198 protein-coding genes, 9 tRNA genes, 1 rRNA gene and 3 pseudogenes (1 of these 211 only partly in view) are annotated in these 225,573 nt (G+C 68.9%); 100 read left to right on the forward strand and 111 right to left on the reverse strand.

Translation table 11 applies throughout. The features are described 5' to 3' along the window. The first annotated feature begins 94 nt into the window (after window positions 1-94). From rrf to B378_RS0100030, 6 genes are all read left to right on the forward strand, one after another. A 5S ribosomal RNA gene (rrf, locus tag B378_RS0100005) occupies window positions 95-216 on the forward strand. Window positions 217-346: 130 nt separating this feature from the next. Next, window positions 347-422 (forward strand) — tRNA-Cys (locus B378_RS0100010). A gap of 104 nt (window positions 423-526) precedes the next feature. After that, window positions 527-1,351 (forward strand): hypothetical protein, encoded by an 825-nt coding sequence (locus B378_RS0100015; protein WP_026046094.1) that lies wholly within the window; start codon window positions 527-529, stop codon window positions 1,349-1,351. Between the two features lie 76 nt (window positions 1,352-1,427). After that, the gene (locus tag B378_RS0100020; protein ID WP_026046095.1) at window positions 1,428-1,634 is read left to right on the forward strand and encodes a hypothetical protein; all 207 of its coding nucleotides are present in this window, start codon (window positions 1,428-1,430) and stop codon (window positions 1,632-1,634) included. 124 nt (window positions 1,635-1,758) lie between these two features. Further along, window positions 1,759-2,373 (forward strand): VOC family protein, encoded by a 615-nt coding sequence (locus tag B378_RS0100025; protein WP_017341796.1) that lies wholly within the window; start codon window positions 1,759-1,761, stop codon window positions 2,371-2,373. A 1-nt stretch (window position 2,374) separates the two neighbouring features. Then, a complete protein-coding gene (locus B378_RS0100030; protein ID WP_017341797.1) occupies window positions 2,375-3,070 on the forward strand; it encodes an alpha/beta hydrolase in 696 nt (231 codons plus the stop codon). A gap of 25 nt (window positions 3,071-3,095) precedes the next feature. Here B378_RS0100030 and B378_RS0100035 read toward each other — a convergent pair whose 3' ends face one another. The 5 genes from B378_RS0100035 to B378_RS0100055 form a co-directional block, all read right to left on the reverse strand. Further along, window positions 3,096-3,809: a hypothetical protein gene (locus tag B378_RS0100035; RefSeq protein ID WP_017341798.1), complete on the reverse strand. Its 714-nt coding sequence runs from the start codon at window positions 3,807-3,809 to the stop codon at window positions 3,096-3,098. 79 nt (window positions 3,810-3,888) lie between these two features. Then, window positions 3,889-5,973 carry a SpoVR family protein gene (locus B378_RS0100040; protein WP_017341799.1) on the reverse strand — a complete coding sequence of 695 codons (2,085 nt, stop codon included), beginning with the start codon at window positions 5,971-5,973 and terminating at the stop codon, window positions 3,889-3,891. Further along, on the reverse strand, window positions 5,970-7,355 hold the full coding sequence (locus tag B378_RS0100045) for a DUF444 family protein (RefSeq protein WP_017341800.1): 1,386 nt from the start codon (window positions 7,353-7,355) through the stop codon (window positions 5,970-5,972). Before B378_RS0100045 ends, B378_RS0100040 begins: the two co-directional genes overlap by 4 nt. Continuing rightward, on the reverse strand, window positions 7,346-9,778 hold the full coding sequence (locus B378_RS0100050) for a serine/threonine protein kinase (RefSeq protein WP_017341801.1): 2,433 nt from the start codon (window positions 9,776-9,778) through the stop codon (window positions 7,346-7,348). The genes B378_RS0100045 and B378_RS0100050 overlap by 10 nt, the downstream gene beginning before the upstream one ends. Window position 9,779: 1 nt before the next feature. Further along, the gene (locus tag B378_RS0100055) at window positions 9,780-11,852 is read right to left on the reverse strand and encodes a PrkA family serine protein kinase (RefSeq protein ID WP_017341802.1); all 2,073 of its coding nucleotides are present in this window, start codon (window positions 11,850-11,852) and stop codon (window positions 9,780-9,782) included. Window positions 11,853-12,285: 433 nt separating this feature from the next. On the opposite strand from B378_RS0100055, the gene B378_RS0100060 reads away from it, so the two are divergent. Continuing rightward, the gene (locus B378_RS0100060) at window positions 12,286-13,032 is read left to right on the forward strand and encodes a DUF1028 domain-containing protein (RefSeq protein WP_017341803.1); all 747 of its coding nucleotides are present in this window, start codon (window positions 12,286-12,288) and stop codon (window positions 13,030-13,032) included. A gap of 10 nt (window positions 13,033-13,042) precedes the next feature. Here B378_RS0100060 and B378_RS0100065 read toward each other — a convergent pair whose 3' ends face one another. Together B378_RS0100065 and B378_RS0100070 are read right to left on the reverse strand one after the other, a co-directional pair. Beyond that, the gene (locus B378_RS0100065) at window positions 13,043-13,894 is read right to left on the reverse strand and encodes an endonuclease/exonuclease/phosphatase family protein (RefSeq protein ID WP_017341804.1); all 852 of its coding nucleotides are present in this window, start codon (window positions 13,892-13,894) and stop codon (window positions 13,043-13,045) included. Between the two features lie 492 nt (window positions 13,895-14,386). Next, window positions 14,387-14,869, reverse strand: a complete 483-nt coding sequence (locus B378_RS0100070; RefSeq protein WP_017341805.1) for an RNA-binding protein — start codon at window positions 14,867-14,869, stop codon at window positions 14,387-14,389. 145 nt (window positions 14,870-15,014) lie between these two features. Between B378_RS0100070 and B378_RS0100075 the strand changes: the two genes are divergently transcribed. The 3 genes from B378_RS0100075 to B378_RS0100085 all read left to right on the forward strand — a co-directional run bounded on the left by B378_RS0100075 (window position 15,015) and on the right by B378_RS0100085 (window position 16,558). After that, on the forward strand, window positions 15,015-15,629 hold the full coding sequence (locus B378_RS0100075) for a 2Fe-2S iron-sulfur cluster-binding protein (protein ID WP_017341806.1): 615 nt from the start codon (window positions 15,015-15,017) through the stop codon (window positions 15,627-15,629). A 90-nt stretch (window positions 15,630-15,719) separates the two neighbouring features. Continuing rightward, window positions 15,720-16,058 (forward strand): hypothetical protein, encoded by a 339-nt coding sequence (locus B378_RS0100080; protein ID WP_017341807.1) that lies wholly within the window; start codon window positions 15,720-15,722, stop codon window positions 16,056-16,058. 164 nt (window positions 16,059-16,222) lie between these two features. Next, a complete protein-coding gene (locus B378_RS0100085) occupies window positions 16,223-16,558 on the forward strand; it encodes a NifU family protein (protein WP_004599172.1) in 336 nt (111 codons plus the stop codon). A gap of 60 nt (window positions 16,559-16,618) precedes the next feature. Here the strand turns inward: B378_RS0100085 and B378_RS0100090 are convergent, their stop codons facing one another. The 4 genes from B378_RS0100090 to B378_RS0100105 form a co-directional block, all read right to left on the reverse strand. Then, window positions 16,619-17,767: a glutamate-cysteine ligase family protein gene (locus B378_RS0100090; protein ID WP_044965269.1), complete on the reverse strand. Its 1,149-nt coding sequence runs from the start codon at window positions 17,765-17,767 to the stop codon at window positions 16,619-16,621. 307 nt (window positions 17,768-18,074) lie between these two features. Further along, the gene (locus B378_RS0100095) at window positions 18,075-21,893 is read right to left on the reverse strand and encodes a glycoside hydrolase family 97 catalytic domain-containing protein (protein ID WP_017341809.1); all 3,819 of its coding nucleotides are present in this window, start codon (window positions 21,891-21,893) and stop codon (window positions 18,075-18,077) included. A gap of 183 nt (window positions 21,894-22,076) precedes the next feature. Next, window positions 22,077-23,531, reverse strand: a complete 1,455-nt coding sequence (locus tag B378_RS0100100; RefSeq protein ID WP_017341810.1) for a DUF402 domain-containing protein — start codon at window positions 23,529-23,531, stop codon at window positions 22,077-22,079. A gap of 2 nt (window positions 23,532-23,533) precedes the next feature. Beyond that, window positions 23,534-23,926 (reverse strand): hypothetical protein, encoded by a 393-nt coding sequence (locus B378_RS0100105; RefSeq protein ID WP_017341811.1) that lies wholly within the window; start codon window positions 23,924-23,926, stop codon window positions 23,534-23,536. Window positions 23,927-24,046: 120 nt separating this feature from the next. Between B378_RS0100105 and B378_RS0100110 the strand changes: the two genes are divergently transcribed. After that, window positions 24,047-25,057 carry a PrsW family intramembrane metalloprotease gene (locus tag B378_RS0100110; RefSeq protein WP_017341812.1) on the forward strand — a complete coding sequence of 337 codons (1,011 nt, stop codon included), beginning with the start codon at window positions 24,047-24,049 and terminating at the stop codon, window positions 25,055-25,057. 33 nt (window positions 25,058-25,090) lie between these two features. On the opposite strand, the gene B378_RS0100115 is transcribed toward B378_RS0100110, so the two are convergent. The 4 genes from B378_RS0100115 to B378_RS0100130 all read right to left on the reverse strand — a co-directional run bounded on the left by B378_RS0100115 (window position 25,091) and on the right by B378_RS0100130 (window position 28,403). Continuing rightward, window positions 25,091-26,068, reverse strand: coding sequence for an ROK family protein (locus tag B378_RS0100115; protein ID WP_017341813.1), 978 nt, complete (start codon window positions 26,066-26,068; stop codon window positions 25,091-25,093). A 90-nt stretch (window positions 26,069-26,158) separates the two neighbouring features. Then, window positions 26,159-26,617 (reverse strand): universal stress protein, encoded by a 459-nt coding sequence (locus B378_RS0100120; protein WP_017341814.1) that lies wholly within the window; start codon window positions 26,615-26,617, stop codon window positions 26,159-26,161. A gap of 182 nt (window positions 26,618-26,799) precedes the next feature. Further along, window positions 26,800-27,183, reverse strand: a complete 384-nt coding sequence (locus tag B378_RS0100125) for a DUF5611 family protein (RefSeq protein ID WP_017341815.1) — start codon at window positions 27,181-27,183, stop codon at window positions 26,800-26,802. Window positions 27,184-27,272: 89 nt separating this feature from the next. Continuing rightward, window positions 27,273-28,403: a hypothetical protein gene (locus tag B378_RS0100130; protein WP_017341816.1), complete on the reverse strand. Its 1,131-nt coding sequence runs from the start codon at window positions 28,401-28,403 to the stop codon at window positions 27,273-27,275. Between the two features lie 159 nt (window positions 28,404-28,562). On the opposite strand from B378_RS0100130, the gene B378_RS0100135 reads away from it, so the two are divergent. After that, window positions 28,563-28,877, forward strand: coding sequence for a 2Fe-2S iron-sulfur cluster-binding protein (locus B378_RS0100135; RefSeq protein WP_017341817.1), 315 nt, complete (start codon window positions 28,563-28,565; stop codon window positions 28,875-28,877). 184 nt (window positions 28,878-29,061) lie between these two features. On the opposite strand, the gene B378_RS0100140 is transcribed toward B378_RS0100135, so the two are convergent. Further along, window positions 29,062-29,256 carry a cold-shock protein gene (locus B378_RS0100140; RefSeq protein ID WP_004599158.1) on the reverse strand — a complete coding sequence of 65 codons (195 nt, stop codon included), beginning with the start codon at window positions 29,254-29,256 and terminating at the stop codon, window positions 29,062-29,064. Between the two features lie 185 nt (window positions 29,257-29,441). Between B378_RS0100140 and B378_RS0100145 the strand changes: the two genes are divergently transcribed. The 5 genes from B378_RS0100145 to B378_RS0100165 all read left to right on the forward strand — a co-directional run bounded on the left by B378_RS0100145 (window position 29,442) and on the right by B378_RS0100165 (window position 31,746). After that, window positions 29,442-30,038 (forward strand): hypothetical protein, encoded by a 597-nt coding sequence (locus tag B378_RS0100145; RefSeq protein ID WP_026046096.1) that lies wholly within the window; start codon window positions 29,442-29,444, stop codon window positions 30,036-30,038. Continuing rightward, window positions 30,035-30,202, forward strand: a complete 168-nt coding sequence (locus tag B378_RS16925) for a hypothetical protein (RefSeq protein ID WP_017341819.1) — start codon at window positions 30,035-30,037, stop codon at window positions 30,200-30,202. Before B378_RS0100145 ends, B378_RS16925 begins: the two co-directional genes overlap by 4 nt. Window positions 30,203-30,311: 109 nt before the next feature. Next, entirely contained in the window at window positions 30,312-30,602 is a 291-nt protein-coding gene (locus B378_RS0100155; protein ID WP_017341820.1) for a zinc ribbon domain-containing protein, read from the forward strand. A 95-nt stretch (window positions 30,603-30,697) separates the two neighbouring features. Further along, window positions 30,698-31,237 (forward strand): winged helix-turn-helix domain-containing protein, encoded by a 540-nt coding sequence (locus tag B378_RS16930; protein WP_017341821.1) that lies wholly within the window; start codon window positions 30,698-30,700, stop codon window positions 31,235-31,237. Beyond that, complete coding sequence (locus B378_RS0100165; protein WP_017341822.1) at window positions 31,237-31,746, forward strand: hypothetical protein; 510 nt, start codon at window positions 31,237-31,239, stop codon at window positions 31,744-31,746. The genes B378_RS16930 and B378_RS0100165 overlap by 1 nt, the downstream gene beginning before the upstream one ends. A gap of 531 nt (window positions 31,747-32,277) precedes the next feature. On the opposite strand, the gene B378_RS0100170 is transcribed toward B378_RS0100165, so the two are convergent. Beyond that, a tRNA-Phe gene (locus B378_RS0100170) sits at window positions 32,278-32,351 on the reverse strand. 199 nt (window positions 32,352-32,550) lie between these two features. Between B378_RS0100170 and B378_RS0100175 the strand changes: the two genes are divergently transcribed. Together B378_RS0100175 and B378_RS0100180 are read left to right on the forward strand one after the other, a co-directional pair. Next, window positions 32,551-33,168 (forward strand): carbonic anhydrase, encoded by a 618-nt coding sequence (locus B378_RS0100175; protein WP_017341823.1) that lies wholly within the window; start codon window positions 32,551-32,553, stop codon window positions 33,166-33,168. 123 nt (window positions 33,169-33,291) lie between these two features. Further along, window positions 33,292-34,488 carry a DNA cytosine methyltransferase gene (locus tag B378_RS0100180; RefSeq protein WP_026046097.1) on the forward strand — a complete coding sequence of 399 codons (1,197 nt, stop codon included), beginning with the start codon at window positions 33,292-33,294 and terminating at the stop codon, window positions 34,486-34,488. A 533-nt stretch (window positions 34,489-35,021) separates the two neighbouring features. Here B378_RS0100180 and B378_RS0100185 read toward each other — a convergent pair. From B378_RS0100185 to B378_RS0100210, 6 genes are all read right to left on the reverse strand, one after another. After that, a tRNA-Pro gene (locus B378_RS0100185) sits at window positions 35,022-35,092 on the reverse strand. 62 nt (window positions 35,093-35,154) lie between these two features. Next, window positions 35,155-37,209: a DEAD/DEAH box helicase gene (locus B378_RS0100190; protein WP_017341825.1), complete on the reverse strand. Its 2,055-nt coding sequence runs from the start codon at window positions 37,207-37,209 to the stop codon at window positions 35,155-35,157. A gap of 140 nt (window positions 37,210-37,349) precedes the next feature. Continuing rightward, on the reverse strand, window positions 37,350-37,880 hold the full coding sequence (locus B378_RS0100195) for a 50S ribosomal protein L16 (RefSeq protein ID WP_017341826.1): 531 nt from the start codon (window positions 37,878-37,880) through the stop codon (window positions 37,350-37,352). Between the two features lie 130 nt (window positions 37,881-38,010). After that, window positions 38,011-38,775 carry an endonuclease NucS gene (nucS, locus tag B378_RS0100200; protein WP_017341827.1) on the reverse strand — a complete coding sequence of 255 codons (765 nt, stop codon included), beginning with the start codon at window positions 38,773-38,775 and terminating at the stop codon, window positions 38,011-38,013. 54 nt (window positions 38,776-38,829) lie between these two features. Beyond that, window positions 38,830-38,979 carry a hypothetical protein gene (locus B378_RS16935; RefSeq protein WP_017341828.1) on the reverse strand — a complete coding sequence of 50 codons (150 nt, stop codon included), beginning with the start codon at window positions 38,977-38,979 and terminating at the stop codon, window positions 38,830-38,832. A gap of 56 nt (window positions 38,980-39,035) precedes the next feature. Continuing rightward, a complete protein-coding gene (locus B378_RS0100210; protein ID WP_017341829.1) occupies window positions 39,036-39,245 on the reverse strand; it encodes an antitoxin VapB family protein in 210 nt (69 codons plus the stop codon). Between the two features lie 465 nt (window positions 39,246-39,710). On the opposite strand from B378_RS0100210, the gene B378_RS16545 reads away from it, so the two are divergent. Together B378_RS16545 and B378_RS0100215 are read left to right on the forward strand one after the other, a co-directional pair. After that, the gene (locus tag B378_RS16545; RefSeq protein ID WP_121596018.1) at window positions 39,711-39,851 is read left to right on the forward strand and encodes a DUF2080 family transposase-associated protein; all 141 of its coding nucleotides are present in this window, start codon (window positions 39,711-39,713) and stop codon (window positions 39,849-39,851) included. 3 nt (window positions 39,852-39,854) lie between these two features. Then, a complete protein-coding gene (locus B378_RS0100215; protein WP_017341830.1) occupies window positions 39,855-41,117 on the forward strand; it encodes an RNA-guided endonuclease TnpB family protein in 1,263 nt (420 codons plus the stop codon). Window position 41,118: 1 nt separating this feature from the next. Here the strand turns inward: B378_RS0100215 and B378_RS0100220 are convergent, their stop codons facing one another. The 3 genes from B378_RS0100220 to B378_RS0100230 form a co-directional block, all read right to left on the reverse strand. Beyond that, a complete protein-coding gene (locus B378_RS0100220) occupies window positions 41,119-42,408 on the reverse strand; it encodes an adenosylhomocysteinase (protein ID WP_017341831.1) in 1,290 nt (429 codons plus the stop codon). A gap of 123 nt (window positions 42,409-42,531) precedes the next feature. Beyond that, window positions 42,532-43,926 carry a hypothetical protein gene (locus B378_RS0100225; protein WP_026046098.1) on the reverse strand — a complete coding sequence of 465 codons (1,395 nt, stop codon included), beginning with the start codon at window positions 43,924-43,926 and terminating at the stop codon, window positions 42,532-42,534. Between the two features lie 672 nt (window positions 43,927-44,598). Beyond that, window positions 44,599-45,918: an amidohydrolase gene (locus tag B378_RS0100230; protein WP_017341833.1), complete on the reverse strand. Its 1,320-nt coding sequence runs from the start codon at window positions 45,916-45,918 to the stop codon at window positions 44,599-44,601. Window positions 45,919-46,096: 178 nt separating this feature from the next. On the opposite strand from B378_RS0100230, the gene B378_RS0100235 reads away from it, so the two are divergent. From B378_RS0100235 to B378_RS0100245, 3 genes are all read left to right on the forward strand, one after another. Beyond that, window positions 46,097-47,284 (forward strand): LEA type 2 family protein, encoded by a 1,188-nt coding sequence (locus tag B378_RS0100235; protein ID WP_017341834.1) that lies wholly within the window; start codon window positions 46,097-46,099, stop codon window positions 47,282-47,284. A gap of 79 nt (window positions 47,285-47,363) precedes the next feature. Further along, on the forward strand, window positions 47,364-47,762 hold the full coding sequence (locus B378_RS0100240) for a dihydroneopterin aldolase family protein (RefSeq protein ID WP_017341835.1): 399 nt from the start codon (window positions 47,364-47,366) through the stop codon (window positions 47,760-47,762). A 69-nt stretch (window positions 47,763-47,831) separates the two neighbouring features. Then, complete coding sequence (locus tag B378_RS0100245) at window positions 47,832-48,329, forward strand: hypothetical protein (protein ID WP_017341836.1); 498 nt, start codon at window positions 47,832-47,834, stop codon at window positions 48,327-48,329. A gap of 62 nt (window positions 48,330-48,391) precedes the next feature. On the opposite strand, the gene B378_RS0100250 is transcribed toward B378_RS0100245, so the two are convergent. The 6 genes from B378_RS0100250 to B378_RS0100275 form a co-directional block, all read right to left on the reverse strand. Beyond that, a complete protein-coding gene (locus B378_RS0100250) occupies window positions 48,392-49,756 on the reverse strand; it encodes an oligopeptide/dipeptide ABC transporter ATP-binding protein (RefSeq protein WP_017341837.1) in 1,365 nt (454 codons plus the stop codon). Then, the gene (locus B378_RS0100255; RefSeq protein WP_017341838.1) at window positions 49,753-50,874 is read right to left on the reverse strand and encodes an ABC transporter ATP-binding protein; all 1,122 of its coding nucleotides are present in this window, start codon (window positions 50,872-50,874) and stop codon (window positions 49,753-49,755) included. Before B378_RS0100255 ends, B378_RS0100250 begins: the two co-directional genes overlap by 4 nt. Before the next feature lies 1 nt (window position 50,875). Beyond that, on the reverse strand, window positions 50,876-51,862 hold the full coding sequence (locus B378_RS0100260) for an ABC transporter permease (RefSeq protein ID WP_017341839.1): 987 nt from the start codon (window positions 51,860-51,862) through the stop codon (window positions 50,876-50,878). Continuing rightward, window positions 51,862-52,857, reverse strand: coding sequence for an ABC transporter permease (locus B378_RS0100265; protein WP_256364735.1), 996 nt, complete (start codon window positions 52,855-52,857; stop codon window positions 51,862-51,864). Before B378_RS0100265 ends, B378_RS0100260 begins: the two co-directional genes overlap by 1 nt. Window positions 52,858-53,064: 207 nt before the next feature. Then, complete coding sequence (locus tag B378_RS0100270) at window positions 53,065-54,720, reverse strand: ABC transporter substrate-binding protein (RefSeq protein ID WP_026046099.1); 1,656 nt, start codon at window positions 54,718-54,720, stop codon at window positions 53,065-53,067. A gap of 309 nt (window positions 54,721-55,029) precedes the next feature. Next, window positions 55,030-56,685: a GTPBP1 family GTP-binding protein gene (locus B378_RS0100275; RefSeq protein ID WP_017341842.1), complete on the reverse strand. Its 1,656-nt coding sequence runs from the start codon at window positions 56,683-56,685 to the stop codon at window positions 55,030-55,032. 128 nt (window positions 56,686-56,813) lie between these two features. Here B378_RS0100275 and B378_RS0100280 point away from each other — a divergent pair, with 128 nt between their 5' ends. Both B378_RS0100280 and B378_RS0100285 read left to right on the forward strand, forming a co-directional pair. Next, window positions 56,814-57,659: a DUF6293 family protein gene (locus B378_RS0100280; protein ID WP_017341843.1), complete on the forward strand. Its 846-nt coding sequence runs from the start codon at window positions 56,814-56,816 to the stop codon at window positions 57,657-57,659. 517 nt (window positions 57,660-58,176) lie between these two features. Continuing rightward, window positions 58,177-59,481, forward strand: coding sequence for an RNA-guided endonuclease TnpB family protein (locus tag B378_RS0100285; protein WP_017341844.1), 1,305 nt, complete (start codon window positions 58,177-58,179; stop codon window positions 59,479-59,481). Here B378_RS0100285 and B378_RS0100290 read toward each other — a convergent pair. Beyond that, window positions 59,464-60,489: a transcription initiation factor IIB family protein gene (locus tag B378_RS0100290; RefSeq protein ID WP_017341845.1), complete on the reverse strand. Its 1,026-nt coding sequence runs from the start codon at window positions 60,487-60,489 to the stop codon at window positions 59,464-59,466. The genes B378_RS0100285 and B378_RS0100290 overlap by 18 nt on opposite strands. Before the next feature lie 163 nt (window positions 60,490-60,652). On the opposite strand from B378_RS0100290, the gene B378_RS0100295 reads away from it, so the two are divergent. Then, window positions 60,653-61,174, forward strand: coding sequence for a hypothetical protein (locus B378_RS0100295; protein WP_017341846.1), 522 nt, complete (start codon window positions 60,653-60,655; stop codon window positions 61,172-61,174). A 23-nt stretch (window positions 61,175-61,197) separates the two neighbouring features. Here the strand turns inward: B378_RS0100295 and B378_RS0100300 are convergent, their stop codons facing one another. Together B378_RS0100300 and B378_RS17495 are read right to left on the reverse strand one after the other, a co-directional pair. After that, the gene (locus tag B378_RS0100300; RefSeq protein WP_017341847.1) at window positions 61,198-62,037 is read right to left on the reverse strand and encodes a hypothetical protein; all 840 of its coding nucleotides are present in this window, start codon (window positions 62,035-62,037) and stop codon (window positions 61,198-61,200) included. A 187-nt stretch (window positions 62,038-62,224) separates the two neighbouring features. After that, window positions 62,225-62,361: pseudogene (locus B378_RS17495) on the reverse strand (transcription initiation factor IIB family protein); the annotation flags it as partial. 629 nt (window positions 62,362-62,990) lie between these two features. On the opposite strand from B378_RS17495, the gene B378_RS16550 reads away from it, so the two are divergent. Beyond that, the gene (locus tag B378_RS16550; RefSeq protein ID WP_155118147.1) at window positions 62,991-63,785 is read left to right on the forward strand and encodes a hypothetical protein; all 795 of its coding nucleotides are present in this window, start codon (window positions 62,991-62,993) and stop codon (window positions 63,783-63,785) included. Between the two features lie 132 nt (window positions 63,786-63,917). Here B378_RS16550 and B378_RS0100315 read toward each other — a convergent pair whose 3' ends face one another. Then, window positions 63,918-64,349 carry an HIT family protein gene (locus B378_RS0100315; RefSeq protein WP_017341849.1) on the reverse strand — a complete coding sequence of 144 codons (432 nt, stop codon included), beginning with the start codon at window positions 64,347-64,349 and terminating at the stop codon, window positions 63,918-63,920. A 138-nt stretch (window positions 64,350-64,487) separates the two neighbouring features. Between B378_RS0100315 and B378_RS0100320 the strand changes: the two genes are divergently transcribed. The 4 genes from B378_RS0100320 (at window position 64,488) to B378_RS0100335 (ending at window position 68,948) form a co-directional block, all read left to right on the forward strand. Further along, window positions 64,488-64,790, forward strand: coding sequence for a hypothetical protein (locus B378_RS0100320; protein ID WP_017341850.1), 303 nt, complete (start codon window positions 64,488-64,490; stop codon window positions 64,788-64,790). An 82-nt stretch (window positions 64,791-64,872) separates the two neighbouring features. Then, entirely contained in the window at window positions 64,873-66,063 is a 1,191-nt protein-coding gene (locus tag B378_RS0100325; protein WP_017341851.1) for a hypothetical protein, read from the forward strand. A gap of 111 nt (window positions 66,064-66,174) precedes the next feature. Next, complete coding sequence (locus B378_RS0100330) at window positions 66,175-68,085, forward strand: ABC transporter substrate-binding protein (protein WP_017341852.1); 1,911 nt, start codon at window positions 66,175-66,177, stop codon at window positions 68,083-68,085. Then, window positions 68,082-68,948 carry a phosphatase PAP2 family protein gene (locus tag B378_RS0100335; protein ID WP_017341853.1) on the forward strand — a complete coding sequence of 289 codons (867 nt, stop codon included), beginning with the start codon at window positions 68,082-68,084 and terminating at the stop codon, window positions 68,946-68,948. The genes B378_RS0100330 and B378_RS0100335 overlap by 4 nt, the downstream gene beginning before the upstream one ends. Before the next feature lie 24 nt (window positions 68,949-68,972). Here the strand turns inward: B378_RS0100335 and B378_RS0100340 are convergent, their stop codons facing one another. Further along, on the reverse strand, window positions 68,973-69,632 hold the full coding sequence (locus B378_RS0100340) for a DsbA family protein (protein WP_017341854.1): 660 nt from the start codon (window positions 69,630-69,632) through the stop codon (window positions 68,973-68,975). A 123-nt stretch (window positions 69,633-69,755) separates the two neighbouring features. Between B378_RS0100340 and thiD the strand changes: the two genes are divergently transcribed. Continuing rightward, window positions 69,756-70,604, forward strand: a complete 849-nt coding sequence (gene thiD, locus B378_RS0100345) for a bifunctional hydroxymethylpyrimidine kinase/phosphomethylpyrimidine kinase (RefSeq protein WP_017341855.1) — start codon at window positions 69,756-69,758, stop codon at window positions 70,602-70,604. Window positions 70,605-71,042: 438 nt separating this feature from the next. Here the strand turns inward: thiD and B378_RS0100350 are convergent, their stop codons facing one another. The 9 genes from B378_RS0100350 to B378_RS0100390 all read right to left on the reverse strand — a co-directional run bounded on the left by B378_RS0100350 (window position 71,043) and on the right by B378_RS0100390 (window position 80,889). Next, complete coding sequence (locus tag B378_RS0100350; RefSeq protein ID WP_017341856.1) at window positions 71,043-71,840, reverse strand: ZIP family metal transporter; 798 nt, start codon at window positions 71,838-71,840, stop codon at window positions 71,043-71,045. A 91-nt stretch (window positions 71,841-71,931) separates the two neighbouring features. Further along, a complete protein-coding gene (locus tag B378_RS16555) occupies window positions 71,932-72,090 on the reverse strand; it encodes a hypothetical protein (RefSeq protein WP_017341857.1) in 159 nt (52 codons plus the stop codon). Next, on the reverse strand, window positions 72,087-72,779 hold the full coding sequence (locus tag B378_RS0100360) for a hypothetical protein (RefSeq protein WP_017341858.1): 693 nt from the start codon (window positions 72,777-72,779) through the stop codon (window positions 72,087-72,089). The genes B378_RS16555 and B378_RS0100360 overlap by 4 nt, the downstream gene beginning before the upstream one ends. Then, window positions 72,779-73,819, reverse strand: coding sequence for a signal peptidase I (locus tag B378_RS0100365; protein WP_017341859.1), 1,041 nt, complete (start codon window positions 73,817-73,819; stop codon window positions 72,779-72,781). Before B378_RS0100365 ends, B378_RS0100360 begins: the two co-directional genes overlap by 1 nt. Further along, window positions 73,819-75,066 (reverse strand): hypothetical protein, encoded by a 1,248-nt coding sequence (locus tag B378_RS0100370; protein WP_017341860.1) that lies wholly within the window; start codon window positions 75,064-75,066, stop codon window positions 73,819-73,821. The genes B378_RS0100365 and B378_RS0100370 overlap by 1 nt, the downstream gene beginning before the upstream one ends. Further along, window positions 75,063-75,851, reverse strand: coding sequence for a hypothetical protein (locus B378_RS0100375; RefSeq protein WP_017341861.1), 789 nt, complete (start codon window positions 75,849-75,851; stop codon window positions 75,063-75,065). Before B378_RS0100375 ends, B378_RS0100370 begins: the two co-directional genes overlap by 4 nt. Window positions 75,852-76,067: 216 nt before the next feature. Beyond that, window positions 76,068-77,777, reverse strand: a complete 1,710-nt coding sequence (locus B378_RS0100380) for a SipW-dependent-type signal peptide-containing protein (protein ID WP_017341862.1) — start codon at window positions 77,775-77,777, stop codon at window positions 76,068-76,070. A gap of 148 nt (window positions 77,778-77,925) precedes the next feature. Further along, the gene (locus B378_RS0100385) at window positions 77,926-79,251 is read right to left on the reverse strand and encodes a choice-of-anchor W domain-containing protein (RefSeq protein ID WP_017341863.1); all 1,326 of its coding nucleotides are present in this window, start codon (window positions 79,249-79,251) and stop codon (window positions 77,926-77,928) included. Window positions 79,252-79,371: 120 nt separating this feature from the next. Next, window positions 79,372-80,889, reverse strand: a complete 1,518-nt coding sequence (locus tag B378_RS0100390; RefSeq protein WP_026046101.1) for a VWA domain-containing protein — start codon at window positions 80,887-80,889, stop codon at window positions 79,372-79,374. Window positions 80,890-81,283: 394 nt separating this feature from the next. On the opposite strand from B378_RS0100390, the gene B378_RS0100395 reads away from it, so the two are divergent. Next, window positions 81,284-81,814 carry a hypothetical protein gene (locus B378_RS0100395; RefSeq protein WP_017341865.1) on the forward strand — a complete coding sequence of 177 codons (531 nt, stop codon included), beginning with the start codon at window positions 81,284-81,286 and terminating at the stop codon, window positions 81,812-81,814. Between the two features lie 64 nt (window positions 81,815-81,878). Here the strand turns inward: B378_RS0100395 and B378_RS0100400 are convergent, their stop codons facing one another. Next, window positions 81,879-82,775 carry a hypothetical protein gene (locus B378_RS0100400; protein ID WP_017341866.1) on the reverse strand — a complete coding sequence of 299 codons (897 nt, stop codon included), beginning with the start codon at window positions 82,773-82,775 and terminating at the stop codon, window positions 81,879-81,881. A gap of 313 nt (window positions 82,776-83,088) precedes the next feature. Here B378_RS0100400 and B378_RS0100405 point away from each other — a divergent pair, with 313 nt between their 5' ends. The 4 genes from B378_RS0100405 (at window position 83,089) to azf (ending at window position 87,908) form a co-directional block, all read left to right on the forward strand. Then, a complete protein-coding gene (locus B378_RS0100405; protein ID WP_017341867.1) occupies window positions 83,089-83,643 on the forward strand; it encodes a hypothetical protein in 555 nt (184 codons plus the stop codon). A gap of 58 nt (window positions 83,644-83,701) precedes the next feature. Next, on the forward strand, window positions 83,702-86,458 hold the full coding sequence (mutS, locus tag B378_RS0100410; RefSeq protein WP_017341868.1) for a DNA mismatch repair protein MutS: 2,757 nt from the start codon (window positions 83,702-83,704) through the stop codon (window positions 86,456-86,458). Between the two features lie 75 nt (window positions 86,459-86,533). Beyond that, a complete protein-coding gene (gene sepF, locus B378_RS0100415) occupies window positions 86,534-86,884 on the forward strand; it encodes a cell division protein SepF (RefSeq protein WP_017341869.1) in 351 nt (116 codons plus the stop codon). 121 nt (window positions 86,885-87,005) lie between these two features. Continuing rightward, window positions 87,006-87,908 (forward strand): NAD-dependent glucose-6-phosphate dehydrogenase Azf, encoded by a 903-nt coding sequence (azf, locus tag B378_RS0100420; RefSeq protein ID WP_017341870.1) that lies wholly within the window; start codon window positions 87,006-87,008, stop codon window positions 87,906-87,908. Between the two features lie 41 nt (window positions 87,909-87,949). Here the strand turns inward: azf and B378_RS0100425 are convergent, their stop codons facing one another. Together B378_RS0100425 and B378_RS17205 are read right to left on the reverse strand one after the other, a co-directional pair. Next, on the reverse strand, window positions 87,950-88,615 hold the full coding sequence (locus B378_RS0100425; protein ID WP_017341871.1) for a DUF309 domain-containing protein: 666 nt from the start codon (window positions 88,613-88,615) through the stop codon (window positions 87,950-87,952). 132 nt (window positions 88,616-88,747) lie between these two features. Then, window positions 88,748-89,035, reverse strand: a complete 288-nt coding sequence (locus tag B378_RS17205) for a hypothetical protein (protein WP_237738301.1) — start codon at window positions 89,033-89,035, stop codon at window positions 88,748-88,750. Window positions 89,036-89,496: 461 nt separating this feature from the next. On the opposite strand from B378_RS17205, the gene B378_RS0100435 reads away from it, so the two are divergent. Next, window positions 89,497-91,332: a cation:proton antiporter gene (locus B378_RS0100435; protein ID WP_017341873.1), complete on the forward strand. Its 1,836-nt coding sequence runs from the start codon at window positions 89,497-89,499 to the stop codon at window positions 91,330-91,332. A 786-nt stretch (window positions 91,333-92,118) separates the two neighbouring features. Here B378_RS0100435 and B378_RS0100440 read toward each other — a convergent pair. Beyond that, window positions 92,119-92,191 (reverse strand) — tRNA-Arg (locus tag B378_RS0100440). A 286-nt stretch (window positions 92,192-92,477) separates the two neighbouring features. Here B378_RS0100440 and B378_RS0100445 point away from each other — a divergent pair. The 3 genes from B378_RS0100445 to B378_RS0100455 all read left to right on the forward strand — a co-directional run bounded on the left by B378_RS0100445 (window position 92,478) and on the right by B378_RS0100455 (window position 95,517). Next, window positions 92,478-93,983 carry a single-stranded DNA binding protein gene (locus B378_RS0100445; protein WP_017341874.1) on the forward strand — a complete coding sequence of 502 codons (1,506 nt, stop codon included), beginning with the start codon at window positions 92,478-92,480 and terminating at the stop codon, window positions 93,981-93,983. A 97-nt stretch (window positions 93,984-94,080) separates the two neighbouring features. Beyond that, window positions 94,081-94,512, forward strand: a complete 432-nt coding sequence (locus B378_RS0100450) for a histone family protein (protein WP_004599099.1) — start codon at window positions 94,081-94,083, stop codon at window positions 94,510-94,512. Further along, window positions 94,513-95,517: a histone deacetylase gene (locus B378_RS0100455; RefSeq protein ID WP_017341875.1), complete on the forward strand. Its 1,005-nt coding sequence runs from the start codon at window positions 94,513-94,515 to the stop codon at window positions 95,515-95,517. Window positions 95,518-96,271: 754 nt separating this feature from the next. Here B378_RS0100455 and B378_RS0100460 read toward each other — a convergent pair. From B378_RS0100460 to B378_RS0100480, 5 genes are all read right to left on the reverse strand, one after another. Beyond that, a tRNA-Asp gene (locus B378_RS0100460) sits at window positions 96,272-96,344 on the reverse strand. 29 nt (window positions 96,345-96,373) lie between these two features. Then, a tRNA-Asp gene (locus tag B378_RS0100465) sits at window positions 96,374-96,446 on the reverse strand. Between the two features lie 29 nt (window positions 96,447-96,475). Then, window positions 96,476-96,548: transfer RNA gene (locus B378_RS0100470), tRNA-Asp, on the reverse strand. A 29-nt stretch (window positions 96,549-96,577) separates the two neighbouring features. Beyond that, a tRNA-Asp gene (locus B378_RS0100475) sits at window positions 96,578-96,650 on the reverse strand. A 29-nt stretch (window positions 96,651-96,679) separates the two neighbouring features. Next, a tRNA-Asp gene (locus B378_RS0100480) sits at window positions 96,680-96,752 on the reverse strand. Window positions 96,753-97,028: 276 nt separating this feature from the next. Between B378_RS0100480 and B378_RS0100485 the strand changes: the two genes are divergently transcribed. The 9 genes from B378_RS0100485 to B378_RS0100525 all read left to right on the forward strand — a co-directional run bounded on the left by B378_RS0100485 (window position 97,029) and on the right by B378_RS0100525 (window position 108,825). After that, window positions 97,029-97,259 carry a DNA-directed RNA polymerase subunit H gene (locus tag B378_RS0100485; protein ID WP_004599097.1) on the forward strand — a complete coding sequence of 77 codons (231 nt, stop codon included), beginning with the start codon at window positions 97,029-97,031 and terminating at the stop codon, window positions 97,257-97,259. Beyond that, window positions 97,256-98,821, forward strand: coding sequence for a DNA-directed RNA polymerase subunit B'' (locus B378_RS0100490; protein WP_026046103.1), 1,566 nt, complete (start codon window positions 97,256-97,258; stop codon window positions 98,819-98,821). Before B378_RS0100485 ends, B378_RS0100490 begins: the two co-directional genes overlap by 4 nt. Before the next feature lie 2 nt (window positions 98,822-98,823). Then, window positions 98,824-100,653: a DNA-directed RNA polymerase subunit B gene (gene rpoB, locus B378_RS0100495; RefSeq protein ID WP_017341877.1), complete on the forward strand. Its 1,830-nt coding sequence runs from the start codon at window positions 98,824-98,826 to the stop codon at window positions 100,651-100,653. After that, the gene (locus B378_RS0100500) at window positions 100,654-103,587 is read left to right on the forward strand and encodes a DNA-directed RNA polymerase subunit A' (RefSeq protein ID WP_192812418.1); all 2,934 of its coding nucleotides are present in this window, start codon (window positions 100,654-100,656) and stop codon (window positions 103,585-103,587) included. A gap of 22 nt (window positions 103,588-103,609) precedes the next feature. Continuing rightward, entirely contained in the window at window positions 103,610-106,264 is a 2,655-nt protein-coding gene (locus B378_RS16030; protein ID WP_237738303.1) for a DNA-directed RNA polymerase subunit A'', read from the forward strand. Continuing rightward, window positions 106,264-106,683, forward strand: coding sequence for a NusA-like transcription termination signal-binding factor (locus B378_RS0100510; RefSeq protein ID WP_017341880.1), 420 nt, complete (start codon window positions 106,264-106,266; stop codon window positions 106,681-106,683). The genes B378_RS16030 and B378_RS0100510 overlap by 1 nt, the downstream gene beginning before the upstream one ends. Window positions 106,684-106,728: 45 nt before the next feature. Further along, window positions 106,729-107,541, forward strand: a complete 813-nt coding sequence (locus B378_RS0100515) for a hypothetical protein (RefSeq protein WP_017341881.1) — start codon at window positions 106,729-106,731, stop codon at window positions 107,539-107,541. A gap of 205 nt (window positions 107,542-107,746) precedes the next feature. After that, window positions 107,747-108,175 carry a 30S ribosomal protein S12 gene (locus tag B378_RS0100520; RefSeq protein WP_004599087.1) on the forward strand — a complete coding sequence of 143 codons (429 nt, stop codon included), beginning with the start codon at window positions 107,747-107,749 and terminating at the stop codon, window positions 108,173-108,175. Beyond that, window positions 108,172-108,825, forward strand: coding sequence for a 30S ribosomal protein S7 (locus tag B378_RS0100525; protein WP_017341882.1), 654 nt, complete (start codon window positions 108,172-108,174; stop codon window positions 108,823-108,825). The genes B378_RS0100520 and B378_RS0100525 overlap by 4 nt, the downstream gene beginning before the upstream one ends. 709 nt (window positions 108,826-109,534) lie before the next feature. Here the strand turns inward: B378_RS0100525 and B378_RS0100530 are convergent. Beyond that, window positions 109,535-111,520 (reverse strand): aconitate hydratase, encoded by a 1,986-nt coding sequence (locus tag B378_RS0100530; protein ID WP_017341883.1) that lies wholly within the window; start codon window positions 111,518-111,520, stop codon window positions 109,535-109,537. Between the two features lie 275 nt (window positions 111,521-111,795). Between B378_RS0100530 and B378_RS0100535 the strand changes: the two genes are divergently transcribed. Further along, the gene (locus B378_RS0100535; protein ID WP_017341884.1) at window positions 111,796-112,269 is read left to right on the forward strand and encodes a deoxyuridine 5'-triphosphate nucleotidohydrolase; all 474 of its coding nucleotides are present in this window, start codon (window positions 111,796-111,798) and stop codon (window positions 112,267-112,269) included. 372 nt (window positions 112,270-112,641) lie between these two features. Here B378_RS0100535 and B378_RS0100540 read toward each other — a convergent pair whose 3' ends face one another. The 3 genes from B378_RS0100540 to B378_RS0100550 form a co-directional block, all read right to left on the reverse strand. Beyond that, window positions 112,642-114,006, reverse strand: coding sequence for an LLM class flavin-dependent oxidoreductase (locus tag B378_RS0100540; RefSeq protein ID WP_017341885.1), 1,365 nt, complete (start codon window positions 114,004-114,006; stop codon window positions 112,642-112,644). A 122-nt stretch (window positions 114,007-114,128) separates the two neighbouring features. Beyond that, a complete protein-coding gene (locus B378_RS0100545) occupies window positions 114,129-114,536 on the reverse strand; it encodes a cyclic nucleotide-binding/CBS domain-containing protein (RefSeq protein WP_017341886.1) in 408 nt (135 codons plus the stop codon). A gap of 34 nt (window positions 114,537-114,570) precedes the next feature. Next, a complete protein-coding gene (locus B378_RS0100550) occupies window positions 114,571-115,527 on the reverse strand; it encodes a DUF5787 family protein (protein ID WP_017341887.1) in 957 nt (318 codons plus the stop codon). 123 nt (window positions 115,528-115,650) lie between these two features. Between B378_RS0100550 and B378_RS0100555 the strand changes: the two genes are divergently transcribed. The 3 genes from B378_RS0100555 to B378_RS0100565 all read left to right on the forward strand — a co-directional run bounded on the left by B378_RS0100555 (window position 115,651) and on the right by B378_RS0100565 (window position 117,602). Next, entirely contained in the window at window positions 115,651-116,034 is a 384-nt protein-coding gene (locus tag B378_RS0100555) for a hypothetical protein (RefSeq protein WP_017341888.1), read from the forward strand. Continuing rightward, on the forward strand, window positions 116,031-116,693 hold the full coding sequence (locus B378_RS0100560) for an NUDIX hydrolase (RefSeq protein ID WP_017341889.1): 663 nt from the start codon (window positions 116,031-116,033) through the stop codon (window positions 116,691-116,693). Before B378_RS0100555 ends, B378_RS0100560 begins: the two co-directional genes overlap by 4 nt. Before the next feature lie 69 nt (window positions 116,694-116,762). Next, window positions 116,763-117,602, forward strand: a complete 840-nt coding sequence (locus B378_RS0100565) for an NAD+ synthase (protein ID WP_017341890.1) — start codon at window positions 116,763-116,765, stop codon at window positions 117,600-117,602. 476 nt (window positions 117,603-118,078) lie between these two features. Here B378_RS0100565 and B378_RS0100570 read toward each other — a convergent pair whose 3' ends face one another. Then, window positions 118,079-119,200 carry an anthranilate phosphoribosyltransferase gene (locus B378_RS0100570; RefSeq protein WP_017341891.1) on the reverse strand — a complete coding sequence of 374 codons (1,122 nt, stop codon included), beginning with the start codon at window positions 119,198-119,200 and terminating at the stop codon, window positions 118,079-118,081. 315 nt (window positions 119,201-119,515) lie between these two features. Between B378_RS0100570 and B378_RS16940 the strand changes: the two genes are divergently transcribed. Next, window positions 119,516-119,674: a hypothetical protein gene (locus B378_RS16940; RefSeq protein WP_017341892.1), complete on the forward strand. Its 159-nt coding sequence runs from the start codon at window positions 119,516-119,518 to the stop codon at window positions 119,672-119,674. Window positions 119,675-119,763: 89 nt separating this feature from the next. Continuing rightward, window positions 119,764-120,843 carry an Lrp/AsnC family transcriptional regulator gene (locus B378_RS0100580; RefSeq protein ID WP_017341893.1) on the forward strand — a complete coding sequence of 360 codons (1,080 nt, stop codon included), beginning with the start codon at window positions 119,764-119,766 and terminating at the stop codon, window positions 120,841-120,843. 45 nt (window positions 120,844-120,888) lie between these two features. Here the strand turns inward: B378_RS0100580 and B378_RS0100585 are convergent, their stop codons facing one another. Continuing rightward, complete coding sequence (locus B378_RS0100585) at window positions 120,889-121,668, reverse strand: bacteriorhodopsin (protein WP_004598622.1); 780 nt, start codon at window positions 121,666-121,668, stop codon at window positions 120,889-120,891. A gap of 1 nt (window position 121,669) precedes the next feature. Next, window positions 121,670-123,361, reverse strand: coding sequence for a methyl-accepting chemotaxis protein (locus tag B378_RS0100590; RefSeq protein WP_017341894.1), 1,692 nt, complete (start codon window positions 123,359-123,361; stop codon window positions 121,670-121,672). A gap of 207 nt (window positions 123,362-123,568) precedes the next feature. Here B378_RS0100590 and B378_RS15625 point away from each other — a divergent pair. The 5 genes and pseudogenes from B378_RS15625 to B378_RS0100615 form a co-directional block, all read left to right on the forward strand. Then, window positions 123,569-123,880: pseudogene (locus B378_RS15625) on the forward strand (aldo/keto reductase); the annotation flags it as partial. Between the two features lie 126 nt (window positions 123,881-124,006). Next, entirely contained in the window at window positions 124,007-125,263 is a 1,257-nt protein-coding gene (locus B378_RS0100600) for an RNA-guided endonuclease TnpB family protein (protein ID WP_017341896.1), read from the forward strand. Beyond that, window positions 125,250-125,783: pseudogene (locus B378_RS15630) on the forward strand (aldo/keto reductase); the annotation flags it as partial. The gene B378_RS0100600 and the pseudogene B378_RS15630, both read left to right, overlap by 14 nt. Window positions 125,784-125,856: 73 nt before the next feature. Then, window positions 125,857-126,054, forward strand: coding sequence for a hypothetical protein (locus tag B378_RS0100610; protein WP_017341898.1), 198 nt, complete (start codon window positions 125,857-125,859; stop codon window positions 126,052-126,054). Between the two features lie 158 nt (window positions 126,055-126,212). Continuing rightward, window positions 126,213-126,632, forward strand: coding sequence for a DUF5790 family protein (locus tag B378_RS0100615; RefSeq protein ID WP_017341899.1), 420 nt, complete (start codon window positions 126,213-126,215; stop codon window positions 126,630-126,632). 20 nt (window positions 126,633-126,652) lie between these two features. Here B378_RS0100615 and B378_RS0100620 read toward each other — a convergent pair whose 3' ends face one another. Next, window positions 126,653-127,411, reverse strand: coding sequence for a creatininase family protein (locus tag B378_RS0100620; protein ID WP_017341900.1), 759 nt, complete (start codon window positions 127,409-127,411; stop codon window positions 126,653-126,655). Between the two features lie 133 nt (window positions 127,412-127,544). On the opposite strand from B378_RS0100620, the gene B378_RS0100625 reads away from it, so the two are divergent. Further along, window positions 127,545-127,856 carry a hypothetical protein gene (locus B378_RS0100625; protein ID WP_017341901.1) on the forward strand — a complete coding sequence of 104 codons (312 nt, stop codon included), beginning with the start codon at window positions 127,545-127,547 and terminating at the stop codon, window positions 127,854-127,856. A gap of 47 nt (window positions 127,857-127,903) precedes the next feature. On the opposite strand, the gene B378_RS0100630 is transcribed toward B378_RS0100625, so the two are convergent. Both B378_RS0100630 and B378_RS0100635 read right to left on the reverse strand, forming a co-directional pair. After that, complete coding sequence (locus B378_RS0100630) at window positions 127,904-129,847, reverse strand: ABC transporter ATP-binding protein (protein WP_017341902.1); 1,944 nt, start codon at window positions 129,845-129,847, stop codon at window positions 127,904-127,906. 246 nt (window positions 129,848-130,093) lie between these two features. Beyond that, window positions 130,094-130,372, reverse strand: a complete 279-nt coding sequence (locus B378_RS0100635) for a hypothetical protein (RefSeq protein ID WP_017341903.1) — start codon at window positions 130,370-130,372, stop codon at window positions 130,094-130,096. A gap of 117 nt (window positions 130,373-130,489) precedes the next feature. Here B378_RS0100635 and rnz point away from each other — a divergent pair, with 117 nt between their 5' ends. From rnz to B378_RS0100700, 13 genes are all read left to right on the forward strand, one after another. Then, window positions 130,490-131,419: a ribonuclease Z gene (gene rnz, locus B378_RS0100640; RefSeq protein ID WP_017341904.1), complete on the forward strand. Its 930-nt coding sequence runs from the start codon at window positions 130,490-130,492 to the stop codon at window positions 131,417-131,419. Between the two features lie 948 nt (window positions 131,420-132,367). Beyond that, window positions 132,368-133,294: a replication factor A gene (locus tag B378_RS0100645; protein WP_008366516.1), complete on the forward strand. Its 927-nt coding sequence runs from the start codon at window positions 132,368-132,370 to the stop codon at window positions 133,292-133,294. A 1-nt stretch (window position 133,295) separates the two neighbouring features. Then, entirely contained in the window at window positions 133,296-133,961 is a 666-nt protein-coding gene (locus tag B378_RS0100650; protein ID WP_008366514.1) for an RPA family protein, read from the forward strand. A 189-nt stretch (window positions 133,962-134,150) separates the two neighbouring features. Continuing rightward, the gene (locus B378_RS0100655) at window positions 134,151-134,555 is read left to right on the forward strand and encodes a CopG family transcriptional regulator (RefSeq protein WP_017341905.1); all 405 of its coding nucleotides are present in this window, start codon (window positions 134,151-134,153) and stop codon (window positions 134,553-134,555) included. A gap of 354 nt (window positions 134,556-134,909) precedes the next feature. Next, on the forward strand, window positions 134,910-136,013 hold the full coding sequence (pdhA, locus tag B378_RS0100660; RefSeq protein WP_026046105.1) for a pyruvate dehydrogenase (acetyl-transferring) E1 component subunit alpha: 1,104 nt from the start codon (window positions 134,910-134,912) through the stop codon (window positions 136,011-136,013). After that, window positions 136,014-137,000, forward strand: a complete 987-nt coding sequence (locus B378_RS0100665) for an alpha-ketoacid dehydrogenase subunit beta (RefSeq protein ID WP_017341907.1) — start codon at window positions 136,014-136,016, stop codon at window positions 136,998-137,000. It begins immediately after the preceding gene. Between the two features lie 45 nt (window positions 137,001-137,045). Further along, window positions 137,046-138,692, forward strand: coding sequence for a 2-oxo acid dehydrogenase subunit E2 (locus tag B378_RS0100670; protein WP_017341908.1), 1,647 nt, complete (start codon window positions 137,046-137,048; stop codon window positions 138,690-138,692). Then, on the forward strand, window positions 138,692-140,119 hold the full coding sequence (lpdA, locus tag B378_RS0100675; RefSeq protein ID WP_017341909.1) for a dihydrolipoyl dehydrogenase: 1,428 nt from the start codon (window positions 138,692-138,694) through the stop codon (window positions 140,117-140,119). The genes B378_RS0100670 and lpdA overlap by 1 nt, the downstream gene beginning before the upstream one ends. A gap of 341 nt (window positions 140,120-140,460) precedes the next feature. Then, window positions 140,461-142,590, forward strand: coding sequence for a catalase/peroxidase HPI (gene katG, locus B378_RS0100680; RefSeq protein WP_017341910.1), 2,130 nt, complete (start codon window positions 140,461-140,463; stop codon window positions 142,588-142,590). 319 nt (window positions 142,591-142,909) lie between these two features. Further along, the gene (locus B378_RS0100685) at window positions 142,910-143,239 is read left to right on the forward strand and encodes a DUF5783 family protein (protein WP_017341911.1); all 330 of its coding nucleotides are present in this window, start codon (window positions 142,910-142,912) and stop codon (window positions 143,237-143,239) included. Window positions 143,240-143,318: 79 nt separating this feature from the next. Further along, a complete protein-coding gene (locus B378_RS0100690; protein WP_004598656.1) occupies window positions 143,319-143,708 on the forward strand; it encodes a NifU family protein in 390 nt (129 codons plus the stop codon). Between the two features lie 236 nt (window positions 143,709-143,944). After that, on the forward strand, window positions 143,945-144,364 hold the full coding sequence (locus B378_RS0100695) for a PPC domain-containing DNA-binding protein (protein ID WP_017341912.1): 420 nt from the start codon (window positions 143,945-143,947) through the stop codon (window positions 144,362-144,364). Window positions 144,365-144,404: 40 nt separating this feature from the next. Continuing rightward, window positions 144,405-148,502: a DNA-directed DNA polymerase II large subunit gene (locus tag B378_RS0100700; protein ID WP_017341913.1), complete on the forward strand. Its 4,098-nt coding sequence runs from the start codon at window positions 144,405-144,407 to the stop codon at window positions 148,500-148,502. A gap of 390 nt (window positions 148,503-148,892) precedes the next feature. Here the strand turns inward: B378_RS0100700 and B378_RS0100705 are convergent, their stop codons facing one another. Then, on the reverse strand, window positions 148,893-149,537 hold the full coding sequence (locus B378_RS0100705; RefSeq protein ID WP_017341914.1) for a bifunctional 4-hydroxy-2-oxoglutarate aldolase/2-dehydro-3-deoxy-phosphogluconate aldolase: 645 nt from the start codon (window positions 149,535-149,537) through the stop codon (window positions 148,893-148,895). Between the two features lie 253 nt (window positions 149,538-149,790). Between B378_RS0100705 and B378_RS0100710 the strand changes: the two genes are divergently transcribed. Further along, window positions 149,791-151,980 (forward strand): elongation factor EF-2, encoded by a 2,190-nt coding sequence (locus B378_RS0100710; RefSeq protein ID WP_017341915.1) that lies wholly within the window; start codon window positions 149,791-149,793, stop codon window positions 151,978-151,980. A gap of 78 nt (window positions 151,981-152,058) precedes the next feature. Here B378_RS0100710 and B378_RS0100715 read toward each other — a convergent pair whose 3' ends face one another. After that, the gene (locus B378_RS0100715) at window positions 152,059-152,547 is read right to left on the reverse strand and encodes a DUF3592 domain-containing protein (RefSeq protein WP_017341916.1); all 489 of its coding nucleotides are present in this window, start codon (window positions 152,545-152,547) and stop codon (window positions 152,059-152,061) included. A gap of 410 nt (window positions 152,548-152,957) precedes the next feature. On the opposite strand from B378_RS0100715, the gene B378_RS0100720 reads away from it, so the two are divergent. From B378_RS0100720 to rpsJ, 4 genes are all read left to right on the forward strand, one after another. After that, the gene (locus B378_RS0100720; protein WP_017341917.1) at window positions 152,958-153,584 is read left to right on the forward strand and encodes an amino acid-binding protein; all 627 of its coding nucleotides are present in this window, start codon (window positions 152,958-152,960) and stop codon (window positions 153,582-153,584) included. Beyond that, window positions 153,581-154,588 (forward strand): homoserine dehydrogenase, encoded by a 1,008-nt coding sequence (locus B378_RS0100725; RefSeq protein ID WP_017341918.1) that lies wholly within the window; start codon window positions 153,581-153,583, stop codon window positions 154,586-154,588. The genes B378_RS0100720 and B378_RS0100725 overlap by 4 nt, the downstream gene beginning before the upstream one ends. Before the next feature lie 221 nt (window positions 154,589-154,809). Next, window positions 154,810-156,075, forward strand: a complete 1,266-nt coding sequence (gene tuf, locus B378_RS0100730; RefSeq protein ID WP_017341919.1) for a translation elongation factor EF-1 subunit alpha — start codon at window positions 154,810-154,812, stop codon at window positions 156,073-156,075. Window positions 156,076-156,078: 3 nt separating this feature from the next. Next, complete coding sequence (rpsJ, locus tag B378_RS0100735) at window positions 156,079-156,387, forward strand: 30S ribosomal protein S10 (RefSeq protein WP_004048854.1); 309 nt, start codon at window positions 156,079-156,081, stop codon at window positions 156,385-156,387. Window positions 156,388-156,482: 95 nt separating this feature from the next. Here the strand turns inward: rpsJ and B378_RS0100740 are convergent, their stop codons facing one another. Together B378_RS0100740 and B378_RS0100745 are read right to left on the reverse strand one after the other, a co-directional pair. Beyond that, window positions 156,483-157,043 carry a rhomboid family intramembrane serine protease gene (locus B378_RS0100740; RefSeq protein WP_017341920.1) on the reverse strand — a complete coding sequence of 187 codons (561 nt, stop codon included), beginning with the start codon at window positions 157,041-157,043 and terminating at the stop codon, window positions 156,483-156,485. A 70-nt stretch (window positions 157,044-157,113) separates the two neighbouring features. Then, window positions 157,114-157,416, reverse strand: coding sequence for a hypothetical protein (locus B378_RS0100745; protein WP_017341921.1), 303 nt, complete (start codon window positions 157,414-157,416; stop codon window positions 157,114-157,116). A gap of 119 nt (window positions 157,417-157,535) precedes the next feature. Between B378_RS0100745 and B378_RS0100750 the strand changes: the two genes are divergently transcribed. From B378_RS0100750 to B378_RS0100765, 4 genes are read left to right on the forward strand one after another with little or no spacing between them, the layout of a single operon-like run. Then, window positions 157,536-158,690, forward strand: coding sequence for a lysylphosphatidylglycerol synthase transmembrane domain-containing protein (locus B378_RS0100750; protein ID WP_017341922.1), 1,155 nt, complete (start codon window positions 157,536-157,538; stop codon window positions 158,688-158,690). A gap of 30 nt (window positions 158,691-158,720) precedes the next feature. Then, entirely contained in the window at window positions 158,721-159,902 is a 1,182-nt protein-coding gene (locus B378_RS0100755; protein WP_017341923.1) for a hypothetical protein, read from the forward strand. A 39-nt stretch (window positions 159,903-159,941) separates the two neighbouring features. After that, window positions 159,942-161,099, forward strand: a complete 1,158-nt coding sequence (locus B378_RS0100760; RefSeq protein ID WP_017341924.1) for an extracellular solute-binding protein — start codon at window positions 159,942-159,944, stop codon at window positions 161,097-161,099. Between the two features lie 49 nt (window positions 161,100-161,148). After that, window positions 161,149-163,464, forward strand: a complete 2,316-nt coding sequence (locus B378_RS0100765) for a glycosyltransferase family 39 protein (RefSeq protein WP_017341925.1) — start codon at window positions 161,149-161,151, stop codon at window positions 163,462-163,464. On the opposite strand, the gene B378_RS16040 is transcribed toward B378_RS0100765, so the two are convergent. The 4 genes from B378_RS16040 to B378_RS0100780 all read right to left on the reverse strand — a co-directional run bounded on the left by B378_RS16040 (window position 163,461) and on the right by B378_RS0100780 (window position 167,219). Beyond that, on the reverse strand, window positions 163,461-163,658 hold the full coding sequence (locus B378_RS16040) for a hypothetical protein (RefSeq protein WP_082224186.1): 198 nt from the start codon (window positions 163,656-163,658) through the stop codon (window positions 163,461-163,463). The genes B378_RS0100765 and B378_RS16040 overlap by 4 nt on opposite strands. 361 nt (window positions 163,659-164,019) lie before the next feature. Further along, entirely contained in the window at window positions 164,020-164,673 is a 654-nt protein-coding gene (locus B378_RS0100770; RefSeq protein ID WP_237738304.1) for a dolichyl-phosphate hexose transferase, read from the reverse strand. Window positions 164,674-165,000: 327 nt separating this feature from the next. Continuing rightward, window positions 165,001-166,650, reverse strand: a complete 1,650-nt coding sequence (locus B378_RS0100775; protein WP_017341927.1) for a GMC family oxidoreductase — start codon at window positions 166,648-166,650, stop codon at window positions 165,001-165,003. Next, window positions 166,647-167,219 (reverse strand): gluconate 2-dehydrogenase subunit 3 family protein, encoded by a 573-nt coding sequence (locus B378_RS0100780; RefSeq protein ID WP_017341928.1) that lies wholly within the window; start codon window positions 167,217-167,219, stop codon window positions 166,647-166,649. The genes B378_RS0100775 and B378_RS0100780 overlap by 4 nt, the downstream gene beginning before the upstream one ends. A gap of 116 nt (window positions 167,220-167,335) precedes the next feature. Here B378_RS0100780 and B378_RS0100785 point away from each other — a divergent pair, with 116 nt between their 5' ends. Further along, a complete protein-coding gene (locus B378_RS0100785; protein ID WP_017341929.1) occupies window positions 167,336-168,946 on the forward strand; it encodes an iron ABC transporter permease in 1,611 nt (536 codons plus the stop codon). Window positions 168,947-169,023: 77 nt separating this feature from the next. Here B378_RS0100785 and B378_RS0100790 read toward each other — a convergent pair whose 3' ends face one another. Together B378_RS0100790 and B378_RS16945 are read right to left on the reverse strand one after the other, a co-directional pair. Further along, window positions 169,024-170,082, reverse strand: coding sequence for a sulfite exporter TauE/SafE family protein (locus tag B378_RS0100790; RefSeq protein WP_004598677.1), 1,059 nt, complete (start codon window positions 170,080-170,082; stop codon window positions 169,024-169,026). Beyond that, on the reverse strand, window positions 170,072-170,236 hold the full coding sequence (locus B378_RS16945; protein WP_017341930.1) for a hypothetical protein: 165 nt from the start codon (window positions 170,234-170,236) through the stop codon (window positions 170,072-170,074). The genes B378_RS0100790 and B378_RS16945 overlap by 11 nt, the downstream gene beginning before the upstream one ends. Window positions 170,237-170,520: 284 nt before the next feature. Here B378_RS16945 and B378_RS0100800 point away from each other — a divergent pair, with 284 nt between their 5' ends. Then, entirely contained in the window at window positions 170,521-171,372 is an 852-nt protein-coding gene (locus tag B378_RS0100800; RefSeq protein ID WP_017341931.1) for a universal stress protein, read from the forward strand. Window positions 171,373-172,062: 690 nt separating this feature from the next. Here B378_RS0100800 and B378_RS0100805 read toward each other — a convergent pair. The 4 genes from B378_RS0100805 to B378_RS0100820 form a co-directional block, all read right to left on the reverse strand. After that, on the reverse strand, window positions 172,063-173,238 hold the full coding sequence (locus B378_RS0100805) for an inorganic phosphate transporter (RefSeq protein ID WP_017341932.1): 1,176 nt from the start codon (window positions 173,236-173,238) through the stop codon (window positions 172,063-172,065). 12 nt (window positions 173,239-173,250) lie between these two features. Next, a complete protein-coding gene (locus B378_RS0100810) occupies window positions 173,251-173,712 on the reverse strand; it encodes a YeeE/YedE family protein (RefSeq protein ID WP_026046106.1) in 462 nt (153 codons plus the stop codon). A gap of 130 nt (window positions 173,713-173,842) precedes the next feature. Beyond that, the gene (locus B378_RS0100815; RefSeq protein ID WP_017341934.1) at window positions 173,843-174,400 is read right to left on the reverse strand and encodes a YeeE/YedE family protein; all 558 of its coding nucleotides are present in this window, start codon (window positions 174,398-174,400) and stop codon (window positions 173,843-173,845) included. An 8-nt stretch (window positions 174,401-174,408) separates the two neighbouring features. Next, window positions 174,409-175,602: an MBL fold metallo-hydrolase gene (locus B378_RS0100820; protein WP_017341935.1), complete on the reverse strand. Its 1,194-nt coding sequence runs from the start codon at window positions 175,600-175,602 to the stop codon at window positions 174,409-174,411. A 248-nt stretch (window positions 175,603-175,850) separates the two neighbouring features. Between B378_RS0100820 and B378_RS0100825 the strand changes: the two genes are divergently transcribed. Then, window positions 175,851-176,096, forward strand: coding sequence for a sulfurtransferase TusA family protein (locus B378_RS0100825; protein ID WP_026046107.1), 246 nt, complete (start codon window positions 175,851-175,853; stop codon window positions 176,094-176,096). Between the two features lie 2 nt (window positions 176,097-176,098). After that, window positions 176,099-176,716 carry a DsrE/DsrF/DrsH-like family protein gene (locus B378_RS0100830; protein WP_017341937.1) on the forward strand — a complete coding sequence of 206 codons (618 nt, stop codon included), beginning with the start codon at window positions 176,099-176,101 and terminating at the stop codon, window positions 176,714-176,716. A gap of 67 nt (window positions 176,717-176,783) precedes the next feature. On the opposite strand, the gene B378_RS0100835 is transcribed toward B378_RS0100830, so the two are convergent. From B378_RS0100835 to B378_RS0100860, 7 genes are all read right to left on the reverse strand, one after another. Continuing rightward, entirely contained in the window at window positions 176,784-177,404 is a 621-nt protein-coding gene (locus tag B378_RS0100835) for a DUF1641 domain-containing protein (RefSeq protein ID WP_017341938.1), read from the reverse strand. Window positions 177,405-177,406: 2 nt separating this feature from the next. Further along, window positions 177,407-178,552, reverse strand: a complete 1,146-nt coding sequence (locus B378_RS0100840) for an NAD(P)/FAD-dependent oxidoreductase (RefSeq protein ID WP_017341939.1) — start codon at window positions 178,550-178,552, stop codon at window positions 177,407-177,409. Continuing rightward, on the reverse strand, window positions 178,549-178,785 hold the full coding sequence (locus B378_RS0100845; RefSeq protein WP_017341940.1) for a sulfurtransferase TusA family protein: 237 nt from the start codon (window positions 178,783-178,785) through the stop codon (window positions 178,549-178,551). Before B378_RS0100845 ends, B378_RS0100840 begins: the two co-directional genes overlap by 4 nt. A 127-nt stretch (window positions 178,786-178,912) precedes the next feature. Further along, window positions 178,913-179,506, reverse strand: coding sequence for a class I SAM-dependent methyltransferase (locus tag B378_RS0100850; RefSeq protein WP_017341941.1), 594 nt, complete (start codon window positions 179,504-179,506; stop codon window positions 178,913-178,915). A 2-nt stretch (window positions 179,507-179,508) separates the two neighbouring features. Next, entirely contained in the window at window positions 179,509-179,640 is a 132-nt protein-coding gene (locus B378_RS17370) for a hypothetical protein (RefSeq protein ID WP_256364736.1), read from the reverse strand. An 87-nt stretch (window positions 179,641-179,727) separates the two neighbouring features. Continuing rightward, on the reverse strand, window positions 179,728-181,014 hold the full coding sequence (locus B378_RS0100855) for a M20 family metallopeptidase (RefSeq protein WP_017341942.1): 1,287 nt from the start codon (window positions 181,012-181,014) through the stop codon (window positions 179,728-179,730). Window positions 181,015-181,096: 82 nt separating this feature from the next. Then, entirely contained in the window at window positions 181,097-181,516 is a 420-nt protein-coding gene (locus B378_RS0100860; protein ID WP_017341943.1) for a helix-turn-helix domain-containing protein, read from the reverse strand. Between the two features lie 160 nt (window positions 181,517-181,676). Here B378_RS0100860 and B378_RS0100865 point away from each other — a divergent pair, with 160 nt between their 5' ends. Together B378_RS0100865 and B378_RS0100870 are read left to right on the forward strand one after the other, a co-directional pair. Beyond that, on the forward strand, window positions 181,677-182,117 hold the full coding sequence (locus tag B378_RS0100865; protein WP_017341944.1) for a DUF302 domain-containing protein: 441 nt from the start codon (window positions 181,677-181,679) through the stop codon (window positions 182,115-182,117). Between the two features lie 66 nt (window positions 182,118-182,183). Beyond that, the gene (locus B378_RS0100870; protein ID WP_017341945.1) at window positions 182,184-183,119 is read left to right on the forward strand and encodes an NAD-dependent epimerase/dehydratase family protein; all 936 of its coding nucleotides are present in this window, start codon (window positions 182,184-182,186) and stop codon (window positions 183,117-183,119) included. Between the two features lie 223 nt (window positions 183,120-183,342). Here the strand turns inward: B378_RS0100870 and B378_RS16560 are convergent, their stop codons facing one another. Then, window positions 183,343-184,392, reverse strand: a complete 1,050-nt coding sequence (locus B378_RS16560; protein WP_155118149.1) for a hypothetical protein — start codon at window positions 184,390-184,392, stop codon at window positions 183,343-183,345. Window positions 184,393-184,943: 551 nt separating this feature from the next. Here B378_RS16560 and argS point away from each other — a divergent pair. Together argS and prf1 are read left to right on the forward strand one after the other, a co-directional pair. Further along, on the forward strand, window positions 184,944-186,752 hold the full coding sequence (gene argS, locus B378_RS0100875) for an arginine--tRNA ligase (protein ID WP_017341946.1): 1,809 nt from the start codon (window positions 184,944-184,946) through the stop codon (window positions 186,750-186,752). A 491-nt stretch (window positions 186,753-187,243) separates the two neighbouring features. Then, window positions 187,244-188,494, forward strand: coding sequence for a peptide chain release factor aRF-1 (prf1, locus tag B378_RS0100880; RefSeq protein ID WP_017341947.1), 1,251 nt, complete (start codon window positions 187,244-187,246; stop codon window positions 188,492-188,494). 35 nt (window positions 188,495-188,529) lie between these two features. Here the strand turns inward: prf1 and B378_RS0100885 are convergent, their stop codons facing one another. From B378_RS0100885 to B378_RS0100910, 6 genes are all read right to left on the reverse strand, one after another. After that, the gene (locus B378_RS0100885; RefSeq protein ID WP_004598696.1) at window positions 188,530-188,973 is read right to left on the reverse strand and encodes a metal-dependent transcriptional regulator; all 444 of its coding nucleotides are present in this window, start codon (window positions 188,971-188,973) and stop codon (window positions 188,530-188,532) included. A 43-nt stretch (window positions 188,974-189,016) separates the two neighbouring features. Beyond that, entirely contained in the window at window positions 189,017-189,502 is a 486-nt protein-coding gene (locus B378_RS0100890; protein WP_026046109.1) for a ferritin family protein, read from the reverse strand. 134 nt (window positions 189,503-189,636) lie between these two features. Continuing rightward, window positions 189,637-190,851 carry a Fe-S cluster assembly protein SufD gene (gene sufD / locus B378_RS0100895; protein WP_017341949.1) on the reverse strand — a complete coding sequence of 405 codons (1,215 nt, stop codon included), beginning with the start codon at window positions 190,849-190,851 and terminating at the stop codon, window positions 189,637-189,639. Window position 190,852: 1 nt separating this feature from the next. Then, window positions 190,853-192,283 (reverse strand): Fe-S cluster assembly protein SufB, encoded by a 1,431-nt coding sequence (gene sufB / locus B378_RS0100900; protein WP_004598699.1) that lies wholly within the window; start codon window positions 192,281-192,283, stop codon window positions 190,853-190,855. A 52-nt stretch (window positions 192,284-192,335) separates the two neighbouring features. Next, complete coding sequence (locus B378_RS0100905) at window positions 192,336-193,262, reverse strand: ABC transporter ATP-binding protein (protein ID WP_026046110.1); 927 nt, start codon at window positions 193,260-193,262, stop codon at window positions 192,336-192,338. Window positions 193,263-193,408: 146 nt separating this feature from the next. After that, a complete protein-coding gene (locus tag B378_RS0100910; protein WP_017341951.1) occupies window positions 193,409-198,589 on the reverse strand; it encodes an intein-containing DNA polymerase II in 5,181 nt (1,726 codons plus the stop codon). Window positions 198,590-198,691: 102 nt separating this feature from the next. Here B378_RS0100910 and B378_RS16950 point away from each other — a divergent pair, with 102 nt between their 5' ends. The 3 genes from B378_RS16950 to B378_RS0100925 all read left to right on the forward strand — a co-directional run bounded on the left by B378_RS16950 (window position 198,692) and on the right by B378_RS0100925 (window position 199,913). After that, complete coding sequence (locus B378_RS16950; protein WP_004599863.1) at window positions 198,692-198,865, forward strand: hypothetical protein; 174 nt, start codon at window positions 198,692-198,694, stop codon at window positions 198,863-198,865. A 110-nt stretch (window positions 198,866-198,975) separates the two neighbouring features. After that, window positions 198,976-199,425: a hypothetical protein gene (locus B378_RS0100920; protein WP_017341952.1), complete on the forward strand. Its 450-nt coding sequence runs from the start codon at window positions 198,976-198,978 to the stop codon at window positions 199,423-199,425. Window positions 199,426-199,451: 26 nt separating this feature from the next. Next, window positions 199,452-199,913 (forward strand): hypothetical protein, encoded by a 462-nt coding sequence (locus B378_RS0100925; protein ID WP_017341953.1) that lies wholly within the window; start codon window positions 199,452-199,454, stop codon window positions 199,911-199,913. Window positions 199,914-200,349: 436 nt separating this feature from the next. Here B378_RS0100925 and rad50 read toward each other — a convergent pair whose 3' ends face one another. The 4 genes from rad50 to B378_RS0100945 all read right to left on the reverse strand — a co-directional run bounded on the left by rad50 (window position 200,350) and on the right by B378_RS0100945 (window position 205,240). After that, window positions 200,350-203,043 carry a DNA double-strand break repair ATPase Rad50 gene (gene rad50, locus B378_RS0100930; RefSeq protein WP_017341954.1) on the reverse strand — a complete coding sequence of 898 codons (2,694 nt, stop codon included), beginning with the start codon at window positions 203,041-203,043 and terminating at the stop codon, window positions 200,350-200,352. Then, a complete protein-coding gene (gene mre11, locus B378_RS0100935) occupies window positions 203,040-204,473 on the reverse strand; it encodes a DNA double-strand break repair protein Mre11 (protein ID WP_017341955.1) in 1,434 nt (477 codons plus the stop codon). Before mre11 ends, rad50 begins: the two co-directional genes overlap by 4 nt. Beyond that, entirely contained in the window at window positions 204,470-204,883 is a 414-nt protein-coding gene (locus B378_RS0100940; protein ID WP_017341956.1) for a hypothetical protein, read from the reverse strand. The genes mre11 and B378_RS0100940 overlap by 4 nt, the downstream gene beginning before the upstream one ends. A 93-nt stretch (window positions 204,884-204,976) precedes the next feature. Further along, window positions 204,977-205,240, reverse strand: a complete 264-nt coding sequence (locus B378_RS0100945; RefSeq protein WP_004598708.1) for a helix-turn-helix domain-containing protein — start codon at window positions 205,238-205,240, stop codon at window positions 204,977-204,979. Between the two features lie 193 nt (window positions 205,241-205,433). On the opposite strand from B378_RS0100945, the gene B378_RS0100950 reads away from it, so the two are divergent. Further along, window positions 205,434-206,651 (forward strand): proteasome-activating nucleotidase, encoded by a 1,218-nt coding sequence (locus B378_RS0100950; RefSeq protein ID WP_007995214.1) that lies wholly within the window; start codon window positions 205,434-205,436, stop codon window positions 206,649-206,651. A gap of 283 nt (window positions 206,652-206,934) precedes the next feature. Here B378_RS0100950 and B378_RS0100955 read toward each other — a convergent pair whose 3' ends face one another. The 11 genes from B378_RS0100955 to B378_RS0101005 form a co-directional block, all read right to left on the reverse strand. Continuing rightward, on the reverse strand, window positions 206,935-208,110 hold the full coding sequence (locus B378_RS0100955; RefSeq protein WP_017341957.1) for a bifunctional oligoribonuclease/PAP phosphatase NrnA: 1,176 nt from the start codon (window positions 208,108-208,110) through the stop codon (window positions 206,935-206,937). 123 nt (window positions 208,111-208,233) lie between these two features. Further along, window positions 208,234-209,136: an NAD-dependent epimerase/dehydratase family protein gene (locus B378_RS0100960; RefSeq protein WP_017341958.1), complete on the reverse strand. Its 903-nt coding sequence runs from the start codon at window positions 209,134-209,136 to the stop codon at window positions 208,234-208,236. Next, complete coding sequence (locus B378_RS0100965) at window positions 209,133-209,588, reverse strand: DUF5791 family protein (protein WP_017341959.1); 456 nt, start codon at window positions 209,586-209,588, stop codon at window positions 209,133-209,135. The genes B378_RS0100960 and B378_RS0100965 overlap by 4 nt, the downstream gene beginning before the upstream one ends. Before the next feature lie 59 nt (window positions 209,589-209,647). Beyond that, window positions 209,648-212,887 (reverse strand): hypothetical protein, encoded by a 3,240-nt coding sequence (locus B378_RS0100970; protein WP_017341960.1) that lies wholly within the window; start codon window positions 212,885-212,887, stop codon window positions 209,648-209,650. After that, complete coding sequence (locus tag B378_RS0100975) at window positions 212,881-213,477, reverse strand: hypothetical protein (protein WP_017341961.1); 597 nt, start codon at window positions 213,475-213,477, stop codon at window positions 212,881-212,883. The genes B378_RS0100970 and B378_RS0100975 overlap by 7 nt, the downstream gene beginning before the upstream one ends. Beyond that, window positions 213,468-213,926, reverse strand: a complete 459-nt coding sequence (locus tag B378_RS0100980) for a hypothetical protein (RefSeq protein WP_017341962.1) — start codon at window positions 213,924-213,926, stop codon at window positions 213,468-213,470. The genes B378_RS0100975 and B378_RS0100980 overlap by 10 nt, the downstream gene beginning before the upstream one ends. Before the next feature lie 21 nt (window positions 213,927-213,947). Further along, window positions 213,948-214,448 (reverse strand): hypothetical protein, encoded by a 501-nt coding sequence (locus B378_RS0100985; protein ID WP_017341963.1) that lies wholly within the window; start codon window positions 214,446-214,448, stop codon window positions 213,948-213,950. Between the two features lie 84 nt (window positions 214,449-214,532). Beyond that, entirely contained in the window at window positions 214,533-216,365 is a 1,833-nt protein-coding gene (locus B378_RS0100990; RefSeq protein WP_017341964.1) for a hypothetical protein, read from the reverse strand. After that, complete coding sequence (locus B378_RS0100995; protein ID WP_017341965.1) at window positions 216,362-218,320, reverse strand: ATPase, T2SS/T4P/T4SS family; 1,959 nt, start codon at window positions 218,318-218,320, stop codon at window positions 216,362-216,364. Before B378_RS0100995 ends, B378_RS0100990 begins: the two co-directional genes overlap by 4 nt. Before the next feature lie 107 nt (window positions 218,321-218,427). Next, a complete protein-coding gene (locus tag B378_RS0101000) occupies window positions 218,428-218,892 on the reverse strand; it encodes a hypothetical protein (protein ID WP_026046111.1) in 465 nt (154 codons plus the stop codon). A gap of 7 nt (window positions 218,893-218,899) precedes the next feature. After that, window positions 218,900-219,583 (reverse strand): hypothetical protein, encoded by a 684-nt coding sequence (locus B378_RS0101005; RefSeq protein ID WP_017341967.1) that lies wholly within the window; start codon window positions 219,581-219,583, stop codon window positions 218,900-218,902. A 74-nt stretch (window positions 219,584-219,657) separates the two neighbouring features. Between B378_RS0101005 and B378_RS0101010 the strand changes: the two genes are divergently transcribed. Both B378_RS0101010 and B378_RS0101015 read left to right on the forward strand, forming a co-directional pair. Then, window positions 219,658-220,737, forward strand: coding sequence for a tubulin/FtsZ family protein (locus B378_RS0101010; protein ID WP_017341968.1), 1,080 nt, complete (start codon window positions 219,658-219,660; stop codon window positions 220,735-220,737). A 90-nt stretch (window positions 220,738-220,827) separates the two neighbouring features. Next, entirely contained in the window at window positions 220,828-221,526 is a 699-nt protein-coding gene (locus B378_RS0101015; RefSeq protein ID WP_017341969.1) for a phosphoglycerol geranylgeranyltransferase, read from the forward strand. Between the two features lie 29 nt (window positions 221,527-221,555). Here the strand turns inward: B378_RS0101015 and B378_RS0101020 are convergent, their stop codons facing one another. Continuing rightward, window positions 221,556-222,749 (reverse strand): MFS transporter, encoded by a 1,194-nt coding sequence (locus B378_RS0101020; protein ID WP_017341970.1) that lies wholly within the window; start codon window positions 222,747-222,749, stop codon window positions 221,556-221,558. Between the two features lie 501 nt (window positions 222,750-223,250). Further along, window positions 223,251-223,910, reverse strand: a complete 660-nt coding sequence (locus tag B378_RS0101025) for a riboflavin synthase (RefSeq protein ID WP_017341971.1) — start codon at window positions 223,908-223,910, stop codon at window positions 223,251-223,253. A gap of 118 nt (window positions 223,911-224,028) precedes the next feature. Here B378_RS0101025 and B378_RS0101030 point away from each other — a divergent pair, with 118 nt between their 5' ends. Further along, a complete protein-coding gene (locus B378_RS0101030; protein WP_017341972.1) occupies window positions 224,029-224,349 on the forward strand; it encodes a hypothetical protein in 321 nt (106 codons plus the stop codon). 40 nt (window positions 224,350-224,389) lie between these two features. Here B378_RS0101030 and B378_RS0101035 read toward each other — a convergent pair whose 3' ends face one another. Continuing rightward, window positions 224,390-225,573: the 3' portion of a Xaa-Pro peptidase family protein gene (locus tag B378_RS0101035; protein ID WP_017341973.1), read on the reverse strand. Its footprint extends 136 nt past the window's final position; the window shows 1,184 of its 1,320 coding nt (coding positions 137-1,320); its start codon lies off the right edge, out of view — the gene reads right to left on this strand; the stop codon is at window positions 224,390-224,392.

Here is a 225,573-nt window from a genome sequence, read left to right on the forward strand (position 1 = left end):
CGCACGTATACACGGTTGGTATCGAACCAGACCGACACAGGCGTCTCGCTGTAGAGGCTACAGCGAGTCTCGGTTCAACTCCGAGAGTCGGCATAAAGGCGGCCAGAGCGGTGGGGAAACACCCGTACCCATTCCGAACACGGAAGTTAAGCCCACCAGCGTATCGTGAAGTACTGGAGTGAGCGATCCTCTGGGAACCACGAGTCGCCGCCTGCCCACTCATACGGGACCCATCCCACCAAGCCCACGGACGTTGTGTCCGTGGGCTTTTTTCATATCCAGCGAGCCACCGCGCTCGCATCCGACCGCTAAACTTAAACGCTCGACAGCGGTACCTTCGCTTGGCGCCAAGGTGGCAGAGTCTGGTCAGACGCAGCGGCCTGCAGAGCCGCCCAACGCCGGTTCAAATCCGGCCCTTGGCTTTCGACTTTTTCGAGACGGACCGGCCGATCGGTCCCACGAACTGACCCGCTTAGTAACCGTTAAACACCGGGTGACCCATGCGTGAACTATGCAACGACGCGCTGTGGCCGTGTTTGTCGCGCTGTTCCTCGCCGTCGCGGGCGTGGCGGGTGCGCTGACCGCGACGGCCGAGACTCCGGAGATAGCGCTCGAAAACCCGGAAGTCGACGCCTCAGTGAACGACTCGATCGATGTCGGCGGCGAGACGTACGTCATGGCCGCCATCTCTGAAAGCGAGAACGACGATGGCCAGACGGTCATCTCGGGCACGCTCGAACGCGAGTTCACGGCGGAGACATCCGAAACGTGGGCGAACGAGTCGACCGTCTCGGTCGACGACCGCGAGTGGCGCGTCGAGATCGCCGGGGAGAACGCCAGCGAGTTCACGCTCGTCGAGGTGCTCGACCGGCAGGCGATCCTCGAGGCCGACGACGATGCGGAAAACGAGACGGTCACCCTCGAGGACGGCGAGTATGTCGCGGTGACCGACGAGAACGGCGATCGGACGCTGGTGCCCGTCGACGAGTACTTCCCCGCGCCCGAAGAGCGGTCGTACGCGACGGGCGAGACGCTCGAGTACGACGGGCAGACGGTCACAATCGACGACGTGACGGCCGACGGGGCCGTCCTCGTGTGGGAGACCACCGAGACGGAGACGGTCGAGCTCGCCCAGCAGTCGACGGTGACGATCGGAGACACGGAGTACGTCGCGCACTTCCCCGACGCGTCGACGCTTCGGATGTCGACCGACATCGAGGCGTACGAGGCGCAGGTCACCGAGATAGAACGGTTCAACCAGTACAACAGCGGTCTCTCGCGCGTCCTCGTCCTCTCGGTCCTGTCGTCGATCATGCTCGCCGGGATGGCGTTCATCCCGTCGCGGTACTGACCGCCGACCGGCGTTTTCATTCGGGTCCGCTCCGTTCAACCGACAGTCACTACCTGTCGGGACCGCTACCGAGACCATGAGTTCGGCAATGGAGAAGGTGCGACAGCTCGCACCCCACTGGGCGGTGATGTTCGTCGCTATGTTCGCCGCGCTGGCGGTCGTCGAGCGCGTCCTCGGCGGGCTCGGGCTCGCGGCGTCGCTGCTGATCGTCTTGGCTATCGCCGTCGCGTATCCCGTCGTCGTTCGGGCGCTCGGCGTCGCCCCGCCCGTCTGGCAGCGGTGACGGCGGTCCCGAGGGGAGTCCGATGGCTACCTCCTCGGAGGAAGTCGGCCGGATAACACCGGTGTCAGCCGGTCACCGTCCCGTCCCTCTCGCTTTTATACGCCTCGGTCGCCTTTCGATCGGTATGAGCGACGAGAAGCCGGCTCCGGTCACGTCGGAGCTCCCGGACGCACCGTTCCACACCAGCGGCACCGATCACATCACGGTCTGGGGGAGCAACGAGGAGGACACGCTCGCCTTCTACCGCGACCTGCTCGGGATGCCGCTCGTGTTGCGCCAGCCGAACCTCGACGACCCCTCGCAGACGCACCTCTTCTTCGACACCGGCGACGGCCGGATTCTCACGGTGTTCGTGAGCGACGAGCGGGCGTCCGCGCGCGGTCAGCGCGTCAACACGGGCGCCGTCCACCACCTGTGTTTCAGCGTCGAGCCCGACGAGTACGAGGATATCATGGCGGCGCTTGAGGAGGCGGGCAAGGGGTACAACGTGTTCGACCGCGGCATCTTCCACTCGATTTACACCCAGGACAACAACGGGCTCGTCATCGAGCTGTCGGCCGACAAGTACGAGATCCCCGACGACCGGAAGGGCGAGGTGCTCGCGACCGCGCAGCGCCTCCGCGAGGAGGACGGCGCCGACTTCGCGCAGGACCGCCACATGGAGGGGGCCCTCGAGGAGCTCGGACTCCCGGTGAACAAACACGACCTGCCCGACGCCGACGCCGGCGTGGGGGTCTGAGATGACCGGCAGCGCTCCGGACCCGAACGCCGGCGACGACCCCCACGGCGACGAGCCGCTGGTCACGGCCGGGACGCCGCTCGCCGACGCCGACGCGGCGCTCGTACTCATTCACGGCCGCGGCGCGACCGCTCGGAGCGTCGTCGACCTGGGTGAACAGTTGGCCGGCGACCGCGACGTCGCGCTGTTGGCGCCTGCCGCGGCCGGCAACACCTGGTATCCGAACTCCTTCCTCGCCCCGGTCGAAGACAACGAGCCGGGTCGGAGTTCCGGCCTCCGGGCGGTCGGCGCCGCGGTCGACCGCGCGGTCGACGCCGGGATCGCCCGTGAGCGCGTCCTCGTCGGCGGCTTCTCGCAGGGCGCCTGCCTCGCGAGCGAGTTCGTCGCCCGCAATCCGACCCGCTACGGCGGGCTCGCCGTCTTCAGCGGCGGGCTGATCGGCGAGACGGTCGCCGTCGACGACTACCTCTCGGACGGCGACGCGGCGGACGGGGACGGCCCGCTCGCCGGCACTCCCGCGTTCCTCGGCTGCAGCGACGTCGACCCGCACATCCCCGAGGAGCGGGTCCACGAGACGACCGAGGTGCTGGAGGCGCTCGGCGCCGACGTCGACGAGCGGATCTACGAGGGGATGGGCCACGGGATCAACGACGACGAGGTCGCGGCGGTGTCGGAGCTGATCGCGTCGCTCCCGTAGCCGCGCTCCGTTTCTCGAATGCCTGTCACGACACCGCGGCGATCGACAGTCGCAGCGTCGCCAGCGCGGCGGCCCCGAGGACTCCGCCGAGTGCGGCCGACGCGGCCGTGAGTCCCCCCGTCAGCGTCGCCAGCGTCGCCGGGATCACGACCGCGAGGACGAGGAGGACCACCGCGGCGCTCCCCGTCACCATCGGGTCGAGGCGCCGCACGCGCTCCCCGAGTGCGGACGGCGCGTCGGACGCGCCGGCGCGTTCGCCCGCCACGGTCGCGGGTTCGGCCCGCTCCCCGCCGCTCGCGCCGCTCGCAGCGTCGGAGTCCCGCTCCCCGGCCGACCGCCGCCCGGTCACGATCCGCCAGCGGCCGTTCTCGCTGCGCGCGCGGGCGAACTCCCCGGCGATCAGGTCGGCGGCGCCCGGCGGGTAGCCGAGCCCGCGGACTAACGCGAGGAAGTCGCTCTCGTCGTACCGGCCCGCGGTCGGCCAGCGGTAGCGGTCGCGCAGGCGCTCGCCGGTCGGGAGCGCGTAGGCGACGCGGACCAGGTCACCGTCGCGCTCCCAGTCTACCACCTGGACCCTGACGGTGCCGTCCGCGGCCGAGTGCCGGTCCAGCAGGTACAGCTCGGTCGCGTCGTCGATCGCGGTCGGGTCCCGGTCCGCGAACGCGAGCGGCGTCCCCTCCGGGAGCGGGCGCGATCCGTCGGCGCCGCGCTCGGCGGCCTCCGTCTCCGGAGCGTCCATGTCCGTCCTTGTCGCCCGCCGGCCATAAGTGTCGGTCCGAAGGCCGGAGCGGCGAATATCGGGGCCGCCCGCGGCCGCCTCACGCCAGCCAGTCGTCGGGCTTCGTGTCGTAGTCGACGTCGTCGGCCGCGATCCGGGATTCGGTCTCGGCGTCGAGGTCGTGTTCCGTCACCTCGCCGCCGTCGTACTGGAGCCGCACGCCGACCTCGGTGCCCTCCGGCTCCTCGCCGCGCCGCTTGGCGCGCCGGACCTCGCCGTCGTCGTACTCGACGCGGATCGTCGCGAGATTCACCGGGCGGCCCCACAGCTCGAATACGCGCTTCAGGGTCGCCTTCGCGCGCTCCTCGTCGAGCGCGACGCCGTTGTACCGGTGGCCCAAGAGGAGCTCCCCCCGGTTCCGGAAGTTCCCGTCCAACACGACGATCGTTGGCTTCCCGAAGTTCGTGAATCGGAGGAGCAGCTTCTTCCGCACGTCGTCGGCGTCGACGCTGGCGACGCGGTGCTCCTCGGCGGCGCGGCTGTACTCGTAGGTGAAGTAGTTCCCCTCGCGGACGAACTCGTCCGTGAGGAACGCGTCGACGAACGTCACGTCGTTGTGGCTCTCGCGCACCTCGAACATGCGCTCCCAGCCGGCCGTGCGGTCGACGTCCGCGACGGCCTCCGCGACCGTCTCGTACCGGTCCACGTCGAACAGGTACCGGGCCTGCTCTTCGAGCGCCTCCCGGGAGACGTTCCGGAGCGCGCCCCTGTGTTCCGGACGCGAGAGGACGTAGTGTCGCTCCGCGAGTCCCTCGCGGGTGAGCAGCTTCCACGGGTAGCGCTCGACGTCCATCTCGTCGCCGTCGCCGCCCGTCTCGCCCTCACCGGGACCGCTGCCGGAGCCGTCCCGAGCGGAGAGCGCCCGGTCGACCGCTTCGGCGTCCACGCGAGAGTCGCCGGCGGCGGCCAGATCGGCGAGCTCGTCGAGCGTCGCCGGACCGGCGCCCGCGATCGCCGGGTGCGGTTCGAGCAGGGCCGCGACCTCGTCGAGGTCGACCCGCGAGTGGAAGTTCTCGGCGGTCACCCCCTCGACGCGGAGCAGCTTGTCGGTTACCTCTCGGCGGGCGGCCCGCAGCTCCACGTGCGTCCACAGCTCGAAGCCGAGCTTGTACGGGTTGAGCCCGGGCGAGCCGAGCACCCGGGACATGTGGTCGGCGTACGTGAGGAACTCGTCGGGCCCGGCGAACCCCTCGCCGCCCATCATCACCGACTCCCAGTACGTCGCCCACCCCTCGTTCATCACCTTCGTCTGCTTCTGCCCGGCGAAGTAGTACGCCTCCTCGCGGATCGCGTCGATGACGGTCGTCTCCCAGGGCTCGCGGTCGACCGCCTTCCCGCTCTCGGGGTCGTACCGCTTCCCGTGGTCGCGCAGGAACGCGAGCACGTCCGGCCGCGGCTCCTCGGGCTCGACGCCCTCGCCTCTCGCTTCGAGCCACTCGTCGTCGAACACGTCGCGGCGCACCTCCTCGGAGAGGTCGAGGTCGTCGATCCGGGCTTCGATCGCCGCCAGCGGGTCCTCGTCGCCGTCGCTCACGTCCGCGGCGACGCCCGGGTCCTCCACGGAGCGGGCGGCGTCGACCGGGCTGTGCTGGTCGATCGTGTCTTCGAGGGCGCTCACGGCGTCGATCAGCCGCTCCACCTCGTCGCGGTCGACGTCCGTCCGATTCGCGATCGCCGCGATCCGGTCGGCGTTGCGCTCCAACCGCGCCGCCGCGTTCGGGCCGTCCTCGCCGCGGTCGGCGTACAGCCCGAACCACTCGTTGTTCGCGAAGAAGTCGGCGTGCGCCTCCACGTGGGTGATGACGGCCTTCTGGTCGGCCGCCGAGTTCGACTCCTGGAGGAACGCGTGCGCCGGGTCGTCGTTGTTGACGATCTCGAACGCCTTCCCCAGCCCGTGACGGTCCAACTTCGACTGCCGCTCGTAGTTCATCCCCCACCGCCAGTGCGGGTACCGCCGCTGGAACCCGCCGTAGGCGATCAGCTCGTTCATCTGGTCGTGGTCGACGATCCAGTACCGCACCGGGTACGGCGCCAACCCGAGCCGCTCGGCCAGCTCGCGGGCCTCGCGGGCCGGCTCGTCGAGCGACTCGGCCTCGCGTTTCGCCTCGACGCGGTCGTCTCTCATCGGCCGCCACCTCCGTCGGTCCGGCCGCGGGCGGCCCCGCCCGCGTCCCCGGCGCCGTCGCCCGACGACTCGGTGCTGAGGATCTCGTAGATGGCGTCCGTCACGTCGTCCGGCTCCGAGACGCGCGCGACGGCCACGTCGTCGGCGTCGCCGAACGCGGCCTCGACCTCGTCGGCGTGGCGGGCGTTCGCCGCGCCGTCGCCGGGCTGGGTCTCGACGTACGCGTGGAGGTTGGCGTCGATCGACTCCATCTTCGGGATCACGCGCTCGGTGGTGTCGCTGCCGGCGTTCTCGGAGTCGCCCGCGGCGAACACGTACCGGTTCCACTCGCTGTACGGGTACTCCTCGAGGATCTCCTCGACGAGGTCGTACGCGCTGGAGATGCGGGTGCCGCCCCCGGACTGAATCCCGAAGAACTCCTCGCGGTCGACCTCCCACGCCTCCGCGTCGTGGACGACGTACCGGAACTCGGCGGCGTCGTACTTCCCGGTCAGGTACCAGTCCATCGGGGTGAACACGCGCTCGACGAGTTCGCGCTTCGTCTCGCGCATCGAGCCGGAGGCGTCGCGGACGTTGACGACGACGACGTTGCGCTCGCGCTTCTCGATCACCTCCGGGTGGCGGAACCGCTCGTCCTCCCGGCGGAACGGGACGCTGTCGAGCCCGTCGCGTCGGATCCGGTGGCTCACGGGCTCGCGGTCGACGCCGTCGTCGAGCGCGTCGAAGCTCTCCCAGCGGTCGAGCGCCGCGACCGGTTCGCCGCGCTCGTCTTCGAGCGTCGCGGCCGCGTCGGCGATCCACGCCCGGGAGACGGGGATCCCCTCGCCGCGCGCCCACGCGAACACGTCGTCGACGTCGGCGCCGTCGACGAACAGCCCCTCGCGGACGTACTCCCCGTCGAAGTCGGTCGCGAGGTGCCGCTTCAGTCCGCGCTTGAAGAACTCGTCGACGTCGAGGGTGCCGCGCGGCCCGGAGCGAGCGGTGTCGGTGAAGTCGCCCTCCACCTCCTCGACCACCCGCTTCCCCTTCGGTTCGAGGTCGAGCCCGAGCGCCTCGTCGAGCTCGCGGGCGAACTCCTCGGGGTCCATCTCGTAGTACTCGTGGTCGCCGCCCTCCTCGCCCGGGTCGCCCTCCTCGTCGCCATCGCCCGGCTCTGGCTCGACCGGCTGGCCGGGCTGGGGCTGGCCGTCGCCGCCCTGCCCCACGCCGCCGGCCGACCGCTGGTCGTACTCGAAGGCGGGGAGGTCGACCACCTTCACCGGAATCTTGACCCGGTCGGCGTCGGAGCCGCCGAGGTCGCCGTGGCTGATGAACTCCGCGAGGTCCTCCCGACGGCTCTCGCCCACCTCGCGGAACCGCTCGCGGTCCTCCGTCAGTCCCACGGGTCACCACCCCCGTTCCGGTCGGCGTCGTCCGGCCCCTCGTCGCCGGCGCGGCCGGCGTCGACGTCGGGCCACTCCTCGCGCACGTCCACCATCACCGCCCGACTCGTCAGCTCCGCCGACGCGCGGCTGTAGCCGCGCTCGCGGAGCCGCTCGACCGTCTCGGCCTTCACGCGCTCCGTCTCTGTGTCGGTCGGCGGGTCGGCCCACGCGGCGGGGTCGAGGTCGGGGAACCGCCGCTTCACGTCTTCCAGGTCGTTCGCGTCGATCACCGCCTTCAGCTCCGGCACCTCTGCGAGGTCGACGTCGTCGACGCTGAACTCCTCGCCGCGGTTGCGCCACGCGTACCGCGTGAGTCCGCGGATCACCCGCTCGCGCCGGAAGCGCTCGACGTCGCGGGTCGGGTCGGTCCCGCGGTAGTCGCTCTCGTCGAACCGCCCGAGCGTCTCCGTCTCGAACACCTTCATCGCGAGCGGGTCCGGCGCCTCGTCGGCGCGCTCGCGGTCGGTCGGGTCGTCCTCGTCCCACGCGTACACGTGTTCGACGTACTCCGCGACGGTCTCCGTCGAGACGGTCTCCTCGGCGAGTATCGCGTCGATCACGTCCTCGCGCTGGCGCTCGCGGACCCGCTCGGCGACCGGTCCGCGGCGCCCCTCGAACTCCGCGGCCTCGGCCCGCGAGAAGACCGGCGCGTCGGCGAGCCCGTCCGCCATCGCGTCGAGCACGTCCGTCGGGGTGACGACGTGCTCGACGGGGAGGTCGGGATGGCTGCGGTCGGCCGTCGTCGCGAGCAGGTCGGCGACCGCGTCGCGGGCGTAGGTGACCGGGATCCCGTTACGGCCGTCCCCCGCGGCGAGGGTGACGTCGTCGACGGTGACCGCGTCGTCGCCGCGCCGGACCTCGCCCGTCTCGTACAGCTCCGCCGTCTCGATCAGGTCGAGGTCGCCCGGCGAGTCGTCGGCGTCGAGCCGCGTGACGACCGCGTACAGCGCGGCGGCCCCGACCGCGTGGGGCGCGATCTCGCGCTCGACGGCCGCGCCGTCCGACTCCCGGACCTCGATCGACAGCGGCGCCGCGCCGGGGTCGGCGCGCGCGCCCGCCGCGTCGTCGCCGCTGTCGCCCCCCGCGATGGCGCCCGCTCCGACCGTCGCGTCGTCCGCGTCGCCCGCCCCCTCCACCGCCGTCGCGCCGGCGATCTCTCTGCGGAGGAGCCGCGCCTCCAGCCGGCGGTTCGTGAGGTAGCGGAACTCGTGTTTCGAGAGCCGGCGCTTCAGCGCCTTCAGCGGGTCGGCGTCGCCGCGCTCGGCGTGCCGGTCTAACTCCGCGTCGAGGTCTGGATTCGAAATGACGATCAGCTGGGTGTCAAGGTCCATCCCGATCCCCTTGTCTAACTTCACCCGCCGCTCGTCGGGGACGTTGAGCAGCCGCCGGAGCAGGTCCGCGTGCTGGCTCGCGTCCTCGACGACCGTAGCGACGCCGTTCCCCTGCGAGAGCACGCCGTCGTAGCTGAACGCCTGCGGGTTCTTCCGGCCGCGCGAGTCGAGCTCGCGCAGCATGCCGCCCATCCACGAGCCGACGAGCCGCTCTTTCGGCGTCCCGTCGTCCTCGGCGTGGAGGACCCCCACTCCCTGGCCGACGTCGACCACGTAGCTGGTCACCCGGAGGTGGTCCCGGTCGGTGATCGCCGAGAAGAGGTCGCGGCGCCCGCGCTCGCGGTAGGCCGACTCCAGGTGGTCGTACGCCTCGCGGCTGAACGGATCCAGCTCCACGTCGGCGGCGATCGGGTAGGCGTCGCCGCCGACCGCGTCGGCGATCGACTCCCTGACCCCCGCGGGGAACACCGACAGCGGATGCGACTGGACCGGACTGCGGTACCACTCCCCGGCGTCGCCGCCGTCGCCGTACGAGAGCGACGCCGCGCCCGCGCCGCCGCCCCCGCCGACGCCGGCCCCGGCACCCGTGACGTTCCACTCGACGGTGTACCGCCGGCCGGCGTCCGTCTTCGAGAACGCGCGGAGCCCGTTGATTAGGCACCGCTTGAACTCCGATTTCCCCGTCGCGGTCGGCCCGTCGACCCAGACTATCGTCTCGTCGCCGCCCCGCCCGGTCGCGGCTGCGCGGAGGTCGTCGACGAACCCGTTGAGCGCGCGGGTGTTGCCGAGGACGGCGTGTTCGCCGTCGTTCGCCGGGTCGTCGAAGAAGCGGTACCGGTCGAGCGTCTCGCCGCGCTCGTGGACCTCGCGGGTTCCGAACGACTCGACGGCCGCGAGGACGTACCCCGCGCCGGAGGCGGCCGCGGTCGGGTTCTCCAACACGCGGTCGACGTACGAGGCGAGGCTCATCGGCGGGTCGTACGCCCCCCGGAGCGCCTCGTCGGCCGCGTCGAGGAACCCCTCGCCGTCCGATCGGGTGCGGTCGCTCATCTCAGCCACCGTCCTCGATCTCCGAACGCGCGACCGCCGCGCCCGCGTACTCCAACACCTCGGCGGCGCCGTCCTCGGAGTAGCCGCGGTCGACCAATGCCGAAACCCACGCGCTCCGGTCCTCGTCGTCGAGGTCGGTCGCGGACACCAGCGCCGAGAAGTTGATGTTGTGCTTCTTGTCCTCCCACAGCTTCCGTTCGAGGGCGCGGCGGAGCCGGTCGTTCTCCCGCGGGTCGAAGCCGCGCCCCTCGCGGGCGCGCCGGGAGACCCAGTTCGACACCTCCTGTCGGAAGTCGTCCTTCCGGTCGGAGGGGACGTCGAGCTGCTCTTCGACGGCGCGTAAGAACGTCTCGTCCGGCTCCGTCTCCCGCCCGGTCAGCTCGTCGTCGACGGTGTCGTCGTCGATGTACGCCATCACGTGGTCCATGTACTTCTCGCCCTGGCGGCGGAGCTCGTCGACGTCGTACGCTAACGCGTGGCGCACGTCCTCGATGGCGCGCTCGCGGTACTCCTCGCGGACGCGGTCGAGCAGGCGCTCGTAGCGGTCGAGGTCCTCGGCCGCGATCGAGCCGTGGCCACCGAGGTTCGCCTCGAAGTGGTCGAAGACGGACAGCGGCGAGAGGTACCCCCGCTCGCGGTGGGTGGCGTCCATGATCGCCTCCGCGATCTCGTCGCCGACGAACCGCGCGGAGATGCCGTCCATCCCCTCGCCGACGTCGGCGGACTCGGCGGCGTCCTCGCGGAGCTTCCGCCGGTCGATCTCCTCGTCTTCTAACTCCCCGTTGTACGCCTTCGCCTTCTCCACGAGCGTCACCGTCTCGTCGGTCGGCTCCTCCAAGCGGGTGAGCACGCCGAAGAGCCCGGCCATCTCCAAGGCGTGGGGCTCGACGTGGACGTTGGGCACGTCGGCGTTGGCGAGCATCTTCTCGTAGATCTTCGCCTCGCTCTCGTACTCTAACACGTACGGGTAGTCGATCCGCTTGGTGCGGTCGTTGAACGCCTCCATCTTCTCGTCGCCGGTCTTCTCGCGGTACTCCGGCATGTTCGTCCGGCCGACGATCACCTGGTCGATGTCGATACGCGGGTTGTTCTTCGGCTTGATCGTCGACTCCTGGGAGGCGTGGAGGAAGTCGTAGAGGAACTCCCGCTGGAGCTTCAACAGCTCCTCGCCGGAGAACAGCCCCCGGTTCGCGTTGCAGAACGCGCCGGCGTAGTCGAACGCGCGCGGGTCGGACTCGCCGTAGACGGCGAGCTTCGCGTAGTTGACGTCGCCGGTGAGTTCCGTTTCGTCCTGGTTCTTCTTGTCTTTCGGCTCGAACGTCTCGATACACTCCCGGCGGTTCTCGTCGGCGACCAGCCGGACGACCTCAACGTGCTCGTCGAGGACGCGCTCCAAGTCGTCGTCGTAGTGCGCGAGCAGCTCGTTCAGGTAGAACTCCGAGGCCGGATCGGGGTGCTGGTCGTTCCGGAGGGTGTAGGGGGCATCGAGCCGTTCGTTGAGGTCGTCGACCACCGCCTGTCGCTGCGGCTTCGGGAGGAGGACGAGCGGGTCCTGGCTCATCGGCGAGCGGACCGCGTCGTCGTCGGGGTCCTGATCGTCGATCACCGAACAGAGGTCGACCCATCGGAAGGTGTACATGCGGCCGGCGTCCTCGCGGGTGTACGCCTCGAAGTACCGTCGGACGAGCCAGTCGAAGTGGGACTTGCCGGAGCCGACCGGCCCCAAGAGGAGCTTGATCCGTTTTTCGGGGCCGAGCCCGCGGGCCCCGGACTTCACCTTGTTGACGAACTCGTGGATCGCCTCGTGTACCTCGCGGCCGTAGAAGACGTTCTCGCCGTCGTGGAGCGGGTCCTCGGCGGCGAGCGCGTACTCGACGACGCCGCGTTCCTCGTCGTAGCGCGTCCCGTAGTGGTCGAACATGTCCGCGACGCGCTGGTGCGCGTTCCGCGCGATTTCGGGGTCGTCGTACAGCGCGTCGAGGTACCAGTCGAACGAGCGCGCGGCTCTGAGGTCGTCGGGGACCGCCGTCCGGTACTCCTCGCTGAGCCGTTCGAGCGTGTGTTGGTCTGCCATCGTATCACGTTCGCTCGGACGGCGGGGTCGGCGTCGCCGGCGCGGGTCGCGCCGCACGGAGCTGTCGCTCTCCGTGCGCGTGTCGGCAGCTCGTCGACCCCCGAGCGGCGCGTCGTCGGGGTGCGCGTCGGTGCCGGTGAACGCCTCGCCCGTATCCGAGGCTATATATGTGAGAGGGATTGCCACGGATAAGTATGTCGCCTGTTCACACCCCACTCGATCCGTTCGGTACCGTCGCAGTCCCCGGATTCGCCCCGATCGGTGACGGTCCGTCGGCCGGTTTTATCCGGGGTTCGTGAGATCCACGGCGGGCGTGGGTCCCCGCGAATCGCTCGCGCGCGCCGGCCGTTTCACTCCGCCGCTCCCCCGCCCGAGAACCGGAAAGCTCGCCCCCGGAACCCACCCTTTTGCGGGACGCCGACCCAGTGGACGTGTGACGTTCAGCATCTGCGTTCGCGAGCGGTACACCGACGAAGACGGCGGCGACCAGGTCCGGTTCGGCGTGGGGGTGACCACCCGGCTGCCCGGCGTCGGCACGCTGTGTCCCTTCGCGTCGTCCGACGGCGCGGTGGCGACCCAGTCGCTCGTCAACGTCGAGTTGGGTCGGAAGGGGATCGAGTACCTCGGCGACGGGCTCGCGGTCGACGACGCCTTGGAGGCCCTGTTGAACGCCGACGAGGGGAGCGCCCAGCGCCAGCTCCACGGCGTCGACGCCGACGGGACGTTCGCGTTCTCCGGCGACGAGTGTAACGACTGGTATGGCCACCGCGAGGGACAGAACTACACCGTCGCGGGCAATCTCCTGACCGGCGAGGACGTGATCGAGGACACCGCGGCCGCCTACGAGTCCGACGCCCACGGCGACGCGCCGCTCGCCGAGCGACTGATCGACGCCCTCGCGGCCGGGCACGCAGCGGGCGGCGACAAACGGGAAGACCTCGAAGTCCAGTCCGCGGCGCTGCTCGTGCGTAACACGGAGGAGGACGCGGACGACCCGTACTACAACGACCTCCGGGTCGACGCGAGCGAGACGCCGGTGGCCGACCTCCGCGAGACGTACGAGACCGCGAAACGCGGCTACGAGACGATCTTGGAGAAGTACGCCGAGGAGGAGGACGGCGGGGACGACAGCGGCGAGGCCGCCGAGGGCGACGAGGGGACGGACGCCGACACGGAGTAACGACCTTTCCCTACATCGACAGCCGCGCGAGGATCGGCAGATGGTCGGACGGGTACCGGCCGCGGTCGTCCCGGTCCGCGAGTGTCGCAAACGCGTCGACCGCCATATCGGGCGAGACGAGCGCGTGGTCGATCCGGCGGCCGTCGATGAGGCGAGCGAAGTCGGTGAGGCTCGTCTCCGGGCCGTGCCGGAGGTCGGCGGCGGCAGCGGCGTCGCGGAGCGAGCGGGCGTCGTCGGCCGGCGTCGCGGAGTCTTTCTCGTCTCGTTTCGGGTCGTCGCCGACGAGGACCCGGTGCGGCTCCGACCCCGGCGTGCAGTTGAGGTCGCCGACGAGGACGACCGGGAGCGTCTCGTCGGAGTCGCCGCTGATCCCGTTCGCCGCCGCTATCTCCGGCACCCGCTCGCGGAGCAGGCGGGCGGACTTGCGTCGCGCGTGCGCGCTGACGTGGTCGAAGTGCGTGTTGACGACGAGGAGTCTCGCGTCGCCGTCGCGGGCGCGCACTCGGGCCCACGTCGCGATCCGCGGGTGCGAGGCGTCCCAGCCGGTCGAGGGCTCTCCCGGGGTCTCCGAGAGCCAGAACGTGTCGCTGTCGACGATCTCCCAGCGCTCGCTCCGGACCGCGATCGGGCACCCCTCGCCCTCGCCGCCGGCCTCGCGGCCGCGCCCGACGAACTCGTACGCCGGGAGCCGCTCGCGGAGGTCCTCGCGCTGCTCGGGGAGCGGCTCCTGGAACGCGGCGACGTCGGGGCGGTGGAACCGGACGAGTCGCGCGACGGCGTCGCGGCGGTCGTGCCAGGCGTCGTGGTGGTCGCCGCGGTTGGCGTAGCGGACGTTGTAGCTGAGCACCCGGATCCCGGTCATTACCTCTGGGGTCGCGGGCGAGGCGATTAAAAGGCGCGGAGGGATCACGCGTTCGCTCGGGTCGTCATCGGTGGGTGTGCTGTCGATTATTTATAATTGAGTGCGTTCGGATCAGCGGCGAACACCCCCGAAGCCCCGGCCGCTCGGCGATACGTGACCGATACCGTTCCCAAGAACCGCCTCGAAGCCCCGACCACGAGGTCCGAAAACCGCTCCGAAGCCCCAGCCGGGAAGCGGCCGTACGCTCGCTGCGCTCCTCGCTCGTTCGCTTCGCTCACTCCCTGTGGTGCTTACATCGCCTACGGCCGCTTCCCGGCTGCCCCTTCGAGTCCCACCCCGCACCGCACGGCACCTCACGCCTCCCCAGCCTCGTCAGTCGCCTTCGCTCCGCTCAGGCGACTAACTCCCTCGCGCGGTGCTGCTCGGCCGCGAAGCGGCCTCGCAGGCACGCGCCACCGCGGTTCTATTTATAAATAGCGCCGCCGCCTGCGCTCAGACCGAGAACTCGTAGAGGTCGTCGCCGACGTGGTGGATCGACTCGACCACCTTCCCGCTGTCGCCGACCATCTCGTCGCCGTCGACCATCGCCCGGCCCACCGCCAGCACCTTCCCGTGGGTCTCCTCGGCGACGACGACGAGGTCGCCCTCGCGGATCGCTTCGTCGGCCTCGACGATCCCCGGGCGCATCACGTCGGCGCCGTCCGAGACGAAGGAGATCGCGCCGGCGTCGACCGTGACGACCCCCGTCTCCGGCTCGTAGTCGTTCGCGCCCCGAACCGTGAGGAACGGCTCGTCGTCGTCGACGTAGAAGACGGCGGGGTCGCCGTCGACTAAGACGAGCTCGTAGCCGGCGTCGACGAACTCGACGAACTCGAAGGTGTCCCCGTCGATGTCGACCCCGAGGTGGTCGGCGACCGCCTCTTGGATCGCCGTGATCTCGTCGCTCCGGAGGTGGTGCCGGGATTTCACTTCCATGCGCGTCCCGTCGACCGCTCGGCCGATAAATGGACCGCTCCGCGGCGTGGGCGCGGGCGATCGCGCCGTGGTTTCGGCCTCACGCCGGTCTCGTCCGGTTGGACCGATCAAAACGGTCTTAATCCACCTCTCCATATCCCCTCGTATGCTCAACCCACTGGCGATCGTGTTCGCGGCGATCGTGAACCCGCCCGCGATCGTGCTCGCGGCGATCGCGACGCTGCTCATGGTCCTCGTCACCTCGGTGCGAGGGACGGGGTGGGAACCCACGACCGACATCTCGGACGAAGTCCTCGAACACCGCGCGTCCGCGGTCCCCGAGACGGAGTTCCCGGAGCCGGGCAACCGCGCGGTCGGCGGCGGTGGCGGCGGCGGCGCCATCCCGGCCGGCGGCGCCGAGGGCGAGGAGGGCGAGCTCGAGGAGGGCGGCACCGGAAGCTCTGGCCCCGGTGACATCCCCGAAGACGAGGTGGAGTACTTCGAGGTCGAGTTCGTCAAGCAGGGCGAGACGGTCGAGCTCTCCAACGACCAGCCCATCCTCGAACAGGGCGAAGACGAGGGGTGGGACCTCCCGTACGCCTGTCGGCAGGGCCAGTGTGTCTCCTGTGCCGGCCAAATCACGGACGGCCCCTCGGAGGACTTCGTCGAGCACGACAACCAGCAGATGCTCGAGGAGGCCGAGATCGACGACGGCTACACGCTCACCTGCGTCGCCTACCCCCGCGACTCCTTCAGCATCGAGACGGGCGAGGCGCCGTAGCGCCGGTCGCGCGTCCGCGCCCTCGCTCCCGTCTTCTCTCACCGCGTTCGCTCGCGACACCCTTTTTCGCGTCTCGTCCCAACCCATCGTATGTCCGTCACCACGGCGCTCGTCGCCGGCGGCGGGGGCGTCGCCGTCGCGCTGATCGCCGCGGCCGTCTACCGCGACGCGGTCCGCGTCGGCGTCGACCTCGGTTCGCCGGCGGCCTGGGCCGCGCTGGTCGTCTGCACCGGCGGCGCGAGCCTCGTCACGCTGGTCCTCGTCCCCGACGCGCCCCTGCCCGGCGTCCTCGTGTTGACCGCGCTCGGCCCCCTGCTGTACCTGCTCGAACGCGACGACTCGATGAACGGCGACGACGCGGCCGACCCCACCCGGCTCCCGAGCCAGTCCGGCGAGTCGGCGGACTCGGGCGACGACCCGGACCGGTAGTCGCTCGACGCCGGCGACCGGAATCGACGGCGGACGCTCCCGCCGACAGATCGCGGCCCCACTTGGCGCCGTTCCGTCTCATCGACGATGACACAGTTCCTTTCGCCGCGCTCGAAAGCTCCTAAACCGCAACTTTCCATACCGTCGGCGCTGTACTGGAGGTAATGAGCGACGAGAGCGACGAAAGCCTCGCGGACCGGGTAGAGCAGTGGATGGTCGGGCAGATGCCGATCATCCAGATGCACGGCGGCACGAGCGTCGTGCGCGAGGCGGACCCCGAGACCGGCGAGGTCGTCGTCGAGCTCGGCGGCACCTGCTCCGGCTGCGGCATCTCGAACATCACCGCCGACAACATCCGCCGCGACCTCATCATGGACTTCGAGGAGGTCGACAACGTCACCGTGCGGACCGCCTCCTCCGGCGACAACGGCGCCTCCACCGTCGAGGGCGGCCGCGGCGGCGAACTCAAACACGAGACCGAGTCCGCGAACCACTTCTGAGCGCGACTTATCCGGGTCTCTCCGCGTGACGCTCGGCGGCGCGGGCGCGAGTCTCTCGCCTCAGTCCCCGCTCACCGCTTGTCGACGACCGATGTCGCGTTTTAACCGGTCCGCGTAGTCGATCCGCGTCTCCCTCGCTTCCGCCGCCGAGAGCGCCCCGGCCCCTCGTAGCTCCGCCGAGAGCGGGTCGTACGCGTCCACGTCGAACCCCATCCGACCGAGGTACGACCGCACCGCCTCCGAGTCGAGCCCGTCGCGGACGGCGGCCTCGACGTGCTCTTCGACCGCGTCGAACGACGGAAGCACGACCGCGTCGTCCGTCACACGCCCCGTGTCGCCCTCGATCCGTACCTCCGTTCTCACGCCGCGGTCGACGGCCTCGACGAGGTCGTCCGCCAGCCGAACGACCTGGCTCGGGAGCGCGGTGTCCGGCGACCGCCACTCGACCGTCGAGAACGCCGCCCGGAGCTTGACGGGGACCCACACCGCGCCCTCCGGGATGAAACAGCCCTCGACCGTCTCCCGGTCGCAGCCGGACGCGATCGCTTCGGTGACGAAGGCCTCGTACCGCCGTTCGAGCCGCCTCGCCCACTCCTCGGTATCTTCGAGATACGGCCACAGTTTCCCCTGCTTCGGGAGGTGCTCGTACGCGAGCCGCCTGTACAGCACCGATCGGGCGCTGGCGGCGAGCGGCTCCCGTTCGAAGTACGGCGAGGAGCTGACGAGCGCCAACGCCGGGTCGAGCGCGGTGAGGGTGTTCAGCTGGTCGACCGCATGCCCCGGCCGCTGTTCGATGTGAACGTGCGTGCCGGCGCAGTGTCGGACGTACTCGAAGCGGTCTCCGACCACGCGGTCTTGGATCCGCGTCCGCTCGCTCTCTCGGTCGGCGATCTCGCCGTCGTGGATCGGCGTCGCCAGCGGGACGAGCCCCTTGTCGAGCTCGTCGGCCCGTCGCAGGACCCGGCCGACGCGGTCGAACAGCTCCTCGCGGAGCTCCGCCGTCGACTCGCACGGCGTCGTCTTGATCTCGAGGAGCGGGCTGACGAACTCGCGCTCGACCCCGGGAGACGCGTCGACGAGCCCGCGGGGATCGGTGAGCCGCCCGTCGTCGTCGATCACCCAGTACTCGACCTCGACGCTGCGTCGCGTCGGGCCGGTCCCGCCCGTCGATCCGCGCCCCGACCCGTCCGCCTCGGCCGCGTCGCTCACGGCTCGCCGGCCGGACCGTCGTCTCCCTCCCACTCGTCCGATCGCAAGTGTGTGATATTAACTAGCACGCCATCGAATCATCACTGTGCTGTAATAACGTTTGTGCCAATATCACCGGAAAAATGGTGATATATGTTTGGCTCCGATTAAGAATACGTGAATTAAGCGCACAAACAGCTGGCATACTCTCTTTTTGAACCAGTTTTATCTATTCGTGCCAAACCTCCCGATCCGCGGAAAAAGCGGACGAGCGCGTTCCGGTGAGAGCGACGCTTCCGGCTCTCTCGGCTCACCCCGCCCTGACCGCCTACAGCGACGTGAACGGCAGCGTTGCGAGCGTGTCGGCGTCGTAGGCGAGCGCCTCGGCCTGCGAGGTTCCCTCCGGCGTGATCATGTCGATCACCCGAGGCGCGTTGCCGGCCGCGCCCTCTTTGGCACCACCGAAGACGAACCCGCCGGCCTCGACCTGTACGTCGCGGAACGCGCCGAAGTTCGCCGAGCCAACGACCGGGAGGACCTCCCAGTCGGCGATGTCTGTCCCGCCGAGCGCCGTCTTCGGAATCGAGACGACGGCGACGTTCGATTCGAGGTCGGCGAACCGGGTCACCGAGCCGAGCCCGGTGCCCTCGTCGTCGACGACGGTCCCGCCGCCGAAGCCGTCGGAGCTAACCCGGTACTGCCACGGGTCGTCGAACTCGGCGGTGACGCTCAGGTCACCGAGCTCGGTCGTCCGCCCGCCGTCGCCGTCGGGATCGCGCAGGTAGACGACGAAGTACTGGGGCGAGAACGTCCCGCCGAACCCTCTGTACAGGTTCTCGACGCCGAAGGCGAACCGGTACTCCTCGTCGGTCTCCAACACGCGGAACGAGCGCAGGTCGAACGCGCCGTCCTGAAACGCGCCGTCCGTGGGATAGACGTACTCGCCGGGTCCGTCGTCGTCGCCCGCGGGATCGCTCAGCTGCCCCACGAGGTCACCGGGCGCGACCGTGACGGTTTCGGAGCCGAGTTCGGTCCCGCCGTCGGCCTCGCGGACGACGACGTCGAAGGTACCGATCCGCGCAGTGCTGAAGCCGAGTTCCACCGTCTCGTCCGTCGCGTTCGGCGGGAGTCGGACGGTGTCGCGCGAGACGACCTCGCCGTCCAAGACGACCTCGACCGTCGTCGCGCCGACGAAGGCGGCGTCGTTCGAGCCGGTCGCGGTGATGAACGACTCGCCGAGGTCGGCCTCGTCGGCAATCGACACCGAGATCGTCTGCTCCGGGCGCTCGTACTCGGGGAGACGGTTGATCTCGCGGCCCCGCGCCGGACGCAGTTTCACTGCCGTCCCGCCGCTCGGCGCGAGCGACGCGAGCAGCGTGGTCGACGGGTCGACCACCGCCTCGTCGATGCGGACGCCGGTCGGGTCGAGGTCGACGCCGGCCCCGACCGCGTCCGAGTAGATCTCCGCGACGTACTTCGGGCCGTTTCGGCCGTTTCCGGAGTTGCCTCTGCCGTTTCCGTTGCCGTTCCCCTTCCCGCCCGAATTACCGGGCGCGAGGAAGTCGAGCGGCACGTCGACCGCGCGGCCGTCGTCGTCGGTCATGACGCCGACGTACCACTCGTCGCCGTGCCGGCGGGCGATCGCGAGGTAGTCGCCGATCGCGGCGCCGACGACGCGCGTCTCGTCCCAGCCGGCGGCCGGGACCGACTCGATGAAGCCGAACTCCGGCTCGGCGTCGAAGTTCTCCTTTTCCGGCGTGTACCCCTCGTACTCGGCCGGGACCGGCGACGGCTCGCCCGACTCGGTGACGGCGACGGTGTTGAGATTGAAGCCGCCGACGTCGCCGCTGAATCCGTCGTCGCCCTGCGCGTAGTCGAGCTCGATCGCGACCTCGTTGTCGCCCGCGTCGAACTCGACCTCGGTCGTGAACACCTGCCAGTCGTCCCAGTAGTCGGTGAAGTCAGGCTCGATGGTTCGGCGCTCGTCGTTGACGCGGAGCGTCGCCCGCGGGGTGCCGGCGTCGATCACGCGGCCCGTGTTCTCCTCCGCGTCGCTCGCGTAGCGCAGGTGGAGGTCGTACGTCCCGGCGCTCGGCACGTCCTCAACCGTGAACGACACCGACGAGCCGCTGGGCGCGCGGTTGGGGTCGACGGCGACGAAGTTGGTGCCGAACGCGTCCCGGTAGGAGTCGTCAGTGACGAGCCCGTCGAGCTCGCCGGCAGCGGCCTGGAGCGCCTCGCCGACCGCGAACGTCTCGTCGATGTACCCCTCGATCCGGTCGGCCGCCATCTGGAGGCCGCTGAGGTACGTCGGGTACATCGCGAGCTGCTTGGCGCGGGTCGTCTGGATCTGGTCGCCGCGCTCGTCGTTGAACGTGATGTCGAAGATCCCTGGCTGGTAGCTCACCGGGCCGGCGAGGTTCCGGGTGAACGGCAGCGTGACGTGGTGGTCGCGGCCGACGTTCGATCCGAGCTGCCCGAACCCGTCGTACTCCTGCGCCTTCACGACCTCCCGGTTCGCTACGTTCGGGTAAGTTCGGATCTCGCCGGTCGGCTTGATCCCCTCGTGGATCTCCAGCTGCTGGCGGTTCGCGGCCGCCTCGCGGATCACGCGCCGGTGGTGGTTCACCGCGAGCTGGTTGTGGTGATTGTGGGTCGCCACGGTGCCGTCGCCCTCGATGCCGAGCCCTCTGTCGGCGACGTAGCCGTTCTTGATCGAGTTGATGCCGACGTCGTCGTAGCCCGCGAAGGCGTCGCCGTCGAGGACCGCGTCCTCGTAGTTCGGGATGTTGCCGGCGGTCTCGTTGTGGGCCGTCATCTCGACGGGCTCCGGCAGCGAGGCGCCGAAGTCGGTCACTTCCCGCACGTCGAAGTCGGGGTAGGAGTCATCGACGCCGAACTCCAGCCCGGAGCCGTCCCCGGGATACGTGTCCCACCCCTCGTTCCACCCCTCGACGAGCACGCTGTCGATGCCGTTCTCGCTCGCGAACCGCATATACCGCTTCATCCGCTCGGTCCGGGCGCCGTGGACGTAGCCGGCCGCGTCCGTCGGACTGTCGAACGACTCGTCGGCCCGGTACTCCCAGTTCGCCGACCCCGCGATCATCGTCCACCAGATGCCGACGTACTTCCGGGGCTCGATCCAGTCAGTGTCGGGCGCGCCGCCGGCGGTCGGGAGCGCCGCCTCGTCGAGCGGGTCGGAGAGCAGCGGGACCAGCTGCGACTCGATCAGCTCGCCCGGCCGGTCGACGACCTGAATCGTCCGCCACGGCGTCGCCGCCGGGAGGTCGAGCGAGGCCCGCGACCCGTCGGGCAGCGGCGTGAGTTCCGTTGCGAACGTCGTCCCGCCGTCGTCGCTGCGGGGCGCGAGCGTCGCGGCCGCGTAGTCGTCGAGGTTCGCCTCGTGGACGCTGAGGTACGCGTCGCCCGCGTCGACGGTGAGCGGCGTGTGCGCCCCGTCGCGCATCGGCGTGTCGTTCGGCCGCCGCGGATCGCTCCCGCCGGGAATCTCCGACAGGGGCGTCTCGGCGTACTCCTGTTCGAACCGCGGGTTCGTCACCGCGTTCGCGATCCACCAGGCGTCGTAGTCGTCCGCGAAGTCGACGCCGGTGTTCTCCGAGTCGATCACCGCCTTCTCCGAGTTGCTCGCGAATCCCTCGCCCAGCACTGTTCGGAACCCGATCCCGTCGTCGAACACGCGGATCTGGAGGGTCGCGGTCCGACCGTCCACCGCGTCGCTGCCGGGGCCGTCGCCGCCCTCCGAGTCGGCGTCCGCGAGCCCGACGCTGAGGGCGTTGTACTCGGCCGAGACCTCGTCGTAGGCGCCCCACACCGGTTCCCACGCCTCGGTCGCCGACTCGCGCTCGGTCCCGGTGACGGCCACCGGGCCGTCCTCGCTCCCGGCGCTCGCGCCGAACGCCGGCTGGTTCCGGAAGTCGAACCCGAGCTCCGACGAGCCGACGTACGTCGTCCCGTTCCGGGCGACCTCGTAGGTCGGGACGCCGTCCGAGACGTCGAGGGTGACCGCGATCGATCCGTCCGGCGACTCGATCCGCTGGACCGGGTCGTCCTCGCCGTTCGCCACTGGTGCGGCGTCGTCGGCCGACACGTCCCGCGAGTAGGCGGCCGCCGCCACCAGCGCCCCCACGCTCCCGAGGAACCCCCGCCGCGTCGATCCGTCAAACGATTGCTGTGATCGTTTTTCACTCATTCCGTCCGCACCGTGTATACGACGAATAATAATGTTATTGTAACGCAGCAAAGTGATTGAATTACGAAACGACCGAGTCGACGAGTTCCCTCGGGAGGACTGTTCGCGGCGTTGGGCGCCTCACAGCGCGTTCTCCAGCGCCGACGCGACGCTCCGCGCCTTCTCCGCCAGCGGTTCGGGGACCGTTCCGGCCGCGACCGCCGCGTCGAGCTCGTCGTCGTCGACGCGTTCGACCCCTCCGTCCGGCCGCTTCACCACGTCGACGTGGAGGTCGACGTACCGGGCGGCGTCGGGGAACACCTCCACGGGCGTACAGACGTTGACGTACGTCCCGCGGACGGTCCCGTCGCGGCCGCGGTACGTCGTCGGGTACCACCACCGGCCCTCCTTCAGGCTCGTCTCGGCGATGTCGCCCGCCACGCGGTCGACGCCCAGCCCGTCGTAGGTCCCGCCGCCGGTCATCTCGCGCTCGACGGCCACGGTCCCGTCGGAGTCGATTCCCGTCACGGTCCCCTCGCCGAGGGTGATCAGCCGCCCGTCCGGCTTCCCGTGGTCGATCCGGAGCGCGTCGCCCTCGCTCGGGCCGAACGCGTCGGTCACGACCGCGAACGGGAACTCGGCGTCGGGGGCGGGCTCGCAGAGCGCCTCCGCGAGGTCGACGCCGGCCGAGGCGTCCGCCGAGCCCGCCTTCACGCGGTGGTGACCCGGTATCGTCGCGGTCGCGGTCCGGCGCGCGTCATCGAGCCCGAACCGGCTCTCGCGGCCGAACCAGACCCAGACGCCGGCGTTCGGCGCGGCGACCGGCGCGTCGCGGAGCCGGCTCGGGTCGTCGAGGACGCCGAGCTCCGATTCCGTCCCGCCCTTCGGAGCGATCGCCGCGCGCAGCTCCTCGGCGGCGTCGACCGCGGCGTCTAGCCCCGCGGTCAGCGCCTCCGTGTCGGCGTCCACGGCCGGCGGCTGCCACACCGCGCGCCACCCGTCCGGCGGGTCGAGGTCGAGCAGGTCGAGCATCCCCGACAGCTCGCGGGCGGCCTCGTCGTCCCGGACATCGACCCGCGTCCCGGAGCCCGGCTCAAGCGCGACGAGGTCGCCGCCGACGCGGAGATGCCCCGCGAGTTCCGGACGCCGGTCCGTCCACGGCGCCGCCGACTCGCGCACCTGAACCCGGACCGGGTCCCCCGTCTCCACCCGGGCGTCGACGCTCCCGTACGGGAGGTACCCCTCGGCGGTATCGTCGCCGACGCGGAGATCGACGACGGCGCCGCCGCCGAGCGTCTCCGTCACCTCCCCGTCGAGGACCGCGCCGGGCGGTGTCGGGTCGGGCCACGCGAGCGCGTCGCGGCCCGCGTCGGTCAGGAGTCCGCGGAGCGCGTCGAGCGCGTCGGGGTCGCCGTGCGCGCCGACGCCCTGCCGGTCGCCGCTCGTCTCGATCCGGACCTCCGGCGGGTCGGTTCCGAACGCGGCGTCGAAGCGCCGCCGGATCGGCGGCGAGGCGTCGACGACCTCGTGGCCGTCGTCGAGCAGGCGCGCGGTGAGCGCCGTCGCGTAGATGCCGCGAACGCGGGCTCGGGCCATCCTCAGAGGTCCTCGCGCTCGTGTGCGAACCGGACCCGGTCGTTCACCGTGTCGCCGAGCGAGAGCTCGACGACGACCGGGTCGCCGCCGTCGTCCTCGCGGAGGATCCGTCCGCCCTCGACCGGGACGCCCCACCCGTCGAGCGAGAGGTAGCCGCGGAGGTCGCTCCCGTGGGTGAACAGGTCGACGTCGGCGGTCGCGTGTTCCTGCGTCTCCGACGCGCTGTGCGCCATCTCCATGTCGGAGTAGTAGGGTGCGTCCGCGTCGAAGAACGCTCGGAGCCGGTCGGCGTCGCGGGCGACGAGCTCGGCGACGCGGTCCGAGGCGTCGGCGACGGCGTCCGCGTCCAGCCCGGCCTCTCGGAGGGCGCGCTGGACCCGTGGATCGAAGTGCATACCCCGCCTTCGGGCGCCGCCGTTTCAACGCTGTCGGCTGCGCCGCTTCCGCCCGCTCATCGCCGGACGCCGCTCGGGTGCCGCCCAGTAATTAAGTCACCCGGGTGGCAAACGGGAGCCATGCCATCCGACGAGGACCCGATCGCGTCCCGGGCCGACGACGACCGCGACCTCTACGACGTCGCGACCTGGGAGGAACGGACCTCCCTCGACGGGCTGTCGGTCGCGTTACACTGGTTCATTACTCGCTCGGCGAAGGCGCTGGTCGTCTTCGTCGCCTTCGTCGGACTCCTCGCGATCGTCGGCTCGTTCGGGCTGGGGCTCGTCTTCGACCCGGCCATCGCGATCCTCCTCGGGCTCTCCGCCGTCCCCGCGCTCGGCCTCGCCGCCTACGTGTACGTCTCGGACGTCACGACCGCCGAGCCGCTGTCGCTCCTCGTGGCGACGTTCCTGCTTTCGATCCTCACCGCGACGTTCGCGGCGGTCCTGAACAGCGTGCTCCAGCCGTACTTCCGGCCGTTCGGCTTCCTCGGGCTCGTCGTGTTCTTCTTCGTCGTCGTCGGCCCGATAGAGGAGTCGGTGAAGCTGCTCGCGGTGCGGCTGTACGCGTACACCGACGCCCGGTTCGACGCCGTCATCGACGGCGCCGTCTACGGCGCCATCGCGGGGCTCGGATTCGTCGTCATCGAGAACTTCGTGTACATCGCCCAGAACGTCGACATGGCGGAGCTGACGGTCGGGATCGCGGCGCTCGGCGCCGGCGACGGCATCGCCGCGCTCCGGGCGCTCGCGGGCCCCGGCCACGTCGTCTACTCGGCGTTCGCGGGCTACTACCTCGGGCTCGCGAAGTTCAACCCCGGGAACCGCGGCCCCATCATCGTCAAGGGGCTCGTCCTCGCGGCGGCGATCCACGCGCTGTACAACACGCTCGTCGGCCCGGTGACGGGCGTCGCCTCGCAGCTGCTCGGCCTCCCGCAGGTCGTCGCGCTGTTCGGCTTCGTCGTGGTCTTCCAGGGCGCGTTCGGGTACGTCCTCCTCCGGAAGATCTGGCGGTACCGCGACGCGTACCTCGACACGCGCGACGAGGTGGGCGAGGACGTCGAACCGGAGCTCGACGAGTTCGAACAGTAAGGGCGAAACCGGCCTCGTTTCCGCCTTCCGCCGTCAGGGCGCCTTTTCGACCCGCGAGCGGTCGCCGGTGCCGCCAGTCAGCGCGCTCGCGAGGGCGCCTTTCACCACGACGTCGTCGCCGAGGTCGGTGAGCCGCACCTCCGGGACGTTGATGAACACCATCTCCGGGAGCTTCTCGCGGATGGGATCGAGTATCCGGTCGGGGTTGTTGAGCGCGACCGCGCCGCCGACGCTCACGACGAGCGGCGCGTACGCGTGAATGACGTTAGCGATCCCCATGGCGTTCCAGTGGGCGACCTGATCGATCACGTGGTCGGCGAAAGTGTCCTCGCCCGCGGCCTCGAACACGTCGACCGCGGAGAAGTCGGGGTCCTCGATCGGGAGGCTCGTCTCGATCGGGTCCTCCTCGTACAGCTCGCGGGCGTACTTCGGGATGTTGTTGCCGGAGCAGTACCCCTCCCAGTGGCCGTCGAGCCCGCAGCCGCAGGTCATGAACCCGTGCGGGTCGACGGTCATGTGGCCGACCTCGCCGGCGTTGCCGTCCCACCCCGAGAGCACGTTGCCGTCGACGGCGACGCCCGCGCCGATCCCCGAGGAGATGGTGAGGTACACCATGTCGTCGGGGTTGCGTTCGGAGTGGAACCGCTCGCCGATGACGCCCGCGATCGTGTCGTTGTGGAGGTACACCTCGTCGGTGTCGAGCAGTCGCCCGACCGGCCCGACGAGCGGGATGCGCTCGACGGTGTCCGGGAGGTTCGCTGGCCCCTGGACCACTCCCTCCGCGAGGTCGAGCGGGCCGATCGAGCCGATCCCGGCCGCGACCGCCTCGCTCGGCGCGATTCCCGCGTCGGTACAGGCCCCACGAACCACTTCCAGGACGGCCTCCGTGACGGCGATGCCGTTCGGTCCCCGCGGGGTGCCTCGCGACGCGGAGCCGAGGACCGCCGCGGTCTCGTCGCCGACGACCGCCCGGACGTTCGTCGCCCCGAGATCGACGCCCACGTAGTACATCGGGTGTAAGCGCGGACCCGTCTCACTTAAGCGGGACGCTTCGGGCGGTCGAGCGAGGGAAAAGAACCGAGCCGTTTCCGCGAAACCGCGTTACGAGGCGGTCTCGCGGACGAACGTTACCGGACACGGCGACGAGAGCATGACCTCCTGCGCCGCGCTGCCGAAGACAGCCTTCCCGGTCGGCGAGCGCCGCCGGCCGCCGACGACGACGCGGTCGGCCTGAAGTCCCTCGGCGGTCTCGACGACCTCGTCCGCGAGGTCGCCGACCGCGCCGCGGACGGAGTGCCGCACGCCGGCCGCCGACAGCGCCTTCGAGAGGTCTCGGGTGGTCCGGTGTCGCTCCGCGACCTCGTCGGGCGTCGCGTTCTCGCTGTCCGGGTCGAAGCCTAACTTCGCGCGGGTCTCGTCAAACTCCTCCTCGCCGAACACGTGGGTCAACACGACCTCGGCGTCCGACGGCCCAGCGAGCGCGATGATCTCCTCCGCGAGCCGCTCGGTCCGTTTTTCGTCTTCGCTGCCGACCGCTAACACAACTGTTTCGATGCTCATACACGCCTTTCGCCTCCGACCAATTTAACTCTGACGGAGTATTAACTCAAATCTGAATAAATATTTTACCGATCGATCCTGACACTCTCGCGGGCGCGAGCAGTCGCTCCTCGGCGTTCGGTCGACCGAGAGACTATCGGCTCCGAGAGCGGCTCACGACGGCAAAACGGTGGCGGATCCGATCAGTAGTCGGGCGCGTCGTCCTCGACTTCGCGCTTCAACGAGTCGCGTCGGGACTTCGCGTCGCGGCCGGTCGCTTCTAAGAGGAACTCGTTTTTCGCGTCGACGGCGTCAGCGGCGGCGTCGGCGTTGCCTTCGGCGATGACGTCCTCGGCGGGGCGCTCCTCGAAGTGGACCGCCAGCTTGTCCTTCTTGCTCCCGTACTCGGCGGCGCCCGCGACGATCCGGTCGAACACCGGGTTCTCGGGGTCCGCGACGACGTACAGTTCGTGGCCCTGCCACTCCTCGGTGCCCGTGACCTCGCCGAAGTACTCCTCGATGGAACCCTTCAGGTCCGGCATGCGGTCGTCCAGATGCTCGCCGCGGCGCATCTTGTACTCTTTCATGCCGCGACCGTTCGACAGGCCGGCGTAAACCAGTTTCGTCACGGCCGCTCGGCGGCTTCGACCGCCGACGCGGCGCTTTTTAACGTCGACTACTGCGGCCGCTCGTCGACGTACCCGCGCTTGCACTCCGGACAGATGTCGCCCGCGCGCATCGAGCTCCCGTCCGCGGCCCGGACCATCCCGCACTCGGGACAGTAGTACTCCGTCGGCCCGTCGTCGCCTATCGTCTCCAGCTCGGGGCTCTCGCCGCGGGTGATGCCCGTCTCGCCCTCGTCGCCGGCGTCGAACGCGACGCTCTCCGTGTCGTCGGGGGCCTCGACGTACTCCGTCTCTCCCCCGTCTTCCTCCTCCTGCCGGTCCGCGGCCTCCGGGGTGAGCCCGCCGCCGAACTCGACGCCAGCGTCGCCGCCCTCGCCGACCTCCGCGCTGAACCCCTCGTCCTCGCCGCCGTGGTCGGGCCAGGCGGCCGACCCATCGCCGTCGGCTTCGTCCTCGTCGACCTCGGGCCACGCGCCGCGCTCCCTGTCGTCGGCGTCCTCTCCGCCCTCGTCGAGTATCACGCCGTCGTCGCTCTCCGCGTCTGTCTCGTCGCTCGACTCAGATTCCGATGCGGCGTCCGTTGAGGACGACGCGGCGGAGGCGGACGAGGCCGACGCCGACTCCTCGCCCGCGTCCAACAGCTCCGCGTCCTCGTCCGCCGGGTCCGGACCGCCCGAAGCGTCAGGCGCCCCCGCGGCGTCGGAGCGCTCCGACGCGCTCGCCGGTGCGTCGCTCCCTTCCGGGGACGCTCCCGCGGCCGTTTCGGGGGCCTCGTCGCCCGCGTCGTCGGCGTCGTCATCGAGGATCACCGCGTCGTCGCTCCCGGCTTCGGGCTCCTCGTCGAGCGTCAGCCCTCCCGTGCCGGTCGCGGCGTCGTCCGCGCCGTCGGCCCCCGACGCCGTCCCCGGCGTCGAGCCTTCGGTGGGGGCCGGCCCGCTGCCGCCTTCCGGCGTTGCGGCCGCGCCCGCGTCGCTCCCGCCGGCCGCGTTCGCGGCGACCTCGTCCGCGAGCTGCTCCATCGTCGTCACCTCGGTGTTTTCGCTGACGATCTGCGTCTCGCCGCAGCGAGCGCAGGTCTTCACCTCCTTGACGGTCGTGACGACCTCGTCGCCCTCCTCCTCGCGCTCTCGCTGGAGTTCGGGTTCGCCGAAGTCGTGTCCGAGCAGACACCTGAGTCCCATTGTGCCACCCTGCGGTGCCGAGGGTAAAAAACGCCCCGTCGGCGTCCGACGCTCGGCACACGACCGGTATCGCGGGACGACGCGGTCGCCGTGCTCGGTTTCGCGCCGCGCGCCGCGGACACAGACTCTTTGTGGATCGCTCGCGTACCGTGTACTCACATGCCTACCGTATCCTACAAGGGCGAGGAAATCGAGTGCGAGAAGGGCGCCAACCTGCGCGACGTGCTCAAGGAGGCCGGTCTCTCCGTCTACAACGGCAAGATGGAGCAGCTCAACTGCCGCGGCGCCGGATCGTGCGGCTCCTGTGCGGTCCAGGTCGACGGCGAGGTCAGTGAGCCGAGCAAGAAGGAGCGCGCCCGCCTCTGGTTCCCGCCCCACCACCCGAGCCACGACGTCCGCCTCGCGTGTCAGACGAAAGTCGAGGGAGACGTCGAGGTGACGAAGGGCCGCGGGCTCTTCGGCCAACACATCTGAGCGCGGCCGCGACGCTCTCGTCGATCCTTTTACGGACCGCGGCGCACGCGACGAGCGACGCGCTCGTCAGGAATAAAATACGGCCGCGGCGGACGTGAGCCCGCGACGCGGACGAAAACGTTTGGTACCGTGTGTCAGAGTCGCGTTCGGCGTCAGCCGGACCGACCCACCTTCTCGGATCGGCTTACTGCCGAACGACGTTGGTCGCGCGGGGGCCCTTCTCGGAGGACTCGATGTCGAACTCGAGCTCCTGGCCCTCTTCGAGGTCCGGGCCGCCGACGTCTTCCATGTGGAAGAACACGTCGTCGTCCGCGTCGTCAGTCTCAATAAATCCGTAGCCGCCAGTGTCGTTGAAGAAATCAACCTTTCCGGTCGCCATTGCGTTCATAGAGAGTCCCCGACCGGGGATAAGAATTGCGAGTGTACAGTTACCACGACGCTCGACGAACGTTTGTCTTCGAAAAGCTCCAGTTTCATGGACGACAACTGACTGTGCGGTGGATTCGAGACGACATCTTGTTCGCTCCGTCGGGTTCTCTCTCGTCCCGTCCGACGCCGACGTTTATACTTCCGGCCGCGAAAGCGACGCGTGTGTCTCACGCGCACCGAGCGGGCGGCCCCGGCTTAACGCTCCGCGAGAACAGTCCCGCGCTGTTGGTCCCGGCAGCGTGGGGCGTCGCCGCCGGGGCGGTCCTCGGCGTCGTCTCTTCGCACGCGCTGTTCGTCGCCCACGTCGTCATGAGCGTCCTGCTCGTCGCCTTCGTCGCCGCCTCGTGGCGCGACATGGCGACGGGCGTCCTCCGCGCGTGGAAGCTGGTCATCCTCGCGGGCACGCCGGTGACGCTCGCGGGCGTCGCCGGATTCCTCGCGCGCGACGGGACCGCGCTCGCGAGCGCGGTCCCGGCCGACGCGCTCCTCGCCGTCGCCTTCTACGGCTGGATGCTGCTGCCCGCGCCCGCGTTCGTCTACACGGGCCTGCGCGACCCGACGGTCCCGCGCTCGATCGTTCATCACGTCGCGGCCGCGTGTTCAGTCGCGGGCGCGGCCGTCGCCGCGCTCGCGGGTACTCAGAGCGGCACCGTCGCGGGAATCGCGCTCGTCGGCGCCGGGCAGACCGCGGGCATCCTCGCGGCGACCGCGCTGTACTCGCTCGGAGAATGACCGACGCCGACACCTACGACTGCGAGACGTGCGGCGCGAGCGTCGCCGTCGCGGACGCCCGCCGCTCCGAGCCGTTCGGCGACCTCGACCCCGACACGTGGCAGACACTGAACTGCCCGCACTGCGGCGACCGGCTCGCGACCGTCTTCGTCGGCGACGAGTGAGCCGCGGTCGGTCGCCCGGGGTCGAGGCTCGTCCGCTGGGAGCCCCTGTCTGCTCGTGTTCCGTGTTGGCACCCCACAGTATCTACGTCTCCGGCGCGTAGTAGCCCTCATGCTCGATGTCGGTACGGCCTACCTCGTCGCGACCGGCGCGCTGCTGCTCGTCGCGCTGGGAGTCGGGGCTCGGGCCCTCATCGCGATCTTCCGCGAGGGCCGCGAGCGGAGCCGCAAGCGGCGCGAGGGCGAGATCGAGCGGTACACCGAGGATCCCGTCTACGACCGCGACCCGGCGGACCCGGAGACCGACGGAGCGACGCCCTCGACGTGTCCGCAGTGCGGCGCCGAAAACGCGGCCGAATTCGTTTACTGTCGCGAGTGTGCGGCGCCGTTAGGGCCGAATTAGCGCCCGCTCCGGTGTCTGCGTTCGCGGAACCGGTCCCGTCTGAATATCTGAACCATACAAAATTATTTGAGCCGAGCGGTACAACGTCCGGTCGAATGGCCGACTCGGAGTCCGAACCGTGGAGAGAGACCATGAGCGGGCGTGAGCGCGTCCGGCACGTCGCGGAGCTGCTGGACGGGCCGACGCCGGTACAGGAAATCGCAGACCGGGCGGACGTCTCGCGCGCGACGGCCGACGATGAACTTCGTCGACTGGAGAGCGACGACTGGGTTACTGAGACGACCGTCGACGGGACGAAAGCCTACGACCTGAATCCCGTGCGGATGCTCTTCGACGAGGTGACGGACCTGATTGACGCCCACTCGCGTGAGGAACTGGAGCGTCGACTCACGGGGCTGAAGGAGGACCAGGAAGAGCTGGCGGCGGAGTACGACGCCGGTTCGCTCGACGAGTTTCGAGACCGCCTCGCTGACGAGGAGCTCTCGGCCGCGGAACTCCGTGAGCGTCGCAACGTGATCGCCACGTGGGAGGCGATCAACACGGAACTCGGGCTCGTGAAGCACGCCCTCAGGCTGTACGATGACGTCCTCGAACTCTCCTCGCCGCGGACTGACTCTCCCTCGACGTTCGCCTAATGGTCGTTTTCCTCGCTGACCGGACGAACCTTCAGAGCAAGCGGCTCCACGACCGCATCGCGAATCGGCTCGGCGGCGAGTTCGACAACGTCAGACGGAGACGTACCGAGCCGCGCGAAGCGGGCCCGTACCGTGTCGTCGCCGACGTGAACCCGCGGCAGTTCTTGGACGACGACGAGTACCCGGTGACGGCTGCGCGGATCGAGATCGGGTTTCAACTACAGACTGGTGAGCCGCACGAGTACTACTGGTTCAACTGGATCGAGCCAGACCGAAGGCTGCTGGTGGGTTGGCATCAGGACGACACGCACGATGACCTCGGTCCGGTTCATCTACAAGTCAACGACGGCGCGACGCCCGCCGCGCACGAGCCGGCGCAGTTCATCGACTCACATCCGCTGGACGTCGTCGAGCGACGCCTCGACTCGCTCCGAGACGTCGTCCTCGCGGTCGAGTGGGACCGGGGACATCCCGTCGGCCTCGATCTCGCTGCGCCCCCGAGCGAGTAGGTCCGGTGGGGGCCGCACGGCGTCGTTTCTTCACCCGCTCGCTCCGCTCGCGGGGACGGGGGACAGCTCGATCTTCAGTCAAGGCTAACGAATGTAGATCGCGCTGAAAAGCTATGCCGCCTCCCCGATTTGAACTCGCCGAGACGCTCGCCCTCGCTCCGCTCGGGCTCGCGACTCGTCTGCTCAAATCGGGTCGGGAGCATTTTCGCTGCTCACGACTCGGTCGCTGCGCTCCCTCGTAGGTTCGCAGGAAAATGCCGCCTCCCCGATTTGAAACGCGTGAGACTCCCTCCGGTCGTCTCACTGTTCCCCGCTCGCTCCGCTCGCGGGGACGGGGGACAGCTCGATCTTCAGTCAAGGCTAACGAATGTAGATCGCGCTGAAAAGCTATGCCGCCTCCCCGATTTGAACTCGCCGAGACGCTCGCCCTCGCTCCGCTCGGGCTCGCGACTCGTCTGCTCAAATCGGGTCGGGAGCATTTTCGCTGCTCACGACTCGGTCGCTGCGCTCCCTCGTAGGTTCGCAGGAAAATGCCGCCTCCCCGATTTGAACGGGGGACAGCTCGATCTTCAGTCGAGTGCTCTCCCAGTCTGAGCTAAGGCGGCTCGCACTCGGACCAACGCCGATTCGAGACAAAAGGATTTCGAAAGGCTGCGGGCGGCTCCCGCTCGCGTCGTTCGGATCTGCGGGCCCACACACCAGTTCGGTTCCTCGGTATCGGACGATATCGCCGTCGATCCGGGTCGACGGCGCGGATCGTGGTTTCCGCAACCGCCCCCTTTCTCGCGCCCCTCCGGTCTCTTGATGGCATCTCACGACGACCACGACCACGACGCCCACGACACGCACCACGAGACGCTCGACGCCGCGGTCGACGCGCGCGACGACTGGGCGCGCCGCCGCCGCAAGGGGATCCCGACCGACGAGAACCTCCTCGTCGTCGCCTGTATGGACGAGCGAATCCCGATTGAGGAGGCGCTCGGCATCGACCTCGGCGACGCGCAGGTGTTCCGCAACGCGGGCGGCAATGTGACCGACGACGTGATCCGGTCGGCCGCGCTCACGACGAACTTCTTCGACACCGACGAGATCGTCGTGATCAACCACACCGACTGCGGCATGATGAGCGCGCCCGACGAGGCGGTCCGCGAGGGGCTCGAAGCGCAGACCGGTGACCTCGACAACGCCGACCTCGACCCCTCGCTCCCCGAGCTGAACATCGGCGACGCCGACCTGCTCGACTGGGTGAAAATGACCGACGACATCGACGCGGCCTGCGCGGCGCAGGTCGAGTACCTCCGTGAATCGGAGTTCATCCCGGACGACACGACCGTCTCCGGCTACGTCTACGAGGTCGAGTCCGGCGAGCTCCGCCGCCCCGACGAGCGCATCGCCGAGGAGATCAGCGAGCGCCGCGCCTGATCCGGGCGGCGTCGAGCGGCTTCCCCCTCTGCTGCCCGAGGTGTGACGTTTTTATACGCCCGTGGCGAATCCGGTCACGAATGGACCGAGCACGCGCGCCCGCGGTCGGGCGAGGTGGTGTCGGTGGGCGCTGACGGCGACGCCGGGTCGGACGGCGCGAGCGACGCGGACGGCGCGCGCGCCGCGAGCGACGACGCCGACGCGCCGGTCGTCGCCGGCTTCTTCTCCGGCTGCGGCGGCCTCGATTTAGGCTTCGAGCGCGCCGGCTTCGACGTCGCCCTCGGCAGCGACCAGTGGGAGCCGGCCGCGCAGACGTACCGACGCAACTTCCCCGACACCGAGTTCGTCGAGGAGGACGTCCGCGAGCTCGACGCTCCGGCGATCCGCGAGGCGGTCGCAGGCGCTGGCTACGACCCCGACGGGATCGACGTGGTGATCGGCGGGCCGCCCTGTCAGGGGTTCAGCCGGCTCAACAACGAGCAGATCGAGCTCGACGAGATGGAGAAGGACCGCCGGAACACTCTCTTCGAGGAGTTCCTCCGGGTCGTCTCCGTCCTCGAACCGCAGCTGGTGTTGATGGAGAACGTCCGCGACCTTATCAACCGGCAGACCAGCGACGACCGGTACGTGAAGGACCTCATCGTCGACGAGTTCGCGGCGCACGGCTACAAGTGCGAGTACCGCGTGCTTGAGGCCGAGCAGTACGGCGTCCCCCAGAAGCGCCGCCGGATCTTCTTCATGGGGACCGACCGCGACGTGCCGATCCGGTTCCCGGAGCCGACGACGCCCGAGGGGAACTGGCGCACCGCCGGCGAGGCGCTCGCGGACGCGAGCGACGACCTCCCGAACATGACGTACGCGGACACCGGCGAGAAGACGCTCGAACGCATCCGCCACGTCCCGCCGGGCGGTTACTACCGCGACCTCCCCGACCGGCTGAAGACGAAGAAGTACCAGTGCGACTGCGAGGACACGGACACCTGCCCCCACGAGCCGGAGATCGTCAAGCGGTACGGGACGTACCTCCGCCGGCTCGACCCCGACGAGCCCTCGCTGACGGTGAGCACGAACGTCTTCATCCACCCGACCGAGGACCGCTACCTCACCCCCCGCGAGATGGCGCGGCTCCAGACGTTCCCGGACGAGTTCGTCTTCGAGGGGACGAAGACCGATGTGATGAAACAGATCGGCAACGCGGTTCCGGTCCGGTTGGGCGAAGAATTGGCGAATCAGATCCGGGAGTACTACCCCGAGGTCCGCGACGCGCCACCCGCTGACCCCGACGTGTACGAACAGCAGTCGCTGACTGACTTGGCCTGAGATCTTTTTTAGGTGGTGACCGCCGGTATGTTGACCGATCCCAAAGTCCCAGCAGCTTGCTTATAAATAGTCGCTGGTGGATCGGCGGTGGACACCGCCAAAGCCCCAGCCGGGAGGCGGGCGCACGCTCGCTGTGCGCCTCACTCGGTCGCTCACTTCGTTCGCTCCCTCGTTGCGGTGCTTACGTCGCCTGCGCCCGCCTCCCGGCTGCCCCTTTGAGTCCCACCCCGCACCGCGACCGCGCCTCACACCTCCCCAGCCTCGTCAGTCGCCTCCGCTTCGCTCCGGCGACTGACTCCCTCGCGCGTGCTCCTCGCGGCCGCCTCCGGCGGCCACTCGGAGGCACGCGCCACCGCCTCTTTACTTATAAACCGTCACCGCTGCTCATAGGCTATTCGCAGGAGCAGAGTGGGACCGCCCGGATTCGAACCGGACCCGGACGTGCTCGTTCGCTACGCTCACTGCGCGCGCCCGGTAGGGTTCGAATCCGCTCCACGGCTGCGGCGCTCGCGGACTTGCTCGCGCCGCAAAAGTGGGACCGCCCGGATTCGAACCGGGGTCACGAGCACCCAAGGCTCGGAGTATACCACTAACCCACGGTCCCGTACTCCTACGTACCCCGAAGAGCCGCTAAAGGGTTTCGTTGCGCTCCGCGCCGCGCTCGCCTCACTCCTCGTCGTCGCGCAGTTCGAGGTCGGCGACGATGTCGTACGGGTCGGTCCCCTTCCGGACCGAGTCGAGGATGAAGAACGCCTCGTCGGGCGCGAGGAAGTGTCTGGTGACGCCCCGGCCGAGCGGCGTCGGCTCGAAGCCGTCGATGAAGTTCCACTCTAACAGCTTCCCGAGCGCGTGCTTCGTGGGGACCTCGCCGATCATGCGGTCGTTGAGGCGCTTGGCCTTCTTGCCGGCCACGACGACGTTCGCGAGCGTCTCCTCGGCGGCCGCGGTCTCGTCGTAGTGGGTCGCCACGTCCTCCATCTCGCCTTTCAGGAGGGTGAACGCCACCTCGTCCTCCGTGCGGTCCATCGAGCCGTGGTAGACGCCGTCGGGCTCGACGAGGAGGTAGACGCGGCCGCGGTCGTGGTAGTCCGGTCGGCCCGCGCGCCCGAGCATCTGCGAGAACTCCTGGACCGAGAGCCACTCGATCCCCATCGCCAGCGAGTCGAAGATCACCTGCGAGGCGGGGAAGTCGACCCCGGCCGCCAGCGCCGCGGTGGTGACGACCGCCGAGAGGTCCTGATTCCCGAACATGCGCTCGACCTTCTTCCGGCGCCCGTAGTCGAGCCCGGCGTGGTACGGCGCGGAGTCGTACCGCAGCTTGCGGCTGATCTCGTGGCAGCGCCGCCGCGAGTTGGTGAAGATGATCGTCTGCCCGCGGTACCCCTTCGACGACTTCGTGTCGAACTCCCGCTTGACGAGCTTGTCGGCGATCTGCGCCTTCTCCCGGCTGTCCGCGAACGTGACGTGCCGCTCGATGGGGACGGGGCGCTCCTCGTACTCGATGAGGGTCGCGCGGAGCCGCTCGGCGAGCCACTCGGGGTTCCCGACGGTCGCCGAGAGGTAGACGAACTGGGTGCCGTCGTAGCCCGAATGCGTCTCCATCCGGTTCTCGCTGTAGTACTTCAGCCGCGAGATGAGCCCGTCGAGGCGGTGGCCGCGCTCGCCCTCCTTCAGGGTGTGGACCTCGTCGATGACGACCGTCCCCACGTCGCCGAGGTCCTTGCCGGTCCGGAGCGCGTGGTCGATCCCCTCGTAGGTGCCGACGATCACGTCGGCGCCCGGGTCGAAGCGGTTCCCGTCGTCGTTCACCCGCGAGGAGCCGACGCGGATGGAGACGTCCAGCAGGTCGCCGTAGCGGTCCTCGAAGTCCTCGTGCTTCTGGTTGGCGAGCGCGACGAGGGGGACCAGAAACAGGAGCTTCCCGTCGCCCTTCAACGCGCGGTCGATCCCGGTCAGCTCGCCGACGAGCGTCTTCCCCGTCGCGGTCGCGCTCACGACCAGTTGGTCGTCGCCGTCGAGCAGGCCGTTCCGCACGGAGAGGCTCTGGACCGGGAGCAGCTCCTCGAACCGTCCCTGGAGGTGCGAAGAGAGGTCCGGGTGGAGGTCGAGGTCCTCGGTCCGGACGGGCGAGACGTCGTCGACGTTCGCGGACACCTCGTCGTACTTCGTGAGATCGGGGTCGAGCCCGCCTTGGAGAAGGCTCACGATCCGGTCTAAGTCGCCCGACTCGTACAGCAGCTCCTCCAAGCGCTCCTCGGCCGCGCCCGTGAACTCGCCCTTATAGGACAGCTCCCGCTCTAACTCCCGGCGGGCGCAGTCCCGGCAGATCAGCTCGCCGTTGTGTTCGATGGCGTCCTCGCTCGTTATCGGCCCGTACCGCCCGTCGCTCGCGCAGCGCCGGCAGGTCCGGACCGCCGTCGCCTCCAGCTGGTAGCCGTCGAGCATCTCTTTCAGCCGCGTCCGGTTCTCGGGGGAGGTCTGCTCGGAGATGCGGATCCGGCCGGCCGCGCGCGCGAGGTCGACGAACTCGTCCGGCTGGCGGGGGTGGTCCTCGCCGTCGCGGATCACGCGGAACTTCCCCGGGCGCGGGCCCGCGGAGGTCTCCTTGAGTTCGAGCCGCCCGCGGAGCACGCGCTTGCCGTCGCGGTTCGCGACGACGGTGTAGTCGCTCCGCGCCTCGTGGAGGAACAGCGTCTCGACCTCGGCCAGCTGCTGTGACACTGCGATTCGGTACGCGAGCGAGGTATTTCAGGTGTTCGGCTCGGGGATCGGAACCGGTTCGGAGACGCGCGGCGCCGCGGCTGCGTCACGCGAACGCGCGGAAAAGAACCCGCCTCACGGACGGGGTCGGGTCGAGGGATCTACGAGACGAGCAGCTTCTCGCCGCGGTCGACCGTGATCCGGCACGGCGGCGAGAGCTTGTTGTAGGCGCGGCGGAACGCCTCCTTCACGACGGACGCCTGCTCGACGTCGCAGTACGCGGTGAAGACGACGTCGTTCTTGTCGAGCCGCGCGGCGGTGCCGACCGGCTTGCCGAACGCCTGGCGCATCCCGTCGGAGACGCGGTCCGCGCCGGCGCCGGTCGCCTGCTTGTTCTCTCGGATGACCTGATGCGGGAACTTGCGGAGGGTCATCTTGTAGTTGCCCTCGCCGAGCTCCTTGATCAGGTGGCGGTTCGCCGAGAGGCGCGCGCTCTCTAAGGAGCCGTGTCGGACCTGGAGCTCTTCCTCGACGCGGAGGCTGATCTGGACGGGGTAGTCGTCCGGCTCCGCGGAGAGGTCGCCCATGTTGTGCTGAGCGATCTTCGAGCCGGGGATGCCCGTGATGTACTCGCGGCGGGTGTACGACGGCTTGTCGATCGTCCGATACATAGAGGCGGGTTTGTCAGACATGGCTACTTGTCCGATGTAGCCCCCGCTGCGGCGATAAACCCTTCGATAGCGAGGCGGCGTCGTCGGCTCCTCGGCGGGCAGCGGCGGCGTTCCGCCTCGAATCGCGGTCCGCGTTGACACGCCGCCCGGCTCACTCCTCCGGCGTCGGATCGAGCGCGACGTGGTCGAACCCGCGATCCGCGAGCCGCTCCGCGGCCCGGTCGGTGACCGACGGCGCGACGAGGACGCCGCGGACTGCGGGGGCGTCGTCGCCGTCGGCATCGTCGCCTCCCGCGGTGTCATCGACCCCGAGTTCCTCGCGGAGCGCCCGGACGTAGCGCGCCAGTTGCCCCACGGCGTCCGGCCCGACACGGCGACGCTTCAGCTCGACGACGATCGGCGTGCCGTCGGCGTCGACGCCGAAAACGTCCATCGGGCCGGCGCTGGAGGGGCGTTCGGTCTCGCGGGGTTCGAACCCCGGCTCGACGAGTTCGGGGCGCTCTAAGATTCGGGTCCGGAGGTCCTCCTCGCTGCCGTGGAGGGTGAGGTCGCGGCCGCCCGTCACGGACATCGCGGAGAGCTGGTGGACGTCCGAGAAGCGGACCGTCAGGCTCTCGTCGGGGTTGCTTCGGGTCGAGCGCACGCGGAGTCGCCCCTCGCGCACCGCGGCGTGGTGTTCCGACCCCGGGGGCTGCCAGTTGACCGGTTTGCGCCCCTCGTCGGTGTGGACGAGGGCGGCGCCGTCGGGCTTCAACACGAGCAGCCGGTCGCCGGGGCCGAGGTCCGAGGCGGCGCGGCCCTCGTACGAGACTGTACAGGTGCCGAAGGCGCTGACGAGGTCGCCGCGCTCGAAGGCGTCCTCAAGCTCCCAGAGGGCCTCACGGTGGCTCGGGTCGTGGACGCTCGTGACTGTCACTGAGGTTCGTAGGCGGTTGCGAGTGAAAAAGGGCGCGCGCCGTCTCGGTTGCGCTCAGTCGCCGCGTCGCGAGACGACGATGCCGGCGACGAAGAGGACGACGCCGAGCGCGAAGGCGGCAATTCGGAGCGTCGTGTCCGACACGAGGATCCCGGCCAGAACCGATACGCCGAACCCGGCGTGTAACACCGCGGTCAGGTTCATGGGATCGGTACGGTCGCGCCGCACAAAAGCCGGTCGAAGGCGGCGGTGTGGTCGGTTTAATCTATCTCGGCCGCGCGCCGATCGCGCCGCTCTTCGACGGCTTCACGGAGCGCGTCGGCCTCGTCGTCGCTCAGAATGCCGGCGAGTTCGAGCAGTGATCGCTCGCCGGCGAGCCGGAGAACGACGTCGGAGAACGTCTCGTCCTCCCGCTTGTGGGCGGTGAGCCGATCGTAGGCCTCCTCGGAGAGGCGGATGCTCTTCGCCATGAGTATGCGGTTCATTCGTCTTTAGTTAATATCTTCAGTAATACTCGATAGCTGTGGTTTTTGCTCAAATACGGCCCAGCCACACCAGATACGGCAAGAAAACGCCGTTTGTGATGGTTGCTTATCGCTCGATCTCGCCGGTACTGGTGTCTCATCTGTGGCTTCTCCTACATCTAATACTGACAAGCATACTTTTCGGAATTGTATTACTATCAAGCTTAACTAAAGACGAATGGTATGCGGTTGTATACAGACTCACAAAATCCTTTCTCGGATGCCGGCGCTCGAATTAGCTGAATGTAGGCGGTAAGCTCCCTTCCTCAAGGAGCAACGCAGGCCGAAGGCCGAGTAGCGCAGTAGGGAGGGGATACACCGCCGTCATCATCGTCAATACACTCTTCTATTCCCAACCCACAGGCCAACGCACCGACACAGTTATGTTGAAACAAAGTTTAAACACAGGTGATGGATAGACACGAAATCGAAGGCCACGAAGTCATCGACGGCGAGGTGAAAGCCACTGGCAACGGCGCACACGTCCTCGTCCCAAAACGGTGGCGTGGCGCAGACGTAAAAATCGTCAGAACCTCTGAGCCTGACGAGTAACCGATGAACTACAACTACAGGTATCGCCTCAAGCCGACAGAAGACCAGCGCGAGACGCTGGACTACCACCGCGATACCTGTAGACAACTCTATAACCACGCCCTGTACCGCTTCAACCAAATCCCCGAAGACGAGGGTACCGTCAAACAGCGTGTCCGCAAAATCCGTGACGAGCTTCCCGATCTCAAAGACTGGTGGGATGCACTCACTGATGTCTACTCGAAGGTACTCCAGCCCACCGTCATGCGGGTCGCCAAGAACGTCAAAGCTCTCGGAAACCTCAAAGAGCAGGGCTACAAAGTCGGTGAACTTCGGTGGAAGTCACCTCGGGAGTTTCGCAGTTTTACGTACAACCAGTCTGGCTTCGAACTCGACAAGAAGAGTGGGCAGACTGTGTTGTCACTGTCGAAACTCGCAGCCATCCCCATCGAGTTCCACCGACCGCTGCCTGACGACGCTACGGTCAAGGAAGTCACGCTCAAAAAGGAGAAAACTGGCGAGTGGTTCGCCATCTTCGGCATCGAGATGGACACAGAACCGCCAGCCAAGCCACCGCTGGAGGATATTGACACTGACGAGATGGTCGGGATTGACGTGGGTATTCTGAAGTATGCCCACGATACAGACGGCACAGCGGTCGAATCACTCGACCTCTCTGAAGAACGTGACAGGCTCGAATGGGAGCAACGGAAACTCTCCCGGAAAGAGCGTGGGTCGAACAATTGGGAGAACCAACGTCGGCGTGTCGCTGAGTGCCATCTCGCCATCAAGCGCAAGCGGAATGATTTCCTACACAAACTCTCGAACTACTACGCTCGGGAGTACGAACTGGTTGCCGTCGAAGACCTTGAGGTCAAAGGGATGCTCGAATCGCCGCGAAACAGCCGCAACACGGCGTCAGCTGCGTGGACTACCTTCACCGACATGCTCGAAACGAAGTGTGAACGGGAAGGCACGCACTTCGTGGAAGTCGATCCAGATGGCACCACCAAAGAGTGCGCTCAGTGTGGCGTCGAAACCGACAAACCGCTGTGGGTTCGAGAACATTCCTGTCCTGCCTGTGGCTTCGAGGCAGACAGAGACGCAAACGCAGCGTGGAACATTCTCTCTCGCGGACTCACCGAACTAGGAGTGGGTCACTCCGAAGAAACGCCTGTGGAGACTGCGCTCCCTGCGGGAACTACCCCGGTTCCTGCAAAGCGTGTCGTGGAAGCAGGAAGCCCCTGTCTCAAGGAGCCGCCGAAGGCGGCGAGTAGGCAGGGGTAGTTCACGTCCCGTGCTCCCAGCTCCCCATGTACTCGCGCTGCTCGTCGCTGAGCTCGTCGTATTCGACGCCCTCGGCGGCGAGCTTGATGTCCGCGACCTCGCGGTCGAGCTCGTCGGGCACGTCGTGGACGCCGGCGTCGTACGCGTCGCCGTTCGCCGCGAGCTCGCGGACGACGACCGCCTGGACGCCGAAGCTCTGGTCCATCACCTCGACCGGGTGGCCGAGGGCGATGGGCGCCGCGAGGTTGACGAGCCGCCCCTCGGCGATGACGTTCAGGACGCGGCCGTCTTCCATCTCGAACCCCTCGACGCCGTCGCGGACCTCGTAGCGGTCGACCGCGAGGTCGTCGAGGTCGTCGAGGTTGACTTCCACGTCGAAGTGGCCGGCGTTCGCGAGGAGGACGCCGTCGTCCATCTCCTCGAAGTGCTCGCGGGTGATCACGTCGCGGTTGCCCGTCGTCGTGATGAACACGTCGCCCTTCTTCGCGGCCTCCGTCATCGGGAGCACCTCGTACCCCTCCATGTGGGCCTCTAAGGCCTTCCGGGGGTCGACCTCGCAGACGATGACGTTCGCGTTCTGGCCGGAGGCCTTCTTCGCGACGCCTTTCCCGCACTGGCCGTAGCCGCCGACGACGACGTTTTTCCCGGCCCACGAGAGGTTCGTCGTCATCGCGATCGTCGCGAGCGACGACTCGCCCGTGCCGTGGACGTTGTCGAACAGCTGCTTCATCGGCGTGTCGTTCACGGCGAAGACGGGGTAGTGCAGCTCGCCGTCGGCGTCCATCGCGCGCAGGCGGTCGACGCCGGTGGTCGTCTCCTCGGCGCCGCCGACGATGGAGTCGATGAGGTCGGGGTACTCCTCGTGGACGAGCTTCACCATGTCCATCCCGTCGTCGACGGTGATGGTGGGCCCGTGGGCGATGCAGGCGTGCATCGCGTCGTAGTACTCCTCGTCGTCGACGCCGCGGACCGCGTAGGAGGTGATCGACTCGTGGGCGTCGAGCGCCGCCGACACGTCGTCGTGCGTCGAGAGGGGGTTACAGCCGGTGATCGCCACCTCGGCGCCCCCCTCGGCGAGCAGCTCGACGAGGTTCGCGGTCTTCGCCTCCACGTGCATCGCCATCGCGATCGTCTCGCCGTCGAGCGGCTGCTCGTCGACGAACTCGTCGCGGAGCGCGTTGAGGATCGGCATGTGCTGGAGCGCCCAGTCCATCTTCCGGCGCCCCTCCTCCCGGGCGGCTTCGACGTCCGAGAGGTGCTGTGACACCGGCGGATACGCGGTTTCGCTCATACCTCTCGCTTCGCTCACGGCGCATTAAACCCTGCCGACACCGGACCGAGACCGCGAAAAGAAATCCGCGTCGTTCGAGGGACGGCCGGTTCGAGCCGTCAGTTCGGCGATCGATTCGAGCCGTCAGTTACCGCCGGGGCCGCCGGCGTGGTCCGGCGGGCCGCTCTCGCCGTCGTCGTCGTCATCTTCCGTCTCGTCTTCGTCGTCATCGTCATCGTCGCCGTCTTCCGCTTCGGCTTCGTCTTCTTCGGCCTCGTCGTCCTCCGTCTCGTCCTCATCGTCCGCATCGTTCTCCGTCTCGTCCTCGTCGGCGTCGTCCTCCTCGTCGTCCGCATCGTCGTCATCCGCGTCGTCACCGCCCGGACCGGCGTGGGCCGGCGGGCCGCGCTCGCCGTCGTCCTCGCCGTCGGGGCCGCCCGCGTGGTCGGGCGCGTTGCCCGGCGCGTCGCTCTCGTTTTCATCGTCGTCATCGTCGGCCTCGTCCGGGCCGCCGGGGCCGCCCGCGTGGTCCGGGGCGTTACCGGGGTTGTTCTCCGTCACGAAGTCCGAGACCGCGCTGCCGATGCCGCCGTCGCGGTTCTCGAGCCCGTCGATGAACTCCTGAACGAGCTGGCCGAACGCCTGCTCGTCGGCCTCGTCGCCCTCGTCGCCGACGGTGAGGTCGGCGGTCGTCGAGACGCTCTCGTTCTCGTACTCAGCGGTGATCTCGACCGTGACGTCCTCCTCGGCGGCGGGGAGATCGACGGTGCCGTTCTCGTCGGTCTCGTAGTCGCCCGTGCCGGCGTAGGAGGCGTTCTCGCCCGCATCGTCGGCGAGTTCGACGGTGACCGAGGCGTTCTCGGCCGCCTCGTCGTCGTTCGTCACCGTGACGATCGGCTCGCCGTCGGTGTTCTCCACGTCGAGTTCGAGGCCGTCGGGCGCCTCGATCTCGACCGTCTCGGAGACGCTCTCGTTCTCGTACGTCGCGGTCACGTCAACCGTGACGTCCTCCTCGGCGGCGGGGAGTCCGACGGTGCCGTTCTCGTCGGTCTCGTAGTCGCCCGTGCCGGCGTACGACTCGTTCGCGGGGTCGGCAACGGTGACGTTCACCGTCGCGTTCTCGACCGCGGTGTCGTTGTCCGTCACGGTGACGACCGGCTCGCCGTCGGTGTCCGCCACGTCGAGTTCGAGGCCGTCAGGGGCTTCGAGGTCGACCGTCGTCGCGGCGGTGTCGTTATCCGCGGCGGCCGTGACCTCGACCGTCACGTCCTCCTCTGGCGCTTCGAGGTCGACGGTGCCGTTGGCGTCCGTCTCGTACTCGCCCGCTCCCGCGTACGACTCGTTCTCCGCGTCGACGACGCTCACGACGACCGTGGCGTTCTCGACCGCGGTGTCGTTCTCGGTCACCGTGACCGTCGACGTCCCGTCCGCGTCCGTGTCGACGGCCACGTCGAGCTGTCCGTCGGCGGCCGCGACACCGGTCATCGCGCCGAGCGCGACGACCGCGATCAGTAGGATGGCTGTCGTGCGTTCGCTCATGTCCACTCGGGTCCACTGCCTGTTACCCTATAAAAAGAGAAGTCCCTTAACGCGGTTTAATTCGGTTTGTATCCGGGTTAACGGCTCTGAGACGTTTGTTTTGGTGAATCGCGGTTCCGCGGCGGTTTCGACGGTGATCGGTGCCGGGTTCGTTCCCAACTTCGGGTCTGTCGCCGCTCGCGCGCGATACGTCTCCGGGACTGCCGCGCTCGACCGAGTTGTGTTCCCTCGTTTATAAGCAGGCGACTATCTCGCGGGGATGACCTCCAAAGCCTCAGCCGTTCGCTTATAAACGGTTGATAGCGGATCGACAGCGAACACCTCCAAAGCCCCAGCCGCGAGGGCGGCGCACGCTCGCTGCGGTCCTCAGTCGGTCGCTACCGCTCCCTCCTTGCGGTCCTTGCGTCACCTGCGCCGCCCTCGCGGCTGCCCCTTTGAGTCCCGCCCCGCACAGCACAGCGCCTCACACCTCCCCAACCTCGCGGTTCGCGCTCTTCGAGCGCTCACCGCGTCCCTCGCGCGTGCTGCTCGCGGCCGCTGGAGGCGGCCGCTCGCAGGCACGCGCCACCGCACGTTCATTTATAAATAGGACGCGAACCCCGGTTCGACATTTAAATACTGCCGACGTGGGTCGGCTTTGCGTGTCGCGTTCGGTCGCGGTCGCACTGCTCGCTACGCCGATTCGACGCGGTCGACGAGGTCGCTCGCGGCGGCCGCGGCGCGCTTCTGGACCGCTTCGGCGTTGAGCGTCAGGACCTCGCGGTCGCGCATGAGGACCTGGCCGTCGCAGACCGTGTGGCGAACGTCGCTCCCGCGCGCCGCGTACGCGAGGTGCGAGACGGGGTCGTGGACCGGCGTCAGGTGCGGCGCGTCGAGGTCGACGACCGCGAGGTCGGCGGCCGCGCCTTCCTCGATCCGGCCGCCGGGGAGGTTCAGAGCGTCCGCGCCGCCCTGCGTCGCCATCTCCACGACGGCCTCGGCGGGCACCGCGCTCGCGTCGTCCGCGGCCAGCTTCCCTAACATTGCGGCGTCGCGCATCTCGTCGAAGAGGTCGAGGTCGTTGTTCGAGGCCGCCCCGTCGGTGCCGAGCGCGACCGTCACGCCCCCCTCTCGCAGGCGCTGGACCGGGGCCATCCCGCTGGCGAGCTTCATGTTCGAGGCCGGGCAGTGGACGACCGCAGTCCCCGCCGCGGCGAGCCGGTCGATTTCGGAGTCGTCGACGTGGACGCCGTGCGCGAAGAAGTCGTCCGGGCCGAGCGCGTCGAGGTCGTCGGCGTACGCGATCGGTCGCTCCCCGCGCTCCTCGACGATCGGATCGACCTCGTCGGTCGTCTCGTTGGCGTGGAGGTGGACCGGGACGCCCGCCTCGCGCGCCTCGGCGACGCCCTCGCGCAGGAACTCCTCGCCGACCGTCGTCAGCGAGTGCGGCATGAACGCGGTCCGGATCCGGCCGTCCGCGGCGCCGTCGAGCTCGCGGGCGACCGCGAGGCTCTCCTCGACGTCCGCGCGGGCGTCCGCGTCGTCCTTCCCGACCGTGACGACGCCGTGGCCGAGCCGCGCGCGCAGCCCGGCGCGGTCGACGGCGTCGGCGACCCGGTCCATCGCGAAGTACATGTCCGCGAACGCGGTCGTCCCCGACCGGATCATCTCTACGGCGCCGAGCTCGGCCCCCGCCTCGACGTCGTCGGGCGTCAGTTCGGCCTCCGCCGGCCAGATGTCCTCGCGGAGCCACGGGTCGAGCGGCTTGTCGTCGGCGTACCCGCGGAGCAGCGTCATCGCGACGTGCGTGTGCGCGTTGACGAGCCCCGGGATCACGAGCGACCCCGACGCGTCGAGCGCCTCGGCGGCCGCCCCGTCGAGCGTGTCGTCGACCTCGTCCGGCGACCCCACGGCCCGGATCGTTCCCTCGTCGCGGTCGACCGCGACGTCCGCCCGCTCGACCCGGCCGTCGGGCCGGAGCACTCGTCCGCTGCTCACGCGGAGCTGGTTCATGTCCGCCCGTTCCGCCCGCCGCACCAAACGCCTTCGGTTCCTCGTCCCCGCGCGTCGACTGCGCCCGACGACCGCGCGCGTCGACCGCGTCCGTCGACCCCGGCTGACGACCGATCCGCTCGCCGAGCCCGTTTTTCGCGAACGATACGGTTTTATCTGCCGCTCGAAACGAACGGACATGGCTCTCGACCGCATCGTTTCGGCACTCACCGCGGGGAAGCTCCGGATCGCCGTCGTCGCGCTGGCGGTCGTCGCCGCCGCGGTCGGCGGGGCGTTCGCCCTCGGCGTCCTCGGCGTCCCGAGCGTCGCCGCCGTGAACAACTCCTTCGGCGACGTGACCAACGAGACGACGGTCGTCGAGACCGACTTAGTCGTCTCGAACCCGAACCCGATCGGGGTCGGCCTCGACGGCGTCTCGATCGATTACACCGTCTCGATGAACGACGTCGAGATGGCGAGCGGCGGCCGCGAGGGGGTCAGCGTCGCCTCCGGGAACTCCTCGATCGCGTTCGAGACCGACCTGGACAACGACGCGATCCCGCCGTGGTGGACCAGCCACGTCCGGAACGACGAGCGGACGACGGTCGCGATCGACGCGCGGATCACCTCCGACCTCCTCGGTCGGGGCACGAACCTCACCCGCACCCGGCAGGTCGAGACGGACCTCATCGGCGCGTTCGCTTCCGAGGAGACGCGACCCGTGAACGCCGACGCGCCGCTCGTCGACGACCCGGTCCTCTACGTCAACGAGACGCGCGGGCGGTGGGGAACGGTGAGCGAGGCAGAGACGCCGATCGAGATGGAGTTCGACGTGTACAATCCCAACCTCGAACCGTACGTGGTCTCCGAGATCGGCTACGACGTGACGATGAACGACGTCGAGATGGGCTCCGGCTCGACCGACTCGGAGTACGTCATCCCCTCGTACGGCTCCGAGACGGTCGAGCTGTCCGCCGCGCTCCGCAACGAGCGCCTCGACGAGTGGTGGGTGACCCACCTGAACGAGTCGGACAACGGCCACCAGGTGAGCGACCTCCGGATCGAGTTCTACGCGGTGGTCGAGCTCCCCTCCGGCGAGGAGCTCACCGTCCCGCTGGACGCGCTGACATACGAGGAGACGATCGAGACGGACATCTTCGACGAGGGGCTCGACCGAGGCGAGGGGAGCGACGCCGGGAACTCGACCGACTCCGACGGCTCCGACGACGGAACGAGCGACGGTGAAAACACGACCGACGACGGCGAAAACACCAGTGACGGTGGCGGCGACAACACGAGCGACGGCGGCTCCGGGGACGACAACACGAGCGACGACGACTCTGGCGACGACGACGGCGGGCTGCTTCCGCTGATCGTCGGCCGCTGACCGCGGTCCGTCCCGCACCTCGGCGCGCACCTCCGCTCGCCGTCCGAACCTTCTTGCCCGCCCGCGGCCGCGTTCCGGCATGGCAACCGACGCCCAGCAGGCGTGTTTCGAGGCGGGGATCAAGTTCGGCTCGCTGTACCACCAGTTCGCCGGCACGCCCGTCAGCCCGTCGAGCGCGCGGAGCCTAGAGGCCGCGATGGCGGAGGCGATCGAGAACCAGCCGCACTGCGAGGCGGTCGACGTGACGGTCCACGACGACCGCGTCGCGGACGCAATCGACCACGAGAACGGCTACACCGAGCTCACCGGCTCGCTGATGGACGTCCGGATGCGGATCGCCTACGAGGGCGTCACCGTCCGCACGCGGATGGAGATGGAGGACGGCTATCCCCTGATGAAGCTCGTTGAGGTGGTCGACGGCGGCCGGTCGGGCTCCGGCGACGCCGACTCGTCGCCCGCCGCCGACCCGAACGCTTAGTACCGCGAACCGTCTACGGCGAGCCGAACGGCGGTCGACGCTCCCGATCTCCCGCTTTCAGAGACCCACATGGTCGACAGACGACACGACGGTCGGACGGACCGAACCGGCTTCGACGAGACGAAGAACTACCTCTCCGAGGCCCTCGGCCGCGTCGTGCCCCGTTCGGTGGCGCGGCGAGCGATCGAGGTGACCGTCAGCACGGACGCCGCCGAGTACGCGCCCGACGAGCCGGTCGCGATCACCGTCGCGATCCGCAACCGCCTGCCCGTCCCGGTCGAGGTCCCCACGACGACCCGCCGCCTGTGGGGGTGGGCTGTCGACGGCGTCTTAGAGGCCACCGACGAGCGGCGCTACGTGTCCGCCGAGGAGTCCTCGCTGTCGCTCCGGGCCGGCGAGACGAAGCGCGCGACGGTCACGTGGAACGGGCGGTTCCGCCGCTCCGACGACGACGGCCTCGATCGGTCCGTCCGGGCCGAGCGCGGCGACCACACGGTCTCCGTGTTCGTCCCGGTCCCCGACGCCGACGAGCGCCACGAGGACGCCACGCAGATCCGGATCCGATAGCTGGCGGTCGCCGGTCGGCTGTCAGCTTCTCTGCCGAACCGAGCGGCGAAAAAGGAGGGCGGTCAGTCGTCCGCTTCGGTCGCTCCCGCGCCGGAGCGGGCCGCGTCGTCGACCGCGGGCTCGTCGACGGCGCTCGCGAGCGCCTCGTCGCGACGCAGGTGACACGCCGAGTAGTGACGGCCGTCGGTGAGGTCGGACGGCACCTCGTAGGCGGGCGTCGTCGTCGCGCAGACGCTCTGGTCCGCGAACCGCTCGCTGAGGATCTGTTCGGCGTCGTCCCATTCATCGCGCTCGATGTGCCCGAGCGCCTCGTCGAGCAGGGTGCCGGCGTCGCCGCTCGGCACCGCGTTTCCGAAGTACCGCGACCGGAGGGTGTCGGGGTCGGTCTCCTCGAACGCCCGGCGCTCGACCGCGCGCTGGAACTCCACGACGTTCCGCCAGGCGTCCTCCGTCATGTCGTACTCGTCCGGCTGGATCACCTCCGGGCACCGTGTCCGGAACCGGCAGCCGGAGGGCGGGTCGATCGGCGACGGCACGTCGCCGGACAGCAACGCCTTCCGCCCGCCGCTCCGCGGGTCCGGGACGGGAATCGCGTCGAGCAGCGCCCGGGTGTACGGGTGTTTCGGGTTCTCGAACAGCTCCTCTTTGTCGGCCAGCTCGACGATGTTCCCGAGGTACATCACCGCCACGCGGTCGGAGATGTGGCGGATGACGCTCAGGTCGTGCGCGATGAACAGGTACGTGAGGTCGAACTCCTCTTGGAGCTCCTCCATCGTGTTGAGCACCTGCGCTTGGATCGACACGTCGAGCGCCGACACCGGCTCGTCGCAGACGATGAAGTCGGGGTTCACCGACAGCGCCCGCGCGAGGTTCACGCGCTGGCGCTGCCCGCCGGAGAACGCGTGCGGGTACCGGTTGTAGTGTTGCGGGTCGAGCCCGACCTTCTCCAACAGCTCCTTCGCGCGGGCCTCCCGCCCCTCCTCGTCGAGCATGTCGTGGGCCTTCATCGGCTCCTCGACGATGGGCCCGACCTTCATCCGCGGGTCGAGCGACGACTGCGGGTCCTGGAAGATCATCTGCATGTCCTTCCGCATCCGCCGCAGCGGCTCGCCGGACAGCTCGGCGAGGTCCTCGCCCTGGAAGTAGACGCTCCCGCTGGTCGGTTCGAGCAGCCGGAGGACGGTGCGCGCGAGCGTCGACTTCCCGCAGCCGGACTCGCCGACGAGCCCGAGCGTCTCCCCCTCCTTGATGTCGAAGCTCACGCCGTCGACGGCGCGGACGTCGGAGGTCGACCGGGAGACGTACGGGAACTCGTCGTCGAACTGGACGCCGGCGAACAGCCCGCTCTCGTTGTCGAAGTACTTGCAGAGGTCCCGGACCTGCAACAGCGCCTCGGGGTCCGACTCCGGCGGGCCGACTTCCGTCATTCCGCCTCACCCCCGGTCTCGGTGAAGCCGGCGGAGAACCCGCCGGTGGCCTCCGTCTCGATGGGTGGGCTCCCGTCGTACCCCACGTCGAACGCGTCGTGTTTCACGCACGCGGCCGTGTGCGGCGCCTCGCCGTCCTCGCTCAGGTCCCGCGGCTCGGGGTGGACCTCGCGGCACACCTCGCGCGCCTCGGGACACCGCGAGTGGAACCGACAGCCGGCGGGCGGGTCGATCGCCTCCGGCATCACCCCCTTGATCGGGTTGAGCTCGCCGACGGTCTCGTCGGGACGGGGCATCGAGTCGAGCAGCGCCGACGTGTACGGGTGTTTCGTGTCGTAGAACAGGTCGTCCACCTCGGCCTGTTCGATGATCTCGCCGAGGTACATCACGTTGACGCGGTCGCAGATCTCCGCGACGACGCTCATGTCGTGGGTGACCCAGATGAACGAGGTGTCGTACTTGTCCTGGAGATCGGTCACCATCTCGAGGATCTCGCCCTCGACGGTGACGTCGAGCGCGGTCGTCGGCTCGTCGGCGATGATCAGGTCGGGCTGGCAGGCGAGCGCCATCGCGATCAGCACGCGCTGTCGCATCCCGCCGGAGAACTGGTGCGGGTACTCGTCGTACCGGGACTCCGGCGCCGGGATCCCCACCTCTCTGAGCATGTCGATCGCCTCTTCTTTCGCCTCCTTGGCCCCTAAGTCGCGGTTGATCTCGATGAACTCCCGGAGCTGTCCCCCGACGGTGAACACGGGGTTCAGCGACTCCATCGGGTCCTGGAAGATGATCGCGATCTCGCGGCCGCGGATCCGCTTCCGCATCTCCTCTTCGGTGAGCATCTCGTCGCGGGGGCGCAGCTCGCCGTCGTCGCCCTCTTCGAGCCCGAAGATCGTCTCGCCTTTGAACTCAATCTCGCCGCCGACGATCTCGCCGGGACTGTCGACGAGTCGGAGGATACTGGAGGTCGCGACGGACTTTCCGGCGCCCGACTCGCCGACGAGCCCGACGATCTCCCCCTCGTTGACGTCGAAGGAGATGCCGTCGACGGCGCGGACCGTGCCGTCCTCGGTGAAGAACTGTGTCTTGAGATCGCGTACGCTGAGTAGTGGTTCGCTCATATCAGTTGTTGATCCGCGGATCGAGGGCGTCCTGTAGACCGTCGCCGAGGATGTTGAAGCCGATGACGGTGATCAGAATGGCGATTCCCGGGAAGATGCTGAACGTCGGCGCGGGGAGCATGTAGGCGCGCGAGGCGGACAGCATCTGCCCCCACGACGGCGTCGGCGGCTGCGCGCCGAAGCCGAGGAACGAGAGGCCGGCCACGATGAGGATGCTCACCCCGACCTGAAGCGTCGCCTGAACGAGCACCGGCGCGAAGCTGTTCGGGATGATGTGTCGGAAGATGATGTTTCGGTCTTTCACCCCGGCCGCCCGCGCGGCCTCGATGTAGTCCTCCTCGCGGATGGAGACCACCCGCGACCGGATGAGGCGGTTGAACACGGGAATCGCCGTGATCCCGACGCCGATCATCGCGAACGTGAGGTCGCGTCCGAACGCGGTCATGAACGCGATGACCAGGACGAGGAACGGGATCGCGTAGATGGTCTCGGTGACCCGCTGGAGCACGTCGTCGATCCAGCCGCCGTAGTAGCCGGAGACCGCGCCGATGACGGTGCCGCCGCCGAGGCCGATGGCGGTCGCGAGGAACCCGACCGTCATTGCGATCCGCGTCCCGTAGATGGTCCGGGAGAGCAGGTCGCGACCCCGGTGGTCGGTGCCGAGCGGATGCTCGATCGTCCCCGTCCCGAACTGGTTCTCCATGCCGACCGGCGGGAGGAGGCGCCTGACCCGCTCCGGATCGGTCTCGGGGTTGTACAGCACCGCCTCCGCGATCGCGTAATCGAGGACGTAGTAGTCGAACGCGGCGAACACCGCGACGAAGGTCATGAACCCGACGACGTAGGTCCCGATCCGCGCCGTCGTGTCCTGTCTGACCTGCTTCAGGGTGTACCGCAGGCCGACGCGGGCCTCGACCTCGTCGGGCCCGCCGCTCTCGTCGCCGCCGTCCGCCGTGTCGTCGTCCGAAGTTGCGCTGTTAACAGACATTATTCCTCGTCGTAGGTGACCCGCGGGTCGAGGTAGCTGTACGTGATGTCCGTGATGATCACGCCGATCACGTAGACGAACCCGAACACGAGCGTCGTCCCCATGATCAGCTGGTAGTCCTGGTTTTGGATCGCCGTAATGATCAGTCTCCCCATCCCCTGGATTCCGAAGACGGTCTCCGTGAGGACGGCGCCGCCGAGCGCGGTCGAGAGCCCGAGCCCGATGATGGTGATCACCGGGAGCTGTGCCACTTGGAACGCGTGCTTACGGACGATCGTCGACTCGGGCACGCCGTACGCCCGGGCGAGCTTCACGTACTCGCCTTGGAGGGAATCGACCATCGACGAGCGCTCGATCCGCGTTATCTGCGCCATCTGGAGCGTTCCGAGTCCGATCATCGGGAGGAAGAGGTGATGCATCGACTGGCGTATCACTTGGAACCGCGTCGCCGCGCCGCGGACGTCCGCCGGGTTCGCCCACGGGAGGACGAGCCCCCGCGCGGGGAACCACCCGAGGTGGAACGCGAAGACGATGATCAACACCAGCCCGATCCAGAACGACGGCGTCGAGACGCCGATCAGCGAGACGATCCGGGAGACGTGGTCGGCCGGCTCGTTCCGCCGCTTCGCCGAGATGACGCCCAGCGGGATCGCGGTGATGACCGCGAACGCGAACGCCGACAGCATGAGCAGCAGCGTCACCGGCAGCCGGAGGATGATCATCTCGAGGACGGGGCGATCGTAGTAGATACTGAGCCCGAGGTCGCCCGTCGCGACGCTGCTGAGGTACGCGAAGTACCGTACGTATATCGGCCGATCGAGGCCGTACTGGGCGCGGATCGCCTCGACTTGCTCCTGTGCCGGCGTCGGCCCCAGCATGATCTCGACCGGGTCGCCGGGGATCTGGTTTGCCAGGAAGAACGTTATCGTCACGATACCTATCAGTACGGGTATCGCCTGTGCGAACCGCCGGAGTGTGTACCGAAGTAGACTCACTGTCGTGGATTCCTCGTTGCTTCGATTCGGTTTTTGCTGTCGCTTATCCGTTTCGCTCCCGCTGACGCGTCGGTCTGGCGGCCGTAGACGGACGGCCGAACGCGGCGCGACCGTCCGGGAGCGTCCGCGTTCACCGCCGCGCCGAGAACTCCCTGCGTTCGTCGTCACGGACGAGACGCGGAGACCGCGTCCCGCCTGTCGGTCGGGTTACCGGTTGACCGTGACGTCGTCCATCTGGATCTCAGACGAGATCGGGTGTGCGCTGAACCCGTCGACGACGCTGCGAACGCCGTAGGAGTTGTTCAGGTTGTACGCGGGAAGGTGGACGCGCCCTTCGAGCAGCGTCGTCGTCGCGTCGATGTACAGCTGGCGGCGCTCCTCGCGGTCGGCGGACTCGCGGGCCTGCGTCAGCTTCGCCGACGCCTCGTCGTAGCCGTGGAACGTCCCGTTGGTGACGCCGTTCGTCTCCTGGCTCAGCAGGTTGTACGCGAACGTGTCCGGGTCCGGAGAGCCCGACCAGCCGAGCGTGTACATGTTGTAGTCGTCCTCGTTGCCGGTGAGGTACGCGTCGAGGAACGTCCCCCAGTCGAGGCGCTGGACCTCCACGTTCTGGAAGCCGGCGTTCTGGAGGCCGTCTCCGATGGAGATGCCGATCTGTTCGCGCTTGTCGTCCGGCGGCACGATGATCCGCCAGTTGTAGTCCATCGGCACGCCGGCCTCATCGAACAGCGCCTGCGCCTGTTCGAGGTCCTGGCCGTGCTGGATGTCGGACCACTCGTCGACGGGGAAGTTCCACTCCTCGGAGATGGACGCCGGGTACGGGCTGACCTGCCGCACGCCGGCCGGTTCGACGAAGTTCTCGACCGCCTGATCCATCGAGACGCAGTAGTCGACCGCCTCTCGGACGAGGGGGTCGCTCGTCGGCCCCTCGGCGCAGTTGAACGCCAGGTAGAAGTATCCGATCCCCGGGACCTCAGTGATGCTGGCGTTCTGGTTCGACTGGACCGTCTCGTACAGCTGCGGCGGGATCGTCTCGATGATGTCGACGTTCCCCGTTTCGAGCTCGGTCACGCGGGTGGTCTGCTCTTCGATCGGTTCGAACTCGATCCCACCGATCTCCGGGAGGTTGTCGCCGTCCCAGTAGTCGTCCCACCGCTCGACGGTGGCGTAGGACTCCGGCTCCCACTCGACGAGCTGGAACGGCCCCGAGGTGACCGGGTCCTCGTTGTACGCGTCCGTGTCCTCCTGCCGGACCTCGGCGTTGACGACGTTGCGGATCATCGCGATCTGGAACGCGCCGTAGGGGTACGACAGGTCGAACTGCGCGGTGTGTTCGTCGATCGCCTCCGCCGTGTCGACCATGTCGACCTCGGCGGCGTTCCCCGTCTCCTCTTCCACGGGGGCCCGCATCGTGTGGATGACGTCCTCCGCGGTGACGGGGTCGCCGTTCTGGAACTCGGCGTCCTCGCGGATCGGGACGATGTAGCGCGTGCCGTCGCGCTCGATGGTGGGCTGATCGGCCGCGATCTTCGGTTCGATCCCGAGGGCGTCGTCGTACTCGTAGATCCCGTCGAATATCCGCCCGGCGATCTGTGCGGACGGCACGTCGTTCAGGACGACCGGATCGAGGTCGAGCGGGCCCTTCACCTGCGAGAAGTACAGCGTCGGGGCGCTCCCGCCGTCGGAGCCGTCGCCGCCGTCGGAGCCGTCGCTGCCGTCGGAGCCGTCGCCGCCGTCGGAGCCGTCGGAACCGTCACCGCCGTCTCCCCCGCCGGTACACCCGGCGAGCATGAAGGAGGTACCGGCCGCCCCGCTGGCGAGGAGCTTCCGTCGCGAAATGCGTTGTGTGTGTTGTCGACGCATACAGCCGACCTCTTGTTTCACTCTAATAAGTATTTTGGGTCACCGTGTCCGTACGGTCACCTCTGGTCGCTTCGTTGTCCTTTTTTGCGCACCCTCACCCCCAAACGTCGTCCGAATGAGGAAGAAACGACTGCCGCGATCCGAAATCCACCGATCGATCCGCAGTCGAAAGCATAAAATAAAATATCTGATGCTCTCGCGCGCCGAGCGGCCGGAACGCCGGCCGCGAGTCGCGAATTATCGCCGAGTCGCGAATTATCGCCGGGCCGCGAATTATCGCCGGGCCGCGAGTCACCGGCGAGTCGCGAGTCAGCGACCGCGCGGCGGCGGGTCCTCGGCCGCGTCTCCGGTGCCCGTCACGGTTCCGACTCCCTTGCTCGACCCCTCGCGGAAGACGAACCGCTGCCCCTCCTCGATCAGGTACGGCCGGAACTTGAAGCGGACGCGGGCCTCCCCCGTGTCGCCCGGGAGCAACCGTCCCTCCTCGGGGTAGAACGCGGCCGCCTCGGAGACGGTTTCGAGGTGGACCACCGGCTCGTACCCCTCCTGGATCCGGGTCGGGTGGTTCAGGACCATCACCTCGGCGTCGAACTCGCGGACCGGCTCGGGGTCGCTCCCGCGGGGCACTAAGGCCATCCCGCGTTCGATCTCCGCCTCGTCGACGCCCTTCAGCGCGATGCCGACGATCCGCCCCGCGGTCGCCTTGTCGACCCGATGGTAGTGCATCTCGATCGACCGCGCCTCCACCTCGCGGAAGGACCCGTCGGGCATGGGACCGAGCAGGAGCTCGTCGCCCGTCTCGACGGTCCCCGAGTTCACCGTGCCGGATGCCACCGCGCCCACGCCCGTCACCTTGTAGCTGCGGTCGACGTACATCCGGAAGGTCTCGCGGTCGGGCGTCGCGCGCTTGGGAAGGCGCTCGAACAGCTGATCGAGCGTCTCGACCCCGTCCTTCGTCACCGCGCTGGTCCGCAGCAGGGGGACGACGCCGTCGCCGACCTCAGCGACCGCGGTGTCGACCCCGTGGCGGTCGACGAGGAGGGGGGTCTGTCCCGCGTCGCGCAGCATCGACTCCGTCTCGCGCTCGACCTCGGCGAGCCGCTCGTCGCTCACGGCGTCCGCCTTCGTGATCGCGACGATCGTCGGCAGCTCGGTCGCGAGGAGGATCCCGAGGTGTTCGCGGGTGGTCTTCGTCGGGCCGTCGTCGGCGGCGACGACGAGCAGCCCGTAGTCGAGCTTCTGGCCCACGAGCCCGCGGATCGTCGTCCGGAGCCACGGCTCGTGGCCGACGGTGTCGACGAAGGAGACGAGCCGGTCCGCCGCCTCGACGACGCCCGCGCGGTCGGCCTTGCGGTGGGGGTTATCCATCCGGACCGGCTCGTCGGCGCCGTCGGCGAACCCGTACACCGCGTACGAGAGGTCCGCGGAGAGGCCGCGCTCGACCTCGTGGGGCTGGACGTCGAGGAAGCCGCGCGTGCCGCCCTGCCCGTCGTCGGCCCTGCCGGTGACGAGCGTGCCGACGAGCGTCGACTTCCCGTGGTCGACGTGGCCCGCGGTGCCGACCACGAGGTGGTCTTCGTCGGCCTCGAACACGCCGCCGTCGCGGAGCGTGGCGAGCCCGACCAGCCCAGCCTCGTCGCCGTCGCCGCCGGAGCCGGCGCTCCACGTCTCGACGTCGGCGATGTGGGCGTCCGCCTCGTCCGCGAGCAGCGACAGCACGTCCATCGTCTCCGAGAAGGCCTCGGGGGAGATTCCGGCAAGCCCGCCGTCGTCGGTGACGCCGAGGACGTAGGTCGCCTCGCCGTCCCCGGAGAGGACGCGGTGGCGGAGCTGGGCCACGAGCGACTCCATGCGCCCGTCGGCGAGGTGGACCTCCCGGGTCAGCCGCTCCTTGAACTCGATGGCACCGCCGTCCCGTTCGCCGCGCTCGATGGCCCGCCTGAGGGCGGACCGGTCAGCGCTCATGTCCCCTCGTAGGCGAGGACTCGGCTTAACGGTTTTCGTGGTACGTGACCCCACGACTCGTGATCGGCCGTCCCTCTCCGGGAGCGCTCCGGCGGGCTATTTATCCGATCCCCGCGGACAAGGAGGGTATGGACACCTCGGTCCCCAGCGTCGCCGAACGCCGCGTCCACGTCGTCCCGCTCGGCTACGAGCGCGACCGGATCGTCGAACCCCTCCGCCGCCACGGCGCCGACGTCGCCTACCTCCTCGTCGACGCCCCCGACCGCGAGGGGGCCCGCGGCGACGTGGACTTCGAGGCCGCCAGCGCCGCCGACCCCGCGGACACCCGCGTCGACCCCGACGGGCTCACGGACTACCAGCGCGACGCGTGGACGGCCGCCGCCGAGTTCGCCGCGGTCCGACCGATCCCCGTCGCGCTCGCGGACGTGTACGACGTGCTCGGCGTGACGACGACGGTCGCCGCCCGCCATCAGGCGAGCGCGGCGGACGGCGACCGCCTCTTCGGGAACGTCTCGACCGGGCCGCGGATCGCCGCCGTCGGCGTCGCGCTGGCGTGTATGATCGTCGGCGCGCGCCCCTACAGCGTCGAGCCCGAGCGCCACCGCCACGACCGGCGCGAGGAGCCGCTCACCGAGGGCGTCGCCCGCACCGTCGACCTCCCGATCTACCCGATGGACGCGCCCACGACCGATCAGGTCGCCGTCCTCGGTCGCCTCCACGAGCGCGCCGAGGAGAACGTCACCACCGACAAGTGGAACCTCATCGAGTGGGCGCGCGAGCGCGACCTCGCGTTCCTGCGCGAGGCGGGCGAGAGCCGGACGGCGAAGTACCGCGCCTTAGAGACGCACGTGCTCTCGCCGCTGCGCGACCGCGGCTACGTCGAATTAGAGGACGTCGGCCGCTCCGACACGGTCCGGCTCACGGAGACCGGTCGTCGCGTCTTCTTCGCGTTCAAGCACAAGATAGAGGAGTAGCGGGGCTTCGCTCGTCCCACGAGCGTCGACCGGTCGACACGTACGACGCGACTCATCCGATTCGAACGCGCTGTTCGGTCTGTCCGTACTATCGACGGCTAACGTAGAATTATCCCCCGCGCTTCGATTTAGATGCGTGACGCCCGCCGGACGGTCGGGGCGCCCTCCCCGCCCTCCACCCCGCCTGTCCGCTATCGGTCGCCGGTCGCCGCCGCTCCCTCTCGCGGCGACCGGCCCCCGCTGACGCCGCCGCGCCCGCCCGGCGGACCGTCACGAAGCGACGGCCCCGCCGTCGCCGTTCCTCCGCTCTTTCGTTCACAGAGGAACGAGCAGGAAGCCCACGGCTTCAGCCGTTCACGAGACGCAAAGCGTCTCGTTAGCCAATCAGAACTCATAGAGTTCTGATGACGTGGGAGGAATCCGACACTCCCCGCAACATACCTTGAGCGATAGCAACCTGACCCCCCACTACCAGCCGCAGAATTTATGAATAAATAGATCAACATGTGAAATGTAGATGGGGGATGTGATTCGCACCGTCAAAGTCAAACTCGACGTGCCCAACGAGCGGTGCGACGACCTCCATCAGACCAAAGAGCAGTTCCTCCACTGTGCGAACACGACCGCAGCGTGGGCGTGGAGACATCGAGATGGACATTGCGTCACCTCGAAACAACAAGCCGAGAACGCGCTCTACGACCAACTTCGCGACGAAACGGAGTTGACTGCGAACCTCGTCCAGAAAGGGATTCGACGCGCTATCGAAGCCACAAAAAGCGGTGTCGCCCGACTCAAAAAGGGCGAAAACACCAGCCAACCACAGTTCGACGCGTGGAGCGTGGTCTACGACAAGCGCTCCGCGACGTTCCACCGCGACCACGTCTCTCTTTCAACAGTGAACGGGCGCGTCGAGTGTGAGTACGTGATCCCTGACGATCCCATGGGAACACCGATCGGCGAGTACTTGCTGAACGAGGACTACGAGTTTCGGATGTCCACGCTCCAGTACGACCGCTCGACCGACTCATTCTACCTCCACGCGCGGATGCGCCGTACTGAACGCGAGGAACACGAGCAGTCCACGGCTGCTGCTTCTGACGCCGAGCACAGAACAGTCCTTGGCGTCGATTTGAACGTGGACGGCTCGCTCGCCGTGACTTCGACGGGCGCGTTCATCGGGAACGCCGACGAGATGAACCATCGACGCCGCGAGTTCGAGAAGACCCGCGGGTCGATGCAACAGACGGGCACGCGGTCGGCACACCTGTCGATCCAGTCGATGGACGACCGCGAACACCGCTGGATACAGAACGAACTCCATCGTGCTTCGAACCAGATTCTCGACGAAGCTCGCGATCACGGATGTACGCACGTCGCGTTCGAGAACTTGACCGATATCCGGGATCGGATGACTGGTGCGAAGCGATTCCACGCGTGGGCGTTCCGACGCTTGTACGAGTACGTCGAGTACAAAGCAGAGATGCTCGAGATTGAAGTCGAGCAGGTGAGTCCCGCATATACGTCTCAGCGGTGTTCGAAGTGCGGCTTCACACACGAGAGAAATCGGGGGTCGAAACACCAGTTCGCGTGTCAGAAGTGCGAGTACGAACTGAACGCGGATTACAACGCGAGCAAGAACATCGCTCGGAAACTGTTGAAACGACTCCATTCGGGGCAGACGTCTTCGGATGGAGGCGCACGCTGTCAGTGTGCGCTAAAGTCAGGGACGCTGAACCTGAAGGGCGGATTCACCGCCAGCGTCGATTCGACGACAGAAGGGGAGTCCACTGACAAGCCCACGACTTCAGTCGTGGGTCACTGACTCCTCGGTTAGGTCCACGTACGTCCGTCGGACCGTCACGGGCGTCACGTCGGCGACGTCGGCGGCCTCCTGCTGGGTACACTCTTCGTCGAGCTCGCGGGCCGCGGTGTAGAGGCAGGCGGCGGCGACGCCGACGGGGTTGCGGCCGTTCGCGATCCCCTCCTCGACGGCGCGCTCGGCCAGTTCGCCTGCGCGGCGCTCGACGGCCGGGTCGCAGCCGAGGTCGCTGGCGAACCGCGGGAGGTACTCCGCGGGACCGCTCGGGGCGATCGGCAGGCCGAGCTCGCGGTTCATGGCGTCGAAGGCGGCCCGGTGCTCGGCCTCCGTCGCCTTCGCCTCGGCGCACACCTCGCCGACGGTACGGGCCACGTCGGCGGTGCGGCAGGCGACGTAGACGCAGGCCGCGGCGAACCCTTCGAGCGAGCGCCCGCGGAGCAGGCTCTCCTCTTGCGCCGAGTCGAACAGCGCGCAGGCGGCGTCGCGGACGCTGTCGGGTAACCCCATGACCCCGGTGAGCCGCCGGATCTCGGTGTAGGCGTACACCTTGTTCCGGTCGCGCTTCGTCGAGATCTGCGCGCGGTTGTGCTGGGTCCGCATCCGGGCGAGCCGGCGGCGCTTGCGCCCCTTCACCTTCGTCGAGCGGCCGATCTCAGTCGAGAGCCCGCGGTCGTGGCGGGAGCGCGTCAGGGGGGCGCCGGTGCGCTTGGGGTTCGTATCGTCGTCGTCGAACGACCGCCACTCGGGGCCGTGGTCGATCCGGTCGGCCTCGACGACGAGCCCGCAGTCGGCGCAGACGCGCTCCGCGCCGTCGACGCGCGTGCGGCCGCCGCACTCGGGACACGTCTCGCGGTCGCCGCTCTCCTCGGCGGCCGGCGTCTCGGACTCCTCGCCCGCCGAGACCTGCTCCGTGGTCGCCGCGCGGTCAGCGGTCGCAGCGCGGTCGGCGGTCGCGGTATCGTCGGTCTCGGTCCGGGGCGAACGAACGCGGGTCGAGGGTGCGTCACTCATCACACGTCGAACTCCGGCCCGATGCCTTACTTAAACCCGGGCGAATCGGCGGTCGATCGGCCGGATCGCGGCGCGCGAACCGACCGGTTATCGGTCGGTGATCGGGCGGTCGAGGGCGCCGCAGTACGGTGGTTTTAACCCTCCGGCCGGGCCATCTGCTCGCATGACGCTGTCGGAGATCGCGGCGGGGGTCGAGGTGACCTCGCGCCAGCGCGATCAGGGGGTCGCGCTCGCGGACGACACGGACACGCCGCTCGTCGACCGCCTGTCGGATCACGCCGAGTCGCTCCCGTGTACGCCCGAGGCGACCGCCACGCTCGTCGACGCCTACACCGCCGGGCGGAGTGTCGGCGACGCGGCCCGCGAGGCGGGCGTCTCCCCGATGACGGCCGCGAAGGCGCTCCACCGGTGCGGCGTCGCAGGCGTCTGCCCGCTGTCGCCGACCGGCCGCGACGTCGTCCGCGACTGGCTGGCGGGCCGGACCGCCCGCAGCGAGGCCGTCGAGCTCACCGGCGGCGACGAGGCCGACTTCGCGCTGGCGACGTACGTCGAGACGCACGACCCGGTCGAGCCCGTCGCGGAGGCGGTCGACGCGCAGGTCGCCGGCTCCGCGCCGCTCGGCGAGGGGCTCGGCGCCGACGACCCCCTCGGCGACGCGCTCGGCGCCGGCGACGGGCTCCGCTGAGTTCGGACTCTCCTCGAGTTATCTCAGGGCGTGAACCGTTCGACGAGCCCCGGCTCTGGGAACTCCACGCCGAGCGACGCGTCGAACGCGGTCTCGTAGGCGGCCGCGATCGCCCGCGCGTACGCGTCGTCTCCCGTCGCCGCGGTCGGCGCGGCAGCCACCGCGGGATCGGTCGTCGGCACGCGGACGACGCCGCCGGCGCCGTCGTCGCGCTCGTCCTCGTCACTCTCGCCGTCGACCCCCGCTCGCTCGACCGCGAGCGTCGCGTCGAGGCTTCCCCCCACGTCGGCGATCCGCCCGCGGAGCCGCTGGGCCGCGTCGCGCCCGTGGGCCGTCGCCGGCCTGACGGCGACCGCGCGGTCGACGGTCGTCGCGGCCGCGACCGCCTCGTTCGACCCGACGGGCGCGGCGTCGACGACCACCGCGTCGTACGTCGTCGCCGCCTCGTCGATCCGCCGCTCAAGCTTTCGGGCGGCCTCCGCGGTCTTCGCCCGCGCGACGCGCTCGAACGGCGCCCTCGCGGGTATCGCGTCGACGCGTCCCGGGAGGTCCGGCGCGTCGTCCTCGCTCCCGTCGCCGCCGCTCCCCCCGCCGAACCCCGACCGCTCGGCGCTCGCACCGGTTCCGGCGAGGGGGTACGCCGCCGCCGACAGCGCCGCGTCCGGATCCTCGGTGAGGAGCGCGGTGAGGTCGGGGTCGATCCGTCCGGAAACGTACTCGGACAGGCCTTGCGTCGTGAACGCGGCGTCGACGACCGCGACGTCGTCGCCGTCGCGCGCGCCCATCGCCGCCAACTCGACAGCGGTCCGCGTCGTCCCCGCGCCGCCGGTCGCCCCGACGAGCGCGAGCGTCGTCGCCTGCATGTCCCGGCCTCGCCGGAGGTGCTTCTTAAAAAGATCGAAGCCGAGCGGCGGCGTGGCGTCGCTCGTTCGTTTCAACTGGAGAACGGCGTGGCCGCGGTCAGCCGTCTATCGCCGCCGCAACCTTGTCGGTGCCGAGTCGAGTTCGTTGTCGGAGAGGTTGGGCCGCCCGCCGGCAACCGCGTGGATCGGCGCGGTGCTTGACGCCAGGGTTCCTGTCAAGGTTGTAGGTGAACCGACGAGGCACTCAGCAGGACCGGTCGGCGCGATCAAGAGCCCGAGTTCGCGGTTCATCGCGTCGAAGGCGGCCCGGTGTTCGTCTTCCGAGATTATTTTGATACGAACCTCTTTGGTGTGGTTGACGATCATAATCGAAACCCGTTGTTCATGACGAAACAAGGGTTAGTCACGAAGAACACAATTCAGGCGACATTCGGCTGTTACGCGCCCTTGTGAGTACGGTGCCGCGTGTCCGTTCGGCGAAAACTCGGCAGAGTGTAAAGTCCGGAGTAACCGCGATAAGGCAGGCGAATGTCTCGGTGCTACAACTAGACATCCCTTCCGTCGTAGTTCAATCACGCACGCACATCTTGACAACGATGTCCCGAAACGCATGGTGTCGGATGAGTGTGGTGTGTATGTTGAAATTTTGACCAGGCACTACGACAGGGAGAAAGAAGTGCGAAACCAAGAGATACGCCGGAGGTGTCTCTACGATATATAAACGAAATTAAATCTAAATCTATCCCGATTTTACTCTAAACACGGAGCCGTCGGTGCGCTTGAGATCCCCGGCACGTTGTACGTGGCAAAACAAACCGGTGCGCCGATTTGCTCCTGATCGGACGGTAGATTTATTTGTGCCATGGCCCATGCTAAAGGTGAAGGGAGTTCAGAGAACGACCGGGCGACCCCAGTTCCAGTAGGATTCGCCCGGTGGCTCCCCTACAGAAGCCATGATTAGTTACGGTCACATCGATGAAAAAGGTGCCGATGAGCCAGATCCGGCTTATAAGCACCACTGTAAAGAGTTTGAACTGCGCAATGACAAAACCGCCGGAGACGGCTTGAACGGCTCCATCAGATTAAACGAAAGTGATCTGAAGGCAGTTGGAGCCGAGCCGGGAGACCCAATCAGGGTATACGCTGAGGCTAACGGTCGTTGGATCCTGTACGAGCGTAATTCGTACTCTGATCGAGCGGGTGTTGGTATGCCCAAGAGTTGTCGTGAAAAACTGGGCCTCAACTCCAATAACCGGACGGTAGAGATCTGGTTAGATGAGGTGGAGTCTGAACCAGATGACTCCATAGACGAAAAGGAAGATACCGGAACGCAGGTGTCACTGACTGGTGAGGAAACGCCGGACCGAGAATACGTCCTGATTCCGAACGACAGCCCGGTTAAGTACCACCACGTCAGTTCGTCGAATCACACGGAGACGGAGTGCGGAATCGACTTCGACGAACGAGAACACCGGATATTCAGTGACCCCGGTGATGCCCTCGACCAGTGTAGCGACTGTGCTGTCCGGTCATCTGACGACATGACGAACAAAGAACTTGTAGAGTGGCTGGGTGACCAAGCAGGATTCGACGCAGAAGGCGGGACACCAGCCTACCTCAGCAAGGGCCAACTTGTCGCTCTTCGTGACTATGTGCTTGAATTACAGGAACAGTCCGAGGACTCGGCTGAAGAAGGCGATGGTGCTGATCTGTCGACACTCACCGTAACTGGGCGATCCGAGGCCTAAGATACGGATTCGACAGTCAGTCATCAACATTTCGGACTAATCGAGAAAATCCCAAAAAGTCGGTGACCAATCAGTCCACGACGCCCCTGTCGGCGGCTGACCGCTTTACTTGGAGAGGCAAGGCCGCTCCCGTCAGCCGTCGATCGCGGCCGCGACCTCGTCGGCGACGGCGTCGAGCTCGTCGTCCGAGAGGTCCGGTCGAGCGCCCGCCACCGCGTGGATCGGCGCGCCGCCGTCGCCCTCGAACCGCGGGACGACGTGGACGTGGACGTGCGGGACCTCCTGGCCGGCGGCCTCCCCGTCGTTGACGCCGACGTTGGCCCCGTCGGCGTCGACCGCGTCCTGAATCTTCGGCGTGAGCGACGCGACCGCGTCGAACAGGTCGCTCGCGAGGTCGGCGTCGAGGTCGCCGACGTGCTTCGCGTGCGACTTCGGTATCACCAGCGTGTGCCCGCGCGCGAGCGGGTTCGCGTCGAGGAACGCCAGCACGGCGTCGGTCTCGTAGACGGTGCGCGCCGGGATGTCCCCGGCGACGATCGAACAGAAGATGCAGTCGTCGGACATACCCGAGCGATCGCTCGGGCGTCTCATCAAGGTTTCCCGGGCCGCGGTTCGCGGTTCTCGCTGCCCCGCGACGCGGCGAGGAGCGGCCGCGCCCCGCTCCGCCAACGGACCTATATCCGCCGCGCCGAAACGGGCGGTATGGACGACCGGCTCGAACGCGTCATCCGCCAGCAGCTCCGGAAGGCGGGCAAGCAGTTCGAGGAGGCCAGACGCGCCTACGCCGAGGGGCGCGACGATCCGGAGGGCGACGCGGCCGCGGCGGCGCGGTTCGACCTCCCGACGGACGACTCCGGGCGCGCCCGCATCGTCTGCCGCCGCCACGCGGAGCGCCGGACAGTCCCGGTCGACGCCGAGGGGCGACCGGCCTGCTTCGAGTCGGGTCACCCCGACTGCGAGGGGTGCGCCGAGGACGTCCGCGACGGCGTCGTCGAGACGTGGTGACCGCCGAGTTCGTGCGGGATTCCAGCGGTAGCGCTGCGATCCCACCCGAATACGTTTCTGTCCCGGGGTTCTGATGAGGCGCATGAAGCGGGCCGCCGTCGTTGTCGCCCTCCTCCTCGTGGTCGGGGTCGGACTCGTGCTCTCCGGGTTCTTCGCCGGGGTCGCCGAGGAGCCGGCGGTCGACGACGTGGCCGACGACCGCCTCATCGCGGTCGACGGCGACTACCGGCTCTGGCCGTACACCAGCCGGACCCGGACCGTCGAGGGCCGGACGCTCGCGATCAACGTGGTGTTCCACGCCGACGCGGCGGCGACCCGGGCCGCGATCGAGGGCGACGCGGCCGCGGACTGGCAGGAGACCGAACCCGAGGAGGCCGCGGCGACCGCCGGCGACGACCAGGTCCGGGAGTTCGTCGGCCGCGACTGGCGGGACGCCCATAGTTCGCTCCGCTACTCCTACGTCGAGGGGCCGAGCGGCGGCGTGTGGCTCACAGAGACGTTCGAGCTCCACGACGGGGCGTACCTCGGGGTCCGCGACCACCTCCGGGCGTACGAGTCGCCCGACGGCGCCTACACCGCGATACAGGCCCACGAGGAGTACTACGACTGGTTCCGGCTCCGCCACACCGTTCCGGAGATAGACGCGCCCGCGACGCGGCTGGAGGACGAGTTCATCGAGTCGGACCGCGCGAACGACGTGCGACGCGAGTACCGCGGCATCGACGGCGGCCACAGCGACGGCTGGCTCTCCGTGATCGAACTGGCGGCGACGGCGGCGCTCGCCGGGGCGCTCCTCGGGCGGCGGACCCGCGAGGCGGCCGTCGACCTCTTCCGCCGGCTCCGCGCCGACGCGGAGCGACACGCCGCGGCCGCGACGCTGGGGCTCGCACTCGGCGTCGTCCTCGTCGGCGTCCGCTTCGCGGGCGTGACCCTGGAGACGGCGCTCCCCGGCGTGTCGCCGAAGGCGATCGCGGCGCCGCTGTACCTCGTCCTCGCGGTCGGGCTGCCCGCGCTGGTCGTCTGGCGCGCGCCGCGATCTACTCCCGAGGCGGCCGCGTTGGCCGTCGTCGTCGGGCTCGGCGGCGGCTTCGTCGCCGACTTCGCGGCGCTCGGGGTGGCGGTTCCCGCCGACCTCATCGTCCACCGGTTCGCGCTGCTCGCCGCGCTCGGCGTCGTCGCGATCGGGCGGGCGGCCGCGGACCGGCCGGTCACCGTCGTCGGACTGCTGGCGTGGGCGATCGGGCTCGCGCTCCCGCTGGCGGACGTGATCTGACGGGGCCGAGGCGGCCGCATGCGGGGGATCCGACGCGCCGACGCGACCTCTCGGCGCGGCGACAGCACAGAAGAGATATACACGGTGACGGAAAACAGGGAGAAACGAAGAATGACGCGACCGATCAGTCGACGAGCGGCGCTCGCAGGGCTCGGCCTCGCGGCCGCCAGCGCCGGCTGCCTCGGTCGTACGGAGAACATCGCCGGACGGAACCCGCACTCGCAGCTGACCCTGGAGATCAACACCACGCCGGCCGACGGCGACCCCAACGGGATCCGGATCGCGAGACAGCTCGAAGAGCACCTGACCGCGGTCGGCATCGACGTCCGACTCAACACGGTCGGACAGACCGACCTGTGGCGGAAGGTGCTCGTGAACCAGAACTTCGACCTCTACGTCGGCCAGTTCGTGGAGACGGAGCCGTTCGATTCGGACGCGCTGTACGGGCTGACGCACTCGCAGTTCGTCGCGGAGCCGGGGTGGCAGAACCCCTTCGGGCTCACGGAGATCGCGGTCGACGACCTGCTGGAGGAACAGCGCCGGGCGGCCGGGAGCGACCGGTCCGACGCCGTCGACGCGCTTCAGGAGACGGTGTGTGACCTCCAGCCCTTCTCCGTCGTCGCGTTCCCCGACGCGCTCACCGCCGTCCAGGGGGCCCGGTTCGAGGGGTGGACCCAGGACCGGCAGCCGGTGTCGGTCACCGGGCTCCTCGGCCTCGACGCCGTCCCCGACGCCGACTCGGCGGGAGACGGGGGGTCGGACGGCGGCAACGCGACGGCGGACGGCGGCAACACGACCTCGTCGGCGACGGCGGACGGCGCGGACGCCGAGGGCGGGGCCACCCTCCGACTGGTGACGACCGACGACCGAATCACGGAGAACTGGAACCCGATCGCCGCCGAGTACCGGAAGTACGGCACGTTCACCGGCCTGTTGTACGACCCGCTCGTCCGCACGGACGGCGAGTCGACCGTCCCGTGGCTGGCGGCCGACTGGGAGCGCCCCGGCGCGAACACCGTCGATGTCGCGCTCCGCGACGCCCGGTGGCACGACGGCGAGCCCGTGACGGCGAGCGACGTCGCGTTCACCTACCGGTTCCTCCGAGACACCTCGCTGGGGAGCGTCGAGACGTCGGTGCCGACGCCGCGGTTCCGCGGGCGGAGCTCCCTCGTCGAGGACGAGCGGGTCCTCGACGACGCGACGGTCCGACTCACCGTCTCCGACGTCAACGAGACGGTCGCCGCGCGGGCGCTCCGGGTGCCGATCCTCCCGGAACACGTCTGGTCCGAGCGGACCGACGCGGCGACGATCGGGGGGTTCGAGTTCGACTTCGAGACGACGGAGGCGGTCGTCACGAACAACCCCGACCCGGTCGGGAGCGGCCCGCTGCGGTTCGTTGAGGCGACCGCCGGGGAGTCGGTCGTCTTCGAGCGCAACCCCGACCACTTCCTCGTCCGCTCGGCGGCCGACGCCGACGCGGAGGCCTCGGAGGAGACGACGGACCCGCGAGCGGGGATTCCACCCCGGTACCACGGCAAGCCGGCGTTCGACCGGCTCCGAATCGAGGTGTCCCCGTCGGACATCTCTGCCGTGGAGGCGGTCGCCCAGGGGCTCGCGGACGCGACCGTCTCGAACCTCGGCCCCCAGTCGGTCCCGCGGATCGGCCGCTCGGACGACGCGCGGCTCGTGAGCGGCCGGTCGGCGGCGTTCTACCACGTCGGCTACAACGCGCGGCGGAGCCCGCTGTCGAACCCGCGATTCCGGGCGGTCATCGCGCGGCTGATCGACAAGTCCGCGGTCGTCGACGAGGCGTTCGACGGGTACGCGCGGGCGGCGGCCTCCCCGCTCGCGGCGTCGCCGGACGCGGTCCCCGACTCGCTGGCGTGGACTGACGGAACCGACCCCGTTCACCCGTTCTTCGACGACGAGGGGTCGCTGGACGTCGAGGCCGCTCGGGCGGCGCTGCGGGACATCGGGTATCGCTTCGACAGCGAAGGGCGGCTGCTCTCGCGGGGGCAATGAGTCCGTTCCTCTCCGTCCTCTCGTCGGTCGTGGGGTGGGTCGCGGTGATGCTCGCCGTCGCGTCGGTCGCGATTGTCGGGCCCGCCCGGCTCCGCGAGACGTGGAGCGGGCTCCGCGACCGGCTCTGGGACGCGCGTCGGGCCGTCGCGCTCGTCTGCGTGGTGCTTCTCGCCAGCGCGGTCGGCCGCCCGGCGCTTTTGAACGTCTCCAGGCTGTTCGGCATTCAGGCGACGGCGTTCATCTACGGGCTGGAGGGCGGGTTCGTCGCGTGGATCCAGGCGACGTTCGCGTCGCCCGCGCTGACCGCGTACTTCTCGCGGGTGTACGTGTACGGGTACGCGTTCCTCGTCGCGTTCCCGGCGATCGCGTACCTCGCGCTGCCTCGAACCGCGGATCTCAGGCGGCTGCTCGTCGCGTACGCGCTCAACTACGGGATCGGACTGGTCCTCTACACGCTGGTGTTCGCGCACGGCCCGCGGAACGTGATGCCCGACATGGTGACGCCGCTGCTGTTCACCAACCAGCCGGACGTGATACTGCTCGCGAGCGAGGTGAACGAGAACTCGAACGTCTTCCCGTCGCTCCACACCTCGCTTTCGGTCACCGTGGGGACGTTCGCGGTGCTGACTCGCGAGGAGTACCCGCGGTGGACGGCGGTCGCGGTCCCGCTCTCGCTGTCGGTCGTGATCGCGACGATGTACCTCGGCATCCACTGGCTCACCGACGTCGTCGCCGGCTTCGCGCTCGCGTTCGGCTGCGTCGCGCTCGCGTACCGCGTCGTGGACCCGCGGGGCGACGCCGCAGAAGTGAGCGACGACGCGGGGGGAGAGCGTCCCGGGTCGGGGACCGGCGCGGACGACTGAGCGGTGCGCCCGTTTTCCCCGACCTCAGACCCCTTCGACGAGGCGTTCGAGCTGCTCCGGCGGGACCGCGCCTCGGGCGGCGTGGCCGTCGTACGCGAACGTCGGGACGCCCGTGACGCCCTGTCGCCGCGCTGCGTCGAACATGTCGGTCACGCGCTCGCGGAGGTCGTCGTCGCCGAGCGCCTCGTCGACCACGGCGGCGTCGAGTCCGTCGATGTCGGCCGCGATGTCGGCCAACACGTCGCGGTCGCCGATGTCGCGCCCCTCCAGCCACAGCGCGTCGAAGACGCCCTCGTCGAACGCGAGCCACGCGTCCGGCGCGGTCTCGCGCACGCGGACCGAGACGACCTGCGCGGGCAGCGAGTCGACGTCGGTCGCGAGCTCGAGCTGCATCTCGTCGGCGCCGTACTCCTCCTGAAGCCGGCGGACGTTCTCGCGCGCCTGCTCGTAGTACTCCTCGTCTTTCCCGGTGTCGGCGTCGTGATCTATCTCCCCGTCGGGACCGCGCTGGCCGGCGCGGAGGTCGAACGGGTGCCAGTCGATGTCGAGCGGTTCCTCGCGCGTCTCTTGGTAGTTCGCGAGCGACCGCCGTCCGAGGAAGCAGAACGGACAGACGTAGTCGGAGTAGACGGTGATCGCCTCGGGCTCGTCGGCGCCGGACGCGGCGTCGGAGTCGGTTGCCATGCCGCCCGCTACGCCGCGGAGCCGAAAAGGTTGTTCGGCGACGGCAGGCGGTTGGCGGGACGATCCGCGCGGCCGAATCGCCGGACCACCACCAATTAATATTATTAGGTTGTATCACCGCGTATGCCCGAGTACGATCCGGTCGACCCGCCGGTCGCGCTGACGGTCGCCGGCAGCGACAGCGGCGGCGGGGCGGGGATTCAGGCGGACCTGACGGCGATGCGCGCGCACGACGTCTTCGGCGCGTCGGTCGTGACGGCGACGACTGCCCAGCACACGCGCGGCGTCGAGGACGTTCACCCGCTCCCGGCCGACCACGTCGCGAGCCAGTACGCGGCGGTCGCCGACGACTTCGACGTCGGCGCGATCAAGACGGGGATGCTGGCGACCGCCGAAATCGTCGAGACGGTGACCGAGGCAGTCGCGGACGCCGATGCGCCCCTCGTCGTCGACCCCGTGATGGTCGCTGCGACCGGCGACCGACTGCTCTCGCCCGCCGCGGAGGACGCCTACGAGGACCTGATCGCGGCCGCGACGCTCGTCACGCCGAACGCCGATGAGGCCGCGGTGCTGACCGGCGAGCCGGTCGAGACCTCGGTCGATGCCGAGGCGGCCGGGCGGGAGCTCGTCGGGCTCGGCGCGGACGCGGCATTGGTGAAGGGCGGGCACCTCGACGGCGAGGCGGTCGAGGAGGGCGTCGTCGTCGACACGCTCGTTCGCGCAGCGGGTGCGGGTGGGGGTGAGAGCGAGCCGACCGTCGACCGCTTCGAGACGCCCCGGATCGACACCGACGCGACGCACGGCTCCGGCTGCGCGCTATCGAGCGCGATCGCGGCGCGGCTGGCGCGTGGGGAGTCGGTTCGTGGAGCGGTCGGCGCCGCGGTCGAGGAGATGACTGAGGCGGTCCGGCGCGGCTACGATGTCGGCGACGGGCCGGGCGCGGTCAACCCGACGGTGTTGGGCGAGGAGTGAGCCGTCGAATCGGGTGATTGTTTATAAATAATCGCCTGCGAATCGGTGGATGACACCGCTAAAGCCCCAGTCTCTTGTTTATAAATAATTGATTGCGGATCGACGGAGAACACCTCCAAAGCCCCAGCCGTGAGGCGGGCGCACGCTTGCTGCGCGCCTCAGTCGCTCGCGCTGCTCGCTCCTTGCGGTGCTTACGTCGCCTGCGCCCGCCTCACGGCTGCCCCTTTGAGTCCCACCCGCCCGCAACCGCACAGCGCCTCACGCCTCCCCAGCCTCGTCAGTCGCCTCCGCTTCGCTCCGGCGACTGACTCCCTCGCGCGTGCGACTCGCGCCCTACCGGGCGCTCGTCGGCACGCGCCACCGCACCGTTCATTTATAAATGATCGTCGCAGCCGGTGACGCTCATTTAAACTACCGCGTCGTCGCCCCCTCGGCCGCTTATAAATACGCCAGCGGAACCATCAGCGCGACGCCGAGCGCGACGCCGCCGACGAGGACCCGCTTGCCGCCGTGCGGGAGGTCGGCGCCCGTTTCGAGCGCCTCGGGGATGAACTCCGAGAGGACGAGGTAGATCATCGCGCCCGCCGCGAAGCCGAAGCCGTACGGGAGGAAATCGCGGGCGTACCGCACGAACGCGAAGGCGATCACGGCGCCGATCGGCTGCGGGAGGCTGGAGAAGATCGACCACCACACCATCTTCCACTTCGAGACGCCCATCGCCCGCAGCGGGATCGAGATGGCCGTCCCCTCGGGGACGTTGTGGATCGAGATGGCGACCGTCATGAACACGGCGAGCAGCGGGACCGTGAAGCCGAACAGCGCGGTGCCGCCCGACAGCCCGAGGTCCGCGAAGGAGACGCCGACCGCGATCCCCTCCGGGAAGCTGTGGACCGTCAGCACGCCGAGGATCAGAATCAGCTTCTTGAAGTCGGCCTCCTCGTACTCTCTGGGATCGATCTCGGCGTCCATCAGCACCTCGTGCGCGAGGACGACGAGCGCGACGCCCGCGAGCATCCCGACCCCGATCTCGACGGGCGTCCCCTCCGCGAGCCCCTCTTGGACCAGTCCGAACAGCGACGCCGCGACCATGATCCCCGACGCGAACCCCCACAGCGCCACGTTCCCGCGGTCGCTGATCGTCTCGAAAAAAAAGAAGGGGAGCGCACCGATCCCGGTCGCCAGCGCCGTGATCAGCCCGGCGACGAAGACGAACGCGTAGGCGTCGAGGGCAATCATTCGTCGGCTGATCGTACGCCGGTACCGCCCATAACTCCGGCGGGCGCGGCCACCGGCTGAGAACCGCCTCCCGGCCGCGCCGTTTGCGAGTTCACCCGAACATCCGAACGACGCTGGCGAGGAACACGAAGAGAAGCAACGCGACGAGCAGCAACAGCGCGGTGAGTTTCGCCCCGGGGCCGGAGCAGCGCCCGTCGGACCGTGCGTCGCCCTTCCCGAGACGCTCCCGCTGCCGGCTCGGTACGGTCACGTTCGCGCTCCCTGGCCGGACCGCGACGGATCCGTGGGGTGACGAACGGCGACCGCATCGACGTTGTTCGCGTCGGGCGTGGTCGACCCCTCGACGGTCGCGTTCCCCGCCGGAGCCGACTCGTTCGTCACCGTCTCCTCACTCGGCCGGCTCGACTGGTCTCCCGTCGGATCGGCCGGCGCCGAGTCGTTTTGGTCCGTCTCGGTTTCGTTCGTCTTTGGCGCCGAGTTGTTTTCGTCCGTCTCGGTTTCGTTCGTTGTCGTCGCCGAGTCGTTTTCGTCCGGTTTAGTTTCGTTCGTCGTCGTCGCCGAGTCGTTTTGGTCCGTCGGCGGGACCGTGGCGTTCTGTTCAGTGGGTGGGGCCGTGGCGTTCTGTTCAGTGGGCGGGACCGTGGCGTTCTGTTCAGTGGGCGGGACCGTGGTGTTCCCGACGGTCTCCGTGCCGTTCGCCGCCGCCGATGTCCCGTTCTCTCCCACAGCGGTCGTCCCGTTCTCGACAGGCACGGTCGCCACGGTGAACCCGCTCCCGCTCGACTCGTTGACCTCGCTCAGTTCCTCCGGCGTCTCGAACGTCGTCGTCACGTCGACGCTCGCCGAGAGGACCGCCACCGTGGCCCCGCCGGCGAACACGACGCTCCACACCAACACGGCCAGCGCGACGAGCGCGACGAGCCCGCGGTTCGCGGGCATCAGTCCACCTCTCCGGCGGCGTCGGGGCGTGCTGTCGGCGTCCGTACCGGTGCCGACTCGTCCGGTTCCACGCGCTCTTCGCCAGTCGCGACCGCCGCCGAGTCCGTCTCGTCGGAATCCGCGTCGCTCTCGGAGACCCCGCCGTCGGCGGCCGTTTCCGACGCGTCGCCGTCCGACTCCGACGCGACGCTCTGAACGCTCCGGTCGAGCACGCCGCTCGCCGGCACCCACATCGCGAGCGCGCCGAACAGGAGCGTCGCGGTCGCCACAGCAACCGCGATCGCGGCGGCGCTCCGGAGCTCGAACGCGACGTACGCCGCGTACGGAGCGAAGACGGCGAGTACCGCCGCCGCGCCGCCGACCGCGTCGACCGAGACGCCACCGGAACCGCTCGCGGCGGTCGCTGCGGCCGTCGGGGTGGGATCGGGCTCGGCTGCGAACTCGAACGCCGCCGTCTCGGCGTCCCCTCCGCCGACCGGCTCTCCGTCCGGATCGGCGGTCGCGGTGGCCGGCGACTCCGCGCCGTCGCGGCCACGGACGATCGACCAGACCTCGGTGACCGCGAGCAGGCCGAACGGGAGCAGCACCAGCGCCACGAACCCGACCCGGGTGCCCGCGAACTGGATCACGTACCCGATGTACGGGATCGTCAACGTCACGACACCGACGAGGCTCCCGGCCGAGACGAGCCCGGGGTCCGGCCCCTCGTTGGCGTCGCCCATCGTCTCGAAGGCGAGCGCCCCGCCCTCGTCGACAACGTCGATCACGCGGTGCGTCACCGGCACCTCGCTGGTGCCCCGCATGAACGTGATCACGTCCCCCTCGGCGATCGCGGCCGGGTCGCGGTCGGCGACGATAACCACGTCGCCCGGCGCGATGGCGGGCGTCATGCTCGCCGTGAGCACGACGAAGCTCTCGTCGGCGCCGACGACCTCGGGGGCCGCGTAGGCCGCGAACGGCGCGACGAGCGCGATCAGCAGGACGATCCCGAGTACGTTCGCCGCGCGCTTCGTCCGTGGTGATGTGAGTATAGTTGTCATCAGTTCGCCTCCGTGCCGTCGATTCCGCCGCCGTCGCTTCGACCGTCGCCGCCGGCGTTCGCGGATTTGCCGTCGGGGTTCCCGGACGTTCCGCTGTCTTTTCGGCCGTTTTTGCCGCTGTTGCCGTTTTTGCCGCTGTTGCCGTTTTCGCCGCTGTTACCGGTCCCGCTACTGCCGCCGTCATCGGTGCGGTCGTCGCCGTGTTCCTCTTCACCGTTACCGTCGCTGGCGCAGACGCTGATCGTGACGTTGCTGACCCCGTACCGCTTATCCTCTCCGGGTTTTTGCGGCGCGAACACGACTGCCCCCGTCTCCGGAGCCACCGGATCGATATCGACGCCCTCGGGGTCGCGGTCCGGTCCGCCCTTGACCGCCACGGAGCACATGTCCGGCCCCGGGTTCCCGTCGGCGTCCTGAACCCGGAACGCGACGCCGACGACCTCGCCGTCGTCCTTCGTCTCGACCTCGGTGATCTCGATCTCGTGTGGCCCCGCGCCGTCGAGGATCATCTCCAGCGACAGGACGTCGCCCGGCGCGGTCGACCCGCCGAAGTCGGCCTTGCCGAACGGGACGCACTCGGGGCACTCCGTCTCCGTCTCGTCGCAGACGACATCCGCGAAGGGGTTCGCTCCCGGCGCGTTCGCCTGCTCCTCCGTGACGTGGCGACACTGCTCGGCGTACAGCCGGACCGTCAGCTCGGTCGTCTCCCCGCCCACGTCGGGCGAGCCCGCCGGGAGGTACGGGGCGACCTCGACGGCGATCGAACCGCCGTCGGGGCCGGCCGCGAGGCAGCCGTCGTCGATCCGCACCCCGGTCGCGAGGAGGCGCTCGACCTCGACGAGCGGCCGGTAGCCGCCCGTCAGCGACTCGCCGTCGACGACGACCTCGACTTCGAGGGCGTTCCCGAGCCGGTCGCCGTCCGGGCACTCCGTCGCGAGCCACACCCGGACCGGGTTCGCCGACGCACCGATTTCGAACCCCTCAGGGTCTGGGCGCCCGTCGAACGTCGTCCGGTCGACCGCGAACGGACCGACGGTGACGGTCCCGTCCGTGGGTTCGCCGTCCACCGTCAGCCCGACCTCGCCGGCGCCGAAGACGTTGTTCGCGAACGTCTCCCGGTCCGCGAGGTACGCGCCCGTGCCGATGCCGCTCGCCATCCCGACCGCGCCGACGCCGCCGATCCCGGCGAGCAGCCGGCGGCGGCTCAGCCCGCTCGGGCGCCGTCCCGAATCGTCTCCGGGGGTCATTGTCCCACCTCGGTGGTGTCGCCGCCGGTCGAGGCGCTCATCGCGAAGGGGTTCCCCTCGGCCGAGCAGTCGTCGGCGGCGAACCGCACGTCGAAGTCGACGGCACCGCCCTGTCCGGCGTTACCGCCCTCCCCGTCGAACTCCCAGGTGAAGGTCAGACAGCGGCGCTCCTCGGTCGTGAGACAGCCGTTCCCGAGCAGCGTGGGATCGAGTTCGATTCCCGTCGCCACCGGGTCGGCGTTGAGTTCCGCGAGCGTGCCGGCGGCGATCAGCTCGCCGTAGCCGGCGAAGTCGCTCTCGGCGCCCGCGCACGCGCCGACCCCGAGGAGGCCGGTGTCGTACCGGACCTCCAGCCGGATGCGGTCGGCGAGCGCGCGGTCGACCGCGCTCACTTCGGGGCCGTCGAGGGCCGGGCCGATCTTCAGCCACACCCGGACGCCGTCGGGCGCTACGCCCGCGGGGTCCTCCAAGCGGAGGCCCACGCTCGCGGTCCCGGTGTCGTGGGGCAGGGCGTTGTCGACGTCGACGAGACGGATTCCGGCCGCCTCGACGTCGTCTTCGGCGTCCGTCGGGCTCGAATCGACGACCGTCCCGTTCTCGGTCTGCCGCCAGCCGACGAGCAGGTCCCACGGCCGGTCGGTCTGCGCGTAGGTGTAGTCCGTGTACTCACCCCAGCTGTCCGTTCCCGTCGGCCGTCCGGAGGCGGCCCCGAGGGCCGCGAAGCCGACGGCTCCGACGCCCGCGAGTGCCTCCCGCCGCGTAAGTCCTGATTCCTTCTGTGTCATTGTGTGTCGTTGCGGCTCCGAACGGCCGTGTCGTCGATGTGATACCCCGTCTCTGCCCTCTCTACCGTCGCCGTAGTCGTATGTATACGCGTCATACCCGACCGGTCCGGTGACCGTACCCGGCGGTACGGACACCGTACGCCACCGCGGTCGCCCGATCGGTTCCACCGTCGATCGGCTTCGACCGTCACGTCGCGATGGGTCCGAAACCCCCGATCAGGCCGACAGCGACGGCCCGGCGCCGTCGTTGTGGCGCGCCTGTTCGGTGTAGAAGCCCAGATCGAAGGCGAGCGTGTCGCCCTGGATCTCGTTGCCCACGCCGATCGGGAGCTCCCACTCGAGTGCGACGCAGTGCATCACGCCGTCGCCGCGGAACGGATCGCGGTTCCCGTTGTCGGGGTCGTCGCCGAGCTCGTCGTACGGCGTCGACCGGTTCCCGTCGAGCGGCACGCCGTTCCCGTCGGCGAGCGCCGCGAGGACGTTGCCGAGCGAGTCCTCCATGATCTTCTTCTCCTGTGCGGTCTGTGCCGCGAGGTTACCGAACACCGTCGGGATGTTGAGCGGATCGCTGACGTCGTTGAAGAACGCCGGATCGCCGCCCGGACCGCCGGCCGCGCCGGCCATCGCCTGGAGCGTGCTCGCGCTGCCGTCGACGTTGATCGTGTACACGTTCGTCGCGGGGTTCGGCGACGCCGCGCGGGCGTCGGCCGCCGCGCCGGTGGGCGAGGAAAACGACGTGCTGCCGGTCCCGTTGAACGACTCGCCGTCGGAGAGGACGATGTTCCGGTACTCGACGCCGCTGCGTCCGTTCGCGTCGAGTTCGGCCTGCGCGTCGTCGACGCCCTCGCCGATGTAGGTGCCCGTCGCGATGCCGCTCGCGTTCGCGAACGGGTCGGGGTCGCCGTCGCCGTCGCCCGGCGACGAGGGGCTGGAACCGGTCACCACGTCCGCGAGCTTCTGCCGGAGATCCGTCAGCTGTGCGTCCACCACGGAGAGGTCGCTCGTCAGGCCTTGGAGGATCCCCGTCCGCGGCACGGAGTCGTCGCTCCCCTCGCCGTCGAAGTACGCGACGCCGACCTGAACGTCGGACCCCTGCGACTGGAGGTAGCTGACGAACTGGCGGGTGCCGAGCTCGACGAGGTCGATCTTCGTCGTCTCGGTGTAGGTGGTCCCACCGACCGTGATGTCGTCCTCGCTGACGAGGCCGCCGTACTCCTCGTACAGCATCGAGCCCGAGAAGTCGAGCGTCAGCATGATGTCGACCGGCTCGGCCGGGTCGTAGACGTTGTCGCAGTCCTCGTCGTACCAGAGCGTCGCCTGGATCGCGTCGCCGAGGTCGCCGAGGTTATCGGGGTCGACGAGCATTTCCGGTTCGGTGCCGGCGCCGCCGTCCTCGCTGACGTTGCCCGCCTGCATCCAGATGTAACCGGGGTTGTCACAGAGGTGGAGCGAGAAGGTGATCTCGCCGGAGTCGCCGGGCTTCACGTCGGTGAGCTGGACCAGCGTCTCCATCTCCTCGCCGGTGACGGGGTCCGTGCCGAAGTCCGCCTCCGAGAGCGGCGGGATGTTGTCGCAGGTCAGCACCGGGAGGTTCGCCCCGTTGCTGTCCTCGTCGGTCTCGTCCGGGAAGTCGCTGTACTTGGACACCTCGCCGTCGATCTCGATCGACTGCTCGCCGTCGCCGTCGTGGTCCGGGTGCGCGCTGACGAACTGGCGGCCCTCGCCGAAGTCGTACGTCTGCTGCCAGTCGACGAGCAGGTCGAGCTGGCCCGCGGTGAGGGTGTTCCCGTCGAACGACTCGGTGTCGTTGAAGTACGCCGTGGTGCCGAGGCCGGCGCCCGCGGAGGCCACGCCGACCGCGCCGAGGCCCGCCAGCATCTTGCGCCGCGACAGTCCGATCGTGTCGAATTTCTTGTTGTCTGTCATGATTGTGAATCCCCGAGGGGAGTCCCACCGACGGAGTCGAACCGTCGTCCCGGCCGCCCGCGCGGGTCCGGAATGGGTGGTGGTCGGAATTCGTCGCGAGCGCGCAGTCCCGCCCGCGATCGGGCGGACGTTGCGCGTTCGGCGACGCTTATTCGACGCTGATGTCGAAGGCGACGCCCTCCTCTGCGGTCATGTCGTAGTCTCCCTGAAGGTTGACCTCCACGTTGCCGCTGATGGTGAACGCGTTCGCGACGTCCGCGGCGTCGGTGTCGAACACGAGGTAGGTGACATCGCGGTCGGAACCGTCGTCGTCATTCGACGCGGAGATCGCGTCGGGACCGCTGAGCGACACGGGGGTGCCGTCCAGGTCCAGTGCGAGGTCCGTCACGGAGACGGTCGCCTCGTCGGCCTTCGTCGTGATGCCGAGCTTCCCGCTGGGGGCGGGAATCGTGCTAGCCACGTTCACGCCGTCAAGGGTGAACGAGGCGTTACCGCTGCCGTCGTAGGTGTAGCTGAACGGGACGGGGTTCCCGGGCGTCCAGACGTAGTCGGCCGTGCTGGCGCTCCCGACGTCGGGGCCGACCGCGACCTCCCACGTGTTCTGGCCACCGAAGCGGCCGCGGGCGAAGGAGGTCTCCTGTTCGGTGTCGAACTCCTCCTGCTTGGCGAAGCCCTCGCCGGTCGTAGTCGTGATAGAGGGTTCACACGGGTTCGCCGTGCCGTCGTTGTGGCGCGACTGGACCGCGTGGAACTCGAAGTTCATCGTCAGCGAGTCCGACTGGATCTCGTTGCCGACCGTCGTCGGGATCTCCCACGAGAGGCACACGCACGGGCCGGTGATGAACGCCTCGCCCTCGTCGGGCTCGACCACGTCGGCGTACTCCGCCTGCTCGCCGGGAACGAGGCCGGCCATCCCGTCGCCGTCGAGGGCCGCGCCGCTGGAGATCGCCGCGATGACGTCGACGAGCGAGCCGGAGACGATCTCTCCGTCTGCGAGCGGTTCGCCGTCCTCGTCACAGTAGGCGAGACTCGCAACGATCGAGTCGCCGAGCTCGCCGAGGTCGGGCGTGTCGTCGACGGCCGACTCGGGTTCGTTGATGCCGTTCTCCGCCTGCGAGAGGTCACCGCACGCCCACATGTACGAGGGGTTGTCGACGATCTCGAAGCAGAACTTCACCTCGCCGGAGTCGCCGGGCTTCACGTCTTCAAGGTCGTAGAACATTCCCGCGGGGGTGCCGTCCTGCTCACCGGCCGCCGTTTCGGCCTGGTTCACTACCGTCCCGTCGCTGTCGTACGAGGCGTCGTAGTTGACGAACAAGTCGAGCGAGCCCGCAGTCAGGGTGTTGTTCTCGAACGTCTCCGTGTCGTTGAAGTACGCCGTGGTGCCGAGGCCCGCGCCCGCGGAGGCCACGCCGACCGCACCGAGTCCGACCAGCATCTTGCGCCGCGATAGTCCGATTTTGTCGTCGTTCATTGTGTATCATCCCCGAAGGGAACTCCCGGCGGCGGTCGCGAACCGCCGCGTCGGCCGCCCGAAGGCGCCGAGCCGGGAACCGGACGAAGGTGTCGTCCGGGGCCGCGTCGCTCCGAGGAGCTAGTTCGGATCGCTCACGTTGCCGGTGCCGTTGGGGGCGGGACCGGGGCTGGTGCTGTTCACGTCGGTCCCGTTGAACGCCACCTGCGGGTTGTCGTTGTGCCGCGACTGCTCGGCGTAGACGGCCAGATCGAAGCTCACGGAGTCGGTCTGGATCTCGTTGCCGACCTCCGCCGGGAGCGTCCACTCGAAGCCGATGCACTGCGTGGTCGCGCCGGGGTACGGCTGCCGACCCTCCTCCTGGCGGTTGCCGTCGAGCGCCTCGCCGTCGGCCAGTTCCGCGAAGACCTCGCTCATCGTGCCGGAGAGGATCTTCTGTTCGCCCGCGAGGACGATCTGCGCGATCTCGGCGTAGACGGTGTCGAGGTCGGACGGGTCGGGCGCGACGAAGGCGTCGTCGGAAGAGCTGGCGACGCTCTCCAACAGACCGGTGTCGGCGTTCCCGAGCGCGATGGTGAAGATGCGGATCCCGTTGTTTTTGGCGTCGGTCGCGGCGTCGGTCGCGGCGGTCTCGTTAGACTGCCCGTCGCTCAGCAGGATCATCACCTTCGACGCGCCCGGCGTGGCGATGGTGCCGTTGAGGAGCTCGTCTTCGCCCTCGATGATACCGGCGGCGATCGAGGTGCCGCCGCCCGCGGTGTAGTTGTTGATCGCGTTCTGAACAGCCTGGTAGTTGGTCGTCAGCTCCTGGTCGGTCAACGCGCCGGAATTGAACGAGATCGCCGCGGCCTCGTCGGGCGACGAGAGGTTCCCGACGAAGCTGGTCGCGGCCGTCTTCAGCGAGGAGAGCGCGGATCCGCCCATCGAGCCGGAAACGTCGCTGACTAAGGCGACCTCCAGCTCCTGCTGCTGGCCCGTGCCGGTGGGCTCGTACACGTTGTCGCAGTCCTCGTCGTACCAGACGCAGACCTCGATGGCGTCGGCGAGTTCGCCGACTCCGTCGGTGTCTTCGCCCTCGTCTTCCAGTTCGGGCTCGGACTGACCGTTCTCCGCGTTCTCGGTCAGCTCGCCCGCGAGGTAGAGGTACGCGGGGTTGTCACAGATGTGAATGCTGATCGTGACCTCGCCGGAGTCGCCGGGCTTCACGTCGTCGAGCGTGAAGATCGGGATCCCGTCGCCGTTGACGAGGAACTCGTCCGCCTCGGGCGAACAGAAGTCGAACATCTCGTCGTCCTGCACGTAGTTTTCCCATTCTTGCATGTCCCCGGGGCTGGGCGCTTGGCCGATCAGGTACTGTCCGTCGCCGAGATCCTGCGCTAAGAACTCTTCGTCGCCGCCGGCGTACCCCATCGCCCGAATGTCGTCCAAACGGCCGGGACCGCCGAGGTACGTCGACTTGTAATCCAGCTTCAGGTCGAGCTCGCCCGCGGTGAGCGTGTTGTTAGTGAACGACTCGGTGTCGTTGAAGTACGCCGTAGTACCGAGTCCCGCGCCCGCGGACGCGACGCCGACGGCGCCGAGGCCCGCGAGCACCTTGCGCCGCGAGAGTCCGATTGTGTCGTTTGTGTCTTGGCTCATGGTTTCTCTCCCGACTCGCCCCCCGTCCGCGCTGGGCTGACCGAATCGGTTACTCTCTCCTCCGGGGGGTACCCACGTAGTTACGAACATCCACGTCACCGTCGAACGCCCGATTCCAACCGATAGAACGTCTCACGCCGCAGGTCAAAGAGTCCGTTCGACCGACGGTCCGGCGTCCCTACTCCGGTGGTTATTGCCGGTAGGTGCGCCGTACCGCTGCCGCCGAACGCGGCACGGAGACCGTACTTGTTGGGTCGGATCCGACAGGGACGCCGTACTTTCCCCCCTCGATCGGCGGCTCCCACGGGTATCGAGCGCATACATATACCCTCATCAGTCGCACTGAGTGACAGAACCCGGACGCCGCCGAGCGCGGCCTTCGGACCCCTACCTCATGAAACTCCGAAACGACGTGTTACCGGCCGAACAAGTGTATTCCATCCTCGCGAACGAGCGCCGACGGCGCGCGATCGAACAGCTCAGCTCCGTCGGCGGGCCCGTCTCGGTCAACGAGCTGTCGACGCTCGTCGCGGGCCGCGAGACCGGCGAGAGCCCGCCGCCGAAGCGCGCTCGCGAGAGCGTGTACACCTCGCTGGTCCAGACGCACCTGCCGAAGCTGGCGGACGCGGGCGTGATAGCGTACGACCGCGAGACGCAGACCATCGAACTCTCTCGCCGCGCGCGCGACGTGCGGCTCTACACGGAGATCCTCGCGCCCGGCGGCGCGACGTGGTCGGAACTCTACCGCGCGCTCGCCGTGGGCTCGCTGCTCGTCGTGCTCGCGGCGCTCCTCGACGTCCCGCTCGTGTCGGCCGTCGACCCGATCCTCTGGACCAGCCTCGGACTCGGCGCCTTCGCCGCCGCCAGCGCGGTCCAGCTGTGGGTCAACCGCTTCTCGGTGCTCCGGCAGCTTCGGCTCCGGTGACGGGCTCGAAAAAGGACTCCTTCTCCGTCGTACTCCGCTCTCGTATCCGAACCGTCGGTCTCCCCTACTCGGCGGCGGCCGCGACCGACTCGGGGAGGCGCAGTTCGAACAGCCGCGCGTCGCAGCCGGCGCATCGTCCGGCGACCACGTCGTAGCTCGAACAGCAGGACTCGACGACGCGCTCTTCGAGCCCGACTTCGCCGGCGCAGCTCGGACACTCATCGACGAACAGCCTGAGCGCGCCGAGCACCGCGCTGCGGTCCGCGAGCGCCAGCGTCGTCCAGTCGCCGCGGGTCGCCGTCAGCACTCGGTCGGCCGCGACGTCCGCCCGGAACGCCGCGCGCGACTCCCAGTGACCGATCTTCTCGTCGCCCGCGTACGCGAACCCGACGCCCTCGTACCAGTCGATCGCCAGCTCGTCGGCGTCGATCCCGGTAAGCGTCGCGAGCGCCGCCACGTCATCGCGGTCGCTTCGGTCCCCGTCGACGCCAGTGTCCCTCGGCTCGCCCGTCGCCGCCGCCCGCCACGCCGACGCGAACTCGGGCGCGAACACGAAGTCGTCGGCGGCGGGCGTCTCGACGAGGATGTCGGCGTCGAGCAGGTACGTCTCCGGATCGACCTCGCCCGACGGACGGGCGATTATCCCCCTCGAACCGGGCGTTTTCCCGAACAGCGCGAGGACGCGCTCGGGGAGGTACCGCTTCGTGAGTTCGGGCGTACCCGGCACGAGGTAGCCGCGCAGCCAGATCGCCGCGAGCGCGGCGCCGAACCCGGCCGCGCCGAGGAGTGGCGCACCGACCGCGGCCACCGCGGTCGCCCCGACCGCCGCGATCCCGACGTTGACGATCGTACAGGGGAGACAGCGGTTCTCCCCGGTGTACTCGGGCTGTCGGAGTCGATCGACGGCGACGCGCGCGGGCTCTCGAAGGCGACCTGCGGCCGTGTCTCGTGACGCGTTCATACCGCTCGAACGGCGCCTACCCGCCTATGTATGCGCCGCCTACCACCGCGTGCGCCGCCTACTGCCGCCGCGTACGCCGCTACTGCCGCCGCGGGCCTCATCCCCGATCCGATCGTTACAGAATAATTATGATATCGGGCAAAATCAGCTCGCTAAATAGCGCCTTTATTTCAAAATCACCATTATATCGGCTTTCAAACTGTTTTCTGAGTCTTCTTCGAACCGGATTTATTGCGATCGCACTCGCTGCCACACTAACAGAAAGTGATATGTAATGTCGGCTTAATCTACTTACAATACAAATGGGTGAGCCATGACACCGCAACTCATTGGGTCGGAAGAGCGCTCGCTCGCTGACGCGGACGGTCCGTCGCGCGACGAGGTGTTCACGGCGCTGAGCAACGCGCGGCGTCGGAACGTGATCAAGTATCTGAAAACTAACGGCGCCGAGGCGCGCGTCCGCGACATCGCCGAGCAGCTGGCGGCGTGGGAGAACGACCTCGAGATCCCCGAAGTGACGTACAAGCAGCGCAAGCGAGTGTACACGGCGCTTCACCAGTCGCACCTCCCGAAGCTGGCCGCCAGCGGCTTCATCGACTACGAGTCCGACCGGGGGTTGGTGTCGCTCACCGAGGAGAGCCGCCAGCTGGAGGTGTACCTGGAGATCGTCTCGGACAACGAGATCCTCTGGAGCGAGTACTACGTCGGGCTCGCGGTCGTGTGCGGGCTGCTGGCGACGGCGGCGTGGGTCGGTACCGTCCCGTTCGGCGCGGTCTCGGGGTACGCGTACGCGACGCTTTTCGCGCTCGTGTTCGGCGTCTCCGGTCTGATCCACCGAACGGTGACGCGCCGCAACCGGATCGGATAGTTCCAGCTCGGCCCGACACCCGCAGGGTTTTACGCTCACACGGCGGGAGTACGGACATATGGCAACGGGGATCGTCGGGGAGTTCCTCGATCTCAAGGCGGAGACGGACGCGGACGTCCTCGCGATGCAGTGCGGCGACTTCTACGAGTTCTTCGCGGACGACGCGGAGCTCGTCGCGGACGAGCTCGACCTGAGCATCTCGCAGAAGTCCTCCCACGGCTCGTCGTACCCGATGGCGGGCGTGCCGCTGTCGGAGCTGACGCCGTACGTGAACGCCCTCGTCGAGCGCGGCTACCGCGTCGCGGTCGCCGACCAGTACGAGACCGACGGCGGCGACCACGCCCGCGAAATCGTCCGGGTCGTCACGCCCGGCACCGTCCTCGAGACGAGCGACGACGACGCGCGCTACCTCGCGGCGGTGGTGCGGTACGAGGGGACCGATTCCGACGCCGACGGCCCCTACGGGCTCGCGTTCGCGGACGTGACCACGGGGCGGTTCCTCGCGACGACGGTCGACGACGGCGGCGACCTGCGCGCCGAGCTGTACCGGTTCGACCCTGCGGAGGTGCTTCCCGGGCCGCAGGTCCGCAACGACGACGACCTCCTCGGGGCGGTCCGCGAGGACCTCTCGGGGCGCGTGACCGCCTTCGACGGCGAGGCGTTCGCGACCGGCCGCGCGCAGCACGCCGTGCGCGAGCAGTTCGGCCGCGAGACGACCGACAGCGTCGGGCTCGACTCCGAGCTCGCGGTCCGGGCCGCGGGCGCGGTCCTCTCGTACGTCGAGGAGACGGGTGCAGGCGTGCTGGCCTCGATGACGCGCCTCACCGCCTACGGCGCCGACGACCGCGTTGACGTCGACGCGACCACGCAGCGCAACCTCGAAATCACGGAGACGATGCGGGGCGACGCCGACGGATCGCTGTTCGACACCGTCGACCACACCGTCACGGCCGCCGGCGGGCGCCTGCTCCGCGAGTGGCTCACCCGCCCGCGGCGCGACCGCGAGACGCTCGCCGACCGCCTCGACGCGGTCGAGGCGCTGGCGTCTGCGGCGCTCGCCCGCGACCGGCTCCGCGAGGTGCTCGGCGACGCGTACGACCTCGAACGGCTCGCGGCGCGCACGACGAGCGGGAGCGCGGGCGCGCGCGAACTGCTCTCGGTCCGCGACACGCTCGCGCTGCTCCCGGACCTCGCCGACGCGATAGGGGGGACCGCGCTCGCCGACTCGCCCGCGGCCGCCGTCCTCGACCGCGTCGACCGCGACGCCGCGGCCGACCTGCGCGATGAGCTCGCCGAGGCGCTCGCGGAGGACCCGCCGAAGGCGAAGACGGGCGGCGGACTGCTGAAGGAGGGGTACGACGAGGAGCTCGACGAGCTGATCGAGCGCCACGAGTCCGCGAAGTCGTGGCTCGACGGGCTCGCGGAGCGCGAGAAGCGAGAGCACGGGCTCAGCCACGTCACCGTCGACCGCAACAAGACGGACGGCTACTACATTCAGGTCGGGAAGTCGGTCGCGGATCAGGTCCCGGAACACTACCGGGAGATCAAGACGCTGAAGAACTCGAAGCGGTTCGTCACCGACGAGCTCGACGAGAAGGAGCGGGAGGTCCTCCGCCTGGAGGAGGCCCGCGGCGAGCTGGAGTACGAACTGTTCGAGGCGCTGCGCGAGCGCGTCGCCGAGCGCGCCGAGCTGCTCCAGGACGCCGGGCGGGCGATCGCGGAGCTCGACGCGCTCGCCTCGCTCGCGACCCACGCCGCCAAGCGGGATTGGACGCGCCCGGAGCTCACCGACGAGCGCCGGCTCGACGTCGAGGCCGGGCGCCACCCCGTCGTCGAGGGGACGACCGACTTCGTCCCGAACGACCTCCGGCTCGACGCCGAGCGCGGCTTCCTGATCGTCACCGGCCCGAACATGAGCGGGAAGTCGACGTACATGCGCCAGGCCGCGCTGATCCAGCTGCTCGCGCAGGCCGGGTCGTTCGTCCCCGCCCGCGCCGCCGAGGTGGGGCTCGTCGACGGCATCTACACCCGCGTGGGCGCGCTCGACGAGCTGGCGCAGGGCCGCTCGACGTTCATGGTCGAGATGCAGGAGCTGTCGAACATCCTCCACTCGGCGACCGAGGACTCCCTCGTGATCTTGGACGAGGTCGGCCGCGGCACGGCCACCTACGACGGCATCTCCATCGCGTGGGCCGCGACCGAGTACCTCCACAACGAGGTCCGGGCGCGGACCCTCTTCGCCACCCACTATCACGAGTTGACGACGCTGGCCGACCACCTCCCGCGCGTCGCGAACGTCCACGTCGCCGTCGACGAGCGTGACGGCGAAGTGACCTTCCTCCGCACCGTCCGCGACGGCCCGACGAACCGCTCGTACGGGGTCCACGTCGCCGACCTCGCGGGCGTCCCCGACCCCGTCGTCTCGCGCGCGGACGAGGTCCTCGACCGGCTCCGGGAGGAGAAGGCGATCGAGGCCCGCGGCTCGCGGAGCGGGGAGGTCGGCGACGGTGCATCTTCCGACGGCGACGGCGGCGAAGGCACGCAGCAGGTCGTTTTTGACCTCTCGTCGGGGTCGTTCGCGGGCTCCGGGGAGGCCGGCTCCGAGGCGGATCCAAGCCCTGCCTCGCGGAACGGCGACGCCGCAGCTGACGCGACGTCGACACCCGGAGCGTCCGGCTCCGACGCCGGGACGGCGGAGCAGTTCGACCCCGAGGCCCGCGCCGTGATCGAGGAGCTGAGCGACGTCGACGTCGCGGAGACCCCCCCGGTGGAGCTGCTCTCGCGGGTCCAGGAGTGGCAGGACCGGCTGGACTGACCCGCCGGGATCCGAGCGCCCGATTCGGGTGCGTCTGACGTAAGAACTAATGTCTAACCTCGTCGTGTGGTGTGTATGGGCATCATGAGCAAGATCCTCGGCGGGGGTGGGAGCCGCTCCGTCGACGATTACGTCGAGCTCGACGCGGACGACTTCGCCGACGCGCACGCGGAGACGGGCACGCAGGTACACTTCGCCGAGATCGGCGACCAGAGCGACGTCATCCCGATCAAGGACGCGGTGTACGACGGCGACTTCGTCATCGCTGACATCACCCGCCACTCCACGTCGGACCGGACGATAGAACACGTCTACGACGAGCTCCGCCAGGTGGTCGAGGAGGTCGACGGCGACATCGTCCAGAAGGGCGACGACCAGATCATCGTCACTCCGACCGGCGTGAAGGTCTCACGGCAGAAGCTGTAAGCGCCGCAGTCAGGCGGTCTCGGTCCGTCTCTCCGTTCGCGATCTCGCTTTTCCGCACCCGATTCGGTCCCACCGGTCGAACCGTGTCATATATGCCGTTCTCCCGCCCACGTAGAGTCGAATGGACGAGCCGGTCCTGCTGACGGGCGCCGGCGGACGGGTGGGACAGGCCATCCTCCGCGGTCTCGGCGACGAGTACGACTGGCGGCTCCTCGACCGCGAGCCGCTCCCGGCCGCGAAGGTGCCCGACGGGGTCACCGACGCCGACCGGTACGTCGCTGACATCACCGACGAGCGGGCCGTCCGCGAGGCGGTCGCCGACGTCGGCGCGGTGATCCACCTCGCCGGCGACCCACGGAAGACCGCGCCGTGGGACTCCGTCCTCCGGAACAACATCGACGGGACGCAGGTCGTGATGCGCGCGGCCGCCGAGGCGGGCGTCGAGCGGTTCGCGTTCGCCTCCTCGAACCACGCCGTCGGCGGCTACGAGACGGACGAGCGGACCCCGGACCTCTACCGCCCCGAGGACGACTACCGGCTCGACGGCAGCGAGCTCCCCCGCCCCGGCAACCTCTACGGCGTCTCGAAGGCGGCCGGCGAGTCGCTCGGGCGCTTCTACCACGACGAGTTCGACATGAGCGTCGTCTGCGTCCGCATCGGGAACCTCACCAAGGACCACCCACCCCGAGAGTACGAGCGGGGGCAGGCGATGTGGCTCTCGCACCGCGACTGCGCGCACCTGTTCGACCGCTGTCTCCAAGCCGAGTACGGCTACGAGATCGTGTACGGCATCTCGAACAACGACCGTCGCTACTACTCCATCGAGCGCGCCCGTGAGGCGCTCGGCTACGACCCCGCCGACAACTCCGCCGACTACACCTTCGAGGGCAAACCAAAGTCCGACAGCGACACCGAGGCAGACGGCGATCGCTACGACGACGACTCGTTCGCGTCGGACGCCGATCGGCCCGCACCCGAGTCGCCCGCCGAACCCAACTTCCCCGCCGACCCGGACGACGCCTGACCGGTTCGACGGGCCGTTGCCCGCTTCTCGGGTCGAATCGGCTAAAACAGGCCGTCGACGTCGCGCCGCTTCCGCGCCTCGCGCTCGACGTGATCGCCCAGCCGCGCGGCCACTTGCGGCCGCGCGTCCGGCGTCCGGAGGTACGCGAACAGCAGCTCGGCGAACTCGGTCCGTCCCGTTCCGCGCTCCTCGCGAGCGAACTCCGCCGCGGTCGCGAGTACCTTGGGGTCGCCCGGCTCGTCAGCCCTCGCGAGCGCCGGCGCCGCGACCCCGGCCGCAGCGAGCGATAGACCGTCGAAGTCAGGCGTCTCGTCGTCGATCCGGATCCGCGGCGCGGTCGCCGAATCCGCCCTTTCGGGGGCCGAAGCGAGCCGCTCCGCCCACTCCCGAACGGGCCCCAGCGCGACCCCACGCGGATCGGAGACGCTCGCCAGCGCCGCGACGGCGTCGTCCGCGCGCTCCGCCGCCCCGGAGCGGTCGCCGTCGCTCGTGCGGTGCGTCGCCGCCGCGGTCGCGGCCAGCCCCCGACGCAGTCGCTCGCCGTCGTCGCTATCGCCGTCGTCCGATGGCTGCCATTTACTTTCCCAGATGTCGCGCGCCGCGAGGAACTCCCCCTCGTTGAACAGCGCGGCGCCGGCGGTGATCGCGACTGACGCGGAGAGGGCGTCGCGCGCGCCTCGGTCCGGAGCGGAGTCGCGGTCGGTCACGCCTCGCGGTCGGCGGCGGCGAGTGATAAATGGCGAGTTCTGGGGTCGGGAAAGCGGAGAGGGAAGCGTCAGCGGGGAAGGAGGGGCGAACCGTCAGCGGTGAGTCGGCGAGTCGATTGCCCCTGCCGGCGGTCAGGCCTCTCGGACGGCGCCGTCGTCGGCCGGGAGGCGGAGCGTCCGGCTGACCGCGCTCGGGTACCGTCGGGCGAGCGCCGCGCCGGCGACGGCGCCGCAGAGGGCCGCCAGCGCGACCGCGGCGGCGACCGGGAACGAGAGGACCGCGATCGTCATTACCGGCAGCGCCGCGAAGGCGATCATCGCGCCGCGCGACGGGAGCGGTTCGGCCGGGTGCGGGCCCGCGTTCGCGTCGGGGTAGTCGGGGTGGTCGGTGCGTCTGGAGGGGGATCGGTCTGCGTTCATCGTCGGATCGTGGGTGCGGTGCGAGGCGGACGCCTCGCAGGGTGTCGGTTCGGCCGCCTCTGCCCGCGCGCAGCGGGACACTGACGGCGGAGCGGGGTCTCGGGGCGTCGGGAGAAGACGGCGCTCGTCACGGCGGACGAGTCGGCCGTCCCCGCGTCGGGGTCACGCGGCGACGGCGCCGAGGAGAGCGGCGACCGGTCCGCGGGCCCGTTTCCGGACGCTCCGGCGGGGGGCGAACGTGGGGATGGGGTCGCGGACGGTCATGGGTTCGACCCGGCGGTGGGGGGACCTGCCGGGCGTGGTACCACCGAGTAACGGAACCGAATTAATAGTTGTTTGTGTGTGTGATACAATAGCGTGCTTTCCCTGTCGCCCCGGTCCGGCCGACCGGCACGCCCACCAGTACACTAAGGGAGACGGGGCGCGTATCCCCGGTAGACGTGTCCAGTAGCCTGCTGCCGGTGATCGCGGTGGTACTCGTGTCGGGGCTCGCGGTCCAGCTCCTCGCTCACCGGCTCCGGGTGCCGAGCGTCATCTTCTACCTCGCGATCGGGGTGGTGTTGGGGCCCGAGCTGCTGGGGCTGGTCACGCTGGAGACGTTCGGCGACGGACTGGAGATCATCGTCGGACTCAGCGTCGCGATCATCGTCTTCGAGGGGGCGTTCGCGCTTCAGTTCGACCGGATCCGGCGCGCGTCGACGGTGTCGCTCCGGCTGGTGACGATCAGCGCGGTCGTGATGTTCCTCGGCACCGCGGCGGCGGTCCGCGCCTTCACCGACGGCACGTGGGAGATCGCACTGCTGATCGGCGCGCTGCTGGTGGCGACCGGGCCGACCGTCATCACGCCGATCCTCAACGTGGTCCGGGTCCGGGACCACGTCGCGACCGCGCTGGAGACGGAGGGGATCGTCAACGACGTGACGGCCGCGATCGTCGCGGTCGTCATCTTCGAAACGCTGCTGCTCGACGACCTCGGCGTCCCCGCGACGGTGCTATCCTTCCTCCAGCGGTTCGGCGTCGGCGTCGCCGCGGGGCTGCTCGCCACCGTCATCATCTACGTGTTGCTGGACAGCGACCTCGTCCCCGAACGCGACGTGCAGGCGTCGCAGTTCCTCGTGTTGTCGGCCGCGATCGGGTCGTTCGCGGCCGCGGAGGCCGTCGCCGCGGAGGCTGGCATCGCGGCGGCGGCGACGAGCGGGATCCTCCTCGGGAACCTCGGGATCGACAACCGCGAGGAGATAGAGAAGTTCGCGGAGAACACCACTTCGATCGTCCTCTCGTTCGTGTTCATCTCGCTCGCGGCGCTGATCGACGTCGAGGCGATCGCGGGGCTCGGCCTCGGCGTGGTCGCGCTCGTCGCCGTCATCATGCTCGTTCTCCGGCCGCTGGGGGCGTTCCTCGCGACCGTTGGCGTCGAGCGGTTCACCCGGCCGGAGCGGCTGTTCATCGCGAGCGTCGGACCGCGGGGGATCATCCCGGCGAGCGTGGCGACGCTGTTCGCCATCGAGTTGGAGCTCGCGGGCAGTATCGCCGCCGGCGAACTGCTCGTCGGCACGGTGTTCGCGGTCATCTTCGCGACGGTCCTCGTCGAGGCGGGGCTCGCGCGGCAGATCGGAGAGTTCCTCGGAGTGTCACCAATGCGTACGATAATCATCGGCGGGGGTCGGGTCGGTCAGGCGCTCGCCACGCGACTGGAGAACAGGGGCGAGTACGTCGTGGTCGTCGAGTCGGACCCGGACGTCGCCGAGCGCGCGCGCTCGGAGGGGTACACCGTCTACGAGGGGGACGGCAGTGACACGGAGACGCTGCGCGGCGCCCACATCGAGGACGCCAAGCGGTTCATCACGACGACGAGCGACGACGACATCAACCTCCTCGCGTGCCAGCTCGCGATCACCAAGTTCGACGTCGCCTCGGTGTACTCGCGGGTGAACGACCCGGACAACGTCGACGCCTTCGACAGCATCGGCGTCACCGGCATCGACGCCTCGACGGCGACCGCGGTCGCCATCGACGACGAGATCGAGCGACCCGCGCTCACCCACTGGATGAATGAGCTCGGCGACAGCCACGACGTCCAAGAGGTCGAGGTGACCTCGAAGGAGTTCGCGGGCAAGACGATCCGCGACCTCAACGCGCAGATCCCCGACGGCACCTTCGTCGCCGTCGTCAGCCGCGACGGCGAGAACCACGTCCCCTCCGCGGACACCGTCCTCGAAATCGGCGACCACGTGACGTTCATCGGCGACACCGACGCGGTCCGCCAAGCGATGGACCGCTTCCACCCGCACGATTAAGACGTAGAGTGGGTGGTTCGGGTCGGCTACTAAGCGAGGGTACGGTGCGTCGCACTGGCGGTCGGTCATTTATAAATGGGCGGAGCTGATTCGGTGACTCCGGCTCAATCTCCGACACCTCGCTTATAAACGGCGAGCCGAGAAACGGCGATGACGACCGCCTAACCTCCAGCCGGACACTTATAAATGGCTTACCTCGAATCGGTGGCGGACACCGCCTAACCTCCAGCCACTCAGTTATAAACAACCGACTACGGATCGGCGGCGAACACCGCCAAAGCCCCAGCCGGGAGGGCCCCGTACGCTCGCTGCGCTCCTCGGTCGCTCACTCCGTTCGCTCCCTGCGGTGCTTGCGTCGCCTGCGGGGCCCTCCCGGCTGCCCCTTTGAGTCCCGCCCCGCACCGCACAACACCGCACCTCACGCCTCCCCAGCCTCGTCGACCGGCCTCCGCTTCGCTCCGGCCGGCCGACTCCCTCGCACGCGCTCCTCGCGCCCGATGGGCGCTCGGAGGCGCGCGCCACCGCTTTTCAAAACAAGAATTGACTGAGTATGTCGCGCAAGACCTACACACTGCTCGCAATCGTCGTGAGATAATGACTAAAGAACGTCCTGACGGAGTCTCACGCGAGCGAAGCGAGCGTGAGGCACGTCCTGACGGAGATTTGAACTCGGAAAGACGGTCGGCCTCGCTTCGCTCGGCCGCTGCGACTTTCCTGCTCAAATCTCCGCGGAGTTTCTTTCAGCACGTGCTGCTCGCTACGCTCGCAGCGTTGTGCTGAAAGAAACGTCCTGACGGAGATTTGAACTCCGGTCCCTGGCTCCGCAAGCCAAGAGGATAGTCCACTACCCTACCAGGACTCATCTCCACGTACCGCGGTAGAACTTAAGACGGTTACGGTCCGGCGGCCGCGTGCCTGCGGTCCGCACGCACGCGGCGCGGGACGAAGGGTGGAGTAGACGAACGCGCACTCGCGGCGCGGGATGAACACCTTTTGTACCAACGGGCCCCATGCGCCTCTATGAGACGCCTTCGAGCCGCGACCGCGACCCGAACCGGTCGCTCCGCAGGTCGGGCGGACTCCGGCGCGAGCCCGGACCGACGGCAACGCTTATCTGCGAACTCACAGAGTACGGAGGTACGCGTATGGGAGCCATAGAGGAGGTGTACGAGGACCTCGACACGGATGTCGAGTTCGAGGAGTTCGAGGCCGCTGTCGAGGACAAAGTCGAGCAGATGGGCGGGCTCGCCGACGAGGAGACCGCCGCGATGCTCATCGCGCACGAGCTGCGCGACGAGGAGGCCGACACCATCGCCGACATCGAGCCGGGGATGAACGACGTGAAGTTCCTCGGCAAGGTGACCGCCATCGGCGAGGTCAAAACCTTCGAGCGCGACGACGAGGAGGCCGAGGAGGGCCGCGTGTGTAACATCGACGTCGCGGACGCCTCGGGCTCTGTCCGGGTCGCGCTGTGGGACGAGATGGCCGCCGCCGCCGAGGAGCAGTTGGAGGTCGGACAGGTGCTCCGCGTCATGGGCCGCCCGAAGGAGGGGTACAGCGGGCTCGAAGTGAGCGCGGACAAGGTCGAACCCGACGAGGACGCCGAGGTCGACGTGCAGGTACTCGACACCTACCGCGTCGAGGACCTCACGCTCGGCGCCTCCGACGTCAACCTCGTCGGACAGGTGCTCGACACTGACTCGATCCGGACGTTCGACCGCGACGACGGCAGCGAGGGGCGCGTAGCGAACCTCACCGTCGGCGACGAGACGGGGCGCGTGCGCGTAACGCTGTGGGACGGCAAGGCCGACCTCGCCGAGGAGTTCGAGGCCGGCGAGGTCGTCGAGGTCGGCGACGGCTACGTCCGCGAGCGCGACGGGGACTTGGAGCTCCACGTCGGCGACCGCGGCACCGTCGAGCGCGTCGACGAGGACGTCGAGTACGTCCCGGAGACGACGGACATCGCCGACCTGGAGATCGGCGAAACCGTCGACGTCGGCGGCGGCGTCATCGAGACGGACCCGGTGCGCACCTTCGACCGCGACGACGGCAGCGAGGGGCAGGTGCGCAACGTCCGGATCAAAGACGAGACGGGCGAGATCCGCGTCGCGCTGTGGGGCGACAAGGCCGACCGCGAGATCGACCTCGCCGACCGCGTCGTCTTCACCGACGTCGAGATCCAGGACGGCTGGCAGGACGACCTGGAGGCGTCCGCCAACTGGCGCTCGACCGTCACCGTCCTCGACGAGGGGAGCGACGCGGCGGCCGGCGCCGCGGACGGCGCGACCGGATCCGGCGCCTCGGGGGGGAACCGGGCCGGCGGCGACGGCGGCGACCGCGACGCGGACGAGACCGGTCTCGGCGCCTTCGCCGAGGACGGACGGAAGGCGGCCGCCGAGGCCGTCGCCGGCGAGAGCGGCGAGGGCGAAGCGGGGAGCGCGGGCGGCGGCGCCGCGGCCGCGACGGCGGAGCGGTCGAGCGAGGACGTCGAGTTCACCGGGACGGTCGTCCAGACCGGCGACCCGGTCGTCCTCGACGACGGCCAGCGGACGAAGACGGTGGACACCGACGCGAGCCTCCGGCTCGGCGAGGAGGTGACCGTCCGCGGGCCGGAGCGCGACGGCACCATCGACGCCGACGACGTGTTCTGAGGCGGACGCGTCTTCTGGCCCCGGCGGTCCCCGTCCGGATCCGGCGGGGATGCGGCTAACGGAAAGCGTTATACGATACACGGACGCGTCTGTGTGTATGAGTGTCGAGTTGCCGTTCGCGCCGGTCGACGGGATCATCCGGCGGAACGCGGGGGAACTCCGCGTCAGCGCGGACGCCGCCGAGGAGCTCGCGCGACGGATCCAGTCGCACGGCGCGGAGCTGGCCGTCGACGCGGCCGAGCGGGCGACCGCCGACGGTCGAAAGACGCTGATGGCCGCGGATTTCGGCGTCGAGCAGGTCGTCAGCCGGGAAGACCTCACGCTGCCGGTCGCGCCCATCGACCGGATCGCTCGGCTCCGGATCGACGACCGGTACCGGGTCGGCGTCGACGCGCGGGTCGCGCTGGCCGACATCTTAGAGGACTACGCCGACAACGTCGCGAGCGCGGCCGCGACGCTGGCCCGCCACGCGGACCGACGAACGGTACAGGCCGAGGACATCGAGACGTACTTCGCCCTCTTCGAGTAGATGCGGTTCGGCTACAGCGAGCGGTGTCTCGACCACGACACCGGCGAGCGACACCCGGAGAACCCGGACCGGCTCCGCGCGATCCGCCGCGGCCTCACGAAGCGACACGGCGTCGAGTACGTCGAGGCGGACCCCGCGGAGAAGGCGGCGGTCACGGCGGTCCACGACGCCGACTACGTCGACGAGCTGGAGTCGTTCGTGGCGGACGGCGGCGGGAGCTGGGACCCCGACACCGTCGCCAGCGACGGGACGTGGGACGCCGCGCTCACCTCGGCCGGGCTCGCCCAGTGGGCCGCCCGCGAGGCGCTCGACGGCTCGACCGGTCGACGGACGCCGTTCGCCATCGGCCGCCCGCCGGGCCACCACGCCGTCACCGACGACGCGATGGGGTTCTGCTTTTTCAACAACGCCGCCGTCGCGGCCCAGACCGCGCTCGACGAGGACCTCGCCGACCGCGTCGCGATCTTCGACTGGGACGTCCACCACGGGAACGGCACGCAGGACATCTTCTACGACCGCGGCGACGTGTTCTACGCGTCGATCCACGAGGACGGGCTGTACCCGGACACGGGCGACCTCGACGAGACCGGCGAAGGGGACGGCGAGGGGACCACCGCGAACCTCCCGCTGGCGGCCGGCGCCGGAGACGCCGACTACCTGTACGCCGTCGACGAGGGGATCGCGCCCGCGGTCGACCGGTTCGACCCCGACCTGCTGATCGTCTCGGCGGGGTTCGACGCGCACCGCCACGACCCCATCTCGCGGATGCGCGTCTCCTCCGAGGGGTACGCGCTGTTGACCGATCGGATCCGGACGCTCGCCGACGACGTCGGCGCCGCCGACGCGTACGTGCTGGAGGGCGGCTACGGCCTCGACACGCTCGCCGAGGGCGTCTCCATGGTCCACGAGACGTACGACGGCCGGACGCCCGTCGCCACCGACGAGGACCCGGACGCGAAAACGGAGTCGCTCGTCGACGACCTGCTGGCTGAACTGGACCTGTAGGGCGCGCTCGTCGCTACCGCTCCTCGTTCGTTTTGCGGCAGCGAAAGACGCCCGGAGCGGGATTTGAACCTCGGTCGTTCCGCTCGCTTCGCTCGCTTCACTCTCTGGTTCAAATCCCTTCGTCTGTATTCGTCGACGCCGGACTCGCTCGTCGCTACCGCTCCTCGCTCGTAGTCGGCGTCGACAGAACGCCCGGAGCGGGATTTGAACCGAAATCAGACGTGCTCGCTCACTCCGTTCGCTGCGCGCGACTGATAGGGTTCAAATCCCTCGACGCTTCGCTGCCGCAGTACTCACTCGTCGCTGCCGCTCCTCGTTCGTTTTGCGGCAGCGAAAGACGCCCGGAGCGGGATTTGAACCTCGGTCGTTCCGCTCGCTTCGCTCGCTTCACTCTCTGGTTCAAATCCCTTCGTCTGTATTCGTCGACGCCGGACTCGCTCGTCGCTACCGCTCCTCGCTCGTAGTCGGCGTCGACAGAACGCCCGGAGCGGGATTTGAACCGAAATCAGACGTGCTCGCTCACTCCGTTCGCTGCGCGCGACTGATAGGGTTCAAATCCCTCGACGCTTCGCTGCCGCAGTACTCACTCGTCGCTGCCGCTCCTCGTTCGTTTTGCGGCAGCGAAAGACGCCCGGAGCGGGATTTGAACCCGGAGGACTTCGCTCACTGCGTTCGCTCGTCCTCAGATTCAAATCCCTTTTGCGACCGTTTTCGACGAACGGCTCGCTACGCTCGCCGTGTTGTTCGTCGAAAACGCCCGGAGCGGGATTTGAACCCGCGTCACGACCGTGACAGGGTCGTATGATGGGCCACTACACCATCCGGGCAAACAGCGACAGCGCCCCGAAACGGGGGACGCCCGGAGCGGGATTTGAACCCGCGTCACGACCGTGACAGGGTCGTATGATGGGCCACTACACCATCCGGGCAAACAGCGACAGCGCCCCGAAACGGGGGACGCCCGGAGCGGGATTTGAACCCGCGTCACGACCGTGACAGGGTCGTATGATGGGCCACTACACCATCCGGGCAAACAGCGACAGCGCCCCGAAACGGGGGACGCCCGGAGCGGGATTTGAACCCGCGTCACGACCGTGACAGGGTCGTATGATGGGCCACTACACCATCCGGGCAAACAGCGACAGCGCCCCGAAACGGGGGACGCCCGGAGCGGGATTTGAACCCGCGTCACGACCGTGACAGGGTCGTATGATGGGCCACTACACCATCCGGGCTTGTCGCATCAGTTCGTACCCCTGTCTGGCAAATAAGGCTTGTCATCCCTGACGGGAGTGCGGGTCGGTGACAGGGAATTGGGGCGTCCGAGCCGCGACGCCGAGGGGGCAATCGCGGTCGCGGCCGGTATGCTTTTGTGTCGACCTCGCGTGTGTGGGAGTGTCGAACGCCCCGGCCCGTGAGCCGCGCGCGGCAGCGCTTGGTAACTCTTATGCCGCTGGCGTATATACGTATCTGTAGTATCTCGTGATAGCTTCTCCCCACCACCAGCACCCATGGTAGACGTAAGCCAACACGAACTCGTCCCGGACCACGTTCTCCTCGACGACCCCGAAGAGGTCGAGGAGGTCCTGGCGGAGTACGACGTGAAGAAAACGAACTTACCGAAGATCAAACGCACGGATCCCGCGCTCCCCGACGAGGCCGAGGTCGGCGACGTGGTGAAGATCGTTCGCGACTCCCGAACGACCGACGAGGCGGTCGTGTACCGATTAGTCGTCTCATGAACAGGCAAGACCGACGCGTGGTTTCACGCGAGTACTTCTCGGACGAACGGCTCGCCGAACACCACTTCCGCTCGTTCAACAACTTCCTGGACCGCGGCATGCAGGAAGTCGTCGACGAGAAGGAGACCATCGAGACGGACATCGGCGACAAGGAGGGTCAGGAGCCGGTGTACGTCGAGCTCGGCGACGTGCGGATGGTCACCCCGCGCGTCCGCGAGGCCGACGGCTCCGAGGAGCTGCTGTACCCACAGGAGGCGCGGCTCCGAAACATCACCTACTCGGCGCCCGTGTTCATGGAGATGTCCATCGTGCGCGGCGGCGAGGACGAGCCCGAGGAGGTCGTCGACACGACCGAGACCAAGGTCGGCCGGATGCCGATCATGGTCGGCTCGAACAAGTGTAACATGGCGGGCTTCTCCGACGAGGAGCTCATCGACATCGGCGAGGACCCCGTCGACCCCGGCGGCTACTTCATCGTCAACGGCTCCGAGCGCGTGCTGATGACCTCGGAGGACCTGGCGCCGAACAAGATCCTCGCGGAGTACGACTCGAAGTACGGCGACGAGATTCAGGTCGCGAAGACGTTCTCCCAGCGCCGCGGGTACCGCGCCTTGGTACTCTGTGAGCGCAACCGCGAGGGGCTGCTCGAAGTGTCGTTCCCCTCCGTCTCCGGCTCCATCGACTTCGTGACCCTCGTCCGGGCGCTCGGACTCGAGTCCGACGAGGAGATTGTCCACCGCGTCTCTGACGACCCCGAGATCGTGAAGTTCATGCTGGAGAACTTAGAGGAGGCCGACGTCCAGACGACCGAGGGGGCGATCGAGACCCTCGGCGAGCGCGTCGCCTCCGGTCAGGGGAAGAACTACCAGCTCAAGCGGGCGAACTACGTCATCGACCGCTACCTCCTGCCGCACCTCCACGAGGAGGGCGTCGACGAGGAGGACGTGCGGATCAACAAGGCGTACTACCTCTGCCGGATGGCCGAGGCGTGCTTCGAGCTCGCCCTCGACCGCCGGGAGGCCGACGATAAGGACCACTACGCGAACAAGCGCCTGAAGGTCTCCGGTGACCTGATGCGCGACCTGTTCCGCACCGCCCTGAACAAGCTGGCGCGCGACGTGAAGTACCAGCTCGAACGCGCCAACATGCGGAACCGGCAGCTCACCGTCAACACCGTCGTGCGCTCCGACGTGTTGACCGAGCGGCTCGAACACCCGATCGCGACCGGGAACTGGGTCGGCGGCCGCTCGGGCGTCTCCCAGCTCGTCGACCGGACGGACTACATGGGCGTGCTCTCGCACCTCCGGCGCCTGCGCTCGCCGCTGTCGCGGTCGCAGCCGCACTTCGAGGCGCGGGACCTCCACGCGACCCAGTGGGGTCGCATCTGTCCCTCCGAGACGCCGGAGGGACCGAACTGCGGGCTCGTGAAGAATTTCGCGCAGGCGATGGAGCTGTCACAGACGGTCGAGGACGAACAGGGGCTGAAACGAGAACTGGCGTCGATGGGTGTCGAGGGGATCCCCGGCATCGAGGGCGTCGAACGACAGACGGCGGACGACTGATCATGGCACAAGCAGAACGCGAAGCGAAGGTGTACGTCAACGGGAGCCTCGTGGGCACCCACGAGAACCCGGACGAGCTCGCCGAACAGATCCGCGAGGCGCGCCGCCGCGGCGACGTCTCGGAGATGGTGAACGTCTCGGTGAAAGACCGGACCCGCGAGGTCATCGTCAACGCCGACGCGGGGCGGGCGCGGCGCCCGCTCATCGTCGTCGAGAACGGCGAGCCGCTCCTCGGCGACGAGGAGATCGAGGCGCTCGAACGCGGCGACGTGGAGTTCGAGGACCTCGTCGAGCGCGGCTACGTCGAGTTCATCGACGCCGAGGAGGAGGAGGACATCCTCGTCGCCGTCGACGAGGAGGACGTGACCGAGGACCACACGCACCTCGAGATCGACCCGCAGCTCGTCTTCGGCATCGGCGCGGGGATGATCCCGTACCCCGAGCACAACGCCTCGCCCCGGATTACGATGGGCGCGGGGATGATGAAGCAGTCGCTCGGGCTCCCCTCCGCGAACTACCGGATCCGGCCCGACACGCGTCAGCACCTCCTCCACTACCCGCAGCTGGCGATGGTGAAGACGCAGACGTCCGACCAGATCAGCTTCGACAAGCGGCCGGCGGCGCAGAACTTCGTCGTCGCCGTGATGTCCTACGAGGGCTTCAACATCGAGGACGCCCTCGTGATGAATCAGGGCTCCGTCGACCGCGCGCTCACCCGCTCGCACTTCTTCCGGACCTACGAGGGCGAGGAGCGCCGCTACCCCGGCGGTCAGGAGGACCGCTTCGAGATCCCCGAACAGGACGTGCGCGGCGCCCGCGGCGAGGACGCCTACACGCACCTCGACGAGGACGGCCTCGTCAACCCCGAGACGAAGGTCGACGAGTCCTCGGTGCTGCTCGGCAAGACCAGCCCGCCGCGCTTCCTTGAGGAGCCCGACGACATGGGCGGGCTCTCCCCGCAGAAGCGCCGCGAGACCTCGGTGACGATGCGCTCGGGCGAGTCGGGCGTCGTCGACACCGTGACGCTGATGGAGGGCGAGGACGGCTCCAAGCTCTCGAAGGTGAAGGTGCGCGACCAGCGCGTCCCCGAGCTGGGCGACAAGTTCGCGTCCCGACACGGCCAGAAGGGCGTCGTGGGCCACCTCGCGCCCCAGGAGGACATGCCGTTTACCGAAGAGGGGGTCGTCCCCGACCTCGTGATGAACCCGCACGCGCTGCCGTCGCGGATGACGGTCGGCCACGTGCTGGAGATGCTCGGCGGCAAGGTCGGCTCGCTGCGCGGCTCGCGGGTCGACGGCACGCCGTTCCAGGGCGAAGACGAGGAGGAGCTCCGTGACCAGTTAGAGGAACACGGCTTCGAATCCTCCGGCAAGGAGGTCATGTACTCCGGCGTCACCGGCGAGAAGATCGACGCCGAGATCTTCGTCGGGACGATCTTCTACCACAAGCTGTACCACATGGTGTCGAACAAGCTCCACGCCCGCTCGCGCGGGCCGGTCCAGGTGCTCACGCGCCAGCCGACCGAGGGGCGGGCCCGCGAGGGCGGGCTGCGCGTCGGGGAGATGGAGCGCGACACGATCATCGGCCACGGCGCGTCGATGGTGCTCAACGAGCGACTGTTAGAGTCCTCGGACGCCGAGACGGTCCACGTCTCCGCGGAAACCGGGCTCGTCGCCGTCGAGGACCGCGAGCAGCGCCGCGTGTACGACCCGGTGACGGGCGACGAGGACGACATCCACGAGCTGGAGGTTAGCTACGCGTTCAAGCTCCTGCTCGACGAGATGATCGCCCTCGGCATCCGACCGAAACTCGAACTGGAGGACGCGATTTAGATGTCAACGCAAACACCGAAAGTGCTCGGCGGGATCGACTTCGGCCTCATGGACCCGGAGACGTACCGGGACATGTCCGCGACGAAGGTGATCACGGCCGACACGTACGACGACGACGGCTATCCGATCGACATGGGGCTGATGGACCCGCGACTGGGCGTCATCGACCCCGGCTTAGAGTGTCGAACCTGCGGCTCCCACTCCGGCTCCTGTAACGGCCACTTCGGCCACATCGAGCTGGCCGCCCCGGTCATCCACGTGGGCTTCACCAAGCTCATCCGGCGGCTGCTCCGCTCGACGTGCCGCGAGTGCGGGAAGCTCGCCTTGGACGAGGCGCAGCGCGACGAGTTCCGCGACCGCTACGAGCGGGCGAAGGAGCTGGGCGACGACGAGCACGACGTGCTGAAGGCCGCCGTCCGGCAGGCCCGGAAGGCGTCCACCTGTCCGTTCTGCGGCGAGCCGCAGGCGGACATCAAACACGAGAAGCCGACCACGTACTACGAGGTCCAGGACGTGCTCTCGGGCGACTACTCCGAGCGCATCGCGGCCGCGATGCAGCCCGACGAGGAGGCGGACGACCCGGGCACCTCGCCGCAGGAGCTCGCCGACGAGACCGACATCGCCGTCGACCGGATCAACGAGATCATGGCCGGCGAGTTCCGCCCGCGCAAGGAGGACCGCCGCGCCATCGAGAAGGCGTTAGACGTCGACCTCACCGAGGAGGACATGAACAAGCTGATGCCCTCGGACATCCGCGACTGGTTCGAGGACATTCCGGACGAGGACCTCGAGGTCCTCGGCATCGACTCCGAGCACTCCCGCCCGGAGTGGATGATCCTGACGGTGCTGCCGGTGCCGCCGGTGACCACCCGTCCCTCCATCACGCTGGACAACGGCCAGCGCTCCGAGGACGACCTCACGCACAAGCTGGTCGACATCATCCGGATCAACCAGCGGTTCATGGAGAACCGCGAGGCGGGCGCCCCGCAGCTGATCATCGAGGACCTCTGGGAGCTCTTACAGTACCACGTCACCACGTTCGTCGACAACGAGATCAGCGGGACGCCGCCGGCGCGACACCGCTCCGGCCGCCCCCTCAAGACCCTCAGCCAGCGGCTGAAGGGGAAGGAGGGCCGCTTCCGCGGATCGCTCTCCGGGAAGCGCGTCAACTTCTCCGCTCGTACCGTTATCTCGCCGGACCCGACGCTCTCGCTGAACGAGGTCGGCGTGCCCGACCGCGTGGCGAAGGAGATGACCCAGACGCTCAACGTCACCGAGCGCAACGTCGAGGAGGCGCGCCAGTACGTCCGGAACGGCCCCGAGGCCCACCCCGGCGCCAACTACGTGCGCCGCCCCGACGGTCGCCGGCTGAAGGTGACCGAGAAGAACTGCGAGGAGCTGGCCGAAAAAGTCGAGGCCGACTGGGAGGTAAACCGCCACCTCGTCGACGGCGACATCGTGATCTTCAACCGCCAGCCCTCGCTGCACCGGATGTCCATCATGGCCCACGAGGTCGTGGTGATGCCGTACAAGACGTTCCGGCTCAACACCGTCGTCTGTCCGCCGTACAACGCCGACTTCGACGGCGACGAGATGAACATGCACGCGCTCCAGAACGAGGAGGCCCGCGCCGAGGCCCGCGTCCTTATGCGCGTCCAAGAGCAGATCCTCTCGCCCCGCTTCGGCGGGAACATCATCGGCGCGATCCAGGACCACATCTCCGGCACCTACCTCCTCACCCACTCGAACCCCGAGTTCACGGAGACGCAGGCGCTGGACCTGCTGCGCGCCACGCGCGTGGACGAGCTGCCCGAGGCGGACGGCGTCGACGACGACGGCCGCGAGTTCTGGACCGGCCGGACGCTGTTCTCGGAGCTGCTCCCAGACGACCTGGACCTCTCCTTTACCTCCTCGGCCGGCGACAGCGTCGTCATCGAGGACGGCCAGCTGATCGAGGGGACCATCGACGAGGACGCGGTCGGCGCGTTCGGCGGCGAGGTCGTCGACACGCTCACCAAGGAGTACGGCGAGACCCGCGCCCGCGTGTTCATCAACGAGATCGCGTCGCTGGCGATGCGCGCGATCATGAACTTCGGGTTCTCGATCGGGATCGACGACGAGTCGATCCCGCCGGAGGCCGAAGAGCAGGTCGACGAGGCGATCGAGAGCGCCTACGACCGCGTCCAGGAGCTCATCGAGACGTACGAGGCCGGCGAGCTGGAGTCGCTCCCCGGCCGCGGCGTCGACGAGACGCTGGAGATGAAGATCATGCAGACGCTCGGGAAGGCCCGCGACTCGGCCGGGGAGATCGCCGACCAGCACTTCGGCGACGACAACCCGGCGGTCGTGATGGCCCGCTCGGGCGCCCGCGGCTCGATGCTGAACCTGACGCAGATGGCCGGCTCGGTCGGCCAGCAGGCGGTCCGCGGCGAGCGGATCAACCGCGGTTACGAGGACCGGACGCTCTCGCATTACCGGCCGAACGACCTCTCCTCCGAGGCGCACGGCTTCGTGGAGAACTCCTACCGCGGCGGGCTCACGCCCCAGGAGTTCTTCTTCCACGCGATGGGCGGCCGCGAGGGGCTCGTCGACACGGCGGTCCGGACCTCCAAGTCCGGCTACCTCCAGCGCCGGCTCATCAACGCGCTCTCCGAGTTAGAGGCGCAGTACGACGGCACGGTCCGGGACACCTCGGGCCGGATCGTCCAGTTCGAGTTCGGCGAGGACGGCACCTCGCCGGTGAAGGTCTCCTCCGGCGAGGAGGACGGCATCGACGTCGACGGCATCGTCGACCGCGTGGTCGACGCCGAGTTCGCCTCCGACGAGGAGAAGGAGCGGTTCCTCGGCGAGCGCGAGCCGCCGACGAACCTCTCGGAGCACGCCGGGCCAGGGCTCAACAAGGCCGGCGGGCCGGGGGTGGAGTCCGATGACTGAGTACGACGGCGTCACCGACGACATGGAGGCGGTCGTGGAGGCGACCGAGCTCCCCCGCCGACTCAAGACGAAGGTGTACGACGCCATCGACCGGAAGGCCGAGGAGGCCGGCGAAGTTACCATCGAACAGGCGACCGATATCGTCGAGGGCGTCGTGAACCGCTACGAGCAGACGCGGGTCGACCCGCTCGACCCGGTCGGGACGGTCTCGGCGCAGTCGATCGGCGAGCCCGGGACGCAGATGAGCGTCCCGCACGACGAGCGCGTCGTGGTTCGGCGGAACGGAACGACCGACATCGTCGAGATCGGTCCGCTCGTCGACGAGGTACTCACGTCCCGCGAGTCCCGGTCAGTAGACGACCACGAGGTCGGGCTCGCGCCCGACGGGCTGGAGACGCTCAGCCTCGACGGCGACGAGGGTGTGCGCTGGAAGCCCGTCGAAGAGGTCAGTCGCCACGACGCGCCGGACGAGCTGCTTCGGTTCGAACTCGAGTCCGGTCGGACGATCCGGGCGACGAAGGCCCACTCGTTCGTCACCCGACGCGACAACGAGGTCGTCCCGGTCACCGGCGACGACCTCGAAGCGGGCGACTGGCTCCCGGTCGTCGGATCGTACGAGAGCGACGGCGACGACGAGGTCGACCTCCGGGAGTACCTCCCAGCAACCGATTACTGGTACACCTCGACGCTCGCTGACGGCGGCGTCGACACCGCTCCGGTCGGAGCGGATCAGCTCCGCAACAAGCGCGACGCGCTCGACGCGGGAGACCTCGACGAAGAGACCGTCTATCCGACCGGCGGGACGGTCGGTCTCCCGGAACGCTTCCCGCTCGACGCGGATACCGGGTTCTTCGTCGGCGCGTGGCTCGCGGAAGGGTCGCTGACGGACCACTACGTCTCCGTCTCGAACGTCGACGAGACGTTCCAAGACGGGATTCGAGCGTTCGCCGACCGGTTCGACCTCTCGGTGAACGAGTACGAGAACGACAGCGGGTTCGCCCGCGGTTACGACGTTCGCGTGAACGGGACGATCCTCGCCGACTTCCTGCGCGCTGCGTGTACGGAAGACGAGCGGAAGATCGTTCCGGGCTTCGCGTTCGGCGCGAACGACGAGTTCGTCCGGGGGCTGCTCCGTGGGTACTTCAGCGGCGACGGCAACGTCGCGGAAAGCGCGGTCCGTTCCAGTTCGACGAGCGACCGGCTCACCGCGGGAATCGCGCTGCTGCTCGCTCGCTTCGACGTGTACGCGACGCTCGGCGAACAGGACACGTCGCGGACGCTCCGTGTGCCGAAGAAACACGTCCAGCGCTTCGCCGACCGGATCGGGATGGTCGGCGAGCGGGGGGACGAACTCGACGCCGCGGCCGCCGAAATCGATGAGACGGGGCCGGACGCCACCGATCAGGTTCCGAACTTCGGCGACGCGCTCCGCGAGGTCGCGTCCGACGCCGGCATTCCGAGCCGACAGGTAAACGCGGCGTCGAACCGCCAGCGGATCGGCCGCTCCCGGCTCCGACGGCTCGTTGACGAAGCGGAGGAAGCCGGCGTCGACTCGGAGGCGCTCGACGAACTCCGTCAGGCGGTCGATGGCGACGTTGTGTGGGACCGCATCGAGTCGATCGAAGCCGTACCGACGGAACACGACCACGTGTACGACTTCTCCGTCGAGGGACTGGAGACGTTCACCACGGCAGAAGGCGTCGTGACGCACAACACGATGAACACGTTCCACTACGCTGGCGTCGCAGAAATCGACGTCACGCAGGGGCTCCCCCGGCTCATCGAGCTGGTGGACGCCCGGAAGACGCCGGACACGCCGATGATGACGGTCCACCTCGACGGCGAGTACGCGACCGACCGCGAGAAGGCTCACGAGGTCGTCTGGTCGATCGAGGCTACGCGCATCCTCGCGCTCGGCGACGTGTCGACGAACGTCGCAGACATGCTGGTCCGGATCGACTTAAACGACGACACGCTCTTGGAGCGGTGGCCAACCCACTCCGACGCGACGGAGGTCGCGGAGATTATCGCCGAGACGATCGAGGACTCGCTGGGCGTCGACGCCCGGCAGGCCGGCACGGTCATCGAGTTCGGTCCCAACGAGCCGAGCTACCGCGAGCTGCTCCAGCTCGTCGAGAAGCTCCGGGAGATCGTGTTCAAGGGGATCGAGGAGATCGAGCGCGTCGTCATCCGCAAAGAGGAGATCGACGGCGACGAGGAGTTCGTCCTCTACACCGAGGGGTCGGCGTTCGGCGACACCCTCGACATCGAGGGCGTCGACGCCTCGCGGACGACGTGTAACAACATCCACGAGATCTACCGCAACCTCGGGGTCGAGGCGGCCCGCGAGACGATCATCGACGAGACGAAGAACACGCTCGAAGAGCAGGGGCTCGACGACGTGAACGTCCGCCACCTCATGCTCGTCGCCGACATCATGACGAACAACGGCGAGATCGAGTCGATCGGCCGGCACGGCATCTCCGGCAACAAGGACTCGGTGCTCGCGCGCGCAGCGTTCGAGGTGACGGTCAACCACCTGCTCGACGCCGCGATCCACGGCGAGTACGACGACCTCGACGGCGTCATCGAGAACGTCATCGCCGGCAAGCCCATCTCGATGGGGACCGGCGACGTCGACCTCCGGATGGGGTCGCGCGTCGTGAGCGACGACTAATGTACGTCGAGCTCTCCGACGAGGCGCGGCAGTACATCGGTCGGTTCGACGAGCTGACCGGGGTCACGCCGACGGACTGCCTCGTGGAGGGCGACCGGCTCGTGTTCGTGGTCCCGGCCGGCGAGATGGCGAGCGCGATCGGCCAGGGCGGCGAGACCGTCGCGGAGGCCGAGCGGCGGCTCGACAAGTCGATCGAACTGGTCGAGGACGCCGACACCGCCGAGGCGTTCGTCGCGAGCGCGCTCGCGCCGGCGGTCGTCAACGCCGTCACCATCTCCGAGCAGAACGACCGCGTGGCGTACGTCGAGGTCGACGAAGCGGACCGGGGCGTCGCCATCGGCGCGGAGGGCGCGAACATCGAGACTGCCCGCCAGCTCGCGGAGCGGCACTACGACATCGACGACGTCCAGCTGACCTGAGCCGGGAACCCGCGCCCTTTTGCCACCCCGCCCGTTTCTCGTCGTATGAACCGGAGACGCTTCCTCGCCGGAGTCGGAGCCGGAGCCGCGGTCGGCGCCGCCGGCTGCCTCGGCGGCGACGGGTCGGACCGGCCGTTCCCCGACGCCGACTGGCGGGCGGAGGACGGCCTCGACGTCGCGACGCTCGCGGAGCGACACGCCGACGCGCTCGTCGACGCCGGGGGCGCCACGCTCTCGTCGACGGCGGCGACGAGCCACGAGGGCGACGCGGAGCCGAGCCCGTGGCTCCCCTCACAGGAGTACGAGTCGCGGTACGACCTCGAAAACGGGCGCCAGTACGTGCGACAGGAGGTGACCGAGACCGACGAGCCGGACGTCTCGGAGCTGTACGTCGCCGACGGGACGGCGTTCATCCGCCGGCGGACCGCCGACGGGACGCGGTACGCCCGCCAGTCGACGGACCGGTCGGCGGCGGAGTTCGAGTCGGCGATGCGCTCCGAGGTGGTGACAGGAATCCGCGTCGAGGGGCAGACCGAGGGCGGCGAGACGGAGTACGAGGGGCTGAACCTGTGGAACCCGACGAGCGACGGCGGCGGCGAGGTGCGCGGCGAGCCGACCGCGCGGTTCGCGGCCGACGCCTTCGAGGGCGACCGGAACATCCCCGAGACCGTCGAGACGGCGTCAGCGACCGTTCACGTGTACGAGTCCGGCGTGGTGCCGCGGCTCGTCCAGTCGTGGGCGGGCGAGCACGACGGGCAGGAGGCGACCGTCGACGTCGACATCGACTACCGGGACCTCGGCGCGACGGTGTCGGAGCCGGGGTGGGTCGAGACGGCGCGCGAGGAGACGAGCGGCTGACGCTCGGACGCGCTCGATCGCGATCGAACGACAGGCGCTCTCGCCGGCTTATCGGCTCAGCGGGAGCGAGCGTCCGTCGTTTTCGATCACGGATCTGCGTGAAACACTCTCAGATCCGTCGAGAGGTACCGCTCGGGGGATCTGAGGCCGTTTCGCGACGGAGAAAGACGACGCTTAAGTAGCTCCGTTCGGAAGTAGGCGTACGATGGCGAACGGCAAGTACGCGGCCCGTAAGCTCAAAAAGGACCGGCAGAAGCGCCGCTGGTCCGACTCCGAGTACGCTCGGCGCGAGCGCGGGCTCAAAAAGAAGTCCGACCCGCTGGAAGGTGCCCCGCAGGCGCGCGGCATCGTCCTCGAGAAGGTCGGCATCGAGGCAAAGCAGCCGAACTCGGCGATCCGAAAGTGCGTCCGGGTTCAGCTCATCAAAAACGGGAAGCAGGTCACCGCGTTCTGTCCCGGTGACGGCGCGATCTCCTTCATCGACGAGCACGACGAGGTCACCATCGCCGGCATCGGCGGCGCGAAGGGCCGCGCGATGGGCGACCTCTCCGGCGTCAACTACAAGGTCGAGAAGGTCAACGGCGTGTCGATGATCGAACTGGTTCGCGGCAACGCGGAGAAGCCGGTCAGATGAGCGGCGAGGAGACCGAGGCGCCGTCCGAGGAGGACGTCGCCGCCGACGAGCCGGACCCGGACGCGCCCGCCTCCAGCGAGGCCGCCAACGAGAACGCCAAGCTGTTCGGCGTCTGGGACGTCACCGAGATCGCCTACGAGGACCCCTCGACGAAGCGCTACATGACCGTGACGCCCATCGCGCACACGATGGGTCGCCACGCGTCGAAACAGTTCAAGAAGTCCGAGATCTCTCTCGTCGAGCGGCTGATCAACCGCCTGATGCAGACCGACGAGAACACGGGCAAGAAGCAGCAGGCGACGCGGATCGTCCGCGACGCCTTCGACATCGTCCACGAGCGGACCGAGGAGAACCCGGTCCAGGTGCTCGTCCGGGCCGTCGAGAACGCCGCGCCTCGCGAGGAGACCGTCCGCCTGAAGTACGGCGGCATCTCCGTCCCGAAGGCGGTCGACGTCGCGCCCCAGCGCCGCGTCGATCAGGCGCTGCTGTTCATCTCCGACGCCGTCGCCAGCGCGACGTACAAGTCGACGACCGCGGCTGCCGAGGCGCTCGCCAACGAGCTCGTCGCCGCCGCCGACTACGACGTCGAGGGCTCCTACTCCATCTCGCAGAAGGAAGAGCGCGAGCGCGTCGCCGCCGCGGCCCGCTAACGCCGGTTTCAGCGTTCGGACCGACGGGACGCGTCTCGCGGTTTTTCGTTTCGATCCCACGTATAGAGCGGCGGCGCTACGTCGGCGACGAGACGCGTGTCGTGATCGGAAGAACTGTAATCGACAGCTGGAGTGGGTGTAGTACGTCGTGAGTGTGGTCGTTTATAAAGCGGAGCGCGGTGTTGCTATCGGCCGTTTATAAACAGTCAACCGCGTTGCGCTGACGACCTCTAAAGCCCCAGTCCCGACGGCTCGCGCGCCTTGCTGCGCTCCTCACTCGGTCGCTTTCGCTCCCTCGCTGCGGTGCTTGCTACGGCGTGCTTCGCCCTCGCGACTGCCCCTTTGAGTCCCGCCCCGCACCGCACAGCACCCGCACCTCACGCCTCCCCAGCCTCGTCGGGCGCGCCTTCGGGCTCCCTTCGGTCGCCCTCGTTGCGCCCGACTCCCTCGCACGCGCTCCTCGCGGCCGCCTTCGGCGGCCACTCGGAGGCGCGCGCCACCGCACCGGCATTTATAAACGACCGTTGGCGCCGCTGGCGATTATTTAAATACTGAATCGCCGCTACCGATCTGCGATACTCACTCCCGGAATCGATCACAGCCGAAAGCGTCGCCAATTCGCAAGTCGGTAGCCGCCGCTACGAGGTGGGTCCGGCGAAAAAAAGCGAATTCGGAGGTCTGAACTGGCTTCGCTCGGTGGACAGCGCGCTCAGTCGTCGGCCGGCGCCGCGCCGGAGCCGCCGTCGGCGTGCTGCTGTTTGACCCACGAGAGCTTGCCGCCGGCCGCGAGGATATCGCGCTCGCGCTCGGAGGCGTCGAGGTCGGCGGTGAACTCCCACTCGCCGTTGACGCTCACGGTGAACTCCTCCTGCCCGGAGCGGACGCCCGCGGGCACGTCGTCGACGATCGCGAGGTCGTCTCCCTGCTCGATCTTCTCGTACGTCTCCTCGTCGATCGCCAGCGGGACGATCCCGAAGTTGAAGAGGTTCGCCTTGTGGATGCGGGCGAAGCTCTGGGCGAAGACGGCCTCGATGCCGAGATACATCGGACAGAGCGCGGCGTGTTCGCGCGAGGAGCCCTGGCCGTAGTTCTCGCCGGCCACGAGAACGCCGCCGTCGGCGGCGAGCGCGCGGTCGGCGAACGTGTCGTCCACGCGCGAGAGCGTGAACTCGGAGAGCTTCTCGATGTTCGAGCGGAACTTGAGGATGTCCGCGGTCGCCGGGATGATGTGGTCGGTGGTGATGTTGTCCTCCATCTTGAGGAGGGCCTCACCGCCGTCCACGTCGATGTCGTCCTTCAGCGGCACGTCGCCGATGTTCGGGCCCTTAACGAGCCCGTCGTCGATCGCCTCGTCGGGCGAGATGATATCCGAGTCGGACTCTCCCATGCCGGGGCCGTACTTCGTCCCCATCTCGAGGCCGGGCGCCTCGAGGTCGCCGAGCTCGTCCGCGAGGTCGCGCGGGTCGACGATCTCGCCGGTGATGGCCGCCGCGGTGGCGACCTCGGGCGAGCAGAGGAAGACGGAGTCGTCCTCGATGCCGGAGCGACCCTCGAAGTTGCGGTTGAAGGTGCGCAGCGAGACGGAGTCGGAGGCGGGCACGTGGCCGATGCCGATGCACGCGCCGCAGGTCGCCTCGGAGAAGTTGACGCCGGCCGCCATCATCTCCGCGGTCCAGCCCTCGCGGGCCAGCATCTCGGAGGCCTGCTTCGAGCCGGGCGCGACGATCATCTCGGTCTGCTTGGCGACCTCGCGGTCCTCCAGCATCTTCGCGCTGGGGAGGATGTCCTCGTAGGCGCCGTTGGTACAGGAGCCGACGATGACCTGCTCGACGTCGGTGCCCTCGTACTCGCTGACGGGGGCGACGTTGTCGGGCATCGACGGCGCGGCCACGAGCGGCTCGAGCTCGTTTAAGTCGACCTCGATCGTCTCCGCGTACTCGGCGTCGTCGTCGGGCTGGAGGTCGACGTACTCCTCCTCGCGGTCCTGGCGCGCGAGCCAGTCTTTCGTCTTCTCGTCGGTCGCGAAGATCGAGGAGGTGGCGCCGAGCTCGGTGCCGAGGTTCGTGATCGTGGTGCGCTCGGGGATCGTGAGCTGCTCGGCGCCGGGGCCGGTGTACTCGAAGATCTTGCCGACGCCGCCCTTGACGGTCAGCTCGCCGAGCAGGTGGAGCGCGATGTCCTTCGCGGTCGCCCACTCGGGGAGCTCGCCTTCGAGGTGGACGTTGACGACCTCGGGCATCTCGACGTAGTAGGGGCCGCCGCCCATCGCGACGGCGATGTCGAGCCCGCCGGCGCCGATCGCGAGCTGGCCGAGCCCGCCGGGGGTCGGCGTGTGCGAGTCGGAGCCGAGCAGCGTCTTGCCGGGCGCCGCGAAGTTCTCCTTGTGGACCTGGTGGCAGATGCCGTTCCCGGGCCGGGAGAAGTACGCGCCGTACGTGCCGGCCGCCGAGCGGAGGAAGCGGTGGTCGTCGGTGTTCTTGAAGTCGAACTGGTACGTCTGGTGGTCGCAGTACTGCGCGGCCAGCTCCGTCTGGACCTCGTCTAAGTCGAGCGCCTCGAACTGCAGCCACACCATCGTCCCCGTCGTGTCCTGCGTCAGCACCTGGTCGATCTCGATGCCGATCTCCTCGCCGGGCGTCAGCTCGCCCTCGACGAGATGGTCATCGAGGATCTTCTCCGTAATCGTTTGTCCCATATCACGCCAAGATGGCCGTCCCGTGGATATAAAACCCGCGAGTTTCCCGAAGATCGACCGTGTTAGATCCCTCGATGCGGCAACGCTCGCTGTGATCTCCGCGTGATACCACGCACCGTGAAATACGTAGCCGTCCAGTGTATTTTAGGTCATTAATCGCCTGAAACGGACGAAATCGAGGGTTTCAACGGTCGCGGCAAAAACGGCTGATTCGTCCCTCCTCGTCGCGCGCCGCGGGCGACACCGTTTTGCCTCGCCCGCGGTTCCGGACGCGCATGTTCGACTCGGGAGCCGCGGTCGCGGCGGCGCTGGAGGCGGCCGGCGCCGACCTCGACGACGCGCAGCGACAGCCGAACGGCGTCGACCTCACCCTCGACGCGGTGTTCGCACAGACCGAACCGGGCCGGCTCGGACGCGACGGAAAGCGCGTGGCCGAGCGACGGGAGCTGGAGCCCCGTGGCGACTGCTACCGGCTCGAACGCGGGAGCTACGTCGTCCGCTACGGCGAGCCGGTGCGGATCCCGGAAGAGCGGATCGGGTTCGTCCTCCCGCGCTCGACGCTGCTGCGTAACGCCTGTACCCTCGACACCGCGGTGTGGGACGCCGGCTACGAGGGGGTCGGCGAGGGGCGACTCGACATCGGCCACCCGATCGAGATCGAGCCGGGCGCGCGGATCGCGCAGCTCGTCCTCGCCGAGGCCGACCACGAGGGGACGTACGACGGCGCGTACCAGCGGGAGAACCTCTGAAGAACGGCGTCTTCTGCGGGCCGGCTACGTACAGTCTCGGTCGGCGCGGAACGGTCGTTGAGTCCCAGTCGGCGCGGAACGGTCGTTGCCCGCGGCTGTGCGAGCGGCTCGCTCGGTGAGTAAAGGAACGAACGGCACGCCCGTGCCGGGAAAAGGTGGCACGGGCGTGTCGTTCTGTAGGTCCCCGCTGACGCTTCGGCCCTCCAAGCGAAGCGTCACCTGAAACAAGCGGTGGTAGACACTTAAGCGTGCCGGGGGCGGCAGCGTTGTCGTATTAGTTAGCGGCAACGCGTTCACAACAGCTCGCTCACACGAGCCGCGAAACCACGCGAAGGCGTCCGGTCGGATCGGACTCCGAGCGGTCTCCGCGCGCTACTGCCGGGCGGGGTGGTCCCCGCGGAGCCCCGTCTGCCCCTCGCCGAGGAGCCGCTCGCGGAGCGTCTCGCCCGGGGGCTCGGCGTCGGCCGGGGGGACCAGTCCGCGCTCGCGCAGCTCCGGGACGACGAGGTCGACGAAGTCGACGAGCGAGTCGGGGCGGACGACCTCCTTGACGTTGAACCCGTGGACGCCGACCTCCTCGTGCCAGCGCTGGAGCTCGTCGGCGACCTGCTCCGGCGTCCCGACGATCTTCGGCGAGGTGGTACCGAGCCCGCAGAACTCCGCGACCTCGCGGACCGTCCACTCGCGGTCGGGCTGGGCCTTCGTGAACGCGTTCATCGTCCCCTGGATCGCGTCCGTCTCGATGTGTTCGACCTTCTGGTCGGGGTCGAGCTCCGAGAGGTCCATGTCGAGGAAGCCGGACAACAGCGCGAGCGTCGCCTCGACGTCGACGTGGCGCTTGTACTCCTCGTACTTCGCCTCCGCGAGCGCCTCCGTCTCGCCGACGACCGGCACCACGCCGATAAAGAAGCGGAGGCTCTCGGGGTCGCGGCCGGCGTCGGCCGCGCGCGACTTCACGTCCGCCATGTACTCGACGACGCCCTCCTCGGTCGGCTGGCTGGCGAAGACGGCCTCGGCGTTGCGCGCGGCGAACGACCGGCCGTAGTCGGAGGACCCGGCCTGGTAGATGACCGGGGTGCGCTGGGGGGACGGCTCGCAGCCGTGCGGGCCCGGCACCGAGAAGTGGTCGCCCTCGTGGTCGATGGCGTGGACCTTCTCGGGGTCCGAATACCGCCCGGCCTCGCGGTCGACCTCGACGGCGTCGTCGTCCCACGACTCCTCCCACAGCTTGTAACAGACGTCGAGGAACTCGTCGGCGCGGTCGTAGCGCGTCTCCTTGTCCATCCGCTCCGAGAGGCCGAGGTTCTCGGCGGCCGACTCTAAGTAGGAGGTGACGACGTTGATCGCGATTCGCCCATCGGTGAGGTGATCGAGCGTCGAGAACTCCCGCGCGAGCTGGTAGGGGTGGGTGTACGTCGTCGAGCGCGTCACCGCGAAGCCGAGGTCGTCCGTGACCTCCGCCATCGCGGGCACGACGAGCTGCGGGTCGTTCGCGGGGGTCTGAACCGCCTTCTCGACGGCGACCTCTCGATCATCGCCGTACACGTCGTAGATCCCGCGCACGTCCGCGAAGAACACGGCGTCGAAGCCGCCGCGCTCGGCGGTGCGCGCGACCTCGGTCCAGTACTCGCGGTCGGCGTAGTCCGCCGACCGGTCGCCGGGGTACCGCCACGACCCGGGCGAGACGTGCTCGACCGAGGACATGGTGAAGAGGTTGAGGTGTAGGTGATCGGACACGGACCTCGGTACGCGCTCCGGGGTAATACGGACACAGGAAGTGGCGGCACTTGTCGCCGTCGCGGACGCCTCGGATGCGACCGCCTCGACGCACCGAGCCGGCCGACAGCTCCGAGGCGGCGCTACGCCGAGACGGACTCCGGCGAGGAGACGTACGCCGCGAAGTCGGAGGTGGTGATGATGCCGATGGGGGTCTTCCCGTCGACGACCGGCACGTGGTGGAACCCGTGTTCGAGCATCGTCGCGGCGACGGCCGCGACGTCGTCCTGTGCGCCCGCGGTGATCGGGTCGGGCGTCATGTACCGCTCGACGGTCGTCTCGGCCTTCGGCTGGCTCTTCGCGACGATGTCGACGAAGTCCGTCGAGGTTAAGATTCCGACGAGGTCGCCGTCGTCGTCGACGACCAGCACCGAGCTGATGTCGTTCTCGAGCAGCACCGCGGCCGCGTCCTCGACAAGCGTGTCCGGCGTCACCGTGTGGAGGCCCGTCGACATCAGCCGCGCCACGAAGACGTCTTCGATCTCGTCCATACCCGAAACACCCGCCCTCGCCGTATAAGCGTTCTCACAGGTACCGCGAGAGCCCGGACTGCCGGCGCGGCCCGTCCCCCGGCGGCGCGGCGACCCACGCCGTCCGCTCGTCCCGAAGCCCCTCTCGGTCCGTCTCCGGCGGGTCGGCGGGCTCGAAGGCCGGACACCCGCTCCCGCACTCGCGGCCGGGGTCGACCACGCGGTCGAAGTGCGCGCAGCGCGGCCGGCCGTCGGCGGTCGCCTCGCCGTGCGCGCACGCCGGCGGGTCGGGGCGCCACCCCTTCCCGTACGCGCGCTCGGCGATCCGCCGCCGCTTGCGAGCCTTCGCCTCGGGGTCGACTAAGGCGACCTCCGTGCGGGAGGGACGCTCCGCGCGGATCTCGACGCCGGGCGCGTCCGGGTCGAGCGGCGTCGGCTCGCGGACGACCTCGCGCTCCCCCGTCTCCGGATCGAACCGCCAGACGCCGACCGCGTCGGGGATCCGGTTGAGGTGTGCGCGGGTGACGTAGGAGGCGGTCGCGAGGACGACCTCGTCGAAGAGGCCGAGCGCGGCGTCGTAGCGCAGCTGCGCCTCGAGGTCGCCGGGCGTTCCGAGGTCGGGCTTGTTCTCGACGGCGACGAGCTCCCCGACCCAGTCGTCCGGGTAGCGCGCGGTCGCGCGCACGACCGGCCGCCCGTTCCGCCGCTCGCGTTCGAGGTAGCCGACCTCGACCGCACGCTCGACGACGGCGGCGGCCCGGTCCGGCGGGAGGTCGAACGCGTCGGCGACGGGGACGGCCTCCCCGGGGCCGACGGCGGCCTCGATGGCGGGGTCGGGGATCCGCTCGGCGCTGATCGCGGCGCGGTCGTCGAAGCTCGGTCCCGGCGACAGCAGGCAGACGTCGACGATGCGCGTCCCCGGCGTCTCGACGCCCGCGCCGAGCTGGCGGGCGACGACTCGGTCCGGGGATTCGAGCCCGGCGCAAAGCGCCAGCTCGAACCGATACTCCATACCGTCGGCAGGGGCGCCGCGGTATAAAACGCGTCGCCGCGCGGCGCCCGGTTCGGCGCTCACCTCGCCGACCGGCATCTCGTCGGTCGAAACCGGTATTCCCCGCCGCCCCCTACGGCGACCATGCGCCGGGTCACCCGGAACGTCTTCATCGCCATCGCCCTGGTCGTCGTCGCGCTGCTCGCGCTCGGCGCCCTCCCCAGCTACCTCGGCAGCGGCGACCCGTACTACCTCACGGTCGAACCGATCGAGACGAACGGCACCGCCGCCGACGTGAACAACGTCTCCGACCGGCGGTACCCGTTCCTGGTCGGCGCGATAGAGAGCGAGGACGGTCGGTCGGCGGGGTACCAGACCGGTCCGTACGGGATGAAGGAGTGGTTCACGCACACGCCGTTCGACGAGGTGGACGCGCTCACCCGGCAGGTGCCGAACGCCTCGACGGAGACCGGCGTGCGGGTGCGCCGCGACGGCCAGGTGTACCACGCGGAGGTGGTCCGCCCGTGACGCGCGAGAACGCTGACTCCGACGCGGGCGACGCCTCCGACGACCCCGCCGCCCCCGACCCCGACGCCCCGGCGGCCGACCTCCGCGACCTCCCCGCGTTCGCCGACGGCCGCAACCACTCGCTGCCGGGCGAGCCCGAGTGGCCGGTGAAGGAGGTCGTCGTCGAGTACGACGAGGGGTGGTTCGTCGGCGGCTACGACCGCGTCGAGCAGCCCGACGGGACGGAGAAGAAGTACTACTGGGCCGAGCTGTCGCCCGCAACCGTGATCGTTGCGGTCGCGGACGACCGGGTGCTGTTCGTCGAGCAGTACCGGCCCACCGTGCGGAACACCCAACTGGAACTCCCCGCCGGAATCGTCGAGTCCGGCGAGTCGTACACCGAGGCGGGCGCGCGCGAGCTCGCCGAGGAGACCGGCTTCGAGCCCTCGTCGACGTCGCTGCTCCAGGAGGTGTGGTGTTCGACGGGCGTGTTGCGTCACACGCGCGGCTACGTGTTCGCGGAGGGGTTAGAGCCGGTCGACGTCGACCACGACAGCAACGAGTTTCTCGCCCCGCGGTCGGTCCCGGTCGACGAGGCGCTCGAAATCGCCCGGGAGCCGCCGACGAACGACGCGACGCTGGAGGGGCTGCTGTTGGCCGAAGAGGAAGGACTGCTGTAGAACCCGACGCGCGTCCAGTTCCCGGCGCCGACGGGGAGGTATTAGTCGCCTCGGCACCTCTACCCGCTCATGAGTCAGACCTCGGAGCAGTCGGTGTTGCTGTCGGACGACCCCCCGCTCGATCTCCGCCTCTCGGAGGAGGAGCTGGAAGCGACCCGCGAGCGCATCGTCTCGTTCATCCGCGACGTCGTCGACGACGCGGGCGCCGAGGGCGCTGTCCTCGGCCTCTCGGGTGGTATCGACTCGACGCTCACCGCGCACCTCGCGGTCGAGGCGCTCGGCGAGGACGGCCTCCACGGGCTCACGATGCCCTCGGCCGTGAACGACGCGGACGTGATGAGCGACGCGGAGCGCGTCGCTCACGACCTCGGGGTCGAGTACGACGTGATCGAGATCCAGCCGATCGCGGAGGCGTTCTTCGACGCCGTCCCGGAGGCGGCGGAGGACCGCACGGCCGCGGGCAACGTCTACGTCCGCACCCGCGCCGTGCTGAACTACTTCGTCGCCAACGCCGAAAATCGGGTCGTCCTCGGCACCGGAAACCGCGCCGAGGCGATGACCGGCTACTACACGAAATACGGCGACCAGGCGGTCGACTGTAACCCCATCGGGAACCTCTACAAACAGCAGGTCCGCCAGCTGGCCGCGCACGTCGGCGTCGACCGCGACCTCGTGATGCAGGAGCCGACGGCGGGCATGTGGGAGGGCCAGACTGACGCCGAGGAGATGGGGCTCGACTACGACACCGTCGACGCCATCCTCGCGGTCCACGTCGACGGCGGACTCTCGCGCGCGGCGACGGTCCGCGAACTCGACGTCCCGGCAGAAGCCGTCGACCGCGTGGTCGACCTCTACGAGCGCAGCGCCCACAAGCGGGCGATGCCGCCCGCGCCCGAGCGAGACTTATAAGTAGTTGACCGCGCCTCGACGAATACTTATAAAGAACTGACGCGGTGGCGCGTGCCTGCGAGCGGCCCTTGGCCGCGAAGCAGCACGCGCGAGGGAGTCGGCCGACCGTAGGGAGGCCGACGAGGCTGGGGAGGCGTGAGGTGCTGTGCGGGGCGGGGTGGGACTCAAAGGGGCAGCCGCGAGGCTGACGCAGGCGACGTAAGGACCGCAGGAACGAACGAAGTGAGTGACGAGGACCGCAGCGAGCGTGCGTCAGCCTCGCGGCTGGGGCTTTGGAGGCGTCCACCGGAGAGTTATCGATCACGTACCGCCTCGCGGCTGGGGCTTTGGAGGTGTTCGCCACCGATCTGCTATTATCTATTTATAGGCGAGCGGCTGGGGCTTTGGAGGAATTTGTCGTAGAGCCTCGATTATTTATAAATGTCCGACAGCAATATCGCTCGATCACAAACTGAATCCCGAGGACGCGACCGCTCTCAGAACTCCCGCAGTTCCTCTAGAACCTCGTACGCGGAGCCGTCGTCGATGACCTCGCGAGCCGCGTCGAGGCCCTCCTCGATCGAGTCCGCGTCCTCGCCCGCGTAGATCCGGAGCGCGGCGTTGACCGCGACCGCGTCCGCGAAGGCGCCGTCACGCTCGCCGGCCAGCACCGCCTCGGTGATCGCGGCCGACTCGGCCGCGACATCGTCGACCGCGAGGTCGTCCTCTTCGAGGTCCATCCCGTACTCGGCGGTTTCGATCTCGAAGTCGGTGAAGCTCGCACCCTCGCTGCCGGCCGCCTCGGCGTTGCCCTCGCTCGCGTCGCCGCCCGCGTCGCCCGCCGCGTCCCACTCGGCGACCTTCGTGTAGCCGGGGCGCACGTCGTCGTACCCCTCCATTCCCTGGAACATCAAGACGCGGTCGAGGTCGTGGAACTCGCTTTCCACGAACGTATCGACCACCTTCTTCGCGAACGCGAGGTGGTAGAAGGAGCCGAGGTGCGTCGAGGCGCCCGCGGGGTTCGCCAGCGTCTCGACCGTGTTGACGAACGTCCGGACGCCCATCTGGTCGCGCCGGTCGAACAGGTCGTCGATGGCGGGGTTGAACGCGGGCTGGTAGTAGAAGCCGAAGCCGGTCTCGTCGACCATGTCGGCGGAGTCCGACGGCGTCAGCTCGGTGTGGACGCCGAGCTCGTCGAGGACGTGCTTGTACGAGTCCTGCTTCTGGGTCGGCACGCGGTCGCCCGAGTGGACGACGACGGGCGTGCCCGCGGCGGCCGCGACCGCGCCCGCGGCGACGCCGAGGATCGCGGTCCGGCCCTTGCCGTCGTAGTTGGCGCCGCAGTCGACGGGGTCGACGTCGGGCTCCGCGTACTCGACGCGGTCGCACATCACGTCGACGTACGCACCGAGTTCTTCGGGCGTGTTTCGCTTCCAGCGGTTGGAGAGCCAGAACGCCCCGAGCGTCGTCGGGTCCGGCTCGCCCGCGAGGATCCGCTCGAACGCCTCGGTCGCCTGCGCGCGCGTCAGGTCGTCGGCCGACTTGTGGCCGGAGCCGCAGACCTCGGTCATCAGCCGCTTGAGGGGCCAGTCGCCGAACTCCTGAGTCGCCTGAGCCATACGTGCCGTTCGGGTTCTCCGACGAAAAGTCCCCCGTTCGACTCCCGCGCGCCGGGAACGGAACGGACCGGCTCCGCCCCGCCGACTTGGACCCGAACCGACCTGCCGACCCGTCGCGCGCGAGCGGCGAGCCGGGACGGCGAGGTCGATCCCGCCGGATCCGTGGTACTGGTTCGCATACTATAACAGGACGAATGTACGATATAGAGAGGATTATATATACGTTCAAACGGTTCTATCCGAATTACAGTTTGTATCGGGGTCTGAATAGCGTCAGAGTTATATGTTCGTCCATCTACTAACTGGTTGTACCCGATGACGTCCAAATCCGTCGCCACCGCGCTCACGCTGTACCGCTCCCGCACGCTGACGCTCGAACAGGCCGCGACCGTCGGCGGCTGCTCGACGACGCAGCTGGAAGAGAGCGCCCGGGCGTTCGCCCCGACCCCGGGCGACGCTCCCGCGGACGACTGAGACGCGCGCTCGTCTCCGACGACACGCGTCCCGCTGACGCTCGACGACCCTCCGAAACCGGTACGTACGCGCGCCCCCTAACTCGCGCAATGAGTCTGGACGCCGACTGGCGGGCCGACCTCGACGCGGTCGACGCGGCCCTCATCGACGAGTACCAGAGCGGCTTCCCCGTCGAACCCCGGCCGTTCGAGCGGGTCGCCCGCGAGATCAGCGCCGAGACGGGAATCGACGTCGACGCCGAGGCGGTCCTCGACCGCGTTCGGGACCTCCGCGAGCGCGGCGTCTTCCGTCGGTTCGGCGCGGTGCTCAACCCCCCGGTCATCGGCTCCTCGACGCTCGCCGCGGTGCGCGCTCCCGAGGACCGCTTCGATGAGGTCGCCGAGGTGATCAACGGCTACCGGCAGGTGAACCACAACTACCGCCGCGACCACGAGTGGAACCAGTGGTTCGTCGTCACCGCCGGCTCCCGCGAGAAGCGCGACGAGATCCTCGCGGAGATCGAGGAACGCACCGGCTGCGAGGTGCTCGCGCTCCCGATGCTGACGGACTACTACATCGACTTAGAGTTTCCCGTGGTCAACGCGGACCGGTTCGCGCGCGAATCGCTCGACGAGACCGCGGTCTCAGCCACCCGCATCTCCGAGGACGCCCGCGGGGACCTGAGCGACTTGGAGGCCGACCTCCTCTTGGCGATCCAGGACGGCTTCCCGCTCTCGGCGACCCCATACGCCGACGTGGCGAGCGAGATCGGCGCGAGCGGGTCTGGCGTCGACCCGACCGTCGAAGAGGTGCTCGCGGCGGTCGAGCGCCTGCTCGCGGACGGCTGTATCAAGCGGATCGGCTGCGTCGTCAACCACGTCGTCACCGGGTTCACGAACAACTGTATGGTGGTCTGGGACGTGCCCGACGACGAGCTCGACGAGCGCGGCGAGGCGGTCGGGAGCCTCCCGTACGTCACCCTCTGTTACCACCGGCCGCGCCGCCCCGAGCAGGACTGGGAGTACAACATGTTCACGATGATCCACGGCCGCGAGGCCGAGGCGGTCGACGCGAAGATCGACGAGCTGGCGGCCGATCACCTCCCCTTCGCCCACGAGCGCCTCTACTCGACCGAGACGCTGAAACAGACCGGCGCGCGCTACGAGGACCTCGTCGCGGACGGGCAGTAGAAGGAAACAGCGGACGGAAAAGGGGAGAGGGAGACGGCCCGCGGCTCAGTCGTCGCCGAGGACGGTCGGCTGCTCCTCGTCGCTCGAGTCCAGCGCATCGGCGGCGACGAACTCGCCGTCGCCGCCGAGCCCGCTGCCGGCGCCGAGGCGGTCGAGCGCGTCGGCGCCCGCGACCGCGACGACGACGAAGCCGACCTTCGAGACGACGTCGAGGTAGACGAACACGAGCATCTCCGTGGCGGGCGTCAGCAGGCCGAAGCCGGTCGGCGCGAGCAGCCACACGACCGGGTACAGCGTCCACAGCACCACGGTGATGTTCCGGAGCGTGCCGAAGACCGCGCGGACCCGGTCGCCCTCCGCCGAGGCCGACCGCGGGAGCGAGACGAGAAGCCCGTAGACGAGCGCGACGTACGCGGCCCCGGCGACGCCGAAGGCGACCCACGAGACCGTCCCGGTCGTCGCGGCGGCCGCGATACCGCCGGCGATGATCACCACGTCGACCCCGATCAGCCCGGCGAGCACGCGCCGCGACGGCCGCGCGAGCAGGCCGAGGTAGAGCAGCAGCAGCGGCGTCGTCAGGAGCCAGTCGACGTACCGGGCGACGTCGAGATCCCCGGCTGACAGCGAGACGCTTCCGAACCCGAGCGCCATCAGGAGGTACGCGATCGCCGCGATACCGGTGACCCCGGCGAGGGTGCCGTAGTAGACCGCGTGCGACTCGTCGGCCTCCGAAGACCGGGAGAACCACGCCCACAGGGGCGGAATCGTCCCGGCGCCCATCGCGAGGGCGCCGATCCACGCCCAGACGGCGGTGTCGACGAGCATCTCAGTTCACCCCCTCCCCGGCGGGCGATTCGTCGCCCCCGCCGCCGTCGCGCGAGAAGTCGAACTCGGTCCCCCCGCCGTCGGTTCCCCCGTCGGAGACCGCGGTAGCGGCGTTGTTGCCGCCGCCCGCGGCGTCCCGGTCGGTTCCGCCGCTCGCGGTGCCGAGGTCGTCTTCGGCCGCGAACTCGAAGTCGTCGACCGCGTCGCGCAGCGCGAGCGCGCGGTCGGAGAGCGACCCGGCCGCGGTCTCGACCGCCCCGAGAGTCTGCTCCTGTTCGTCGACCGCCCCGGTGACGTCGCCGGCCGCGCTGGCCGTCTGCGCGCTGATCGCGGAGACGTCCTCGACGTGGCCGACGACCGCGTCGACGGAGTCCGCCTGCGTCTCGGTCGCTCTGGTGATCTCGGTCATGCTCGTGTCGGTCCGCTCGGAGGCCTCCGCGAGGCGTTCGAGGGCGTCGATCGACGTCTCGACCGTGTCGACGCCGGCGGAGATCCGCTGTTCGGTGCGCGCCATCGCGTCGGCGCCCGTCTCCGCGCGCTCCTGGACGGAGTGGATCCGGGCTTCGATCTCGCCCGCCGATTCCTGGGTCTCCTCCGCCAGCGCCTTCACCTCCTCGGCGACGACCGCGAAGCCGGCGCCCTCGGCGCCGGAGCGGGCCGCCTCGATGGAGGCGTTCAGCGCGAGCAGGTTCGTCTGCTCGGCGATCTCCGAGATGGTGTCGACGACCTCGCCGATCTCCTCGACCTCCTCGGCGAGCGCCTCGACCTCCGCGGTCGTCTCCGCCGTCGTCTCCTCGACCGCGTCCATCTCGGCGAGCGCCTCCTCAGCGGCCTCGCGGCCCTCCTCGCCGACCTCGGCGGCGTGTTCCGCGGTCTCCGCCACGTCGGTGACCGTGGAGGCGACCTCCTCGGCCGACGACGCGAGGTTCTCGGCCTCGTCGGTCGCCGCCTGCAGGTCGTCGCGCTGGGTGCGCGCGCCCTCGGCGATCTCTTCGACCGCCTCGCTCACGGTCCCGGTCGTCGCCCGCAGGTCCTCCGTGCGGTCGTCGACGGTCCCGGCCACGTCGGCGGTGTCCTCGGCGACGGTCGCGACGGACGCGACGGTCTCCTCTAACTCGTCGGCCATCTCGTTGAACGCGACGCCGACGCGCGCCATCGCCTCGTTGTCGACGTCGGAGTCGACCCGCTGGGTCAGGTCGCCGTCGGCGAGCGCCCGCATCGCCGACTCGTACTCGGTCGCCTTCCGCTCGACCGTCTCTGCGCGCGCGTCGGCCTCCCGTCGCGCCCGCTCCGCCTCCTCGCGAGCCGCTTCCGCGTCGGATATCTCCGAGCGCAGCGAGCCGCGCATCTCGTCGAACGCCCGGAACAGCCGCCCGATCTCGTCTGCTCGGCCCGTCTCCAGTCGCACGTCGAGGTCCCCCTCGGCCATCCGCTCGGCCTTGGCCGTGAGCTGCCGCAGGGAGATGACCGTGTTCGATCCGACCGTGACGCCGATGAGCGCGAGCCCGATCACCGTCAACAGCGTCATCCCGACGAGCCCCGAGCGCACCGCTGCGCCCGCGGCGCCGGCCTCCTCCGCGCGGAGGTAGACGATGACACCGTATGAAACTGAAACCCCCATGACCCCGATCAAAGACAGCGCGAGCTTCGCGCCGTAACTCGACCGGATGCCGGAGGACGATCCCGCTTGCATGTGTACCGATCGACAGGGATCGTATCGGGATAATAACTGCTCCCCGAATATTAGCAGTGATAACTGTACTCGGCGCGGCGTCCGTTTAGCGCGGTTGGCGGCCGAATCGGTCAGGGAGACCGACCCCGCCTCACCCGAGGAGGTGCCCCGCGGTCTCGCGGTTCGGGGACCGGTACGTTGAGGGCGTCGCCGTCCGCACGAGACCACATGGCGAGCACCTTCGACCGACTCGGGTACGGGACGTACAAACTGGCCGACGGCGAGGAGTGCGCGGCCGGCGTCGCGCACGCGATCGAGACCGGCTACCGCCACGTCGACACCGCGCAGGGGTACGACAACGAGGCCTCGGTCGGCGACGGGATCGACCGCAGCGACGTCGACCGCGAGGACCTGTTCGTCGCGACGAAGCTCTCGACGGACAACCTCTCGTACGACGACGCCGTCGAGACCGCGCGCGCCAGCCGCGACCGGCTCGGCGTCGACTCGATCGACCTGCTGTACGTCCACTGGCCGATCAACTGAAGCGGTAGCGCGGAGTCCCCCTCCTCAAGGAGCGACCGAAGGGAGTGAGTAGGGAGGAGAGGAGCGGGTTCGTATCTGTAACAAACACCAGCTTATAAATAGCCGCTCACACACATTGAAACTGTGGCAGACGATTACGTGCGTCGGACGGCAATCACTCGTCTCTCGGTAGACGATGAGCAACGCGAGTTGCTTGAGGAAACCATCTCCGAGTGGAAGCGTGGGTGCCAACTCGCCACGGACATGGCGTGGGGGAAGTGTAACGCCAAGAGCGACGTCCAACCCCTCGCCTACGACAACGTGCGCGAGGAAACCGACCTCGGGAGTCAGCACGCGATCCTCGCCACCCACCAAGCCGCCCAAGCCATCACCGGCTGTCTCGAACGCCGCTCGAACGGCAGGCAGGTCAGTAAACCCACATTCACCGCACCCACGGTAACATACGACACTCGAACGATGACGCTGTTCAATGACGATACAGTGTCACTCTCCACGACGGAGAGTCGCGTCCGATGTGAACTTGCGCTCCCTGAAGCCGAGGATGGCTACCAACGGCAGTACCTCGACGCCGACGAGTGGAGCGTCACGGAAAGCACACTCACCGCTCGTGACGGCGATTACTTTTTACACATCGGCTTCCGCCGACCCAAGACCGATATTGAGCGAGACACCGCCGAGGACGGAACGGTTCTCGGGGTCGACCTCGGTATTGAAAACCTCGCCGTCACCAGCACAGCACGATTCATCAGTGGGCGCGAACTCTCACACAACCTCCGCGAGTTCGAGAAAGTCCGTGCGGGACTCCAACAGACAGGCACGCGAAGCGCCCACAGAACGCTCGAACAATCAAGTGGACGCGAACGACGATACGTTCGTGACGTGGTTCACCAAGCGTCGAACGCCATCGTAGACGAAGCACTCCGATACGAGTGCGACGTGATCGCGTTCGAGGACTTGACTGACATCCGCGAGCGAACGGGTGCGTCGTGGGGGCACAAGTGGGCGTTCCGAACGCTGTACGAGCAAGTGGCGTACAAAGCCGGAGCAGTCGGCATCTCCGTGAAGCAAGTTGGTTCGGCGTACACATCGCAACGGTGCGCCGAGTGTGGATTCACGGCAGACGAGAACCGCCGAACTCGCACGGAGTTCCGGTGCGTGAAGTGTGAGTCGGGAGCGAACGCGGATTACAACGCGGCGAAGAACATCGGGATGCGGTATGTCCGTCGAGGCCAACAGTCGTCTCGGCGGACGGGCGACAGTCAACTCGCCCTGAAGTCTGGAACGGTGACGCCAAGTGGCGGGTTCACCGCCCACCCGGACGGGTTCGAGGCTGAGCTCACGGACAAGCCCCTCCCTCAACGAGCGAACCCGTCAGGGTGATCGAAGTAGGGTGGGGTTGTTGACTAGCTACGACCCGGAGGAGACGCTGCCCGCGCTCGACGACCTCGTCGACGACGGCGTGATAGACCGGATCGGGCTCTCGAACTTCCGGCCCGACCAGCTCGACGAGGCGATCGACCGACTGGACCACGACGTGTTCGCTCACCAGGTGGAGTGTCACCCCCTGCTCCAACAGGAGCGGCTCCGCGAGTACGCGGTCGCGGACGACCACTGGCTCGTCGCCTACTCGCCGATCGCGCGCAACCGCGTCGCCGACGTCGACGTCCTCCGAGAGATCGCGGCGAGCCACGACGCCACCCCCGCGCAGGTGAGCCTCGCGTGGCTGCTCTCGAAGGAGCGCGTCGCGCCGATCCCGAAGGCGGCCGACTTCGGGCACGTCGAGGAGAACTGGGCCGCCCGCGAACTCGACCTGACCGACGACCAGATCGCCCGGATCGACACCCTCGACCGCGACGAGCGGATCGTCGACTTCGAGGAGGCGTCGTGGAACCAAGGGTGATATCCGGAGCGCTCAATATCTGTATTGGGGCCTCATAGTCGATTTAACGGGACTTCCGGTCGAGAGGTTGACCATGCCGGACCCGAACCCTCAGACAGACGTGCGTCCCGATCCCGAGAGCGAGTCCGCCCCCCGCGACCGCCCGGCCCTCCTCGCGGCGACCCCCGACGCGGACACGGTGTTCGACCGGCTCAGGACGCTCTCCGTCCTCGCGGGGTTCCTCGCCCTCCTCGTGACGCTGATCGCGGTGGAGCTGCTCGTCCGGATCTGAGCCGCCGAGTGACCGCGGGTCCCCGGTCCGCCGGCCGCCCCGCCGAACCGAAACTGAACGCGAAACCCGCCCGATCCGGCGACGGATCCGCCCTCGCCGTCGGTTTCACTTCCGCTTTCGGGCGCGTTTTTAAAAGGTGCGGGCACGACGGTCCGGACATGGCCCAGTCCACGTTCGACGACGACGACCTGTTCGGCGAGGCGGCCGAGGAGACCCGCGCGGAGGTCGAAGAGCACCTCGCGGCGGCGCGCGACCAGCTCCCCGACCCCGACGCGGTGTGGGAGACGGACGCGGACAACGTCCTCGGCGCGCTCAACGGGCTGAAGTCCGCTCTCGACGCGGGCGACGCAGTCGACAGCGTGCGCTCGGCGAAGAAGGCGTACGTCCTCGGCGAGCGCGCCGACGCCTTCGAGGACGCCGACGATTTAAAAGAAGAGATCGAGGAGCTGGAGTCGCTCGTCGGCGACATCGAGGACGCCGCCGAGGAGGTGGCATCCCTCACCGGCACCGTCCCCGCGATCCGCGGGGCGCTCCAGGACGCGGCGGACGACGACGAAGCGGAAGAAGACGAGGAGTAGCTCCCGCGCCGCGCTCCTTTTTAAACGGCGTCGCGGTCGACGACCGCCACCGCCAGCTCCGCGAGCGCCGCGCTCGCGCGGTCGAGCAGCTCCGCGCCGCGCTCGGCGTCGCCCTCCCGCGGGTCGCCGACGACGCCGTTGTCGGTGAACTCGTCGGAGTCGTGCGCGAGGTTCACTCCGGACACCCACTCGCCCCACCGGTCGGCGGCGCCCGCGCTCGCTTCGTTGACCCGCTCCTCGCGGACCAGCTCCGGGTTCGTCGCGCGAAGCAGCGCCGTCTCCAGCGGGCCGGCGTGACCCATGTCGCTCGCGTGGTCGCCGACCGCTTCGAACCAGGTGAACGCGACGCCGTACCCGTCGTGGTCCGGGTCGCGCGAGAACCGCCGGGCGACCTCCGCGAGCGCCTCGACGTTCCCGCCGTGGCCGTTGACGAACACGACGCGGTCGATTCCGTGCGCGACCAGCGACTCGGCGGCCTCCCGGACGTACGCCCGGAACGTCTCCGGCGAGACCCACATCGTCCCGTCGAACGCGCGGTGTTCCTCGGCGACGCCGACCGGTATCGGCGGCGCGACGGCGACTTCCCCGCGGTCCGCTCCCGGCCCGCCACTCGACTCTTCGTAGGCGTCGGCGGCCGCCTCCGCGACCGCGACGGCGTTCAGCGCGTCGGTGCCGAGCGGGGCGTGCGGTCCGTGCTGTTCCGTGCTCCCGACCGGGAGGAACGCGACGTCGACGTCGGCGTCGCGCACGTCGGTCCACGTGACCTCGCTGAGGCGCATACCGGAACCTCGGCGGCCGGCGTCGTATAGGCGGCGGTCACCGTCGACGATGCGGCCGGTCGACCCCGGACGGCGGTCACCGTCGAGCGAACGCTCCCGAGGTATTATACCCCTCCCCGCGGATCGCGACCGCATGAGCGGTGACAACGCGGAACACGACCCGGAGGCGCACGGTTCGGCTCCCGCCGTGACGTTCGGCCCGCTGAAGCGGGCGCTCCGCGAACACCGCTACCCGGTGACGGCGGCGGAGCTGATAGAGCAGTACGGCGCCGCGACACTGGAGACTCCGACGGGGACGGCGCGGCTCGACGGCCTGCTCGAAGGGAGCGAGGAGAGGCAGTTCCGGGACCCGTCGGAGGTCAGGGAGGCGGTCCTCGACGCGCTCGGTCACGCCGACGCGTCTCCGGAGGCGTCCGCGGACGAGTGGACCGAACTCCCACGGTGACGCTCGGGCGCTCCTGAATCGTCCGGCCCGGTCGACCGCGGTCGCGGTCAGTCGTCGTCGCTCTCGGCGTCCTCGACGATCCGGGCGGTGCGCTCCTGCGCCCGGTCGATGAACTCCTGCGGGAGCTCGTCGATCTCGCCGGCCTGAACGCCCCAGAGGTGCGCGTACAGCCCGTCGTTGTCGAGCAGCTCGTCGTGGGTGCCGCGCTCGGCGATCTTCCCGCCCTCCAGCACGAGGATCGTGTCCGCGTCCTTGATCGTCGAGAGCCGGTGGGCGATCGCGAACGTCGTCCGTTCCTCGGTGAGACGGTCGAGCGAGCGCTGGATCAGCATCTCCGTCTCGGTGTCGACGTCGGAGGTCGCCTCGTCTAAGATGAGGATGTCCGGGTCGGTCAGCACGGCGCGGGCGATGGTGATCCGCTGGCGCTGGCCGCCGGAGAGCTTCACGCCGCGCTCCCCGACCATCGTGTCGTAGCCGTCGGGGAGGTTCTGGATGAAGTCGTGGGCCTCGGCGGCCTCGGCGGCCTCGCGGACCTCCTCGTCCGTCGCGTCGAACGTGCCGTAGGTGATGTTCTCGCGGACGGTGCCGTAGAACAGGTACGACGACTGCCCGACGTAGCCGATCGACCGGCGCAGCGACTGCAGCGTCACGTCGCCGACATTCTGGTCGTCGATCCGGATCTCCCCGTCGTCGACGTCGTACATTCGGAGGAGGAGCTTGAGCACGGTCGACTTGCCGGCCCCGGTGGGGCCGACTAAGGCGAGCGTCTCGCCGCCCTCGACCTCGAAGTCGATATCCTCGACGATGGTCTCGTCGTCGTAGCCGAAGGAGACGTCGTCGTACACGACGTCGCCGTCCTCGACGACGAGCTCCTCGGCGTCGCGGTCCTCCTCTAACTTCGAGGGCTCGTCCATCAGCCCGAAGATCCGCGCGGAGGAGGCGCGTGCGCGCTGGTACATGTTGATGATCTGCCCGAACTGCGCCATCGGCCAGATGAACCGCTGCGTGTAGAGGATGAACACGACGAACATCCCCTCGGAGAGCTCGCCGGTGAACGGGCCGGGCGGCCCCTGGAACACCCAGAGCCCGCCGACGATGAACGTGAGCACGAAGCCGATGCCGGCGAGCACGCGGAGCGCGGGGAAGAACTTGATCCGCGTCTCGATGGCGTCCCAGTTGGCGTCGAAGTAGTCGAAGGAGACGTCGTCGACGCGGTCGGACTCGTAGGACTCGGTGTTGGCGGCCTTGATCACTTGGATGCCGCCGAGGTTGTTCTCCAACCGGGAGTTCATCTTGCCGACCGTCGACCGCACCTCGGCGTACTTCGGCTGGATAATCCTGATGAACAGGTAGGTGAACCCGGCGATGACGGGGACGGGAAGCAGCGCGACCAGGGCGAGCTGCCAGTTGATCCAGAAGAGGAGGACGCCGATCCCGACCACCATCACCGACAGGCGGAACACGGAGTTCATCCCGTCGTTGAGGAACCGCTCCAAGCGGTTCACGTCGTTCGAGAGGATCGACATCATCTCCCCGGTCTGCTTGTCCGAGAAGAAGTCCATATTGAGCCGCTGCATCTGGTCGTACGTGTCGGTTCGGACGTCGTGCTGGATGTTCTGCGCGAACGCGTTGAACCCCCAGTTGCGGACCCAGTGGAACCCCGCGCCGAAGGCGAACGCCCCGGCCAGCACCGCGATCGTGAACCAGAACTGCGCCGCCTGCTCCGTCGGGAGCCACGCGTCCGGGAGCAACACGAGCGGGATCTGCTCGTCGAACGCGGCCTCGCCGCGGAAGATCGCGTCGAGGGCGATCCCTAACATTAGCGGGGGAAGCAGATCGAGCAGGCGGGCGAAGACGCTGGCGAGGACGCCCACCGTCACCTGCGGGACGTAGTCGCGGCCGTACTCGACGAACAGCCGCTTCATCGGATTCTCGATCTTGTCCCGCTGCTCCTCGAAGGGATCGTCTTCCTCCCATTCGACACCACTCATCACAAAGTCGTATCAGGTAAGGCGGCAAATAGGTTTCCTTCGAACCGAAATACATCGGCAGAAAACGCCGCTAACGGGCGGTCGATCGGGCGATATCGCCTTCCGGAGCGCGGTCGACGGTCGAGAACCCTCCGGTCGTGCCGGGTCGGATCGGCGCGCGCGGCGGCGTCGATCACGGTCGCTGTGTAGCGGCCTCGACACCGACGGCTGCCCGCCGGCCGCGGACCCGACGACCGCGCGACGGGCTCAGAGTTCGCGTCGTTCCACGTCGGTATCGATCCCGGCCTCGTCGAGGTCCTCCCGGACGCGCCGCCGGAGCGGATCCGGAACGCCGTCGCGCGGGACCGGCGCGGCCGTTCCGCCCTCGTCGTCGTCGGTCGGGACCGCCCAGTAGAGGACGCGGGCCGTTTCGGCGTAGAACTCCACCGCGTATCGGTCGTTACCCCCCTCGTAGTGGACGCGGGCGGCCGCGCCCTCCGCGCGCCACCCCTCCTGTTTGACCAAGGCGGCGATCGGATCTCGCATGCCCCCGCTCGGGCGGCCGGACTCATGTGGGTGTCGGCCGACTCCCCGCGAGGCCGAACCGGCGGCTCCCTCCCCCGCATCGACACCGGTTTACAACCGCCGCCCCGACGACTCGGCATGTCTCTTCGCGTCACGTTCCTCGGGACGGGCGGCGCCGTCCCGACCGTCGAGCGCGCGGCGAGCGCCGTCTTCGTCAACCGCGAGGGCGACCGCTTCCTCTTCGACTGCGGCGAGGGCACCCAGCGCGAGATGATGCGCGCCGGCACCGGGTTCGCCGTCGACCGCGTGTTCGTCTCCCACCTCCACGGCGACCACGTCCTCGGCATCCCCGGCCTCGTCCAGACGCTCGGGTTCAACGACCGCACCGACCCGCTGACGGTCCACTGCCCGCCGGGGACCGACGACCACCTCCGCGACCTCGTCCACGCGGTCGGCCACGACCCGGCGTTCCCGGTCCGGATCGAACCGGTCGCCCCCGGCGAGGTCGCCTACGAGACCGACGAGTACGCGGTTCGCGCGTTCGAAACGGAACACCGCACGATATCGCAGGGGTACGTCTTGGAGGAGGACGACCGCCCCGGCCGGTTCGACCGCCCGAAGGCGGAGGATCTGGGTGTCCCCGTCGGGCCGAAGTTCGGCCGCCTCCACGAGGGCGAGTCGGTCGAGGCCGAGGACGGGACGGTCGTCGAGCCCGAGCAGGTCGTCGGCCCGCCCCGCCCGGGCCGCAAGCTGGTGTACACCGCGGACACGCGCCCGCGAGAGACCACCGTCGAGGCGGCCGAGGACGCCGACCTGCTCATCCACGACGCCACCTTCGCCGACGACATGGCCGACCGCGCCCGCGACACCGCCCACTCCACCGGCCGCGAGGCGGGGTCGATCGCCGACCGGGCGGACGCGAAGCGGCTCGCCTTAGTCCATATCTCCTCGCGCTACGCCGCGGACGCGCGCCCGATCCGCAGCGACGCCCGCGAGGCGTTCGACGGCGAGTGTCTCCTCCCCGACGACGGCGACCTGATCGAGGTGCCGTTCCCCGACGCGGACTGAGACGTTGATGGTTCGACCGGTCGCTCTTACTCGGATGACTTTATGATCGGCATGGAGACCGCCGAAACCCCAGTCGCTCGGCTGTATGACGAATGTGTTTATAAACTGCCGATCGATACGGACACCACCGAAGCCCCAGCCGCTCGGCTGTACGATGGTGGCTTTGCTTATAAACTGCCGATCGATACGGACACCACCGAAGCCCCAGCCGCTCGGCTGTACGATGGTGGCTTTGCTTATAAACTGCCGATCGATACGGACACCACCGAAGCCCCAGCCGCTCGGCTGTACGATGGTGGCTTTGCTTATAAACTGCCGATCGATACGGACACCACCGAAGCCCCAGCCGCGAGGCGGGCGCACGCTCGTTGCGCTCCTCAGTCGCTCGTTTCACTCGCTCCTTCCGGTGCTTACATCGCCTGCGCCCGCCTCGCGGCTGCCCCTTCGAGTCCCACCCGCCCGCGACCGCACCACCGGAAGTCGGTCCTGCTCGCTCCCTTCGGTCGCTGCGCGGGCTGCGACTTCCGTACTCCCGCTCGCTCCCTCCGGTCGCTCGCGGGACCGCACCTCACGCCTCCCCAGCCTCGTCGCTGGTCCTCCGCTGCGCTCCGGACCAGCGACTCCCTCGCGCGCGCTCTTCGCGCTCTTCGAGCGCTCAGAGGCACGCGCCACCGCTTCGCTTCGTCACCTCCGTCGGACCTTCGCCTGTGTGACTCCGGCCCGTGTGATCGTTCCACTCGAAACGAAGCCCGCGCACGGCTGACGTGCGTCTGACGCGAGCGAGGTCCTCCCGTCGGCCGATCTCCACGGATCGAAAGAACCCCGCGTAGCGCCCCTCAAGCGGGCGTTTCGTTCCACTTTCACCGCGGTCACGTACATTTTAATACCATCTGGAACCAACCGTCGTACGCCTCCCACTGAAAACAAGACCGGAGGCGGAGACACCCCATGAGCGAACTGCGACAGGAAGCGGAAGCGATAGCGGAACAGTTCTCGGACCACACCGATGTCGACCCCGACGACGTCGAGGAGCGGCTGACGACGCTCGTCGACGAGTACCGCGTGCCGCTCGACGAGGCGAGTCGGAGCGTCACCAACAGCTACCTCGAAGACGCCGGGATGGAGCGCGACGAGCTCGGCCGCGGCGGCAGCGAAGAGGTCCTCGTCAACGACATCGACGAGGACGAGCAGTGGGTCGACTTACGCGTGAAGTTGGTCGACCTCTGGGAGCCCCGGAGCGACTCCATCTCACAGGTCGGCCTGCTCGGCGACGAGTCGGGCACGATCAAGTTCGTCGCCTTCGAGACCTCCGACCTCCCGGAGCTGACCGAGGGGCAGGCGTACGAGCTCTCGAACGTCGTCACCGACGAGTACGAGGGGAGCTACTCGGTGAAGCTCAACCGGACGACCGGCATCACCGAGATCGACGAGGAGATCGAGGTCGGCGACAACGCCGACACCGTCGAGGGCGCCCTCGTGGACATCCAGTCCGGCTCCGGGCTGATCAAGCGCTGCCCCGAGGAGGACTGTACGCGCGTCCTCCAGAACGGGCGCTGCTCCGAGCACGGCCAGGTCGAGGGCGAGTTCGACCTCCGGATCAAGGGCGTCCTCGACGACGGCGAGACCGTCACCGAGGTCATCTTCGACCGCGAGGCCACCGAGGAGCTCACCGGCATGACCCTCGAAGCGGCCAAGGACATGGCGATGGACGCGCTCGACACCACCGTCGTCGCCGAGGAGATGGGCGAGGACGTGCTCGGGCGCTACTACCGCGTCACCGGCCCGACGTTCGGCCGGTACGTCCTGGTCGACGAGATGGAGGACCCTGGCACCGTCGACGTTGAAAGCGCGCTGATCGAAGCGAGGTCGATTTGAAATGAGCCAGTCAGCCCCCACCCGAGAGGTCGCCCGGCGCGTGTTCGCGAGCGAGTTCAACGACGCCGGCTACACGTTCACCGAGTCCGACGACGAGCGCGCCCCCGTCTACGCGCTGTTACCGACGGGCGAGTCCTCGAACCGCGTGTTCTTCGTCGGCACCCTCACGGAGAAGGAGGACGTCGGCGAGGACAGCGAGTACTGGCGCGGCCGCATCGTCGACCCGACGGGCACGTTCTTCGTGTACGCCGGCCAGTACCAGCCCGAAGCCGCTTCCAAACTCCGGGACTTGGAGCCCCCGGCCTACGTCGCAGTCGTGGGGAAGCCCCGGACCTACGAGACCGACGACGGCACGGTCCGGGTCTCCGTCCGCCCCGAGTCGATCACCGAGGTCGACGCCGCCACCCGCGACCGCTGGGTCGCGGAGACCGCTCGCCGCACCGTCGAGCGCGTCGCCGCGTTCGACGACGAGGGCAACGAGTACGCGCGGATGGCCCGCGAGGAGTACGACCTCGACCCCGAGACGTACAAGGCCGCCGCGCTCTCGGCGCTGGAGGACCTCGACGAGAGCGGCGACGAGCTCGCGGGCGACGAGTCCGGGAGCGACGACGCCGCGCTCGACGACGCCTCGGACGGGACCGACCCGGCCGGCACGCCGGAGCCCTGACGCGGCCGGCGGCTCGGCGTTCTGACGCGGTCGGCATCTCGGCGTTCTGACGCGGTCGGCGCGCCGGAACACTGACGCCCCGACACCGGATTTTCGCGGCGTTCGGCGCGGTTCTGCCCCGAACGCGGTTCTCGTTCTTACGATCGTCTGACAAACGCTTAAGTGATCCGCGGAACGATCGGTCCGATAATGGGCAACAAGAACAAGACGATCTCGTTCCGCGTCAACGAGGACGCGTTCGAGACCCTCCGCGACATCGCCGAGGAGCGAGACATCTCGCTGTCTGCGGTCTTCCGGGACTACGTGGATACGCTCGTTGCCCACGACGGTCAGGTCCGGGTCATCCCGGAGGCCGAACTGGACAGCATGGGCGAGAGCGGGGAGTCGTTCCCCCCGAAGATCGAGGTCCCGAAGAGCTTCGTCCGCGAGCACGAGCGGTTAGAGCTCGAGGCCGAACACCTCCGCGAGCAGCTCGAAGAGCACAAGCGCTACGTCAACTACCTCCGCGAGCAGCTGGAGGACGGCGACGAGGAAGTGATCCAGCTGGAGGACCTCGACGGCGAGCCCGACGAGCCCTCGTTCCGCCTCGGGTAGCGGTCCGGTCCGCTTCAGACGGCCACAGCCGCCGATCTTCTCGCGCCACTCGCGACCGCCGAGCCGTGACACGTCCAACCGTCGAGCCGCGGCGCCGCGACGTCCGGCTCCCGCGTCGGCCGACCCGCCGCGCGCGAAAACCTTCCTGTTCGTCCGTTACTGACCGACGAAACGCCTATCTTGGCGAAAATATTGCCGAACAAGTCAGAGTTTGTTCAGAAACGTCCGATTCTCTCCGAATCTGATGGACGGTCTCTCAGCGCGAAGCCGCTATTTCTGATTATACTAAATTATTTACGAAAACGATATTACCCGGGCGGTGGACGTATCGGACATGCGAAGGTGGGTTCGACCGTGACCGTGTTCGACAGGGCGTACGACGATACGGTTCGCGTCCTCGACGAGGACGGCGAGGTCGTCGGCGACGTTCCAGACCTCGACGACGACTCGCTCGTCGAGATGTACAGGCACATGCGGCTGGCGCGCCACTTCGACGGCCGCGCGGTGAGCCTCCAGCGGCAGGGCCGGATGGGGACGTACCCCCCGCTCTCCGGGCAGGAGGGTGCCCAGATCGGGTCGGCGTACGCGCTCGACGCGGACGACTGGATGATCCCGTCGTACCGCGAGCACGGCGCCGCTCTCGTCCACGGCCTGCCGCTCAAACAGACGCTGCTCTACTGGATGGGCCACGAGGACGGCAACAACGCGCCGCCGGACGTCAACGTCTTCCCGGTCGCCGTCCCCATCGCGTCGCAGGTGCCCCACGCGACGGGCGCCGCGTGGGCCTCGAAGCTCCGCGGCGAGAACGACGCGTTCGTCTGCTACTTCGGGGACGGCGCGACGAGCGAGGGCGACTTCCACGAGGGGGTCAACTTCGCCGGCGTGTTCGACACGCCCACCGTCTTCTTCTGTAACAACAACCAGTGGGCGATCTCCGTGCCCCGCGAGCGGCAGACGCGGAGCGCGACCTTGGCGCAGAAGGCGGAGGCGTACGGCATCGACGGCGTCCAGGTCGACGGGATGGACCCGCTCGCGGTGTACAGCGTCACGGAAGCGGCCTTGGAGAAGGCGCGCGACCCCGAGACGGACCGGCCGCGGCCGACGCTCATTGAGGCGGTCCAGTACCGCTTCGGCGCGCACACGACCGCCGACGACCCGACCGTCTACCGCGACGACGACGAGGTCGAAAGCTGGAAGCGCAAGGACCCGATCGACCGGCTGGAGTCGTACCTCCGCGGCGAGGGGGTCCTCGACGACGAGCGCGTCGCGGAGATCGAGTCGTCGGTCGAGGCGCAGGTCGCGGACGCGATCGACGCGGCGGAGTCGATGGCGCGCCCCGACCCCCGAGAGCTGTTCGAACACGCCTACGCGGAGCTTCCGCCGGAACTGGAGCGGCAGTACGAGGAGTTCGCCGCGCTGCGCGACGAGCGCGGCGACGCGGCGTTCCTGGAGGATTGAATGACCGAGACACAGAACCTCACGCTGGTACAGGCGATACGAGACGGATTACACACCGAACTGCGCGAGGACGACGACGTCGTCGTGATGGGCCAAGACGTCGGGAAGAACGGCGGCGTCTTCCGCGCCACCGAGGGCCTCTTCGACGAGTTCGGGGGCGACCGGGTGATCGACACCCCGCTCGCCGAGTCGGGCATCGTCGGCACCGCCGTCGGGATGGCCGCGATGGGGATGCGACCGGTCCCGGAGATCCAGTTCTCCGGGTTCATGTACCCCGGCTTCGACCAGATCGTCTCGCACATGGCGCGGTTCCGGACCCGCAGCCGCGGGCGGTTCACGCTCCCGATGACCCTGCGGGCCCCCTACGGCGGCGGGATCCGCGCGCCGGAACACCACTCCGAGTCGAAGGAGGCGTTCTACGCCCACGAGGCGGGGCTGAAGGTGGTCATCCCCTCGACGCCCTACGAGGCGAAGGGGTTACTCGCGGCGTCGATCCGCGACCCCGACCCGGTGATCTTCCTCGAACCGAAGCTGATCTACCGGGCGTTCCGCGAGGAGGTGCCCGAGGAGCCGTACACGGTCCCTATCGGCGAGGCGGCCACGCGCCGCGAGGGCGACGACGTCGCGGTGTTCACCTACGGCGCCATGACCCGCCCCACGCTGGAGGCCGCCGAGACGCTCGGCGAGGAGGGGATCGAGTGCGAGGTCGTCGACCTCCGGACGATATCGCCGCTCGACCGCGAGGCGGTCGTCGAGGCGTTCAAGAAGACCGGCCGTGCGGTCGTCGTCCACGAGGCGCCCAAGACGGGCGGGCTCGCGGGCGAGATCACGGCGATCCTCCAGGAGGAGGCGCTGCTGTATCAGGAGGCGCCGATCGGCCGTGTCACCGGCTTCGACGTGCCGTACCCGCTGTACGCGTTGGAGGACTACTACCTCCCGTCCGCGGCGCGCATCGAGGACGGGATCTTGGAGGCGGTCGAATTTTAAGATGTCCGCCGGAAATACACGCATGACAACGGAGGAGGCCGATCGATGACGATCAAGGAGTTCAAGCTCCCCGACGTCGGTGAGGGCGTCGCGGAGGGCGAGCTGGTCTCGTGGCTGGTCGCGCCCGGCGACCGCGTCGAGGAGGACCAGCCCGTCGCCGAGGTCGAGACCGACAAGGCGCTCGTCGAGGTGCCGTCGAGCTACGACGGCACCGTCGAGGAACTGTTCGTCGAGGAGGGGGAGATGGTCCCCGTCGGCGACGTGATCATCTCGTTCCGCGTCGACGAGGAGGGCGACGAGGCGGCAGCCGGCGCCGACGCGGAGGGCGACGCCGAACCGGCGTCCGACTCGACCGACGAGCCCGAGCCGGAACCGGACGCGGCCGCCGACGAAGGCGACGAGGAGCCCGGCGAACCCGACACGCCCTCCGGGCGCACCTTCGCGCCGCCATCGGCCCGCCGGCTCGCCCGCGAACTCGGCGTCGACGTCGCGGCCGTCGACGGGAGCGGCCCCGGCGGTCGCGTGAGCGAGGCCGACGTGCGGGCGCACGCCGAGAGCGACGCCGGATCCGCCGGTTCGGGCGGCGAAGACGGGCCCGAGCCCCGTCCCACGCCGACACCGACCGACGTCGGATCGGGCGATCGGACGTCCGCGGTCAGCAAGCGCGGCTCCGGCGGCTCCGCAGATGCGGCGTCGACAACGGCCACCAGCGACGCCCCCGAGCTCGCGGGCCGCGAGACGACGCTCGCGACCCCCGCGACGCGGAAGGTCGCGCGCGAGCGCGGCGTGGACATCGACGACGTGCCGACCGACGAGACCCGCGACGGCGAGGCGTTCGTCACGGCCGAGGCCGTGAACGCGTACGCCGACGCGCTGGAGTCGCCGGACGAGTCGACGCCGGAGCCCGCCGATGTCGATGTGGGCGCCGGGACCGACGCGACCGCTGCGACCGGTGTCGCGGACGCGGCCGGCGCCGCGTCGGGCGACGAGACCGTCCCCTACCGCGGCGTCAGGCGCACCATCGGCAAGCAGATGGAGCGGTCGAAGTTCACGGCGCCGCACGTCAGTCACCACGACACCGCCGAGGTCGACTCGCTCGTGGAGGCGCGCGAGGAGCTGAAGCCGACAGCCGAGGCGAAGGGCGTGAAGCTCACCTACATGCCGTTCGTGATGAAGGCCATCGTCGCCGGGCTGAAGGAGTACCCGTACCTCAACAGCGAGCTCCGCGAGGACGACGAGGAGATCGTCTTGAAAGGCGAGTACAACCTCGGGATCGCCGTCGCGACCGACGCGGGCCTGATGGTCCCCGTCGTCGACGACGTCGACGAGAAGGGGCTCTTCGAGCTGGCCGACGAGGTGAACGACCTCGCGAGCCGCGCCCGTGAGCGGAAACTGAAGCCCGCCGAGATGAAGGGCGGCACCTTCTCGATCACCAACTTCGGCGCCATCGGCGGCGAGTACGCCACGCCGATCATCAACTACCCCGAGACCGCGATCTTAGGCCTCGGCGCCATCGAGGAGCGACCCGTCGTGCGCGAGGGTGCCGACGGGGCGAGCGAGGTCGTCCCGGCGCCGACGCTGCCGCTCTCCCTCTCGATCGACCACCGGGTCGTCGACGGCGCGGTCGCGGCCGAGTTCGCGAACACCGTCATGGAACACTTAGAAAACCCCCTGCTGCTACTCAACGAATAATGGTCGTCGGAGACGTCACCACGGGAACGGAGGTACTGGTCATCGGCGCGGGGCCGGGCGGCTACGTCGCCGCCATCCGCGCCGCACAGGAGGGGCTCGACACCACGCTGGTCGAGAAGGACGCCTACGGCGGCGCCTGTCTCAACCGCGGGTGCATCCCCTCGAAGGCGCTGATCACGGGCAGCGGGCTCGCCCACGAGGCCGGCAACGCGGAGTTCATGGGCGTCCACGCGGACCCAGCCGTCGACATGGGGAAGATGGTCGAGTGGAAGGACGGCGTCGTCGACCAACTGACGGGCGGCGTCGAGAAGCTCTGTAAGGCGAACGGCGTGAACCTGATCGAGGGGACCGCCTCGTTCGTCGGCGAGGACACCGTTCGCGTCGCGCACGGCGGCGACGGGCAGGGCTCCGAGACGCTCTCGTTCGAACACGCGATCGTCGCGACCGGCTCGCGGCCGGTCCAGATCCCCGGCTTCGAGTTCGCCGAGGACCACGTCTGGAGCTCCGCCGACGCGCTCGACGCCGACACGGTCCCGGACCGCCTCGGGATCGTCGGCGGGGGTTACATCGGGATGGAGCTGGCGACGACGTACGCGAAGCTCGGCGCCGACGTGACGGTCGTCGAGATGCTCGACGACATCCTCGACCCCTACGAGGACGACGTGAAGCGGATCGTCCGCACGCGCGCCGAGGAGCTGGGCGTCGAGTTCCACTTCGGCGAGGGCGCGAGCGAGTGGTCGGAGGCGCCCGACGGCGGCTACCTGCTCCACACGGAGACGGAGGAGGGCGAGGAGTCGACGTACGGCGTCGACAAGATCCTCGTCGCGGTCGGCCGCCAGCCGGTCACGGACGGGCTCGACCTGAATGAGGCCGGGATCGAGACCGACGAGCGCGGGTTCATCGACACCGACGACCGCACCCGGACCGCGGTCGAGCACATCCACGCCGTCGGCGATGTCGCGGGCGACCCGATGCTCGCGCACGCGGCCTCGAAGGAGGGGATCGTCGCCGCCGAGGTGATCGCGGGCGAACCCGCCGCGATGGATCAGCAGGCGATCCCGGCGGCCGTCTTCACCGACCCCGAGATCGGCACGGTCGGGATGACCGAAAGCGAGGCCGCGGACGCCGGCTTCGACCCCGCGGTCGGCGAGATGCCCTTCAACGCCTCCGGGCGGGCGATGACGACCGGCCACACCGAGGGGTTCGTCCGGATCGTCGCCGACGAGGAGAGCGGGTTCGTCCTCGGCGGGCAGATCGTCGGCCCGGAGGCGTCGGAGCTGATCGCGGAGGTCGCACTCGCGATCGAAATGGGGGCGACGCTGGAGGACGTGGCCGCCACCGTCCACACCCACCCGACGCTCGCGGAGGCCGTGATGGAGGCCGCCGAGAACGCGCGCGGGCAGGCGATCCACACGCTGAACCGCTGACCGCGTTCGACACCGCTGACCGCGCTCGAACCCTCCGTGTTTCCGTGCGGCCGCGGTCCTCGCCCGCTGAGGTCCCGCGACGAAGCGAACCAATGCGCCGCTGGATCCTCGGGTGTGGCTCTCACACATGACAGTCGAAGTGTCGAAACGGCTACGTATCGGGGCCGGTAGTAGACACTTACCGCGCGGTAAACCCATTGGAGCGCCGCTGCGGCCCTTGTCAGCGACTTCGAAGATTTACGAAAAGAACTTCATTATTTCGATAGAAACTCTCTGTTATAACGATGATTCCCTCTCCGACTTAGACAATATTATCAGCGAAGAGGGCCGATCATTTCTTGATGGCTAGTAACACCCAAGAGTGGTGGCCGGATCAGTTGGATCTGGAGCTGCTCGATCAGAACTCCGCGAACATCGGTCCCTACGACGAGAGGTTCGATTACGCTGAGGCGTTCGAGGAGCTCGACCTCGAAGCGGTCAAATCCGACCTCGAAGACGTGATGACCGACTCGAAGGAGTGGTGGCCCGCCGACTACGGACACTACGGCCCGCTGTTCATCCGGATGGCGTGGCACAGCGCCGGCACGTACCGCTCGCTCGACGGGCGCGGCGGCGCCGCCGGCGGACACCAGCGCCTCCCGCCGATCAGCAGCTGGCCGGACAACGTGAACCTCGACAAGGCCCGGCGGCTGCTGGAGCCGGTCAAGACGAAGTACGGCGAGAAGCTCTCGTGGGCGGACCTCATCGTGCTCGCCGGCAACGTCGCGCTGGAGTCGATGGGCTTCGAGACGTTCGGCTTCGCGGGCGGCCGCGAGGACGACTTCCGGGGCGACGACGCCGTCGACTGGGGCCCCGAAAGCGAGTGGGAGATGACCTCCGAGGAGCGCTTCGACGAGGAGGGCGACCTGAAGGCGCCGCTCGGCAACACCGTGATGGGCCTCATCTACGTCAACCCCGAGGGGCCGAACGGCGAGCCGGATCTCGAGGGCTCGGCGAAGAACATCCGGCAGTCGTTCAGCCGGATGGCGATGAACGACAAGGAGACTGTCGCGCTCATCGCCGGGGGCCACACCTTCGGCAAGGTCCACGGCGCCGACGACGGCGACAACCTCGGTCCCGAGCCCGAGGACGCCCCCATCGACCTCCAGGGTCTCGGCTGGGACAACGAGTTCGGCGAGGGGATGGGCCCCGACACCATCACTAGCGGCATCGAGGGGCCGTGGAACGCCACCCCGACCGTCTGGGACATGAGCTACGTCAACAACCTGCTCACCTACGAGTGGGAGCCGGAGAAGGGCCCCGGCGGCGCGTGGCAGTGGACCACGAAGAACGACGAGCTCGACGACGCCGCGCCCGGCGTCGCGGACGCCTCCGACAAGGAGGACGTGATGATGCTCACGACGGACGTGGCCCTGAAACACGACGACGACTTCCGGGCCGTCTTAGAGGAGTTCCGCGACGACCCCGACGAGTTCCAGGAGACGTTTGCGAAGGCGTGGTACAAGCTCATCCACCGCGACATGGGCCCGCCGGAGCGCTTCCTCGGCCCCGAGGTCCCGGAAGAGACGATGATCTGGCAGGACCCGCTGCCGGAGGTCGACTACGAGACGATCGGCGACGCTGAGGTCGCCGAGCTCAAGGAGGCGCTCCTCGACTCCGGCCTCTCGACCGGTGAGCTCGTCAAGACCGCGTGGGCTGCGGCGTCCACCTACCGCGACAGCGACAAGCGCGGCGGCGCCAACGGCGCCCGCATCCGCCTCGAACCCCAGCGCAGCTGGGAGGCCAACGAGCCCGAGCGGCTGGCCGACGTCCTCTCGACGCTCGAAGACGTCCAGGCCGAGTTCAACGAGTCGCGGTCCGACGACGTCCGCGTCTCGCTCGCCGACCTCATCGTGCTGGGCGGGACCGCGGCCGTCGAACAGGCCGCGGCCGACGCCGGGTACGACGTCGAGGTGCCGTTCGCGCCCGGCCGCGTCGACGCCGCCGCGGACCAGACCGACGTCGACTCCTTCGAGGCGCTCAAGCCCGAGGCGGACGGCTTCCGTAACTACCTCGGCGACGCCGACGAGGACGTCGAGGACCTGATGGTCGACAAGGCCGACCTGCTGAACTTAACCGCCAGCGAGATGACCGTGCTGGCTGGCGGGCTTCGCGCGCTGGGCGCGACCTACGCCGACCGCACGGCGTTCACCGACGATCCCGGGACGCTCACCAACGACTTCTTCGTCAACCTGCTCGACATGGAGTACGAGTGGGATGAGGTCACCGACGCCGAGGACCTCTACGAGGTCCGCGACCGCGACACCGGCGAGGTCGCGTGGGAGGCGACGCGTGCCGACCTCATCTTCGGGTCGAACGCGCGGCTCCGCACCATCGCCGACGTGTACGCCAGCGACGAGGAGAAGTTCGTCGAGGACTTCGTCGCGACGTGGAGCGAGGTCATGAAGCTCGACCGCTTCGATCTCGACTGACGGTCGTCGTCGCGGCCGGTTTTCTTTTTGAATCGTTCCAGACCGAGTCCGTAGCGTGCCGGTCGGTTCGCCGCCCGTCTGTCGCTGGTCGCTCCCCGCCGTCCTGAATTCCCCGTCAGCGCTGCCCAACGTCCGTCCTGTAGCACGACGTCGAGGGGCCGGCCATCGCCGCAGCGACAGATTCTATATCGCGATATAAGATTCATCACGCCAGTTCCGCTCGGATTCCACAGCTTACCGCACGTTCGTTCTTCCCGTCCGATCCGGCGTTTCGGCGACGATCGACCGGCTTTTTTCCCGCCGGACCCTCGATCGCGACATGGCCGACGAGTTCGACCCGGAGAAGTTCGAGGACAAGTACGCCCACTACTTCAACGAGCTCCAGCGGGCGTACAAGAACGCGTTCGAGCAGATGAACGACCGGTACGACTCGGAGCTGATCCACGGGATCGACCAGACCGTGCTCAACGAGTCGGAGCCCTTCTACGAGGACGGCGAGTTCCGCGTCGAGCTGCCGGAGAACCCGCGCGAGCGCATCCGCGGCGCCGTCGCGGTCGACGACGAGACGTTCGAGGAGACGCTCGACGAGTACGTCGAGCGGATCGAGTCCGAGCTGTACCGGACCCTCGGCGTCGATCGCTCGGAGTAACGGGACGCGACGGGGCTGCGTCGCGGCCCGTATCCGCCCGAACCAAAGGCATAAGCCCGCCGCCCGCCAACTCGCGGGCATGAGCACGGACACCGACGCGGCTGACGCGGAAAACGAACTCCGCGAGCGGATCACGAACTTCCTGCGGCGCAACTTCCCGCAGATCCAGATGCACGGCGGGAGCGCCGCCATCGCCCACCTCGACCGCGAGAAGGGCGAGGTGACGGTCCAGCTCGGCGGCGCCTGCTCCGGCTGCGGCATCTCCCCGATGACGATCCAGGCGATCAAGTCCCGGATGGTCAAGGAGATCCCCGAGATCGAGACGGTCCACGCGGACACCGGCGCGTCCGCCGGCGCGGACGGCGACCTCGGCGGCACCAGCAGCGGCGGCGGCATGTCCCCCTCCTTCCCCGGCGAGACGACCGACGACGACGGCGGCGACGACGAAGGCCCCCAGGCCCCGTTCTGAGTCGCTTCGACCCCCGAGGCTTTCCTCTCTCTCTTTCCGCTTCGCCAGTCGCGTTGCCGTTCGGCGATGATCGCTCGTTTTCGGCGATCAGACGCGTTGTAACGACGCTCCAGTCGTTTCTCCTGTCTCTCTCGGCGAGCAGGGTTAAATTCTATGTCGCTATATTGAATTCACTCCGCCGGTCCTGCTCGGTCCGACTGAAGCCTTTTTCTCCCCGGCAGCCGTGGGGAGTTGCTATGTACCATCGCGAGGTCGAACCCACGGCGGAGTACGTCGCGCGGTTCGAGACGGGCGCCGACTGGCGCGAGGAGATCGAGAGCCTCGCCCGCGAGGAGGACGTCGAGGCCGGCTGGTTCACGGCGCTCGGCGCGGTCCAGGACGCGGATGTCTGGTTCTACGACCAGGAGGAGACCGAGTACCGCTCGGTGACGTTCGACGAGCCGCTGGAGGTGGCCGCCTGCGTGGGCAACGTCTCGCTGTTGGAGGGGGACGTGTTCGCGCACACCCACGTCGTGCTCTCGCGGCCGAGCGGGCAGGCCCTCGCGGGCCACCTCGACTCGGCGACCGTCTGGGCCGGCGAGTGCCACCTGCGCGCGTTCGCCGAGCCGCTGGAGCGCTCGCACGACGAGGCCACCGACCTCGACCTGTGGCTGTGACCCGACTAACGCGCCGCGCGATTCCCTCGACTGAGGCCCGATGAGACCGGACGACGAGCGCTACTTCGCGCGGATCGAGGAGCGACTCGACGAGGCGTGGGACGTCGCGGAGACGGCCAAAGAGCAGGGCCGGGACCCGGAGCCCGAGATCGAGATCCCGGTCGCCCGCGACATGGCGGACCGCGTCGAGAACATCCTCGGCATCGACGGCGTCGCGGAGCGCGTCCGCGACTTAGAGGGCGAGATGTCCCGCGAGGAGGCGGCCCTGGAGCTGGTTACCGACTTCGTCGACGGGAGCGTCGGCGACTACGACTCCCGCGAGGGGAAGATCGAGGGGGCCGTCCGGACCGCCGTCGCGCTGCTCACCGAGGGCGTCGTGGCCGCCCCGATCGAGGGGATCGACCGGGTCGAGCTGTTAGAGAACGACGACGGCACCGAGTTCGTCAACGTCTACTACGCCGGCCCGATCCGCTCGGCGGGCGGGACCGCGCAGGCGCTGTCGGTGCTCGTCGCTGACTACGCCCGGTCGCTGCTGGGCATCGACGAGTACAAGCCGCGCGACGTCGAGGTCGAGCGCTACGCCGAGGAGATCGCCTTATACGACAAGGACACCGGGCTCCAGTACACGCCGAAGGACAAGGAGTCGAAGTTCATCGCGAAGCACATCCCCGTCATGCTCGACGGGGAGGCGACGAGCGACGAGGAGGTGTCGGGGTTCCGCGACCTCGAACGCGTCGACACCAACTCCGCGCGCGGCGGGATGTGTCTCGTCGCCGCCGAGGGGATCGCGCTGAAGGCCCCGAAGATCCAGCGGTACACCCGCGACCTCGAGGAGGTCGATTGGCCGTGGCTCCAGGACTTGATCGACGGGACGATCGGCAAGGACGGGGCAGGCGACGGCGACGCCGCCGAATCGACGGCCGGAGACGGCGACGCGAAAGACGGAGACGACGCGGCGGCCGACGGCGAACCGGGCGACGCGGAGGCCAAGTCCGACAACGAGGCCGAAGCCGACGGCCCGCCCCGCGCCGACCCCTCCCAGAAGTTCCTCCGTGACCTCATCGCGGGCCGGCCCGTCTTCACGCACCCGAGCGAGGCCGGCGGGTTCCGACTCCGCTACGGTCGCGCGCGCAACCACGGGTTCGCGACCGGCGGCGTCCACCCCGCGACGATGCACATCGTCGACGACTTCCTCGCGGCCGGGACGCAGATAAAGACGGAGCGACCCGGAAAGGCCCACGGCGTCGTCCCCGTCGACTCCATCGAGGGGCCGACGGTCCGGCTGGCGAACGGCGAGGTCCGGCGTATCGACGACCCCGAGGAGGCCAAGGAGGTTCGCAACGGGATCGAGAAGGTGCTCGACCTGGGCGAGTACCTCGTCAACTACGGGGAGTTCGTCGAGAACAACCACCCGCTCGCGCCCGCGTCGTACGCCCCCGAGTGGTGGGTCCAGGAGTTCGAGGTGGCCGGCGCCGACGTTCAGGCCATGGGCGACGACCCGCACGTCGACCTCGAACACCCCGACGTCGACGAGGCGCTCGCGTGGGCGGAGGAGTACGACTGTCCGCTCCACCCCGAGTACACGTACCTCTGGCACGACGTGTCGGTGGAGGCGTTCGAGGCACTGGCCGACGCGGTCGCCGCGGGCGAGATCGTCGAGGGCGTCCTCGCGATCGAGCGCACCGAGCCGGTCCGGGACGCGCTGGAGTCGCTGCTGGTCGAACACGCGGCGACCCCGGACGCGCTCCGGATCCCGACGTGGCGCCCGCTCGCGCGGTCGCTCGGGATCGACGACGGGCTCCGGAAGGAGTGGGACGCGGACGACCTCTCGGCCGCCGCCCGCGAGTACGCCGACGGCGAGAACGCGATCCGCGCGGTCAACGAGGTCGCGCCGTTCGAGGTACGCGAACGCGCGCCGACCCGGATCGGCAACCGGATGGGGCGGCCGGAGAAGTCGGAGAGCCGCGACCTCTCGCCTGCGGTCCACACCCTCTTCCCGATCAACGAGGCCGGCGGCCCGCAGCGCGACGTGGCCGAGGCCGCGAACGTCATGGACGACACCGGTCACCGGGGACGGCACGAACTCCAGGTCTCCGACCGAGTCTGTCCGGAGTGCGGCGAACACACCTACGCCGCGCTCTGTCCCGACTGCGAGACGCACACGGAGCCGCACTACGAGTGTAACGACTGCGGAACCGTCTGCGAGCCCGACGAGGCCGGCCGCGTCGAGTGCCCGAACTGCGAGTGGGAGGTGACGGCCGCGACGTACCAGGAGGTCGACGTCAACGACGCGTACCGTTCGGCGCTGGAGAACGTCGGCGAACGGGAGTCCGCCTTCGAGATCCTCAAGGGGGTCCAGGGGCTCACCTCGCGGAACAAGACGCCCGAACCGATCGAGAAGGGCGTCCTCCGCGCGAAGAACGGCGTCACCTCGTTCAAGGACGGCACAGTCCGGTACGACATGACCGACCTCCCGGTCACCGCGGTCAAGCCCGCGGAGCTCGACGTCACCGCCGATCACTTCCGCGAGTTGGGCTACGAGACGGACGTCGACGGCGAGCCGCTCCGTCACGACGACCAGGTGGTCGAGCTCCGCGTCCAGGACATCGTCCTCTCGGACGGCGCGGCCGAGCACATGCTCAAGACCGCCGACTTCGTCGACGACCTGCTCGAACAGTTCTACGGGCTCGACCGCTTCTACGAGGTGAACGAGCGCGACGACCTCGTCGGCGAGCTCGTCTTCGGGATGGCGCCCCACACGAGCGCCGCGACTGTCGGGAGAGTGGTCGGATTCACGTCGGCCGCCGTGGGATACGCTCATCCGTACTTTCACGCCGCGAAACGACGGAATTGCTTCCACCCGGAGACGGAGATCGAGTATCGAGACAACGCGGGTCGACACCGCGAAACAATCGAGACGTTCGTCGAGGATCGGCTGGACGATCCGCGGACCGACGACTTCGGAACGCTCGTTGAGGAACTCGACGGTGCGATCGAGGTGCCTTCGATCGACGAACGCGGAAACGAGGTGACACAGTCGGTAACTGCCGTCTCAAAACATCCGAGTCAGGATCACCTCGTCCGGATCGAAACGCGTCGCGGGCGCTCGATTCGCGTGACGCCCGACCACACGATGCTGCGAGTCGTGGATGCGGAAGTCCAAAAAGTGGCCGCGAACGAACTGGAGGTTGGTGATTCCGTTCCGTCGAGTCCTTCACAGCAGAACGTATCGATGAACGCCGCCACCGGCACGGCGACGGACGGCGGAATCGAGACTGACGAGGTTACGTCGATCTCGTTCCTCGAAAGCGATGTCGAATACACGTACAATCTCACCGTCGCCGAGACGCACACGCTCGCGGCGAATGACTTGTCAGTTGCTCAATGTGACGGTGACGAGGATTGCGTGATGCTTCTCATGGACGGACTTCTCAACTTCTCGAAAGAATTTCTGCCCGACCAGCGCGGCGGGCGGATGGACGCGCCGCTGGTAATGTCCTCCCGGATCGACCCCTCGGAGATCGACGACGAGGCGCACAACGTCGACATCGTGCGGGAGTACCCGCTGGAGCTGTACGAGGCCTCGCGGGAGCTGGCCGACCCGGAGGAAGTCGAGGAGCTGATCCAGATCGGCGAGGACACGCTCGGGACCGACGACGAGTACCACGGGTTCGACCACACTCACGACACGACGGACATCGCGATGGGGCCGGACCTGTCGGCGTACAAGACGCTCGGCGACATGATGGAGAAGATGGACGCGCAGTTAGAGCTGGCCCGGAAGCTGCGCGCGGTCGACGAGACCGACGTGGCCGAGCGGGTGATCGAGTACCACTTCCTCCCGGACATCATCGGGAACCTCCGAGCGTTCTCGCGGCAGGAGACGCGCTGTCTCGACTGCGGCGAGAAGTACCGCCGGATGCCGCTGACGGGGGAGTGCCGCGAGTGCGGCGGCCGCGTGAACCTCACGGTCCACGAGGGGTCGGTGAGCAAGTACGTCGACACCGCCATCGAGGTCGCGGAGCGGTTCGGCTGCCGGCCCTACACCAAACAGCGGCTGAAGGTGTTAGACCAGTCGCTGGAGTCGATCTTCGAGGACGACACGAACAAGCAGTCGGGCATCGCGGACTTTATGTAGGTGATCGGCGCGGAGGCGCGCCTTTCGAAATTTGTGAGTGGTTGTCGATCACGTCTGTCTTTTATAAAGAGTTGATCTCGATCTGTCGGTGACGACCTCCAAAGCCCCAGCCGGGAGGACTCGGTGCGGTCGCTGCGGTCCTCAGTCGCTCGTTTCACTCACTCCTTGCGGTCCTTGCGTCCCGCGCCTTCGTCCTCCCGGCTGCCCCTTTGAGTCCCACCCCGCACGGCACCGCAGCCTCACGCCTCCCCAGCCTCGTCGGCGCGGCGCTTGTAAGCGCCGCGCCGACTCCCTCGCGGGCTCCTCGCGGGCCGATGGCCCGCTCGGAGGCGCGCCACCGCTACTACCGCCCAATTCTGTTTATAAGTAGATCGTCGCTACTGCCTCGCCTCAGTCGTCTGCGCGTGCGTTCTCGACGACTTGCACGAACTCCCGGGCGGTCTCGGTGATGACCTCGTAGTCGCCGCGCTCGGCGGCGTCGTAGTCGACGAGCGCGCCGCCGGCGCCGACCGCGAACGCGCCGGCGTCAATGTAGTCGGCCGCGTTGTCGGGGCCCACGCCGCCGGTCGGCATCATCGGGATCTGGCCCAGCGGGCCCTTCATCGCGCCGAGGTGGGCCGGGCCGACCGTCTTCGCCGGGAACACCTTCACGAAGTCGGCGCCGGCCTCGTAGCCGCGGACCGCCTCGGTCGGCGTCATCACACCCGGCGCCGAGACCGCGCCGTAGCGGTTGCACGTCTCGATCACGTCCTCGTGGAGGCTCGGGGAGACGACGAACTCCGCGCCCGCCATCAGCGTGGTCCGGGCCGTCTCGCTGTCGAGGACCGTCCCCGTGCCGACGACGACCTCGTCGTCGAACGAGGCCGTGACCTCCTCGATGAGGTCCGCGACACCGGGTGTGTCGGCGGTGATCTCGACGGCGGTGACCCCGCCCTCGCGCAGCGCCTCGGCGATCTCGATGAGCTGGTCGGCCGGCACCCCGCGCAACACCGCGACGACGCCGCTGTCGTCGAGCCGTGAAAGCGTCTCGTCCATACTCCCAGTTACCCGAGTCGGTCCTTAAAACCGCGCCGATGACCGCAGTCGGTGTGGACGAGCGGAGGCGGTTCGACGGCAACTGGGGTACGGGCGACCGCGCACTGCCGGCGACCCGACCGAGCCCCCGCTTCGCCGCCTGCCCCGTGACACCGGTCGACACGAAATCGGCGGCGATCGGGGGTACTCGCCCGCGAAACGGCCGCGACGAAACACTACCCTTTTGACCCTCCTTTCGGTAACACTCGGTATAATGGGCCGACGCAAGAAGATCGTTCAGGAATGTGAGCGGCTGATGGACGCCCCGGAGAACATCCGGAACATCGCCATCGCCGCCCACGTCGACCACGGGAAGACGACGCTCTCCGACAACCTGCTGGCGGGCGCCGGCATGATCTCCGAGGACACCGCGGGCGAGCAGCTCGCGATGGACACGAAGGAGGACGAGCAGGAGCGCGGGATCACCATCGACGCGGCGAACGTCTCGATGACCCACGAGTACGAGGACACCAACCACCTCGTCAACCTCATCGACACCCCGGGTCACGTTGACTTCGGGGGCGACGTCACCCGCGCGATGCGCGCGGTCGACGGCGCCTTAGTGGTCGTCGACGCCGTCGAGGGCGCGATGCCCCAGACGGAGACGGTGCTCCGGCAGGCGCTCCGCGAGGGCGTGAAGCCGACGCTGTTCATCAACAAGGTCGACCGCCTCATCTCGGAGCTCCAGGAGGGGCCGCAGGAGATGCAGGAACGGCTGATGTCCGTCATCGCCGACGTCAACGAGCTCATCCGCGGGATGGCCGAGAACATGGACGACATCCCCGAGGACTGGACCGTCTCCGTCGAGGACGGCACGGTCGGGTTCGGCTCCGCGCTGTACAAGTGGGGCGTCTCGATGCCCTCGATGCAGCGGACCGGCATGGACTTCGGCGACATCATGGAGCTCGAACAGAACGACAAGCGGCAGGAGCTCCACGAGCGCACGCCCCTGTCGGACGTCGTGCTCGACATGGTCTGCGAGCACTTCCCGAACCCGGTGGACGCCCAGCCCCGCCGCGTCCCGCGCATCTGGCGCGGCGACCCCGAGTCCGACCTGGCCGACACGATGCGGCTGGTCGACGAGGACGGCGAGGTCGTCTTCATGGTCACCGACATCTCGATGGACCCGCACGCGGGCGAGATCGCGACGGGCCGCGTCTTCTCCGGCACGCTGGAGAAGGGCCAGGAGCTGTACGTCTCCGGCACCGCCGGCAAGAACCGCATCCAGAGCGTCGGCCTGTTCATGGGATCGGAGCGCGAAGAGGTGGACCGCGTCCCGGCAGGGAACATCGCCTCGGTCACCGGGCTGCGTGACGCCATCGCCGGCTCGACGGTCTCCTCCGTGGAGATGACACCGTTCGAGTCGATCGAGCACATCTCCGAGCCGGTCATCACGAAGTCCGTCGAGGCGCAGAACATGGACGACCTGCCGAAGCTCATCGAGACGCTCCAGCAGGTCGCCAAGGAGGACCCGACGATCCAGATCGAGATCAACGAGGACACCGGCGAGCACCTCATCAGCGGGCAGGGTGAGCTCCACCTCGAAGTGATCACCCAGCGGATCCGCGACAACCAGGGCATCCCGGTCATCACCGGGGAGCCGATCGTCGTGTTCCGCGAGCAGCCTCAGGAGTCGTCCCGCGAGGTCGAGGGGCAGTCGCCGAACCGGCACAACAAGTTCTACATCACCGTCGAGCCGATGGACCAGGAGATCGTCGACGCCATCCAGCTCGGCGAGGTCTCGATGGACATGCCCGAACTGGAGCGCCGGGAGGCGCTGCAGGAGGCCGGCATGGACAAGGACACCTCCCAGAACGTCGAGGACATCCACCGGACCAACATCCTCATCGACGACACGAAGGGGATCCAGCACCTCAACGAGACGATGGAGCTCGTCTTGGAGGGGCTTCAGGAGGCGCTCGACGACGGCCCGCTGGCCGCCGAGCCGGTTCAGGGGTCGCTGTTCCGCCTGCACGACGCGAAGCTCCACGAGGACACCATCCACCGCGGCCCCGCGCAGGTCATCCCGGCGGTCCGCGACGCGGTCCACCGCGCGCTGATCGACGGCGAGGTCCGCCTGCTGGAGCCGATCCAGGACGTCCGCATCGACGTGCCCAGCGAACACATGGGCGCCGCGTCCGGCGAGATCCAGGGCCGCCGCGGCCGCGTCGACGACATGTACCAGGAGGGCGACCTAATGGTCGTCGAGGGCATCGCGCCCGTCGAGGAGATGATCGGGTTCTCCTCCGACATCCGCTCGGCCACCGAGGGCCGCGCCTCGTGGAACACCGAGAACGCGGGCTTCCGCGTGCTCGTCGACAACCTCCAGCGCGAGAAGATCATGGAGATCCGCGAGCGCAAGGGGATGAAGCTCGAACTGCCGCAGTCGATCGACTACTTCTGAGTCGACGGCGCGGTTCGCGGTAGCCGGTCCCCGTTTTTCCTCTCTCTTCGAGCTCGATTCCTCGAAGCGGCGCGGCCGTCAGCCGCGGATTCGCCTGACGGTCGAGAGCGCCCCACCGAGGGCGAGGAACAGCCCGAGCACGGCAGCGAACAGCGGCGCATTCGACGTCTGCGCCTTCAGGAACGCCCCGCCGGGGTCGGCCGGGTCGACGTACGCGGTGGTCGACTCGCCGGCGGCGTACTCCGAGACGACCTCGCGGGCCGCCGACTCGGTGTCGTAGTTCGACGTGATCGCCGACGGGAAGACGTTCGTGCTCGCGTACTCCGTCCCCTCGTACTCGTAGGTGAACCGCACCGCCGGCCGGTAGTCCACGCCGGGACTACTCCCGGTCGACGTCGACTCGACGCTGCGGTCGGTGACGGTCGCGTCGACCGCGACGGCGTCCTCGACCGCGCTCGACTGCTGGGTGTAGTCGTACGCCCCGTAGCCGGTCACCGCGAGACCGATCAACAGCATGACGACCGCTCCCTTGAGGGTCTTCGGACCGTCGATCGAGAGCCCGCTCATTCTGCGCTCGCACCTCGGTTCGAAGGGGTTCGGTCTGGGGAAGAGCGATTGGGCGGCGTCTGGTCCGAGAGACGCTGATTCGACGTGTCGGGCCGCACAGCGATGCTCGGCGAACCGCGTGGAGGGTGACACACGCCCGGCGATCGGTCGCGACCGCCCATAATTCTGCGGGACATTTCCGCCCGATCCGTGCGGTACGTTGACAGCCGAGGCGGCGAGGCAACGCCTGCCATCGCCGAAGGCTTATACCCGATCGTCCGACTCCGTTCGAGTATGCAGACGGGCACGACTCCCCCCCGGCGCACCGCGACGGAGCCACCGAGCGACCGCTCCACGCCGGGGACAGGGACGTGTCTGCGAACGCGCGCTCCCGACCGGGCCCCGCTGCGCGCTGCGGCGGAGGTGGCGACGTGAGCGATCGCCGCGACGGGGCACCGGAGACCGCGCTCGACGCCGAGGACGCGGCGGGCGAGTCCGACCCGGCCGACCCCGGGGCGTCGCCCGACGGCGGCCACGCCTCGACGGCCCCCTCGACGCACACGGTCCGGTTAGAGCTCGTCGACGAGCCGGGCCAGCTGCTCGCCGCGCTCCACCCGATCGCGGACAACGGCGGGAACCTCCTGTCGATCTACCACGAGCGCGGGAACAAGACGCCCCGCGGGCGGATCCCGGTCGAGGTCGACTTCGAGGCGACCCCCGAGCGGTTCGAGGAGATCGTCGACGCGCTCCGCAGCGAGGGCGTGAACGTGATGCAGGCGGGCACGGAGCGGTACGCGGAGGAGGTGACGATCCTCCTGTTCGGCCACCTCATCGACACCGACCTCTCCGACACGCTCTCGCGGATCGAGGCCTGCGAGTCCGCGTCGGTCGCCGACGTGTCGCTCGCGGCCCCGCAGGGGACCGAGGAGGTGTCGAGCGCGCGGCTCCGGCTCGAAGCGCGCGCCGGCGAGACGGACGCGGCGCTGGCGGCGGTCCGCGAGCTCGCCGACGAGAAGGAGCTCCGCGTCGTGGAGCCGCTCACGGGGGTGGACGCGTGAGGCTCGCCGTGATCGGCGCGGGCGCGGTCGGGCGCTCCGTCGTCGAGTTGGCGGGCGAGTACGGCCACGAGGTCGTCGCGGTCGCGGACTCGTCGAGCGCGACGGTCGCCGACGGAACTGGCGGTCGGGCCGGCGCCGGCGGAGACGATTCGGTTGGTGTCGACCCCGACGCGGTCGTCGCGCGGAAGGCGGAGCGCGGGATCGTCGGCGACGCGGATCCGGAAGACGCCCTCTCGGCGGACTACGACGTCCTCGTGGAGGCCACGCCGACGACGCTGGGCGACGCCGAGCCCGGCTTCTCGCACGTGACCCGCGCGCTGGAGCGCGACCGCCACGCCGTCCTCGCGAACAAGGGCCCGGTCGCGGAGCGGTTCGGCGACCTGCGGGCGGCCGTCGACGACAGCGACGGCGAGATCCGGTTCGAGGCGACGGTGGGCGGCGCGATCCCCGCTGTGTCGACCGTCGAGGACATCGAACCCGGCCACGTCACCGCGGTCCGGGGCGTGCTCAACGGGACCGCGAACTTCATCCTGACGCGGATGGCCGCCGAGGGGCTCGACTACGACCACGTGCTCGCGGAGGCGCAGGATCTCGGCGTCGCGGAGGCGGACCCCTCCTTCGACGTGGACGGCACAGACGCGGCGCTGAAGTGCGTCATCCTCGCGAACGTGCTATCCTTTGGCGCGGCCGACGACCCCGCCGACGCCCGGGAGTTCACGCTCGACGACGCCGACGTCTCGGGGATCCGCGACGTGCCCGGCTCCGCGCTCCGGCTTGCGGCCGAGGACGGGCGGACGGTGCGGCTGATCGGCGAGGCGACCGGCGAGACCGTGCGGGTCGCGCCGCGGCTCGTCCCCGAGAACGGGACGCTCGCGGTCTCCGGCACGCAGAACATCGTCCAGATCGAGACGTCTCACGCCGGCCGGCTCAACATCTCCGGCCGCGGCGCGGGCGGCCCGGAGACCGCGAGCGCGGTCCTCGGCGACGTGGGGCGGCTGGAGTAGGGCGGGTCGTCCGGCCGGAGTGGGCCGGGTCGTCCGGCCGGAGCAGGCCGCTTCGACCGCCGAGTCCGCCGCCGCGGACCGGGGTCATGTGTCGCTCTGTCGTGTCCCGCGTTGTCGACAATCGCCGGACGGCGGCGCGATACTCTGTGGGCCGTATCGAAACCGTTTTAGTGGAATCAACCGAAACTTACTCACAGAGCGCCTTAGCGCGTGATTACCCCATGAGTGACAAACCGCACCAGAACTTGGCCATTATCGGCCACGTCGACCACGGCAAGAGCACGCTCGTGGGTCGCCTCCTCTTCGAGACGGGGAGCGTCCCCGAGCACGTAATCGAGCAGCACCGCGAGGAAGCCGAAGAGAAGGGCAAGGGCGGCTTCGAGTTCGCCTACGTGATGGACAACCTCGCCGAGGAGCGCGAGCGCGGCGTCACGATCGACATCGCCCACCAGGAGTTCGACACGGACCAGTACTACTTCACCATCGTCGACTGTCCGGGCCACCGTGACTTCGTGAAGAACATGATCACGGGCGCCTCGCAGGCCGACAACGCGGTGCTCGTCGTCGCGGCCGACGACGGCGTCGCGCCCCAGACCCGCGAGCACGTGTTCCTGGCCCGAACGCTCGGGATCAACGAGCTCATCATCGGCGTCAACAAGATGGACCTCGTCGACTACAGCGAGGACTCCTACAAGGAGGTCATCGGCGAGGTCGAGGACCTGCTCAACCAGGTCCGCTTCGCGACCGACGACACCACGTTCGTGCCGATCTCGGCGTTCGAGGGCGACAACGTCGCCGAGGCGTCCGAGAACACGCCGTGGTACGACGGCCCCACCCTGCTGGAGTCGCTCAACAACCTGCCGGAGGCCGAGCCGCCGACGGACGCGCCGCTCCGCCTGCCGATCCAGGACGTTTACACCATCTCCGGCATCGGGACCGTCCCCGTGGGACGCGTCGAGACCGGGATTCTCAACACCGGCGACAACGTCTCCTTCCAGCCGTCCGACGTGGGCGGCGAGGTGAAGACGGTCGAGATGCACCACGAAGAGGTGCCCAAGGCCGAGCCCGGTGACAACGTCGGGTTCAACGTCCGCGGCATCGGCAAGGACGACATCCGCCGCGGCGACGTCTGTGGCCCGGCCGACGACCCGCCGAGCGTCGCCGAGACGTTCAAGGCCCAGGTCGTCGTCATGCAGCACCCGTCGGTGATCACGGCCGGTTACACCCCGGTCTTCCACGCCCACACGGCGCAGGTCGCCTGTACGATCGAGTCCATCGATCAGAAGATCGACCCCTCGTCCGGTGAGGTCGCCGAGGAGAACCCGGACTTCATCAAGTCCGGCGACGCCGCGGTCGTCACCGTGCGCCCGCAGAAGCCGCTCAGCATCGAGCCGTCCGGCGAGATTCCGGAGCTCGGCAGCTTCGCCATCCGCGACATGGGGCAGACCATCGCGGCCGGCAAGGTGCTGGAAGTCAACGAGCGATAATCGATGCAGCAGGCACGCGTCCGCCTCGCCGGCACGAGCCCCGAGGACCTCGACGACATCTGCGACGACGTCCGCGAGATCGCGGACTCGACGGGGGTCGCCCTGTCGGGCCCGATCCCGCTGCCGACGAAGACGCTCGAGATCCCGTCGCGCAAGTCCCCGGACGGTGAGGGGACGGCGACGTGGGAGCACTGGGAGATGCGCGTCCACAAGCGTCTGATCGACATCGACGCCGACGAGCGCGCGCTCCGCCAGCTGATGCGCGTCCAAGTGCCGAACGACGTCAGCATCGAGATCGTTCTCGAAGACTGAGCGCTAGGGCGTTTCTCTTTCACCCCTCTCGTTTTTTCACCGCGTCTAGCGACGGCGTCGTCGATCGCGTCTCGCCTCCTGCGGTCGTATCCCGCTCACCTCGCGTCGAGCAGCCCGACCCGACCGGCCGCGAGCCCGCAGAACGCGCCGGTCGCGTGCGCGATCAGCGCGACGCCGGGCGCGGCCGTCATCGCGGTGAGGACGACCGCGAGGAACCCGAACAGGGCCAGTTGAATCCGCGGAGAGAGCCGGAACCGGTCGAACAGCGTCTCGCTCACGACGTTGCCGGCGAGCAGGTAGCCCCCCAGCGCGAACACCGCGCCGCTGATCCCCAACACGGCGGACGGGGGACCGAGCAGGCTCCCGAGGGTCACCTGCGCGACGCCCGCGAACGCGCCGGTCGCAACCACGAACGCGTGGAAGCGCACGCGGGTCGTCCGGCGCTCGACGAGTGGCCCGACGAGCAGCAGCCCGACGGCGTTCGCCAGCAGGTGACCGACGGAGCCGTGGGCGTACACGCTGGTGACGAGCGTCCACGGAGCGACGGAGACGGGCGTCGACAGCGCGAGGAGCCCGAAGAGGCCGACGAGGCTGAGGAGGGCCTGCGTGGCGCCGACGAGGAGGGTGATTCCGAGCGTTTCGAGGGTAGCACGCATGAGGTGAGGGTTGGAACCGCGCGGTGAAAAGGGTGTGCGGGGCGGGTTCGTCCCCCGACCGGCGCGCGACTCAGATCACGTCGTCGGGGTCGTGCGCCTTCGCCATCCGCGTCGCCTCGGCGGCGTAGCGCTTGCGGTCGTCGGGGTCGTCGACGGTCCCGACGTTCGACGGCGGCGCGTCGACGGCGGCCGTGGTGTCGCGCACGTCCGTGAAGGAGGTGAGCGCGCGCTCCTTCCGGAAGTAGCGCTCGCCGTCCGGCGTCGCGTACGTGAGGATCACCATGTTCTGCTCGTCGTCGGAGTAAGTGCGCTCGACGAGCCACATCCGCACGGCGTCGGTCGCGGAGCCGGGGGCCGCCTCGTTCGCGTTCATGCGTGGTATTTCGATTTCCATGAACAAACGTGTTGCGTCGGTCCGCGCTCCCCGATCGCCCCCGCTTCGCCTCCGGGAACCGCCAGCGTTTTATTCTTTAGGGCAACCTAAACAATCGCATGAACACGCGCGTCGTCGCCGCTCGGCTCCGCGAACGTCTCTCTCGTCTTCGCGGGAGTCTCTCGCGGCTCCGCGAACGGCTTCCTCCGGGGACCCTCGCGATCGCGGGCACGCTCCTCGTCCTCGGGGTCGGCGGCGCGGTGTTGGCGCGGACGCTCGACGTCGGCGTCGTGATCGAGGCGGCCGCGACCGCCGACCCCGCGTTCCTCGCGGCGGCGCTCGCCGCGTACCTGCTGTCGTGGCCGCTCCGCGGCCGGCGGTACGGCGACGTGCTCGCGCCGATGGGACACCGCTGCCGGACGGCGTTCCTCACGGCGGCGGTGTTCGCGAGCCAGACCGCGAACCTGATCGTTCCCGCCCGGGCGGGCGACGGGGTGCGCGCGTACCTGCTGAACGACCGGCGCGACGTGCCGTACCCGACCGGCGTCGCGTCGCTGGCTGTCGAGCGGGCGTTCGACTTAGTTGCGCTCGGCGTCCTCGGCGGCGCCGCGCTCGCGGTCCTGCTCGTCGACGGGCGGGCCGCGGCGCCGGACGGGTCGGGGCGGGCGCTCGCCGCCGCCGGAGGAATCGCGGTCGCGGCCGCGCTCGGTTCGGCGGTCACCGTCGCGGTCGCCCGGAGCGACCGCCGGTTCGGTCCGGCGCTCCGCGACCGGTTCGACGGCAGTCGGCTCTCGCGGGCCGTCGACGCCGCGGTCCGGTTCGGGGCCGCCGTCCGCGTCGTCGCCGCGGACGGGGCGGCGCTCGTGCGTGTGTTCCTCGCCAGCGCCGTCGTCTGGGCGCTGGACGTGGCCACCGCGGTCCTCGTGCTCGCGGCGCTCGTCGGCGGGTTCGGCGGCGGCGTCGCCCCCGTCACGCTGCTCGTCGTCGGGACCCTCGCGGTCTCGGCCGGGAACCTCGCGAAGGTGTTGCCGCTCTCGCAGGGCGGGATCGGTCTGTACGAGGCCGCGTTCACCGGGATCGTCGTCGCGACGACGCCGATCGCCCCCGAGGTTGCGCTCGCCGCGGCGGTGCTCGACCACGCGCTGAAGAACGGCGTCACCCTCGCCGGCGGCGCGGCCGCGGCGGCCGCGTTCGACCTCTCGCTGACGGGGACTCCGGACGAATCCGCGCCGGAGACGGAGTCGACCGCGGCGCCGACCGCGACGGACCGCTAAGTTTTTAGGCCAGCCTAAAAATTATCGCATATGCCGACCACCGCCCCGAGCGCCGACGATTCGGACATCTGCGTCATCGTCCCGACGATCCGAGAGTACGAGTGCCTCCGCGAGTACGTTGCGAACGCCCGCGAACACGGCTTCGACGTCTCGCGGCTCCACTTCCTCTTAGTCACCGAGGACTTCTGTGACACCGACGAGATGCGCGCCATGCTCGACGACCTCGGCGTCTCCGGCGAGGTGTTCGACGGCAGCCGCCGCGAGGAGTGGTACGAGGCCAACGGGGTCGCGGAGTACGGCCACGTCGTCCCGGCCGCGAGCCACGCCGAGACGAGCTTCGGCCTGCTGTACATGTGGGCCGACGACTCCTTCGAGTACGGGATCTTCATCGACGACGACACGCTCCCGCACGACGATGTCGACTACTTCGGCCGCCACATGGAGAACCTCGCCTTCGGCGGCGAAGTCGAGCGCGTGCGCTCCGACGAGGAGTGGGTGAACGTCCTCTACGACAACGCCGATGAGCACGGGCTCTACCCGCGCGGCTACCCGTACTCGGCGATGGACGAGACGGTCGAGACGGACGCGGTCGACGTCGAGCCCGGCGAGGTCGTCGCCTCGCAGGGGCTGTGGACGAACGTTCCCGACCTCGACGCGGTCCGGATCCTGATGGACGGCGACTTACAGGGGCAAGCGCAGACCCGCACGACCGCCGACGACTTCGGCGAGGACTTCGTCGCCGCGCGCGGCAACTACCTCACCGTCTGCTCGATGAACCTCGCGTTCCGCCGCGAGGTGATCCCGGCGTTCTACCAGCTGCCGATGGACGACAACGAGTGGGACGTGGGCCGCTTCGACGACATCTGGTCGGGGCTCTTCTTAAAGCGCGCCTGCGACGTGCTCGGCAAGCGCATCTACAACGGCGACCCGCTGTGTGAACACAACAAGGCCCCGCGCTCGACGTTCGACGACCTCGCGAACGAGGTGGCGGGGTTAGAGCTGAACGAACACGTCTGGGAGGTCGTCGACGAGGCGGGCGACGACGCCGACTCGTACGCGGCGGTCTTCGACGAGATGGCCGACGCGCTCGCGGAGGGCGAGTTCGACGAGTGGAACAACGGCGCGTTCCTCAACCACTGCGGCGAGTACATGCGCGACTGGCTCGACTGCCTCGACGCGATCCGCCGGACGCCGGCGGTCGCGGACGACTGAACCGACACGACTAAAAGTATTTAGGTAAGCCTAAAACACATGACGAACCACGAATCCGACGGACGAGACGGACGCGACGTTCGACGACGGAAGTTCCTCGCAGCCACCGGTTCGGTCGGCGTCGCGGGGATCGCCGGCTGTAACGGGACGACCGACGACAGCGAGGACGGCGGCGACGGCGGTGACGGCGTCGGCGACGCCGTCGGCCAGATTGGTTCCGGCCGCGCGGGCCGCGGCGCCCCCGGCGGCACGCCGATGGCGGAGATGCCGGCGCTCGAAGGCGAGCTCACCGTCTACTCCGGCCGCGGCGAGTTCCTCGTCGGCGAGCTCGTCAGCTACATCGACGACCTGTACGACGACTTCGACCTGACCGTCCGGTACAACAACTCGACCGACCTCGTGAACCAGATCGTCAACGAGGGCGAGGGGTCGCCGGCGGACGTGTTCTACTCGGTGAACGCCGGCGCGCTCGGCGCGCTCGCCGACGCGGGACGGGCGCAGGCGCTCCCCGACGACGTGGCCGGGAAGGTCCGCCAGGAGTTCCGCACCGAGCAGTGGGTCGGCACCTCCGGGCGTGCCCGGACGATCCCGTACAACACCGAGGCGTTCTCCGAGGACGACCTCCCGGACGACATCATGGCGTTCCCGGAGGAGTTCGAGGGCGACCTCGGCTGGGCGCCGTCGTACGGCTCCGCGCAGGCGTTCATCACCGCGATGCGGATCTTAGAGGGCGAAGACGCCACCCGCGAGTGGCTGGAGGCGATGGTCGAGCGCGGCGCCGCGACGTACCCCGACGAGTTCCGCACGTGTCAGGAGATCGCTGACGGCGAGATCGACGCCGCGTTCACGAACCACTACTACATCCAGCGCGTCCTCGACGGCAACCCGGAGGCCCCGATCGCCACCGCGTTCACCGAGGGCGACGCGGGCGCGGTGTTCAACGTTGCGGGCGCCGCCGTCGTCGACACCGCCTCCGACGCCGACCTCGCCGCGAACTTCGTCCGACACCTGCTGTCGGCGGAGGCGCAGGACTACTTCGCGCGCTCCACCTTCGAGTACCCGCTGATCCCCGACGTCGAGCCGATCGGCGACCTCCCGACGATCGACGAGCTGGACGTCCCGGACATCGACCTCTCGGAGCTGTCCAACCTCGAACCGACGATCGACCTCATGCGCGAGGCCGGCGTCCAGCTCTGAGCGGCCGACGCGCTCCCCACCACGCCCACGTCACCACCGCCTCTCGCCCGTGTCACTTCTCCCACTGTCGCTCCGTCCCCGCCGACTCGCCGCCCGGCTCCGCCAGCGACTCGCCCGCGCCGACCGCGTGAGCCTCGCGGCGGCCTTGGTCGCGATCGCGGCCGGCGTCCTGACGTTCGTCATCGCCGCCACCGTCTTCTCGCACCACTCCGCGAACCACGACGAGGGGGTCTACCTCACGCAGGCGGCGCTCCTCTTGGGCGGCCAGCTCGAGTTCCACGCCGGTCCGCTCGCCGACGCCGTCCACCCGTGGTTCTTCATCGAGGACGGCGGCCGGCTCTACCCGAAGTACAACCCCGTCCCGGCGGCGATGTTCGCGGTCACGATGGGCCTGTTCGGCGAGCCCCGCGTCACGCTCGCGGTCGTCGCCGCCGGCAACGCTGCCCTCGTGTACCTGCTCGGGTCGATGACGGTCGGCCGCCGGGCCGGTCTCGCCGCGGCCGTCTGCTTCGCCGCGTCGCCGATGGCGGTCGCGACGTCGTCGGCGTTCCTCCCGTACGCGCCCACGACGTTCTTCAACCTGATCTTCGCGGTCGCGTACCTCCGGAGCGTCCGGGACCGGTCGCTCCGGGCGGCCGGCGTCGCGGGCGTCGCGATCGGGCTCGCGTTCTTCGCGCGGCCGTACACCGCGGTGCTGTTCGCCGCGCCGTTCATCGCCCACGCGCTGTGGCGGGTGGGGTCGGCGGTCCGTCGCTTCGGTGCCGAGTCCGGGATGTCGACACCGCGTGCGTTCGCGGCCCTCGGTCGCCGCGCGCTTGGAGTCGGCCGGTCCGGCGAGCTTCCCGGTCCGATCCGACGCCACGGCCTTACGGCGCTGTTCGGCGTCCTGTTCGTCGGCGTCACGCTCGCGTACAACGTCCGGATGACCGGGTCGCCGCTCACGTTCCCGTACCAGGTGTTCGCGCCGATGGACGGGCCCGGCTTCGGCAAGCGGCGCATCCTCGGCCACTCGGTCGACTACACGCTCGGGCTGGCGCTGGAGTCGAACCGGTACGCGCTGCAGGAGATCGCGACCCGGTGGTTCGTCGCCGGGCCGCTCGGGACCGTCGTCGCGCTGGTCGGCGGCGCGGTCGCGCTGTGGGGCTGGCGCGCGAGCGGCGATCCGCGGAGGCCGGTGGTCGTCGACCACGGCAAGGATGTCGCGGAGACCGCCGGCTCGCCCGCGTTCCGGCGGACGGCGACGCTGCTCCTCGTGGGCGTCGCGGTCTCCGTCGTCGTCGGGAACCTCTACTTCTGGGGGACCCACAACGCGCTCGCCGACCTTTCGGACCCGACCGACGGGCTCGCGTCGCTGTTCGGGCCGTTCTACCACTTCGACCTGCTCGTCCCGCTGTCGGTGTTCGGCGGCCTCGGCGTTGCCGTCGGGTGGCGGGGGCTCGTCGCGGCCCGCGAGCGGGTCGTGGTCCGCGGCGTCTCGCCGACGGTCGCGAGCGCGGCGCTCGCGGTCGTCGTCGCGCTCGCGGTCGCGGGCGGGGGCGTCACGGCCGTGGACGCGGCCGCGGACCCGATGGAGCGGAACGCCGCGGTCGATGAGAAACACGAGGCCGCGTACGCCCCGATCGACGAGGCGACGTTCGAGGACGCGCTGGTGTTCGTCCCCACGCCGTACGGCGAGTGGCAGAACCACCCGTTCCAGTACCTCCGGAACGGCCCGGGGCTCGACGGCGAGGTCGTGTACGCGCTCGACCGCGACCCGGTCGAGAACTTCGCGGTGCTCGACGCGTACCCGAATCGGACGCTCTACCGCTACGGCTACCAGGGGGTCTGGACCGCGAACCCGGAGACCCGCGTCACGCCGAAGTTAGCGGTGCTGGGCCGGCGCTCGGGGGCTCGGCTCGACGCGGAGACGACCGTCGGCGTGCCGGACCGCGTCGTCCGCGCGCAGGTCCGCGTCGACCCGCGCCGGGGCGCGGCGGGCGGTCCCGACCACGTCTCCTACACCGTGAGCGACCTCGGCGACTCGCTCGCGGTCGACTGGGCGGTGACGCCCGAGGGCGTTCGGCTCTCCGATGGGGCGGCCGCCGGGGCACCCGAGGCGGCCGAACCGGTGCCGTTCGACCCCGAGGGCGACGTGGTCGCAGTGACGGTGACGCTCGTCGACCCCACGGGCGCGACGTTCACGTACCGGCAGGAGGTGACGGTGCGGCTGACTGAGGACGACACCGTCGAGGCCGTCTGGCCGCCCGAGCGCTCGACCTGCCGGCTCGTCACGGAGTGCGGCAACGAGGGGACGTACCTCCCCGACGAGCCCCAGACTCACCCCGAGTGGGTCGTCTTCGAGACTGAGACCGAAACGAGCGATTAATTGGTTGATTGCTTATAAATAGCTGTCAGTAGATCGGCGGCGAGCACCTCCAAAGCCCCAGTCGCTCGCTTATAAATAACTGACAGTAGATCGGCGGCGAGCACCTCCAAAGTCCCAGTCGCTCGGTTATAAATAACTGACAGTAGATCGGCGGCGAGCGCCTCCAAAGCCCCAGCCGCGAGGCGGGCGCACACTCGCTGCGCTCCTCAGTCGCTCGCGCTGCTCGCTCCCTGCGGTGCTTGCGTCGTCTGCGCCCGCCTCGCGACTGCCCCTTTGAGTCCCGCCCCCGCACCGCTCCGCGACCGCACCTCACGCCTCCCCAGCCTCGTCGGGCGCATCCTTCGGGCTCCCTTCGGTCGCCCTCGTCGCGCCCGACTCCCTCGCGCGTGCGGTTCGCGCCCGAGGGGCGCTCACCGGCACGCGCCACCGCTGCGTCCATTTATAAGTGATCGACGCTGTCGCTCACGAGCGTAAAAACGCCGCCGGCGGCGGTCCACTGTGCCCACAGTGTACGTCCGGACCGCCGTCCGACGCCGGGTCGAGGGCGAAGCGCCCTCAGAAGCGCCGCAGTTGCTCTTCGAGACAGACGGTGACGATCGACTTCGCGATGGCGGCGCCGCCGCCGATCGGGTCGAGCTTCGTCTCACCGAGGCGCTCGGCGTACCGGATCGGGCGCTCGCGCACGTCGTAGCCCCGCATCAGCGGACGGATGAGGAGCTCGGCGGAGAGGCCGGTGTTCTCCGTCCAGCCGATCTCCTCGACCACGTCGCGGCGGTACGCGCGCATCCCCGTGGTGGTATCATGGACGCGCTCGCCCATCAACAGGCTCGCGAGCGCCGCAAACGCGTGGTTTCCGAAGCGGTTGAACGCCGGCATCGCGTCGGCGCCGTGGTAGAGCCGGTCGCCGCTCACCACGTCCGCGCCGTCGTTGATCTCCGCGAGGAACTCCGGCAGCGCCTCCATCGGATAGGTGTCGTCGCAGTCGGTCGTGACGACGACCGGGCGGTCGGGCGTCAGGATCGCCTCGCTGACGGCGACGCCGTACCCCTGCGGCTCCTGCTCGATGACGGTCGCGCCGTGTTCGCGGGCGATTTCGGGGGTCCGGTCCGAGGAGCCGTCGACGCAGACGACCTCCGCCTTCCCGTCGGTCACCTCGTCGATGTCTTCGAGGACCGTCGCGATCGCCTCCTCCTCGTTGTACGTCCCCATCACGACGCTGAGGTCGTCGAAGCCGTACGGCCCTGCGGCCTCGGCGGTCGCGGCCGTCTCGTCGTCGACGCCCGTCGCGTCCGTCGCGTCGATGTCGTCCGTCGCGTCGATATCGTCCGTTGCGGCCGCCTCGCTGCCGTTCTCGACCGCGGTCGCGGACCCGTTCGTCGCGTGTGCTGAGTCGCTCATTACCCGTCTCTCCGCTCGCACGCACTTGAACTTTTAGGTTTACCTAAAACAGGTGTGAACGGGCGTCACACCGCCGACGGGCGCTCGTTCCCGCGTCCGCCGGAGGGCCTTCCCGGCTCGCGTCCCGGGGCCGCCCGCTCACGTCTCGGAGAGCCGGGCGTCCACGTCGTCCGCGACGCGGAGCGCGAGCGCGGCGATGGTGAGCGTGGGGTTCATCGCCCCGCTCGTCGGGAAGACGGAGCTGGAGGCGATCCAGCAGTTGTCGAGGTCGTGGGTCCGGCAGTCGGCGTCGACGACGCCCGAATCGGGGTCGTCGCTCATCCGCGTCGTCCCCATGTGGTGGTAGGCGGGCCCCGTCGCGTCCGGCCCGGCGACCCACTCGACGTCGGCGCCGAGTTCTTCGAGGATCTCGACTTGGATCTCGTTCGCGCGTTCGATCGTGTCGAGCGCGCGGTCGCCGACCGTCCACTCTATTTGCGGCACGGGGTTCCCGCGGTCGTCGGTGCGGTCGTCGGCGAGCGTCACGCGGCTCTCGGCGTCGGGGAGCTGCTCGACGAGCCCGCCCATCGCGACGTGGTTCCCGTACCCGTCGCGGAGCCGCTCCAGCAGGGGACCGCCCCAGTCGTCGCCCGTGAGCGCCATCTCGACCGGCGAGGGGCCGGCGTAGTTGAAGAACTCCAGCTTGAACGGGGCCTGTTCCTCGTCGGCCTCGTCGTAGAACTGGTCGCAGGCGCTGGTGTAGAAGCCGACGTGGTTCTGTCTCGTCTCCTCGTCGAGCGTGCCGCCCGCGCCCGCGAACAGGTGGTCCATGAAGAACTCGCCGACGTGGCCGCTCCCGTTCGCGAGCCCGTCGGGATAGCGGTCGGAGTCGGACAGAAGGAGGAGCCGCGGCGTCTCCACGCCTCCGGCGGCGACGACGAACGCGTCCGCCTCCTGTCGGTGGCGCTCCCCGTCCGGCGTCGCGTAGACGGCGGCCGTCACCCGGTCGTCGCCGTCGTGTTCCAGCCGCTCGACCGGAGCGCGGTCGATCACGGTCGCGCCCGCCGCCTCGGCGCGCTCGACGTGGACCGTCGCGTCGTACTTCGCGCCGCTCGGGCAGACCGGCTGGCAGGTGCCGTAGCCGACGCAGGACGACCGGTCGTCGTACGGCTCGGAGTTGCGCGCGTTCGGCACCGAGTGTATGTCGATCCCCAGCTCCTCGCACGCCTCGGCGAACAGCGAGTCGCTGTAGGAGGGCTCGAAGGGCCCCATCGGGTGGGGCTCCTCACGCGGCGGCGCGTAGGGATTGTCGACGCCGCTCCCGCCCGCGACGCCCAGCTCGCGCTCCGCCTCGGCGTAGTAGGGCCGCAGGTCGCCGTAATCGACCGGCCAGTCGGGGCCGACGCCCCGCTCCGTGCCGGAGTTGAAGTCGTCCTCGTGGAGCCGCATCACCATCCCCTGCCAGTGGAGCGTCGACCCGCCGACCCCCTTCACGCGGGCGTGGTTCAGCGGGTAAAAGCGGTCGCCCGCGTTCTCGTGGGCGTCGCGCGCGCCGCCGACGCCCCACACGTCCGGCCGGCCGTAGGACGGCCGGATCGCCCGCTCCTGTCTGGCGAGGCGGTCCGCCGGGTCGAACCGCGGTCCGGCGTCGAGCACCACCACGTCGCGGTCGCCCGCGAGCCGGTCAGCGACGAGCGCCCCGGCGGGACCCGCGCCGACGACGCAGACGTCGGCGTCCGGGACGGGCGTGCGGTCGACGTCGCGGCCGTCGTCCGTGCGCCCGTCGCCGACGCTCTCGGCGCCGCTCATCGCGGCCCCCGCTGGTAGCTCTCCGCGCCGCCCGGGTGTCCCTGCGGGTTCTCGATGCCGACGAGCTCGCCGCCGGTCGGAGAGGAGTACAGCGCGAGCAGCAGCTCGTTGACGACGTAGTAGCGCACCCGTTCCGCGGTCGTTCCGTCCGGGTTCTCCTCGGCTACGTCCGCGCCGAGTTCGCGGAGCAGCGCGTCGCGGTCGGCGGGCGGGAGGTCGGCGACCGGCGCGTCGTACCACGACCGGGCCGCCGACTCGACCTCGGCGACCGCCGCGCGGATCCCCTCACCGTGGGTTGACCCGTCGAGGCGGCCGTCGAGGAACGCCTCGACGAACGCGTCGACCCCGGAGACCGCGTCCGGATACACGGTCCGCGCGACCGCGGTCATCGCCGTTCGAACCGCCTCGTCGCCGGGGGTCCCCTCGCCGTCCCACGAGCGGTCGGCGTCGCCGTCTTCCGTACCCTCGCCGCCCCGCTCGTCGGTCGCCCGACGGACGCCGAGCGCGACGCCGCCGGTCGCGCCGATCGCGGCCAGCGCGGCCGCCGCGTCGCGTCGCGTCAGTTCCATGGAAGAGTTTAGGTGGCCCTAAATTCATATATCCGTCGGAGCGCGCTCGCCGGACGATCGGAACCCCTAACGCTCGGCGCGCCCTCGCCTCGACAACTCGACTCCATCCCCGCACAATGTCCCTGCGAACCCGGATCCGCGACCGGCTGACCGACGGCGACGACAGGCTCCCGATCGGGCTCACGCTGCTCTGCGCGGCGATCGCCGCCACTCTCGTGTTCCCGCTCGCGTGGCTCGTCATCGAGGCGGTCGCCGTCGAGCGCGAGCGCGCCGTGGACCTCCTCTTCAGCGCCGGGACCGCCGACGTGCTCGTCAACAGCCTCCTCCTGATGGCCGGCGTCACGGCGGCGTCGATCCTGATCGGCGTCCCGCTCGCGTACCTCACCGCCCGGACCGACCTCCCGTTCCGCCGCTTCTGGTCGGTCGCGGCCGCCCTCCCGCTCGTCGTGCCGAGCTACGTCGGCGCCTTCTCGTTCGTCTCCGCGTTCGGGCCGCAGGGGGAGTTCCACGAGGTGCTTGCCCCGCTGGGCGTCGAGCGCGTCCCGGAGGTCTCGGGCCTCTCCGGGTCGATCCTCGTCATCACGCTGTACACGTACCCGTACGTCTACCTGACGACCCGGGCCGCGCTGCTGTCGTTCGACACGACTCTCTTAGAGGCCGCCCGGACGCTGAACCACGGCCGGATCGCGGCGTTCCGGCGCGTGACGCTCCCGACGATCCGGCCCGCGATCGCCGCGGGCTCGCTGCTCGCCGCGCTGTACGCGGTCTCGGACTTCGGTACCCCGTCGATTATGCGGCTCCCGGTGTTCACCCGGCAGATATACGTCGAGTACAACGCGTTCGGCCGCGACTACGCCGCGCTGCTCTCCCTCCAGCTGCTCGTCGTGGTGGTCCTCGTGCTCGCCTTAGAGTGGGCGGTCCGCTCGGACCGGGAGACGAGCGGCGACGACGCGGGCCGGACCGAAGACCGCGTGTCGCTCGGGCGGTGGCGGTGGCCGGCGACGCTGCTCCCCGCCGGCGTGTCCGCGTTCGCGCTCTTAGTGCCGCTGTGGATCCTCGGGCTGTGGCTGGTCAACTCGGAGGCCGGGCGTCGACCCTCGCTCGCGTTCGAGCCGATACAGGTGCTCAACTCGGTGTCGGTCTCGGCGGCCGCCGCGGTCGTCGCCGCGCTCGCCGCGATCCCCATCGCGTACTTCGCCGCGAACCACGACTCGCCGCTTGCCGTCGTCTTCGAGCGCGCGACGTACGTCGGCTTCGCGGTGCCCGGCATCGTGTTAGCGCTCGCGTTAGTGTACTTCGGCTCCGGGTACGTGCCGTGGATCTACCAGACGCTGCCGCTACTGATCTTCGCGTACGTCGTCCGGTTCCTCCCGCAGGCGGTGGGCTCCACCCGGACGTCGATCCTCCAGGTCGACCGACGGCTCGTCGAGGCCGGGCGCACGCTCGGCGAGTCGCCGACCGGCGCGTTCCGCCGCGTCACGTTCCCGCTCACCCGGTCCGGGATCGTCGCCGGGGCCGCGCTCGTGTTCCTCACGACGATGAAGGAGCTCCCCGTCACCCTCGTCCTCCGCCCGTCCGGCTTCGACACGATCGTCACCCAGATCTGGCGCGCGCAGTCGACCGCGCTCTACCAGTACGCGGTCGTGCCGACGCTCATCTTACTCCTCATCTCCGGGCTCTCGATGGTCGTCATCCTCACGCAGGAGGGCGGCGAAGAGGGGCTGTGAGGGACGACGGCGACCGGACTCGCGATACTGTTGTGAAATAAACACAATCCCGCTCTCGCGGACCGATGCGGGGCCCTTCAGTCCGCGGTGGACGTCTGCTGTTGCCGCGTCACGCGGAGCGAGGTGACCGTCGTGTAGAGGACCGCGAACGCGACGACGACCGCCGCGCCGATGACGAGCACTAATCCGATCAGTTCGAGCGTCGGGTTACCGAGGTACGAGCCCACTTCGCCGATGCCTACGGCGATGGAGCCGACCAGCAGCATCCCGCCGAAGTACACCTTGATCTCGTCGGAGTCGACGACGGCGGTCGCAGCCGAGCCGACGCGCGCGCCCAGCGCGCTCCCGAACAGCAGCGGGGCGACGATACCGAGGTTCACGCCGCCGCCCTGTCCGTAGAGGTAGCTCCCGAGCCCGCCGGAGAAGACGATCTCGAAGAGGTCGGTCCCGACCGCGACGGGCACCGGGACGCCGATCGCGTAGATCATCGCGGGCATCCGGATGAACCCGCCGCCGACGCCGAGGAATCCGGACAGGACGCCGGTCGAGAAGGCGACGGCCGTGATGACCCACACGGAGACGCTGACGTCGCCGCGGAGCGTCACCATCGGCGGGATCCGGACGGTCCGTTGGATCTTCTTCGCGATCTCGGGGATCTCGTACTCGTCGAGGTCCTTGTCGGCGGCCTCGTGGTCGACGCCGCCCCCGCCGTCGCCCTTGAGGGCGTCGCGGGTGACCATCGCCCCGACGCCGCCGAGCAGGACGACGTAGGCGACGCTGATGACGCCGCCGGCGAGTCCCATCGATTCGAGGTAGTAGACGCTGGCGCGGCCGGCCTCGATGCCGATGGTCGTCCCCGTAATCATGATCACGCCGAGCTTGTAGTCGACCTGCCCGAGGTCGTGGTGTTTCAGCGTCGCGATGACGGCCGTCCCGAAGACGAACGCCATCCCGCTCCCGACCGCGACGGGCGCCGGGTAGTCCAACATGAGCAGGGCCGGCGTGACGAGGAACGACCCCCCCATGCCGAAGAACCCGAACAGGACGCCGACGACGAGGCCGAACCCGGCGAACAGGGCGAGCATCTCGGGGCTCGTCCCCAGGAATCCGGGCCCGCTGAGGAGGCTACCGAGCACTCGCGTCACCCCCGACGATGAGGTCCATTAGGTACGGCCCGACGAGCCGTTCGAGGCCGCCGTACCCGATGTACAGCACGAACGCTTCGAGGAGGATCGCGCCGATAAGCAGGGCCGTCTCCGGGTCCCAGCTCGGGATCTCTAGTCCTGCCATCGACTCACCCTCCGACTTCCGAACGCGGAAATTCGCTTTTGGCACATTTCTGCTCACTCTCCCCTACCCGCTTCGTGCCTATAACGGTTTTGGGCTGGCTGTACAATACTATATTCCGGTAACCTCGGCCGGAGTACCGATAACTTACGGAGAGGTTTTCGCGCTCGGCGGCCCCGTGCGTCGTCCGCGTTGCGGTCGCCCCACGTCTTCGGCCGCCCGCCTCCGGCCGCCCGCCTTTCGAGTCGAGCGCAACCGTGTTGTCGCCGCCCGCCCAAGGCGTCGACATGCGGGCCCTGTGCGCGACCGACCTGTCGGCCGCCAGCGAGGCGACGATAGAGAACGAGACCTGCCTCGACTGCTTGGGCCGTATCGGCGTTCGGACGATCCACCTCGTCACGGTCGTTCCGGCGAACGTCCACACCGGGACCCCCGGCGTCGACTTCGAGGCGCGCCGGCGGCGCGGACTCGACAGGTACCGAGCGGTGATCGAGGCCGCGGGGTTCGACGTCGAGACGCACGTCGTCCGCGGGACGCCGCACCGCCGTCTCAACGACATCGCCGAGACCGTCCACGCCGACCTCTCGGTCGTCGGGTCGCGGGGACGGAGCCCGCTGGAGAACCGGGTCGTCGGCTCGACCGCGCGCAACCTCGCGCGGACCACCGTCGTCCCGCTGTTAGTCAACCGCGTCGAGCGGGCGGTCGACGACCCAGACGTCCGCCGCGAGCACCTCTTTCGGCGGATACTCTTCGCGACGGACTTCTCCGAGCACGCCGCCCGCGCGTTCGACGCGTTCTCGTACCTCCGTCACGCGACCGACGAGGCGACGCTCGTCCACGTCCGCTCGCCGAAAGACGAGGGCGCGGGCGGCGACGCCGGCACCGGTCCGGCCGAGCGGCTGGCCGAGCGGGCGCGCACGCTGGAGGAGTGGGGGATCGAGACGCGGACCGAGGTCCGCCGCGGCGACCCCGCCGAGGAGATCCTCGCCGCCGAGGCGGCGGTCACGCCGTCGACGGTCCTCGTCGGCTCGAAGGGCCGGAGCCGCGTCCGGCGGCTCCTGCTGGGCAGCGTCTCCGGGGAGATCGTCGCGCGGGCGACGGGGAACGTCTTCCTCGTCCCGCCGCCCCGAGCGACTTAAAAAAGCAGGCGTCTCGATGGGCAGATCGTCACGCCGCGGTGACGCGATCGCTGCCGTGGCGGCTACTTCGGTAGCTCTCCTACAGTTTATTTATAAATGGATACCGGTGAGTCGCCTGCGAACACCGCTACAGCCCCAGCCGCTCGTTTATAAATCGTTACTGACGGCTCGGTGACGGACACCGCCAAAGCCCCAGTCGCTCGCTCATAAATTATCAGTGACGAATCAGCAGGGAACTCCTCCAAAGCCCCAGCCGCGAGGACTCGCGCGACTCGCTGTGCGCTTCACTCGGTCGCTCACTGCGCTCGCTCCCTCGTTCCAGTGCTTGCGTCGTCGTGCTTCGTCCTCGCGACAGCGTGGCGCTACGCGCCACGGGCAACCGGCGGCTCCGCCGCCGGTGACTGCCCCTTTGAGTCCCGCCCCACACAGCACCGCGACCGCCGGAAGACGGTCCTGCTCGCTCGCTTCGCTCGCTGCGCGAGCTGCGACTTCCGTGCTCCCGCTCGCTCCCTCCGGTCGCTCGCGGGACCGCACCTCACGCCTCCCCAGCCTCGTCGGTCGGCGTTTAAAACGCCGACCGACTCCCTCGCGCGTGCTGTCTCGCGGCCGCCGAGGGCGGCCGCTCGCAGGCACGCGCCGCTGCTACCGCTTCGGGTATTTATAAAGAAACGGCGCCGCGGCGTGGCTCGCTTATAAAGCGAGCGCCGCGACGGCGTACGCGAGCGCGAACGAGACGGCGAACGAGCCGGCCCACGCCCCCACGGTCGTCAGGATCTTCTCGGCGTCCACCGCGTCGCGGCCGCCGACGGCCGCGCCGCTCCCGATGATCGCGCTGACGACGATCTCGTTGAACGAGACCGGCACCCCGAGCAGCACCGCGAGCTGCGCGATCAGGAACGACGGGACGAGCGCGGAGATGGAGCGCCGCGGCCCGAGCGAGGAGTAGTCCTGCGAGAGCGACTTGATCATCCGCGGCGCGCCGGTCCACGAGCCGACCAGCATCCCGAACCCGCCGCCGACGAGGACGGCGGTCGTCGACACCATCCCCACCTCGTCGAGCAGCGGGAGCAGCGGCCCGACCGCTAACCCGACCTGACTCCCGCCCGCGGAGAAGGCGACGAGCGACCCGAGCGCCAGCAGCACGCGCCGCAGCCCGCCCGCTTCGTCGCGGCTCACGTCCCACCAGACGACGGTCGCGATCGCCAGCGCGGCGAGCCCGGTGATCGCGGCCGCCGACGCGAGGCCGTCGACCGAGAGGGTCCGCTGCGCGAGTCCGCTGACGGTCCCCGGCGCGGCCCCCTCGCCGAGGAAGCTGAACCGGACGTTCACGAGGACGGCGCCGACGAGGCCGGCGAGAACCGGGACGCTGTACCGCTCGGCGACCCCGGGTCGCGGGAGGACCGAGGCGATTCCGAAGGCGATGCCGCCGCCGACGAACGGCGTCAGCAGCCAGACGGCGCCGATCTGCTGGTACTTCGCCCAGACCGGCGTCCCGCCGAGCGCGAGGCCGACGCCGATGACGGCGCCGGTCACGGTGAACGCGGTCGCGATAGGGATCCCGGTGACGATGCCGACCGCCATCAGCCCCGCGCCCAGCAAGAGCACGAGGATGACGCCGGCGACGGGCAGACTGATGCCGCCGACGAGGCCGCTGCCGACGGCCTCCGAGACGTTGCCGCCCTGCGTGACGGCGCCGACGAAGCCGAAGACGCCGACCAGGAGGGCGGCCCGCATCGTCCCGATGGCGTTCGCGCCGACGGCGGGGGCAAACGGGGTCGCGCCGCTCGACCCGGCGCCGATCACCCACGCCATGAACAGGCTGGCGAGCGCCGCGCCGACGAAGAGGGCGATGAGAGCGGGGTCCATGGAGGAGGCGTGTCAGTCCGCGCCCGCCGGGGCGGCGTCGCGGGTCTCGCTCCGGCTCCGCCAGTACCCCTGCGCGTACGCGCCGACGAACATGCCGCCGAGCGCCCAGAGGATGGTGACGTTGCCGACCCCGAGGCTCGCGTACGCCGCGCCCGGGCAGATCCCCGAGAGCCCCCAGCCGACGCCGAAGACGGCGCCGCCGACGAGAACGTTCCGGTCGAACGGTTTCAGCCGGCGCTCGTACGGGCTCCCCGTGAGGGGCGCGGTGTCTCGGATCCGCGGCAGCAGCGCGAACGCGATCCCGGAGACGATCGCGGCCCCGAACATCACGAACGGGAGGCCGAGGTCCTCGAACAGCAGGAAGTTCACCACGACCTCCGGCCGCGCCATGTGGCTGAACCCGAGCCCGAACCCGAAGATCAGCCCGCCGACGAACACCAGCGGCTTGAACAGGGGATGACGGTCGTCGCTCACGTGTCGCTCCCTCCGGTCGCTCCCGTTCGCGCAGTTCGAGACGCGCGCCGCTCACGGCTCACGTCCGTTCGCCGTTCGCTCCCCGAGGCGCTCACTCCGTTCGCGCCTCGGTCCGCTCGCGTCTCGCGCATTACGGACTCACCCCCAACGCGGCGACGACCTGTGCGGTCCCGATCGCCACGGTCAGGAACGTCGCGACGCCGACCAGCGACGTCTTCGACGCCGAGCCGACGCCGCAGACGCCGTGTCCGGACGTACACCCCTTCCCGACGCGGGTCCCGATACCGACCAAGATCCCGCCGAGGAACAGCCGCCACGGCTGGATGTCCGTCGTCCACAGCGTCACGCCGGCGACTTCGTAGAGCTGACCGGTCGTTCCGGGCTCGTACAGCGAGGTCGTGACCACGCCGGACTGGACCGTCGCGGCGAACGCGAGCGCGCCCAGGATGATCCCGGCCGTGAACACGAGCCGCCAGTCCCGCGAGCCGACGTACTGCTGGAACCGCGACTGGTCGGAGACGTACGACAGCGTCGACTCCAGGAACGTGCTCGCCCCGGCCGGAATGCCGGTCCCGACGTAGATGACGACGGTCCCGAGGCCGACGAGCAGCCCGCCGACGGCGTACCGGCTGATCCCGTTGGGGAACAGCTCGGCGACGGCCTGAAGCAGTACTGGGTCAGCAACCATCGGCGTCGTCAGTCACCCGCGAGCGAGTCTTGGCTGGCGGCGCAGTTGTTCGGCCCGAGCTCGAGGGTGAACGCCTCCTCGTCGTCGACGGCGTTCTGCCCGAGGTTCGTCGCGATGATGTCCTCGTAGTTGGCCGGGCGCGGCGGCATATCCGAGAGGATCAGCTCGACGAAGTCGTCCTCCTCCATGGTGAGCGCGTCCATCTCCGCGACGAGCTCGCCGATCGGCGCCGTGTAGGTGCCGTCGTCGGCCGGGACGGCCGCGTCGCTGAAGTGCGCGCCGCCGATCAGGGTGTCGTCGGGCAGCGTCAGCACCCGCTCCTGAAGCGACTCGTACAGCATGCGCGCGGCGTCGGGGGCGCCGTCGTCGCCCTCTTCGAGGTCGGGTCGGGCGACGCTCTCGATGAACAGTCCGTCGCCGGTCGCGAGGAGGCTCTCGTCGACGAGGTAGGAGGTCATCCCGGTCGTGTGGCCGGGCGTGTAGACGGTCTCGATCGCCGCGTCGCCGACTTCGAAGGTGTCGCCGTCTTCGGCCGTGGTCAGCTCGTCGGCGTAGGTGACGCCGCGGTCGACGGCGGCGTCGGGGATGACGCCCTCCACGCCTTCGGCGTCGAGGTCGCGCACGCCCGAGATGTGGTCGGCGTGGACGTGCGTGTCGATGGCGTACGTCAGGTCGACGCCGAGGTCGTCGGCGTCGTCGAGGTAGCGGTCGGTGAAGGCCCGGAGCGGGTCGATGATCGCGGCCTCCCCGTCGTCGTAGAGGAGGTAGCCGAGACAGCCCGACGAGGGGCGCTGGTACTGGAGGAGCGTGCCGGCGCCGTCGTAGCGGTCGACCTCGACGGCCTCGTAGATGCTCGCCCAGCCGTTCATCCCGTCTTCGAGGTGGTCGACGTCATAGCCGCGCTCCGCGAGCGTGCCCGCGACGTACTCGCTGGCGCCGCCCTTCGCGCAGAGGACGGTCACCTCGCGGTCGTCGGGAATCCGATCGAGGACGTCGTCGTCGACCTCGTCCTCGAGGAACTCGAAGTACGGGACGTTGATCGACGTGACGTTCTCGCCGTCGATGCGCCACTCGTCGTAATCCGACTGCATGCGCGTGTCGAGGATCGTGACGTCCTCGCCCGCGTCGATTCGGTCTTTGAGCGATTCCGGGTCGACGGAGTCGACATCGACGTCCGGAGTCGGGAAGTCGTCGGCATTCATGTTTCGCACTCAGTTCTACCGGGTCGACGCACAAAAGCATTTTCATAGTATTTCCTATTTCAAACAATACTACGGGGAGCGATCTTCGTCCGGTGGCCCCCTCGTGTCCCCGAAGGCGGGTTATAATCCGTCTAAACCGGTTTGGCTTTATACAGTAGTCGGCGATCTTCACAAGAATCGACAATCTTTTACTGTGCTGGGAGGTATTGTGCGCTAGCTCCAATACAGACAACCGGAGCAGATATCCCATGAGTGCCGAATTCGACATCGCGGAGACGCTTGACGTGAAAGGCGCATCGTGCCCCATGCCAGTGGTGAAGACGAAGTCCGCCATCGACGACCTCGCCGCGGGCGAGGTCCTCGAGGTGGTGGCGACGGACCCCGGTAGCATGAGCGACATCGACGGCTGGGCCGACGGCACCGAGGGCGTCGAGCTCGTCGACCAGACGGAGGGCGACGACGTGTACAACCACTACGTCCGCAAGACGGAGTAACGATGAGCACGGACACACCCGACGCGTCGGCCGGGGAGGGGCAGACCGAGGACGCGTCGCCCGAGGACGTGCCGGCCGACGAGGCGCCCTCGCGCGCGGAGCTGGCCGCGCGCGTCGACGAGCTTGAGGAGGCGCTCGCCGAGGCCACCGACGAAGACGGCGGCAAGAAGATGAGCATCATCGCCACGAAGGGGACGCTGGACATGGCGTACCCGCCGCTCATCCTCGCCAGCACCGCGGCCGCGTTCGGCTACGAGGTGACCGTCTTCACCACCTTCTGGGGGCTCGACATGCTCCACGAGGAGCGGTCGAAGAACCTCCAGCTCAGCTCCGTCGGGAACCCCAACATGCCCGTCCCCAACGCCGTCGCCGCGCTCCCCGGGATGGACCGCGTCACGACGAAGATGATGGAAAAGCGGATCACGGACAACGACACCGCCACGATCGAGGAACTCCTCGAGACGAGCCTGGAGATGGGCGTGGAGTTCCAGGCCTGTCAGATGACCATCGAGCTGATGGACTACGACGAGGACGACTTCTACGACGGCGTCACCACCGGCGTCGGCGCCGCGACCGCCATTCAGGACATGGCCGAGGCGGACATCCAGCTGCTGGTCTGACCGCCGTCGACCAAACTCCGGTTCCGATTTCTGAACCTCCGTTCTCCCACTACAACTCCCTAGCGGTTCACTCGCGGCCGGACCGCTCGCGGCCGATCGCGCTCGCCACTGCGAGCAGGTAGCCTAACCCGTACTGGACCTCCGGGTCGCGCACGCCGCGGAGCAGCCCGACGGCGCCGACCCGTTCGGGCGACTCGCTTTCCGCCTCGCCGACGCCCTTCAGCAGCGTCTCGACGCCGTCGCGGGTGTCGTCGTCGGCCGCGGTCTGTGCCACCTCGCCGAGCGCGGCGCCGGTCCCGGCCAGCGACGCGACCATCTCGTCGTCGAGGGCCGCGGTCGCCAGCGACCCGACCTCGGCGATCTCGGCCAGCTCGTCGAGCGTGCCGCTCCGCTGGAGCTCGAGCAGCGTGTCGAGCGCCTCCCGCAGCTCGTCGCCGTTCTCGCCGACCGCCTCGGCGAGCGCCACGGTCTCGTCGGTCGCGAGGCCGTCGGCGGACTCCGCGAGCGTCGACCCCGTGGCCGAGAGCTCGCGGACCATCTCGTCGTCGAGCGCGCTCTCGCCCAAGGAGAGCACGTCCAGCAGCTCGTTGACCGCGTCGAGCCGCTCGACGAACGCGGCGACGGCCTCCGGGTTCTCCGCGATCACCGCTTCGAGGTCGGCCGACTCGGAGGGTTCCGTCTCGGACATGGTCAGAGCAGCCCCCGCGCGGTGAGCCAGTATGACTCGTTGTACGCCAGCTTCGACCAGTGGAGCTTCTCCGAGGGCGGCGCGGGCGACGGCGGGTTCTCGTAGTCGAACTCGACGAACGAAGCCGAATCCATCCCGGTCTCGATGAAGCACAGGGTCTTGCCGTCGTACGTCGCCGTCGCCGGCCGACCGCGGATCTCGCTCGCGAGGCGCTGGCCGACGACGCCGGCCTGGTAGTGCGCCACGCTACCCGCGTTCGGGACGCCGGTGTCGGCGGTGTCGCCGAGCGCGTACACGTTCTCTGCCGCTTCGGCTTCGAGCGTGTGCTTGTCGACGTCGACCCAGCCGTCGTCGCCGAGCCCGGCCTCCTCGATCAGGTCGACGCCGCCGTGGGGCGGGATCGACACGAGGAGGTCGTAGTCGAGCTCGGTCCCCTCCATCGACGTGATCGTCTCCGCGTCGGGGTCGACCGACTCGGCGTTGAAGAACGTCTCCACGTTGATGTCGCGCTCCTCCATGATGGGACGGGCCCACTCGGCGATGTGGGGGTTCCCGTGAACGCGCTGGATCGGGTACGTGTAGGTGACCTCGACGTCCTCGCGCAGACCGCGCTCGCGGAACCAGTCGTCGACCATGAAGACGAACTCCAGCGGCGCCGCCGGACACATGTGCGGCGTCCCGATGACGCTCAACACGATCTCGCCCTCGGTGAACTCCAGCAGCTCCTCGCGCAGGGCGGTCGCGCCCGACTCGCTGTAGTAGTCGTGTCCGCCCTCCGCGAGGCCGGGGATCTGCTCGGGCTTCAGCGTCGACCCGGTCGCCAAGACGAGGTGGTCGTACTCCATCGGCGCTCCGCCGCCGTCGAACCGGAGCCGCCGGGCGTCGGTGTCGACCTCGGACACGCGGTCGATCCGGAGGTCGACCGCGTCGTCGACGAGCTCGTCGAGCGCGCGGCGACCGTCCGCCGGCTCGCGCTGGCCGAACGGCACGTACAGCCAGACCGGCTTGTACACGTGCTCGGGACCGTCGTTGATCAGGGTGACCTCGACCTCGCCGGCGTCGAGCTCGGGTTCGAGCCGATCGGCGAGGTCGTTGGCGAGCACCGACCCGCCGGTCCCGCCGCCGAGGATGACGATTCGCTCGGTCATGCTTTCTCCACGTAGAACGCGTTGTGGTCGTCGAGCTCCTCGACGGCGAGCAGCTCGTTGCCGGCCTCCTCGGCCCACTCGGGGACGTCGGTGAGCGACCCGTCGCTGTCACTCAGGAGTCGCACGACGTCCCCGGACTCGGCGCCTCGGATCGCTCCGATGAGGTCCATCAGGGGGCCGGGACACGCTGCGCCTCTGGCGTCGACGGTGTCGTCGGGTTCGATGTCGGTCATGGCGGTCTCACACGCGACAGTTACCGGGGTGGCCTATTAGACTTGTGTGAGTATTCCACTATTCTAATAATCTGATCGCTCGGTGTACACAGGTCGGCCGCGACCGAGCGCGAGGGCCGTCCGCGGGCTACCGTCGGAACACGACCGCGTAATGGTACGGCGGCAGCTCGATCCGCCAGTCGAGTTCGAACGCCGCGGCTCGCGTGACGGCTTCCGCCGTCTCCTCGGGGGTCATCCGTAGCTCCGTCGGGGGCCCCCGAGGCTCGTCGCCGACAGTCGTCTCCTCGCGCGGGCGGTCGTACCAGTTGACGACGATCAGGCTCCCGCCGGGCTCGATCGCGTCGAACGCCTCCGCGACGAACTCGGCGCGGTCGTCGACGCCGTGGAAGGTGTTCGCCACCACGAGCGCGTCGACCCGTTCCGGGAGGAGCTCGGTCAGGTTTCGGGCGTCGCCGTGAACCGGGACGACGTTCTCGATAGCCTGTTTCTCGGCGAGCGCGTCGAGTTCGTCGAGCAGCGCCTCGTCTAAGTCGACCGCGTACACGGGCGCGGGCTCGACGATCCGGGCGGCCGGAAGCGCGAAGTAGCCGCTCCCGCAGCCGACCTCGGCGACCGACTGACCGGCCCCGATCCCGAGGTCTCGGAGCGTCGCGCCCGGCGTCGGCCAGAGCTTCCCCCACCAGTCCCAGTCGGGCTGGCCGGTGTTCTGAAACCGCTCCATCGTCAGCGGGCGTCGGACGCGTCGGCGCTCGGGGGACGGTACGGGAGTCGGCGTCGGTCGCCTCTGACGTCCGCCGAGTCGGACCCCTCACCTTCGCGGGCCCGCCCGTTCGCCGTCGTAGTATTGTTCCGCATACCCACGAGTGGAACGGCCGCTTACCTATATCTTTCTCAGCCGCGCCGGATCGGCTGCGAGGCGCTCACTCTCCCGTTCGCGGACCGCTATCGGCCGGTCTCGGCGCTCCACGCCGCCGGTAGCCGGGCGTAGACGACCGCGTTGTCGACGAGCGCGTCGACCGGGACGTACTCGTCCGTGGCGTGGAGCGTGTCGGTCCCGAGCGCGAACTCGACGGTCGAGATCCCGGCGTTCCGGAGCTTCTTGGCGTCGCCACCGCCCGTGGCGCTCCGCCTGAAGACCCGGTCCCCCGTCACGGCCGTCGCCGTCGACGCGACGGCCTCGACGAGCGGGCCGTCCGGGTCCTCCGCGGTGCCGATGCTCCAGGAGACGTCGGCGACCGTGATCCCCTCGCAGTCGGCGACGCACTCGCGGATCCCCGCGAGCACGTCGGGCGTGTGGACGCCGGCGGTGAGCCGCACGTCGAGTTCGGCACGCGCCGACTGAGGCACGGCGTTCACCGCGTCGCCGCCCTCGAAGACGCCGAGGTTGATCGACGGGTACCGGAACAGGTCCCGCGCGGTTGCCTCGCCCATCGACGGGGCGTAGTACTCGATCGACTCCTCGACGATCGGTTCCATCTCGGCGTCGATGTCGAGCCGCTCGGAACCGAACCGCCGGCGCAACCGCTTGACGGCGTCGTAGAGCCGGTCAACGGCGTTGACGCCGAGCGTCGGCCGGGAGCCGTGCGCCGCCTCGCCCGCCGCGTCGAGCGTCAGCCAGATGCTGCCCCGGTCCGCGACCGTGACGGAGTGGCGCCCCTCCTCGCAGGTCGGCTCGCCGATCACGCACGCGTCCGCGTCGAGCGCTCCCGCGTCGAGCAGCGCCGGGAGCCCGGCGTCGCCGCCGACCTCCTCGTCGCTCACGAACGCGAACAGCAGGTCGACGGGCGGCTCCGTGTCGGTCGCCGCGAAGGCCCGGACCGCGAACAGCAGCGACGCCACGGCGCCCTTCATGTCGGTCGCCCCCCGGCCGTAGACCCGACCGTCGGCGCGTTCGCCGAGCGGGTCGCGCGTCCACGCGTCGGCATCGAATGGCACGGTGTCGAGGTGTCCGTTGTACAGCAGCGTGCGGTTGGACGCTCCCGGGACCCGCACGAGCAGGTTCGGCTTCGCCGGGTCGACGGCGAACCGCTCGACCTCGACCGGGAGCGGGTCGAGGTACCGCTCGATCGCCGCGACGATCTCGCGCGTGTCGCCAGGCGGATTCGACGTGTCGACCGCGAGCAGATCGAGGGCCAGCGAGACCAGCGCCTCGCGGTTGGCCCGCACGTACTCGGCGGGAGCGTCGTCGCCGGCCGTCGTCGGTCGGGCCGTTCCCGTGTCGTCGACCATAGTGTCCCGTTCGGTCCCCAACGATTTATTTATTTGTATATTTTGTACAATACCGCGGCACGAGCGGGGGGCCGTACACGCGTCAGGGGTCGGGTCGAATCGGGCCATCCCCGCGTTCCTCCGTCTCGCGGCCGTACCGGTCTTCGAACTCCTGAATGAGCTGTCCGACGGTCGCGTACCAACTGTTGAGCAGCCGCTGCATCTCGCGAGCGGTCTCCTCGGAGGTCCGCGGTCGGTACACGTAGTAGTACCCGCCCTGGTCGTAGTTCTCCTGCCGTTGGACAACGACGTCGGCGTCGACGAGCCGCGAAATCGACCGGTACGCCGTCGACCGCTCGCAGTTCAGTCGGTCCGCCACGTCGTCCACGGTGAGGGCCCCGTCCGTCTGGTGGAGCTCCTGAAAAACCCTCTGGTCCCGCTCGTTGAGTCCGTGAACGCACTCTAAGAGGTCCAGACACTCCAGGTCGCGTTCGAGGTCCTCGCGCACTGAACCGGACGTCATATCGAACAGTAGGGCGGCAGAGCGGGTTAAAGTTGTTCCCGCATAGCACAATACTGCCGCGGCCGGAGGCCGCGCGGTCGATGCCCAGCTGGCCGCGTCTCCGCTCTCTCCGCGTGCCATCCGAAGAGCCTTTGTTACGTAGGCCCAAGACAGTACACGAATGACGCTTCCCATCGACCCGACGCAGATCGATCCGGACGACATCGGCGAACAGCAGGCCACCCTCGAAATGGACCACGAGGAGGCGATCGAACACGTCCGCGAGGTGTTCACCGACGCCGGCTTCGGCGTCCCCGTCGAGTTCTCGCCGTCCGAGATGCTCAACGAGAAGGTCGACGCGGGTCGTGACCCCTACTACGTGCTGGGCGCGTGTAACCCCGAGGTCGCCGACCGCGCGCTCGACGCGAGCGACAACAAGCTCGGCGCGCTGATGCCGTGTAACGTCGTGGTCTGGGAGGAGGAACCCGGCGTCCAGCGCGTCTACCACGTCTCTATCATGCGCATCGCCCGGCTCGTGGGGATGACGCCGGACGACGACGTGATGGCGGACATCGTCGCCGACACCGGCGAAATCGTCGACGAGGCGTTCGAGAACCTGTAGTCGGGCTCTGTCTCTGTTCCCGTCCCGATTCCACACCTACTTACCCGCGACCGCCGACGGACCGGTATGAACCTCGCCGATTCGCGCGTCCTCGTCACCGGGGGTGCCGGCCTCGTCGGAAGCCACCTCGCAGCGAGCCTGCTCGACCGCGGCGCGACCGTTCGCGTCGCCGACGACCTCTCGAAGGGGACCCGCGACCGAGTGGCCGACGGCGCCGAGTTCGTCGAGGCGGACGTGACCGACCCCGACGACGTCGCCCGCGCGGTCACCGACGACCTCGACGTCGTCTTCCACTTCGCGGCGTACACCGACACGAACTACGACGACGACCGCGAGCTGTTCGAGGAGAACACCGCGATGACGTACAACGTCTTAGAGCGGATGCGCGAGGTCGGCGTCGACCGCTTCGCGTTCACCTCCTCGTCGACGGTGTACGGCGAAGCGCCGCGCCCGACGGCCGAGGACTACGGCCCGCTCGAACCCATCTCGATCTACGGCTCCGCGAAGCTCGCGGACGAGGCGCTCATCTCGACGTTCGCGCACTCCTACGGGGTCCAGTCGTGGGTGTTCCGCTTCGCGAACATCGTCGGCCCGCGCCAGCGCGGCAACGTGATCCCCGACTTCATCGAGAAGTTGGATGACGATCCGACCGAGCTGGAGATTCTCGGCGACGGCCGGCAGGAGAAGTCGTACATGCACGTCTCCGAGTGCGTCGACGCGATCCAGCACGTCGTCGAGCACGCGGACGACGCGTACAACGTGTACAACCTCGGCACGCGGACGACCACCTCCGTCACCGATATCGCCGACATCGTGAGCGACGAGCTGGGCGTCGACCCGGAGTACACCTACACCGGCGGCGACCGCGGCTGGACCGGCGACGTGCCGAAGATGCGCCTGTCGATCGAGAAGCTCGCGGATCTCGGTTGGGAGCCGTCGATCGAGAGCGACGAGGCCGTGCGGCGCAGCGCGCGTGAACTGATCGACGAGATCGTTTCATAGGATACGCTCACGCTGTCGGCTTTTCTATGGGAGGGCCTTCCGAAGGCTTAGTCGCTTATTTATAAATAATCGGCTCTGTTAACATCCTCAATAAGTGATCTATTCTGCCCCCAGTAGCGGTCAATACAGGGGACTCACGGAACGCTCAGTACAGAGGGCCCATACAGCATTCGAAACGGGGTTTCACGTCAGTTCGCACGAAGCAGCCAGTTAGCGGCGAGACTTACGCATCGCTATTGGGATCAGGCGGATCATTAGTGATGTCGAACGATCCCGTCTCTACCGTCTCATCAACGTCCCCTTCAATAGTCATCTCATATGAGATATCTCTGACCGGATCTCCAACGGGAAGATCCATTCCACTGAGCCGGACACTCACCGAAGCGTAATTAGTGCCGGGATCTGGCACCAATTTGATCGAAATTGTCCCTTCATCAATTGATAGGCTGTCAAGAGTCGCACCTACCGCCCTCGATTCATTCGATGGACCCCTTTTGTTCAATGGCTCGATTACTGACTCTCCAATTGTTCCGTATTTATCAAGTACTGAGATATCTATCTTGATTACTACCTCGTCAGCTTCTGGGGTCAGCCACTCGATATCGAGATTCTGGTGGCTCCCACGATAGGCATCGATTGGGCTTGGGCACAATGTTGGTGAGAGCAACTGAGGGTCTACAAGTGTGAACTCTCCGTCCGTAGAACGGGTGAACCCGCACTTGCTCCCGCTTTGAGGACCGCCGAAAGTGCCATGGGTAATCTCAACATGGTCCTCAGGGGATTGAACATCATACTGAATTTCAGTTACTGGTTCGACATTTGTGAACTGATAGCCCGTCAGCTTCAACGCGATCGGGTCTGTCTCCGACACGTCTTCCGACGTTAGTATCAAAAGCTCAATTACTCCGTCAGTGATGTCTACGCTATCGACATTATTATTGTAGGCATCCGAAGGTCCTAATCCGTATTTCCCTTGCGTGGTTTCTACAGAGAGATCTTCCATGTTTACTCCATACTGCTCTAACGTGGAAACGTCTATCCTGATGTGATGCTCCTGATTCTCATCAGGTAGTTGCCTTCCCATCAGGTTGCTGGGATGTATGAATACCTCGAAGAGCTGTTCGGTATCGAAGCCAACTCTGATATTCTCCGCAACAACGCTCACATCAACCCACGGCTTATCCTCATTTTCTCTTAGTGGGAGGTTCAGACAGCCAGAACTGGCCGTAGTAAGAGAGATACATCCTGTAGCGATGAGATCTCGACGTTTCACGCGGAAACAGTGTCAACAGATATGTATAGGCTTTCTGTGAATCTATTGCTCAGTATTCTCATTTAGGTCCTAGTGTCTCGGATTGGTGGGATTCTAGCCGGTCAATTCGCACTTTAAGCGACCAGACATTTCAGATAAAATGTGTCTAAAGATTAGGGCCTCAACAGAGCCAAATAATCGTCTGTAGACCGGCGGTGAATGCCTCCAAAGCCCCAGCCGTGAGGACAGCGCACGCTCGTTGCGCGCTTCAGTCGCTCGCGGTGCTCGCTCCCTCCAGTGCTTACGTCGCCTGCGCTGTCCTCACGGCTGCCCCTTTGAGTCCCGCCCCGCACAGCACCGCAGCCTCACGCCTCCCCAGCCTCGTCAGTCGCCTCCGCTTCGCTCCGGCGACTGACTCCCTCGCGCGTGCTCCTCGCGGCCGCCGATGGCGGCCGCTCGCAGGCACGCGCCACCGCGGTTCGTAGAGTCTCACGTTTCGCCCCACCGATTTCCCGTCTTCCGTTTCGAGCCGCTTCGGAAGGGCCTTTTAACCCGCCCGTCGAACGGACGGTATGTTCAGGCAGTTCCGGTCGGAGGTCGAGGCGGCGCTCGCGGACGCGCTCGGCTCGCTCGACCTCCCGACCGACGACCTCGGTATCGAACGCCCGCCCGACGACATGGACGCGACGCTCGCCTCCAGCGTCGCCTTCCGGCTCGCGGGCGAGGTCGGCGACGCGCCGCCGAACGTCGCAGCGACGGTCGCCGAGGCGGTGTCGGTCGCGGACGCCGACTACATTGCGAGCGTCGACACCGCGGGGCCGTACGTCAACTTCCACGCGAACGAGCGCTACCTCGCGGACACGCTCGATTCGGCCGCCGTCGACGCCGACTACGGCGCGCTCCCCGACCGCGACGCGTCGGTCGTCGTCGAGCACACCAGCGCGAACCCGACCGGCCCGGTCCACGTCGGCCGCGCGCGCAACCCCATCGTCGGCGACGCCGTCGCGAACCTCATGGAGTACGCGGGCTACGACGTCGACCGCCACTACTACGTCAACGACGCCGGCCGGCAGATGGCGGTGTTCACGTGGGCGTACGAGCGGTTCGACGAGGCCGACCTCGACGCCGAGCCCGCGCGCGACCGCGCGGAGTACGACCTCGTGCGCTACTACCGGAAGGGGAACGCCTTCCTCGAAGAGGCCGACGCCGACGCGGTCGAGGCCGCGGAGGCGGAGATTCAGGACATCCTCCAGGGGCTCGAAGCCGGCGACGAGGCGACGTACGAGCGCGTCGGCGAGGTCGTCGACGCCGTCCTCGGCGGGATGAAGGAGTGTCTCGCCCGCCTCCCGGCCGAGTTCGACGAGTTCGTCAAGGAGACGCGGTTCATGCGCGACGGCTCGACCGACGATATCGCCGCGCGGCTCAAGGAGACCGATCAGGCCGTCTACGAGGAGGACGCCTGGCAGTTAGAGCTCGACGAGTGGGGGATCGACAAGAACCTCGTCTTCCTGCGCTCGGACGACACGAGCCTCTACACCACCCGCGACCTGGCCCACCACGAGTGGAAGTTCGCGAACTACGACCGCGCCGTCACCGTCCTCGGCGAGGACCACAAGCTCCAGGCCGACCAGCTCGACGCGACCCTCGAGCTGCTCGGCAACGACACAGACCGGCTCGGCCACGTCATCTACTCGTACGTCAACCTCCCCGACGGGAAGATGTCAACCCGGAAGGGAACCGGCGTGATGCTCGACGACCTCCTCGACGAGGCGATCGACCGCGCCCGCGACGCCGTCGAGTCCCGGATGGACGACCGGATCCGCGGCGACGACCTCACCGACGAGGACGTCGAGCGCATCGCCCACCAGGTGGGGATCGGCGCGGTCCGGTACGACATCGTCTCGAAGCAGCCCGCGAAGGCGATCACCTTCGAGTGGGAGGACGCGCTCGACTTCGAGGCGCAGTCGGCCCCGTTCGTCCAGTACGTCCACGCGCGCTGCGCCGGGATCCTCGACGAGGCCGCGGCCGAGGGCGTCGACGTGCCTGGCGTGACCGCCGACGCCGACGGGCGTGTCGACCCCGACGCGCTCGACGTGGACGCGAGCGCTCTCGAAACCGAGGAAGCCCGCGAGCTCCTCCGTGAGGTCGCCAGATTCCCCGCAGCGATCGAGGCGGCGGCGGACGACCTCGAACCGCACACGATCGCGACGTTCACCCGCGAGTTCGCCGACGCGTACAACGCCTTCTACCGCGAGTGCCCGGTCGTGACCGCCGAGACCGACGAGCTGCGCGACGCTCGCGTCGCGGTCGTCGCGGCCGCGAAGCACACGATGGCGAACGCGCTCGACGTGCTGGGCGTCGAGGCGCCGGAGTCGATGTAGGATCGGGGCTGTCGAGTTCGGCCTTCTTCGGGCGTTGATCGAAGATTGGCGATGAACACGTCCAAAGCTCCAGTCGCTCGCTTATAAATAGTTAATCGCAGATCGGTGGAGAGTGTCTCCAAAGCCCCAGTCGCGAGGCGGGCGCACGCTCGCTGCGCGCTTCACTCGGTCGCTCACTTCGTTCGCTCCCTCGTTCCAGTGCTTACGTCGCCTGCGCCCGCCTCGCGACTGCCCTTTTGAATCCCACCCCGAACCGCACAGCACCGCAGCCTCACGCCTCCCCAGCCTCGTCGGTGGTCTTCCGCTTCGCTCCAGACCACCGACTCCCTCGCGCGTGCTCCTCGCGGCCGCCGGGGGCGGCCGCTCGCAGGCACGCGCCACCGCAGTCCATTTATAAACAAACGCGCGTTCGACGACCCGTGCGACCCGCTATCGACGCGGCGGCCGGGAGGTCAAAGCTTACTTACACGCACGCGACCGTATTTCAGACAATGAGTAGCGACGCACAGGAGGCGAACGAGGACCGCCGGAAGTACGAGTTCCGCAAGGTCATCGAGGAGCTCAAAGACTACGAGGGCTCCGGCACCCAGCTCGTCACCATCTACATCCCCGAGGACAAGCAGATCTCCGACGTGGTGGCCCACGTCACCCAAGAGCACAGCGAGGCGTCCAACATCAAGTCGAAGCAGACCCGGACCGCCGTTCAGGACGCGCTCACGTCGATCAAGGACCGACTGCGCTACTACGACACGTTCCCGCCCGACAACGGGATCGTGATCTTCTCGGGCGCGATCGACAGCGGCGGCGGCCAGACGGACATGGTCACGCGGACGCTGGAGTCGCCCCCGCAGCCCGTCGAGTCGTTCCGGTACCACTGCGACTCGGAGTTCCTCACCGAGCCGCTCGAACACATGCTCGAAGACTCCGGGCTGTTCGGGCTCATCGTCTTGGACCGCCGCGAGGCGAACGTCGGCTGGCTGAAGGGGAAACGCGTCGAGCCCGTCAAGTCCGCCTCCTCGCTCGTCCCCGGCAAACAGCGGAAGGGTGGCCAGTCCGCCCAGCGGTTCGCCCGCCTCCGGCTCGAAGCGATCGACAACTTCTACCAGGAGGTCGCGGGAATGGCCAACGACCTGTTCGTCGACAAGCGCCACGAGCTCGACGGCATCCTCGTCGGCGGCCCCTCGCCGACGAAAGACGAGTTCCTCGACGGCGACTACCTCCACCACGAGCTCCAGGACAAGGTGCTGGGCAAGTTCGACGTCGCCTACACCGACGAGTCCGGGCTGAAGGACCTCGTCGACGCGGGCCAGGAGGCGCTTGCCGACCAGGAGATCGTCCAGGACAAAAACGACATGGAGGAGTTCTTCGAGAAGCTCAACACCGGGCAGGAAGCCACCTACGGGTTCGAACAGACCCGTCGGAACCTGATCATGGGCTCCGTCGACCGGCTGCTCATCTCCGAGGACCTCCGCTCCGACGTCGTCGTCTACGAGTGCCCGAACGGCCACGAGGAGTACGAGGTGGTCGACGCCCGCCACTCGACGCCGGACCACGAGTGTAGCGAGTGCGGCGAGGCGGCCGACGTCGAGGAGCGCGAGGACGTCATCGAACACCTGATGGCCATCGCGGAGCAGCGCGGCACCGAGACGCGGTTCATCTCTACCGACTTCGAGAAGGGCGAGCAGCTGCTCGACGCGTTCGGTGGTATCGCCGGTATTCTGCGCTACTCCACCGGTGTCTAAGACCGAGAATCCGCTCCGCGACCGTTTACCGTTTTTTACTGCTGCTCCGGTTCGACCGGCTCCGGAGCGATCTCTAAGCACGCGCAGGCGTCGGACTCGGGGTCGAAGCAGTCCGGGCACTCCGGCTGGCGGTCGATGATCGTGTCGAGCCGCTCCGCCACCGTGTCGTCGATGACGGCCTCCAGCTCGCGGGCCTCCGCCTGGAAGTCCTCGACCGCGAGGACGTTCGCGAGGAACCGCTCGATGATACAGTAGGTCTGGAGGGCGTCTCGCGCACGGACGATGCCGTCGTCGGTCAACGTGACGCCCTTGTACTTCTCGTGTTCGGCGAGCCCCCGCTCTTCGAGCTTGCCGATCATCTCGTTGGCGCTGGCCGGGCTGACGCCGAGCGAGTCGGCGATCGACCCGGTCGAGGCGGGGCCGTCTTCGCTGTCCTGTACGACGTATATCGTCTTGAGGTACTGATCTGCGGTGTTCACGGCTGTCCTCCGTCGGCGCTCGTCGGCGACTCGTCTGCCCGGTTCATCGGCGCTCCATGACCTCCGTGACCTCGCGTACTCCCTCGGCCTCCTCGTCGCGGATCGTCGTCAGGGTGGCGAGCAGCTCCTCGCGGTCGATCGAGAACGTCGCCTCGGAGTCCTCGATCGCCTCGATGAGGTCGTCGTAGAACTTGTACGCCGTCTCCTCGTTGCACAGCTGGTCGTACAGCACGTCGTCGAAGTCCTCCGGCCGCGTCCGCCCGTAGCGGGCGTCGACCAGCGACTCGATCTCGTCGAACGGGACGCTGTCGACGCCGAGCCCCTCGATCAGCGCCTCCAGCCGCTGGCGGTGGTCGGCGGACTCCTCGGCGGCGTCCGCGAGCAGCCGTTCCACCTCCTCGTCGAGCTCGGCGTCTAACTGCTGGTAGTGGCGGTGCGTTCGCGCTTCGACGACCTCCTCGAGCACGATTCCGATCTGGAGCAGCCGCGCGAGCTGGTCGTCGGAGGCGACCCGCTGGCTCACGCTCACCGCGACCACCCGAGACGGCGCGATACGCGGGTTCGCATACCTCCGACTCGGGCGTCGTCGGTCTTAAGAGATTCCCCTCGCGCGCCGGTCGCTCCGCGGGCGTGCTGGATAAAAAACCGATCCGCGAAGACGGCCTACTGAAGCCGTTCCAAGACGAGCTCCTCGACGTCGTCGCGGAACTCGTCGACCGCGATCTCTTCGAGGACCGGCACGAAGAAGCCCTCGACGAGCATGTTCCGGGCCGTCCGCGAGTCGATCGAGCGGCTCTCGAGGTAGAACAGGTCCTCGGCGTCGACCTGCCCGACCGTCGCGGAGTGGGAGGCCTCGGTGTCGTGGTTGTGGATGATCAGCTTCGGCGACGCGTCGGCCTCGGCGTCGTCCGACAGCATCAGCGTGTTCTCGCGTTGGTAGCTGGAGGTGTTCCACGCGTCCTCGCCGACGTCCTGAACACCCTCGTAGACGGAGCGGGCGACGTCGTCGAGCACGCCGCGGGTGACCAGGTCGGCGGTCGTCTGCTCGGCCTGGTGCCACACGCGGGCGTTGATGTCGAAGTGCTGGTCGTCCGTGCCGAAGAACGTCCCGACGATCTGGCTCTCGGAGCCGTCGCCGTTGAGCTCGGTCTCGATGTCCGAGCGGGTGAGCTTCGAGCCGAAGTTGCTCTCGATCCAGTCGACCGTCGCGTACGTGTCCGTCACGCCGCGCTTCAGCGAGTAGGTGTACGCGTCGTCGTCCAGGTTCTGGAGCGAGCCGAACTGGACGTTCGCGTTCTCGCCCGCGACGACCTCGACGAGGTTCGAGAAGTACCGGTCGTCGGCGACCTCGGCGTCACCCGTCTCGATCGATTCGAGGATCGTCACCGACGACGACTCTTCGGCCACGACGAGCGTCTGGCTGAACAGCGAGCGGGAGTTCATCTCCGCGCGCACCGTCACGTCCTCGACGTCGACGCCCTCGGGGACGTAGACGAACGTGCCGGTCGTGAACAGCGCGACGGAAAGCGCCGTGAGGTAGTTGTGTTCGGGGTCGAGGACGGAGCCGAAGTTCGCCTCGATGACGTCGCCGTACTCGGCGAGCGCCTCGGTGAACGGGAGGACGACGACCTCGTCGTCGCCCGCGGTCCGCTCGGTCTCGTCGGCCTGGTTCAGCGGGTCGACGAGCGCCTCGAAGTCCAGCGCCTCCAGGTCGGTCCAGCGGCGGCCGGGCGTCTGGATGACGTCGGGCAGATCGGCGGTCTCTAACGCCGACAGCGCGTTCAAACGGGTCTCGAGGAGCCACTCGGGCTCGTCGCGTTCGTCGGCGATGCGTCGTACCGTGTCCTCCGAGAGGCTCTCGATTTGCTTCGTGCTCATGTTATCCGAGCGAACCCTCCATCTCCAGCTCGACGAGCCGGTTCAGCTCGACGGCGTACTCGATCGGCAGCTCCTCCGTGATCGGCTCGATGAACCCGGAGACGATCATCTGTTTCGCGTCGTCGTCGTCGAGACCGCGCGACTGGAGGTAGAAGATGTCCTCGTCGCCGATCTTCCCGACGGTCGCCTCGTGGGCGACGTCGACCTTCGACTCGTTGATCTCCATGTACGGCATCGTGTCCGACGTGGACTCGTTGTCGAACATCAGCGCGTCGCACTCCACGGCCGTCGAGGAGTTCTCGGCGCCGTCCGCGATGTGGACGAGGCCGCGGTAGTTCGTGCGGCCGCCGTCCTTCGCGATCGACTTCGACTCGACGGTCGACTTCGTGTCCGGCGCGTTGTGATACACCTTCGCGCCCGTGTCGATGTCCTGCCCCTCGCCCGCGAAGGCGATGGTGATGTGGTTGTCGGAGGCGCCGCGCCCCTTCAGGATCGTCGACGGGTACAGCATCGTCGCCTTCGACCCCATCGACCCGGATATCCACTCCATGCGCCCGCCCTTCTCGGCGATGGCGCGCTTCGTGTTCAGGTTGTACGTGTTCTTCGACCAGTTCTGGACGGTCGAGTACTGAACGTGGGCGTCCTCGCCGACGAACACTTCCACGCCGCCGGAGTGGAGGTTGAACGCCGAGTACTTCGGGGCGGAACAGCCCTCGATGTAGTGGACCTCGGAGCCCTCCTCCGCGATGATGAGCGTGTGCTCGAACTGGCCCATCCCCTCGCTATTCATCCGGAAGTACGCCTGGACCGGCATCTCCACGGTGGTGTTCTCCGGGACGTAGACGAACGAGCCGCCGGACCAGATGGCGCCGTGAAGCGCCGCGAACTTGTTGTCGCTCGGGGGGACGCACTTCGTCATGAAGTGCTCGCGGACGATCTCTTCGTGCTCCTGGACGGCCTTGTCCATGTCACAGAAGATGACGCCCTTCTCCTCCCACCGCTCCTGCATGTTCTGGTAGACGATCTCGGACTCGTACTGGGCGCCGACGCCCGAGAGCGCGTTCTTCTCGGCCTCCGGGATGCCCAGCTTGTCGAACGTGTCCTGGATCTCTTCCGGGAGGTCCTCCCAGCTGTCCGCGCCGCCGCGCTTGTCGATGTCCGGCCGGATGTACGGCACGATCTCGTTGATGTCGACCTCCGAGAGGTCCGGCTGGCCGGGCCAGTCGGTCGGCATCGGCATCTCCTGGAACTGCTCGAGCGCGCGCAGGCGCCGCTCTAACATCCATTCCGGTTCGTCTTTGTCCTCCGAGATGACGCGGACCGTCTCCTCGGTGAGGCCCTTTTCGCTCTTGAAGGCGGACTTCTCCTCCTTCTTGAACTCGAAGCGGGCCTCGGTGTCTGTCTCCTTGAGGTCGTCCTGTTGTGAACTCATAGTGTATTGTTACGGATTCCCGTGTTTACGTGTGTCGCGTGCCCGCATTCGGTTACGCCGCCTCGAAGGCGTCCTCGCGGACCCAGTCGTACCCCTCGTCCTCGAGCTTCTCGGCGAGCTCCGCGCCGCCGCTCTTGACGACTTCGCCGTCGAGCATGACGTGGACGTGGTCGGGCTCGACGTAGTCGAGGATCCGCTGGTAGTGGGTGATCTGGAGGATGCCCGTGCCCTGCTCGTCGCGGAGCGCGTTGATCCCCTTCGAGACGTCCTTCAGGCGGTCGATGTCGAGCCCCGAGTCGATCTCGTCGAGCACGGCGACGCTCGGCTCCAACATCGCGGCCTGGAGGACCTCGTTCTGCTTCTTCTCGCCGCCGGAGAAGCCGGCGTTGAGGTAGCGCTGCATGAACTTCTCGTCCATATCGAGCAGCTCCATCTTCTCCGAGAGGATCTCCTGGAACTCGGCGACGCCGATCTCGCCGTCGTCCGCGGGCCCCTCCATCGGGGAGGTCTCGTAGCCCTCGTCGTCCTCGTCGTCGGCCTCGGCTTCCTCCTCCTCGCCCTCCTCTTCGAACAGCTCCTCGCGCTCGTCCGCCTTCGCGTTGAGGGCCTGCCGGAGGAAGTTCGTCATGGTGACGCCCTCGATCTCGGCGGGGTACTGGAAGCCGAGGAAGATGCCGAGCGCGGCGCGCTCGTTCGGCTCTAACTCGAGCAGCTCCCAGTGATAGTCCTCGTCGTCCAGATCGGCGTCGACGTCGGCGACGTCCTCCTCGCTGAGGTGGAGCAGGATCTCGCCGCCGGTGACCTCGTAGGCGGGGTGGCCGGCGATGACTTTCGCGAGCGTCGACTTCCCGGAGCCGTTCGGGCCCATCAGCGCGTGAATGTCCCCGGACTCGACGGTCAGGTCGACGCCGAGAAGGATGCGTTCGCCGCCCTCTTCCGCCACTCGTGCGTGAAGATCGTTGATTTCGAGAGTAGCCATATGTATTCTCGTGCCTCGTACCTTGACGGTGGGGGTTGAGGGGGTTAATGGTTACGCATCTACCCGTCAAAAATCGCAGATCGACCAAGAAATTTTCTTCCAATCGAAAACTGCTTTCGACGACCGGCGTTTCGCCTCGCCGTCGGTCACATGAACGAGCCGAGCCCGGTCTGCTCTTGGCCCGTCTTGACCTCTTCCCACGACATCCCGAGCGCTTCTATCACGCGCTCGATGGGGCCTTTCAGGGTCTTGTCCAGCATCTTCTCCCAGTCGACCTCGAACTCGTCGGGCACCTGGTCGGCGTACTCGAAGCAGATCACGTCCGGATCCCGTTTGAACTCCCCGTACAGGTGATCCCGCTGCGGGTCGAGCCCCTCCTCGTCTTCCATCCGCGCCCAGAAGTCGGGGTGGACCTTCTCGATGTACAGCCGCTTCGGCTTCGACCCGCTCCCGAAGTTGGTGCCGAGCATCAGGTTTGCGTACTTCGCGCCGCGGACCTGCGCGGTCGGGGTGTCGTAGGCGTCGAGCTTCTTGCCGATCCCGCCCGGGATCCCGATCTCGTCGAGGTCCATATCGCCGTCGAGCACGCGCGCGATGACGTCCACGAGGTACGCTTTCACCTCCTCTAAGTCCTCGTCGATGTCGTCACCCGTCACGATCGTCTCGATGACGTTCTGTTGGACCTCCTTCGTGATGCCGGCGATGTCGGAGCGCTTGTACTCGAAGCCGGTGATGTCGATGTCGTCGACGTCTTTCCCCTCCTTCCAGACGATGTGGCCCGCGTACCGCTTCTTCTTGCCCGCCTGGAAGAACCGCCGGTAGAGCTTCTCGAACTCGATCTCGAAGCGGTGGAACTCGGCGTTTAATTCGTCGCGAGCGAAGTCGTCGTAGCGCTCGTTGATGTGGTCCTCGATCTCGAAGGAGGTCTCGATCGCCTCCTCTTTGTCAACCTCTTGGCCGAGGGACAACATGACCGAATCCGTGTTGTGGAGCACAATACCGCCGACACCGTCGACGAAGTTCTCGTTCTCGGCGACGCTGAGATCGTACACGTACCCGTCGTGATCCACTTCTTTAACCACTGGATCCCGTCCACCCCGGTAGTAATCGCACGTTCGAATCGTGTAGCTCTCTTTGCTCTCCCTGTATTTCAGCGAGTGTTTCTCCCCGCGCTGGGTGAGAAGTGTCGAGAGGCCCGCCCCGAGTTCTCGGCTCGTCGTCTCGAAGTCGAAGTTTCGCTCGCAGTACTCGGCCGAGTACCGTGGGAATTCGCGTGAGCCGTCGCCCTCTACGAGTACGTCGACGAAGAGCTGTTGGAGATCTTCGGGGAGATTGAACACGAACCCCGGGATACGCTTCCCACGCGACGTTTGCCCGGCGAACTCACGGAAGAACACCGCCGAGAGTTCGTTCATCATCTGGAGCTTGTGGGTGCCGTCGTCGTACGTTACCGACTGGTCCCCGTCGTCGGTTTCGTACTCGACGGTTCGTTCGCCGGACGTGTTCGACGAAATGACACTCGCTGTCGCTCCGTCGAACAGACGTAAATAATCCTCTTGGAGGCCTTTCAGCCATTCCGTTCTGGATTCCGCGATGCTCGCGCCGAACTTGGATTCGGCCGTTTCGATCGTCGAGGCACTCCCCTCGGTGACGTACGCGGCGAGCAACCGCACGAGCGCCCGTCCGTCTTCGGAGTCCAAATCGACGTATCGCTGTACCTTGATGCTCTTCTCTATCGCATCGTGATGCCTGTGGCCGAACCAGACCCAGTCGTCGTTCGCGTGGATTCGCTTGACCTTCGTCGCCGCGTTCTCACTGCCGACGCTTCGGCCGTCCTCGTACTCGCGCGTGTATCCTTCCAACACGTCGTACACGTCGATTGTTTCCACCGTCTCGACGTCGGGGAAACCGGGCACCCGAAGCGGCTCTTCGACGTCTTCTGGCTTCGTTTCGACGAGGCTGCCGTCCTCTTCGACGACGTACGAGTGGTCTCTGGTCGTTGTCGACTCGCCGAACTTGTGCTGGAGGTTGACGACCGGCTTGTCGGTCTCGTGCCGAATCACCTGCTCGATCGGTTGCCACTCCGGTTCACCGTCCTCGGTGACCGAAAGCGCCTTCCACCCGTCCACGCGACCCCGTTCCTTCTCGACCGACACCGAAGCGACAGGCCCGCCGTCGGCGGTAACGATCAGATCCTCGCTCGCAGTCGCGTCCGACAGCTCGAAGAGATCGGCAATCGGCAAGATTCGAACGACGCCCTCGGGATCGCGCACGACGACGGGTCTGTCGCCCGTGACGCTGTCCCCGTACGCAACGTCGTGGCCGAGCTCCTCCGCGGCCTCCTCGGTGAAGTCGATCACCTCGCGACCGGTCGCCGTGACGGCCGCGGCACCCTCCTTGTCGTAGAGACGGAACCGATCCCACCCCGTAACGCCGTACAATGAATTCCCAACATTCTGAAACTTTCCGTTTCGACCGGCAACAAGTGTATTATTATCTTCGACAGTTACGCAATATACCCCCTCTTCTGCGCGACTTCGCTCGCCACTCCTGTACATGCGAAGAGTGTTCTTAGTGTTACGGCTCGCATGTATTCGCCAAACGCCGCTGTCGCGGGTGTAATGTGCTGTCAATCCGAGCGTTAAACAGAGTCGAAGGACATCATCACGGAGTTGCTCGCTTTTTGTGGTGTAGGTGAAGGATTCGTTCTCGGTTTCCCACCGACCATCACCCGCAATGAGCGTCTCAAGGAACTGGCGTCGACGTTCCGTAGACTGTTCAAACACTAACTCGGGAATCTTTTTATTCTCACTTCCTTTCCCGCAGAGACTCCACAACAACTCGTACCAGACGCGACTTGAGAATGAAATTGCTCGATCCGTCGTGTAACTGTAGCTAGATATTTTGTCGATTAATGCTGCTATCTCGTCATGTTCTTTCCCAAGCTCTTGTGCGATTTTAATCCGATAATTCTTGGTTTTTGCTTCGTACAGACTCCCTTCAGTTATGTACCACGCTAGGAAGTCTAGTAGATCATCCGCTTGAATACAGTTCTCAGCGGATGGTTGTCCGTATTTCGCAGCAATCTGTGTGCCTCCATCTGATACTGTAGTCGCGATCTCTGTGTATTCTTGTATTAATTTTGAAATAGTATATTCTTCAGGATACGAATCCACTTCATACGTCCAATCATGTGGGAGTTCATAATTACAATACTCGTGTAGCTCACCAGCTTCAACAAATTTGTAACCGTCCTCGGTGATTCCATTTTTGTCATTTTTCCGGACGAGCATCCGGTGGTTCGGCGTCACCCGGAAGTCGATCTTCGACGTTTCGATGTCGACGAGTTCGTCCCGGTAGTCCGGGTACGCGTGGGTCTCTTCGACGGTCTTCAGTTCCATCTCCTCGGTGTCGGGATCGAGCGAGTACACGGCGTCGCCGACCTCCAACTCCGTAATCGACCGAACGCCGTCGGGGGTTACGACCTCGGTGTCCGGCGTGAAACAGTTCATAATAACCTTGACAGACGCCTGCTGTCGGTCGTACTGCTCGTACGGCTCGGTGCCGGGGTCGTGGTCGTTCCGGAGCGACTTCTTCTCCTCGCGCTCGGTGAGGAGCTCGTCGACCATCTCGCGCATGATGCCGTCCGGCTCCTTCCGGAAGTGGGTCCCGTTGGGCGCGACGTACGTCTCGCCGTCGTACTCGTCGGGGTCGACCTTCGTCTCCGGGCCGGCGTTGATCGTCACCATACACATCGGGTAGAGGCTCTTCAGGTCTTGGACCGTCACCATCTCCTTGACGCCGGTGATCGGGTCGAAGACGGCGCCGCCCTCGAAATCCTCGGACTCCTGTTGGCCCTTCGTCGGCAGCGCGAACTTCCCGAACGCCTTGTGGAGGACGTACATGTCGACGGTGTCGCCCGGGGTCGGCGCGTCCTCGATCTTGCAGCCGACGAAGGTGCGCACCTCGTCCCAGAAGGCGATCACGTCCTGCTTCCGGTCGATTTCGACGCACAGCTCCACGTCGCGGATGCTGTACTCCAGGAGGCGCTCCGGGTCCTGCTCCCAGAGGTCGCCGATGTCGCCCGTGTAGCGCTCCTTGCCGACGCCGAGCTCGCGCTCGCCGACCGCGTCGAGGCGGTACGACTCCAGCTCCGTGAACATCGTGCGTTTATAGGCGTACAGCAGGTCGAAGACGACCCGGCCCTTCACGTCCGGGCCGCCCCAGCCCGAGCGCCACACCTCGCCGATCCGGGAGAGGCGGTCGACGTCGAGGTCGTACTGGCTCCCGTCGTCGAGCACCTCCAGCCGGTCGAGCACGTACGGCGCGTCGAAGTCCTCGAAGTTCCACCCGGTGAGCAGGTCCGGGTCGGTCTCGTCGATGTACTCGACGAACGCGTCGAGCATCGCGGCCTCCTCCTCGAAGGTGCGGACCCGGAAGTCGAGCTCCTCGCCGTCGCCCACGATCCCCTCGTAGTCGGGGAGGTCCTCGGGCGGCGGGATCTCGGCCTCGGGCGCGTCGTACAGCCAGACGACGTACTCGTCGTCGTAGGAGTCGTGGCTGGTGAGACAGATGATCGGCTCCTCGCCGTCCTCGGGGAAGCCGCGCCGGTCGTCCACCTCGATGTCGAAGGTGTTCACGCGCATCTCGGCGTCGACGTCGGCCGGTTCGAGGTGCCCCTCGTGGACCTGGATCGTCCCCTCGCCGTCGTCGAGGCGCCGCTCCTCGACGCGGATCCCGCCGTTGAGGCCGTTGTCGATCAGAAAGCGGTTCGGGAAGAGGATGTCCGCCTCGAAGCTGGTCTCGAAGTCATCGCGGATGTTCCCCACGTCGCGAGGCGTGCGCGTGACGATCCGGGTGAGCGGCTCGCCGCGGATGCTCTCGTACGGCTCGCCGTCGGGATTCTCCTCGCGGGTCCCGATCACCACGTCGTACTCCTCAACGGGGTCGCGGTCGAGGTCGGCCGTGGGGACGTAGAAGTAGGGCTCGACGCCCAGCACCCGGAGGTGTTCGACGACGTCGTGGTCGGCGTCCTCGACGTGCTCCGCGGGCCGCCGGCCGAACACGTGGACGACCGGGTACTCGTCGCTGCCGTACCCCTCGACGGCGTAGTCGATCTGGGTGATCATCAGCTCGACGGTCCCGGTCGACTCCGGGAACTTCGCCTCGTCGACGTCGACGACGTCGTTGACGTGGCCACGTCCGCCGCCAGCGACGACGGCCGCCTCCTGAGCGGCCAGCTCCTCCCGTTCGGTGTCCGTGTCGCCGTCGGCCCCGTCGCCCGCGTCCCCGGTCGACGAGAAGTCCGACAGCCCCGACTGAGTCATACCCGCTCTTCGGCGTCACCCGGCTAAAAAACTCGGCTTTCGGGTGCGGCGAGCTATCCCGCCACGGAAAGGCATATATTGTGTGACGACTTACCACGGTCCATGTCTTCGGACCCACGTTCCGAACCCCAGGCGGCTCGTCCGGCCGATTCCGACGCGGTCGACGCCGAGGTGGAGGCGTACGAAGACGACGGGAACGTGGTACTCTTCGACGCCACGAACCCCCTCGCGTGGGTCGAAGCGAGCCGAACCGTGCGGCTCGCCGACGCGGTCTGAAGCGGCTCTCGGCCTCGGTCCTCCGTTCCGTCGTCCAGCGCTCGCCTCCCGTAGCCGCGGCGCCGCGTCCGGACGGAACCCCTTTGCCCCGGCGCGGCGTATGGTCGGGCGTGTTCAGCCTCGACGAGGACGACGAGGGCGAGATCTCCGTCGGCGAGAGCTCCGACGCCGAGCGGGAGATGACGCCCGACATCCCGAAGGCGCCCTCGGTGAAGTCGTTCGACGACGGGGGCGACTTCGAGGGCGCGAGCGACGTGGACCAGGGGACCCTCCGCGCGTTCGTCGTCGCCGTCATCTACGCCAACGCCGCCGTCCTCCTCGTCGCGCTCGGCCCGATGGTGTGGTTCTTCGAGGGCTGGTCGCGGGTCGGGCCGGCCCTGTTCGTCGGCGGCCTGTTCGCCGGCGTCCGGACCTACCAGACGTACCGGTCTTGGAAGCGGTCGCGGGACGAGCAGCGCGACCCGGACCCGGAAAGCGACGCGACTCCCGAGGACGACACGCCTCCGGAGCGCGACGCGGATCCGGACGCCGCCCCCGAGGCGGCGCCCCCGGAAAGGTAATGCCCGGCGAGCGCCCTCTTCCGACCATGCAGACGGTCCGCGACGGCGACGGCGAGACGTACCTCCTCGTGAAGCGCTCCGCCGAGTCCAGCCGCGTGCGGGACCCGGCCACCGGCGCGGAGCGGTACGTCGACAACGACCAGCTCTCGGTCGTCGACGGCGAGTCACCGCTCGCGACAGCGGCCTCCGGCGTGCCGGAGCCGGTCCGCCGGACGCTCGGCGCGGTCCGCGACGACCGGTCGCTCGGGCTGCTCGCTGTGGTCGTCGACGAGGGGCCGATCGCCGCGATCGACCTCCTCGACGCCGCCGACATGTGCGAGTCGGACCTCCACGGAACGATCACGGAGTTCCGCGCGGCCGGGCTGGTCGACGAGGCCGAGGTCGCCGGTCGACGCGGCTACGAGGCGACCCCGGTCGCGGTCGAGGCGCTGGAAGCGCTGCGCGGCGGGTCGGCGGACGAGGGCGACGGGGTTGACGAGGGCGACTAGGACCTCACTTATAACCGCGATCTGCGGTCGGCTGCGGCTGTTCGCTTATAAATAGTTGATTCTAGATCGACGGCGAACACCTCCAAAGCCCCAGCCGCGAGGCTGTCGCACGCTCGCTGCGCTCCTCGTCACTCACTTCGTTCGCTCCTGCGGTGCTTACGTCGCCTGCGACAGCCTCGCGGCTGCCCCTTTGAGCCCCACCCGACCGCGACCGCACGGCACCTCACGCCTCCCCAGCCTCGTCGCTGGCGGCTGGCGCCGCCAGCGACTCCCTCGCGCGTGCGACTCGCGCCCTTCGGGCGCTCGTCGGCACGCGCCGACGTGGAGGGGCGGTCTGACGTCGCCGTCCCTCTCAGCGGCGGCGTCGCCGCGGGCTTCTACCGTTCCTGCCGTCGTCTGATATTTATAAAGGGGCCCGGCGCAGCGGCAGTGACGCTCAGTCGTCCGCGAGCGACGCGAGGTCAAGCTCCGCCGCATCCTCCCGGCGGACGGTCGAGCGGTTCGAGCGCGGGTCCTTCTCGACGGTGACCAGCTCGTCGGCCGCGCCCACCAGCTCGTCGTCGTGGCTCACGATGACGATCTGGGCCACGCCGAACCCGCGCATTTCCTCGACCAGCCGGACGAGCCGCGAGACGTGGCCGGAGTCGAGGAAGACGGTCGGCTCGTCGAGGATGAGCGGCGGGGGCGGCGCCGCGCCCTCGATCCCCTCGGAGAGCAGCCGGTAGATCGCGCAGCGCAACGAGAGGTTGAACAGGGCGCGCTCCCCGCCGGAGAGCTGCTCGGGGTCGAGCGGCTCGCCGTCCTTCTGGTAGACGGTGAGGACGTACTCGCCGTCAAGCTCGATGTGGGAGTAGGCGTCGTTGCCGTAGACGAGCTCGAACGTCTCGTTGAGCGTGCGCTCCAGTTCGGCCACGTTGCGCTGGCGGAGCTCCGCGCGCAGGTCGCCGTACATCGACTCCAGCTCGCTCGTCTCCTCGTGGAGCGTTTCGAGCGCTTCGACGCGCTCGCCGAGCGCCTCGCGCTCCTCGCGGAGCGCCTCCAGCTCGCTGAGCTCGCCTTTCACCCCGCCGATCGCGTTCTGAATCTCCTCCCGCCGTTCGCCGAGACGGTCGAGCTCCTCGGCGACCTGTTCGAGGTACTGCTCGGCGTCGGCCTTCCGCTCCTTCGCGTTCTCGACCGCGGCCTCGTCGACGGCGTCCGCGAGCTCGTCGCGGCGATCGCGCTTGTCGGCGAGCCGGTCGCGCCGCTCGTCGTTCACCTCCTCGAGGTTCTCCCGCTTCTCGCGGCGTCGTTCGATCTCGTCTTCCGCCTCCGCGATCGCGGACAGGCGCTCTTCGATCGCCGTCACCGCCTCGCGGTCGTCGTCGATCTCCGACAGCGACGCCTCCAGCTCTTCGACGCGCTCTGCGGCTTCCTCTGCCTCGTCGCGCTTCTGCGCGGCGACCTCGCGGGTCTCTTCGGCCTCCTCCCTGAGGTCGGCCGCGCGCTCGCGCTTCTCCTCGGCCGACTCCCGCTTCCGTTCCGCCTCCTCGCGCTTCTCTTCGACCCGCGATTCGAGGGTCTCGACCCGCTCGTCGATCTCGTCGAGCCGGTCCGCGGCGCTCGCGAGCTCGTCCAGCTCCGCGATCCGCTCGTCGAGGTCGTCCTCGCGCTCGCGGGCGTCCTCCAGCTCCGCTTCGAGCTCCGCGACGCGCTCACGATCCTCCTCGATCCCGCTGGCGTGCGGCGAGTCCTCGACCGGCTGCCCGCACTCGGGACACTTCCCCGCCGCGAGCAGCTCCTCGGCCTCTTCGACCCGCTCGCGGGCGTTCTTCAGCTCCGCCGACAGCTCGGCGATCCGTTCGCGGACCTCGCCGCGCTCGTCGCGCAGCGCGTCCCGCTCCTCGCTGACCCCGTCGCGGTCGACGTCGGCGTCGGCGGCCGCGATCCGCTCGCGGAGTCCGTCGGCCTCTTCGCGCAGTTCCTCGATCGAGGCCTCGCGTTCGTCGGCCTCCTCGGCCGCCGCCTCCGCCTCGTCGGCGAGGTCGTCGGCCTCGGACTCGATCTCCGCGGCGCGCTCGGTGCGGTCGTCCGCCTTCCCGGCGAGGTTCGTCGCCTGGTTCCGGAACGCCTCGGCGCTCACCCGCTCGTCGTCGAGCTCCTCGCGGACCGCCTCTTCCCGGTCGCCGAGCTCCTCGCGGCGGTCGGCGATCGCTTCCTCGCTCGCCGCGTCGAGGCCGGCGTCGTCGAGCCGGTCGTCGATCTCGCTTTCGATCTCTCCGATCCGCTCGCGGGCCTCGCGGATCGCGTCGCGGTGGTTGTCGCGCTCGCGCTCGGCCTCGCGGATCGCGGCCTCGATCTCGTCGATCTCCCCTTCGACCGACTCCAACTCTTCCCGCTTCTCGGCGTGGGTCTCGAGCGTCTCCGCGGCCGCGTCGCGCGTCTCCTTCGCCTGTTCGCGCTGGCTCTCGTACCGATCGATATCCTCGTCGACCTCGCCGAGTTCGCTCTCTAACTCGTTGAGTCGTCCGTGGAGGTCCCGGTCCTCCTTCGCGGCGATCTGCTCGTCGAGCTGGTCGAGCCGCCCGCGACGGTTTTCGAGGACGTCTTCGACGCCGAGCCGAGCGTCGCCGGCGCGCTCGCGGTACTCCTCGAGCTTCCCCAGCTGGAGCAGGTCGTCGATCGTGTCCTGTCGCTCCCGCGGGGTGGCGTTGATGAGCTTGTTCACCTCGCCCTGCCGCACGTACGCGCAGTTGACGAACGCCTCGGCATCCATCCGCAGCAGCTCCGTGACGAACTCGCGGACCGCCCGCGCGCCGTCGCGGGTCACGTCGCTCCCGTCGATCGATTCGAGCGTACACTGGTGGTCGATCCGGCCGTCGTAGGACTTGAGCCGGCGCTCGACCCGATAAGAGACGCCGTCGTGGGTGAACCACAGCTCCACTTCCGTCTCCTCCTCGCCGTTCGTGATGACGTCCTCGAGGGTCCCGTCGAGCGCCTTCGACCCGTACAGCGCGAAGAAGCAGGCCTCCAGCAGCGACGATTTCCCGCTGCCGTTGAGCCCGTGGATCACCGTGACCCCCTCCGTCAGCCGCAGGTCTGCGTCCCCGTACGGCTTGAAGTTCGCGAGGCGGACGCGGTCGAACTTCACAGGTAGTCCTCCATGGAGACTTGGCCGTCGGTCGACGCCGGATCGGGGTCGGCCGCCTCCGCGGGATCGGACTCGGCGTCCGGCTCGTCGGTGGCCGATTCGTCTGGCTTCTGTTGGTCGGCGTCCGAGTCATCGGGCTTCGGTTCGCCGGTATCAGATTCGTCGCTCCCGTCATCGACGGTTTCGTCGGCCGGTTCATCACTACCACCGTCGACGGTCTCGCCCTCTGGTTCGTCGCTATCGTCGTCGCCGGCGTCGTCGTCGTCCGTCTCGATCGGCTCCGCGGCCGTTTCGACCGGTTCGAACGCGCCGAGATCCTCCCCCTCATCGAGCCGCTCCTCGACCCTGCGTTTCACCGTCTCGCGGACGTTGGCGTCGGGGACCGTGTCCTCGCGGACCGCGCTCTCGACGTCGCGCGCGGCGGTCGACAGCGCCATCTCGTCGAGGCGGTCGCGGACCGCGTCCTCGGGGTCGGCGAAGCTCACGTCCACCTCGCCGTCCGTGTCGACCTCTCGCTTGTCCGTGACGCGCGCGATGAGCGCGCCCTCGTCGTTGGCGAACTCCTCGACGGCCGCGGGCGTCACCGGGTCGCCCTCGCCGGTGATATCGACGTGGACGACCGCCTCCGCGAGGTCGTACTCGCGAACGCGCTCGCGGACCCGCGACTCGCCCTCGCCCTCGCGCAGTTCGACCGAGACGAAGACGAACGGTCGGGTGTCGAGCGCCCGACGCCGGATCTCCACGCGGTCGTCGCCGCCCGCCGCGTCCGCGTCGAAGACGACGAGGTTGTAGCCGCGGCCCTCGCGCTCGCTCGCGCTCGCGCGCTCGGTCGAGCCCGGATAGGTGACCCACGTGTCGGCGACCTCGGCGGTGTCGGGTTTGTGGTTGTCGCCGAGCAGCATCGCGTCGAAGTCGATGTCGCTCTCGGTCAGTACGGTCTCCGTGTCCCAGTCGGCGTAGCCGAACGGCTCGAAGAGCCCGTGCGCGACGAGCGCCGCGTACTCGGCGTCGTGGTCGGCGAACGCGTAGTCGAGGTCGTCGCGCCGCGAGACGGGGACGTGGTCGAGGCCGTAGAAGGCGGTGTCGCCCACGACGACCGGCTCGTCGCCGAGCCGGGTCGCGAGGCCGAGTCGTTCGAAGAGGTCGAGCCACTGCCCGCCTCGCGTCGACTCGTGGTTGCCGACGACCGCGAGGAAGGGGACCCCGGCGTCGTCGAGCCGGCGGAGGACGGAGATGGTCCCCATCAAGTCCCGCAGTTCGGGCCGGCGGTCGTGGAAGAGGTCGCCCGCGTGGACGACGGCGTCGACGCCGTCGTCGACCGCGTCGTCGACCACGGCCTCGAACGCGTCGAGGAAGTCCTGGCGTCGGACCGGCGAGTGGTACTGCGAGTACCCGATGTGGGTGTCGCCGGTGTGGATCACCCGTGTCATCTGGACGGGTCTTGGCCGGTGCCCGGCTTAGGGATTCCGGGGCCGGAGCGGAAGTGGTCGGGGCCGCGCTCCGCTTCGCGGTCGGTGTCGCGGCCCCACCGGGAGACACCGGCGCGCTCGTCGGCATCGCTCTCGTCGGCGTCGCCCGCCGCCGCGCGTCGAAACGCCCGATACTCGGCGAGCGCGTCGCGTCCCCGCTCGGCGGCGGCCTCGTCGCCCGCGCGCTCCGCGGCGTCGATCGCGTCCGCCAGCCGGTCCAGCCCGACGGCGTCGACGAACCCGGCCGCGCGCCGCAGGTCGGTTCGCGCGGCGTCCGCCTCGTCGATCACGGCGACGTACGGGCGTCTCGCGGTGTCGGTGCGCGTCGCGAGCGCGGCCAGGGCGCGCTTGACGGCGGTAGTCGAGACCACGGGCCAACTGGCGCGGTATCGGATATAAATCGTCGCGGCCGTCTCCCCTCGACGCGGCGGCTGTCGCTTACCCGTTCGCTCGTTCGCTCCCGATCAGATACCCAGCGAGTAGAGTCGCTTTCGCGCGTCCGTGAAGGAGAACCGCGAGTCGACGACGCCCTCCTCTTCGAGCCGCGACAGCGCGTAGCGGACGGTCCGGGGCGGGAGCAGCGTCTCCTCGGCTAATTCGCTCTGGGTCAGCGTGTCGTTGTAATCTAACACCTTCGCGACTAACTTCGCGCTCGGCGGGAGGTCGCGAACGGCCGCCCAGCGGTCCGCGGTCCCGTCGTCGGCGGTAACGGCGTCGGTCGTGCTCATGCGTGGTCTGATCGTCGTCATGCTATTTGATAATATTTACTATCCATTTTAATTACTTTCAATCATAAACCGGCGGCCAACGGTACCGATAGTCGCGGACGCAGACCGCCGCTGTTCGGCGTCTTGTTGGCGGTACGCCCCTGTCGTGCCCCCACCCGAAGCCTCTTATCCGCGAGACGCTTTAATAAACACAATGAGCGACACGGTCGACGACGTCGATATGCCCTACGACGAGGGAGCGGCGTCGAAACAGGAGAAGATCGACTCCTTACAGGAGCGGCTCGACGTGCTCGAGTCCCAGAACGAGGAGATGCGCGACAAGCTCCTCGACGCCAACGCGGAGAACAACAAGTACCAGCAGAAGCTCGAACGGCTCACCCACGAGAACAAGAAGCTGAAGCAGTCCCCGCTGTTCGTGGCGACGGTCCAAGAGATCACTCCCGACGGCGCCGTCATCAAACAGCACGGGAACAACCAGGAGGCGCTCACCGAGATTACCGACGAGATGCGCGAGAAGCTCGACCCCGATGACCGCGTCGCGGTCAACAACTCGCTGTCGGTGGTCAAGAAGTTAGAGAAGGAGACCGATGTCCGCGCCCGCGTCATGCAGGTCGAGCACTCCCCGGACGTCACCTACGCCGACATCGGCGGGCTCGAAGACCAGATGCAGGAGGTCCGCGAGACCGTCGAGATGCCGCTGGAACACCCCGACATGTTCGAGGACGTGGGTATCACGCCCCCGAGCGGCGTGCTCCTGTACGGCCCGCCGGGGACGGGCAAGACGATGCTCGCGAAGGCCGTCGCCAACGAGACGGACGCGACGTTCATCAAGATGGCCGGCTCCGAACTGGTGCACAAGTTCATCGGCGAGGGCGCGAAGCTGGTCCGGGACCTCTTCGAGGTCGCCCGCGAGAACCAGCCCGCCGTCCTCTTCATCGACGAGATCGACGCGATCGCCTCGAAGCGGACGGACTCGAAGACCTCGGGCGACGCCGAGGTCCAGCGGACGATGATGCAGCTGCTCTCCGAGATGGACGGGTTCGACGAGCGCGGCGAGGTCCGCATCATCGCCGCGACCAACCGCTTCGACATGCTCGACCCCGCCATCCTCCGCCCCGGCCGCTTCGACCGTCTCATCGAGGTGCCCAAGCCGGAGACCGAGGGCCGCGAGATCATCTTCCAGATCCACACCCGCAACATGAACCTCGCCGACGGCGTCGACTTCGCCGAGCTGGCCGAGCTGACCCCCGACGCCTCCGGCGCCGACATCAAGGCGATGTGTACCGAGGCAGGGATGTTCGCCATCCGCGACGACCGCACGGAGGTCACCCTCGACGACTTCCTCGAGGCCCACGAGAAGCTCAGCAAGGACGAGGAGACGAGCGCCGACGACTCGCTGGCGTTCGCCTGATCCGGTCGTCTTCGCTCCGATCCGGAAGCCGCCGTCGACTCGATTTCTCTCTCGACCGTCCTCCCAGCCCCGCGACCGCGAGGGACGGGACCGCGAAAACCAGCAGGAACACCAGTCCGGCCGCGAGCGCGTAGCCCGCGCCGACGCCGGCGAGCGCGAGCCATCCGTCGTCGAGCGCGTCAGCGACGTTCATACCGGAGGTACCGCGGCCCGGAAGTTAAATCCGGGCGCTCGCGTCCGCCGCGGACGTCTGTGGCGCGCGGCCGCCCGGGTCGGTCACCGATCACACGTCGCCCGCCATCGCCCGGAACAGCCCGTCGGCGAGGGCGTCGCGGTCGACGGTCTCCGGCTCTCCCTCCCCGGTGGGGTCGACGTTCGGTTGGATCGTCCCGCCGCCCATCCGGGAGTGGCCCCCGCCGTTCCCGTTGTCGACGTCGTCTAACACCGCCGCGATCGCGTTGCCCATGTGGACCCGGTCGTCGCGCGACCGCCCCGAGAGGTGGACGGTGCCGTCCCGCTCGCCGATCACCACGACGGCGCTGACTCCCTCGAGCTGGATCAGCTCGTCCGCCGCCTGCGGGATCGCGTCGACGTTGTTCACGCCGCCGACGTCGGCGACCCCAAACGACCCCTCGATGCGGCGTCCCGCGATCGCCCGGGCCTTCACCTCCAGCACCTCCGCGTCGACCGCGGGGTTCGCGATGCGGTCGAGCCGGTCCTGGTCGACGCCGGGGTAGAGGTAGGCGGCCGCCGCGAAGTCGGGCTCGCTGGCGCCGACAGTGAGGTGTTTCGTGTCGGCCAAGATCCCGTACAGCAGCCCGGTTGCCGTGTCAGTCGACAGCGTCAGGGCGCTCGCCGTCTCGCTCGCGTGCTTGTCGGGGGGCACGGGGACGGCGTCGTTGTCCTGGAAGTACTCGGCGACGACCGACGCGGTCGCGCCGTAGTCCGTCCGCACGTCGGTGAACGACTCGCCGGCGCCGTCCCCGGGGTGGTGGTCGACGACCGCCGTCGGCAACACGCCGTCGGCGCCGGCGAACCCTCGCGGCTCGTTGTGGTCGACTAAGACGACCGACTCCGCCGCGAGGTCGCTCACGTGTTCGATCGGCTCCAAGTCGAGGTCGAGGACGGTCCGGAACGCCCGGTTCTCCTGGTGACGGATCTGGCCGGGGTACTGGACGGTCGCGTCGACGTCCACCTGGTCGGCGAGCGAGGCGACCCCGACTGCGGCCGACATCGCGTCGGGGTCCGGGTTCGGGTGCATCAACACCGTTATCTCGTCTTCGTCGGCCAGCAGTCGGCGGAACCGCACCCCCGGCGTGCGCCGGGACCGCAGCACCACCACCACGGCCGCGACGGCGATCAGGACGACGAGCGCCGCGGCGACGGCGAGTTCGGGATTCTCTCGGGCCATGGCCTCCGCCTGCGAGAACCGGTCGCCGACCGCGCTCATCGCTCGCATGGGTAGTGGCGAATCGCTCCCGACACATGAAGGTTCGTTACCGTTCCGACGGAGCTGAACCGACGGAAATCGGCCGTTTCGGGCGTTTACACGCCGAAACGGTCACCATCCGGCCGGGGCGCGCTACTCGGTCCGCGCCCGGTACGCGCGCACGGCGTCGCGGTACCCCGACCGGAACGTCGGGTGGACGAACTCGTAGCCGAGCTCGCGGAGCAGCGCGTTCGAACACCGCTTGCTCGTTCGGATCCGGCGCTCGGCGGCCGCGGAGAGGTCGCCGGCCGTGATCCGCTCGTCCTTCGACAGCTTCTCCGGGCGCGGGACGCCGCAGGCGTCCGCGAGCCAGTCGGCGAACGCGTGCTTGTCGACCGGCTCGTCGTCGACGACGAGGACGACGCGGTCGCGCGCGCGGTCCGTCTCCAGCAGGTGTCGGATCGACCCCGCGGCGTCCGCGCGGTGGACCATGTTCAAGTACCCGGCTGTCACCGGCCCCTCCACGTACCGCTCCAGCCGGTATCGATCCGGGCCGTACAGCCCCGCGAACCTGACGACGGTCCCGTCTATCCCGGTGTCGGCCGCGCGCTCGGTCGCGATCCGCTCGGCCTCGGCGAGGACCCGGGTCTTCTCAGTGGTCGGCTCGACCGGCGTCTCCTCGTCGACCCAGCCGCCGTCGTGGTCGCCGTACACGCCCGTCGAGGAGGTGTACACTAATCGGTCCGGCGGAGTGGACCGCGAGCCGTACTCGTCGACGACGTTCGCCAGTCCGTCGACGTACACCTCCCGCGCCGCGTCGGCGCCGCGGCTGCCGGAACTGGCCGCGAAGACGACCGCGTCCGCGTCCGGCAGCGCCGATAGCGACGACGGGTCGGTCGCGTCCGCGCGGACGGCCTCGACGTCGGGGGCGACGGCGTCGACCGCGTCCAGCCCGGCCTTGGACCGCCGAACGCCCGTCACTGCGTGCCCCCGGGAGTCGAGCTGGGCCGCGAGCGCCAGCCCGACGTAGCCGCAGCCGACGACGACGACCCTCATGGCTTCCGGCGCTCGATGACCGCGAGGATCTCAGCGAGCTGTCCGAGGGTCATCGTCGTCCGCCCCTCCAGCGCCTGCTGGACCTCTTGACCGGTGAGGTCGGCGTCGATCTTCGCGGCGATCGCGTCGACGTCGAGGACGGCGGTCGCCATCCCCATCAGCAGGTGATCACGGACCTCCGCCACCATCGCGTCGGCGTCGCGGTCCGGGTTCGCCGCCGCGAGGACGGCCGTCGCGTCCGCGAGCGAGAGCGCCGCGACGTCCCCGTCGCGGACGGCGTTCGCGTCCGTCTTGGACAGTCCGACCTCGTCGACGAGCCGGTCGCCATCGACGCTCGCCGCCGCCGCCTCCGATACCATCGTTTCGAAGGCGGCGAGCAGATCCGCCGCCGCCGGTTCGTCGGCGTCGACGTCGGGTCCGGCTCCGCGGCCGTCGACGACCTCGTGGAACATACCGCCACTCGGTTGCCGTGTCTCAAAACGGCTGCGGTCGGCGGCCTCAACGGCGCCCGTCAGTCCCCCTGCGCAGCCTCGCAGTCGTCGCTTTCCGCCGGCGACGCGGTCAGCGCCCCCGGGCACGGCCAGCCGCCGGAGGTCTCGTCGCGCGTTCCGCCGACGTCGCCGACGCCCGGCGGCCCGGCGGGGACGGCGACGACGACGACCGTCCGCGTCTCGAACGCGACCGGCTCGGTCCTCCCGAGCGCGACCGACTCGCCGTCCACGTCGACGCTGACCGCGCCGGGTTCCCGGACGTACTCGAACGGGCGGTCTGGCGTCCCGACGTTCGCGCGGAGGGCGAACCGCGGGTACTCCCCGCGCACCTCCACGTTCCACGCGTTGACCGTCGCCACCCAGTAGCCGGGGACGGGCGCGACCGGAAGTCCCGCTCCCACGGTCCGAACGGGCTTCGGAACACGCTCGTCCGGCACCGACGCGACCGCCTTCTGGGCGCGGGATTCGATCTTCGACTCGACCTTCTTCCGGCGAACCGCGCGGGACGCGGCCGTCGTCTCGTCGACGAATCGGGCCGGAACACGGACCGCGTTCCGCCCCGTCTCCTCGCGCGTCGCGACCCGGAGGTGCGCCGCGAGCCCGAGCCGCCCGGCCGACGAAAGGGCCCCGATCCGGGCCGCCTCGCTCGCGACGCGGTTCGCGTACTCGCCGTCGCCGACTGCGACGGCCCTCTCGCCGAGCGAGTCGTACTCGGCCGCAGTGTTCTCCAACACCGCGTTCCGCTCTTCGCGTGAGAGGTCGGTCCGCTCCGCGAGCCGGTTCGCTAGCGCGTCGTCGACGCGGTCAAGCGAGGCGTCGATCCGGCCGGCGAGCGCGCGTCGGTCGGCGCGCAGGTCGTCGTCGTCGGCCGCCGCGAGCGCCTCGTCGGCCGCGAGGAGCGACCGCCCGGCGACGCCGAGACGGACCGTGTCGTCGGTGCCGAGGATCCGGTCGGCGATGCCGCCCGAGACGTCGCTGTACGGGAGCGTGACGTAGTTCACGTTCCGGGTCGCGAGCGGTCGCGTCGTCGTGCCGTCGACGCCTTCGACGCGCTCGCCGTCGACCGCCGTCCGCGGGAGGTACCCCGGCGACCCTTCCGGGGCGAACGTGACGGCGCCGCCCGGCCCCTCGTCGCCGACGCTGTAGGTTCCCGGGTCGCGGGCGGCCTCGCGGCTGGCGATCACCTCGCCGACGGGCGGCCCCCCGAACGCGTCGTTCACGCGGTCGAGCACGCCCTCCGTCGCCGCCTCCCTGTCTTCGGACGCCGATTCGAGCTCCGCGATCACGGCGTCGAGGTACGCGACGCGGGCGGCGACGCGTCCTCGGTCGACTGCGCCGTCGTATCTCGACGGGGCGTCGCGGAGCGCGTCCCGGCGGTCGCGCACGGTCGCGGCGAGGTCTCGGTACGGGGTCGACTTCCCGGCTGCGGTGTCCGCCATCGACGCCTCGGTCTCAATCTCGCGGACGCGCTCCGACAGCGACGAGACGTCCCTCGCGATTCGGTCTACGTCCGCGTCCGACCGGTCGCCGTACACGACCGTCGACCGCGTCTCGTCGCCTCCTTCGACGGCATCGCGCGCCAGTCGATCCACGTCACCGTCCGTCTCGACGTTCAGGTCCGCCATCGCGGCCGCCGGGGTGTCCGCGAGGTCCGGCCCGACGATGTCGCCGCCCTCACCGGCGCCGAACGTCGCCGTGGGCCTGTCGGGCGCGTCGTCTCGCGGCGCGTACGTCCCGGTCACCGACACGCGGACGCGGTACCGGTCCGTCGCCTCGTCGCGCGTCACGGCGCGGTCGACGCGCACGTTCTGTACCGTCCCGTTCGGCCCCCGCTCGACGACCCGCCGCTCCCACGTTGCGGTCGCGGCGCGCTCCACGATGACCTCCCGGGTTGCGCCGCCGAACGACACGGACTCGCCGGCCGACACCGTCTCACCGTCGGTCCCCGTTCGGAGGTCGCTCCCGTCGACAACCCGGATCCGCTCCGTCCTTGACGTGTCGACCCGTCGCCACGGCTCGTCGAGGAGCGACCGGGGGCGATCCGGCGTCACGGGGCCGCCGTCGGCCACCCGGGTCGTCTCCGTCTCCGCGGTCGCCTTGACGCGGTGGCTCGCCCGCACGATCGATTCGAGGTCGTCGTGGACGCGCGTAGCGGCCCGGTCGGCCGCGTGCCCGACCTCGACCGACGCGGTCTCGCTCGTCGCGTCCGCGCCCGGATCGAAGGCGGCGTCCTCGCTCGCCGTCTCGTCGCCGGTCGAAGCTGGGGTTCCTCCCTCGCTGTCTCCCGTCCCCGTCGGGGTCGGCGCTCCGAGGACGGCGTCCGTCCAGGCGGCCTCGCGGACGCCGGTCGGAGACAACAGGTCGGTCACGCCGGTCCGGGCGGCCGCGCGGGCCACGCCGCCGCGCGCGTCGGGGTCGCTGGTCCCGAACACGTCCCGCTGGACGCGGACGATCCCGGCGTTCGTCGACAGCTCGACGTGGCGGTTCGCGACGACGTTCTCGACCGGGGCGCCGGCGTACTGGCCGTACCCTCTGGCCCACGCCATCGCGTAGAGGCTAGCGGTGACCTGTCTGCCGAGCCCGGGCCCTTCGACCGGGCCGCGGTTGAGCCGGCGCTCGAACCGCTCGGTCCGCTCGTGGGCGGCAAGCGTCGGCACGGGGACCGTGACCGTCCGCGACCGCGTCCGGTTCACGACCGTTCGGCCGTCCCGCGTCGCGGTCGTCGCGACGCCCGCGAAGGTGACCCGCGTCGCGGTCCCGTTCGCGGCCGGTTCGACGCTGACCCGCTCGCGCGCCGCGACGAGGTCGTCGACCGAATCGACCGGCGGGAGCGAGGCGTTCGCCTCGACGCCGCCGACGTCGCTCTCGACCGCGCGCAACGCCTCGGCCCCGGCGAGCGCGAGCCGAATCCGGAACGCGTCCTCGAACGCGGACTCCTCGCGGACCGCTTCGGCCCCCGGTCCCGATCCACCCGGCGCGCGCGTCACCGGCTCCGCCGCCGCGTCGTGAGCGGCCTCTCGAGCCGCGCTCCTGAGCGCGGCGGTGGCGTCGGCGTCAACGCGCTCGACCGCGCGCTCCACGCGGCGATCTTCACCGACGAGCCCCTGCTCGGCGAGCCCCGCGGCGTACGCCGAACTCGTCACGAGCAACAGCACGCCGACCAGCGCGAAGGGCACTCGCGCCCGCTCGTCGACGGCGAACGTCCGCGGCCGCCGACCGAGCGTCGACCGTCGATCGTCCCGGCTCCCCACGGTCACCACCTCCGGACGACGATCCGAACCACAGGATCCGGACCGTCGGGATCGGACGCCGATTCGCCGCCCCCGTCCGACGGAAGCGGCTGTCTGACGACTGCGACGCCGACGGTGGCGTCCCGCGGTGGCTCCGGTCCGACGGCGACTATCCATCGGTCCTCATCCGCCGCCGTCCCGTACGAAGCGGTCGCCGATGACTCCCCTCGCGTCCGGTACCGCTCCGGGACGCCGGCGATCCGCTCGTCCGTCCGCGCCGGCTCGTCGACGGCAACGTCGACGCGCGTCCGCGGGCCGACGCCGGTTCGGACCGCACCGATCGCCCGGCGATCGAACGCGCCCTTCGCGCCTCCCTCGGCTGCCCTGTCGGCGATCAGCGCGAGCAGCTCCGCGCGCGTCGCGTGGATCCGTCGCGTCCCGTTCGGCGCGTCGTCGTCGGGATACGTCACGGTCGCGGTCTCGGTGACGAGCCGGTCCGCGGCGTCGGTCGCTGTCGGGCCGTCGGGGCCGCCGGGGTCGCTCGCGCTGAGCGCGACGACGCTCGCGGAGACGCACAGCAGCAGCACGGTCACGTCGAGGACGGTGCTGGTCACCGCCACACCACCGCCCGGAGCGTCCCGCGGACGTTGCGGCCGGGCGCTACCCGGACCGTCACCCGCCGCTCGGCGACCGCAACCGCGTCAGGCGACCGGGCCTCCGGCGGTCCCGGCGCGTCCGGACCCGACGCCGCCAGCCACCGCTCGCCGCCAGCCTCCAGTTCGATCGCGGTCTCGGTCCCCGGCGCTTCGACTCGCCGCATCCGGCTCGGATCGACGACGCCGCCGACGGTGACTGTCTCCTCGACGCGGTCGAGCGCCGCCCTCGCGGTCGACCGACCGTCGTCGGGGGCTGCGTCCGCGAACGCGCCGGCGTACAGCCCCAACGCGAGTCCGACGACCACCACCGCGATGAGCGCGGCGGTCGGTTCGACGGCGGCGCGGTCGGCGGTCGAGAACGTTGCGGTCGGCCGCGTCGACGCTTCCGTCGCCTTCGGCTCGTCCGACCTCACGAGACCATGTAACACACGAGATCACCCCACGAGCGTGACGCGGACGTCGCCGTAGTGGACCCGTCGAACCGTGACCCGCTCCGGCGCGGGCGTCCACGTCGCGTCCGCCGAGCGCGCGCGCTCGGCCGCCGCCGCGAGCGCCGCCGGATCGTCGAACGCGGCGTCCGGGGGAGCGCCGGCGAGGACGCGCCGAAGCCGTGCGTCCGTCGTCGCCTCCGGGCTCACCCCCGCCGCCGGCCGGATCACCGGCGTGATCCGCGGGGCGTCGAGCGGTGCCCGCGCCGTCCCCCGATCGTCGCCGAGCGAGACGGATCCCTCCGCGAGCCGGAGCCGCTCCGCGGCGATCCCGTGTTCGGCTGTCGCCGGGTACTCCCCGTCCGCGACCGAGTCGATCGTGCGCGCCACGCCGTCGGCGTCCGGCGGCGGCGAGGCCGGAAACGAGGCGGCCACGCCGACGGCCGCGACGCTCACGACGGCCAGACCGAGCCACGCGTACGTGGCGTCGAGGTGCGTCTCGAACATGGCGCGGCTGGCCGCGGCTTGGTATATAAATGATCGGCGCGGAGGTCGGGTCCGAACGCGACCTCGTTCCCCCGCCGGCCGACTTCAAAACAGGAGGCCGGCGCCGGCGAACGCGACGAGGAACGTCGCGGTGGCCGTCGGCAGCGCGATACCGATCCGATACGCCACCAGCGTCCGGTCGAATCCGCGCTCCAGCCCGGTCGCGAGCCCGGTGAGGAGCGCGGCGAGCAGCAGTACGTACGTCCCGACGATCCGTCCGAGTACCGGCACCGACAGGGCCCCCGCGCCGCCGCTCGCCTCTGCCGCGCCGCTCCCGCCCGCCGCACCGCCGGCGCCGGCGGTCGCTCCGCCTCCGGCGCTCAGCCCCCCGCCGAGCGCGTCGGCCCCCGCTGCCGCCCCGGCTCCGAGACCGCCGACGTCGACAGCGTCGATCCCCGTCGCGAGTGCGACGGTCGCCCCGCCGACGAGCGGCGCGAACACCGCCGCGGTGTTCGAGAGCGTCCCCGTGACGGTCGCCAGCTGCCGCCTCGCGTCGCGTTCGAGCTCGCGCAGCGACTCCAGCTGGTCCGCGAGTTCCAGCAGGACGTCGCCGGCCGGCCGGCCCTCACGCGCGGCGACGGCGAGCAGCGCGATCGCGCCCCGGAGCCGGGGCGACGGGACGGCGGCCGCCGGTCCGCCCTGTCCTAAGAACGCCTCGCGGACGCCGACCCGCAGCGTGTCGCTCCGGCGTCCGGCGCGCTCGAACAGTTCGCCGGTCGCGCCGTCCAGCCGCTCGCCGGCGTTCGCGACCGCGGTCTCGACCGCGACGCCCTCCGCCACGTCGCCGCCGATCACTGTCATCGCGTCCGGCAGCCCTCGCTCGACGTCGCGCACGTCCGACAACACGGCCCGACGGGGTCTCGCGACGACGAACAGCGCGCTCCCGACGCCGACGCCGACCCCCGCGACCGGCCACGCCCACGGCGCGACGGTTCTCGCGGCGACGACGGCCGCCGCCGCCCCGAGGGCGCACCCGACGAGGAGAGCGTGGCCGCGCCGATCCGGCACGTCCGGGTGGTCACCGCTGATCTCCGGCGGCGGGAACGCGACCGGTCGCCGGAAGAGCAGCCACGCCGAGGCGGCCACCAGTCCGCCGGGGAGCGCGACGAGGTACAGGCCGGCGACGAGCCCGGGACCGATGGCGACGCCGGCGGCGGCGCCCGCGGGAAGCAGCGCGATGAGCGCCAGCGGGAGCAGCACGCCGAACGCGTACAGCGCGGAGACCGGCCCGCGGACCGCGCCGACGAACGACGCGAGTCGGTCGGTCGTCCCCGACAGCGTCGCGTCGAGCGCACGGTCCAGACACCGCCCGCGGCGTTCCGGCGGCGCGGTCGCCGCCGTCCGGACGAGCGCCGCGGCGCGGTCGATCGCCGGGAACCAGGGGCGCCACTCGCGAGCGAAGGCCCGAAGTCCGCTCGTCGGTCCGTCCGCGCACCCACGCTCGTGGCGGGCGAGCGCCGCCGCCAGCGGCCCGTCTCCTGTCCGCCCGGCGAACCGCACCGCCCGTTCGGTCGAGGGGTCGAGCCGCATCCGCAACACGAGCCGCCCGACGAGCCCCGGTGCCGCGCCGAGCGCGCGCGTCCGCCGGAGCGACGCGAGCCAGACCGGCGCCCGGTGGACGGCGTGAACCCCGCCGACGAAGGCGGCCAGCCCGGCCGGCGCGGCGGCGACCGCGCCGGCGAGGAGCGCCGCGACGGCAGTGACGACCGCGCCGACGACGGCGCCGACCTGGTACCCGACGGCCACGACGCGATCGGCGGAGACGTCCCACCCGAGGAACGCGACCGCGCGGCGGAGCTCCTCCGAAACGTCCGATTCGTCGTCGCCGTTCGAGTGGAGGCCGGACTCGTCGGACGCTGTCGACCGGTGCCCCGTCATCGGTCGCCTCCGGCGTACCGCGCCGGCGCGATCCGTCCCGTTCGAACCGCGTCGCGGACTCGGTCGCTCCGTCGGTCGACAGCCTCTCGAACCGCCGCGTACGATTCGCTCGATCCCGCGAGGTCCTCGATCAGTCGGCTCTCGCCGCGGTCGATCCGCCCCGTCGCGACGAGTCCCTGCTCGGTCCGCTCGAAGAGCGGATCGAAGCTCACCCCGTCGCCGTGGTCGCCGACCTCGACGATCGACTCGACGCGGTGGTCGTCGAGGACCGCGATCAGGTCGGTCGCGGCGAACGACGAGCGCGCGACCCCGAGGTCGGTGACGACACGCTCTTCGACGGCCGCCGGGTCCTCGCCGTGGATCGTCCCGAGGACCGTCTCGCCGGCGGCCCCGACGCGCATCGCCTCGTACAGCGCCCGCGCCTCCTCGCCGCGCACCTCGCCGACGCTTATCGCGCCGCCGCCCATGCGGAGCGCGGTCCGCACGGCGTCAGCCGGCGCGAGCTCGGCGCCGTCCCCGACCCGGAGCCGCTGGGCGTCCCGCTCGGCGTCGGCGAGCGCGTCCACCGGGAGTTCCGGCGTGTCCTCGATGACGATCGTCCGGGTTTCGGCGGGCAGTTCCCACAGCAGCGCCCCGAGCGCGGTCGTCTTGCCAGCCGCCCGACCGCCGGCGACCAGTCCGGTCACGCCGCGCTCGACGGCGACCGACAACAGCCCGGCCGCCGCGGGCGTGAGCGTGTCGACGGACACTAACCGAGCGAGCGTCCACGCCTCCGGGTCGCCGCGGCGGAAGGTGAACGAGAGGCCGTCGCTCGCCGGGGCCGTGGCCGCGGCGACCCTGACGCGCCCGGTCTCGGACTCGATCGTCGCGTCGAGCGTCGGCGTCGCCCGCGAGAACGCCCGGCCGCTCTCTCGCCGGAGCCGCGACGCGAGGGTGGCGGCCCCCTCCGGCGGGAGACGTACGTTCGTCCGGCACCGCTCGCCGTCGAGGACCACGCGGAGCGGGTTCTCCGCGACCGGCGCCGTCACCGTCGCGTCGCTCACCCGGTCGTCGGCGAAGACGTGTTCGAACGCACCGTAGCCGTGGGTGTGTCGCCGCAGGACTTCGGTCAGGTCCGCGACCGGGTCGTCGTCGTCGGCCACGGCCCGCACCGCTCGCCCCGGCGCCCTGTCGCCGCCGCGGGGGTCGTTGAGCAGCCGGTCGCGCGCGGCGGCCAGCGTCGCCACGCTCTCGGCGTCTAAGTCGGCGCTCGGCGGCGTGAGGTGGTACGTCCTGAGGGAGCCGTCGCCCTCGTAGAGCCGGACGGTCGCCCCGGTCGAGACCGTCCAGCGGTCGGCCAGCGTCGCGCCCGGTGGGGGCGCGGCCGCGACGCGCGCGGTCGCGGCCGTCGGCCCGATGTGCGCTCGCAGGCTCTCGTTCAAGTCGCGGTCGCTCTCGCTTCGTTCCGCGTCTCCGCCGAGCCCCGTGTCTCCCGCGAGTTCTTCGGCGGCCGACAGCAGCCCCGTCTCGGTCGCGATCCGCTTCGCGGGACCCGCCCGTCCGGCCGCCTCCGCCGCCGCGCCGAGCGGGTCTCGGGCGACCCGATCGGCGAGTCTCTCCTCGTGGAACTCGATCCGCTCGCGGAACCGTCCCGCGGCGATGAGAAGATCGGCAGCGTGGTCGGCGTAGGAGCGCTCGCGCCCGCGATGTCGAGCCCTGATCACGTCCGCGTCCCGGTCGGTGAGCGCCGCGATAACGGTCGCGAGGCAGTCCGGGCTCGCGGCGAGGTCGCCGCGTCCCGGGCAGCCGTCGGCGTCGACGTCGAGGACGACCCGGTCCTCGACGCCCGTCCCCACGGGCTCGCGGAACGTCGGTTCGCATCGGCACCCGCCGGCGTCGCCGTCGACCCACGGGAGCCGTCGAAGCGGCGTCTCGCCGTCGTCGCCGGCGATCCGCTCGCTAAGACCGAGGTTCATGGCGGGCGTGGCCCCGGTTTGGTATATAAACGATCGGCCGGGCGTCCGCTCCCGGGTCCCCCAGTCGACCGGAATTCTCCGATGCGACGGATCCCGGTCGACTGGAGCTATCCGACGCGACGGATCCGGACCGTCGGCCCCTCGTCGTCGACGTATCGGACCCGGACCCGGTTCGCCCCGCCCGGTCGGAGTTCGATCGCTCCGCCGGCGAGGTCGACGGCCGGCTCCGCGGACCCAGTGCCGACGCGGAGTGTGCGCTCCGGCCGGTCGTCGATCCGATACGCGAGCGCGAGGCCGCCCGGTCGGTCCGGCGACTCGACGAGTGCGACGCGATCGACGTCCGCCGCGGCGAACCCGGTCGGAACCCTGAGGAGCACCGTCGTCTGCGCCGCCATCGAGGGATCGCTCACGGGGGTCGACCCGGCGACGACGCCGCCGATCGCCCGCTCCAATCGGTCCGCCTCCGCGCCGATCCGCTCACCCGTCGTCGCGGTCCGGGCCGTCTCGACCGCGGGCATCGACGCCGCCAGCAACGCGACCGCCACGAGGACGGTGAGGACCACCCGGATCACGGCCCGTTCACAGCGACTCCCGGAGCCGGTCCAGCGCGTCCGTTGCCCACGCGTTGTCGTCGCCGTCTCCGTCGTCCCCGTCGGGCTCGCTGTTGCCGGTTCGCGGTCCGGAGGTCGGCCGGTCGTCCGGCAGGGCAGCGTCGAGGGCACTCTCCGATGGAACCGCACCGTCGGGGCCATCCCGGTCCCTCGCGCCTCGATCGGGCGCGCCGCTCCCGCCGTCTCGCCCGGCCCCGCCGCTGGCGGCTCGATCGCCCCCGTCGCTGGCGCCCGGGCCGGCCCCGTTGGCACCGCCGTCTCGGCCGCTCTCCCGTCCGGCCTCTGTCGCCCGCGCGAGCGCCAGGTCGGCCCGGCGCTCGACCTCGCGGTTGACGGCCCTGACTGCCCCCGCGTAGCCGCGGACCGCCTGCGTCGCCGCCTCAAGTTCCGCCACGCGCCCCTCGAGGTCGTCGAGCCGCGATTCGAGCCGCTCGCGCTCGGCGGTCGCCTCCGCCCCCGCGGCGGCGTCCGCCGGGCGCGCGTCGCTCCCGGTCACCGCGCGCTCGACGGCGCTGAGGCGGGCCTCGATCCGGTCGTCCGCTTCGCTCGTGCCGGTCGTCGCCTCGGTTTCCGCCGCCGTCCGCGTCGCCTCTGTTCCCGTGTTCGGCGGCTCCGCGCTCGGCGGCTCCGCACCCCGCGTGTTGTCGGTCATGCGCGCCGTTGCCCGCGGCTCCACTCTTAAACCTCGGGGAAAGGGTATTGTCGCGGGAAGTGGTACGTCCCCGCATGAAAGCAGTCCTCCTCGGCGTCGGACAGGCGGGCGGTAAGCTGACGACAGCCATCGCGGAGTTCGACGCCGACGCCGGCTACGGCGCGGTCCTCGACGCGCTCGCCGTCAACACGGCCGCGGCCGACCTCGACCCCCTCCCGCTCGAAACGGTCCTCGTCGGGCAGTCGCGCGTCAACGGCCACGGCGTCGGCGGCGACAACGAACTGGGCGCGGAAGTGATGGACGAGGACGCCGTCGAGGTGCTCGACGCCCTCGCGCCGAAGGTCACCGCGGAGGCCGAGGCGGTGTTCGTCGTCGCCGGTCTCGGCGGCGGCACGGGCTCCGGCGGCGCGCCGGTCCTCGTCCGCGAGCTGAACCGTGTGTACGACGTCCCCGTCTACGCGATCGGAATCCTCCCGGGCCGCGACGAGGGGACGATGTACCAGGTGAACGCCGGGCGATCGCTCAAGACGCTCGTCCGGGAGGCGGACGCGACGATACTCCTCGACAACGACGCGTGGCGCTCCTCGGGGGAGTCCATGGAGGGCGGCTACGAGGCGATCAACGCCTCGATGGCGAAGCGGATCGGCCTAATCTTAGCCGCTGGCGAGGCGGTCGAGGGCGTCGGCGAGTCCGTCGTCGACACGAGCGAGGTGATCAACACGCTCCGCGCGGGCGGAATGGCCGCGGTCGGGTTCGCCTCGGCGCCAGCGGCCGAGGACCCGGAGGAGAACGTCACTACGGTGACGAGCGCGGTCCGCAGCGCGGTGATGACCGGCCTCTCGCTGCCGAGCGCCACCGACGCCGACGCGGCGCTCGTCGCGGTCGCGGGCGACCCGGACCGGATCTCCCGGAAGGGCGCGGAGAAGGCCCGGAAGTGGCTTCAAGAGGAGACGGGGTCGATGCAGGTGCGCGGCGGGGACTTCCCGCTCGACTCCGACCGGATCGCCGCACTGGTCCTGCTCGCGGGCGTCGAGCGGTCGCAGCGCGTCGAGGCGTTCCTAGAGCGCGCGCGGCAGGCGGTCCGCGACGAGCGCGAGGAGAAGCCGGACCCGGCGGCCGCGTTCGACAACGACGAGATCGACGACCTGCTCTAAGCGCGCTCCGCCGCCCGGAACCGGGCGACACGCCCGGCCGACGGGACAGGTTCCGCACCTTTTTGTTCTCGCCCGGTGGAGTCTCGCCCGATGACCAACCCGTGGGACGACTGGGACCACGTGCTGAAGGTCGACCCCGACAAGGACCTGCGGTCGGGCGAGACCTTCGAGGACGTCTGCCGGACCGGGACGGACGCGATCGAGATCGGCGGGACCCTCGACGTCACCGCGGAGAAGATGACGCGCGTCGTCGACGCGGCCGCGGAGTACGACGTGCCGCTGTACCAAGAGCCGTCGAACCCGGGCGTGGTGATCGACTCGCCGGCGCTCGACGGCTACCTGATCCCGACGGTGTTCAACGCGGGCGGCCCCTTCTGGATCACGGGCGCCCACAAGGAGTGGGTGCGCATCGACGACCTCGACTGGAGCCGGACCCACACCGAGGCGTACATCGTGCTGAACCCCGAGGCGTCGGTCGCCCAGCTGACGGAGGCCGACTGCGACCTCGCCGCGGACGACGTGGAGGCGTACGCGAAGATCGCCGAGCGCATGTTCGGCCAGGAGATCGTCTACGTCGAGTACTCGGGCACCTTCGGCGACCCTGAGAAGGTCGCGGCCGCCCACGACGCCTTAGCCGACGCCACCCTCTTTTACGGCGGCGGCATCCACGACTACGAGTCGGCCAACGAGATGGCCGCCCACAGTGACGTGATCGTCGTCGGCGACCTGCTCCACGACGAGGGCGTCGACGCCGTCCGCGAGACAGTGAAGGGCGCGAAGGACGCCTGAGGCGGACCCCGAACGGGATCGACGACCGGTTAGTCGTCCGACGGCGATGTCACGTCGGGGGCCGACGCCTCGGACGCGAACACCGGGCGATCGACCAGCGCGACGGACCCCGACACGAGGAGGAACGCCGCCCCGACACCGGCCATCGCGACCGTCGGGGAGATCGCGTCGGCCGCGACCCCGCTCCCGAGCATGATCGGGATGCGGAGCAGCGAGTTGAGGAACGACTTCGCCGAGTTGATCGTCGCCCGCGCGGCCGAGTCGGCGTACTCGTTGAGGTACTGTCTGACACCGGGCGACGCGAGACTCTGGATCGACATCATGCCGACGACCGCGGGGATGGTTAGCTTCGGAACGATCAGCGGGGCGATCATACATGCCGCGCTTCCACCGAAGGCGACCGCGACGGTGCCACCCAGCCCCAGCCGCGATTGGGTTGCCTCGGCGTATCTGAGCACCAATCCGGAGCTCAGCTCGAAGACCCCGTATGTCGCGCCGACGAGCAACGCGGCCGGTAGCACGACGCTCCCCGCCGAGTACCCACCGTCCGGAATCGCCTCGAACGTCACCGGCTGGATATACTTGCTTCCCGTGTAGAGCGCACCGGACGCCAGAACGGCGATCACGAGGACGGTTCGGACGGCCGAACTGCCGAGGAACTCGCGGGTGAGGCGCGCGGCCTCGCGGGGCCCTACCCCCTCGTCGGTGTCCGCGTCGCGACTCGTCGGAAGCGACAGCACGACGGGCGCCGCGAGCAGGTTCGCCGCCGCTCCCACCGCTATCGCGTACACCGGCTCGACGACGTAGAGGAGACCCCCTCCGACCATCGTCGCAGTGGAGACGTATTTGACGTACGAGCCGAGCCTCCCGCTGACCGCCGCGAACTTCTCCTCCTCGTCGTGCCCTTTGAGCGTGTCGTAGAACCACGCCGTTCCGGCCCCGGATCTGAGCGCCGCGCCGACGCCGAACGCGAGGTACGTCACCAACACGTCCGGCGTTCCGTCGGCGACGATGTATCCGACGGTCCCGAGTCCGAGGGACGCCTGCCCGAGGAACATGGTTCGTCTTCGACCGAACGTGTCAGCCAGGTATCCCGACGGGACCTCCAGTCCGACTACCACGACCGCCATCAGGCTCGTCCCGAGACCGATGTCGGTGTATGTCACCCCGTTTCCGACCATGAACACGACGAAGAACGGCGTCGCGAACCCGGCACTGCTCAACGCGCGGAATACCCCATACTTCAGTATCGCCCGCCGGATACCCGGATCCAACGAGCCGAGGGGTCCGCTCGTCATCGTTGCCCTCCGCTCGGCGGCTCGCCCTCGGAGCGATCGCGTCGATCGGTACGACGCTCGAACGGCCGATGTGCCTGATTAAGCAGTCTCGGTTCGCAAATTCCTCTCTCTATTCGGTGCTGTTTGGCGATCGATTCGTCTCCGTGTCCGCGGCTCTCTGTCATCCGTTGTCGATAGTCCGTGGAAGCGGTCAGCTATCGGCGCGCCGACCACGAACGGGACCGGAGACTCTCGGGAAACGGACCGACAGACCATCGCTCCGTCACGATCGGAGAGAACGGCTCAGGTGTACCTCTCGGCCTTCCGGAGCCTCGGGGGTTCCAGTCCCGTTCAGAACGAGCAACGGAGTACCATACAACCGCTACACGTTTGTTCTCAGACAAATAACTGACGGACCGACCGGCCGCAAAAGACGCTTATCCGACGTCAGTACCCGTCGAGCATGTTCTCGACGTACTTCGCGATCACGTCCACCTCCAGGTGGACCGGGTCGCCGACCGACTTCTCCGAGAGCGTGGTGAGGTCGTAGGTGGTCGGGATGATCGCGACGTCGAACTCGTCGCCGCGCTTCTCGGCGACCGTCAGCGAGATGCCGTCGAGCGTCACGGAGCCCTTGTCGACGAGGTAGTCGCCGTGGCCCTCCGGGATCGCGAAGGTGAACCGCCAGTCCTCGCCGACGCGTTCGATCCCCCGGACCTCGGCGACGGTGTCGACGTGGCCCTGGACGACGTGGCCGTCGAACCGCCCGTCCGCGGGCATCGCGCGCTCGACGTTGACCGCGTCGCCCTCGCGCACGTCGCCGAGGTACGTCTTCGCGACCGTCTCGCTCGCGAGGAACACCTCGAACCAGCCGGGCTCGTCGTCCGCCGCGTCGCTGCCGCCGGCCGCGTCGTCGCCGTGGCTCGCTTCGTCCGCGCCGCCGTCGACGCCGTACTCCTCGACGGTCAGGCAGACGCCGCTCACGCTGATCGACTGCCCGTGGTGGAGGTCGTCGAACCCGTCGACGCCGATCCGCAGCCGGAGTCCGTCGTCCGTCTCGGTCCGTTCGCGGACCGTCCCGGTCCCCTCGACGATGCCGGTGAACATACCGGAACTGGGGGCGGGCGACGGTTATCGGTTCTGGGTCCGGGCGGATCCTCTCCCGGTCGACCCTCCGCAGTCGACGCCGCGTCCCTTTTGCCCCCCGGGGATCAACGGACGCCCGATGCGACTCGGACTGCTGGACATGATCGGGCTGGCGGCGTCGCTCGTCTTCGCGCTGCCGCTCGCGAACTACGCCGTCATCCGGCTGGTCGCCGGCGAGGTCGCGCTCGGCGCCGGCCTCCTCGTCGTCGCCGTCGCGATGGTCGTCCTCCCGCAGTATTTCCTCGACCCGACCCGGATCGCCCGCAGGCTCCTCTCCGGGCTGCTGCCGCGGCAGCTCCGCGCTGATTCGGACGGCACTGACTCCGGTCCCAAAAGCGGTGACGACGAGTCCGAGTCGGCGGACGCCGCCGCGGTCGACGGCGGCGACGCCCCGAAGTAACGCGCCGAAGTGACGCGCCGAAGTACCGCCCCGCCCTGACTCAGGCCGAGTCCGTTCCGGGAACGATGCCGAACGGGTACTCGGCCAGTATCTCGTACCCGTCGTCGGTGACGAGAATCAGGTCCTCCAGTCTGACACCGCCGATTTCGGGGTCGTAGACCCCCGGCTCGACCGTCACGACGTGGCCCGGGCGGAGCTCGCCAGCGCCCGACAGCGACGGCCCCTCGTGGAGGCTCACGCCGACGCCGTGGCCGGTGCCGTGCGTGAAGCCCGCCTCGCCCTCGCCCGCGTTCGGGTCGAAGCCGTACGCGGCCAACTCCGCGGCGGCCTCGCCGTGGACCGTCTTGGCCGGGACGCCGGGCTCGATCTCCGCGAGCGCGGCCTCGCGGGCGGCCTCGACCGCGACGTACGCGCGGCGCTCCCAGCCGCCGTCGCCGTCGACGACGAACGTCCGCGTCGTGTCGCCGTAGTACCCGTCCGGGCCACGCGGAGAGACGTCGAGCAGCACCGTCTCCCCCGGCCGTATCGGGTCGTCGCCGACGTAGTGGAGGTCGGCGGCCGACGGGCCGGCGCCGATCACCGTGTTGCCCGCGTTGCGGACCCCGAGAGCGGTGAGGACCCGATTCACTTCGCGGCGGAGCCGCTCCGTCGTCAGCGGCTCGCCCTCCCAGCGGAGCGGGGGTCGGCGGTCTCTCTTCGATTTCTCGGCGGTTGTGTCGGTCACACCGCTCTCGGCGAGCACCGCCTCGGCGCGAGCCATTCCGGCGACCGCCGCGCGCTGGACGCGCCGGACCCGGTCGACCTCCGCCGGCGTCTTGCGCGCCCGAGCGTCGGCGACCACGTCCGTCGAAGTCAGATCGTTGTCCGCGCGTTCCAGATACACCGCGGCGTCGTGAGGGATCGAAGCGAGAGCGAGGAGGGTCGGACCGTCGCCCTCGGCCGCGGCGTTCGCACCGTCGGCGAGGTCGTCCACGACCCCCGCCGCGCGCTCGCCGGCGTGGTCGCCGACGCCTTCGGTCCGGATCTCGCGACCGATCCCGTCGTGGAACTCCCCGTCGGCGTCGCGGGCGGCCGCGACGAACTCCCGCTCCGCCTGCTCGCCGAACAGCGCGGGGGCACAGAGGACGGCGCGTCCGGCGTGGTCGGCGTTCTCGTCGTCCGGCACGACGACCAGCGCGTACGGGCGGTCCGGGCCGGAGAAGCGCGTCAGGAACCGGAGATCGT

The sequence above is a fragment of the Halorubrum sp. T3 genome, from assembly GCF_000296615.1.
Lineage (GTDB): Archaea > Halobacteriota > Halobacteria > Halobacteriales > Haloferacaceae > Halorubrum > Halorubrum ruber.

What these genes read in the sequence shown, in the direction of transcription:
- B378_RS0100020 (WP_026046095.1), top strand. Translation starts at nt 1,428, where the DNA reads ATGAGTTCGGCAATGGAGAAGGTGCGACAGCTCGCACCCCACTGGGCG.
- B378_RS0100025 (WP_017341796.1), top strand. Translation starts at nt 1,759, where the DNA reads ATGAGCGACGAGAAGCCGGCTCCGGTCACGTCGGAGCTCCCGGACGCA.
- B378_RS0100030 (WP_017341797.1), top strand. Translation starts at nt 2,375, where the DNA reads ATGACCGGCAGCGCTCCGGACCCGAACGCCGGCGACGACCCCCACGGC.
- B378_RS0100035 (WP_017341798.1), bottom strand. Translation starts at nt 3,809, where the DNA reads ATGGACGCTCCGGAGACGGAGGCCGCCGAGCGCGGCGCCGACGGATCG.
- B378_RS0100040 (WP_017341799.1), bottom strand. Translation starts at nt 5,973, where the DNA reads ATGAGAGACGACCGCGTCGAGGCGAAACGCGAGGCCGAGTCGCTCGAC.
- B378_RS0100050 (WP_017341801.1), bottom strand. Translation starts at nt 9,778, where the DNA reads ATGAGCGACCGCACCCGATCGGACGGCGAGGGGTTCCTCGACGCGGCC.
- B378_RS0100055 (WP_017341802.1), bottom strand. Translation starts at nt 11,852, where the DNA reads ATGGCAGACCAACACACGCTCGAACGGCTCAGCGAGGAGTACCGGACG.
- B378_RS0100065 (WP_017341804.1), bottom strand. Translation starts at nt 13,894, where the DNA reads ATGACCGGGATCCGGGTGCTCAGCTACAACGTCCGCTACGCCAACCGC.
- B378_RS0100070 (WP_017341805.1), bottom strand. Translation starts at nt 14,869, where the DNA reads ATGGAAGTGAAATCCCGGCACCACCTCCGGAGCGACGAGATCACGGCG.
- B378_RS0100075 (WP_017341806.1), top strand. Translation starts at nt 15,015, where the DNA reads ATGCTCAACCCACTGGCGATCGTGTTCGCGGCGATCGTGAACCCGCCC.
- B378_RS0100080 (WP_017341807.1), top strand. Translation starts at nt 15,720, where the DNA reads ATGTCCGTCACCACGGCGCTCGTCGCCGGCGGCGGGGGCGTCGCCGTC.
- B378_RS0100085 (WP_004599172.1), top strand. Translation starts at nt 16,223, where the DNA reads ATGAGCGACGAGAGCGACGAAAGCCTCGCGGACCGGGTAGAGCAGTGG.
- B378_RS0100100 (WP_017341810.1), bottom strand. Translation starts at nt 23,531, where the DNA reads ATGGCCCGAGCCCGCGTTCGCGGCATCTACGCGACGGCGCTCACCGCG.
- B378_RS0100105 (WP_017341811.1), bottom strand. Translation starts at nt 23,926, where the DNA reads ATGCACTTCGATCCACGGGTCCAGCGCGCCCTCCGAGAGGCCGGGCTG.
- B378_RS0100110 (WP_017341812.1), top strand. Translation starts at nt 24,047, where the DNA reads ATGCCATCCGACGAGGACCCGATCGCGTCCCGGGCCGACGACGACCGC.
- B378_RS0100115 (WP_017341813.1), bottom strand. Translation starts at nt 26,068, where the DNA reads ATGTACTACGTGGGCGTCGATCTCGGGGCGACGAACGTCCGGGCGGTC.
- B378_RS0100120 (WP_017341814.1), bottom strand. Translation starts at nt 26,617, where the DNA reads ATGAGCATCGAAACAGTTGTGTTAGCGGTCGGCAGCGAAGACGAAAAA.
- B378_RS0100125 (WP_017341815.1), bottom strand. Translation starts at nt 27,183, where the DNA reads ATGAAAGAGTACAAGATGCGCCGCGGCGAGCATCTGGACGACCGCATG.
- B378_RS0100130 (WP_017341816.1), bottom strand. Translation starts at nt 28,403, where the DNA reads ATGGGACTCAGGTGTCTGCTCGGACACGACTTCGGCGAACCCGAACTC.
- B378_RS0100135 (WP_017341817.1), top strand. Translation starts at nt 28,563, where the DNA reads ATGCCTACCGTATCCTACAAGGGCGAGGAAATCGAGTGCGAGAAGGGC.
- B378_RS0100140 (WP_004599158.1), bottom strand. Translation starts at nt 29,256, where the DNA reads ATGGCGACCGGAAAGGTTGATTTCTTCAACGACACTGGCGGCTACGGA.
- B378_RS16925 (WP_017341819.1), top strand. Translation starts at nt 30,035, where the DNA reads ATGACCGACGCCGACACCTACGACTGCGAGACGTGCGGCGCGAGCGTC.
- B378_RS0100155 (WP_017341820.1), top strand. Translation starts at nt 30,312, where the DNA reads ATGCTCGATGTCGGTACGGCCTACCTCGTCGCGACCGGCGCGCTGCTG.
- B378_RS16930 (WP_017341821.1), top strand. Translation starts at nt 30,698, where the DNA reads ATGGCCGACTCGGAGTCCGAACCGTGGAGAGAGACCATGAGCGGGCGT.
- B378_RS0100165 (WP_017341822.1), top strand. Translation starts at nt 31,237, where the DNA reads ATGGTCGTTTTCCTCGCTGACCGGACGAACCTTCAGAGCAAGCGGCTC.
- B378_RS0100175 (WP_017341823.1), top strand. Translation starts at nt 32,551, where the DNA reads ATGGCATCTCACGACGACCACGACCACGACGCCCACGACACGCACCAC.
- B378_RS0100195 (WP_017341826.1), bottom strand. Translation starts at nt 37,880, where the DNA reads ATGTCTGACAAACCCGCCTCTATGTATCGGACGATCGACAAGCCGTCG.
- B378_RS16935 (WP_017341828.1), bottom strand. Translation starts at nt 38,979, where the DNA reads ATGAACCTGACCGCGGTGTTACACGCCGGGTTCGGCGTATCGGTTCTG.
- B378_RS0100210 (WP_017341829.1), bottom strand. Translation starts at nt 39,245, where the DNA reads ATGGCGAAGAGCATCCGCCTCTCCGAGGAGGCCTACGATCGGCTCACC.
- B378_RS16545 (WP_121596018.1), top strand. Translation starts at nt 39,711, where the DNA reads ATGGATAGACACGAAATCGAAGGCCACGAAGTCATCGACGGCGAGGTG.
- B378_RS0100215 (WP_017341830.1), top strand. Translation starts at nt 39,855, where the DNA reads ATGAACTACAACTACAGGTATCGCCTCAAGCCGACAGAAGACCAGCGC.
- B378_RS0100220 (WP_017341831.1), bottom strand. Translation starts at nt 42,408, where the DNA reads ATGAGCGAAACCGCGTATCCGCCGGTGTCACAGCACCTCTCGGACGTC.
- B378_RS0100225 (WP_026046098.1), bottom strand. Translation starts at nt 43,926, where the DNA reads ATGAGCGAACGCACGACAGCCATCCTACTGATCGCGGTCGTCGCGCTC.
- B378_RS0100230 (WP_017341833.1), bottom strand. Translation starts at nt 45,918, where the DNA reads ATGAACCAGCTCCGCGTGAGCAGCGGACGAGTGCTCCGGCCCGACGGC.
- B378_RS0100235 (WP_017341834.1), top strand. Translation starts at nt 46,097, where the DNA reads ATGGCTCTCGACCGCATCGTTTCGGCACTCACCGCGGGGAAGCTCCGG.
- B378_RS0100240 (WP_017341835.1), top strand. Translation starts at nt 47,364, where the DNA reads ATGGCAACCGACGCCCAGCAGGCGTGTTTCGAGGCGGGGATCAAGTTC.
- B378_RS0100245 (WP_017341836.1), top strand. Translation starts at nt 47,832, where the DNA reads ATGGTCGACAGACGACACGACGGTCGGACGGACCGAACCGGCTTCGAC.
- B378_RS0100250 (WP_017341837.1), bottom strand. Translation starts at nt 49,756, where the DNA reads ATGACGGAAGTCGGCCCGCCGGAGTCGGACCCCGAGGCGCTGTTGCAG.
- B378_RS0100255 (WP_017341838.1), bottom strand. Translation starts at nt 50,874, where the DNA reads ATGAGCGAACCACTACTCAGCGTACGCGATCTCAAGACACAGTTCTTC.
- B378_RS0100260 (WP_017341839.1), bottom strand. Translation starts at nt 51,862, where the DNA reads ATGTCTGTTAACAGCGCAACTTCGGACGACGACACGGCGGACGGCGGC.
- B378_RS0100270 (WP_026046099.1), bottom strand. Translation starts at nt 54,720, where the DNA reads ATGCGTCGACAACACACACAACGCATTTCGCGACGGAAGCTCCTCGCC.
- B378_RS0100275 (WP_017341842.1), bottom strand. Translation starts at nt 56,685, where the DNA reads ATGAGCGCTGACCGGTCCGCCCTCAGGCGGGCCATCGAGCGCGGCGAA.
- B378_RS0100280 (WP_017341843.1), top strand. Translation starts at nt 56,814, where the DNA reads ATGGACACCTCGGTCCCCAGCGTCGCCGAACGCCGCGTCCACGTCGTC.
- B378_RS0100285 (WP_017341844.1), top strand. Translation starts at nt 58,177, where the DNA reads ATGGGGGATGTGATTCGCACCGTCAAAGTCAAACTCGACGTGCCCAAC.
- B378_RS0100290 (WP_017341845.1), bottom strand. Translation starts at nt 60,489, where the DNA reads ATGAGTGACGCACCCTCGACCCGCGTTCGTTCGCCCCGGACCGAGACC.
- B378_RS0100295 (WP_017341846.1), top strand. Translation starts at nt 60,653, where the DNA reads ATGACGCTGTCGGAGATCGCGGCGGGGGTCGAGGTGACCTCGCGCCAG.
- B378_RS0100300 (WP_017341847.1), bottom strand. Translation starts at nt 62,037, where the DNA reads ATGCAGGCGACGACGCTCGCGCTCGTCGGGGCGACCGGCGGCGCGGGG.
- B378_RS16550 (WP_155118147.1), top strand. Translation starts at nt 62,991, where the DNA reads ATGATTAGTTACGGTCACATCGATGAAAAAGGTGCCGATGAGCCAGAT.
- B378_RS0100315 (WP_017341849.1), bottom strand. Translation starts at nt 64,349, where the DNA reads ATGTCCGACGACTGCATCTTCTGTTCGATCGTCGCCGGGGACATCCCG.
- B378_RS0100320 (WP_017341850.1), top strand. Translation starts at nt 64,488, where the DNA reads ATGGACGACCGGCTCGAACGCGTCATCCGCCAGCAGCTCCGGAAGGCG.
- B378_RS0100325 (WP_017341851.1), top strand. Translation starts at nt 64,873, where the DNA reads ATGAAGCGGGCCGCCGTCGTTGTCGCCCTCCTCCTCGTGGTCGGGGTC.
- B378_RS0100330 (WP_017341852.1), top strand. Translation starts at nt 66,175, where the DNA reads ATGACGCGACCGATCAGTCGACGAGCGGCGCTCGCAGGGCTCGGCCTC.
- B378_RS0100335 (WP_017341853.1), top strand. Translation starts at nt 68,082, where the DNA reads ATGAGTCCGTTCCTCTCCGTCCTCTCGTCGGTCGTGGGGTGGGTCGCG.
- B378_RS0100340 (WP_017341854.1), bottom strand. Translation starts at nt 69,632, where the DNA reads ATGGCAACCGACTCCGACGCCGCGTCCGGCGCCGACGAGCCCGAGGCG.
- thiD (WP_017341855.1), top strand. Translation starts at nt 69,756, where the DNA reads ATGCCCGAGTACGATCCGGTCGACCCGCCGGTCGCGCTGACGGTCGCC.
- B378_RS0100350 (WP_017341856.1), bottom strand. Translation starts at nt 71,840, where the DNA reads ATGATTGCCCTCGACGCCTACGCGTTCGTCTTCGTCGCCGGGCTGATC.
- B378_RS0100360 (WP_017341858.1), bottom strand. Translation starts at nt 72,779, where the DNA reads ATGCCCGCGAACCGCGGGCTCGTCGCGCTCGTCGCGCTGGCCGTGTTG.
- B378_RS0100365 (WP_017341859.1), bottom strand. Translation starts at nt 73,819, where the DNA reads ATGACAACTATACTCACATCACCACGGACGAAGCGCGCGGCGAACGTA.
- B378_RS0100370 (WP_017341860.1), bottom strand. Translation starts at nt 75,066, where the DNA reads ATGACCCCCGGAGACGATTCGGGACGGCGCCCGAGCGGGCTGAGCCGC.
- B378_RS0100375 (WP_017341861.1), bottom strand. Translation starts at nt 75,851, where the DNA reads ATGACACAGAAGGAATCAGGACTTACGCGGCGGGAGGCACTCGCGGGC.
- B378_RS0100380 (WP_017341862.1), bottom strand. Translation starts at nt 77,777, where the DNA reads ATGACAGACAACAAGAAATTCGACACGATCGGACTGTCGCGGCGCAAG.
- B378_RS0100385 (WP_017341863.1), bottom strand. Translation starts at nt 79,251, where the DNA reads ATGAACGACGACAAAATCGGACTATCGCGGCGCAAGATGCTGGTCGGA.
- B378_RS0100390 (WP_026046101.1), bottom strand. Translation starts at nt 80,889, where the DNA reads ATGAGCCAAGACACAAACGACACAATCGGACTCTCGCGGCGCAAGGTG.
- B378_RS0100395 (WP_017341865.1), top strand. Translation starts at nt 81,284, where the DNA reads ATGAAACTCCGAAACGACGTGTTACCGGCCGAACAAGTGTATTCCATC.
- B378_RS0100400 (WP_017341866.1), bottom strand. Translation starts at nt 82,775, where the DNA reads ATGAACGCGTCACGAGACACGGCCGCAGGTCGCCTTCGAGAGCCCGCG.
- B378_RS0100405 (WP_017341867.1), top strand. Translation starts at nt 83,089, where the DNA reads ATGACACCGCAACTCATTGGGTCGGAAGAGCGCTCGCTCGCTGACGCG.
- mutS (WP_017341868.1), top strand. Translation starts at nt 83,702, where the DNA reads ATGGCAACGGGGATCGTCGGGGAGTTCCTCGATCTCAAGGCGGAGACG.
- sepF (WP_017341869.1), top strand. Translation starts at nt 86,534, where the DNA reads ATGGGCATCATGAGCAAGATCCTCGGCGGGGGTGGGAGCCGCTCCGTC.
- azf (WP_017341870.1), top strand. Translation starts at nt 87,006, where the DNA reads ATGGACGAGCCGGTCCTGCTGACGGGCGCCGGCGGACGGGTGGGACAG.
- B378_RS17205 (WP_237738301.1), bottom strand. Translation starts at nt 89,035, where the DNA reads ATGAACGCAGACCGATCCCCCTCCAGACGCACCGACCACCCCGACTAC.
- B378_RS0100445 (WP_017341874.1), top strand. Translation starts at nt 92,478, where the DNA reads ATGGGAGCCATAGAGGAGGTGTACGAGGACCTCGACACGGATGTCGAG.
- B378_RS0100450 (WP_004599099.1), top strand. Translation starts at nt 94,081, where the DNA reads ATGAGTGTCGAGTTGCCGTTCGCGCCGGTCGACGGGATCATCCGGCGG.
- B378_RS0100455 (WP_017341875.1), top strand. Translation starts at nt 94,513, where the DNA reads ATGCGGTTCGGCTACAGCGAGCGGTGTCTCGACCACGACACCGGCGAG.
- B378_RS0100485 (WP_004599097.1), top strand. Translation starts at nt 97,029, where the DNA reads ATGGTAGACGTAAGCCAACACGAACTCGTCCCGGACCACGTTCTCCTC.
- B378_RS0100490 (WP_026046103.1), top strand. Translation starts at nt 97,256, where the DNA reads ATGAACAGGCAAGACCGACGCGTGGTTTCACGCGAGTACTTCTCGGAC.
- rpoB (WP_017341877.1), top strand. Translation starts at nt 98,824, where the DNA reads ATGGCACAAGCAGAACGCGAAGCGAAGGTGTACGTCAACGGGAGCCTC.
- B378_RS0100500 (WP_192812418.1), top strand. Translation starts at nt 100,654, where the DNA reads ATGTCAACGCAAACACCGAAAGTGCTCGGCGGGATCGACTTCGGCCTC.
- B378_RS16030 (WP_237738303.1), top strand. Translation starts at nt 103,610, where the DNA reads ATGGAGGCGGTCGTGGAGGCGACCGAGCTCCCCCGCCGACTCAAGACG.
- B378_RS0100510 (WP_017341880.1), top strand. Translation starts at nt 106,264, where the DNA reads ATGTACGTCGAGCTCTCCGACGAGGCGCGGCAGTACATCGGTCGGTTC.
- B378_RS0100515 (WP_017341881.1), top strand. Translation starts at nt 106,729, where the DNA reads ATGAACCGGAGACGCTTCCTCGCCGGAGTCGGAGCCGGAGCCGCGGTC.
- B378_RS0100520 (WP_004599087.1), top strand. Translation starts at nt 107,747, where the DNA reads ATGGCGAACGGCAAGTACGCGGCCCGTAAGCTCAAAAAGGACCGGCAG.
- B378_RS0100525 (WP_017341882.1), top strand. Translation starts at nt 108,172, where the DNA reads ATGAGCGGCGAGGAGACCGAGGCGCCGTCCGAGGAGGACGTCGCCGCC.
- B378_RS0100530 (WP_017341883.1), bottom strand. Translation starts at nt 111,520, where the DNA reads ATGGGACAAACGATTACGGAGAAGATCCTCGATGACCATCTCGTCGAG.
- B378_RS0100535 (WP_017341884.1), top strand. Translation starts at nt 111,796, where the DNA reads ATGTTCGACTCGGGAGCCGCGGTCGCGGCGGCGCTGGAGGCGGCCGGC.
- B378_RS0100545 (WP_017341886.1), bottom strand. Translation starts at nt 114,536, where the DNA reads ATGGACGAGATCGAAGACGTCTTCGTGGCGCGGCTGATGTCGACGGGC.
- B378_RS0100550 (WP_017341887.1), bottom strand. Translation starts at nt 115,527, where the DNA reads ATGGAGTATCGGTTCGAGCTGGCGCTTTGCGCCGGGCTCGAATCCCCG.
- B378_RS0100555 (WP_017341888.1), top strand. Translation starts at nt 115,651, where the DNA reads ATGCGCCGGGTCACCCGGAACGTCTTCATCGCCATCGCCCTGGTCGTC.
- B378_RS0100565 (WP_017341890.1), top strand. Translation starts at nt 116,763, where the DNA reads ATGAGTCAGACCTCGGAGCAGTCGGTGTTGCTGTCGGACGACCCCCCG.
- B378_RS0100570 (WP_017341891.1), bottom strand. Translation starts at nt 119,200, where the DNA reads ATGGCTCAGGCGACTCAGGAGTTCGGCGACTGGCCCCTCAAGCGGCTG.
- B378_RS16940 (WP_017341892.1), top strand. Translation starts at nt 119,516, where the DNA reads ATGACGTCCAAATCCGTCGCCACCGCGCTCACGCTGTACCGCTCCCGC.
- B378_RS0100580 (WP_017341893.1), top strand. Translation starts at nt 119,764, where the DNA reads ATGAGTCTGGACGCCGACTGGCGGGCCGACCTCGACGCGGTCGACGCG.
- B378_RS0100585 (WP_004598622.1), bottom strand. Translation starts at nt 121,668, where the DNA reads ATGCTCGTCGACACCGCCGTCTGGGCGTGGATCGGCGCCCTCGCGATG.
- B378_RS0100590 (WP_017341894.1), bottom strand. Translation starts at nt 123,361, where the DNA reads ATGCAAGCGGGATCGTCCTCCGGCATCCGGTCGAGTTACGGCGCGAAG.
- B378_RS0100610 (WP_017341898.1), top strand. Translation starts at nt 125,857, where the DNA reads ATGCCGGACCCGAACCCTCAGACAGACGTGCGTCCCGATCCCGAGAGC.
- B378_RS0100615 (WP_017341899.1), top strand. Translation starts at nt 126,213, where the DNA reads ATGGCCCAGTCCACGTTCGACGACGACGACCTGTTCGGCGAGGCGGCC.
- B378_RS0100620 (WP_017341900.1), bottom strand. Translation starts at nt 127,411, where the DNA reads ATGCGCCTCAGCGAGGTCACGTGGACCGACGTGCGCGACGCCGACGTC.
- B378_RS0100625 (WP_017341901.1), top strand. Translation starts at nt 127,545, where the DNA reads ATGAGCGGTGACAACGCGGAACACGACCCGGAGGCGCACGGTTCGGCT.
- B378_RS0100630 (WP_017341902.1), bottom strand. Translation starts at nt 129,847, where the DNA reads ATGAGTGGTGTCGAATGGGAGGAAGACGATCCCTTCGAGGAGCAGCGG.
- B378_RS0100635 (WP_017341903.1), bottom strand. Translation starts at nt 130,372, where the DNA reads ATGCGAGATCCGATCGCCGCCTTGGTCAAACAGGAGGGGTGGCGCGCG.
- rnz (WP_017341904.1), top strand. Translation starts at nt 130,490, where the DNA reads ATGTCTCTTCGCGTCACGTTCCTCGGGACGGGCGGCGCCGTCCCGACC.
- B378_RS0100645 (WP_008366516.1), top strand. Translation starts at nt 132,368, where the DNA reads ATGAGCGAACTGCGACAGGAAGCGGAAGCGATAGCGGAACAGTTCTCG.
- B378_RS0100650 (WP_008366514.1), top strand. Translation starts at nt 133,296, where the DNA reads ATGAGCCAGTCAGCCCCCACCCGAGAGGTCGCCCGGCGCGTGTTCGCG.
- B378_RS0100655 (WP_017341905.1), top strand. Translation starts at nt 134,151, where the DNA reads ATGGGCAACAAGAACAAGACGATCTCGTTCCGCGTCAACGAGGACGCG.
- B378_RS0100665 (WP_017341907.1), top strand. Translation starts at nt 136,014, where the DNA reads ATGACCGAGACACAGAACCTCACGCTGGTACAGGCGATACGAGACGGA.
- B378_RS0100670 (WP_017341908.1), top strand. Translation starts at nt 137,046, where the DNA reads ATGACGATCAAGGAGTTCAAGCTCCCCGACGTCGGTGAGGGCGTCGCG.
- lpdA (WP_017341909.1), top strand. Translation starts at nt 138,692, where the DNA reads ATGGTCGTCGGAGACGTCACCACGGGAACGGAGGTACTGGTCATCGGC.
- katG (WP_017341910.1), top strand. Translation starts at nt 140,461, where the DNA reads ATGGCTAGTAACACCCAAGAGTGGTGGCCGGATCAGTTGGATCTGGAG.
- B378_RS0100685 (WP_017341911.1), top strand. Translation starts at nt 142,910, where the DNA reads ATGGCCGACGAGTTCGACCCGGAGAAGTTCGAGGACAAGTACGCCCAC.
- B378_RS0100690 (WP_004598656.1), top strand. Translation starts at nt 143,319, where the DNA reads ATGAGCACGGACACCGACGCGGCTGACGCGGAAAACGAACTCCGCGAG.
- B378_RS0100695 (WP_017341912.1), top strand. Translation starts at nt 143,945, where the DNA reads ATGTACCATCGCGAGGTCGAACCCACGGCGGAGTACGTCGCGCGGTTC.
- B378_RS0100700 (WP_017341913.1), top strand. Translation starts at nt 144,405, where the DNA reads ATGAGACCGGACGACGAGCGCTACTTCGCGCGGATCGAGGAGCGACTC.
- B378_RS0100705 (WP_017341914.1), bottom strand. Translation starts at nt 149,537, where the DNA reads ATGGACGAGACGCTTTCACGGCTCGACGACAGCGGCGTCGTCGCGGTG.
- B378_RS0100710 (WP_017341915.1), top strand. Translation starts at nt 149,791, where the DNA reads ATGGGCCGACGCAAGAAGATCGTTCAGGAATGTGAGCGGCTGATGGAC.
- B378_RS0100715 (WP_017341916.1), bottom strand. Translation starts at nt 152,547, where the DNA reads ATGAGCGGGCTCTCGATCGACGGTCCGAAGACCCTCAAGGGAGCGGTC.
- tuf (WP_017341919.1), top strand. Translation starts at nt 154,810, where the DNA reads ATGAGTGACAAACCGCACCAGAACTTGGCCATTATCGGCCACGTCGAC.
- rpsJ (WP_004048854.1), top strand. Translation starts at nt 156,079, where the DNA reads ATGCAGCAGGCACGCGTCCGCCTCGCCGGCACGAGCCCCGAGGACCTC.
- B378_RS0100740 (WP_017341920.1), bottom strand. Translation starts at nt 157,043, where the DNA reads ATGCGTGCTACCCTCGAAACGCTCGGAATCACCCTCCTCGTCGGCGCC.
- B378_RS0100745 (WP_017341921.1), bottom strand. Translation starts at nt 157,416, where the DNA reads ATGAACGCGAACGAGGCGGCCCCCGGCTCCGCGACCGACGCCGTGCGG.
- B378_RS0100750 (WP_017341922.1), top strand. Translation starts at nt 157,536, where the DNA reads ATGAACACGCGCGTCGTCGCCGCTCGGCTCCGCGAACGTCTCTCTCGT.
- B378_RS0100755 (WP_017341923.1), top strand. Translation starts at nt 158,721, where the DNA reads ATGCCGACCACCGCCCCGAGCGCCGACGATTCGGACATCTGCGTCATC.
- B378_RS0100760 (WP_017341924.1), top strand. Translation starts at nt 159,942, where the DNA reads ATGACGAACCACGAATCCGACGGACGAGACGGACGCGACGTTCGACGA.
- B378_RS0100770 (WP_237738304.1), bottom strand. Translation starts at nt 164,673, where the DNA reads ATGGGGACGTACAACGAGGAGGAGGCGATCGCGACGGTCCTCGAAGAC.
- B378_RS0100775 (WP_017341927.1), bottom strand. Translation starts at nt 166,650, where the DNA reads ATGAGCGGCGCCGAGAGCGTCGGCGACGGGCGCACGGACGACGGCCGC.
- B378_RS0100780 (WP_017341928.1), bottom strand. Translation starts at nt 167,219, where the DNA reads ATGGAACTGACGCGACGCGACGCGGCGGCCGCGCTGGCCGCGATCGGC.
- B378_RS0100785 (WP_017341929.1), top strand. Translation starts at nt 167,336, where the DNA reads ATGTCCCTGCGAACCCGGATCCGCGACCGGCTGACCGACGGCGACGAC.
- B378_RS16945 (WP_017341930.1), bottom strand. Translation starts at nt 170,236, where the DNA reads ATGGCAGGACTAGAGATCCCGAGCTGGGACCCGGAGACGGCCCTGCTT.
- B378_RS0100800 (WP_017341931.1), top strand. Translation starts at nt 170,521, where the DNA reads ATGCGGGCCCTGTGCGCGACCGACCTGTCGGCCGCCAGCGAGGCGACG.
- B378_RS0100805 (WP_017341932.1), bottom strand. Translation starts at nt 173,238, where the DNA reads ATGGACCCCGCTCTCATCGCCCTCTTCGTCGGCGCGGCGCTCGCCAGC.
- B378_RS0100815 (WP_017341934.1), bottom strand. Translation starts at nt 174,400, where the DNA reads ATGGTTGCTGACCCAGTACTGCTTCAGGCCGTCGCCGAGCTGTTCCCC.
- B378_RS0100820 (WP_017341935.1), bottom strand. Translation starts at nt 175,602, where the DNA reads ATGAATGCCGACGACTTCCCGACTCCGGACGTCGATGTCGACTCCGTC.
- B378_RS0100825 (WP_026046107.1), top strand. Translation starts at nt 175,851, where the DNA reads ATGAGTGCCGAATTCGACATCGCGGAGACGCTTGACGTGAAAGGCGCA.
- B378_RS0100830 (WP_017341937.1), top strand. Translation starts at nt 176,099, where the DNA reads ATGAGCACGGACACACCCGACGCGTCGGCCGGGGAGGGGCAGACCGAG.
- B378_RS0100835 (WP_017341938.1), bottom strand. Translation starts at nt 177,404, where the DNA reads ATGTCCGAGACGGAACCCTCCGAGTCGGCCGACCTCGAAGCGGTGATC.
- B378_RS0100840 (WP_017341939.1), bottom strand. Translation starts at nt 178,552, where the DNA reads ATGACCGAGCGAATCGTCATCCTCGGCGGCGGGACCGGCGGGTCGGTG.
- B378_RS0100845 (WP_017341940.1), bottom strand. Translation starts at nt 178,785, where the DNA reads ATGACCGACATCGAACCCGACGACACCGTCGACGCCAGAGGCGCAGCG.
- B378_RS0100850 (WP_017341941.1), bottom strand. Translation starts at nt 179,506, where the DNA reads ATGGAGCGGTTTCAGAACACCGGCCAGCCCGACTGGGACTGGTGGGGG.
- B378_RS17370 (WP_256364736.1), bottom strand. Translation starts at nt 179,640, where the DNA reads ATGCGGAACAATACTACGACGGCGAACGGGCGGGCCCGCGAAGGTGAG.
- B378_RS0100855 (WP_017341942.1), bottom strand. Translation starts at nt 181,014, where the DNA reads ATGGTCGACGACACGGGAACGGCCCGACCGACGACGGCCGGCGACGAC.
- B378_RS0100860 (WP_017341943.1), bottom strand. Translation starts at nt 181,516, where the DNA reads ATGACGTCCGGTTCAGTGCGCGAGGACCTCGAACGCGACCTGGAGTGT.
- B378_RS0100865 (WP_017341944.1), top strand. Translation starts at nt 181,677, where the DNA reads ATGACGCTTCCCATCGACCCGACGCAGATCGATCCGGACGACATCGGC.
- B378_RS0100870 (WP_017341945.1), top strand. Translation starts at nt 182,184, where the DNA reads ATGAACCTCGCCGATTCGCGCGTCCTCGTCACCGGGGGTGCCGGCCTC.
- argS (WP_017341946.1), top strand. Translation starts at nt 184,944, where the DNA reads ATGTTCAGGCAGTTCCGGTCGGAGGTCGAGGCGGCGCTCGCGGACGCG.
- prf1 (WP_017341947.1), top strand. Translation starts at nt 187,244, where the DNA reads ATGAGTAGCGACGCACAGGAGGCGAACGAGGACCGCCGGAAGTACGAG.
- sufD (WP_017341949.1), bottom strand. Translation starts at nt 190,851, where the DNA reads ATGAGCACGAAGCAAATCGAGAGCCTCTCGGAGGACACGGTACGACGC.
- sufB (WP_004598699.1), bottom strand. Translation starts at nt 192,283, where the DNA reads ATGAGTTCACAACAGGACGACCTCAAGGAGACAGACACCGAGGCCCGC.
- B378_RS0100905 (WP_026046110.1), bottom strand. Translation starts at nt 193,262, where the DNA reads ATGGCTACTCTCGAAATCAACGATCTTCACGCACGAGTGGCGGAAGAG.
- B378_RS0100910 (WP_017341951.1), bottom strand. Translation starts at nt 198,589, where the DNA reads ATGACTCAGTCGGGGCTGTCGGACTTCTCGTCGACCGGGGACGCGGGC.
- B378_RS16950 (WP_004599863.1), top strand. Translation starts at nt 198,692, where the DNA reads ATGTCTTCGGACCCACGTTCCGAACCCCAGGCGGCTCGTCCGGCCGAT.
- B378_RS0100925 (WP_017341953.1), top strand. Translation starts at nt 199,452, where the DNA reads ATGCAGACGGTCCGCGACGGCGACGGCGAGACGTACCTCCTCGTGAAG.
- mre11 (WP_017341955.1), bottom strand. Translation starts at nt 204,473, where the DNA reads ATGACACGGGTGATCCACACCGGCGACACCCACATCGGGTACTCGCAG.
- B378_RS0100945 (WP_004598708.1), bottom strand. Translation starts at nt 205,240, where the DNA reads ATGAGCACGACCGACGCCGTTACCGCCGACGACGGGACCGCGGACCGC.
- B378_RS0100950 (WP_007995214.1), top strand. Translation starts at nt 205,434, where the DNA reads ATGAGCGACACGGTCGACGACGTCGATATGCCCTACGACGAGGGAGCG.
- B378_RS0100955 (WP_017341957.1), bottom strand. Translation starts at nt 208,110, where the DNA reads ATGCGAGCGATGAGCGCGGTCGGCGACCGGTTCTCGCAGGCGGAGGCC.
- B378_RS0100960 (WP_017341958.1), bottom strand. Translation starts at nt 209,136, where the DNA reads ATGAGGGTCGTCGTCGTCGGCTGCGGCTACGTCGGGCTGGCGCTCGCG.
- B378_RS0100965 (WP_017341959.1), bottom strand. Translation starts at nt 209,588, where the DNA reads ATGTTCCACGAGGTCGTCGACGGCCGCGGAGCCGGACCCGACGTCGAC.
- B378_RS0100985 (WP_017341963.1), bottom strand. Translation starts at nt 214,448, where the DNA reads ATGTTCGAGACGCACCTCGACGCCACGTACGCGTGGCTCGGTCTGGCC.
- B378_RS0100990 (WP_017341964.1), bottom strand. Translation starts at nt 216,365, where the DNA reads ATGACGGGGCACCGGTCGACAGCGTCCGACGAGTCCGGCCTCCACTCG.
- B378_RS0100995 (WP_017341965.1), bottom strand. Translation starts at nt 218,320, where the DNA reads ATGAACCTCGGTCTTAGCGAGCGGATCGCCGGCGACGACGGCGAGACG.
- B378_RS0101005 (WP_017341967.1), bottom strand. Translation starts at nt 219,583, where the DNA reads ATGACCGACAACACGCGGGGTGCGGAGCCGCCGAGCGCGGAGCCGCCG.
- B378_RS0101010 (WP_017341968.1), top strand. Translation starts at nt 219,658, where the DNA reads ATGAAAGCAGTCCTCCTCGGCGTCGGACAGGCGGGCGGTAAGCTGACG.
- B378_RS0101015 (WP_017341969.1), top strand. Translation starts at nt 220,828, where the DNA reads ATGACCAACCCGTGGGACGACTGGGACCACGTGCTGAAGGTCGACCCC.
- B378_RS0101025 (WP_017341971.1), bottom strand. Translation starts at nt 223,910, where the DNA reads ATGTTCACCGGCATCGTCGAGGGGACCGGGACGGTCCGCGAACGGACC.
- B378_RS0101030 (WP_017341972.1), top strand. Translation starts at nt 224,029, where the DNA reads ATGCGACTCGGACTGCTGGACATGATCGGGCTGGCGGCGTCGCTCGTC.